This window comes from Chryseobacterium mucoviscidosis, assembly GCF_002177115.1.
Lineage (GTDB): Bacteria > Bacteroidota > Bacteroidia > Flavobacteriales > Weeksellaceae > Chryseobacterium > Chryseobacterium mucoviscidosis.
In genome coordinates this window covers 1-197,939 of record NZ_MVAG01000147.1, presented here as the reverse complement: position 1 = coordinate 197,939, position 197,939 = coordinate 1, and the positions used below count along the sequence as shown (strand labels likewise).

Genomic DNA, 197,939 nt, shown 5'->3' with positions numbered 1-197,939 from the left:
GTGATTCATATTTTTGAAAACGGAGATACCCGAAAACAACTTCTGGCAAGAAGCCGGTATTTACTTTACAAAAGCAGGGAAAAATGGACAGAAAATCAAAGTAAACGGGTAAAGATCCTGTTTAGAGAATATCCCGATTTAGAAAAAATCTACCATTTATCGGATAGTTTAAGAAAAATGTACAATCAAAATATAACAAAATCCGTTGCCATGTTGAAGTTGGCTCATTGGTTTAAGGATGTTGAAGAGTCGGGTTTTAAATCATTTTCTACACTAAAGAATACCATTATAAATCATTACAACGATATTCTCAATTATTTTGAAGCAAGAAGCACCAATGCTGCTGCGGAATCTTTTAATGCGAAAATTAAAAACTTCAGACTACAACTTCGAGGGGTAAAAGACAGAACTTTCTTTCTATTCAGATTAACTAAACTTTTTGCATAGCCCCCAAGTTTTGCGATTGATCCATTTAAATAAGAATTGCTGTAAACTCCCATGAATAGAGAAGAAGTATTATAAAACAAAAAAATCTCCCTTAAAAAAGAGAGATTTCTGTGGGTCCTGAGGGATTCGAACCCCCGACCCTCTGGGTGTAAACCAGATGCTCTGAACCAACTGAGCTAAGAACCCTCTTTATCGTTGTTTCCTCGATTAGAGTGGTGCAAATATACGACTTATTTAGAAATCTCCAAATTTTTTTCTAAAAATTCTCCCACTACAAAGTTACTTCCCCCGATAAAAATCATTTCTTCATTTGTATATTCCTCTTTTGCAGAAAGATACGCTTCCTGTACCGAATCAAAAATTTTGTAAAAAATTTTCGCATCAACCAGTAAATTTTCATAATCTTCAGGGTGTCTTCCGCGATGGATGGCTGGTTTTGCAAAATAAAACTGAGAGTTATCAGGTAAAATTTTCATGACTTCATCTATTTTTTTGTCATTCACGAAGCCTAAAATAATATGTTTATGCTTATTGATAGAATTTAATTGTGAAAAAACATATTCCAGACCTGCCTGATTGTGTCCAGTGTCGCAAATCGTCAATGGATTTTCTGAAAACTGAAACCATCGACCGATAAATCCTGTGTTTTGGTGAACATGAAGAAGCCCTTTTTCAATATTTTCATCTGAAATGTTGTAATTTAATTTTCTTAATTCATCAACTAAACATAAAACGAGTTTAATGTTTTTCTCTTGATAATTTCCCTTTAGATCAGATTTTAAATCTGTTCTTAGCAGGGTAGCATCAACAAAAGCTGCATTTTCTTTTTCCGCTTTATTTTTAATGATATTTTTTACGGCTTCGTTTTCATCTCCGGAAATAACAGGAACTCCCATTTTTACGATTCCTGCTTTTTCTCCTGCAATTTCTTCAATAGTGTTTCCCAGAATATTCTGATGATCTAGCTGTACATTCGTAATGGCTGAAACCAATGGCTTAATGATGTTAGTAGAATCTAATCTTCCTCCAAGACCAACTTCAATAATCGCAATATCTACATTTTGCTGATAAAAATATTCAAAGGCCATAATGGTAGTAAATTCAAAAAAAGAAGGCTGAATATCTTCAGGAAGATTTTTCAGTTTCTGAATAAAATGATACACAAATTCTTTATCACAATTATTACCATTTACCTTAATTCGTTCTGTAAAGTCGATCAGGTGGGGCGAATTGTACAGCCCGATTTTATATCCCGATTCCTGTAGAACAGAAGCCAGCATATTGCTGGAAGAGCCTTTTCCATTGGTTCCGCCTATATGAACGCATTTTATCTTTTCCTGAGGATTTCCGAAAAAATCGCAAAGTTTTATAATATTGCCTAATCCAGGCTTATACGCTTTCTGCCCGTCTATCTGATAATTAGGAGCCTGAACGAAAAGCCATTCTACCGCTTCCTGATATTGTTCATTTGTCATAATGCAAAATTCTCAAAAGTTTTTTAAAAAGAAATATTAAAACTGTAACTTTTTTATATTTACTTCGTCTAATAGGGAAAAATATATAGAGTATGAAAAAGGTTTTGACTATTATTTTGGGATTATCTTGTCTGGCAGTCAATGCCCAGAAAAAATGGTCTTTGAGAGAATGTGTGGATTATGCAACCAAACATAATCTTCAGGTGATCCAAAATGAATATTCGAAACAGTCTCAGGATTTGAATCTGAAAATTGCCAAGAAAAACTATCTTCCGTCTGTTTCCGGTTCTGTGGGAAATACGGTGAGTTTCGGGCAGACTTCTTTCGGGACGGGAAGTTTAAGAAACGACAGATTCAGTAACAGTGCAAATCTGGGAGCAGATATTTTGGTATACAATAACGGCAGACTTGAAAAAACCATCAGAAAAACAGAATTCGATGTAGAAGCAAGTCAGTATGATATTGAAACCATTAAAAATGATATTTCTCTTCAGATTGCACAGCAGTATTTAACAACGTTACTGAATAAAGAAATTGTAAAAATTTCTCAGGCGGCTGTTGAAAATGCTCAGAAACAATATGACAGATCAAAAATTACTACAGAAATAGGCACAACAGCACAAACGGTTTTAGCGGAAGCAGAGGCAGGACTGGCAAGAGAAAAACAAAACCTGAAGACCGCTGAAATTAATGTGGGAAGAAGTTTATTTGCTTTAGCACAGCTTTTACAGCTTCAGGAATATAAAGATTTTGATGTGGAAGATGTAAATGTTCCGGATCAGCTTGCTCCGCAGTTAAAATCTGGTGATGAGGTTTTAACAACAGCTTACGAGACTCAGCCGCAGATAAAAGCAGCAGAGAGCAGGATAAAAGCAGCACAGGCACAGACCGAAGTTTCCAAAACTGCTTTCTGGCCTACTGTTACGGCAAGTGCAGGAATCGGATCTTTCTACAATAACCTTTTAAATACAGATAATGTAGGTTCCGCTCTTTTCTATGTAAAAGAACAGGGATTCTTTTCTCAATATAAAGACAATTTCGGACAACAGGCGGCTCTTTCTGTCAATATCCCTATTTTCAATAAAGGAATTACAAAACTTCAGGTAGAACAGTCTAAACTGAATGAAAGTCTGGCTAAAGTAACTTTGGAACAGCAGAAACAGGCGGTAAGACAGAATGTTCAGAAAGCGCAGTTTGATGTGGATGCCAATTACGAAATCTATCTCTCATCGCTTCAGGCAGAGAAAAGCACCAAACTTGCATTGGAGTTTGCAGATAAAAGTTATGCAGCAGGAAGATCTACCATTTATGATGTAAATATTGCAAGAAATAATTATGCTAATGCACAGGGTTCTGTAGCTCAGGCAAAATATAATTATGTTTTCAGTCTTAAATTGTTGAATTTCTATGCCGGAATTCCATTAAGTTTGTAAAATGTCTATTCAGTCATTAGAAAAATATTTACCGCAAAATACGCTTCAATATTTAAAAATCTGGTTTGCAGACTATTATATTCATATAAAAGTCACACGCAACAGGAATTCCAAACTGGGAGATTATCGTAAACTTCAGGATCATTCTCATGAGATTACGATCAATTCCACTTTGGCTCCGCAATTATTTTTCTTTGTGTTAACCCATGAGTTGGCGCATCTTATTGCCTTTGAGAAGTACGGCAGAAGAATTTCTCCTCACGGAAACGAATGGAAACATACTTTCAGGCAGATGCTTTTGCAGAGTCTTGAGGTATATGAAGAAGATTTAAGACCGGTCATTGTTAAATTTTCGAAATCTCCGAAAGCCAATTTCATGGCGAGTCCGGATCTGGTAAAATATTTTCATTCTGAAAAGCAGGACGATACGCTTGTTTTTATTGAAACGCTTCAGAAAGGAGACTTCTTTATCTACCGAAACGAAAAGTACCTTTTAGAAGGTCTAATTAAAAAAAACTATCTTTGTAAAAACTTGGCTACAGGAAGAAAGTATTCTTTCAAACCATTGGCAAGGGTAGAAAAATACACATAAGAATGTCAAAATCAAACAGATATTGCGTCATTATGGCAGGTGGAATCGGAAGCAGATTCTGGCCTATGAGTACGCAGAAATTTCCGAAACAGTTTCAGGATATTTTAGGAGTGGGACGCACCATGATTCAGCAGACCTATGACAGGATCAGCAGAATTATTCCTAACGAAAATATATTTGTGATTACGAATAAAGAGTATGTAGAGCTTTCGCATCAGCAGTTGCCGGAAGTTCCGCAGGAAAATATTGTAGGCGAACCTTTGCTTAAAAATACGGCTCCGTGCAATCTTTATATGGCGAATAAAATCGCGGAAACAGATCCGGATGCAACCATGATTGTACTTCCTGCAGATCATTTAATTTTAAAAGAAGAAACTTTTCTGGAAAAGGTAGAACTGGCTTTTGAAATTGCTGCAAAGAACGAATATCTGGTAACGTTGGGAATTACACCAACAAGACCAGATACAGGATATGGATACATTCAGTTTGTTGATAAGCATGATTCTGATTATTATAAAGTAAAAACTTTTACGGAAAAACCGATTCTTGAGATTGCCAAAAGCTTTCTGGAAAGCGGTGATTTCCTTTGGAATGCAGGCATTTTTATCTGGAACGTAAAAAGCATCCATCATGCCTTTGAAATGTATCTTCCGGAAATGACGCAGCATTTTATGGCTTGCGAATACAATGCAGACAGTGAAAAAAGCTGTATTGAACTGATTTATCCTAAAGTCCAGAAAATTTCTATTGATAACGGGATTTTAGAAAAAGCACAGAATGTTTATGTAATTCCGGCAGATTTGGGCTGGAGCGATCTGGGAACCTGGACTTCCGTTTATGAAAATGCAGACAAGGATGAGAATCTGAATGCCGTAAAATCTAAACAGCCGATTCTTACCTACAACGCAAAAGGAAATGTAATCCGTATGAAAAATAACAATAAAGCAGTGGTTATCGACGGATTGGAAAATTACATCATTGTAGATACCGATAAAGCTCTTCTAATCTGTCCGAGAGATCACGATCAGCTCATAAAAGACTATGTTTTAGACCTTAAAAACCTGAAGAAAGGAGATAAATTCATGTAAAATAATTTTCTTTTTTCCTCGTTCTGTAACTATGATAACATTGATAAGAAAATTCTGGGTATTCGGGTTTTTGTTTTTGGGAACATTTTCTTACGCGCAGGAAAAGAAGCATTTTTCGAATGTTTCCAGTATTTTACAAAACATCATTCCGAATGTTAAAGCCTCTTCCTGGCTGCTGATTCACAGCAGTTATGGGAAAGACCGTATTTTGAAACAATCAGGAGCGGCGATAGATTATGTTTCACAAACCTCAGGATTCAATATCGGAATTGCGGAAGAAAATGAATTTTATTTCATCGTCTATGTATCCGGAGGAAAGACAGAATATGTTACCACTCTTGAAGGGCTTAAAAACTTTGTGGGAAAACCCGGTGACATTCAGGATGCTGCCATTTCTGCAGCAACAGACGGTTATATTATCGATGAAGAATTCAGAGATATTGCGGCGAATTATTACGAAGATAAATCCAATTATTATCTGAATTTAGGAAAGCTGACTTCTACAGAATGTCCTTATCAGAAAAAACATTTTACTTTAACCATCAGTAAATCAACAGGAATAATTACGGAAGCGAAAGATAACGGTTCGTACATTGAGCTTTATAATAAAAAATGCACCAATAACCCAAGATTGCTGAAGATCGAGAAAAAAGAAGAACCGAAAGATGAGCCTAAAAAGAAACCCGCAAGATCCACAAAACGGAAATAATTTTTACGAAACAGAACGTCTGATTCTTCGTCTGATGTCTCTGGAAGATACAGGATTTATTCTGGATCTTTACAACCGTCCGAAATTCATTCAGTTTATCGGAGATCGTAATTTGAAGACACTTTCTGACGCAGAAGATTATATCAGAAACCGTTTTCTTCCTCAGATAGAAAGATTGGGCTATGGAAATTATTTAATGCTTACCAAGGATGGGAATCATAAAATCGGAGGAGTTGGAATTTTCGAAAGGGAAGGATTGGATGTTGTGGATATCGGCTTTTCGCTTTTAGATGAGTTTGAAGGAAAAGGGTACGCTTATGAAGCAGCTTTAAAGATAAAATCTGTCGGAATGGATGATTTCGGGTTGAAAAAGATTTCTGCCATTACAACAAAAGACAACTTTTCATCTCAGAAATTAATTGAAAAGCTGGGGTTAAAATTCCAAAAATTCGTCACCATTCCCAACGATCCGGAGGAACTGATGTACTACGAAACAGAATAGTATCGTTTTTACTTTACTTTAATTTAACCGCAAAAGCCACAAAAAACATTCAACAGTTTTTGAAGATCTCTGATTTTTATTCTTTTGAGCCTTTTGCGGTTAAATTAGAAATATTATTTAAAAGCTATTTCAAAATCTGTGCAGCGTGATCTTTCGTCTTTACCTTATCGATAACCTCTGTACAGATTCCGTTTTCATCAAAAACAAAAGTAGTTCTCACAATTCCCATAAATTCTTTTCCCATAAATTTTTTCAGTTGCCAAACTCCAAATTTTTCAATAACATCACGCGTTTCATCGGCAATAATATCAAACGGAAATTCAAATTTTTCACTGAATTTTTTCTGACTTTTTACAGGATCTGCACTTACTCCCAACAATTCAAATCCCTGTTTCTTAAGTTCGGCATAATTGTCTCTCAGATTGCATGCTTCAGCAGTACAACCCGGAGTATTTGCTTTCGGATAGAAAAAAACAACAAGCTTTTTACCGATCAGATTTTCAGAATGTACCGTTTCGCCATCCTGATTGGTTCCTTCAAATTGAGGTAATTTGTCTCCGACTTTCAACATAATGATTTATTTTTGTTCAAATTTAATGCTTCCATGACAAAAAAGCAAAGAGCTGAACTCGTACAGACCGAATTAGAAAAACTATATCCTGAAGTTCCTATTCCGCTGGATCACACCGATCCTTACACTTTAATGGTTGCTGTTGCGCTATCTGCACAGACGACCGATAAAAAGGTTAATCAGGTAACGCCTGAGCTTTTCGCGGTGGCAGGAACCCCGCAAAGAATGGCAAAGCTGGAGGAATATCAGATTAAAGAATTAATTAAAGAAATCGGACTTGCCAATACCAAAGCCAAAAATCTTAAAAGAATGGCAGAACTGCTTCTGGAAAGACATAATGGAGTAGTGCCGCAAACCTACGAAGAACTCGAAGCGCTTCCCGGAGTTGGACATAAAACCGCTTCTGTGGTGATGAGTCAGGGCTTTGGATTTCCTGCTTTTCCTGTAGATACCCACATTCACAGATTAATGACACAATGGAAGCTCACTTCCGGAAAAAACGTAGTAGAAACCGAAAAAGACGCTAAAAAACTCTGGAAAGAAGAAGTCTGGAATAAACTCCATCTTCAGATTATTTTCTACGGAAGAGAATATTCTCCTGCGCGCGGAAACGGAGCCAAAGATTTCATCACCAAAATGCTGTTCGAAAAATAAACAATCTTTTCCGAAGCCTGAATTCCCCTCCTTTGGAGGGGTGGCGAAAATTCGGAAGAATTTTTGACGGGGTGGTTAAATAGATGAAGAAGCAAATCAATCCAACAATCTTCGGTGATAATTGATCTGTCCCAAATGATAACTCAGATGCCCGAAAAGATGGATCAGGAAATATTCCGTCGTCATTCCATAACCCAAAGGTTCAAGCGGATATGGTTTCTGGAGGTCTTCATCAGACAGCCTTTCAAGCATAATCGTCACCGTTTCGATAGTCTTTTCAATCTGTTGAACTAATTCCATTCTCGGAATATCTTTTAATGAAAATTCAAGCTCCCTGTTTCTTACATAGCCGGAATTTCCCAAAACGGCTCCCACAAAATGACTGAGATTTCCCACAATATGCAACGTTAAATTTCCTGCCGAATTTGAAATGTTTGCCTCTGTTTTCCAGAGATTTGTTTCATTCTGATAAGATTCAATTTCCTGTTTCAGCTTATTTAAATCCCTTAGGAATAGCGATTTTAGACTTTCTGTCATTATTTTTCTTATTTAATTTTTGTTTTAAAATATCCTCTGAAATTTTTAGTAACCAGAGAATCCAGCTTCGTCTCGTAGTCGATAAACCCATAAATGCTGTCATTTTTTTGAAACGGGTACTTGTTAAGAACCAATTTCTGATACACCGGATAAGAATTGATAAATTTAATTTCGCCTTTTAATGTTTTTGGGTTAATATCTTGAATTAAAAACTGATCATTAAAAACCTTTATCAAAACTCCGTTTCCAAAATATCCGTTGTAATTGTTAAGCCAGATATTGATGGTGTCTCCTTTGTATTCAGTTTTGCATTTATAATCGCTGAACTGAAAAAATCTGTATTGCTTTCTTCGAGGATAGAAAATGCTTTCATAATAACCATCTTCTTGTACAATATGAGCGGTTCTTGTTAGACTTTCAACTTTTTCACTGTTAAATAATTTAAGCTCAGGATATTTTGATAGAATTTTGAATGTATCATTTTTACTTAAATTTTCATCAACAGTAATATTTTCAGGTTTTAAAATTTTCCTGTTTTCTTTTTTACAGCTTAAAAAACACAATCCCAAAATGGAAAAGCTTAAAAAAAGAAGTGTTTTTATCATAATCTGTTTTAAAACATAAAGCTAAACAAAAAAGCCACAAAAATTAATTTGTGACTTCAGTTTTTTAATGAGGAATTTCTTCTGTTAGGATTTCGTTTCCTGCTTTGTCGTAGTAAATGCAGGTAAATTGATCCAGATCTACAATCCATTTTTCAACTCCCGTTTCAGCGCAGTCTTCACAAAATTTCATATAATCCGTCTCTCCTCTCTGATGACTTTTTAACTGCTGAATAAACTTTTCTTTATCCACAGTATGTTCAATCGTAAGATCAGCGTATTTTGGCTGGGATTTTGTGGCGTAATCATTTTCTCCAAAATATTCGGTATGGCTGTCTTTTACCCATGTTTCAAAAGATTTCACGCCTAATTCCTTAATTTCTTTGATGTAATTCGGAAAATCTGCTCCGGATTTTACTTTGCTGTGTGCATTTTCAATTTGTTCTACTGTAAACATTTTTTTTCGTTGTATTTTTTTAATTATTCAGCTTTAATTGCAAAAGCGCAAACTATAATTTTGTTTAAATTAATTTTAAATTTTGAATATCCGTTAAACAGTCTATTACTATTCATTGGTATGAAAATCAATTATTTATAACAGGCACTTCGACAAGCTCAGTGTGACACCTCTAATACCAAACGCTTGATTTTTAGCGATGTCAAGCTGAGCCTGTCGAAGCTTTAGGTTAATAAACGGACAATCAATTTTAAATTTAACCGCAAAAGATACACAAAAGACTTTATCAGATTTATTTAAAGTATTTTAAAAGTCTGCAAGAGAAAATCTTTGATTTTTTACCTTATGTGATCTTTCTTTCCATTTAAGGATTAAACTTAGACAACTCACGTGTTAAAATCTTTTACATCCTTTGCGGTAAGAAAGTTTTTTGCGTTTTAGTGATTCCGGCAAAATTTATTTCTGTTTTTTTGCCCAAAGTTCCATTTTTCTGTTCAGAACATCCAAAGGAAGGCAGCCCTGGCTCAAAACTTCATCATGGAATTTGGCTAAATTAAATTTACTTCCCAGTTCTTTCTGATATTTTTCTCTCAGCTCACGAATTCTCAATGAACCGATTTTATAGCCTAAAGCCTGTCCCGGCATCGCCATATATCGTTCCACTTCGGCGGTTGCTCCGGCTTCATCGTAAGAAATATTGCTCAGGAAATATTTTATTGCCTCTTCTCGTTTCATTTTTCCGGTGTGGAGACCCGTGTCTACTACCAGTCTTACTGCTCTTAGCATTTGGTCGCTCAGGTAGCCCATCTTCTGATAAGGATCTGTATATAAGCCGAATTCCGGTCCTAATGTTTCGCAATAGTGTGCCCATCCTTCACCGTAAGCTCCAAACCAGCCGAATCTCATGAATTTCGGGAGTTTGGTGTTTTCCTGCTGTAAAGAAACCTGATAATGATGTCCTGGAATAGCCTCGTGTAAGAACAAAGATTCCATACCTGAAGTTACGTTGAATTTTGACGGATCCGGAAGCGGAACGTAAAATATTCCTGGTCTTTTTCCGTCCGGTGTTCCCTGAATATATTCTGCACTTGCGCTTGCTTCCCTGAATTTTTCAGTTTGTCTGATTTCAAATCCTGTTTTCGGTGTTACGGAAAACATGGTTTTCAGCTTCGGTGTAATTTTCGTTAAAATTCCGTTGAATGCCGCTAAAACTTCCTTTGAAGTCTTGTATGGCATTGCTTTCGGATCTGTCTTTACATAATTAATAAATTCTTCCAATGTGCCGGTAAATCCAACCTGCTGTTTAACCTTTTCCATTTCCGCACGAAGCATTGCCACCTGCTGAAGTCCGATTTTATTAATTTCTTCAGGCGTTTTATCGGTTGTCGTCCAGCTTTTTGCATAATACCTGTAAATTTCCTTTCCGTTTGGCAGGCTGTTGTAACCGTCTGTTTCCCTTGCTTTTGGTAGATATTCTTTTTCCAAAAAGTTGCCCATTTTAGTATAAGCAGGAATAATTTTCTGTACGATGGCGTCCTGATAAAGCTTTGAAAATTTTTCTTTCTGCTCGTTTGTGAAATTTTTCGGAAATTTTCTGATGGGTCCGTAGAAAATATTCTTATCAAAATCAGTCGTTATAATTTCTTCGGCTCTCATTTGAGGAATCATCTTTACCACCAGTTTTTTAGGCAAGACCATTTTATTATTAATTCCTTCGCGGAAATTATCGGTGGCGGCATTCATCCATTCCAGAAATTTTTCCATTCTTTTCAGCCAGTCAGAATAATCTTTTTCTGTTTTAAAAGGCTGGCTTCCTTCTCCGCTTCCATACAATGGAAAGTTAAGCGGCAAACCTCCGAATTGCGTAAAAGGAATATATTCCGGATGATAATTGTAGTTTTCTATCTTATCTTTTAACGTAAAATTCAGTACATCGTAAACTACTTTATCTTCGTCTGAAAGATTCTTATAATCCACGTTTTCCAGTTGTTTTTCTACAGAACGGTAGAAAGCGACTTCTCCGGAGATAAAATCTTTATCGATGTTAATCGGAAGCTGATCGTTATAACGTAAATCTCCCTGTGAAGTTGCATCCAGAGGATATAATTTCAGATACTGTTCATAATAATTGGAAGCAATAGAATCCAGATTGGATGGTGTTACTTTCGTTAAAGGGGAATCGGATTTTTTGCATGATCCTAAACTGATCATTATGCCTAATCCTATAATACTTTTTGATATGATGTTTTTCATTCCGGAATCTTTAGAGAACAAAAATAAATATTATATCAATGTAAACTTCCGATCAACTACAATTAAGATGATAAAGAGGATATTATTTGTTATTTTATTCTCTTTAATGAAAATATTTACATTAAATCCAATTATTTCTATGAAATGATATTGATAATTGTAAATTTTTAATTTAAAAACGTCTGTGTTGGGTTAAAAATATATTTAATTGTTTTATTAATTAAAAAAAAAGCGTTTATTTAAATTATGTGTAAAAAAAAATAATTATTTATGCTATATGTTTTGTGTTGTTAGTTTTTTTTCTATATTAGCGATTAATTAAATAATAAGTAAAAGTATTGTGAATTATTTTAATTATTATTTAATTTAATATGAAAATCTAATTTAATTGATATGACTAAAAAACTACTTAACCTGGCAGTTGCTTTTTCAAGCATCTCTGCTTTTTATGCTCAAGTGGGTATAAATTCAACTTCGCCCAATACAACTTTTGAAATTGTTTCCAAAACCAATGGAACAAAACCCGAAGGTATTTTAATTCCAAGATTAACAGGAGATCAGATTAAAAGCATGGAGCTTCTTCTGGGAAGTTCTCAAAATTCTATGATGATTTATGCGACTACTGCAGCCACTAGTCTTACCGGAAGTACAATAGATCTTACCGCTCCTGGATTTTATTATTATAATTCCGGATTAGCAAAATGGGTTGCTATTAATAATTTTGGAACGGCAGCGAAAACACCAATTTCAGGACTTATCGACGGAACGGCAAACAATTCGATCGACAGTAAAAACTTTGCGCAAAGTTGGGATTGGACTACTGCAAGTACGCAAACGCCACTCACTTTAAGAGCCAATGCTTTAACTACAGGAACTTTGCTGGATATTACTTCTACAAGTACAGCCTTAAATTCTACAAATGGATTGGTGAGAATCATCAATAATGCAGCACCTTCTAATGCGACAGGTATTTTTGCGAGGTTTCAGCCAAGTAATGTTGCAGCAAGTGGAATGTCTCTTCTTAATAATGGAAATTCAGGATTCGGAACAACAACTCCTTCTGCAAAAATTCACATTTTAGAATCAGGGACAACCAATCAACCCGGTGCAATCATAAGTCAGTCGAGTAGTGCAGCAGATACAGGAGGTTTAGCAAGTACGGGATCCAAAGGAATGTTTATTGATATGGGTTCTGCAACTCAAGATAGGGCATTGGCGATTAGCCAAAATGGGACAGCCGCGAATTCAAGAGGATTGAATATTTTAATGGCTTCTGGGAATTCGTCATTAGGAGCTTTTATTAATCATAGTGGAACAGGGGAAGGTTTGAGAGTACAGAATACAAATACAGCAACCACAAGTAATGGGATTTTCGTTATTCACAGTGGAAACTCTACAGGAAATGGAGTAAGAGTACAAATGGATGGTACAACTTCTACGGGAGGAGGAGTAAGTGTACTTTCGGCAGGTACATCTTCCGGTATATATACTGCTACTACGACAACATCTACGGACGCAACTGCAGATGTTTCCACGAGAAGAGCGGGAGTTTGGGGCAATAGAACGATAGGAAGTACTGCTGCAAGCAATTCCGGAAGTGGATATTCAGGGCCGAGTTCTGCCGCTACCACTTTAGCACATACCACGCTTTACGGATCAATGGGAAATGCAGAACCTACAGCGGCTAATGATGCTTATATTTTTGGTGTTTTAGGCGAGGTTCTTTCGGTAGGAGGCGTAGCGGCTGTTGACAGATCGGGTGGTGTTTTGGGAAATTCGCAGGTTGCAGGAATCTTCGGAGTCTTGGGATATCGAACTTCGGGATCGGCTAATGCAGGTGTGTATGGAAATGCCGCGATGTCTACAGGAACAGGCAGATCTGCGTTGGGTTCTGAGGCAGCGGGCTTTGGAGTTATGGGAGTTGGAGATCTTATGGGAGCCGCTTTTAGAGGAAATGTTTACGGAATTAATGCGAGCGGAAGCCGTTACGGAATGTATGTGGACGGTGCAACCTATACCAATAATGTAATTGCTAATGTAAGTACTGTAGACGGAAGCGCAGAAAGAATTACAACGTACGTTCCTACGTCTACCACGGCAGATATTTATACACGAGGAACGGCAACTCTTGATGCAAGCGGAAGGATAAATGTTTCTTTTGACAGGAAATTCTCTGATCTTGTTGCGGAAAATTCTGTAGTGGTAACCATTACCCCAATCGGGAAAAGATCTCAGATCTATCTTGAGCAGGAGCCTACAAAAACAGGATTCAGTGCCAAAACTGATGATAACAATGCTGTAAAATTCTCATACATTGCTGTAGGAACGAGAAAAGATCTTGAAAATGTTGCTGTTCCAAAAGAAATTCTTTCAAAGGATTATGACGAAAATATGACTGCCGTACTTCATAATGAAACAGATACTTCTTCCAAAGGAAAACCTGTTCATTGGAATGGTTCTGAACTGAAATTTCAAAAATCTGCAAATGCGCCAAGCAATGCACGATTGAATACGACTCAGCTTAAAGCCGAAAAAATTGAATAACTTATTTTAATAATTAAATTTTTGTATAAGTGTCGTTATCATATAGCGGCACTTTTTCATAAGTTTAAAATTTTAGAGTCTTATTATATTAATTTAAAACAGATTTTTTAAAAATACTTTTCAAAAAATTTTTCACGTTCAATCTATTTTTTATCTTTGTTGAAAACGTTTAACAATCATATTATTACCGCTCTTTTTTTTAAGAAATAATGAAAGGGATTTTAAAAATTTACCATCCGGACGAAACGCTAAAGTACAATATCAGAAATACTTATTGCAAAGCGGTTTACAGCAATCAACAACATTTTCTGGAAGTTGAAATTATTACGGATGACAGTCTGGATCATGTAGAGGATGATTCATTACAGTACAACTTTCCGCAACTCTCTCTTGAAGTATTCGATTTCCCTATTGATTCCGCGGAAATAGAAGGAAAAACCATCACCATTAATGACTCTGATGAAGATACATATACCGAAGTAGATCTTTTTGATGACGAGGAAGCTTTTATTTATGATAACGAGCTTCAGTTTGAGAAAAATGAAGAAGGAGAACTTCAGGTAATCTGGAAAGGAACGATTGATGATTTCTATACAGGATCAGACACGCCGATTCCTTTCAGGCTGAAATGTGAATTCAAGCAGGAAGAAATAGAGGTAGACGAAGATTAAGTGTAATCTTTCTCCACATTTTTATATCAGATTTCTTTTCAAATTGTTTTTTGGAAAGAAATTTGCTGTTTATGAAAATAACAAACTTTAAGTTGTTTTTAAGCAATTTTTAAGAGTTCAATTCATAATATTCCATTACTTTTGTCGTTACAACTTTTATAAAAATACACTTTAATGCTGTTAACGGAACTTACTCAGATTTTATTTGCCCAGGTTGCTGCACCTTCAGTAGCGGCAGACGATTTAGAATTCTCATTTTGGAAAATCATGTTCCACGGAGGAGCTTTCGCTAAAATAGTGATGGTAACCGTGTTGTTGCTCGGTGTATTTTCCGTATATCTTTTCTTTGAGCGCTTTTTCTTTATTAAAAGATTAACCTCAAAAACAGATGCCAATTTTATGGATAATATCGAAGATTTTATCAGAGATGGTAAAATAGAGTCTGCGGCAGATTACTGTAAAAGACAAAATTCTCCGGAAGGCAGAATTTTAGAAAAAGGAATTTCCAGATTGGGGCGCCCTGTTTCGGATATCGTAAGTGCGATGGAATCTCAGGCTCAGGTTGAGGTTGCCAACATGGAAAAAAATCTGAATCTTTTGGCTGTGGTTCCAAGTATTGCTCCTATGTTGGGACTTTTGGGAACGGTAATCGGGATGATCATCGCATTCTTCAATTTGTCTCATGCAACGGGTTCTTTCTCCCCGAAAACTTTGTCTGAAGGCATTTATACTGCATTGGGACAAACAGCAGTAGGTCTTGCTGTAGCAATTCCGGCAAACTTTTTTTACAATTTATTACTTACAAGAATTGATAAGTTTGTATTGAAGGCACAAAATATGTCCGGAGAATTTTTAGACCTTATCAATAAACCGTTATAATTTTTTCTTATGAAACCGAAAGGTTCCATCTGACAAACATAAAATCAGAATCAACAGATGAAAATTCAGAGAAGAAATAAAGCAAATCCGGAGTTCAGTTTGGCAGCGATGACAGATGTTATCTTGCTGATGCTGATCTTCTTTATGGTAACTTCTTCGGCAGCCAACCAAAGTGCGATCGATGTAAAATTACCAAAAGCAGATACCGCAGCAGACAATATTCCGAATCCTTTGGTGGTGAGCGTAAAACCGGATGGGTCTTATTTTGTAGACGATAATTCTGTGAACAGAGGAGAATTGGAACAGACCATTGTCAATAAATTAACAGGTCAGGCGAATAAATCTTTCACCATAAGAGCAGACGAAAATACCCTTCATAAAGACGTGGTTTTTGTAATGGAAATTGCCGAAAAAAATAAATTCAATATTGCCATTGCAACCGTTAAAGATAAATAACTCTTCGAAGTAAGGAGAATTTTAAAATGAGAAGCCATATAATCAGTAAAGATGAGCAAAACAGAGACAGGATAAAAAGCGCAGTGCTTTCTATTCTCATTTGGTCTGCCATTCTTTTATTTGTTTTTCTGTATAAACTGAAACCGGAACTCGATGAACAGCCAGAAGTTATTACAACCATGCTGGTTAATTTTGGAGACAACAGAAACGGAAATGGGGTAGAAGAACCGGCAGATCAGCCGGGAAGCCTTGCTGCTGCGACAGAAGAAGTCTCTTCTGAACCTGCAGAAACCGCTGTGCCTGAAACCAAGACCGTTATCCAGCCGGATCCACAACCTGAAACCAAAAAAACAGAGGCAAAAGACAAAATTATAACGGGAAACAATGCCAAAATTTCGGTTTCAAACAAAGAAGAATCCAAAGCGGAAAGTAAAAAGACTTCCACGAGTACCTCTGCAACGAAAAATACAAAAAAATCCGGCGCTGCAACCGCCAATTCAAAAACAGGAAATGGAGACGGCAAAGGAAACGCTGCTATTGGAAATCTAATCAGAGGACGTGGGACAAAAGCAGGAAGCCAGGGTGACGGAAACGGAATCGGAAATGCAGGAGATCCTTTAGGCGGAGACGGAAATGGTGACAGCAAAGTCGGAATCGACAGAAAACTGGTAGGATTTATCCCCGGAACGATGGGAAGAGGAGGATCACAACCCGCGAATAACTGTACAGCAAGCGGAACGATTACCATTGCTTACACTGTAGATAAAGCAGGAAACGTTGTTTCGGCGAGAAGATCGGGCGGAACTTCGGATCCATGTATCAGTTCGAATGCGATATCGTGGGTTAAGAAATACGTAAAAGCAGAAAAAGCGAGTGTTTCTTCTACAGGATCATACAAAATTACGTTCTAAAAATACAAAAGCACTTTACTCAAGTGCTTTTTTTATTTCTGAAATTCTGTTGATAACAGGAAGTGCAAAAATTCCGCTGGTTTGGAGATACAGTTCATAGAATGTTTTTGCTTTATCTAAAAAATCTTTGTTATCAGATTGTTTTCCGTTAAAATAGAAAAGATTTCCTAACATTTCATAGTAATCTTTATGGTCTCTTTCCTGTCTTTCATTAACAATTTCTATGATTTCCTCTTTCGGTTTTGATGAAAGCGTTGTAAAATCAAACTTAAAAATGTCTTTCATTAAAGATTCAAAATCAAGCTCTTTCTGCATTAAACTTTCTTCAGGTTTATCCAAAATCAGCTTTTCTAATGCCTGAGTTAACTGGCGTATTAATCGTAGGGTGAATTCTTTATCTGTGATCATTTTCTTCTTTATTTAAAAATTTATCAATTTCCGGGGTTGAGTCTGTTTTAGATATAAAATCAATTGTTCCTTTTTTGCTTCGATAAATCTTAGTAGCCAATTTTATACCGATACCAGTGGCTAAAAGAAGAAGTACAATCGCAATAACAAGGGTGAAATTATTAGGATTGGAAAAGTATATTATTGCCGAAATAGCTACTCCAATTAAAAACGGAGACAAAAATATTTGTAATCCACCAACTAACTCAGCAGATTTTTCAAAAATATTTCGAGTATCATTTTTCATACTTATGCGAAAAACAGATAAGCTAATATAATAGAAGTAATAATCCCCACCAAATCAGCTAGAAGCATAGCAATTACTGTGTATCTTGTATTCTTTACGGCTACGGCTCCAAAATAAACAGCAATGACATAAAACGTTGTGTCTGAGCTTCCCTGAAGAACTGCTGCCAATTTTCCCTGGAAACTGTCTGCGCCGAAAGTTGTCATGGTATCAACCATCATTCCTCTTGCTCCAGAACCCGACAAAGGTTTGATTAAAGCGGTCGGAAGTCCGTCTACAAATCTCGAATCTAAATTTGCAGAATAAGCAACCCATTTCATGCCATCGATAATTACGTCAAATACTCCGGAAGTTCTCAATAGCGAAATAGCGATCAGCATTCCGACCAAATAAGGAATAATCTTTACACAGGTTGTAAAACCTTCTTTTGCTCCTTCAATAAAAGCATCAAAAACATTGATTTTTTTATAAACAGCGCCAAGAACAATGGCTAAAAATATGAAAAGAATTAAACCGTTGCTTAATACTTTGCTGAAATCATCCAGATCATCCTTGCTTAATTGAGTGAGGTACAAAACCAACAACGCGATTATGGCAGAAATTCCACCGACGTAGGCAAGAACTACAGGTTTTAAAAGGTTGATTTTCTGATATAAGGAAACTACGATCATTGCAGCTAAAGTTGCTGCAAATGTAGCGATCATACACGGAAGAAAAATATCCGTCGGTGTTTTTGAACCCATCGAGGCGCGGATCGCAATGATGGAAACCGGAATTAGAGTCATTCCTCCTGCATGAAGACAGAGAAACATGATCTGAGAGTTACTTGCCGTGTCTTTATTCGGATTTAAAGTCTGCAAACTTTCCATTGCTTTTAGACCAAAAGGTGTTGCTGCATTATCCAGACCGAGAAGATTGGCACTGAAATTCATCAGCATATGCCCGAAAGCGGGGTGGTTTTTAGGAATATCGGGAAATAATTTTGAGAAAAAAGGCTGAATTAACCGGCTTAAAAGATTGATTCCGCCTGCTTTTTCCGCAATACTCATGAAGCCCATGAATAGAGTCATAATTCCGATAAGTCCGAGACAGATTTTCACTGCCGTTTCAGAAGTTCCGATTACCCCATCCGATTCCTGAACACGGTACACTTTTACATCCTGCTTTAAAGAATCTGTTTTATAATGAATCCTGCTGTCGGCAAAATCAGTCTTTTTCATGAGGCTGTCGCGCACAACAGGAGAGAGTGCATTCATTTTCTGAGTGGCAATCTGTACGGTATCACCGCCTTTCCCTACAACCATATCATTGAAAATAGTTTTGTAGTTGCCTGATGAAACGTATTTTATACCTGCAATGGCAATGGCAATGATAATGAATGCCGACCAAATTCTGCTGAGAACCATTTGAGTAAATTAAAAATTTTAGAAAAGATAATAAATTATAAGTAAAACTTGAAAAAACTTTTATTTCTTTGAACCATTAAGATTCAATAAGAAATTAAGAATATTAAGGAAAGCCTAAAAATCAGAAAGATTTATCTTAATTAAACTTAAAACCTTAATTCTCCTTAATGGTTTAAATTTATTTTTCATCCAGATACACCAAAAACCCCTCAAAATCATCATCCAGATTTTTCAAAACTTTAGCATCTTTCATTTTCTTTTCTAAGCCTTCAATGAAAAAACTTTTCTCGAAAAACTGGCGGTGAACTCCCGGAAGCAGTTCTTTAAAGTAATTCATCCCGAATTTATTGTTGTGAAGATCCATTTTGGTTTCCAGAGGCTTGTTCGGGAATAGTTCTTCGTGCATATCGGTGATTCTTTTACAGAATTTCAGAGCTTTCTGAGGCGAGGAGACTTTAGAGCAGTACATCGCAATAAAACAGCACCACAATGCGTGCCTGAATGCATTTCCCACACCATTGGTAGAGGCGGTTTTAGGGAATTTTTTCTGAGCAATCGTATATGCCTGAACGGTGGCATGAAAACTGAGCAATGAGAAAACAGGATGAGGAAGAACAAGCGTTAAAAGACGGATAATCTTTTTAAAACTCATACTTCGGATGGTACTGAAAAATATCTTGAAAGTTCTCATGAATAAAAAATCTCTCCCTAATTAGAGAGAGATTGTGTTATTTTGTTACAATTATTATGCTTTTACAGCTAATAAATTTACTGTTTTGGAAACAGTATCTCGGATTTCTGTTCTTTTAACGATAAAATCTACAAAACCTTTTTCCTGAAGGAATTCTGAAGTCTGGAAACCTTCCGGTAAATCTCTTCCGATGGTTTCACGGATAACTCTTGGTCCTGCGAAACCGATTAAAGCTCCCGGTTCAGCCATGATGATATCTGCTGTCATTGCGAAAGAGGCTGTAATTCCGCCAAAAGTAGGATCACAAAGATAAGCGATGTATAAAAGTCCTGCTTCTGAAAGCTGAGCCAGTTTAGCCTGTACTTTAGCCAACTGCATCAAAGAATACGTTGCTTCCTGCATTCTTGCACCACCGGATTGGCAGATAATCATATAAGGAAGTTTTTTCTCGATACAGTAATCAATCGCTCTTCTGATTTTTTCTCCCATTACGGAACCTAAAGAACCGCCGATGAAAGCAAAATCCATACAGGAAACCACCATTTCAGTACCTTTTACGGTTCCTACCGCGTTTCTGATAGAATCGGTAAGTTTAGTTTTAGCTTTTACTTCTTTCAGACGGTCTGTGTAAGATTTCGTATCTTTAAAGTTCAGAATGTCAATACTTTCAACATTGGCATCCAGTTCCGTGAATTTACCTTCATCGAAAAGGATATCAAAAAATTCTGCACTTCCTATTCTTACATGGAAACCGTCTTCCGGAGAAACATAATTATTTCTCTTCAATTCGTCATGCTCCACCACTTTTCCTGATGGAGTCTGATGCCAAAGACCTTTGGGAACGTCTTTTTTCTCATCAGTAGATGTCGTAATATTTTGTGCTTTTCTTTTAAACCACTCGAATGCCATGTATAAAATTTTAGATTTTGAATTTTAGATTACAGATTAAAAATAATTTAAAATCTATAATCTAAAATTTATAATTTATTTTAGCGTATTTACGTTATTTAAATCTTCAAATGCCTGAACCAGTCTCTTAGAGAAAGTTTCCTCACCCTTTCTTACCCAAACTCTTGGGTCATAGAATTTTTTGTTCGGTTTTTCTTCTCCTTCAGGGTTTCCGATCTGAGTTCTTAAATAATCGATATTGTTTACCATATAATCTCTGATTCCTTCTGTGTAAGCGAACTGAAGGTCAGTATCAATATTCATTTTAATTACCCCGTAATCAATCGCTTCTCTGATCTCTTCCAAAGTAGATCCGGAACCTCCGTGGAATACGAAATTAATCGGCTTTTCAGCAGTTCCGAATTTCTCCTGAACGTATTTCTGGGAATTATCAAGGATTTTTGGCGTAAGAACCACGTTTCCTGGCTTATAAACTCCATGTACGTTTCCAAAAGCAGCAGCAATCGTAAAGTTGTCGGAAACAGCTTTTAACTTTTCATAAGTGTAAGCGATATCTTCCGGTTGCGTATATAATTTAGAATTGTCTACATCCGAATTATCTACACCGTCTTCTTCACCTCCTGTAACTCCGATTTCTACTTCTAAAGTCATCTGAAGTTTAGCCATTCTTTCAAAATACTGAGCTGAAATTTCTAAGTTTTCTTCCAGAGATTCTTCAGAAAGATCCAGCATATGAGAAGAATACAGAGATTTTCCTGTCTGCTTGTAGAATTCTTCGTTAGCATCCATCAATCCGTCGATCCAAGGCAATAATTTTTTTGCAGCATGGTCTGTGTGAAGGATTACCGTTGCTCCGTAAGCTTCTGCAAGGGTATGGATATGTTTTGCTCCGGCTACAGCTCCTAAAATAGCTGCTTTCTGTCCGTCGTTGCTTAACCCTTTTCCTGCGTTGTAAGCAGCTCCTCCGTTAGAGAACTGAATGATAACAGGTGAGTTTAGTTTTGCTGCAGTTTCCAAAACCGCGTTTACGTTGCTGGAACCAATTACGTTTACTGCTGGTAATGCAAATTTGTTTTCTTTAGCATGCTGAAAAATATCAGTAACTAATTGACCTGTGGCAACTCCTGCCGGGAAAATTCTGCTCATGTTTTGCTTTTTAATATAAATTATTAGGGTGTTTTTAAATTCCTGTAAAGGTAATAATTTTTAAAATATTCTTAATTTCTTTTATCTCTTCCCCAAAGTAGCTTCTGGCGGATGGTTTCGTAGAAACTTAAGTTATTCGGCTGAACGAGTAATATCTGAAAATCTGCTTTTTTAATCACGATTTCCTGATCCGTTTCAATATGAATCAACCGCGAGTCCAGAGAAAGAGAATATTGTGAAACGCGGCTTTCGACTCCGAATTTAATTTCCACGCTGTCATTCACAACCAAAGGTCTTACATTAAGATTATGCGGTGCAATAGGCGTGATAACGAAGTTCTCATTGTTTGGGGAAATAATCGGTCCTCCGCAACTCAACGAATACGCCGTAGAACCTGTAGGAGTGGAAACAATAACACCATCTCCCCAGAAAACATTCAGAAACTCATTATTAATATAAGAATCTACTGTAATCATGGAAGTGGTTTCCTTTCTGGATACCGTAACGTCATTTAGAGCATACGGGAAAAAATCCTCCAGAACAGGTGAAACAACCTGAATTACAGAACGGCGGCTTGTTTTAACATCGCCTTTCAGAATAGAATCCAACTCTTTAAAGGCTTCTTCTTTGGTAAAACTTGCCAGAAATCCTAATCTTCCGGTATTTACCCCAACGATAGGGATTTCAAGATCTTCAATAAAGGTGAGAGAATTCACAATCGTTCCGTCCCCGCCAAAAGTGAAGAAAAGATCCACTTCTTTCTCCAGAAGGTCTTTTTTATTATTAAATGTCTCAAAAATCTTTGAAAACTGAAGCGCTTCAGCCATCTCATCGTACAAAACAGATTTTACACCTCTGCTTTCCAGCTCGGAAATAAATTTGCTTAAATATAAAAAAGTATCAAGATCTTTTTTCTGAGAATAAATGGCTGCCTTCATTAGTTTTTATATTTCTATGAATTTCTGGAAAAACCCGAATCTGTCCTGCAATAAGTCTGATTTTTCATCAGAATAGTACTTCTGTACAATGCGGTAATCATATCGGTCGAATGTTTCATCAATAGAACTCAGATTTTCATTGCTGATCTTTATCGTCACCTGAATCACTTCATCCGACATGAAACTGATAAACGCGCCGTAAAATTTGGAATTATTGCTTTCCACAATATTGGCGATCTCCGTCATCGAATATTTTCTTGCCGGCGTTTCAACCGTAAGAATGGCTCCCGATTCGGAAAACAGCGGATATTTTGAAAAATCCTGGAAAATATCCTCACAGCTGATGTATCCCAAATATTTCTCGGATTTATTAATGACAGGAATCACGTTGGAATTGAAGGTATAGAATATTCTGATGCTGTCCATTATATTGTTATCCTCCAGAATGGCAAAACGCTCGATCTGATGTTCGAGATTTTTCAGCGTCCCTTCCTCTTCATACAGGAAATCCTGTGCAATCGCACCGTAAAAATGATGGGATTTTTTGATGAAAATATGAGAATATCCAAATGCTTCTAACATTTCCCTGGCTGATTCTATCGAGTCAGAAAGGCTGAAACACGGGAAGTCTTTTGAGATATAATCCTTGATAAACATTGTGCTAATTTATAAAAAATTAAACGAAACTTTTCTTCAAAATGATACTTTTTTTCAGGAAAATAAAAAAAAATAATTTTAAAATTTGTTGGTGTAAAAAAAAAGAGTACCTTTGTCGCCTTTCATTTTTACTTTTTATTAGATTTATTTCAAACTGCACTGTCTCTTAGACATATGCAGTTTTTTTATTTTAAAGCCTTTGCAAATTCCCACATTACAATTCCTCCGCAAACGCTTACATTTAAAGAATGTTTGGTTCCCAACTGAGGAATTTCAAGGAAAGAATCAATATTCGGCAGCGCTTCATCGCTTATTCCTTCCACTTCATTTCCCAAAATCACCGCGTATTTTTTTGTTTTATCGATGGTGAAATCTGTGATCATTTGGCTGTTGGTCGTCTGCTCGATTCCCACGACTTCAAATCCCTGAGATTTTAAATCATTAATGGCTGTATTAATGTCATTTTCATGACTCCAGTCTACGCTTTCCGTAGCTCCCAAAGCGGCTTTGTGGATTTCGCGGTGTGGCGGCTGCGGCGTGATTCCGCAAAGGATAATCTTCTGAATTAAAAATGCATCTGCCGTCCTGAACGTTGCACCCACATTGTGCATGCTTCTGATGTTGTCTAAAACTACTACCAAAGGAATTTTCTCAACCGATTTAAAGGTTTCCACATCAATTCTGTTGAGTTCTTCCAGTTTTAATTTCTGTACCAATTTTATTTTTTTGTCAAAATTAGGTATAAATATTTACGATTTTCAGATAAAAACGGATTTTGTTATTTTTTAGTACCCATGATCTGATGAACGTTTTTCTCAATATTCTGGGCAATGGTTTCCATCGGAATATCGTTTTCGTCATTATTAAAAGGATCTTCAATTTCTTCGGCAATCAGCTCAAGACTCATCAGAACATAATAAATGAATACCGTAAGCGGAATAATATAGTTTCCGATATTGATAACGTAAGCAATCGGCAGTGCAAAAACATACAGAATGATAAACTTTTTAATGAACGATGAATAAGAATACGGAATCGGCGTATTTTTAATTCTCTCGCAACCGCCGCAAACATCCAGAAAACCGGAAAGCTGAGTGTCGAGATACAGCATTTCAATATCTGAGATTTTTCCTTCTTTCTTTAACTGATTTAATTTGTGGCTCATCAGAATGATAATTTCACTCGGGCCATGATTTTTCAGCTCTTTCTCGATTTCCGAATAATCTTCATCCAAAGCCAGTCGTGTAGATTCTTTAGATAAATGTTTTGCCAGAAAATGCGGAAAAAACTTTAAGTATCTTGCAATTTGCTCAGCATTCTGTCTGTCGTCCCCCAAAATAGTATTCACTTTTATGGCAAAATTCCGGGTGTCATTCACCAGTTTTCCCCACAGTTTTCTGCCTTCCCACCATCGGTCATAAGCTGTGTTTGTTCTGAAAACCAACAACAAAGAAAGCACAAAGCCCAATAAAGAATGAATTAAACCCACATTGCTGATTCCCGATTTCGAATTAAGCCGGAAATGTTCAATTTCAAGGTATTCTACGCCCCATGAATATAATCCGACGAGGATCATGCTTGGAAATAATATTTTTAAAGTGTCGCTTTTATGTAAGCTGAAAAGGATTTTCAGGAAATGTTTGGTGTTGTAGACTCTCATAGATTTCGTTCGTCTTACAAAGATAAAATTTTAGTTTTATCCCGACTTTACTAAAAAATTTAAAACATATGAATTGTGATTTTAAAGATGTGATTTAGAGAATATAATTAATTTTTAACGCGACGTTCGCAAAGATTTATTTTAATTTTTTATGTATATTTTTTGATCGCCAAGGCACTGTGTTCAGCAAATGATAGCAAAAGTAACTAGTTGAAAAAAAAGGCGTTGAAAAAGGGATAAGAGATATCTTTTAATTGTAAAAACATTGAGTTTAGCAAGTTATAGCAATCATCCTTAGCTGAGTGAAACGCCTTAGCGAACGGAAGAATATTTTCAGCATTTAAAAAGAATCTTTGCGAACGTCGCGTTAAAAACGAATTCTGCCAATTCTATATCCAATAAAATTTAATTTTGTAAAAAATCCTTGTGACATTATATTATCTTTAAAATTTCACCAAATTTCAAAAAAACACTATTTTTATTTCGCATTAAAAATACCACACAAAATGATTCTCGAAAGTGTAGATGTTGTTAACGATATCAGTAAAGAAGATTTCCAGAAAAATTATTTCAAAAAGCATAAGCCGCTTCTGATTAAAAATTTTGCGAGCCGATGGGATGCCTTCGACAAATGGAATTTTGATTTTATCCGTGAAAAAGCAGGTGAACAGGAAGTCCCTTTGTACGATAATAAGCCTGCCGACGCGAATAAAAGCAGCGACGCTCCGGTTACTAGAATGAAAATGAAGGATTATATTGATACGATAAAAAGTAAACCTTCCGATCTCAGGATTTTCTTTTATATCATCACCGACCGGCTTCCGGAACTGCTGAAAAACTTTACGTATCCGGATTTGGGAATGAAATTTTTCAAACGTCTTCCGACCTTATTTTTCGGAGGGAGTGAAGCTCATGTTCTGATGCACTATGATGTAGATTTGGGAGATTTTCTGCACATTCATTTTGAAGGGAAGAAAAGAATTCTGTTATTCGATCAGAAACAATCTGCATTTTTGTACAAAGTTCCGTTGTCGGTTCATACCATTTATGATGTAGACTATGAAAATCCTGACTATGAAAAATTTCCCGCCCTGAAACACGCCAAAGGTTTTGAAATTTTCATGGAACATGGTGATGCGCTTTTTATTCCCGGCGCGTTCTGGCATTTTAATCGCTATCTGGAACCCGGATTTTCAATGTCGCTTCGTGCATTACCCAATAAACCGAATGTTTTTGCCAATATGCTGTATCATGTTTTTATCATGCGATATACCGATAAAATTATGCGAAAGATTTTCAAAGCAAAGTGGGTGAATTACAAGCAAAAGTGGGCATATAAGAAAAGTTCGGAAGCTTTGGCTAAACATTCTTAATGATAAAAGAAATTTCTTTTTTTAAGTTGTAAGTTTCAGACTTTCCTTCTACTATTTTATTTCATACTTTTACCGACCTAATTCTTAAGAACGATTGTAATGGCAAAGGCAGCGAAGAAAGAAACCCCGTTAATGACGCAGTACAATACCATCAAGGCGAAATATCCTGATGCACTTTTGCTATTCAGAGTAGGGGATTTTTATGAAACTTTCGGGCAGGATGCCGTAAGAACATCACAGATCTTAGGAATCGTTTTAACGAAAAGAGCGAATGGAGAAGGTCATATCGAACTGGCTGGATTTCCGCACCATTCGGTAGATTCTTATTTGCCAAAACTCGTAAGAGCTGGAATGAGAGTTGCTATCTGCGACCAGTTGGAAGACCCAAAAATGGTAAAAGGAATCGTAAAAAGGGGAGTGACGGAACTGGTAACACCGGGAGTTACGTTCAATGATCAGGTTCTAAATTCCAAAAAGAATAATTTCCTGCTTTCCCTACATAAAGAAAAGGAGAAATTCGGAATTGCTTTGGTGGATATTTCTACAGGAGAATTTCTGGTGAGTGAAGGAAATCTGGAAAAACTGCTTCATATCGTCAATACATTTGATCCGAGTGAGATTATTTACCAGCGAAGTGTTCAGATTCCTGAACAGCTTAAAAATAAAAATGCCTTTAAACTTGAAGATTGGGCATATCAGTATAATTTTGCCTACGAAAAACTAACGAATCACTTTAAAACCAATTCGTTAAAAGGTTTTGGAGTGGAAAATCAGCCATTGGCAATTACCGCAGCAGGAGCGATTTTCGCTTATTTAGTGGAAGATACCCATCATAATTTATTGTCTCACATCACCAAAATTCAGATTATTCCGCAGGAAGACTTTCTGATGATGGATAATTTTACGCTGAGAAATCTTGAGATTGTTTATCCAAGCAATCCGCAGGGGAAATCATTACTAGATATTATCGATAAAACTTCGACTCCGATGGGAGGAAGACTGCTGAGAAGAAGGATCATTCTACCATTAAAATCTGTAGATGAAATCAACAGAAGATTGTCTTTAATTGATTTTTTAAATGAAAATGACCATCTTAAATATGAAATTTCCCAATTATTAAAATCAATTTCTGATCTGGATCGACTGATGGGAAAACTGGCGGCGGAAAAAATTTCACCGAAAGAACTGGGATATCTTCGCCAGAGTTTAATTAATATACATAAAATCAAAGCGTTGCTTCATCCTCATGCCGATATTCTGGCTTGGCTGGATCCGTTGTATGATCAGGATGAACTGATAAAATGCCTTCAAAATCATCTGAATGATGAGCTTCCAGTGAATTTATCGAAAGGAAACGTCATTAAAGAAGGAATTTCCGAAGAACTGGATCGCTTAAGAGGACTGCAATCCAAAGGTCGCGGTTTTCTGGACGAAATGTGCCAAAGAGAAATCGAAAGAACAGGAATTTCGAGTCTGAAAATCGATTTTAATAACGTTTTCGGCTATTATATTGAAGTCAGAAATACCCATAAAGATAAAGTTCCAGGCGATTGGCTGAGAAAACAGACGCTGGTAAATGCGGAACGCTACATCACAGAAGAACTGAAAGAGTATGAAAATCAGATTCTTGGAGCCGAAGAAAAAATCGGCGTTTTAGAAAACGAACTGTACAGAAATGTATGTTCCGAAACGATGATTCACATTGATCAGATTCAGGAAAACTCTAAAATTATTGCACAGTTGGATGTTGCGGTTGGTTTGTCCGAATTGGCTGTTTCTGAGAGTTATACCAAACCTGTTTTAAATGACAGTTTTGCCATCGATTTAAAAGAAGCAAGGCATCCGATCATAGAAAATGCGCTTCCTTTAGGCGAAAAATACATTCCGAATGATATTTTCTTAGATAAAGATTCTCAGCAGATTATCATGGTAACCGGACCAAACATGGCGGGTAAATCGGCAATTCTTAGACAGACGGCAATTGTTTGTCTTTTGGCGCAAATAGGAAGTTTTGTTCCGGCAAAACATGCGAAAATCGGGATTTTAGATAAAATTTTTACAAGAGTTGGCGCAACGGATAATATTTCTGCAGGAGAATCAACTTTCATGGTAGAAATGAACGAGGCAGCGAATATTCTGAATAATATTTCCGAGAGAAGTTTAATTTTACTGGACGAAATCGGGCGCGGAACTTCTACCTATGACGGAGTTTCCATTGCATGGGCGATTGCGGAATATCTTCACCAACATCCGACTCAGGCAAAAACACTGTTTGCAACGCATTATCACGAACTGAATGAAATGACCGTAAGTTTCGAGCGCGTGAAAAATTTCCACGTTTCCATTCAGGAGAATAAAGGAAATATCATCTTTTTAAGAAAGCTGGTTCCGGGAGGAAGCGAACACAGTTTCGGTATTCATGTGGCAAAACTGGCGGGAATGCCTTCCAAAGTCGTGAACAGAGCCAATGAAATTCTGAAAACGCTGGAAGCAAGCCGTTCCCAAAGCGGAGGTTCTTCTGAAAAGATCAAGCGCGTTACGGAAGAAAATATCCAACTTTCTTTCTTTCAGTTAGACGATCCGGTTCTGGAAAGTATCAAAGAAGAATTAACAAAAATCGACATCAATACATTAACTCCCATTGAAGCTTTGATGAAGCTGAATGCAATTAAGAAAATGATTGGAGGATAGTTTTCTGTTCTTCGCAAATTATTTGAGATTTATGCTTACAGGAATCTGAATCTTACTTCTTACGAGATAACCATTCTGTTGTGCCGGAATCCATTTTCCGTGAACATGTTTTACGGCTTTTTCCAGAGCAGTATTAAAGTTGGTGTTTGATCCTAAAGCTTGAATTTCTATAAGGCTTCCATCCTTTTCAACGGTAAAATTGAGCATTGCAGTAAGCGTTTTTTCACGTTTTTTTACTTTGACGGATTCGAGTGTAATAAGATTTTCAACTTTTTTAATAAATGCTTCTGTACCCTTTGGAAAATATGCTTCATGATCCGGAGGATAATAACATATTGTCGTAATTGGGATTTTTTCAATTTCTTTTGGTTGGGATGGAGCAGGAATATGGCTGCTTTGTGCGAAAAGCAGGGCACCGAAATTAATCATCAGAAACAAAATCAGCCATCGTTTTAATCCGAAATTTTGTATGAAAATTTTCATCTTGAAACTTAATCAAATTTCTTCAAAGTAAGCGGAAAAGTATAAAGAAATCTTACCGGTTCTCCTTTGATTGTTGCAGGTTTCCATTTTACAAAAAGCCTTCTTACAGCAATTTCTGCGGCTTTGGAGTGTTTCGGATCGTCTCCTAATGCAGTTACATATCTTACATAGCCTGTTTTTTCGACAATAAAATAAACCCGGGTATTTATTTTTTTAGATTTTACATCAATAACATCCATTTTCTCTGAAAATTCCCTTTTGAACGTTTCCATTCCGCCGGGAAATTCTGCCGGAGTATCTGCCTTGGTGTAGACATCATCAAGTTTCATTTTCGTCCTTAGAACAGCGTAATCCGGAAGTTCTTTTACGGAATTATACTGCTTGGTCTGCGCAGATAATGAGAAACTTAACCATAAGCCTAAAAAAATAATCAGCTTTTTCATATAATTGTGTTATAAAAAATAATATTTTTAAAGCATCAAAAATAAAGCCGAATGAAAATTGATTTTTTAATAAGGATCAGTGAAAATCATTGGGTTGATGTGGTGTGATGATCCATTTTATAAGTAAAATCAATAAAGCAAGAAGAGCCATCACGATAAACCCTGAAAAAAATCTTAGAAAATGAGTTTTGTTATCGTTATCAATCTGCTTTATTTTTAATTTTGTAAGGGTTATAAAACCTACATAATACATAAAAAGGACTACAAGTGGAAGAAAAAGGATTGGCATTTCGGGTTACATTTAATTATACATATTTTCTGGCTACCGTTTTTATATTTCTGACTGAAGTTTTAATCGCCACCAAACTCAAAGATATTTTCTTTGTGAGAGCGTATCTCGGAGATGTGATTGTTGTGATGCTGATCTATACTTTCATCAAAACATTTTTCAGAATTGAAGATAATAAAAAATTGATTCTCAGTATCCTGATTTTTTCTTTTCTAATAGAAGTTGCCCAATATTTCAATATTGCTGAAAAATTAGGCTTCCGGAAAGGAAGCCTGATGTATATCGTGATCGGAAATTCGTTTTCGTGGATTGATATTCTGTGCTACTTCGTTGGATGTTTATTGCTTTTTGTTTTTGTTAAATTTCAGAAAATGAATGGTTTAAATTAATGGGTTCTTCTTTGGGTTCAGGATAACATTTCGCTAATACCAACTATTATTGCAGCAGAATAATTGACACGTGTCATCATGAACTTGTCGAAAAATCTCTTAATTATTTAAACTACCTTCCGAAACTGTCGTATTTATCTTCAGCGTATTTGATGAAGCGGTTCAGTAAAGCTACATTTTCCTTTTCAAGAGGAGAAAGCTCGCTGTCTACATTATTGGAAACCGGAATGTACCAGTCGGTCTGCTCAAAGAAATTTCGGTAGGTCTGTTTCCTAAAAGCATAGCCGTGTCTCGCGAAAACTGCATTTTTTATGATTTCCATATCCAGTTTTCTGAGGTTTTTAAGATCTTTTTCCGTTAATTTCTGCTTGGATGCATTGATTTTAAAAACGACATCTGATGCAATTCTGTTCTTAGATTCTGTGTAGGTTTCAGTCTTTCCGGTTTCTTCGTCGGTATATTTTTCTACGAAATCTTTCGGATTTTCCCAATCGATGAGGTCATTGTTTTCATTCAGCATGAAATTCGGGTTGTATACAAACTCTTTTTTCACAAGCTTTAAAATCTTGTTCGGAGCTTTTACCGCCGATTTATTAAAGGCATTCCAGCTTCCGGTAAGACTGTCGTTGTTCAATTTTACCTCGAATCTTCCGTCGGTCTTATCATTTCCGGGTTCATCCAGAATAAAGGACTTTGAAGTTTCGTTAAAAACTCCTCTGAATGGTCTTTGATTTCCATCAACAATACTTTGTCCGTATACACTGTCTTTGGTAATCCTGTTGATTTTCAGGGCAATTTTTTTATAAACTTCTCCTTCATACGCTTCTCCGATCTCCGGCTGAATCATTTCTTTTCCCGCGAAATCGCCCATATAAATTCCGTAATATTCTTTGTAAACTTCGGGAACAACTACAGAATCCTTCTTTGCCGTAAGACTGTCTTTTGAATGATCTGTTGTTTTTACATCCTTTTTACAGGCGGTTAAACCTATTGTGAATAAGGAGATTAACGATAATTTTAAAATTTTCATATGTATTTTTTTGCAATTAAATATTCAATTAATAAGATATTCGGAATCCAGCCCAACCATGCTATGATCTGATAAACATCCATTGGATTCGGATGGAATAAATATACAATAATTACCTTCCACATTCTTAATGTTACCGCGGAAATTGTCAGCGCAAAACTACGCCACATCCATTGTTTATGTTCTTTAAATTTTTTCTGTCGGGCTAACTGATAGGCTTTAAAAGTGGAAAACCACCACAAACAGCCTAGAATTACAAAGGAAACCTTCGATAAAATTCCGCCGTTGGCAAAAATTCCCATGTAAATTCCAGACGGAGCCGCGAAAAGCAAAATCAGAAAAATGTAGATTTTTCCGGTGTTTTTGTGGAAATTTTTTATGCCGAAATCTTTTCTGAGAATCGCTAAAAATCCACTCAGCAAAACAAAAATGCTTGTGTATACGTGAGTGTAAAAAAAATAAAGATATTCCGGTCTGTTGGTAACTTCCGTCTGTTTGATCATTAAAAAACTCACATCAGAGCGCAACGGAATATATTCTAGCGTAATTTTCAGCATCAGCCAAAAGAAATATCCAAACCCGATCATCAAAAGGATTTTAAAGGTGTTCGAAATATTTTTTTTGACGGAAAGCATTTTTTGTTTTTAAACACTAATATCACAAATTTCTCACAATTGATCACAATAATTTGTGTAATTAGTGAAAAAAGATTCGTGCAATTCGTTTTTATCTAAACACCAATGTCACCAATTTCTCACAAATGTCCACAAATAATTTGTGTTTTTCGTGAAAGTATCCGCTTAATTTGTGTTCAAAGTTAAATGCTAATGTCACAAATTTTCCATAAATGGTCACAAATAATTTGTGTTATTAGTGAAAAAGATTCGTGCAATTCGTGTTTTAATCTAAACACTAATGTCACCAATTTCTCACAAATGACCACAAATAATTCGTGTAATTTGTGTTTAAATTATTATTTCAGATTCAAATCCTGCGCAATCAGCCACGCTTCACTCCAACACGCCTGAAAATTAAATCCGCCGGTTACCGCATCAATATTCAGCACTTCTCCGGCAACGTAAAAGTTAGGCAAAATTTTCGAAGACATGTTTTTAAAGTTAATTTCCTTTAAATCAAAGCCTCCCGCCGTTACAAATTCATCTTTGAAAGTCGATTTTCCAGTGACATTAAATTTCTTTTTGCATAGATTTTCAAGAATGGTCTGCATTTCTTTTCCTGAAATCTGGGCAACCTGTTTATTCAGATCCACTTTTGAAACCTCCAGAATTCTCTGCCAGAATCGATTGGTGATATCAAAAATCTTTGATTGTCCGATGGTTTTCTTTGGATTCGATTGTTTGAAGTTTAGAAATAATTCTTCCGCATCATCAATATCTTTTGAGATAAAATTTATCTCAATTTCAAAATTGTATTTTACTTTCGCCAGATTGATCGCTTCCCAAGCTGAAATTTTCAGAATTGCAGGTCCCGAAAGTCCCCAATGCGTAATCAGTAAAGGTCCGCTTTCTTCGGTTTTCAGTTTCGGAATGGAAGTTTCTGCCATTTCAAAGCTTGTTCCGGCTAAATCTTTCAGCAAATCATCTTTAATGTTAAAAGTAAAAAGCGACGGAACCAGATCAATAATTTTATGACCCAAATTTTCGATCATTTTCAAAGATTTTGGCGAGCTTCCGGTTGTATAAATGATAAAATCAGCTTCAAAATCACCTAAACTGGTCTTAACAATATATTTTTCGCCTGATTTTTCAATTTCTTTTACAGAACATTTGGTTTTCACTTCAACATTTTTCTGCTGAATTTCATGTAGAAAAGTATTGATTATCGTCTGCGAAGAATTGCTTTCCGGAAAAACACGGTTATCATTTTCTATTTTTAACGTAACATTTCTCTGCTCAAACCAATCCATCGTGTCTCCCGGCTGAAATTTGGTGAAAACACTCAACAATTCCTTGTTTCCGCGGGGATAAAACTGTACCAGTTCTCTGGGATCAAAACAGGCATGAGTCACATTGCAGCGTCCTCCTCCCGAAATTTTTACTTTCTGAAGAACATCTGAATTCTGCTCGAGAATGGTAATTTTATATTTTGTTTCGTCCAGATTCGATGCTGCGAAAAATCCTGCCGCGCCACCTCCGATAATGATAATTTGTTTCATAATACTTTTAATCTTATGCTCGAGATTACTTTTGCAAAACTACAATTTTTATAAACCATCTTATTTGAGTAATTTTGAAGAATATAATTTTTCATTTTTACAGTGAAATTATTGACTACAAAAAATGATTTTTGTGATAAAAAATCACACAATTTATATTTTAAAACAAAAAGTAAATGAAATTCTACCATACATTCGAAGTTCGCTGGAGCGATCTTGATGCCAACAAACATCTGGCAAATTCATCTTACGTACAGTATTGTGCGCAAACCAGAATGGCTTTTATGAAGCAGGAAAAAATGGGCGTTACCCAAATGAGCCGATGGGGAATCGGTCCGGTAATCATGCACGAAAGATTTTCTTTCTTCAAAGAAATATTTGCAGACCAGACGGTGATTGTAAGTCTTGAAATTGACGGCTGTGCAGAAGACTGTTCTATTTACCGTTTTGTACATAAATTTTACACAACCGACGGAGAACATTGTGCCACTGCAGAAGCAACCGGAGTCTGGATCGATATGATGCTGAGAAAAATGACCACGCCGCCTGATGATGTGGTGGAAGCCATGAACAAATATAAATCTCCGGAAACGGTAATTTTAACAAGAGAAGATTTCAAAAAACTTCCTTTCCGTCCGGAAAATGTTGATCCGGCAGTATTTACTAAATAAATGATAATTGATAAATGATGCCTGATTTTAGACATCATTTATCAGTTATTAATCATCAATGATATTTTAATTTATGTTTGAAGATAAAGATCCAGAATTAACGCCAATTTCCAAACTGGGAGAATTTGGTTTAATTAAACATTTAACGGAGCATTTTCCTCTATCCAACGAATCTTCGGAGCTTGGAGTGGGAGATGATGCGGCATTAATTAATCCCGGAAATAAGAAAGTGGTTCTTACAACAGATGTTTTGGCGGAGGGTGTTCATTTCAATCTGGGATATGTGCCTTTGAAACACTTAGGCTATAAAGCGGTTGTTGTAAATCTCAGTGATATTGCAGCAATGAATGCAACGCCCACTCAGATTTTGGTTTCTCTTGCCGTTTCCAACCGTTTTCCGGTGGAAGCTCTGGAAGAAATCTATTCCGGAATTCAGACCGCTTGCGCGAGATACAAAGTGGACTTAATTGGCGGAGATACAACGAGTTCTAATGCCGGTTTGGTAATGAGTATTACCGCAATCGGGATGGAGAATGATGAGCATATTGTGAAAAGAAGTACGGCAAAACCAAACGATCTTTTGGTAGTAACCGGAGATTTAGGCGGCGCTTATATGGGACTTCAGATTCTGGAAAGAGAACACGCTGTTTTCTTAGCCGATCCGAATATGCAGCCGGAAATGGAAGGCTACGATTATATTCTGGAAAGACAGTTGAAGCCCGAAGCAAGAACCGATGTAAAAGGGATTTTAGAACAACTGGATATCAAGCCAACTTCTATGATTGATGTTTCTGACGGTCTGGCTTCTGAAATTCTTCACCTTTCAGATCAGTCGAAAGTAGGATTCAGATTGTATGAAGAAAAAATTCCGATGGATAATTTGACGATTACAACAGCGGATGAATTCAATTTAAATCCTGTGATGGCTGCTTTAAGCGGAGGAGAGGATTATGAATTATTATTCACGATTTCGCCAAATGATTTTGATAAAATTAAAAACCACCCGGATTTTACCATCATTGGTCATGCCGTTGAAAAAGAAGACGGAAATTTTATGGTGGCGAGAGGTTCTAATCAACTGGTTGCTTTAACAGCGCAGGGTTGGGACGCTTTTCTGGGAAATCAGCAAGGATAGATAATTTTACTGTTTAGATATTAAAAAACCACTGCAATAGCGGTGGTTTTCTTAGTAATTAATCTTTCTTAATGTCTGCTTTTACATTCTGGTAGGATTTGTCTACCGCATCTGCACCTTTTTTAGCCGTTTTTTTTGTCCATTTTGCTGCATTTTTAACGCCTTTTTTGGTAGCATCATAACCTTTTTCTGCGGTTTTGCCGGTCCATTCGGCGCCGTCTTTAACAGCGGTTCCTACTTTTTTGGCATCTTTTTTTACCTCTTGCTTTACAGAATTTGTTTTTTGTGCAGATACTCCGATTCCCAATAAAAGAATCAATGCTGCTGAAAATAATCTCTTTTTCATTTATAAGAATGTTTTTTTCGTTTTTTCAACAAAAATCAGACCAATAATGTATAAAAAATTCAGAATGATTTAGTAATGAGGAATCATAGAAGTATTAAATGCAAAAAATTTGTAGTGTGAAGAGGACTTAAATATTGTGAAGCCACTGCTATTGTTTTAAACGGCTATCATCATGCGGGAGGATTAATAAAAATTTTTGTTCATAAAAAGAACAATATAATTCTAAAAAATGCAGGCAGTATTCCCTGGAATATTTTTGAAAATACTTATGTTGAAAGAAATTTTAGTTGGTAAATGAAGGTAGAGAGAATTTTTCAAGATTTGGAGCATGTAAGGAAAGATTTGCTAAAGATGTTATAAAAAATCCGGCTTAACAAAGCCGGATTAGTTATATAAATAAGATTTTTAAGCCTTCGCAATATTCAGAATCACTTCCATCGCTTTCTCCATACTTTCCAGTGCAACATATTCATACGGTCCGTGGAAATTGATTCCTCCTGCAAAAATATTCGGACAAGGAAGTCCCATGTAAGATAACTGCGCTCCATCTGTTCCTCCGCGGATTGCTTTAATCTTTGGTTCGATTCCTGCTTCCTTCATCGCTGCTGCGGCAAGATCTACGATGTGCATTTTTCCTTCAAACTGCTGCTTCATGTTTCTGTACTGCTCTTTAATTTCGATTTCGGCAGTTCCTTCACCGTGTTTCTTATTAAACTCAGCTACTTTTTCTTCCATGAATTTCTTTCTTGCCTCAAATTTAACAGCATCGTGATCACGAATGATGTATTGCAATTTAGCTTCAGAAATATCTGCATTTAAGTCCATTAAATGATAAAAACCGTCAAAACCTTTAGTCGTTGCAGGGGTTTCATTGGCAGGAAGCATTTGTGCAAATTCAGAAGCCAGTAAAGCGGCGTTAATCATTTTTCCGTACGCATAACCCGGATGAACGCTCAATCCATGGATTTTTACCACTGCTCCAGCCGCGTTGAAGTTTTCATATTCCAGTTCGCCAACTTCTCCGCCGTCCATCGTGTAGGCAAATTCAGCCCCGAATTTTGCCACATCAAACTTATGTGCTCCTCTTCCGATTTCTTCATCAGGCGTAAATCCAACCGCGATTCTTCCGTGCTTGATTTCCGGATGAGCCATTAAATATTCCGCAGCCGTTACAATTTCTGCACAACCTGCTTTATCATCGGCTCCAAGAAGGGTATTTCCGTCTGTGGTAATTAAGGTCTGACCGATATATTTTTTTAAACTTTCAAATTTTGATGGCGATAAAGTAAATCCTGTTGCCTGATTCAAAACCAGATCTCCTCCGTCATAATTTTCCCAAACCTGCGGTTTTACATTCTCTCCGCTGAAATCCGGTGAAGTATCGTAATGCGAAATAAATCCGATGGTCGGTTTGTCATTATTCTCAAGATTAGAAGGAACGTATCCCATGATATAACCATTTTCATCGATCGATACATTTTCAAGACCTATCGTTTTCAGTTCTTCCGTGATGTAGTTGGCGATATTCCACTGTCTTTCTGTAGAAGGAGTGGTTTCGCTTTCTGCGTCGCTGGTTGAATAGATTTTTACGTAATTAAGAAAACGGTTCAGTAGCTTTTCTTTCCACAAAGGGCTGAATTCTATTGCGCTCATTATATTGGTATAAATTTCCTGTAAAGTTAGCAAATTTGATGCTCAGAATAATTTATTTGTGACCGAATAGAAGCTGTTGAGATTATTAATATGATATAAAATGCTGAAAATCAAAGTAATGATTGCTTTGTTTTAATCTTAGATAAACTTGTTTAGTTTTATTATATTTGAGAAAACCTAAACGTTAAAAATGTTTCTTACAGAATGTCCGCGTGATGCAATGCAGGGGTGGGGAGAATTCATCCCGACTGATAAAAAAATAGATTACATCAATTCTCTTATGGATGTGGGTTTTGATGTTCTGGACTGTCTGAGTTTTGTTTCTCCGAAAGCAATTCCGCAAATGGCAGATTCTGATGAGGTGGCGGAAAACATCGATAAATCCCGATCCAATACCAAAGTTTCTGCGATTGTTGCCAATTACAGAGGAGCTGAAAAAGCATTAAAACATCAGTCGGTAGACATTATCGGCTTTCCGTTTTCCATTTCCGAAACTTTTCAGCATAGAAATACGAATAAAAATCAGGAAGAAGCTTTTCAGGAGATTATTAAAATGCTGGAACTGGTAAAAAATGAAAACAGACAGTTAAACATTTATTTTTCAATGGCTTTTGGAAATCCTTACGGCGAAATGTGGAAGTGGGAAGAGGTAGATTTCTGGGCTCAGCGATTTTCTGAAATTGGCGTTAAAGAGATCTTACTTTCTGATACAACGGGAGTGGCAACGCCGGAAACCATTTCTCTTTTGTTCGGAAAAATTCCTTCAAAATATCCTGAAATTAATTTTGGAGCACATTTCCATAACCGTTATGAAGATTCTTATGCTAAACTGAAAGCCGCTTACGATCAGGGATGTACGAGATTCGACAGTGCCATTAAAGGAATCGGAGGCTGTCCGATGGCGAAAGATGATCTGGTGGGAAATATGCCGACCGAACAGGTGATCAACTTTATGAGCGTAGAAAAAGCAGACCATAAACTCAATCTGCTGAACTTCGAAAGTTCTTATAACAAAGCGAAAGATATTTTTCATTTTTGAGACAAGTTTTCTTTTATTATTAATTAGTATGACTTCAAAAATTACATATATTGGAGATTTGAGATGTTCAGCAGAGCATTTACAATCCGGAACTCTTATTGAAAGCGATGCGCCGACAGATAATCACGGAAAAGGTGAAAAATTTTCTCCCACAGATTTGTGTGCAACTTCTCTGGCAGAATGTGCACTTACAACCATTGCGATTTTAGGCAAAGAAAAAAAGATTAACATTGATGGTGCTTATTGTAATCTTCAAAAGATTATGAAAGGCGAACCAAGAAGAATCGGCGAAATTGTTTGCAATTTTGTGTTTCCGAATTCTTATTCCGACAAAGAAAAAGCTTTTATAGAAGAAACAGCGCATAATTGTCCGGTTGCGAAAAGCCTTCATCCGGATTTGGTACAGACAATGATTTTCATTTATCAATAAAATAATAGACCGTAGAAATTTTCTGCGGTTTTATTTTTGTTGAAAACTTCTACAATATTAATTTAAACCAAGCAAAAAATGTTACCAATCATCTCACCTTCAGAACTAAAAAATCTTCCAACAGAAAATCTTATCATTCTTGATGCAAGAGCAGGAAAAGATGTTTATCAAAATTATCTGAATAAACATATTAAAGGAGCGAGATTTATTGATCTGGATAAAGATCTTGCTGAAATCGGTGAGAACGCTGCTTTTGGAGGAAGACACCCACTTCCGGAAATTAAAAAATTTGCAGAAACACTTTCCCATCTTGGAATTTCAGAAAATAACCATATTGTTATTTACGATGATAAAAACGGATCAAACGCTGCTGCAAGAACTTGGTGGATGCTGAAAGCTTTCGGTTTTGAAAACGTTCAGGTTCTGGATGGCGGATTTCAGAATGCTGAAAAAGAAGGGGTTGAATTTTCTTTCGGCGAAGAATCTTTCGAAAAGGCTGAATTGATTCATAAAGAAAGCTGGCTTCTTCCTGTCTCAGATCTGGAAACTGTTGAAAATGAATTAACAAAACAATCATCGACGGTTATAGATGTAAGAGATTCATACCGTTACAGAGGCGAATCTGAGCCGATTGATCTCGTTGCAGGACATATTCCCGGAGCAATTAATATTCCTTTTTCTGAAAATCTTGATGAAAACGGAAACTTCCTTTCACCAGAAATTTTAAGAGAAAAATATTTAAAATTGCTTGAAGGAAAGCCCGAAAATCTCATCATTCACTGTGGTTCCGGAGTAACGGCCTGTCATACCATTCTCGCTTTGGATTACGCAGGCTTTAAAATCCCGAATCTGTATGTAGGATCATGGAGCGAATGGAGCAGGAGAGAAGGGAAAGAAATTGCCACAGAAATATAAAAGCTTCCACAGACCGAAATCTGTGAAAGCTGAAGTGAAGGGTTGGTTAATAAAAAGGTGAATTTTTCTCTATTTCGTAACAGCTAAAGCTTCAAAATAATTTTTAAAGGAATTGATTTCCAGTGCGAAAACGCCGTCGTTTCCAATCATGTTAATCGGTCTCCAGAAGCTTCCGTCGAAAAAGCTGATAAGTCCCTGATAAGAATTCAAACCATTCGGTTCGGTAACTCCCCACGGATTTCTCAGTATAATATAGTTCTTTCCATTGAAAGTAGACCATCCTAAAACCGTATAAGCATGATTTCCAACGATATTAGATCCGGTATAATCTTTTCCTGATCCATACGTCCATGCAACCATCGGATTAATGGTCTTGCAGCTCATTGAGTTTTCTCTTACAACGCCAAAAAGATCAAGCGCAGTTCTCGGTGAAGTGTAATAATAATACGGTGTTTTGTTCGTAAGTTGTGCAACAGCTTTTGCAGGATCTCCGAAAGCCGTTTTAGAAATATCCGGTTTATCGTCATTTACATTCGTGATCCATTTGGCAAATGCTTTTTCATAAACAGCCGGCCAGATTTCTCCCGCATCGTTGCTTCTGCAATATACAGGATTGTTGTTGGAAGAGTTAATAATGGTATTATCAGTAACTTCCACAAGTCTTGTTGCCGCATCTTTTCCTCCGCCTTTCGTGAAAAACTGAATGGCATTGGTACGGTCTGTTTCTCCCGTTCCGGTGGCTCTCACTTTATGCTGAATAGTATAAGGATCTGCCCATGCAATAGCAGAAATGGCAGCAATAAAATAACAGTTGGCTACTGCCCCCTGAATCGGGTCATTATACTCCGTTACGTCATTGAAGAAATTTCCTCTGTCGCTCCATGAAGTTCCTGCAGGAGTCCATCCGTTTGCATTTCCCATCCCGAAAATGATATTTTTAATAGAAGGGGAGAGTACTTTATTGCTGATGGTGTTATTCAGCTTTGGGATATTCAGTACCACTTTTACATCGCCTTTGTCTAATCTGGCATTTTTTACAGCGATGCTGTTCAAGTCTTTTATTCCGGTACCTGAAAGATCATTGAGTGTTTTAATATTCGAAAGATTTACAGTTTCCAGCTTATCTGCAGCTCTTATTTTAATATCATCAGATTTCATAACTTTTACAGTGTTGTCGCTGTTAAGTTGCAGTCCGGCATACAAAGGAGAATTAAATTTAATGTCAAACAGTTCTGCGTAATTGGTTTCCAGTGTTTCTTCAAGAATCTGGTACGATTTTGCGTCTTTCCAGTCGAATGTTCTTCCGGTGATAGCTTCAGTTAGTGCATAAGGATTAATAACTCCTACAAACAGTTCTTTAGGTGCTTGGTCCATGATAATTGGTTTTTAAAGGTTAAGGTTAGAATTAATTTGGTTGATGAAATCGGGATTGTACAGATATAAAAACCGATTGAACAGAGAAATTCCGAAATCATCATCAGGATAGATCTCGGTTTTTTTTGAATTCACCTCCATCATTCTCTGGCTTCCTCCCACCATTGAAGGATCTTTTACAGAATCTTTTATTTTGCTGATTAAAGAAAGAAGCTGAAGAAAAATTTCTGTGTTGAATTTTCTTTGCTCAGATACAATCATTTTTTCATCCGTTTCGTAACCTCTGAAGATTTTCAGTTCGGCATTTCCGTCCTGTTCGGAAAATATAATCTGATATCGGTAAGCATACTGTGGCGGAACACTTCCGTTATTGAATGATACGATGATGGTATTGGCTTTCATACTGTTGATTTCTGAAACCAAAATTATATCAGATTCATATTCTGTGTGTTAGGGATTTCACGAAATGTATATGGGGAAAAAACGGAAAATAAAAAAAGCTGCTTCAAAATGAAACAGCTCATTATTTTTATGGAAAAAATGATTTGAAGAAATTAAATTTTAAAGCATTCCAAGCTCAAATTTGGCTTCCTCACTCATCATATCTTTGTTCCAGCTTGGTTCAAAGGTAAGCTCTAAGTCTACGCTTTTTACATTTTCCACTTCTGCAACCTTATCTTTTACCTCCTGCGGAAGCGTTTCTGCAACCGGACAGTTAGGCGTTGTTAATGTCATGATAATTTTTACGTCCGCTTCATCGGAGATCTGAACATCATAAACCAACCCAAGTTCGTAGATATCTACCGGAATTTCAGGGTCATACACGGTTTTTAAAACACCGATGATTTCCTCACCGATGTCAGCAATCTGATCGTCTGTAAATTTCATTTTTTAATCTAAATTGATGTACCTTTTCAACAAATCTTCCTGACGCATGCGCCGGAAAACATTCGCCAAAGTTAAGACATCTTTTTCACAATAGTCAACTATTCTTTGCAAGTCTTTCTCTATGTAGTAGATTGATGAAACCATTGAGCCGTCGATATCGTCTTTTGGAGTGGGAATTCCGAAAACATGAGCCAGCAATTCCAGCGATACAAAACTTTTGTAATCCCCGAATTTCCAGAGTTCCATCGTATCGATATGCGGAATTTCCCAAGGCTTTTTTCCGAACATCTGAAACGGAGTAGGAGGCATCATTCCATTAATTAAATATCTTCGGGCAATCCACGGAAAATCGAATTCTTTTCCGTTATGTGCGCATAAAATGACGTCGCGAAGTCTCGGGCTGTTAAAAATTTCACCAAATTCCAGAAGTAATTTTTTTTCATCGTCACCCGCAAAACTTTTGATCTTCAGGGTATCGTTTTTTTCGATCATTCCGATCGTGATGCAGATGATCTTCCCGAATTCTGCCATAATTCCGGCTCTTTCCACATAAAATTCTTCAGGAGAAACCTCATCTTTTCTCTGGAATTTCGTTTTTTTATCCCAAAGCATCTGTTCGGCTTCAGAGAGTTCTTCCCACAATCCAAATCCCGGAACCGTCTCAATATCAAGAAATAAAACTCTTTCTAAAGGAATATGCTGTATCATTTTTTATTCTTCGTAATTTGTTTGAAACTAAACCTCACAGGCTTCAAAAACCTGTGAGGTTTTTCTATATTCACAGATGTTTTAAAACTTATCCTACCTGCATTCCGTTCTTTGTGGGTAATGAAGGGGTTAAAAGGGTAACATCTTTTTTATTTTCACCATAAACACCCAAAACCAGACATTCGCTGAAAAAATTGGCGATCTGTTTTTTAGGAAAATTAACGACAGCCAAAATCTGCTGACCAATTAATTCTTCTTTCTGGTATAATGAAGTTATCTGAGCGGAAGATTTTTTAATGCCTAAATCTCCAAAATCTATTTCGAGCTGATAAGAGGGATTTCTTGCCTTTTCAAAATCGTTCACAGCAATAATGGTTCCGCAGCGAATGTCTATTTTTTCAAAATCCTCCCATGAGATTTCAGGTTTCATCATCATGATAACGAGTTGATTAATTGTTCTACTTCAAGTTTCTGTTCAGCATATTTTTTCTGCAGTTCAGAACCTTCGCCCATTCTTTTGTAGTATTCGAGTGCTTTATGAGCAAAATCTTTCTTATAAAAATCGGATACTTCAGGAATCTGAGGAAAAACCTTATGAAAAAGCATTTCGTAATACGCCTGAAATTCCCTTTCGCTTTTTTCTTCAATAACGTGTCCCGGAGCTTTCTGCCTTACATGCAGCATTTCGTGAGCAATTAAATTCAAAACCAGATTCAGATCAAAATCGAATAAATTTTTAGGGATCATTACTTTTTGCGGGCTTCCTAAAACGCCTTCTGCCGTTAGAACGAGAGAATTCGGGAAAACCTCATCACGAAGACCAAATCCTTCAAAGTTTTCATGTTCGAGATTGAAAGAGCGGATGATGTATTCTGCCGCATCAATGATCTGGTCGTGTTCCCTGTAAGCTTCTAAATGTAAAGCAACCTGTTCGAAATTCATCTTTTATATATGTTTTAACAAATGTATTAAAATCAAAAGATTATCCCGGTTTTTTACAAAGGAAAATATCAAATAAAGACGAAAACATTAATGTGGGTTCGATGCAAAACAATACAAAAACATCAATAGGAATGGCTTTAGCCAATTTTGATTCGGAATCTTTACATTGAACTCATGTAAAATTAAAGGATATTCAAAAAAATCCCTCAATAAATCTGTTGAGGGAAAAATATGATCATTGATGATTTTATTTTTTAATCCACCATTGGCTGTCTTTTCTGTCGGAACGCTTTACGCCATTATTTAAAGTATAGGCAAAACCAACGCCCAACGTCTGTTTAAGCTGTGTTTTCTGAACCTGATTGTGGTCGTACATTACATCCACTGTTATATTGGACGAAATGAATTTATTAACCTTTAAATTTAAGATCATTCCATACGCAAGAACCAATCTTTCCGGATGATCCAGATAATTGGAGAAAACGGATGCTGTATTGGTAATATTTACGTTCTCCATCAAATTGAATTTATAATAAGCCGTTCCCAGAAAACCATATTGTAAAATCGAGGAATCTCCGTCTGCTTTTAAACCGTAATTTCCTGCAAGCTGAAGATCTTTATCCAGCACAAAAGCCCATCTCGCGTTGCTCGGACGAAGGGTAACATTTACGTTATCATTCGGTCTGTACGTAATCCCCATCCCGACATTCAGATAACCGGGAGCCATAAAATTAGATATTTTTTTTGCTTCCGGATTATTTCCGTCTTCATATCCCGCAGAAAACTGAGAAATCAGACCCGCTCCTACGGAAAGATACCAGCTTTTTGAAAACCTCCTTCCGTAATTAGTGGAAACATTAATAACATCCTGCGTTTTTCTTACACCAACTCCTTTCGTATCATTTTGTCCGTAATTTAAGAGGATGATGTTTTCCCAAAGATCTTTATCTTTTTCATACGTGATGTTATAATCCAGCGCAGCAAGCCATCCCACATTGTTGGCTCCTCCACCTACCCAGTTAGAAAATGCTGCCTGATTAATCATCAGCGACTGTTTTCCTAAAACCGACCAGTGTTTAACGGTATCTACTTTAATGGCTGCGGTGTCTGTAATAACAACTTGTGCATTGGCAACAATTCCCAGAGAAAGAGAGAGTGTGAATAAAAACTTCTTCATGAGTTCAGGATTTCATTATACAAAATTCCTTACAAAAATATTAAATATAAATTTTACAGAAGGAAATTCAGTTTTAAGAATGGTTTTCAGCCTTTACTTTTTGAATTTCGATGACAAAACAGAGAACTTTTGTTTAAAAAGCAGTGAAAATCATTACTTTTTGGCTGAAATAAAAAATTAAATAGATTTTTCATCGACAATTTTTCCGAAATTTATCCTTGGCTTTTCATTTGACGTAAAATCTTTATGTTAAAAAACAATATAATTTCCAAAAAAGCGCTGCTTTATCCTTTACTTATGCTTGCAGCAATGTGGCTGGGTTTCTTTTTACAGATGCAGGGCTTTTTTCAGAGCTGTTTCGGGGCGATCATTCCGTTGTTGCCGGAAGGCTTATTGGGAATTATAACGTCACCTCTTCTACACGGAAACATGGAGCATATCGTAGGAAATTCTATCCCGATCGCGGTGCTTATGTTTTTGCTGTACCAGTTTTATCCTTTGGTTGCCAATAAAGTGTTTATCACGGGCTGGCTTGCTACAGGATTTTTGGTTTGGCTTCTTCCGCCTATTGATATCATGACGGGAGATTATCTTTATACCTGTACCATCGGAGCGAGTGGAGTAGTTTATGTTCTTGCATTTTTCCTTTTTTTCAGCGGAGTTTTTAAGTGGAATATGAAACTGCTCACAATTTCTCTGTTGGTTGTTCTGTATTATGGAAGTCTGATCTGGGGAATGCTTCCCGAAGAACTGTTTTCCAACCTTCAGGAACCCAGTAAAATTTCATGGCAGGCGCATCTTGCAGGTGGAATTGTAGGCGTAATTCTGGCTCTCTTATTTAAGAAAGTAGGCGATAAAAAGAAGAAGTTCATCTGGGAATTTCCAAATTATTACAGCGAAAAAGATGATAAACTCTGGCAGCAATATAAAGAAAATCATCCCGAAGATTTTATGGAGCTGCCTTACAAAAAGAAAGACGATATCTGGGAAAGACTGGATGAACTGAGAGGGAAATAATTTTAAAAAATTTCTACATTTGTGAAAACAACACAAATGTATTCTGAAGAACATCTTTATTCCATTGCTCTGCGCGAGTGTAATTTAATCGGAGATATCAATTTTTATAAACTTGTCCGTACTTTCGGAAGTGCAAAGAACGCTTGGGAAAACACCAAAAAGGAATACAAAAAACTGGACGGATTCGGATCTAAAATGATTTCAGACATCGGAAATCCTGCTCATCTGAAGTTTGCTGAAAACGAACTGAAATTTTGTGAAGCAAACCAAATTAAAATTAATCTCAGACATCTCCATGATCTTCCTAAACTTCTGCACGAGTGCGACGACGCACCTGCTGTTCTTTACCAAAAAGGACATTTTGACGATGCTAAACCAAAAATAAGCATGGTAGGAACTAGAAATATGACTTCCTACGGAAAACAGTTTATTGAAGAGTTTTTTCAGGAAACGTCTTCCGGTAATTTTATTTCGGTGAGCGGTCTGGCTTTGGGAGTAGATAAAGAAGTTCATGAGCAGTCTCTTCATCATCAGGTTTCTACGGTTGCCGTTTTAGCACATGGTTTTCACACATTGTATCCTTCAAAAAACAAAAAATTATCAGAAAAAATTCTTGAAGAAGGAGGAGCTTTATTTACAGAATTCAATTCATCCAAAAAGCCGGACCGCGAAAATTTTATTCAGAGAAACAGAATTGTAGCCGGAATTTCCCCTGCGACAGTTGTGGTGGAAACAGCTTTTGGAGGCGGTTCAATCAGCACGGCAACGTTTGCCAATCAGTACAACCGCGAAGTATTTGCGCTTCCCGGAAAAATTACGGACAAGCAGAGTCAGGGCTGTAATCATCTGATTTTTCAGAACAAAGCTTCAGCAATTTCCACGATAAAAGATCTTGTTGAAAATTTAGGATTTAATAATCCGGAGAGCAGAATGGAAGAATTGTTTCCACGCAGTGAAGTTTTTATTCAATTATCTGAAAATCAGAGTAAAATATTTAAAATTATTGTCGATAATCCACAGATTTCTTTGGACGATCTTGCTGATAAAACAGACCTTTCTTCACACAAAATTTTGCCTGTAATTTTAGAATTGGAGCTTTTAGGAAGAGTAAAATCATTTTCAGGGAGACAATTTTTAGCAATATAACAATTAACGATTTCTTAATATTGCATTATTTTAAACATAACATTTAATTTTTAATAAAATTAATGATTGAATTACTGATTTAATAATATTAAGTCATTATATTATTAAATTTTCAACAATTGTTATTTAGGGTGTTGTGAATCTTGAAAAAAAAATTAAATTTGTTGGCAATAATATTCAACCCTAATATATGGAACAATATAATATTGACCAGAAAATCCAAGAATTTATAGCTAAAATTGAGGCAAAAAACCCTAATGAGCCAGAATTTTTACAAGCAGTAAAAGAAGTTGCGGTAACTGTAATTCCGTTTATCTTAACGAAAAAGGAATATACGGGAATGAAGCTTCTAGAAAGAATGGCGGAAGCTGAAAGAATTATCATCTTCAGAGTTCCATGGGTTGACGATAAAGGAGAGATCCAGGTAAACAGAGGGTTCAGAATCCAGATGAACTCTGCAATCGGACCTTACAAAGGAGGAATCCGTTTCCATCCTACCGTAAACCTTTCTGTTCTTAAATTCTTAGCTTTCGAGCAGGTGTTTAAAAACTCTTTAACAACGCTTCCTATGGGTGGTGGAAAAGGAGGTTCAGACTTTGATCCGCAAGGAAAATCCGATATGGAAGTAATGCGTTTCTGCCAGGCTTTCATGACGGAAATGTGCAAACACATTGGTCCTGAAACAGACGTTCCTGCGGGAGACATCGGAGTAGGAGCAAGAGAGATCGGATATTTATTCGGACAATACAAAAAAATCAGAAACGAGTTTACGGGAGTTCTTACAGGAAAAGGTCTTGCGTACGGAGGTTCATTAATCCGTCCTGAAGCTACAGGATACGGTGTTGTTTACTTCGCGGAGCAGATGCTTAAAACGATCGGACAGACTTTCAAAGATAAAACGGTAACGGTTTCAGGTTTTGGAAACGTAGCTTGGGGAGTTATTAAAAAAGTAAACGAACTGGGAGGAAAAGTAGTAACGATTTCCGGACCGGACGGTTACGTGTATGATAAAGATGGAATCGACGGAGATAAGATCGATTATTTATTGGAATTGAGATCTTCCGGAAACAACAGAGCTGAAGATTATGTGAAGAAATATCCTTCTGCGGAATTTTTCGCTGGAAAACGTCCTTGGGAAGTGAAGTGTGATGTTGCGATCCCTTCTGCAACCCAAAACGAATTAGATCTGGAAGATGCTAAATTGTTGGTGGAAAACGGATGTGTTTGTGTAACAGAAGCGGCAAACATGCCTTCTACACTTGATGCGATCAACTATTTCTTAGACAATAAAGTATTGTTCTCTCCGGGGAAAGCTTCAAACGCGGGTGGTGTTGCGACTTCAGGTCTTGAAATGACGCAAAACTCAATCCGTCTGAATTGGACTTCTGAAGAAGTTGATGCAAGGCTGAAAGAGATCATGATCGGAATTCACAAAGCGTGCAGAGACTACGGAAAAGAAGAAGACGGCTATGTAAACTACGTAAAAGGTGCCAATATCGCCGGATTCGTGAAAGTTGCAGAAGCAATGTTAGCTCAGGGAGTAGTATAAAATACAAAGGTTGGGAAAATTCCCGACCTTTTTTCATATAACCTGTTCCCGGGATTATAAATGGGAAAAAAGTAAAAAGTGAAAGGAGAAAGCGTTGATTATTCAGCGCTTTTTTTTGTTTTTAACGCTACGTTCGCAAGGTCCTGTTTTCAAATGATACTGAATATTTTCGATCGTGAAAGCATTTCATTAAGTTAATGATAATCATTTTAATTCAAATGAAATTAACATCTTCATGTCATTTCGACATAGGAAAAATCTATAACGTCTCAACCAAAGACAGATTCTTCACTTCGCTACGCTTCGTTCTGAATGATAATAAGAACTGCCAAAAAAGTGAAAAATCATTACATTTAATTCATGAAAAATACATTTAAAAATATTGATGAATATATTGCTCTGTTTCCGGAGATTCGGGATAAATTAGAAAATCTCAGAAAGCTGATTCTTTCACAAAGTTCTGAAATTGAAGAGTATATTGGCTATCAGATGCCCGCTTTCAGATATAAAAATAAGCCGTTGGTCTATTTTGCAGGGTATAAAAAACATATTGGCTTTTATCCCGGAGCAGAAGGAATAAAAAGATTCGAAAAGGAATTTAAAAAAAGCAATTATAAATTTTCAAAAGGAGCGGTACAGTTTCCTGTAAAAGAGGATCTTCCTGAAAATTTAATAAAGAAAATTGTTCAGTTCAGACTTGAAGAAATAAATCACAAAAAATCCTGAAAATATGATTCAGGATTCTCTTTATTTGCATATCGATTATTCATTCAAAATTTGATATTATGTTAAATACAACTTTCGTACAAAATTCATGATCTCTACTTCTTTTAACTTGATTTATAATTATTTAAGATAAATTATACCGTTTGCCATTTACAAAAAATCCTGAAACATTACATTTCAGGATCTTCTTTCTATTTCTTAAAAATTTAAATACTTACTTCGACTTTTTCTTCTTGGATTTCTTTTCTTCTTTTATAGCTTCTGTGGATTTGGTGGTGTCTGTTACAGGTTCTGTATTGGCATTTACAGTGGTTTCTGGGGATGCTGTTGTGGCGGATGTTGTTGCTTCAACAGTGGCAGTGGCGCCTGTATTTTGGTTTTGGCTTGACGTTCCGGAAGTTGTCTCCCAGTTGGTGGTTGCCTGTGAATTCTGTTGGGTCTGAGTGGTCGATGGATTATTAGAATTTGTGGACGGATTTTGTTGTGATGTTACCGTCTGAGCCGATACTGCGATTACTCCGACTAATGTAAACGCTGCTGTTAAAACTAACTTTTTCATAATATTAATATTTAAATGGTTGTTTAACTTAAACGCCGCTGTTTTATCTAATATTATGTGTGAAGTCTTTATTTAACGGACTTTATAATTATTTAAGACGGATTTTGAATTGTATATTATTTTCCTAAATTTTTCATAATTCGCTCTACAAATTCGTATGCAGCGGGACAGATCACGGTGTTTTTGATCATTAAATTATTGATCTGGTAGATCTTCTTTCTGTCGGTATGGGGATATTCTCTGCACGCTTTCGGACGCACTTCATAGATAGAGCAGGTATTGTCTTCATTTAAAAAAAAGCACGGCAAATTTTGCAGAACTTTATCATTATCTTCATCTACACGCAGGAATTTTGCTTCAAAATCGGCAGGTTTCATGCGGAGATGCTTAGAAATTCTTTCAATATCTTTTTCGGTATAAAGCGGTCCTGTTGTTTTACAGCAATTGGCGCATTGCAGACAGTCTATTTTTTCAAAAACCTCTTCATGCGTTTCCTGAACCACATAATCCAGATTTTTTGGTGGTTTCTTTTTCAGTCCGTCGAGAAATTTTTTATGTTCCTTTTGTTTTTGTAATGCCTGTTTTTTATAAAATTCTAAATCCATTTATTCTTCTTCCACCAATACGGGAAGTTTTGCTTTTTGATACTCACTTATTTTATCCAGATTCAGCACCGTGGAAAGATTATCTTTATCAGGATAATACATCGGGATGAATTTTGCTCCGTACACGATTTCTTTGGTTATATAAGAAGTTCTCTGAACCACCGTATTGGAAAAAACCTCATCAAAAGCACGGATATGCACAATAATTTCAATTCCTGTATTTTTAAAATCCTCTTCTGAAAATCCATAAAAAGGGGATTCTTCATCAATTTCATGAACAATTGTCCAGTTCAGAGCCAATGTATTGATTTTGCTGAACTGCGTTTTCAACTGATAAAAATTACTTCTCGGTGTACCGTTTTCTACCACTTCAATAGCCGTGGTAATAACAACTTCGGCGTCTGTTAGCGCATTATTTTTATAAGGTGCCAGTCTGAACATCAAAGCTGAAGTTTCTTTAAATGGTGCGATAACGGCAATTTCAGAAAATTTCAGATATGCTCTCGGTCTTGAGAACCTCCCGTAGAAAAGTCCCGTTGCAATGGCAAAGGTAAGCAATCCCAGAAAAGCTTCAAAGGTAGCGACAAGACTGGCTGTAAAACCTACAGGAGCAATTCTTCCGTATCTTACTGTTGTAAAAGTTTGGGAACTGAAGAAAAAAACATCAATAAATTCATTCACAGGATTGCTTTTATCAATTCCTGTTAAATGTTCTACTCCGATAAGATAATAGATTAAAGCAAAAAATAAATTAACCAGAATATAAGCAATAACAAGATAGGAAATGAACTGAAAACTGGACAGTTCCAACATCGTGTGGTACCAACTGTATCTGTTGAAAATATTCACCCCTTTTCTGTTGACGTTCGGAAGACCATCTTTGTTGATAAACCTTCCCGAAACATTGCTGCCAAAACCACTGTTTTCGGTGTTTTTCTGCTGAATTTTTTTTCTGAATCCCCGTGCCATTTTTATATCATTTTGTTTTTACTTTTTCTGTTGATTCTAAACCTGAAAAATAAACTGATTTATCAATTCGAATCAAAATCAACATACAAAGATAAAATATTGTTGTGATGAATTTTGTAAAAGGATGGATGAAAATTTTTAGCTAAAATATGAAAATTTCAAATGAATTTTAACACCAAAAAGCAACTCACAGAATACATTAATTTTCTTCTAAAAAAGCTAAAAAATTAGACAATTTTCTCTTCAAAATTTCCGAAAAATCCTTCAAAAATTTTTCTCACTGATTTTCAATTAACTATGGATTTTTATCGAAAAAGATTAATATAGCCTAAAGCGGCTTATAATGAGTAGTTTACAAGAGTGGGAAACTCTATCGGTAACGATTTAGTAATGGTGCTTACTGCACTCGCTTTCATTTGATTACCTTGTAAATCATTGATGCAAATATAATAAATAAAGGGTAAAGTACATTAGTGCTTTACCCTTTATTTCGTCCTTCCTTTCTACTCGCAATATCAATAAAAATCTCCCCATTGGGGGAAAACTGTGATATTGGTTTCAATATTATTCCCAAATTTTGGCATATCAACAATAGATGCAACTCCGAAACAAATAGTGAGAACTTCTAAACGACTATGCTATGAAAATCGTGTTGAATAAAATATTAGCGCAAATTCATCATCAGGAAGAGAAATTTTCTTCTCAAATGATGCCAACGGCGGAAGAGGCTTATCAAATGACCCTGTTCCTAAAGGAAATGTTGTTCAATATAAAAGCCCAAGTCATACAGGATGGATTTACAAATGAGCAGCAAGAAATTGACTTTTTCAAGAACATTAAACCACAAATCTTAGGGAAGCTCATTTACTATAATAAAGTCTTCCGCATCGAAACTACCTGCCCTGTAAGCAATGGTAAAATACATCAAAGCTATTATGAGAACCAATTAAAAACCCTCAAATCAGAATATAAAGAAAGGATTTGCAATGAGGATTTTTACAGATATTACCGTGCAGTCAGGACAGACCGTGACAATACTTATTTCAGGCTCGGACAAATCAATTACCACGATGGATTAAAGAGTGGTGTATTTGAAATTGACCTTAGCTTCTCAACCTATTATGATAACAAGATAGCTTACATTATAGCGAATGAATTGCTTTACACTTATATGCTTACCAAAATAAATCCCGAAGAAAATCCCGATATGATTTTACAAAATTTGGAAGCAAACAAGGATATTTCGTGGACAAATTCACAAAATGCACTTATCGAACTGATATATGCCCTGTATGCTTCAAATTCCATTGCATACGGAAAAATAGGCATCCGAAAATTAGCATTGATTTTTCAAGTGCTATTCCGAACTCCCTTAAACGATATACATCACTCTTTCCACCGAATGAAAACAAGGGCAGGCTCCCGAACGGCATTTTTAGACCAGCTCAAAATATCCCTCGAAGAATATATGGATAAAGACCTTTAGCTGTTTCAGTACAGTAATTTCAAAGCAGTACACAAAATATACTGTTTTTTTTTGCCCATATCTGCCAATTGGCAAATGTCGGCAAATCCCTGTTACAAAATACTCAAAATGCCCTGAACCCCTTATTAAACAAGGGGTTTCCCTAATTATAAAAATTTTCAAAAAACCGCCAAACCAATTGGCAAGGATTGGCAGACAAACACTGCCACCTTTAACAATTTTGCATAGTGAACATTTAAAAGCTGTGCAATGAAAATTATAACTATCGAAGAAGAAGCGTGGCAACAGCTAAACAGCCGTATTAATGCCATTGCCGACTACCTGAAAAGATTGGACGACACCAGCTATGATGACCTGTGGCTCAATAACCACGAGGTATGCCAATATCTACACATCAGCGAAAAGACCTTATGGCGTATGCGAACCAAAGGCGAGATTGCTTATTCAAAAATCTACGGTCAGTATTTCTACACCATAGGAGCAATTAAGGATATGCTCAATACCAATGCCATACAGAGCAGTGATGAATTTGTGCAAGAGCTTATGGCAAAAGGCAAAAGCTATATCGAAAAAGGCAGAAAGCTAAAGATAGATAAAAAATAGGTATGAACCCTTAAAAGTATATCCCTATGAATATTGACAGAATGGAATTTTTGGCGTGGATGGAACGCTTAATAGGTCGCTTGGATATGCTGGGCGACAATATAGATGAACTGCAAAAGAAACGCAACAGCATAGACGGCGAGGAATTGCTGGATAATCAGGATTTGCTTCAAATGCTTAAAATCAGCAACCGCTCCCTGCAACGGTATCGCTCCATCGGTAAGCTGCCCTATTATACCATAAGCGGAAAATTGTATTACAAGCTATCCGATGTACATCAGTTCATTAGAGAGAGTTTTAATCCACCCTCAAAATGAACGCCAATGAAAGACAAAGACTGCCTTTGAGTGCCACATTGGGCGATACAGCCAACGCTTCATTTACATTCGGCGGTAAACTTTAAATTTTTCAGATTATGAGCGAAGAAACAACAAATAAGCAGGAAATGCCCGAACAATTATCGGACATATTATTGGTGCTGGATAAAGAAAAAATGAAAATCCAAGCCGTAAAGAGTATTGACGAGAACGGGAAAATGGAAACCGTTGACCCCACTAAGAAAAACCAAAACCAGTTTATGCGTGTGGACAAAAGCGGTGATTTCTTTTCCAACTTCTTCTCTAATTTTTTCAGCCAGTTAAAGAACCCTACCAATTTTTCATTCTTCAAAGTGCCTGCACCTATTGCGGTTGAAAAAGCACAGGAAATGCAAAAGCAGGTTGATAAGCCCACTCCCGAAGGTGAAAAAGTGATGAAAGAACACGAAGTAAAAACAGAACCGCAACAGGATAAAAAACAAGAAAATCAAAATAATATGGCAACAACACAAACAACACCGGAAGCCAGCGAGTACCGCTACAAACCGGAGCAGATTGATTGGGACACAATGAAAAACCTCGGATTAAGCAAGGAGTATCTTGAAAAAAGAAACCTGCTTGACCCTTTGTTACGAGGTTATAAAACCAATGAACTTTTGCCGATAGGCGTTAATTTCGGCGGTACTATTCTCCGCACAGATGCCCGATTGTCTTTACAGCAAGCCGAAGATGGAAATGTTATCGTAGCAATACACGGCATCAAAAAAGAACCAAACCTCCATTTTGAGTTTTTCGGACACAAGTTTACCGATGAGGACAAAAAGAACCTGCTCGAAACAGGTAATATGGGGCGTGTGGTTAACCTGACCAATTCCAAAACGGGCGAACTGATGCCGTCCATTATCAGCATAGACAGGCTAACCAATGATGTGATAGCCTTACGGACGGATTTCATAAAAATTCCCGATGAAATTAAAGGCGTAAAACTGAACGATGAGCAAAAGCAAACTTTAATGGAGGGCAAACCGCTAAAGTTAGACGGTATGATTTCTGCCAAAGGAACGGAGTTTTCGGCAACGGTACAGTTCAATGCTGACAAGCGTTATGTGGAGTTCCTGTTTGACCGCAATAATTCCAATAGGCAAACCCAAAGCAACGGTCAAACCCAAAACAATCAACAAGCCAATCAGCAAAGCCAGCCGCAGGAAGCTCCAAAAACATTCAGGGGCAAAGAACTGACCGATGAGCAGCATAAGGATTTCAAAGCCGGGCAAACCGTTTACATTGACGGATTGAAAGATAAGAAAGGGCAACCGTATCAGGGGTATATCACTTTCAACAAGGAAACCGGAAAAACTGATTTTGCCTTTCCAAGCCAAGTTAAGGCACAGGCAAAACCTGTCGAAGCCCATAAAACACAAACTGTGGTCAATTCAGAGGGCAAAACCAACGAAGCGACCAAAAACATCAAAGAGCCTTTGAAGTCGGGGCAACAAAGACCGAAAAACAAACAACAGCAGGAACAACAGGAAAAGCCGAAAGCTCCTGCAAAATCCAAAGGCGTAAAAAGGTAATCAAGTAGTATGAAAACAATCATTGCAGAAAAACCAAGCGTAGCAAGGGAAATAGCCGGACTTGTGGGAGCATCCGATAAAAAGGACGGCTACCTGACAGGTAACGGCTATTTTGTTACGTGGGCATTCGGTCATTTAATAGGATTGGGAATGCCCGAAGATTACGGGGTTTCGGGATTTGATAAAGCATCATTGCCAATACTCCCAAACCCGTTTTTGCTGACCGTCCGAAAGGTCAAAAAAGACAAAGGTTATACAGCGGATACGGGTGCATTAAAGCAACTGAAAGTCATCGAACAGCTTTTTAACCGTAGTAACAGCATCATTGTAGCCACCGATGCAGGACGTGAGGGCGAACTCATTTTCAGGTACATTTATGAATACCTGAAATGCAACAAGCCCTTTGAGCGCCTTTGGATAAGCTCGCTTACCGAAAAAGCCATCAAACAAGGCTTTGATAACCTTAAAGACGGAAAAGAATTTGACGGATTGTATCAGGCGGCACAAGGCAGAAGCCGTGCCGATTGGCTTGTGGGCATCAATGCTACACAGGCGTTGAGCATTGCCGCAGGCAACGGTATTTATTCGCTCGGAAGAGTGCAGACACCTACACTGGCTTTGATATGCAAACGCTATTTGGAAAACAAAAATTTCTCGGTAAAGAAATATTGGCAGATACAGTTATTACACCACAAAGAACTGATAGATTTTAAAAGCCTTTCCAAAACCAAATGGGAAGACCAAAAACTTGCCGATGATACGCTGAAAGCCATTCAGCGAAGCGAAACGGCAACAGTTACATCAGTAGAAACCAAAAGCGCTACAGAACAACCTCCTTTATTGTTCGACCTTACCGGATTGCAGAAGGAAGCCAATAAAAAGCTGAACCTTTCTGCCGAAGAAACCCTCAACATTGCCCAAAGTCTTTACGAAAAGAAGTTTATCACTTATCCCCGTACCGGAAGCAAATACATTCCCGAAGATATGTGGGCAGAAATTCCCAATCTCGTGAGGGCTTTGCAGGACAGGGAAACCTGCAAGCAAGCCGTATCAAAGATGAAATGGGGACGTTTCAATAAACGTATCGTGAACGATTTGCGTGTTACCGACCACCACGGATTATTGATTACAGACAAAATCCCATCAGCACTGAACGCAAAGGAAAATGCCGTTTATGATATGATTGCCTTTCGGTTGCTCGAAGCCCTTTCCGGGGCCTGTATCAAAGAGATAACCGATGTCGGTTTACAGGTATTGCATTACGATTTTACTGCAAAAGGCTGTAAAATCATAGAAGCTGGCTGGCGTTCCGTTAAGGGAAGTTTCACGGACGATGATACCGAACCTATACAGGATTTGCCCGAACTGAAAAAAGGGGATGAACTCAAAATAAAAGAAGCCTCCGTTCTCGAAAAGAAAACCAAACCGCCTGTGCTTTATACCGAAGCAGGGCTTTTGTCGGCTATGGAAACTGCTGGAAAGGAAATCGAAAATGAAGACGAACGCAAGGCTTTACAAAATATCGGTATCGGTACTCCGGCTACAAGAGCCGCAATAATCGAAACCCTGTTTACCCGTAACTATATCCAACGAGAAAAGAAATCCTTAATCCCTACCGAAAAGGGATTGCAAGTGTATGAATTGGTTAAAGAACGGAAAATTGCGGACGTGGCAATGACTGCCGAATGGGAACTCGTATTGCAGAAAATCGAAAACAACGAAACTGATGCAGGGGCATTTCAAAAGGAAATGGAAAATTATGCTTCATCTATTACCAATGAATTGTTGCAAACTTCCATTGCCCAAAACAACCTGCCTAAATTGGTTTGCCCGAAATGCAAAAGCCAGCAACTCATTATCCGTGATAAAATCGTGAAGTGTCCCGATGAGGTTTGTAGTTGGGTACAGTTCCGCAATGTGTGTGGCGTACAAATCGGCATAGCCGATATTGAAAGCCTTATCAATAAAAAGAAAACTTCACTCATCAAAGGAATGAAAAGCAAGGCAGGTAAGAAATTCGATGCGTATATCGTATTGAAAGAGGATTGTACAACCTCTTTTGAGTTTGATAAAAATAAAAGCTACAAAAAGTAATGGAAAATAAACCCATCATTATCAGCAAGGAAATCAGGAACCTGATTTATACCATACGTGACAAGCAAGTGATGTTGGATAGCGACCTCGCTGCTTTATATCAGGTAGAAACAAAGAACCTTAACAAAGCCGTAAAAAGAAATATAGACAGGTTTCCTGCTTCTTTCTGCTTTCAACTGACCGAAGAGGAAGTTGAAAACTTGAGGTTCCAAATTGGAACCTCAAGTTTAAGCTATGGCGGAAGACGTTATCTGCCCTATGTTTTTACCGAACAAGGGGTCGCAATGGCTTCTGCTATACTCCGTTCAGATATAGCGGTTAAAGTCAGTGTTGAAATTATGGAAGCCTTTGTAGAAATGCGGCGTATGTTTATCAGTAATGCCTCTTTGTTTCATCGTTTAGATAATATTGAACTGAAACAATTGGAAGCTGACCAAAAATTTGAAGAGATTTTTAAAGCTATGGAAAGCGACAAACTCCACAGCGAAAAAGGTGTCTTTTACAACGGGCAGGTTTTTGATGCCTACGCTTTTGTTTCCGATATTATCCGAAGTGCCAAAAGCTCCATTATCCTTTTGGATAACTATGTGGATGATACTGTATTGACCTTATTGGGAAAACGGAACACGAATGTAAGCGCAACAATCTATACTAAAAGCAGCAGCAATCAGCTACGGCTGGATGTGCAACGGTACAACAGCCAATATCCTCCCATTGAGATAGAGATTTTTTCCGATGCTCACGACCGCTTTTTAATTATTGACAATACGGAACTCTACCATATCGGAGCATCACTCAAAGACCTGGGCAAGAAATGGTTTGCCTTTTCGAGAATGGATATTGAGGTTGGCAGGATGCTCCAAATCTTACACAACCAATAAACAAACCCTCTGATAATTCAGAGGGTTTTCTTTTTAGCGTTTTGATGCTTCAAAATGCTCTTGTACGTTCTTAAATTAACTTTAGTAATATTTTTTCTTTAGCCATAAACTTGCCCTTACCAATAATATGAGTACCGGAACTTCCACCAGTGGGCCGATAACGCCCACAAATGCCTGTGGCGAATGAATACCGAAAACCGCTATTGCTGCGGCTATTGCCAATTCAAAATTGTTTCCTGTGGCTGTAAATGCGATGGATGCGTTTTTGTCGTAAGGAACTTTAAGGGATTTATTGATAAAGAAGCTCACAAAAAACATCAGTACAAAATAGATGATTAAGGGTATAGCCACTTTTACCACATCAATTGGCAACTCCAATATTTTATCGCCTTTCAAACTGAACATTAATACTATCGTAAACAGTAAAGCATACAATGTAATGGGCGATATCTGGGGTACAAATTTCCTGTTATACCATTCTATACCTTTTGATTTTACAAGGAAGTAACGGCTTAGAAAACCTGCTAAGAATGGAATACCTAAGTATATAAATACGCTTTCGGTTACGTCTTGAATGGATACGCTTACATTGAAATTGGCTAATCCTAATTTGCTTGGTAATACGTTGATGAACAGCCAAACTAAGAAACTGTAAAAAAGTACCTGAAAAATACTATTTAACGCAACTAACATAGCTGTATATTCTCTATTTGCTTTAGCTAAGTCACTCCAAACGATTACCATTGCGATACATCTTGCCAAACCTATCAGTATCAAGCCTGTCATATAATCGGGTTCATTCCTTAAAAACAAAACGGCTAATCCGAACATCAATACTGTACCGATAACCCAATTGAGCAATAAGGATATACCGATTACTTTTTTATCCCTAAATGCCATAGGCAATAATGAATAATCAACCTTTGCCAATGGCGGGTACATCATCAATATTAAACCTATTGCCAACGGAATATTTGTAGTGCCTACGGATAGGGTATTTGTAATTTTTGAAATATCGGGAAAGATATATCCCAATCCTATGCCTACTGCCATTGCAAGGAATATCCATAAGGTAAGGTATCTGTCTAAGAATTTTAATTTTGGTTGCATCGGCTACATTTTAATCATTGAAAAAACATAGAACATTTCCGTTGCCATCTGTAAACTTCTATCAGCATATACCTTTGATTGCTCCTGTGTATTGTCTGAAATTTTAGGGTCTTCAAATGTGACAGGTATTCTCTTTTCTGCGCCTTCAATAAAAGGACATCCGCCGTCTGCCTGCGAACAGGTCATAATAGCTGCAAACGCTGATACTGGATTGAAAGGGCTATCATATTTTTTTGAGAACCCAATGATTGGCAAATCAATATCGCTGTATTTTATGGCATATACAGGATTTTTATGGTCTGCAATTTTGAAAATATTAAATCCCTGATTTGCCAGTGTTTCTGCCACTTTCGGAAATAGTGCTGTTTCTTCTGTTCCTCCCGAATAACAATATACATTTGGAATAATATAGTGTGTTGCTGCTACCTGCGCCCAAACCTGCGCTAAATGGCTTCTGCGTGAATTATGGGTACAAATGAAATTGAGGTTTATACCCTGTCCGTTATTTGCTTTTTGCTGTACAAAATCTATCAGAGGTTGTAATATGGTTTTGCGCTCCTCGCTTACAGTTTGAATATCAATTATTTCCTTTATAGTTTCAGCTAAATTCTTATACATTACGATTGGTTTATAGGGTTTAACAACAGCCCGAATTAGGTGTACAGCAAGCATTATTCAATTCTGATAATTTTACTTTTTGTTTTTCCGCAGGAATACCGCAAGCATCCTGAGCAAGACAAGTCGTTGTTTTACTTTTCAGTACGAATGTTTTTCCGTTGAAATCCAAATCATATTTTCCGATAGTATCACTTTGGTATTCTACTTCAATTTCAGCTTCCTCAATCCCTAATTTTTCTTCAGATAGTTTGATGATGTTTAATAATTTGGTTGGCTTTAATCTGTGTTCAAAATCGTTAGCATTCCATAATTGGAAATTGACAACTTTTTCATTTCTGATTGTTCCGCCACAATCAATAAAATTCTTATTGATTTGCCCCACTTCGGTAACGTGGAAATGTTCGGGAACAAACGTTCCATTCTCTAATTGAAATTCAACGTTCTCCAATGTTGGTAAGATTTCTTTGATTTTTGATAGTTTCATATTAACTGAATTTTAAGTAGTATATTAAATGTTATATTGCAATATAACGATGTTGAATATTAAAAAAATGCTATGAACAGCACTTGGTTACTTTTACCTCCTGGTTGAAAAACACATTAAATTCCTCTTGAATTTGGTTCCATACTTTTTCGTCAATACAATAGCAAACAGATTTTCCCTCAATCGTCCCCTGAACGATACCTATATTTTTTAATTCCTTTAAATGTTGCGAAATGGTTGCCTGTGCCAACCCTAATTCCTCAACCAAATCGTTACAGATGCAGGCATTTTGATTGATGATATATTGAAGTATAGCAATCCTTGCAGGATGTGCTAAAACCTTAAATCGAGAAGCCAACTTATTCTGTTGGTCTGTAAATATTTCTGATTTGGTAAGTCCCATAGTTTATATTTTTACATCGCAATATTACGATAATAAATTTAAACACAAAAATAGTTTGTGAAAATTTATATCCCAACACCAATTCTTTATAAATCTTCATTTCAATGTTCAGCTATAAATAGTAAAACACTGCCTTTCAAAGCCAAACCCTGCCACATTTTTAAAGGCTCTTATCTACTGCTATAATTTTAGGCTTCAGGCAAAAATTCTAAACAAAATTATAGTATGGATACACAGCAAAAAGACCTATCGTATTTCAGGTTACGATTACAAGAATTATTAAACACCAGCTTCCCCGAAAAAGCAAATGACCAAAAATTTATTGAGCAACGTTCTTCGTGGGCTGCCAATGCCTACGAGGGGGCTTTTAGTTCGGGAAACGCTATTGAGCAATGCAACGAAATAGCCAATTACATACTTTTTGAGGGCTTGCATTTCTCCAAATTCGATACCGTGTTTCAGGTGGTATGCAATGAGTTTGATACCATAATGGCAGATGAGGAACTGCGACCGTTCGCCCTTAAAATGTTCTCTGTTTGCGAACCTGTTTTCTCCACCTATGAATTAACCGATGACTTCGCATACGGTTATGAGTTTGACCTGCTCTATACCGAAATAACCGGAACCATCGCAATATGGATAGAGGAAAATGGGCTTCAGTAAAAAGCAACATCTCCAACAGAACATTGATGCCCTGCGAATTGCTTTTAAACTGGAAAAGGAGATACGACAAGCCACCGTAGGCGAAAGACTGCTAATGATGCAATACAGCGGATTTGGCGGTCTTAAATTCGTGTTGAACCCCATAGCGAACGAAATAGACATCAATAATTGGAGAAAAACAGAACACGACCTTTTCCCGATTACGCAGGAACTCCACCAACTACTCAAAGAAAATTCCGAAGACGAAAAGCAATACCGCAGGTATGTGGACAGTATGAAAAGCTCCGTACTGACCGCTTTTTATACACCGCCACAGGTCATAGATGCGATTTCCGCAACTTTGCGTGAAAGCGGTCTGAACATTGATAAATTCCTCGACCCCTCCGCAGGTATAGGGTCATTCATACAATCCTTTTCGGAAAGTGGGGAAAGTGTTACCGCTTATGAAAAAGACTTGCTGACAGGCAAGATTTTAAAACAGCTTTATCCCGAAAGCAATATCCGTGTAAGTGGCTTTGAGGAAATTCCCGAAAAGGAACAAAACAGCTTTGATGTAATCGCCAGTAACATTCCATTCGGCGATACTTCCGTTTTCGACCTTTCCTATTCCCGAAGCAAGGACAGTGCAAAAGTACAGGCAGCCCGAAGCATACACAATTACTTTTTCCTGAGAGGTGCTGATATGCTCCGTGAGGGCGGTTTATTGGCTTACATTACTTCGCAGGGCATTCTCAACAGCCCAAAGAACGAACCGATACGCAGGGCGTTGATGCAGGATAATAATTTGGTTTCGGTTGTCCGCTTACCCAACAACTTGTTTACGGAATATGCAGGTACGGAAGTCGGCAGTGATTTGATTATCCTGCAAAAGAATACGGCAAAACAAAACTTGACCGAAGCGGAAGAACTGTTTTGCCAAAGCAGGCAAACAGAATACAATACTCCGGGCAATTCGCTCTTTCAGGACAGCACAAGAATTGTGCATACTGACCGCAAATTAGATACCGACCCTTACGGACAACCTGCACTCATCTATACTCATAAAGACGGCGTTAACGGAATTGCCAAAGACCTCAAACAAATGCTTACGGATGATTTTGGAAAGCACCTGAATTTGAGTTTATATAAAGGCGAACGAAACGATGAGCCTTTAATACAAATTCCGATTGAACCAACGGTTACACCTCCGGTTATCGAACCTGTAACCATTCAACCGGAAATACAATCTTTATCTGTTCCTATAATCAATCGGGAAAGTCCGCAGGAATTAAAGCAACTAAGCATTTTCGACTTGTTTGAAAATGTGGACGAGCCTGTAATGGTTGCTGCTCCACCCAAAAGAACGACACAAGTTAAAAGGCAAAGCACCAACAAAAGAAGAGGTGCAATAGGTCGCCAACCTGACCTGTTCAGCAGTGTGATGCAGCAACCTTATACGCCCCCTGTTACTAATAGAGCTACCAATGGAAATACATCTACTAATGGTAAAAAACAGGAAGCTATCGGCGACCTGTTTTCACAAATAAACGGGAATGGCCAAGATGATAAGCCAGCCGTTCCCAATACCATTCCCGAACCTGCTCCTTATAGTGGCGAACTGCAATCGTACCACCGTAACGATTGTCTTGTTATGGATAATGGTTGGGTCGGTCATCTGCAAGATGTAGATACATCAGACGGTACAGCAGTTTTCCACCCTTTGCAGTTACCGACCTTACAGAAAGCAAGAGCCGAAGCGTACATTGCTGTACGTGATGTTTACCAAGACCTTTACAATAAAGAGGCAAAGTTTCAGACCGAATACAAGGAAGAAAGGGAGAACCTTAACCGCCTTTACGATGCCTTTGTCAAAAGGTACGGAAACCTTAACAGTGCCGATAATATCAAGCTCATCAAAACGGATAGCTCCGGTAAGGAAATCCCTTATTTGGAACGTGTCGTTGGTGGCGTGGTACACAAAGCAGATGTATTCAGCCGTCCTGTAAGTTTCTCCACCTTAACAATAACAACGGACAATCCCGAAGAAGCGTTAGCGGCTTCGCTAAACAAATACGGAAGCGTGGATTTGGGCTATATGTCCGAAATCAGCGGTATGACGGACGATGCTTTGAAAGAAGCCTTACACGGTCGTATTTACTACAATCCTCTGCAAAAGGAATACGAAATATCCGAACGCTGGATTGCAGGTAACGTAGTGGAGAAAGCCCAAAAAGTCAAAGCGTATCTCGAAAGCAATCCCGATGATACCGAAGCCAAAGCAAGCCTTACCGTTTTGGAAGAAGCACGACCAAGACGTATCGAATTTGAGGAACTCGATTTTAATTTAGGCGAACGCTGGATACCCACAGGTATTTATGCCCGTTTTGCTTCACATCTTTTTGATACGGACGTACTCGTTCATTACTCTGAAAGCTCCGATGACTTTTCAGTAAAGTGCGACCGTAAGAATTTGCATATATGGGAAAAATACGCTGTCAAAGCTGAAAGCCGGACGTTTGACGGGATTGCCCTGCTCAAACACGCCCTTGTCAATACCACGCCAGACATTACCAAAAAAATTACGGTTGGCGACCAAGAGGTCAAAGTACGGGATATGGAAGCCATACAAATGGCGAATACCAAGATTGATGAAATCCGTACTGCTTTTACCGAATGGTTACACGCCCAAAACGATGAGTTTAAAAACAGGCTGACCGACCAATACAACGATACCTTTAACTGCTTCGTCCGACCGAACTATGACGGAAGCCATCAGGACTTTCCGGGCTTAGACCGTAAGGCGTTAGGTATTGAAGACCTGTATTCAAGCCAAAAGGACACGGTTTGGATGATAAAGCTGAATGGCGGGGCGATATGCGACCACGAAGTAGGTGCAGGAAAAACGTTGGTTATGTGTACGGCAGCACAGGAAATGAAGCGTTTGGGACTGGCACACAAACCGATGATTATCGGGCTGAAAAGCAATGTTCACGAAATTGCCGAAGCCTACCGCACCGCTTATCCACACGCCAAAATCCTCTTTCCGGGCAAAGAAGATTTTACGCCCCAAAAACGATTGCGGATTTTCGGGGATATTAAAAACAACGATTGGGATTGCGTGATATTGACACACGACCAATTCGGAATGATACCGCAATCGCCCGAAATACAAAAGGAAATCCTCGAAATCGAATTGGACAGCGTGGAGCGAAACCTCGATGCACTGCAATCGCAAGGCAAGGAAGTTACCAGGGGGATGCTTGCCGGAGTAATCAAGCGGAAAGAAAATCTTGAAGTAAAGCTGAAAACCCTGCAACACGATATTGAAAACCGCAAGGATGATGTGGTGGACTTTAAGATGATGGGCATCGACCACTTGTTCGTGGATGAAAGTCATCAATTCAAAAACCTGATGTTCAATACACGGCATACAAGGGTTGCCGGATTGGGAAACGTGGACGGAAGCCAAAAGGCATTGAACCTGCTCTTTGCTATCCGTACCATTCAGGAACGCATCAATGCGGATATGGGAGCAACTTTCCTTTCGGGTACAACTATCAGCAACTCATTAACGGAATTGTACCTACTGTTCAAATACCTGCGACCAAGAGCAATGGAAAAACAGGGTATCCATTCTTTTGATGCGTGGGCGGCTATCTATGCAAGGAAAACGACCGATTATGAATTTTCTGTTGCTAACAACATTGTAGCAAAAGAACGTTTCCGATACTTTATCAAAGTGCCGGAGCTGGCACAATTCTACTCGGAAATCACGGATTACCGAACGGCAAAAGATATAGGCATTGACCGCCCCAATAAGAACGAGGTATTGTATAATATACCGCCTACTCCAGACCAGGAAGATTTTATCAAAAAGCTAATGGAGTTTGCCAAAACAGGAAATGCTACCTTATTAGGAAGAGAACCTTTATCACAAAGCGAAGAAAAAGCAAAGATGCTTATCGCAACTGACTACGCCCGTAAAATGTCTTTGGATATGCGGATGGTAAGCGGCGCGTATGATGACCACCCCGATAATAAGGCTTCGCATTGTGCGGCAAACATTGCCAAGTATTACAACCAATACAACGCACAGAAAGGAACGCAGTTCATTTTCTCCGATTTGGGAACATACAAGCCGGGCGAATGGAATGTGTACTCTGAAATCAAACGCAAGCTCGTGGAAGACCACGGCATACCTGCACACGAAGTCCGGTTTATACAGGAAGGGAAAAATGATAAGCAACGAAAGGAGCTTATCAAAGGAATGAACGAGGGTAAAATACGTGTGCTGTTCGGTTCTACAAGTATGTTGGGTACAGGTGTGAATGCACAAAAAAGAGCCGTTGCCGTTCATCATTTAGATACACCGTGGCGACCAAGCGACCTTGCCCAAAGGGACGGTCGGGCAGTCCGAAAAGGCAATCAGATTGCCAAGTTCTTTGCCGACAACAAAGTAGATGTAATTATCTATGCCGTAGAAAAATCACTGGATAGCTACAAGTTTAACCTGCTGTACAATAAACAGCTATTTATAGACCAATTAAAAAACAACAATCTCGGTAAACGGACTATTGACGAGGGCAGTATGGACGAAAAATCGGGAATGAACTTTTCGGAATATGTGGCTATCCTTTCGGGAAATACCGACCTTTTGGATAAAGCCAAATTAGAAAAACAGATTGCCGGACTGGAAAGCGAAAAACAGGCGTTCAACCGTTCCAAGTTCAGTGCCAAATACAAGCTGCAAGACTTTACGGAATTGCTGGATAGTACACAATCCCGATTAAATAGAATGAGCCTCGATTGGGAAAACTTACAGCAACGCATACAAAAACGTTCGGACGGTACAATTGCAAATCCTGTTCTGCTGGACGGTTTACCGCCCAATGCGGATATTAAACAAATCGGTGCAAAGCTCAACCAGCTTGCGGACAAAGCCCGCACCGGAGGTCAGTATGAAGAAATCGGTACGTTGTACGGATTTACATTATTGGTCAAAACCGAAATGTCCGAAAAAGAGGGCGTGGATATTCGGGTAAACCGCTTTTTGGTGCAGGGTAAAGGCAATATCAAATATAGCTACAACAATGGTATCATCGCTAAAGATGAAAAGCTGGCTGCTGTGAACTTCCTTAATGCACTGGAGAAGTTGCCCGGCTATATCGAGCAGGAGCAAAAGAAAATTGCGGAAATACAAAAAGATTTACCTGTTCTTCAGGAAGTGGTTAATGGTACGTGGTCTAAGGAAAACCGCTTGAGTGAACTCAAAACGGAATTAGCTGCTGTTGAGCGAAAGATACAGTTATCCATTACGCCGGAAACTAAAGAGGAACCCGAAAAAGAACCCGAAAAAATGGAACATATCCCCATTGTTGCTGATAGTATGGTAAGTTGTAAAAGTGTTCATATCTCACGAGGGGTATTATAATATTACTTCTCGTCCTGCTCTTCCATTTTCTTTATTAGAGCCTCACAAAGACTGTTAAGGAACTTCGTTCGGTTTATCTTACGAGATTTGAGTTCCATAAATGTATGATAAAAATCGCCCAAATCAATATTGAAAGCACTTTCAAATGTTTTGGCAATTAGTTTTATGTCTGTATTTCCATTGTTAAACACACCGTGGGAATACAGTGCATAAATCAGTTCAGTCAATGCTGTTTTGCTTGCTGTCCAGCTCAAAGGAGATTTACTATGTACTTTTTTATAATGTCTGTTATTTAGTTGGTCTTCAAGATAAAGTTGTATTAAATCGTTTGCCAGTATCTTAGCTGCTTTGTAATCGGCAATGGTAGAAAAGGAATGGTCTGTTTCAAAATAAATGGTGTCTAAATTTAACTTAATATCGTACTTTCCCCGAACAAATAGTTGGTCATCAATAAAGGTATTATTAGTGCGGTAATATTTATAAAATTCAAGGTTGTTGTCAAAATACCTTTTGAGTTTTTTCAATTCATCATTAAGGTATTTCTTAATAGGTTTCGCACCGCAAGGCTTTTTTGCTTCGATTTTATAAATGGCATTGTAGTAAATCAGTTTTGAAACAATGGCAGGTTTCTGATGTTTGAAAAAATGGATTTCTTCATTAATATTCTTAAATCCTCTATTTAGAACATATTCCTTTAATTCAGACAGGCATTTAAGGATGACATCTATAACGGCCTCTATCCGTTGTATAGAACAATCCGCTTCAATCTCTAATTCATCGATTGCTATTTCCAATTTATGTAATGTGTCATTATAGAATTTCTCCATTCTGTTACTTTTAAATCCTGATGTTTGAGGTATTCATAGAAAAACTAAATCAGCCTTATTTCCAAGCCAATACTACCGTTCCGAGAATGATAAGGCTCGCTCCGGCAAAAGTTTTTAATGTTAGCGGTTCTCCCAAAAATATAACTGCCATAATAATTGTAAGGGCTACACTTAGTTTATCAACGGGTGCAACCTGCGATACGTTTCCCAATTGCAGGGCTTTGAAATAAAACAGCCACGATAAGCCTGTGGCTATTCCTGAAATGATAAGGAAAATAATATTTTGCTTTGACAGGGTGCTAATTCCTTTTGCTTCGCCTCTTGCCATAACAATAAACCAAACCATTATCAATATAACAACCGTCCGTATTCCGGTTGCAAGATTGGAATTTACATTTGCTACGCCCAGTTTGGCAAATATTGCAGTAAGCGCAGCGAACAAAGCGGATAAAAGAGCATAAACGAACCACATAATAATTGATTTTAAAAATTTTTTACAAATCCAATTCCGAAACCTTTATTCTGATAAAAAGGCACAATCATAGTTGTAGCGTTCTTTGGTTTACCTGATAACAATCCATTGATTTTAGGGTAGAGCCAATATGCCAGTTCCGTTGATAAAATGCCAAAACCTGCACCTGCTACCACATCATTTACCCAATGCTTGTCATTCAATGTTCTGTACACTCCGGTAAAAACGGCAAATGAATAACCGGAAATACTTAGCCAAAAATTGGTGTCTTTATACTCCCTGAACATAAATTGCGCAGAAGAAAAGGCTGTTGCAGTATGCCCGGATGGAAAGGATAAATTATTTGAGCTGTCTGGTCTTTCTTCCTTTACAATATGTTTTAAGGGAACCACAAAGGCAGCAGAAATCAATTGCGAGGTAGCATAAATAATGGTTCTGTCCCTGAAATTATGCTTCCCTTTTATCCCTGCCGCATTTAAACCATATACCATTACTGCCGGAGCATATTGGGTATAGTCATCCAACGATATATGGTCGGGTTGATGTTCGTTTATTTCTTCTCTGGTAGAAGAATTGAGTTGTTTCAAACCGTCACTTTCCAAGCTCACTATTCCGAAACCGATAAACACCGTTGGAGTAATCAGATGTTTGTAGCCTAATTTATAGGCTTTGTCGTTATTAATCGTAATTGCACTATCCTGTAAAGCAACTCTTGTATTGAGGATAGTATCTTGTGCCGATACAAAACAGATATTGACCAGCACAAGAAATAAAGTAATTACGAGTATTAAGGTAGTTGATGCATTTTTTTTTATCGAGAGCATTTCATTTAGTGAGTGTTGTTTCTAATCTTTCAATATTTACTTCTTTAAACTTTTGAAGAACATTTTTTCCATACTCTGTATAATAGCTGTGGCTCTTTAGTAAAGTATAGTTTATTTCAGCCCACTCCATATCGGTATAAGTTTTGCCAAAATAAATTGCGAACTCTTTTCTTAACCGTTGCTCATATTTGGGATAATCCGGCTTTGTGAAATGGTACATATCCGCATCTGCCAAAACTCCTTCTTCGGGCGATTTCGGATATTGCGGAACGCGTGTTGCCTCAATGCAAGCCAAAACCTGTTCTATATCTTCTGTTGGATAATTGTTCCTATTCAAAAAATCTGCTGCAATAGTTTTACTGCTGTCCTCGTGGTTGGTATAGGTGGTTGTATAACCACAATCGTGAAACCACGCTGCCAGTGTAACTACCTCTAATTGCTTTGGGGTAAAATGACATTCCCCTGCAATTTCAATCGCCGCTTTTACAACTTCCTGCGTGTGCATTACAGTGTGAAAGCCCATATCATTGGGAAGTTTGCCTGATAAAATCTCCAGCACATAATCCCGTACTATATCAATAAAATCTCCATTGGTCATTATTTATTATTTAAAATTTATAGCTATATCCTAATCTGATAACCTGTGTTTCATAATAATCATCGCTTGTGTAATTGAAGCCAATTCCGTCTATCTTCCTTTTAATAACCATCGTATTCAATAAGTCGGTAGCATTAAAGAAAATCTCGCCTTTACCTTTCTGAACTGATTTCTTCAATCCGCCATCTACTGAAAACCTTGATAGGATTTTTCCTTGCGGTATAATATCAGGTGCTAAATAAACGGCTGTCAGTTGGGCATCCCATCCCTTAGCAAAACGAAAAGTATTGTTCAGTTTCAGGTTGCCCGATATTGCTGATTGCTGGTCAGCCGAAAAGGTGTTGGGTTCAGGGTACAGGTTCTCTGCCGTGAAAGCATTTATCTGGTTCCGGTAAAGATTACCGTTGATGTTAAAGGAATAAACATCAGAAACCTTTTGGTCGAAAATAGCCTCCAAACCAGTATTATAGCTCTTACCTGCATTTTGGAATATGGCATATATCAGTGTACTGCCTGGAACAGTGCTTGAAATTCTCGTGATGGTTCCATCAGCAAAACGATGGTACAATGCGGAATAAAAATAACCGCTGTTCCACGTGTTCTTATAACCTAACTCTATGGAATTGGTAAACTGCGGGCGTAATGCAGGGTTTCCGACTTTGATAATTTCCGCATCATCGTATTTCGGGAAAATACGGATGTCCACTTCATTAGGTCTGTCCACTCTGCGGTTATAGAATACCGAAAGTTTATTGTTGTCGTTCAGCTTATAAGCCAACCTCATATTCGGGAACGGCTGCGTATAGTGGTAGCCATCGCTTTTGTAAGTGCTATGGTTGGGATTAACATCGTACTGTATCTTCACGTGCTCCATACGCAAACCCAATTCAGCTTCCCATTTTTCATTTTCAAAAACATAATTCCCGTAAATCGCTGGTATCAGTTCTTTATAGTTTGCCCAACCTCCGGCATCCATATCCAAAACTGAATTGGCTCCGGGTCTGAACTCCATATTGGTAGGAATGCTTCTGTTACGGAGTTTTATACCTGTTTCAATACGTCCATACTTCAAAGGCTTGATGTAGTCTATATTGAAGTCATATACCTGTTCGTCCGATAGCAGTTTAAAGGCATCTGTTCCTGTGGATGATGGCAGGTAATTGTCGTAAAAATATTGCTCGTCTTCTCTGTGAAAGGTATAGTTGAAACCGATGTTCAGCAAATGACCTGCTTCTTTAAATTTGTGCTGGTAAGCTGCCGTAGCCATTGCCGTGGTCTTTAGTTCATCCTCCAAGAACTGCCAAAGGCGTAACCGCCCGGAAATATCCCCGTTAAAAAATGGCTGGTCGCCACGGTCAATAATCTTCTCACTGCCGTACATTCCCGAAACGGTTAGGGTGTTTTGCTCGTCAATGTTCCAATCTACGCCTGCTTTGGTAGTAAGGAAATTGGTATTCCTGTTCCGCTTCAGTTGGGAATTGATAACAGTTCCATCATCATAGTGCCTTGTTACAAACTCATTTTTATTCAGCGTTTCAGTATATAGGTTATCTGCCTGCAAAAAGATGTTTACCTTATCCTTTCTGTAATTCAGCGATAGCGAGGGATTAATCTTTGGTGTGAATGTATATTGCGGTCTGATAGTGGGTAGGTTTTCTTTCCGTACCCAAAGTGAACCCAATCCCGAAGTCAAACCTACCTTACCATTAAATCCGTTCTGCTTGTTTTTCTTCATTATGATGTTAATGATGCCTGCATTACCGTTGGCATCATACTTTGAAGATGGGTTGTTGATAATCTCTATTTTATCAATGGCAGATGAAGGAATATTGTCAAGCCCAGTTTGGCTGCCAAAACCAGTTAAAGCGGTTTGCTTGCCGTCTATCAGAACCGTAACCTTATCATTACCCCTTAATTGTACTTTACCATCCTGCATCGTAACGCCGGGCAAGTTTTGCATACTTTGTAAAACCGAACCTCCGCTTTGACTGATATTATCGGCAACGGAGTAGGTTTTCTTGTCCAGCTTGCTGCTCACATCGCTTGCCTTTGCGGAAATGGTAACGCCTTCCAAAACCGTTGATGCTTCTTCCAATTCGATGATGGGAATATCCAAAAATGCTGAAAGGCTACCGACAAATAACGGCTGTTCCTTGTTCTTAAATCCCATAAAGGAAACTTCTAAACGATAGTTACCGGGCTTAATATTGGCAATGGAAAACCTGCCTTCATCATTGGTTACCGTTCCGGCTACAAACACACTGTCTTTTTCATTTTTTACGACAACATTTACATAAGGAATAGCTGATTTATCCGCCTTATTTTTTACTATACCGGAAATGGTAACAGACGACACCTGTGCATTGGCTACCGAAGCAGCTATTATGGAAATGAGTACAAAAAACAACCTTATCTTATTCATTATCTTAATCTTTGACCTCTTTTAAAAATTTACCTGCATTGTCAAAAATCAGGTCTTTGCCTTTTACTTCTGCTTCGTAGGTTACAACCCCTTTACTGTCTGTAATTTTTGCCGCTTCTTTGATTTTTTGCCCTGCGTAGTGTTTAGCAACATAGGCTTTGGCATTAGCCGGAAGCTCATCAATTTTGATTTCCACTTCGGTTTCAAGAATTTTGCCCGAAGCATCAATCAATACAGAATAATCGGTTTCTCCTACTTCAAAACCTGCCTCGTAGTTGCCTTTCTCTTTTTCCCATTTCAAACCCTTTGCGTTGGGGTGACTTTTTTGCAGAGCTGATTTTACTGCTGCCGGAACTTCTTTGTCCGAAACTTTTTGTGCATTGGCGAATGACACACTTGCCACTGCTGCCAATAGAAATACTAATTTTTTCATTTTTTTCATTTTTTTCATTTTTTTTAATTGTTGAACACAAAATTCTAATAAGATTTAGAAGAAATTTAGAATGTTATAATTCAAACTTTGTTAATTGTTTTTCTTTGTAGCAATAAAATTCATATACAGGTTCTTTTCTGAATTGAAAGACCTTTTCGATATATATTGTATCATAGTTTGGTTTTAACGCTGTGTATTTTTTATTAAGATGTGGTGGCAGTTCTTTGGCACTTATGGGTCTTTCAATTTCTAAACCGCCATCTATTGTATATTCTAACACGAGGTCTGTGTTTCGCCAGCTTACGATGGCTACATCTTTCCCTTGATTATGAATTGTAGCAAAGGCTATTTTATCCTGTTTAACAATTTTATCGGTTGTTCCCATAAGAAGGGTTATACCAGAAATAACCATTGCTCCGTACCCAATTTTTCTAAACAGGTTTTCGCTTAGATAGGGAAGAATATACTTAACCGTTAAAGAAGAAACAATGGTAGCGGCTGCAATAGCCAACCCCAGCCATAAAGCCATTTGTGAATACAGACCAAGAGAAATGTAAATGACCAGTTTAATGAAATGCAGAAACACCTCATTGGCAGCACGTGTAGCTACTATTTGTTCTTTTGTAAGTCCAAATTTTAGATAAAACCTATTAAACAAAAGCCCAATGGCTCCGGTAATGCCCGATACAAAACCTGCAAGAAACCCAATAATGGCAAGGATATATTTGGGATATGGCTTTTCGGATTGTGCCTCTTCCTTTTTTGACTTGAATAGCTGTGGTACATTTCCGATGAGAAATAAGGCAACGATTAGCTGTAAATAATTTGGGTTGATGTATTTTATCAAATAAGCACCCACTAACACAGCCGGAATGGAAAACGGTACAAACCAGAAAAAAATCTTATAGTTAATGTGCTTCTTAAAGACTACAATCCTGGATGCAGAACTTGTAAATGTTCCTATTGTTAATGAAAATGGGACTACTGATGTCGGTAAAAGTAAATTTAAAATGGGGATAAGAATAAGACTAGCTCCACCGCCACAAATAGCACTCATCCAAAAGGCGAGTATTGTTCCGAGAAACAATAGGGTTATTTTTATTATCATCGTTTTTTCAACTTTTGAAGTGGGCTTTTCTGCTTTTTACTTCAGGGTATAGTTCTGTTCTTAAATACAGTATAGTACCAATCAATAAAATAACTAACGGTAAAAAACTTCTATACTTAAAAAGCCAGTTTCCTTGTTTCTCTAATTCTTCCTGTAATGCCATTGTATATAAATTTTAGTAATACAAAGGACTGGCAGAATTTAGAAGAAATTTAGAACTGGGTCTAAGTTTTACTATTTTGGAAATAGATGTTACCTGCAATCAACAAGAAGATTATTCCAACCATAAAGCCGCCCAATACATCGGTAAACCAATGTGCGCCGAGATACACTCTTGATACAGCTCCCAAAAAAATCATTGCAAGGCATATTAGAATACCACTGATTTTCAAAGGCGGATATTTTTTAATGGTTCGTATCAAAATGAATATTAACGCACCGAAGAACACCGTATAAAACAATACGTGACCGCTCGGAAAACTTTGATAATGGGTTTCTTCAAGAATAGAAACAAAGTCCTTTGTTGGTCGGGGTCTGTTTATCAATGTTTTCAGTACCCACGCAATACCGCCGGATATTAAAGTAGATAGCAGTAGTAAAGCATCTTTTTTACGCTTTAGCAACAAGAAGTATAAAGCACTACAAGCGACCAGCACCGCCGAAACCCTAATCCTGCCAAACCAGCTCACAGCTTTCATAAAGCTGTCAAGAAAACCATTTTGCTTTTCCTGTATTTCTTCTGATATATGTACGTCAATGTAGTGTGGCTTTGTGAACATCACATAGGCAGCCAAAACACTAAACCCTAAAAGGAATATGGAGAAGACTGTCCAAAAAATCTTTTTCTTATACTTGTTTAGAAACGGTAATAATTTCTGCTCTGAAAAAAGTATGAACCGATTGGTTATACTTTTAGTAGTGTACTGTGGCATTATTTCTTAACTTTCATTTTTCCGTTTTTAAACCTTTCGCTTGCAGTTTGGTAATACGAAATGGTTTCAGATACCAATTTTTTGTTTTGATTTCGCACTTCGGTAAGGAACTGGTCTTTTGATGATACGGTAAATTGTTTTACTCTTTTACGGTCGTCAATCTGTGTAAACAGCTTGTCCTGCAATAAGCCCAATGTCCTGTAATTGCCTATAAATGCCCGTTCTTCTCCGGCTTTCATCTGGTTAATGTCCTTACCATATAACGCAGTAGTATAGTTCCAGTTCAGATACCCGAACAGTGTAGGCATTACATCTATCTGCGAAGCCAGCCTGTCTATTTTTTGAGGTTCGTGTGGAAGATTATAGATTATTGCCGGAATATGATGCTTATCAATATTAATTTCCCATTTACCTGCGCTGCTGGCACAATGGTCGGCAACGATAACGAATACGGTGTTCTTAAACCACGGTTTCTGTTGCGCTTCGGCAATGAATTTTCCCAACGCATAATCCGTATATTTTACAGCTGCATTCCTGTTGCCCTGTGGCAAATCTATCTTGCCTTCGGGGAAAGTGTAAGGCTTGTGGTTAGATGTTGTCATCACAAACTGGAAAAAAGGTGTATTGGCATTGTTGCTTTTATCAGCATATTTGATTGCTTGTTTATATAAATCTTCATCACAAATTCCCCAGGCATTTTCAAAACTCACTTCGTTATCTGAAATATTGTACCGATGTGTATCAATTTTATCAGACAATGGATTTCCCCTGTCCCTGTCCACAATATCAAAGCCCTGACCACCAAAAAAGTTATTCATATTATCGAAATAACCGTCGCCGCCATAAATGAAATATGGATGATAGTTCTTTTGTTGCAGTATCGTAGCAATGGAAAAGATATGCTCATTGCCCGGTCTTCTTACAATACTGTTGCCTGGCGTTGGCGGAACGCAAAGCGTGAGTGCTTCCATCCCTCTTACTGTTCTTGTGCCGGTTGCATACAGGTTGGTAAAGAAAATGCTTTGGTTGGCAAGGCTGTCATAATTAGGTGTAAGGTTGTCTTTGTTGCCAAACGCTTTCAGAAAATCCCCGCTAAAGCTCTCGATAGCTATCAGGATGATATTGGGATGGATTTCATTTTCTCCTTTTGTTATCCTGTTGATATTGTCCCATTGTTCGGAAGTGTACTGCTGATTTTCCTGTAAAAGCGTTTTCTTCAATATGGTGTATGCTTCTTTGTCATCTAACTTGGGATAGAAAATATCGTAATCCAGTTCATTAGACCTAAACGCAGCAAAGAATGAAAACACACCGTTCTTGCCCAATTCGTTTACCACCAAATTATTGCTAAAATCAGCTTGCTTGTTTTTCATTACACCCAATAACAGAAAGCCAATCAATAATACTGGAACGGCATACACAGCTCTGATGCGGATAGAACGTTTGTCTGAAAACGTATTTCTTAAAATGCCTTTCTTATGCAGCAGGAAAAACGTACCGACTACCAAAGCCAGTAAAACGGCAATGATAAGCGGTAAGGGATATGACTGGTTGATATTGGACACCACTTCGTATGTGTATATCAGGTAATCAACCGCAATAAAATTGAACCTTACCCCAAACTCGTCCCAAAACGGAAACTCTGCCATCAGACTGAAAAAGATAATGATAAGGACAATGGAAAGATAGAAATAGGTAAAAACCTTATCTGCCAATGAGCCAATCCATCTTTTGGGAAACAGCAAAAGATAAACGGCATATAGCAACAAGAACGATAGCCCTGCACTTATATCAAAAACAAATCCTGTAAGGAATGCCCTTAAAAGAGGAACAAAATTGAAGTCAACATCTTTTGCAGTCCACACAAGGAAAATAATCCTTGTCAGAAATGAGAGATTGACATACAAAAACACTATTGAAAACAATAGCGAAAAGCGGTGGTTAATATACTTTTTCATATACATAGGGGAAATAAATAACAAGGATAATAGTGAATGCTGTCAGGACTGCAAAAGTTACTGCACCCGCAGAAATATCTTTTATAAAGCCAATTTTCTTATGATAATCGGGGTGGATAAAATCACAAAGTTTTTCAACGGCTGTATTCAGACCTTCGATAGATAAAACCAGCCCGATAGATAAAATCTGGAACATCCATTCTGTTTTTGTGATATGGAAGAAAAAGCCGATAATAATCGAAAGGACTGCTAAAGAGAATTGTGTGATAACGGAATGTTCGGTTTTAAGTAATAAATAGGCTCCTGCAAAAGCATACTGGAAGCTCTTTGCTCTGCCTATTAAAAAACCGTCTTTGGGGTTCTTCATTTAACCACTCATTTAAAATTAATGGAGCAAAGTTGAAAATGAATTTAGAAGAAATTTTGAATTGGTTATAGGAAATGAGTGTTTAAGAAAACGGATAAAATTTAGGAGCAGGTTTACTATTGTTGCTGATAGCGTTGCTAAGAAAAAGCCGCTTTCGGGGCTTTGCTTTCTTTTAATGTAAAAGAGGTTTAAAAGGTAACTGAAAAAATATGCTCTCCATTTTCAAAGCTATATGTCACTGGCCAGCCGTGAAGCTTGCATACTTCCTGAACGATGGATAAGCCCAACCCGCTACCGCTATTGTCAGCAGACATCCTCGAAAATCTTTTGAACAACAAATCGGGATTGAGTGCCTGTCCTCCCGAATTTCTAACTTCAAAACCTGATTTTGATAATGCTACTCTTATTGCACCTCCCGGCGAAGTATGCCGGATTGCATTAATGATAAGGTTATTGATTAATACTTCGGTCAATCCGCTATTGCCTTTCAGTTCAACGTCTGGCTGAATATCAGAACCGATACTTATATTTTTCTCTTTAAAATGCTCTTGCAAAGCATCCATACTTTGAACGACCAAAGTATCGAAGTTGATAAGTTCCGAATTATTAAACTGGCTATTTTCAATCTTGGCAAGCAATAGCAGGTTTTTATTGATGCGAGAACTCCTTATCAGGGCTTTGTTCATTTCTTCTGCAATGTGGTATTGCCTTTCGGTAAGGTCATTGCTTTGCAGTAGAATGTCCAGCTTGTTTTTCAGAACCGCTAACGGCGTCTGCAATTCGTGGGAAGCATTTTCCGTAAATTCCTTTTGATTTTTATACGTGGTAATACTATGTTGGAGCAGCTTAACAAGCGTGGCGTTCAATTCAGCAAACTCAATGGTATCGGTTTCCTGAAACTCAATCTGTTTTTGGCTGTTTAATTGGAATGACTTTAATTTCTGTAAAGTATCCTGAAACGGTTGCCATATTTTTTTAGAAAGCCTCCTGTTCAAAATCCAAAAACCAACTATCAAAATCAAGAAAAACAGCAATGTAACCATAGCAATATAAGCAACGGTTTCCTCGGTTTCTTCCACGTTGGTTTCAATCGTCAGTAGATAGTTTTGATTGTTGATTTTAATATTGGTTTTCAGACCACGAAAACGGTCTATCACTTCATCTTTTGAATAAGGATTTTGCCGTCTTATGGTATATCGGCTATCTTCCTCTAAAGGCTTTCCAGTGTATTCTATCTTGCTTACTGGCTGTATCTCGTTCCAGAACTTGATGTTTTCTTCCAGTTTTTCATCGCTGATATTTTGGTCGTTAAATTCGTTCTCGATACGTTGGGCAATAAGGTCATTGTTTTCGTCCAGTTCTTTCAGCCAAATCCAATCTACCAAAAGAAAATACGACGGGATGCTCAATGCAAATACGATAAATGCAAAGATGGTAAGCTGTTTAAGCGACTTCTGTAATAAATTTTTCATCCTTCCCATTTGTAGCCAGTACCGTAAACGGTTTTTATATATTGTTCACATCCTGCATCACTTAGCTTCTTCTTCAGGTTCTTAACGTGTGCATAGACAAAATCGTGGTTGTCGAGCATATCGGCAAAATCTCCTGAAAGATGTTCTGCCAAAGTGCTTTTGGAAAGTACACGGTTCTTATTCCCAATAAAGTAAATCAGCAAATCAAATTCTTTTTTTGTAAGTGCAATAGGTTCACTATTCACTGCAACAGTTTTTGCCAAAAGGTCTATTTCCAATTCGTCCTGCTTAACAATGTTGGAATTATTAAATTGCTTTCTTCGGATAAGGGAATAGATACGAGCTGTCAGTTCCGATAAATGAAAAGGCTTGGTAAGGTAATCATCGGCTCCTATCTGCAATCCTTTTATCTTATCATCTACGGAGTTCTTTGCCGAAATGATAATAACGCCGTCCTGCTTATTTTCTTTTTTCAGTTCCTCTAAGATTTTCAGCCCGTTACCATCCGGCAATGTTATATCCAATAAGATACAGTCATAGTTGAACACATCTATTTTGTTCATTGCTTCCGTAAAGGTGGCAGCAACTTCACACAGATAGTTTTCTTCGGAAAGATATTCCACGATGCTTTTTGCAAGCTCTTTCTCGTCTTCTATTATTAGGATTTTCATTCTTTCGGTACTTTCATTTTACAAATTTACAAATTGAATTTTGAAGAAATTTAGAATGTCCACAGTAGTTACGTTTTATAATTACTCCTGTTGCACCAAATGTTGCAAATCCGGGTCATTCTTGATACGCTCCAATTCCATTTCGATAATCTGTACAATGTCTTGTTTTATCTGACGGTAGTTGCTTTCAATTTGCTGTTTCATTTTATCCTCGCCCTGCTCATCTACAAATGATAAAATTTGCGGTATCTTTTGATAGGCTTTGGTTTCGGAAGCGACCTTTTCATTATCCACCACGATTTCAGCGTGGAAGATTTTTTGCTCAATGCGCTCATCGAAGTTGTCTGATACAGAACCCACGAACATACCTTGTGTAAGCGTTGAAATTTTGGAAGCCGGAATAAGGCTGTCTAACTGTGTGGAGATAGAGGTAGATTTATCGTTGCGGTTAATCGTCATACTTTGGCGTTTCTGCAATACTTTACCGAAGCGTTCCGAAAGGCTTTTTGCCGTTTCGCCAACTACCTGCCCACTGAAAATATTACCTACCGTATTCTGTATAACCTTGCTTTCTTTGTCGCCGTAATCCCTTGTTAATTGCGAAAAATCCTGAAAGCCCAAACAAACGGCTACCTTATTACTTCTCGCAGTTGCGATAAGATTATCCAGCCCTCTGAAGTAAATTGTAGGCAGCTCATCTATTATAACCGAACTCTTTAATTGCCCTTTTTTGTTGATGAGCTTTACAATTCTCGAATTGTATAAACCCAATGCTGCGGAGTAGATATTTTGGCGGTCGGGATTGTTACCTACGCACAAAATTTTAGGTTCTTTGGGATTGTTGATGTCGAGCGTAAAATCATCCCCGGTCATTACCCAATACAATTGCGGGCTAATCATTCTTGACAAAGGAATTTTTGCCGATGCAATCTGTCCCTGTAATTGGTCTTGCGCTCCTGATTGCCAAGCATCCATAAATGGAGATAGATAATTTTCCAAATCGGGATATGAGGTTAAAATAGTAAACACGTCTGCGTATTTCTTATTCAGTAATTCAATGGCGTGTGGGAATGTACAATACTTACCGTCCTCATAGATTTTCAGATACCAAATAATGGCAGCTAATAGGATAATTGGGCTTTCCACGAAAAAATCCCCTTGCTTCTGTATCCAGCTTCGATTGAGGTTAAGCATTATAGTATAAGCCGCTTCATAAGCATCCGAAATGTCCGTCATAAAGTCGGGGTTCAAAGGATTACAACGGTGGCTCTTGCGTGGGTCGTCAAAATTTATCACATAAAATTTCGGCTGAACTTTGTATTTATCCCGATGCTTCAATAAATGGTTGTATGCAATGGTAGATAGGTCGTCAAACTTGAAATCGTAGATGTACATTGAGAAGCCTTTCTCAATCTGCTGCTTGATGTAATTGTTTACGATTGCATAAGATTTTCCTGAACCCGGAGTACCCAACACAATCGAGGCTCGAAAAGGATTGACTATGTTAATCCAGCCATTGTTCCACTTTCCTTTGTAATAAAACTTCGTGGGGAGATTGACAGAATATTCGTTTTCCATTAAACGAGTTTCCTGCTGAAAACTTTCGTTCTCGTTGTTGAATACATCGTCCATCAGGTTGTTGCGCAGCAAACGGCTCATCCAAACTCCGGCTACCATTAAAGCGATATAGCCTGAACCTGTGGTAAGAACATACAGTATTGTAGCGGTGTTTAACGACAGCTTTAGTAAAGGAAAATTCAGGAAAAACAGAATAACGCCAATCGCTAAAGCCACATAGATTTTAGACCAGGTTATCTTTTCGTCTTTAACTCCCTTAGTACCCAAACAGCTCAAAGCCAGCAATACCAAAGCGAATAATTTGGTATATAGGGTGTGTGAGAACAGTCCGGCTGTACGCTGAAAGTTGCCTAATATTTTGTTGATGAGTTCTAACGTCCAGCCACGTTCTATAAAGAAACCGTAGCAGAACCAATAAAGGTGCATCAGTACCAAAAGGATACTCACAGCCCTCATAAAAGCCATTATTTTGGCTAAACCTCTTAAATCGTCTTCTCCCTGCATTATTTTGATTTTTAATGTTCGGGAGGGAATTTATGGGCTATGAAGACTGGCTATAAAAATGTGGCAGGCATTGGCGGTACGTGGCAGTATTTGGCTGATTGTTATCGCTGACCTCTTTGGCGTTTTCTTTTCTTCTTCATTTTATTGGCAAAATCCTGCTCCTCGTAATCTTCGCCCTGTGCTTCGGGAAGCAAGCCGCCCAATGCTTCAATCAAACCGTCTTCGTGTTTTTCCGTATTCAGGAAGTCGAACAAATGATGTGGTTCTTCCGCAGGAAGATCTGCATCATTTGATGTAGATATTTTCGGTTGTAATTCTACTGGCTCTTTAATCTCCGGTTTGATATTATTGTTCCAATAATCATTAAAGGCATTGGCAGAAAGTTCCTTGCTCAAACGTGAACCGTTCCAAACCGCTTTAGAATTGTGGTCTATAAATGTCATTCCATAAATACGCCCTGTATCATTCCTCCGCACCACTACGTTAATTCCCTGCTCCGCTAACTGTTTCTTAAAGCCCAATTCATCAGTTGTTGATTTCAAGGCAATGGTAACGGCTGATTGTAAGGTCTGCTTGGTTGGACTATCTTTTAAATCCGTTTTGCATTTCGCAAAATGCAGCTCCAAAGCCGGAAGCCCTGCATCTTTACCAAACAGCGAAGCCTTGAACGGATGCCCGGCTCTTTCGCCTTTCTCGTTTAAAGGAATGTATAATAAACCCTGCCGTAGCTGCCCCTGTAATTCGCCCTCTACTTTTTCGGTGGTAATATTGAACAGGGAAAGCAAGGCATTGTATTCTCCCAAAGTCTGAAACTTGTAATAATTTGGTAAGTGCCGAACCACCGAAGCGATTTGACTTTTTACATCTCCAGCTTTATAATTTACCGGACGGAAAACCTTGTCGTTCTGCCGATGCTCCTTATCAGTTGCGGGTATCAATCCGTGTTTTCTTTCCAACTCACGGCACACATTCATAGACCGCATTTTCTCGAACTTGTCCGAAATCTTTTTGCCCTCTTCGTCCACGCAAACCGATACGATATGAATATGGCTACGGTCAATATCGGTATGTTTGAAGACTACAAAAGGCTGTTCGCCGTAACCCATTTCCCGCATATACTGTTCTGCCATTTCCCGATATTTTTCATCGCTTACCTTATCATTCGGGTCGGGATTGAGCGAAATATGCAACGTATGTTTTTCTGTATTGCGGTTAGCTATCAGGTAAGGCGCAAAAGACTGGGCTAATTGTGCTACGGAATAATGCCCGTTAGCGGTTTCAATCATCTTATTGGCAAACAAAATTTGTCCGTTTTCATTCTCCACTTTGAGTTGGTTGTATGCCAATGCTCCGTATAAATTTCCACTTCTACCGATTTTTGCTATCATCTCTAAGGCTGTTTTTTCAGGTATTTTGTTTCAAATTCCTCGGTTAGCTGGATGATTTTTTGGCATAGCATCGCCATTTCAGCCGTCTGTTTTTCCAATTTATAGAGGAACGCTGCCGCCTTTTTCTCGGAAAAATGTTTGTACAGCAGCTTTACAACCTGATTATAATTCACGCCTACGGAACGGAACTGGCTATGAAACGAGGTCAACCGCATATAAAAATCAACCGTTCCTTTGTCAATCTTAACCGATTTCATTTCCTTACTGAACAGCAGGGAAATGATAAACTTGGCTTTATTGGGCATTCCCGATGCTTCAAAAAGCGATAAGAGTTTAGCGTTTTCTTCGTCCGTAAGACGGAAAACGTGGCGGTGGATGCTTGGGTCGGTTTTTGGTGTCCGTCCGCCCTTATTCTGTTTGCTGTTACTGTTCTCGTTCATCACAAATCCATTTTTAATCCACACAAAACCTCGACTTCGGAGAGCGTTTTCTGCCCCCTGCAAAGGGCAAGTTGTTTTGAGGCACTAACTCGGTTTCGAGTGCCTCAAAACACAACTTGCCGTGTTCCGGTGAACACAATAATCCGCCCTACGGGACGGATTGAAAGTAACAGGGAAAAACGGCTCGATGCCGTTGCTGTTACCTCCGTTTTGTCAAAAACCTTTTGCATAAATCCGTTAATAAAAATCACAATACAAAGTAAAGCCCTCTTTACGAAAGGATTGTACTGTGCAACAGTGCCAAACACTGCCTTTGAACGCCAAACACTGCCACACATCAATCAACAGGTCAATCATTCGCTTTATTTGCCTTATAGTTTTAGGGCAGGTAGCAAAAAATGTATTTAAACAAGGAAGAAAGTCAGGTTTGCATACAGGTAGTTTGGAATAAAAGCATAAGGTTTTAAAAGTATAAAAGTGTAAAAGCATAAAAGCGGTAAAGCATTTTGCCTTTTGTAAGCCTTACCACTTGCCAAAGAATATACCTGACAAGGCTGTAAGGAAAGAAAAAAACAGTACAGGAAAATACCAAAAAAGTAATGCAGGAATTTGGTAATGAGGGAATATTCAAATACACGAATATTCAAACCTCCAAAACAAGTAAAGAGTGTAACAATAAATTTTTAAATAATGGAAACAAAGCAAAAAACTTTAAAAATCAGCTTCTCCACCCAAAAAGGTGGCGTAGGAAAATCAACAATGACCACCTTGCTGGCAAGTGTGCTACACTACCGGTTAGGTTTTAATGTACTGGTATTGGATTGCGACTTTCCGCAACACAGCCTGACCAATATGCGTGAACGGGATAAGAAGACCTTAATGCAAAATGAGTATCATAAAAGGGCGGCAATGAAGCAGTTTCAAACCATTAACAAAAAGGCGTATCCGATTATCAAAAGCAAAGCTGAATATGCTTTGGAAAAAGCATCCGAATATGAAACCCAATCGGCTATTGCTCCCGATGTCATTTTCTTTGACCTGCCGGGAACCGCTAATACCAAAGGTGTATTGACCACCTTAAAAATGATGGACTTTATCTTTTCGCCCATAACCGCCGACCGCTTAGTGGTGGAAAGTACATTGGGCTTTACCAAAGCCTTTCTTGAACTCCCGAAAACCATTGAGGGTAATAATGAGCAAGAGTTGTGGCTGTTCTGGAACCAAGTGGACGGCAGAGAAAAAACTGGCTTGTATGAGGCTTATCAAAGTGTCATCCGTCAACTCAACCTGCCCATAATGGAAACAAGGATAATGGATAGTAAGCGTTTCCGAAAGGAAACAGACGATACCGAAACTTATGTGTTCAGGTCAAGTTTACTGCCAGCAGAAACACAATTGTTAAAAGCAACGAAAATGGATTTGTTTGTAGAGGAATTTTTAAAAATCACTCATCTATAAAAGCGATAAACTATGAGTACAGATAACAGAAACAACAATTTCAAAAAGCCTGATGTTGATGAGGATTATTTGATGAATATCATCAGTGGCGATGAGCCTGTTGTTCCGCCTCAAAATAATCAGCAGGTGGATGAAATAAAAGAAATCAAGGCGAAGCCCAAAGAAAAAACCCGAAGCAGCTCATCAAAAAAAGCAGACTACGAGGAAACATTTTTGGTCAATCGGTTTCCGTCCGGTCGTAGCGGCAAGGTCGTTTACATACGTCCGGAATACCACGAAAGGTTGCTTCGCATCGTGCAATTGACAAGAGAGGAAAAAACAACGCTCTATTCCTACATTGACAATATCCTTGAACACCACTTCAGGGAATTTGGCGATGATATTACAGATTATTTCAACGAACGTTTTAAACCTATTATATAATGAAGAAAGCCAATAAAAAAAGGAAAAAGGTTGTAACCGGGAATAACTCGACAACAACCTATGGACAGGAATTTCTGCAAGCAACTAAAATGCAGAAAAGAGGAGATAAAAGCATTTATATACGAAAGGAATACCACGAACGGCTATCCCGTATTGCCCAGGTTATCGGGAATGATAAAATACCTTTGTATGCCTACCTCGACAATATTTTGGAACATCATTTTGAATTGTTTGAAAAAGCAATTACAGATGATTACAAAGAAAAGTTTAAACCCCTATTTTAAAATATCTGATTATGAAAAATGCAAAACAAAAATCGAAAAAAGCCTCTCTTACGGCTGAATACAAAACGACGTTTCTTATGCCAACAAATTTTTTGGCTCGGAATGGAAAAACAGTGTATATAAACAAAGAGTTTCATCACAAACTTACCCAACTTGTATTTGTGGTCGGTGGCGGTAAGCTGACACTATCAGATTACTTACACAATCTGCTACAACATCATTTTGATGATTTCGGGGCTGAAATGCGAGAAGTATATAACAATTCTGACAGGCTAAATTTTTAGGCTATGGAAACAGTAATTGTAATATGCCTGCTCATCGTTATTGCTCTGCTTTTGCAGGACAAGATTATCATTAAAAAGCGGTCGGAGCAAAAGCCAAAACAGAAAAAAGTCAATCCGAGCCTGCCCGATATTATGGGGCAGCCTAAACCTGTAACACGACTTTCGCCGCCAAACACTGCCAATGAAAGCCAAATTCAGGAACCGGAGATAAACCCTACTAATTTAGACATAGAATACGACGAAAATGAAGACGTAGGTATTCAAATTCCGCAGGAAGAGCTGGACGAAGTTTTTAGTAATATGCCTGATTTTGAAGAGGAAGAAGAAGAATGGAACAGGTACGGAACATCCGGTGGCGATGACGGTTTTGCCCAAGCGGTTACCTTCGAAGAACTAAGCTCCGTGGGGGTGTTGCTCCAAAAAGAAAAATTGGAAACAGCCCAAAAGGAAACAGCGGTAGCCATAGTTCAAAAATTACAGGGAACCGAATTATTCAGCCTGCTGGAAAATTCCATTGAGGGTGCTTCCCGAAAAATTGCCGAGCTTTTGGACAGCAAACTCTCATCTGAAACGGAAGCCGGTTCTTCCACTTTGCGGAGAAATGATTTAAGTGATTTTGACATTGGGGAGTTTGTGTGAGCAAGCTCCCTTTTGTTAATTGCATTATGATAAGCTATGTTCCAATCTTTCTTTCCATTTTTTCCAGTCTGGCATTAGGCTTTCCTGAAGATCATAGAAGTGCTTGTTATGGTTATGATGTATCAAGTGACAAAGTTCATGTAAAATAACGTACTCAATACTTCCTTTAGGAGCTTTGATCAATTCAGGGTTTAATATAACTTTGCCATCCGGGGTGCAACTTCCCCAGCGTTTTTCCATTTGTCTGATCTGAAAATCTGGTTTTGAAATTTTAAATTTGCTGAATAAAGGAAACGTTTTATCCAGCATTTCCTTGAAATGTACTATGGCTCTTTCTCTATACCACTTATCTAATAGTTCTCTGGCATCTCCTTTTTTACCACAATAGATTATTAAATGACCCCGATAGAGTTTTACATCATTTATACTTTTTGTTTCGATTCGAAGTTTATATTGTCTTCCTAGATAAAGATGAGTTTCTCCATTAACATATAAACGTTGAGGTGTTAATGGCTGATACGATAAAAACTCACGTTGTTGTTTGATTATCCATGGGGCTTTTTTCTTTAAGTAATTTTGTATCTCTATTTTCATTGTATCAAACGGTGCAGCGACTTTTACAGTACAATCAGGGTAAACTTTAATACCAAGAGATTTTCGCTCCTGATAGATAAGACTATATTTAATAACCGTAGAACCAAATGCTATTGATTGAAGTGTTTCAGTCATCATACAAATTTAATCTTCGCTACATTTAGGACATCCTCAACAACCTTATCAATATCGTCAAATGAAAACTCGATATCGTATTTACTTTTTAAATCAAAAATATAATCATCAATATCGATACGTATCTTGCCCTCAATATCAGGTTTACCTTGCCAGTCAACTACCAATTGATCATTTTGTATAACAATAGAACGGATAACATCTTCAATTCCTAAAGATAATTCTGTTGCCACATTCTGTTTTCCACTTAGCGTATCCTTAAAAGTATCTGTTGCTATATTGTAGATAGCGATGCCAATATCATTACCTCTGAGAGAGTCAGGAATGTTGTCTTTCTGCCCATGAAGAAAAGAAGCCTCATACTCGTTTGCCTTTCTTAAAAATTCTGCTTCATCAATTCGCTGCTGATGATATTCTTCAATTGCTTCCCGAATGAGCTTAGAAAGCTTTTTATAGAAAACAGGATCTTCACTCATTTTAATATTTATAGCCCTTATCGTTCTGCTGGCAATATGGTCAGCCTTTGCTGCCTTGCTAGTAAGTTTTTCAACTTCTGCTTCCCGTTGTTCCTTGTCAAAAATATCAACCAATTCTGTAATGCGAAGCACTTCTCCTTCAGTAGTAATATGCTTGTCAATGAGTTTCTGTACCTGCGGTTCGTATTCTTTATAGTCAATATCGTCAGAAAACCTTCTTTTTACAGATATTCTTAAGGCTAGGAAGAATTTTAGATCTGATTTATACTTGTCAATTTGCTTTTCTGGTGTAGAATTAGAGAAGTCAATACTTGATAATGCTAATTTTAGCAAACGGGCAAAGACAGAAACTTTCTCATAAAATTGATGCCGTATTGCCTCATCACTCAATAATTCCTCATAAGCTGGTTCATCATATTTGTTTTTAATCGTTTTAAAAATGTCCCAGACTTCTGAATGAGCTTGAGGTAATTTTTTAATTTCTTCTCCTATATTGGTCCAGCTTCCAACTAAATCTCCCTCATCGAACATGTTATCTCCCGAATATGTCTGTATTGCATTATCGAGATTTTCAAGATTGCCAAAGTAATCGATGATATATCCATAATCCTTTCCAGGATAAACACGATTTACTCGGGCAATAGCTTGTAACAACGTGTGCTCTTTCAATTGTCGGGTTAAGTAGAGGACGATATTTCTAGGGGCATCAAATCCAGTTAATAGTTTATCCACTACTATAATAAGTTCCGGGATGTCTTGCCTTTTAAATGCACCGATTACTGATTTTTCATACTTATCCTGTGTCCCGTACTTATCCATACGGGCATTCCAGAATTTTTTCACCTTGTCATCAGATACATCAAAAGCATCTTCTTCGCCTTCCCGGGTGTCGGGAGCTGACATAATTACTTCTGAAGTTACTTTTCCTATTTCATCTAAATACTCTTTGTACTTAATAGCTGTCGCTTTATTAGGAGTAACCAATTGCCCTTTGAAACCCGTACCCTGAAAATTATCGACAAAATGTTCAGTAATATCCCAAGCTCTTGCATATATGATCTGGTCAGCTTTGTTAAGAATATTTTTAGAACTATATTTTCTTTTCAAAGCTGCTTTTCCATACGGAGTTAGTGGCTCGGACACTTTGTCGAAATAGTTGTCAAGCGGCTTTTCGTTAACCTCAATCAAATTATGCCGTCCTTCATATAGCAATGGAATGACTGCACCGTCTTCAACAGCATCTGTAATGGAATATACATCAATAATGCCACCAAATTTATTTGCAGTGCTTTTCTCTTTCCTCATCAAAGGTGTACCTGTAAATGCGATAAAACAGGCATTCGGAAACACTTTTTGCATTTTCACATTGAAGGAGCCGTACTGGGAGCGATGACCTTCGTCTATTAAAATATAGATTTCGGGAGACTCGAATCCATCTTTAGCTTGATTTATCGCAGCTTCAAATTTGTGAATGAGTGTGGTTATAACAGCATCATCCGGGCTTCGTACAAGCTCCACCAGATGTTTTCCGGTCTGTGCATTTTCTACCGGGACATGACATTTCCTAAACGTTTCCGTAATTTGGTCATCAAGATCAATTCGGTCGGTTACTAAAAGTATCTTTGGATTTTTTATTTGAGGATGCGAAGCAATTAACTGGGCAAGCATCACCATCGTTAAAGATTTTCCACTTCCTTGTGTGTGCCAGATTACACCGCCTTCGTGTCTGCCTTTGACATCTGTTTTTAGGATTTTTGACAAGGTATTTTTAATAGCAAAATACTGTTGATAACGGGCTACTTTCTTTATCCCATCATCATATAATATGAAATTATAAATGATTTCCAATAACCTTTGAGGATGGCAGAAGCTAAAGAGTAATTTATCCTGAATAGTTACAACCTGCTCAGCTTGCTCTAAATTTTCAAAATAATGCCATACATTTTTAAATCGCTCTTTAAACAGCAAAGTACGATCACCCTTAGGAAGAGGACTATGTTTTATTTTCCCAATTTCATTTTCCCACAAACGTTCTTCCTCTTTAGTCCGAAAAATCTCTTTCCAAACACCCCAAAACTCTTTACTGGTTGCGGTAGTGCCATACTTTGCCTCATTACATGCAAGAGCAATGGTAAGATTTGAATATAAGTATAAACTACGAATACCATTCTCCTGCTGGTTTCTCAAATGCTGTTCAATGGCCTTTTCTACAGGATCTTTAATTTTAGGGGATTTGCATTCTATTATCACCATTGGAATACCATTGATAAACAAAACAATGTCCGGGCGATAATGGTCTGTACGATCTGAGCGCAGTACGCTGTATTCTTCTGAAATATGATACACATTATTCTCCAGATTATTCCAGTCGATGTACTTAAAAGAGAAACTCTTCTTATCTCCTAAAACAGTCTGGTCAAAACTCTTACCTAAAGTAATGAGTTCATAATAGGCTTTATTAGCTGCCAGGAAACCGTCTTGGACAGGCAAATCACGTATAGCGAGTATCGCGTTGTTGATGTTGGATTCAGAAAAAGCGAATTCCTTTTGCTTGTATTCAATCTTGTTTATTTTTCCTAATTGCACTTTCAAAATACCTTCCAGCAAAACATTTGAACTTCTACCTCCACGAGCTACCAAAGCTTCATCAGGAGACAGGTATTTCCAGCCCATATTCATCAGCAGTTTCAATGCTGGAATCTGGGAGATATGATCTTCTTTAAATGAAGGTGTGTCCATAATTATTTCTTAATTAGCATTTTCAACTACCCAGGAGATAAATCCGTTACGTAATTTCTCCATTTCCTTTCTATTTAAGTTCTTCTTAGTAAAGTCACTTACTTTTGTAATATTTCCTGAAATGTTATTCTTTTTTGTTGCATGTAGATTAAAAACATCACCTGCTTTAGCTTCTATTTCAAATTGGTATAAATATTTTTTCCCTATTCCAACTAATTCTGATGCAGCATCTGTCGTCCAATAACCTGGAAAGTGAAGTTTCTCTAACTTTCTTCTCATTTCAAGCGCTGAAGAATACCGTTGTCCGGGATCTATATTTAATGATTTATTAATTATAGTTTTTAATCTTGAAGGTACAAATGGTTGATAATTTCCGATATTAGGAATTTTGCCTTTAGCTTTTTCACTTTCATAAGCTGTTGGGCCTAACGCATGAAATTCATTTTTTAAATGAGTTATACCATTCAACAAGCGATAAGCCGTACAACCAACCTGATATATATCAGAATGAATACTAATCATCGGGGTTCCTCCGGCAGTCTCTGGTGCACGGTGAACTTTATATGAGTTTTTAGGTGTAATAGGAGTTATACTTGGAGAAAAACCTGCAATACCATAATCCGCTAATATAGCATTGTGCTGGTCATCGACTAAAATATTACCGGGCTTAATGTCATTATGATAAAAACCACTGTTGTGTAAGTATTCTAATCCGAATAAAATATCTTGTAACACTTTTAATGCCTGTGGTAAAGGCAAAAAATTATGAGCATTCAATTGATTCGTAATCGCTCCATTTTTATAATACTCTTGTGAAATAAGTGTATATATCGTGCCTCCAACAGTAGCTACATCAGCATAATGAATGGGCAAAAGGTTTTTGTGATTAAACTTATTACCAATTCTTGCCTCATCTAATAATTTAGCGATAGGTTCAAATGATGGTTCCAGAATTTTTAAGGCAACTTCCTTATTGATAGAATTATCATTAGCATGCCAAACTTCACCAAAGTTACCGCCCAACTTTTTGATAAGAGTAAATTTGTAAATATTATCTCCAACGTTAAAACTCATTATAGTAAATTTTTTATTGCGGCTGCAATGGCATCTGCCATTTGTACATCCCAGTTGGTTTTGGATTTAGTAACCTTTGATTCAATAAAGGAAACGACCTCTTTACTTTTTGTACCTAATGAATTATAGGCATGTGAAGAAAAAGAGGTGTTATTTTCAATTGCTATCATAGTTGCCAAACAATCCAGAAACATCACAGGCTTCACACTACTGTATCTTGTAGGTACGTTCTCATTTTGCTTAATAGCCATATGGTCGAAGGGACCATATTTGTCAAAAATTCTTTTATATTCACTTTTCACCCATTGATACGTTTCAGCCTCTGTTTTAAGCGATTTAGGCATATCAATTTTGTTTTCATTATCATGATTACTAAAAGTAAATGTAGTCTTATCCCCATCTATTATACAGAACCTAATTTTAGAAGGAGCATTTCTAATCCCAAGTATTTTCATAATTTTATTCTCTTTTTTCCGGTTAACAACTGCTGCATCAAACCCTTCTTTTGAAGTTTGATAGCTTCTATTTTCTGTTTTTGAAGTTCGATTTCTTTATCAGCTGCATTTAGTAGTCGGACTATTTTCTTTTGCTCTTCGATCGGAGGAACTGGAATCTTAAGCTTTAAAAACTCAGACTGCCCCAAAGTCTTGTTTCGCCCTGCACCACCAGGAGAAGCCAGTTCCAACAAATTCTTCCCTTTTGCAGACTTGAAGAAGTACAACAGGTAATCCAAATCTAAAACGCCTTCTTTAGGTTTATACATGGGGAAGCGATGAGAAGCAATCATTCCGACTTCTGCTTCTGTAGTTTTAGCGACAGCTTGCTCCCATGCAAAAACAATGTTGACTACGAAGCAATCGGGCTCTATCCAAAACACAGATTTATTACCCAAACTCTTTCCTGTTACAGGTTCCTTATGAAATATCCCCTTAGCGTGAGACCTTATGCCGATTTCTTGGTAAATAGCTTCATTTTCAGGGGTAAATCCTCTCTTAATTTTATCTACGAGTGAATTTATCGGAAAATATTTAACACCTGAACTACTCCCTAGGTGATAGATAAATAGCTGTCCTATATGTTTTCTATGTTCGCTTAAACTCTCTAGTAGCTTTAAATTTAATTGAAGTGCTTGATCCCATTTAATTAGTACTTCACTGATTTCCTTTTGCTCTCTTAATGGCGGTAATAATGCAACAACATTCTCTATCGAGTTTTTTGAAATCGTATATCTTGTCGACCCTGTTGCTAATTTTGTCAATCGTCGTAAAACATCAGGAGAATTAAATACATATCCTCTAAACTTATGGTCTATTAAACTCTGGTCAAAAAGTCGATATCTTACTAAATGGTAGCTATAAAGAGTATTTGGTAAATCCTCTAAGACAGTTGCAGAATGTCCAATATCTTCAGGAGTTTCAGATGAAGGTGTAAATAATATATCTCCTTTTATGATATCAAAACTTAACTTTTCTCTGTGCGAAGCTGACGTAATTGAGAGTTTAGTATTTGAATCAATAAAATGGTTTTTATAAACATCCATATAATTTATTAATGAAACCGTATCTTCACCATCCTCAATAACTTTATCAACACTACTTGTTTTAATAATCCCGTGATCTCCTAAGCGAATTTGGCTCCATCCTTTAGGTATAGTTATCTCTGTCATTTCTAATCAATATTTACAAAAAATTCAGCACTACGGGCTACGCAGACACCATTCTTAACAATAAAACACTCAACCCAATGCAATCCACTGTAGGAAGAGTATTCCTTTTGGTTTAAGCCGCCCTTACCGGCTGTTTGTGAGTGGAAAATTCCTCCCCGCAAACTACCCGCTCTAGCTGCTTCATCACCAGTATTTACAACCTGCCAGTACACATCAAAAGGCTTCGGAACATTTGTTGAAGCAACAAAATAGATGTTGCAGTTTTTCGGAATCTGTGAGCGATTTGTGATAGTAACATGCTTACCATAATGGTTTTTATAATGCCCATGTACCTCAACGTTAAATTGCAATTGTTGCAACCAGCTCGGGCGTTGGCGATGACTTACACTTAACAATGCAGGTGAGTAATTTACAGGCTGGTAGCTTTCATTTATTAAATTACTATAACCAACTTTTCTAATTGCTTCGTTTACCGCTCTTGTACCTAGTAGTTCTTTCAGATACCTATACGCTGTTGTTAAATCCATGGTACGGATTTGAGCAAAATCTGCTTTCGCTTTTTCATACCAATTGAAAAATGACTTTTCTCTTTCTGGATCTTCGAGCCATCTGTCTGCAAAATTCTCTTTAGGATTTACTGGATTCGAAATCCACCATATTTCCTTTCCGTGCTCAGCACTATATTTCTTGTAGATATATTGTGTATTGAGAAAATTTTCTAAAACGTTGGTTAGAGCTTGAATTAAGTCAGTCTCTTTGTTATAAGCATAAGCAGCCAATGTCGTGATTATGCAAGATATGGGTCTGGTTTCGTTTGAACCAAACATTATATCTCTATGTCGTTTCAAAATCTGAACTACTCTAACAAGAGTCTCTTTATCTGTTTGGTATTCAGGGAGAGGCTCTACTGCTTCATTTAGAACGACTGATTTATAAAATGATGTGTTAGCTCTTTCTTTAAACCATGCGGCATACCCAAAGGGATTGCTTTTCATCCAATTGGATGAATTTGTTTCAGTCTTGTAATTCTTCCATCGTTTATCGGTAATTCGTATAGCCAGCTCCTCGATTTGGTCAGGTCGCAGACTATTAAATGATTTTTCCATGAGATTAACCACACCAACATTTACGACTGCAGGCAATATATCCATATGGAATTTTGCCACTTCATGGTAAACAAGCGTCCAGCATCTATTCCCTTCTTCATCAAGCATTCTTTCATAATCAGCATTAGTTATTAGCTGATCTTTTACCGCATACTTCAAATCGTATTGTGTCCACCAAGAGTTCTTTCCCTTTAGACGACAAACCACATCTACGTCAAGTTCATCATCCTCAATTAAAGGACGTATCATTGTGCCCAAAAGAAATGATCCTTGCGGTTTTATATCAGGCATATATCTGCTTAATGCAGATCCTTCTTGTGATAAATGGTTGGAAACAGCTGTGTACCTGTTGACAACTTCTTTATACTGTGCTTCTGTTATATCTAAGGCTATGCCTACGTTTTCGAGAAGGTAACTTATGCTGGGTGTAGTAGTATTAAACATAGGCATTACTCTATTTTCAATGTTTTAAAAAATCCTCCTTTTGCTCTGTTTTGTTCATAAATGGTGAAAGCTAAATCAGCTTTGGGCATCCAAACCCTACCGAATTCAACGGCTGCTGCAACCGGCATCGCTGGAAAAATATGAAGCTCTGCATCTTCACCATGTTTACTCTTTATATTGTCGAATATTTGCCTGAAGCATCTTCTCAATTCTTGTGACTGAGTTCTACTTCTCAGAAAATCATTATGAGGAGAAGGAATCGTTATCATCCATATTGCGGCATCGTCGCCTAGCACAGACGTTATTCTGTCATCTGAAACAGATGCGCTCAACGCTATTTTAAGAGCTACTTTTTTGGACTTAATAGCTGGTTCAGTCACAAGATAATTAATCTGCTCTGTCTCTTCCAGCCAATTCCAAGTCGCTGGTTCTCTATGTAATTGATAAATATTCGCAGGATAGATATCATTAAGCAATGTTCCTAACATTATCAATAACGGTTGCGGAGCAAGTGCAAATACAGAATAATGTTGAACACTATCATTCGCTTTGGTAAATGCAACATGTTCTCTAAACAGGTTTTTGAGATTTTCTGCTTCTACAATCCAGTAAGTGTCATCGGCATCATTAAAAGAGCTGTTTTTCAAGCTCAATTCAATCGCATTAGATTTTACGGGGTAGTAATCTGGCAACAGAGCTAAAACAGCCCCTTTAAAATGGAGAGGAGATGTATGTTCACCTATTCTTGCTCCATATAATATAATGTGGCTTTTTTTGTCTGGCTGTATAGCTGTCAAAAGTTCAATCCTGTCTTCATGATCTTTCTTCATTTTTTGCAACCTAGAAGCCGGATACTCGCTTTCTAATTCTTTATCATCGAATGTTCTGTGGCAAACATCGCAAACCAACATTAAGTTACTGAAGTCCTTTTCTAGTTTGGGAGATAAATCCGCATCATAACGTGGCCCATTCTCTGAAAAAGCATATATATGAGCTATGTATGATGCATTCATTCTGCCCATCGTTAATTCATTTCTCCACAGTGGCTTGTTGCAATTATCAAACTGACATCTTCCGGCGGCAGATGTCCATAACTGAATCTTAACTTTTTCCGGTATTGGTGGCCTTCCACTATTTCCTGTTTCCTTTTTTGCCATATTAATAACCCAACTCTTTTAAATATTTTTCCATATCACTCTCCACATCAGCAATCTGATTCTTTAACAGGTTGATTTCGTCTTGCACAGCCTTAATATCAACTTCCTCTTCTTCTTCAAACGTATCCACATAACGAGGAATGTTCAGATTAAAGTCATTCTCTTTGATTTCGTTAAAGGTCGCTCTGTAAGCGTATTTATCTTCAATTACAACTCCTTCATCTTTCAGAGGGGCTTCAGCCTTAAATGCTTTATACGTTGTTACAATGTGCGCAATATCTTCTTCACGCAGTCTATTCTGGTTTTTTCCAGTCTCGAAACCTTTACTTGCATCAATAAATAGCACATCTGTATTAGCACCTTTGGCTTTATCAAATATTAGCATGGTCGCAGGAATACTGGTTCCGTAAAATAGGTTAGCAGGAAGACCTATTACAGCTTCCAATAAATTTTCTTCGATTAATTGCTGACGAATCTTAGCTTCACTGCTTCCTCTAAACAATACTCCATGGGGCATAATGACACCTACACGGCCTGTATCTGCGTAAGTAGTTTCGATCATGTGGCTGATAAAAGCATAATCTCCTTTACTCTTTGGTGGTATCCCGCGATGAAAGCGGCTATATTGGTCAGCAACCGCATTCTCAGCTCCCCATTTATCTAAAGAAAAGGGTGGGTTGGCAGCAACAATGTCAAATTTCATTAGCTCATCTCCTTCCAAAAGACGTGGATTGTTAAGTGTATCACCCCATTCAATAGTAGCATTATCTATTTCGTGAAGAAACATATTCATTCTGGCTAATGCCCAGGTACTACCGTTTACTTCTTGTCCATAAAGAGAAAAATTAGATGAACCAACTTCTTTAGCCAACTTGATTAACAAAGAACCTGAACCGCAGGCAGGATCGTTAATTCTGTTTCCTGGTTGTGGCTGTAAAAGTTTCGCAAGTAATACAGAGACTTCGCTAGGGGTATAGAATTCACCTGACTTCTTGATCTCGTCACCAGCAAATCTTGCGATAAGATATTCATAAGCGTCTCCAATTACATCATTCCCTTCTAAGTGAGAAGGCTGCAAATCCATTTCAGAAAAATCGACCAATAAATTTTTCAACCTCCTATTTCTGTCCTTGGTCTGTCCAAGGTTAGGCTCTGAATTAAACGTTATGTTTCTAAAAACACCTGCAAGCTTTAAACGATTAGCATCTTCAATCTGATCCAAAACCCGGTCAATCAAATCTCCTAACTGGGCATCGTTACGATTTTCAAACAGGTAATCGAACGTAGCATTCTCTGGGAGTTTAAAACGTTCGTTAGCCAATGCTCTTTCTACACGTATTTTATCACCTTTGTACTTTACTGAATAAAAAGCTTCTTTATCTTTCCAAACGTCCGACACGTATTTCACAAAAAGCATTGTTAAGACATAGTCTTTATACTGTCCACTGCTTAATACTCCTCTGAAGGAATCACAGGCTTTCCATACTATATTATTAATCTCTTTCTGACTGAGTTTTTTTTCCATTTTATTTTAAAATATCGTTTATAACTGCTTGAAATAATTTGTTTTTTTGTTCTATCAATTTGCCTGCAAGCTCAATTTCCTCATAATGCAATTCGTTTAATTTTGCAATTTTTCTCTGAATTTCTATAGGCGGTAACGGCACTTCTACCGCCTCCAATTCAGTCTTTCGTATCGAGGGGATTGAACTTCCTGCTCCAAGAGATGAAAAAAAAGATTGGTATTTATATGAATTAAAGATTGTTGTTAAATAGTCAGCATCAACCAATTCAGACTCTGGTTTTATAACAAAGAATACGGAGGAAGCAATCATATTACCCATATCCGCTTTATATTTCCAAGCAAAATTCCGCATTCCCTTTCCTACAAACACAATATCTCCATCTTCTAAAAGATGATTTTTTGACTTTTCTGTAATGTCGATCCACTCTTCTATGTTACCACTAAGCAACCCAAAATCATTGAAGTGCTTAACCTGTAAATAACGGGTGTTTCCTTCATCTTTTGGCTTTTCGTAATAACCAAACTGTATCGTGGATATATTTTTTAACTGCATTTTCAATTGTACACTCTTTCAAATTTACACAAATGTATGCGTAATAATTTCAATAAACAAATAAATTTTATTGTAGAGTTTTTCAAAATTTAAAAATTATCATAGGTTATCCACTAGGATTTAGACAAAATAAAGCCACTCACAGCCAAACACTTCCTTTGACTGCCACTTTGTTATACTGCCTCTGTTTCTGAAACACCTTTGTTCCGAAGCTCGCAAAGTGCGGGATAACGATAACAAATTAATGTGTTTCAATTATGAAAAAACAAAGAAAAAAAGTTCTGCTGGCAGCCGTGGCTATGTTATCAGCAGTTGGCGTGTTTGCACAAGGAAACGGTTCGGCAGGTATCAACGAGGCTACTCAAATGGTAACCTCTTACTTCGACCCTGCAACCCAATTAATCTACGCCATCGGTGCCGTTGTCGGGCTAATCGGAGGGGTTAAAGTTTACAACAAATTCAGTTCCGGTGACCCTGACACATCGAAAACGGCAGCTTCGTGGTTCGGTGCTTGTATCTTCTTAATCGTAGCGGCTACCATCCTGCGTTCATTCTTCCTTTAATCCTTTGCCTTATGAACAATTACAATATCAACAAAGGCATCGGAAGAACGGTGGAATTTAAAGGCTTGAAAGCACAGTACCTGTTCATCTTCGCAGGCGGTCTGCTTGGTATGCTCATTTTCGTGATGATACTGTATATGGCTGGCGTAAATTCTTACGTCTGCCTTTTCCTCGGTGTCGGAGGTGCTTCATTGATTGTATGGCAGACCTTTTCACTGAATAGCAAATATGGTGAACACGGATTAATGAAAATAGCAGCCAACAAAAGGCATCCCCGGTATATCATCTGCCGCAAGCCTGTACACCGCTATTTAAAATTCACTTCTAAACCGAAAGCCGTATGAGAAATGTATCAAAAGCCACCACACTGGAAAGCAAGTTTCCACTTCTGGCAGTAGAAAATAACTGTATCCTTTCCAAAGATGCAGATATCACTGCCTGTTTTGAAGTGCGTTTGCCCGAACTTTTTACGGTAGCCTCTGCGGAATATGAAGCCATACATTCTGCCTGGCACAAGGCGATTAAAACCTTACCGGACTTTACGGTCATTCACAAACAGGATTGGTATATCAAAGAAAACTATGCACCTGATTTGGCATCGGATAATCAAAGTTTTTTGGCAAAATCCTACCAACGCCATTTTAACGAGCGACCATTCCTAAACCATTATTGCTATTTGTTCCTTACCAAGACCACCAAAGAGCGTATGCGTATGCAAAGCAATTTCAGTTCGCTTTGCAAAGGCACTTTGATACCAAAGGAAATCAGGGATAAAGAAGCTATACACCGCTTTATGGAAGCGGTGGCACAGTTTGAGCGTATCGTGAATGATAGCGGGTTCATTACTCTGCAACGTTTGAGCGAAGATGACATCATCGGTACGGATGAAAAGCAAGGATTGCTGGAACAATACCTTACGCTTTCGAGGGAAGCCGGAACTCCTATGCAGGATATCGGTTTAGGGTCTGAAGAAGTACGTATCGGAAACAAAAGATTGTCTTTGCACACTTTGTCCGATACGGACGATTTGCCGGGAACGGTATCAGCGGATACCCGTTTTGAAAAGCTATCTACTGACCGAAGTGACTGTCGTTTATCGTTTGCTGCACCTGTGGGATTGTTATTGAGTTGTAATCACATTTACAATCAATACCTGTTTTTGGACAACAGCGAAGCCAATCTGCAAAAGTTTGAGAAGTCTGCAAGGAATATGCACTCGTTGGCTCGCTACAGCCGTGCCAACCAGATCAACAAAGAATGGATAGAAAGGTATCTGAACGAAGCCCATTCTTTTGGACTGTCTTCCATTCGGGCACACTTCAACATCATAGCCTGGTCGGAAGATCCTGCGGAACTAAAACAGTTAAAGAACGATTGCGGTAGTGCCTTGGCATTGATGGAATGTAAACCACGGCATAACACAATGGACGTAGCCACATTGTACTGGGCAGGAATGCCTGGCAATGCAGGCGACTTTCCAGCGGAGGAAAGTTTTTATACGTTCATTGAACCTGCCTTATGCTTCTTTACTGAAGAAACCAACTACCACAATTCACCTTCGCCATTCGGGATTAAAATGGCAGACCGTCTGACGGGAAAGCCTATCCATTTGGATATATCCGATTTGCCGATGAAACGTGGTATCATCACAAATCGAAACAAATTCATATTGGGTCCGTCAGGAAGCGGGAAATCTTTTTTTACCAACCACATGGTTCGACAGTACTATGAGCAGGGTGCTCACGTCCTGCTCGTAGATACAGGTAACTCGTATCAGGGTTTATGCGAACTCATCAAAGGAAAAACGAAAGGTGAAGACGGTGTTTACTTCACTTACACAGAAGACAATCCGATTGCCTTTAATCCTTTCTATACCGATGATGGCGTTTTCGACATCGAGAAACGTGAAAGTGTCAAGACTTTGATACTGACACTTTGGAAACGTGATGATGAGCCGCCAACACGTTCGGAAGAGGTTGCCCTTTCCAATGCCGTGAGCGGATACATCGAACGTATCAAAACGGAAGGGATTTTTCCATCGTTCAACGGCTTCTATGAATATGTCCAAGGAGATTACCGCAAGGTACTCGAAGAAAAACAGGTAAGGGAAAAAGACTTTGATATTGCCAATTTCCTGAACGTACTCGAACCCTATTACAAAGGTGGTGAATATGATTACCTGCTAAACTCCGACAAACAATTAGACCTGCTTTCCAAAAGGTTTATTGTGTTTGAAATTGATGCCATCAAGGATCACAAAATTCTTTTTCCCATCGTCACGATTATCATTATGGAGGTTTTTATCAACAAGATGCGAAGGCTGAAAGGTATCCGAAAGCTTATCCTGATTGAAGAAGCCTGGAAGGCGATAGCGAAAGAGGGAATGGCGGAATACATAAAGTATTTATTTAAAACGGTAAGGAAGTTTTTCGGAGAAGCTATTGTCGTAACGCAAGAGGTGGATGACATCATTCAATCACCCATTGTCAAGGAAAGTATTATCAATAATTCCGACTGTAAGATCCTGCTTGACCAGAGAAAGTATATGAACAAGTTTGATGATATACAAGCGATGTTGGGATTAACAGATAAGGAAAAAGGACAGGTACTTTCTATCAACATGAACAATGACCCAAGCCGACTTTATAAGGAGGTTTGGATAGGTTTAGGTGGCACACACTCGGCAGTCTATGCCACCGAAGTGAGTTTGGAGGAATACCTCGCATACACCACAGAGGAAACCGAAAAAATGGAAGTAATGCAGCTCGCATCCGAACTGGACGGAAACGTCGAACTCGCCATCAAGCATATAGCTATGCAAAGGCGTGATAAAGTCAATCAATAATTATTAATCATTTAAAAAATTAGAAACAATGAAAAAAGTAATGTTATTGGTGTGTACGGCAATTATGCTTGCCGTTGCACCTTCCGCAAAAGCACAGTTTGTAGTAACCGATCCTGCAAATCTTGCATCCGGTATTCTCAACTCTGCCAATGAGATTGTACAAACATCCTCCACAGTAAGTAATGTGGTAAAGAATTTTAAGGAGGTTGAAAAAGTCTATAAGCAAGGCAAAGAGTATTACGACAAGCTGAAAGCCATCAACAACTTGGTAAAAGATGCCCGTAAGGTACAGCAAACGGTTTTGCTAGTAGGTGATGTATCCGAAATGTATGTACAGAATTTCGGCAAGATGATGAACGATCCCAATTTCACAGCTCAGGAGTTGACGGCAATTGGCAATGGCTATTCTGCATTACTGGGCGAAAGTACCGAACTATTGAAAGAACTAAAGCAGATTGTTACCTCATCAAGCCTATCGCTAAACGATAAAGAGCGTATGGACATCATCGACCGTGTGTACAAAGAAGTAAAGGAGTACCATAGTTTAGTACGCTATTACACCAACAAGAACATTTCCGTAAGCTATTTGAGAGCGAAAAAGAAAAATGATGCCAAAAGAGTGCTTGATCTCTACGGAACTTCCAACCAAAAATACTGGTAAGCTATGGAATGGAATAATCTTCACGAAGTCCTGCGGTCGCTCTACGATGATATGATGCCGCTTGCAGGCGATATGGCAGCTGTGGCAAAAGGACTGGCGGGATTGGGTGCATTATTCTATGTGGCGTTAAAGGTTTGGCAGGCTCTGAGCCGTGCCGAACCTATAGATATGTTTCCGTTGTTACGACCGTTTGCTTTAGGACTATGTATTATGTTTTTTCCAACGATTGTTTTGGGAACCATCAATTCGGTACTAAGCCCTGTAGTCACGGGAACACACGCCATACTCGAAGACCAGGTACTTGACCTGAACCAATTACAACAGCAGAAAGACCAGTTGGAATATGAAGCAATGGTCAGAAATCCGGAAACAGCCTTTATGGTATCGGACGAAGAGTTTGATAAAAAACTGGATGAATTGGGCTGGTCGCCTTCCGACATTGGAACAATGGCGGGAATGTATATGGACAGGACGGCGTATCAGGTAGAAAAAGCCCTTAAAGATTGGTTTCGCAATCTGTTGGAAATACTCTTTCAGGCAGCCGCATTAGTCATAGATACCATCCGAACGTTTTTCCTGATTGTCCTTTCCATACTTGGACCAATCGCCTTTGCGATTTCTGTATGGGATGGCTTTCAATCCACACTTACGCAATGGCTCACAAGGTACGTCAGTGTATATCTCTGGCTACCGGTTTCAGATCTGTTCAGTTCCATGCTTGCAAGGATACAATCACTCATATTGGAGCGGGATATTGAGATGCTCGCCGATCCGAGTTATATCCCTGATACTAGTAATACCGTGTACATCATATTTATGATCATCGGCATTATCGGATACTTTACGATACCTACCGTAACAGGTTGGATTATCCAGGCCGGAGGTGCAGGAAACTTTACACGAAATGTAAATCAGACAGCAATGAAAGCCGGAAATGTAGCAAGTGCCGGAGCCGGTTCTGCCGCAGGTAATATCGGTGGTCAGCTAATGAAATAATGTAAAATAATTAATCATCTAAAAATGGAATTTAAAACACTAAGAAATATTGAAAACAGCTTCAGACAGATCAGGCTTTATGCCATTGTATTTGCCGTTCTCTGCATTAGTGTGGTAGGATATGCCGTATGGCAGTCCTACCGTTTTGCAGAAGAACAACGCCAAAAGGTTTATGTGCTGGATAACGGAAAATCGCTAATGCTTGCCTTATCGCAGGATGCAAGTATTAACCGCCCTGTTGAAGCGAGGGAACATGTAAGACGTTTTCACGAACTGTTCTTCACATTGGCTCCCGATAAGAATGCCATTGAAAGCAATATGAAACGAGCGTTTAACCTTGCCGACAAAAGTGCCTTTGATTATTACAAAGACCTTTCGGAAAAAGGATACTACAACCGTATCATTTCAGGAAACGTACAGCAGCGTATCGAGGTGGATAGTGTTGTCTGCAACTTCGATACTTATCCGTATGCCGTGCGAACCTATGCCAAACAATTCATCATCCGTTCGAGCAATGTAACCAGACGAAACCTGATCACGTCCTGCTATCTCGTGAACTCTGTCCGTTCCGATAATAACCCACAAGGTTTTAATATCGAAAAGTTTGCCGTAACGGAAAACAGGGACATTGAAGTAATTGAACGCTAAAAGCCGAAAAGTTATGAAACAGTTACTTGACTTAGACACACTCGCACAAACCCTCATGAATAAAGGGTATGACGGTTATTTTCAAACTGAGACGGCCTATGCCGACAAAATCAAAGATAGTATCAGCAGATTTTTGGAGGCTTGTAATAATGGAACAGACAAACCGATGTTGCCAAACATTCTGATGCTGAAAACCTACCTGGAATGGAATGGCGATGATAAGCCAAAGGTTGAATGCAATATGTGGGTAAGGTATGAAGCCGGTCTTTTCGATGTGCAGAAAATGAATATTGACAGAATAGACCAGTATGGGCAATTATTGAAGCAATCGAAATTAACAGATCTCTCTACAAATTCGGTTCCGACAAGAAAAGAGGCGATTGCACAGGTTTCCGAAAAACCCAGAGAACAGTTGTCTAACCAAAACAGAAGGTTCCGAATGCGATAACCGATAATCATTACAATATGAAAAAATTAAGAGCAAAGATGGACAGGTACTTTGACCGATTGGATGATCGCTGGCGGGAACTGCCTGTACGCAAACAGCACAAATATACCCTTTACTTTTTCTTGGGTTATCTGATGCTTACCGCAGGCGTGATTGCCAAAGTTTGGTACGACACGGGAAAGTCTGAAAAAGATATGAAAATCAGGCATATCGAAAACCCTGTACTCAGAAAAGGAGAAAGCCCTGCAAGCTTGCAGGACACATTATCAACCATTTTTAAAAATAAGATTTATGAAAGAAAATGAAAATAAAAAGACGGTGGTTCGGGTAACCGAGGGTAATCCGAAAGAAACCGCTAATGTGCTGCAAGACAGAACACAGAGCAAAGCCGATAAACTAAAAAAGCCACTCATATTCGGCTTGATGGGAATTGTTTTCATAGGCTGTATGTATCTCATATTTAAACCATCGAAAGATAAGAACGAAATCGAAAGCCTTGGGCTGAACGATGCCGTACCGCAGGCTACCGAAGCAGGATTACAGTCGGACAAGCAAAAGGCATACGAACAGGAAATGCTGGAACAAAAGGATAAGGAAAAACGAAATGCCCTGACAACGCTTTCGGATTACTGGAATACGGACAGTTCCCAGAGTATGGAAGAAGAGATACCTGAAGAAGAGGAAAGCTATCGTTATGGTTCTGAAAGAAATTCCGGCAGATATGGAAATTCTACCTTAAACAGTTACCGCAATGCACAAAGTACATTGGGTTCGTTTTATCAGGACGATAATTCGGAAACAATAGAACTCCGCAGGCAATTGGACGAACTGAAAGAGCAATTGGCTGAAAAAGATGTACCCAAAGCTGCAACTATAGATGACCAGCTTGCACTGATGGAAAAATCCTATCAGATGGCAGCAAAGTATCTTCCCCAAGGTAGTACGAGTACTTCAGAAGCTCTACCTGTCAATAACAGCAATGCTTCAGGAACTGCTACTACTAATCAAAAAGAGCATTTTGTAGCATTTACGTCTATGAGGAAAAACACTGTTTCTGCCTTATACCGCCAACCTAGCGATAGTGCATTTTTAGCCGATTGGAGCCATACCAAAAATCGTGGCTTTTATACCGCAGGTTCCATTGAGCAGGTGGTACAACCGAAAAACAGTATAAAAGCAAGCGTACACGAAACACAAACAATAGTTGGCGAAACAGGTGTACGTCTTCGTTTAGTGGAGCCAGCCCAAACACCACAACGAACCATTCCCAAAGGAACGATTGTAACAGCTAATGCCAAATTTCAGGGAGGGCGATTACAGCTAAAGATTACTTCGATAGAACTGGAGGGCAACATCATCCCTGTGGATATTACCATTTACGATTTGGACGGACAGCAAGGATTGTATGTTCCGTATTCGCCCGAAATGAATGCCCTTACAGAAATGGCAGGCAATATGAGCCAACAATCAGGGACAAGCTTGATGCTTACTCAAAATGCCGGACAGCAAGTTGCCGCAGACCTTAGCCGTGGCGTAGTACAGGGTATTTCGGGCTATTTCGCCAAAAAAGTAAGAACGCCAAAGGTAACACTGAAAGCTGGACATCAGGTCTTCTTGGTATCTAAAAAATAATGTTGAATTCAAATAATAAAACAATGAAAAATCATTTTAAAACTTTTTGGGCAATTGCCCTCATACTTGGCTTTGCCGTACAATCTTATGCACAGGACAGCATTAGAACACCGCTTGCCCTGGGCAAGATAGAACCGTACCGTATGGAAGTGACCTACGATAAAACTTCGCACCTGATTTTCCCGACTGCCATTCGTTACGTGGATTTGGGAAGTGAATACCTAATTGCAGGAAAAGCGGAAGATGCCGAAAATGTATTGCGTGTAAAAGCATCGGTAAGGGATTTTGAAACCGAAACCAACTTTTCCGTTATCACAAATGATGGACGCTTTTACAGCTTCAATGTGTATTACAGTTCCTACCCGGAGGCGTTGAGCTATGACCTGCTCACAATGCAAAAGGCGGTGGACAAAGCCAACGGTAACGATGTGCTTTTTGAAGAATTGGGTAATAATTCCCCCTCATTGGCTGGCTTACTTTTGGAAACCATCTACAAAAAGGACAAACGCATAGTAAAGCATATCGGAGCTAAAAGCTTCGGTATCCAGTTTATCCTCAAAGGGATTTACATACATAACGGCAAATACTATTTCCATACGGAATTGAGAAACCGTACCAATGTACCGTTTGAGATTGATTTTATCAATTTCAAAGTGGTGGATAAGAAAGTAGCGAAACGCACCGTAGTACAGGAGCGTTCGATGATACCGTTAAGGACTTATAAACCATTGGATGATAGTATAAACGGAAAATCTACGGAACAAAATGTTTTTCTGTTAGACCAATTTACTATTGCTGACGATAAGGTACTGTTGATTGAGATTTTCGAGAAGAACGGTGGTCGTCATCAAACACTTCAGGTGGAAAATTCAGATTTAATCAAGGCTCGTTTGATTAACGATATGCACCTGAAATTTTAGTAACACTTTAAAGAATTTAATATGAAAAAGTATATCTATACCGTGATGCTCGTTTTGGTGGGCATCTCAGTGACACAGGCACAACGAATGCTGCCTAAACAAAAAGGATTAGAAATAAGTGCAGGTGTATTGTCCGATGATAAAATCGGGAATGATTATTACATCAGCCTTGGTATGACTGTAAACGGTAAGAACGGCAATTACCAGCTGTGGGCATTGGAATACACGCATCAATACCACGACTATAAAGACCTCCGCATTCCACAGGAAACCTATTCCGCAGAGGGTGGTTACAGTTTCTTCCTGTTGGGTGATGCCCGTAAGAATATCACACTGAACTTTGGAATAACAGGCGTAGTCGGTTACGAAAGCATCAACCGGGGTGAAACGATGTTGTATGACGGAGCGAAGATACTGAGCGAAGACAATTTTGTTTACGGAGCAGGCGGACGGCTCACATTTGAAATGTACCTGTCCGACCGTTTTGTGTTAGTCCTGCAAGGGCGTACAAAGGTTTTGTGGGGTACAGACTTGGAACAATTCCGACCGTCCGCAGGCGTGGGATTAAGGTTTAATTTTTAAAATGTAAAATGATGATAGCAATATTCAATAAATTCAGAATAGGATTACTGCCGATATATGTAATGCTGGCAATCCTCACAGCTTCGGCTTCTTTGGTATCTTGTAGCAAAGATGATGAACTCGAAATACAAAACGATTTTCCTTTCGAGGTAAACGTGATGCCTGTACCCAAAGATGTTGCCAATGGGCAGACAGTAGAAATCAGAATAACAATACAACGAAACGGCAATTACAGCAATACACAGTATTTTCTCCGTTACTTCCAGTTTGATGGCACAGGAACATTGCAGTATTATGATGAACCGCCTTACTTACCTAATAACCTGTATCAATTGCCTACGGAACAGTTCCGGTTGTATTACACATCCACATCTGCTGCTTCACAGTCCTTTGAGGTTTGGATCTCGGACAGCTTCGGGAATGAAAAGCAAGTGAGCTTTCAGTTCAATAGTAGTGATTAAGAACAACAACTTTGATAAAATCAAAACCGACTTTACACGTCGGTTTTTGCTTTTGGTTTTCGACCAAGGATGTTTTTGTTTAAATTTACTTGATATAATTTTGACTATATGGATGCAGTTACTTCTCAATTGGTAATGGGGATTATTCCGCTTGTTATCGGTATAGGTCTTATCTACTGGATAAGCCGCAGGAAATTTTACAGACGTAATGCCATGGGTGCAGAGGGCTTTTCGAGTTTTGAAGCATCTGTATTTATCCGTTTTATAGAGCGTGTTGGTAAGTGGATAGCCTATGCTTTAATTATTCTTGGCGTTGTTATTCTTTGGTCTTATACACAGATGAAGAAAGAAAGGGAGAAAAAGCAACAGGAACTTAATATTGAACAGCCTGCCCAACGTTGATCGAAGTTTTTCTGCTGATTTTATTTCAATCGGATAGCTCAAAAGGTTATCCGATTTACGTTTATGGCAAATGTAAAACGCCAAACACTGCCTTTCAACGCCAACGGGTGCAACATTCCTCAACCCTCTAACAAGCCTTTCTAAATTCGACTTCCACCGCAAAATTGAGCAGACTATGGAAGTTATCGCAATACAAAAATCCGCACTGGACGGAATGAAAAATGAGCTGAAAGCACTTTTGGAACTGACCGAAAACGCTACTCGGAAATATACCCCGATTTTCAAAGAAGAGAAATGGCTCGATAACCAGGAAGTGTGTTTGATGATGAACATTACCAAACGCACGTTGCAGACCTATAAAGACAAAGGTATGTTGCCTTACTCCAAATTAAACCGTAAGAATTATTTCAAACTCTCGGATGTACAGACTTTGCTCGAAGTAGGACAGCCGTATAATGCCAATAAAAATGGATTTACTGACAAATGAAGCCGAAGAAATCATCAAACAACGGGAGATGATAATACAGTTGAGAAAAAGCATCGAAGAAATATTGAAAAACTACCGTCCTGTAATGAACGGAGAAATTTACCTATCGGGCGAAGATGTGTGCAAGTTACTCCATATTAGCAAACGCACTTTACAGCAATACCGTGATGATAATATCTTGCCGTATATACAGATTGGGGGTAAAATAATTTATAAGGAAACGGATATACTGACCGTATTGGAGCAAAACTATTGTAGCCAAAAAATCAAATAATCTATGGTCAAATTTAGTTTAGGGCATATTTCTATATCGAAATGAGTTTTGTATCTTTGTAAAAGATAGAAAATACTTAAAGTGTTTTTGCTTTAGGTTCCGCATTAGAAACTGGTAATTTTTAAAACCCCGGAACAGATAAGTAAGAACGCTCACGTCATAGGCGTGGGCGTCCGCTTATTTGGGGGATGGCGTACCAGTGCCTTAATGCCGGTAAGTGTGATTGCCTACGCTTTCTTTTTTGTGTAGGGTTCATGAAAAAGAAAAAAAATGGCATTATGGATACAATAAACAAACCCAAACAATCCCTTGCATTTATCAATGATAAAAGCCCGATTTTAGATAGGATTTGCAATGACCTCTCTGGTTCAGGATTTGCAATCATATTTCGAGCAGAAACAATTGAAGATGCCATTACTCAATTAGCTGCTTTAAAATCACTTCCCGAAGTCTGTATTATAGACCTCGATTTTTACGATAAGAATGTATTGGCAGGGCTTCAGGAGTTACGGACAAAATATCCTGGCGTTCGATTTATTGCTCATAGTGATATAGACAATGAGAAAGTAGGTAAAGCTCTTTTAGACATTGGCTTTTTGAGCTATTTATTAGTTGGCAGTGATATTATTGATTTTAAGAAAGCTATCTTCAAGGTTTAAAGACTATAATTTTCCTCATCATCTCCATACCAACTTGAAGTATCCACATCGTAATCGTCAACTTTAAATTTAGTGGAGGGGAAATCCTCATCGATTTGATAGCGTATCTTAGTTTCAAAAGGAAATGTTTCTGGCAAGTCTAATCCGTCACCTTCACGTCTTTCCTTATTAGATCCATATTCAAGAATCACATGTAGATCTCCAAAAACGTCTACTACAATTTCATATTCATTAATTTCTGAAATATGATATTCTGACACCTCGCTATACTCCAATGAATGATGAGGTGCAAGCCGATCAACATTCTCAAAAAAATTAGTTACAACGGATGATATCATATGCTCTTCGATATGCCTATCGAGAAATTGTTTAAGATCTTCACGATAGTTCTCAATTGTTTCTACTAAACTAATGAAAGAGTTAAGCACATCTTGGCTCATACGCTCGACATCAGAATCGCTAATATTGAACACCTCAGGATTAATATGAGTGTACTTGCTTAAAGTATTAATTGTTTCCTTTACATCCTTTATCATGTCTTTAAGTTCTTCAACATCAAATCCCCAACTATCTAAAAAAGCGTCTTCTATTCCACCTTGAACCGCATATTTGATTCGTTGATTTCTTGTTGGTTTTCCATCTGGTGTTTCAGGTTTGAACCAATTGCAGTTTTTGATCCTATCTTCTGGCGCAAGGTTATAAAGAAAATGCCTTGAAAGTTCCCTTATTGAGTAAGCGAAGTTGTTGTATCGTAATTTATTACTTTTATCATTTAGACTAGCAAGTGATGCCTCAAAAAGATCAAGTTCAAACTGATTTGTTAGTAATTGATTTATTTTTTCCGTTTTTTCCATTTTTAACTATTTAATTTCGGATAGTGTAAATTGCAATCTATTCCAAAACTCGGTGATAAGTGCAGGTAAAATCTCATTGAGTTTTGTATCATCACTAAAAAAACGTTTCCTGTTCTTGAATGTCTTTATTATTCCATTATTAAAATCAGGAAGCAATATAAACTTCTCTATAAGCATATTATTTTTAATGTTCTGATACACCTTTGGAACGCTATCAATGGAAGCATTATGGACAATTTCATTCCGTAGATACATAATGATGCGTATCTCGTCGCTCATCTCATAGATAGAGCCTTTCAATTCTCTGAAAGTTGTTTTCTTTGAATCCCCGTACACTGTATCCTTTGATTTTAGTTTGGGATAAGTCAAGAAATCAACATGGAGGTTTTCGATTTCGTAAATGATCTTAGTAGTAAAATCCATCTGGCTGTACAAGTTGATGAATAAGTGATTTACTAGTGACGTAATATTTGTGACAATGTAGCCCGAAGCATATTGAATACCATCATCGACCACAGTCAAGTCATTATGCACAAGAAAACTATTATTATTTAGCATTTTGTAGAATTCCCCTATAATATACTTAGTCTCAAGTACAGAATTCTGCAATGTGCTAATCAGGTTCTCTACATCAAAATAATACAAGAGCCTAAAAAGTTTTTCCTTGTCCTCAATACCATGAACGAGTGTCTCAAAGTCCTCTTTAGATAACCTAATTTCTGCATCGATACCTGCAAGGGACGCAAATGGAAATATAGGAGTAGTGAAATAGCCGTGATAGGTTCTTATATCGCCAAATATCTTTTTAGCGAGTTGATCCCTAAGTTGAATGCATATTTTTTCAATTTCATAAGTCTGATCACCAGCACTGAAAACAAGCTCATAGTTTATAAGCTCGGTGATATAAAAGCTATCTTCTAATGGTGTTTCTGTAGGTATTCCGTTGGTATTGTAAAATTTCATCTATAATAGTTCCAATATATCTATTACATATATTTTTTAATGTGTTCAAAGTAATCAGTACGTAAAAGTACATCTTCTATTTCTTGTCGAGTAAGTTTCATATCTTCTTTGTTCAAAATAGCCTCAGCAAGTACAGATATCGAATTCCATATTTCAGGGATGGAAAATGTCATCATAACATTTTGCATATTGTCCTGAATAAAATCCGATGGATGATTTTTAAAAATTGAAGAAAGCAGTTTGTCAATGTTTTGCACTCTTATCAAATCAGGACCTGATAATTCAACCTCCATATCTCCATCAACAATACCATTATTTAAATGGATACTTTCGGAAATAGATCCTGCCAATAGTATAAGGGAAACTTTATAAGCCACCTGAGGTGAACTCAATTTAGTCGATTGAGGAAGATTGTTGAACATTTCAGGATACTCAATACAATTTGTAATTGCGGAGATTAATAGTAAATCATTTCCATAATTCATTATAGTTTTCCCATCACCCGAAACCAAAACTTCAACTTCCTGACAGGAATATTCTGCAAAATAAGTCATTGCTATATGTCCGCTTTCGTGAAAAGCCGTTTTTCTGTATTGTTCTAACATTTATTATCTAGTTTAAATTAGCTATAAACAAATTTAAAAAAATAAAATATGCTCAATTGAACTTACCGTAGACAATATGTAATATAATAAAAGTGCTAGTGTATAATGCCTAATTGATACAAAATGCGACGTTCTTTTGCTTCTTTTCTTTGGTCGCTGTGTGAAAAGAAAAGAAGTCATTACCAAAACAACGAAAGGGATAATGAATATCCCACGAGAATAATGTCGCAACCTGTTTGGTAAAATGTAGAGAAAAGGAACTGTGTTAGGGTGCGTTTTAGCAAAGTGGTTGCACCTTTTTAAATGCGAAAAGGCGGTTCCGACCAACGGAAGGATGCGTCTTTTCGCCGCCCGACTTTTTGGGTCAGGCGACTTTTAGGGGTTGGGTGAGGAAGTTTTTCAGATTGAGAAAAAAACCTCTGTTTTCGGTCATTCCAAAGCGAAACATATTCCACAACAGCGAACAACCCATTTGAGCCAATGTTGCATTGATATACAAATCCTGTTTTTCCAATGCTTCTGCCAAACTACAACTTGGCGTATCGTCTGTTTGCTCGGACTGTTTCAGCAGTTCGCCAAATTCATCTGTAACCATTGGCAGGCTTGCCACCGCTTCATACTTTTCGGAGTCGGGTTGGTTGATACTTCCAATAGTGGATAGTATCACTTGCCCTGTATGTTGGCTGTTCCCAAAATCCAACCAATATTTGGGTTCTTCACGGTTGGCTCTACGTTGTTTGCTCATTGCTGTGAGCATTTCTGCTATATCAAACCTTGTTTGTACATTGTCCACACAGGAAATGTAAATAGTAGATTTTGTATTTTCGGGCAGACCTCCAAAAGTATTGCGTTCAAACTTTTGTGTTTCTGCTTTCCAATTCGTTCCCATAAAACGGTTAACACGGTTTATCAAGGCTACTGATTTGTACAGTCCTGTTTCACTTGGTGCAAATCGCTGTCTGCCCAAATTGGCTTCCGTGATAATATCATCATCCCACAAACGTACTTGCAGTCCTGCGTGTCCCAGTTCGGTTAGACTGTGGCTCATTTCCATTAATGCGGTCAGCACCTTTGAGCCTGTGCCACCTGCTCCGATAAGGTTCACTTCAATCGGGTTTGTCGGACTTATCAGATAGTTGTCCGTAAAATGCACTTTGGTTTTCTCTGTATTCATCACAATAGATTTTTAAGGGTTTTGCCGTTCGCTTTTAAAACTTCTTTTGGAAAACGTTTATCTATGTCGATAAGGTCTTTCCACAACTTTACGCAATCGCCATTTACAGGATTGTGTTTGCCCATTAGATGGCTGAAATAACTATTGAAAAAATAGTGTCCCCAAGCGTGTACAAATTCTTCCACCGATGCGGATTTTTTAATATCAATGCTAACCGTTCCCATACAGACTTTACCATCCTCGTAAATATTGAAAAACGGAGCATAATGCAGTTTAGTTTTATCATTCGGTCTTCTGTCACTCGCAAGGGCATAAACGGAAAGACTATTTTTACTTGCTTTCCAAAGCATTGGTGGTACAAAGGCATTACCGTTGGATATTTTCAGACCGTCCACAAAAAACAACTTTCTTTGTTGTGCTTTGGTGTACCAGATTACCGTACCTTTTTCCGCACTCGGATTAAGGTGCAAAATGTTTGTCGGCAAAATTCCGTTTGGCTTTAGAAAAGCTTTATCCTTGTCTTTTTCGGAGCGAAGTGATTTTGCCAATATATTTGCTTCTCTTACGGTTAAAGGGTGGGCATTGATTGGATTTCCGTTTTTATCCATATCAAAATGCTCTACATACACATCGGTTGTCCGTCCTTTGGTTTCGTAGAATACCAAAGCCGATTTGGGGTGGTACAATGTCCCGAAGTCCTGTGTTATATCGTTTATTGTTTCCATATTCTTAAATTTAGCATTGGTGTAAAACATCGCTTAGGTCGTGTAATAATTGAAATAACCTGTTTTCAAAACAAAGATTGTTGGCGGTTATATCCCTGCCATCAAACTGTTTTAATATAATCGGTTCTTCCATTTGTCCGTATTCCTGTATATCGGTGTTTACGGATTCTATCAAGGTTTCATTGAGCCAACCTTTGTGGTCTGCGTAAAATGAAATGTACTTTTCCATTCCGATAATGTTCTCCATATCTTCTTCAGATGCTTCTCCATTGGGTTTGGCATTTCTGAATACGTTTTCATTCGGATATTTTTGATACAGGGAAAAAGCTTCTTTTGCTACTATCAAGCATTCTCTGTCAAAATCATTCCTTACTTTGAACTTTTCAATACGTTTTTCAAATACGGTCAGATTGATGCGGTTATAAATTCGTTGCTCAATAAAATCCCCTATAAATTCAGCTTCTTTAATCTCCGAAAGATAAACTTCGGTTTCTTCTGTATAATCATCCTGTTCTACCCAATCGTTCATCATTTCGTACATCCAATAGAGGTAACTTGCTTCCTGTCTGTAATACGGAATGTCGGCTATATGGTACAGATAAGCACAAACGGACAATAATAAATGTGCATTTGATTTTCTCTTTTTATCGTGAAAAAGTCGGTACAATGGGCAAACAGGAATGTAAAACAGTGTTGAACCTGTATTGTAGCGTTCTTCACTTACAAAATAGGTTTTCTTGCTGTCCTGTACCAATCGAATTTCTTCCCAATCTAAAACTTTACTCTTTAACTTTTCCTCTACATCAGCCATAGCCAATGCCATATTATAGGGATAGGCAAATTGTTTGGTCTGTGCAGGTTCAATATTGTAATGCTTTGCCAATTTGGAAAGGGACTGAAAAAAATCCCTTTCCGTTCTATTTGATTTCCTGCAAGCCTGTACGGTTTTTGTTTCTTTCAGTTTAGGCAGAAAGGAACATTTTAGAAAGCCATTGGTAACATCGCTATTGGAACTGACCTGCGTTTGTCTTTCCGTACTTCGTTTGCATCCTTTGGCTTTTGCATCCAATTTGCGAACTCGTTTAACTGTCGGTGCAACTGTCGTTGTCGTTGCTGTTCGGGTATTGTGATAGTTCCCGATAGGATATGTCTGTGCATAGTTCATCGCTTTTAAATTTTGGTTTAACCTTTCGTTCCCATTACGCTTTCAAATCTGTACTCTACTGCATCATCCTTTATCTGTGGTGCAGATGCTTTTGCGGTTGTGAGTATCGGGTACATATTGGCATAAAAATTCATTACAGCTTCCACGCTCCAACCTGGTTCGGGGTCGGTCAATCTGATGTCCTGTCCTTTATCTTTGAGTATAAACACTCGTTCCAATTGTGTTGCTAATAACATACTATTCGTTTTTATTGTTAATACTCTGTTTCTTCTTCGTCCGCTTCGTCTATGGGATAATCGGCAGTAGCTTCTTCCGCTTGTGGCGGTTCGGGTACTGTTTCTTCCATTGCTCCGAAAAGGCTCGGTGTGGCAAACTTGTTTGATAATTCCGTTTTGCGTTTGCGTATCTCGTCCGCTTTTTCGGGAAACTCGGTTATATCGGGTACTTTCATCCACGCTTCACGGTGCTTGCCCTCTTTTTCGAGTTCGTCAGCCTTTGCCATTCCGTCTTTAAATTTTTTGTCTTTGGCTTCTTTTTCCTTTTTGGCTTTCTCGGTCTTTTCTTTTTCCATTGCCGATTGCTTTTTGACTTCTTCCATTTGTTTCAGGAATTTTTCCATATCCACCATTACACCCGAAACGGTTTTAACAGGTGCTTTTATCTGCTCAAAAAATCCCTCGTCAAATTCCTGTGGTGTGGCGTTAAACGTCAATGGGGGAATGAGGTTTTTGGCACTATCTCCGCATTGTTCGTTATTGAGCAGAACTGATACAATTAAATTGTTTTCCGCTCCTTTGGAAATGTTGAGTTGCAATACTCCTGTAAAGTCCAAAGCTTGTATCTGATTAAAAAAATTGGTATTCATCGTTCTGAAATTTTAATTGTTAACTATTCGTTTTTTGATTGCTGTGAGTTTCTCGTGTAAGTCCGTCCAATAGGCTTTTTGTCTTTTATCGAAGTCTGAAAAACTTTTGTCCTCGTGTTTATATTGCTTGTAATCTGATGATATTTGGATAGCTTCATCAAGGTCAGTTACCTCGATTAGGCAACCGTTCAAATCTGTTATTTTCATCATACTGTCAGTTTTCGAGATAATAGTGTTTCCAATATTTCGCTGTCGCTTTCATATTCTTCATCTTCAAAATGATAGCGGTCTGTTTCTTCGTCATATTGGTATTGTTCCAAATCTTCATCGGTTAATGCGGTATCGTCCAAAATACCTTCCGAATAGGTAGCTTTTCCGTAGATGCCGTTTCCCATTTCTTCATATTCTTGCGTAAAGTCTACTCCGTAATGTTCTGCTATCGCTTGTACTACCTCAATATTGGGCGACCATTTTGTTTCGTATTGGAATACGCCTGTAACATCATCGTCTTGATAGATTTCAAAGAAATAGCCACCGTTACTGTCCTCTACGAAGTCGGGTAATTGTCCGCAATTTTCTTCCTGTTGTTTTTCAGCCATTGATTTGAATAGCTGTTGTATCTGTTCGATTGCTTCGGGATTGCCCTCGAAAACAACCGTATTACTGCACCAATTAGCCATAATTATTTATTGTTTAAGGTTATCAATTTGATTTTTCAGCGGTGTAAACGACATTTACATAGTAACCGAATGACTGCTCCCAAAGGCGTATTAAACCGTCTGTGTCTATGTAGAAATACTCCGTTCGATTACAGTAGATAATATGTACTGTTTCTTCCTTATGCTTCTTTTCAAGGCTCTTGGCTTTCGCCAATTCTTTTGCTTCTTCTATCGTTTTTGCTTTCATATCCTGCTGTCTTGTATCGTTAAAAATTTCTACTATATCCACAATGGCACATTCGGGACAACCCTCTGCGGTTGTTATCTGCTGTATAGCTCCCTGTTTACCGCTTAGTGATACTACTCTGAGCGTTGTTGTGCCTGTGTCGTGCTTTAGCGTTGCTTTATAGTAGGCTACCACCATTTAAGGCGGTAGCCTGTGGTTTTATCTAATTAACGTTTAGGATTTCCGCACCGTCCAAAGCAAATGAGGTACACAATTCAAATGCTTTCTGTGATTTGAGTTGTGCCGTACCACCGAGTACAATGCTCTGTAGCTTGGCTTCATCGTTCTTGTAATTTCTTACGTTCTGATAGTAGCCTGTCACGGCATTGTACGCTCCGAACAAAGTACCTTTGGTGGTGTCCATTTGCTGTGTGTCGCTTATCATAGCATAGCTGAAAGCATCGTCAACCACATTTTTAAACACGGTTGAAACTTCGTCTTCCGCACCTTTTTTGATTAGGTCTAAAGTTTCCTTGTTCGGGCAAAGTGCCAATTGGATTAGCTTTCTTACTTCTCGGTCTGATACTTTAACCTTTGTCCACTCGTTGAAAATGCCCTCTAATTGGTTGCTCAACGTGTTAGCTAATCCCATAATCTTGTGAGCATTCTCGATACGCTGTTTCGCTCCCGAAGTGTGTTTGATACGGACTACATTGGTCATACTGCGTAGTGAAGCATTCAGCGTGTTTTGGCATACAATCCTGATAGGGGTAAATGCGGCTGTGATACTTCCGCTACCATCGTGCGAAGTGGTTAGGAAAATATATTTCTCCGTTACATCATCGCCATTGCCTACACGGATATAGTCGGGCAGTTTGGCTGTGATAAAAATGCGTTCTCCGTTGCCCAATGCTCCTGCGGTTTCGTATAAAATACCCTCGCCACCACCTACGATAGCATCAAAGAAATTAAAGGCTTCACGGTTTTGTACGATGTGGTAATCTTTACCAACTACACCCAATACTGCATTGTTATCAGTGCGTATGTTGGCGAAATAGTTGGGTACTTCCAATTCGCTACTGCCTATCTCGATGCCGTTGGCTGTTTCGATAATGCCCGAACCTTTGGTAAACAGAGGGGATTTAACCACATCGTAATCTAAACCTGCGTGTTGGATAGCTTCCTCGCTTGTTGGGTATTGCTCCACGATTTGCCCCAAACCGTGCCACGCTTTTTGCTGTACGCTAAAAAATGAATAACGTCCTGTTCTCTCGTTGAAATTGATATTATGTGCCATTTTGATAAAATTTTGATGTTAAAAAATGATTGAATGTTCTTGATTAAAATGGGAGGTCGTCCTCTGTTCCCTGTGCTGTAAATCCGTTGTTTTCAGATTGTGCAGTAGCCTGTACGGTCTCGGTTCTTTTGATACCTCCGTGAAACTTGATGTTTGAGGTATGGAAATTCAAACCTGCTTTCGGCTCTCCGTCTTTGCCTGTCCACGCTCGTGTACTTACCCTGCCTGTGAGTTCTACCAAAGTACCTTTGGTCAGTAGTGTGGCTACTTTTGCCGAAATCCAATAGGCACAATCGAAGTAGGTTGTTTGCTCCACTCGTTCACCTTGTTTGTTTCGGTAGCTTTCGTTGGTAGCTACTGAAAAGTTTACTACTTGTTTGTCCTGTGACGTTGTGCGTACTTCCGCATCCTTTGTCAGTCTTCCGATGATGTTCATAATCGTTCCTGTTTTAAAAATTTTACATTTTGTTACGTTCACTTTTCTCGTTTCCTGCTTCCTGTTGTTGTTTGCTCCGCTCCGCATAATTTTTTCCAAAAGAAAAACCGGAAAAAAGAAAGCAGACTATCAAGGCGGTCAAGAGGAAAAGCCAAAAGGAAACGGAATAATTGGAGGGTACCTTTAGGGAGGAAACCGTTTATGCCGTAGTCTTTTGGCTGGGATTGAGCGTGGGGTGGCCGCCGTACTTTGGCTGCCTTTTTACCGGTTGATTATGGAAATATTTTGTTGTAATTATTTTGAAATAAATTCCAGGCTATTAAAGCCTATAAGAGAGATTTGAAAAATGAAAGGGAAAGGGGAATGGATAAGGAGTTTGTTTTTCAATTTTCTATTTAGAAAATAGCCATAAAAGTTCTTTTACAGCGAAGGAATTGGAAGGGAGGTAAATGTACTTTGGCTGTAAAATATGGGCATAAAAAAAGCAGAACCAATAAGTTCTGCTCTGTTGTGAAATATTAAAAGCTAATTTAGATGACCGCTAAAAATGCGTCCTCCATAGCCTGAAATTTTGGGGCAACCAAATCCATATCCTTGCTTATTTTCTGACTGGTGATTTTGGCATAGATCTGTGTGGTGGAGATGTTTTTATGTCCCATCATTTTGCTAAGGCTTTCTAGTGGTACACCCTCCGTCAAAAACATTGTTCCGAAAGTATGTCTTGCGGTGTGAAAAGTTACTTTCTGTTCTGTAATTATTTCTGCTGTTTCAATCAGTTTACTGACGTGATTGTTACAGGTTGCATTTGTAGGAACCGGGAAGATAAATTCATTCCTTGTCGTACCTTGATATTTCTCAATGATGCGTTTTGGGATTTCCATCAACCTAACATTGGACGCAATATCCGATTTCTTTCTCCTGCTGATGATCCATTGATGGCCGTCAAAGAAAGATTGGATATTATTTCGGGTTAATTTCTTGATGTCTGCATAAGCAAGTCCGGTGAAACAACTAAAGATAAAGAGATTTTTTACAAGCTCATATCTTGGGTGTGACGGTACACATTTCATCAGTTTCTCAACATCTTCTTTCAAAATATAACCTCTGTCGGTTTCCTGCATATTTATCTCATAATCCTGAAAAGGATTATCACGTATCAAGCCTTTTTTGATAGCCAATTCGACAAGACTTAAAACAGGCATTGTGTAAACCCATACTGTATTATGCGAAGATTGTAAATCGTATCTAAGATAAAAATCGAACTCACGGATAAACTCCGGAGTCAACTCCCGGAATGCCATATCATCACGATGATAGCGTTCTTTAATAAAATTGGTAAGATGATTGTAAACCGTGATATACTTGTTATAGGTGCTTTGTGAACGTTCTTCTTTTTCAACCAATCTTTTGAAATCTTCGTTTTGATCGTTGAATACTTTTAATATTGCATCATCCATTACACCGACACCAAGAAAAGAAAGTTTTACTTTCTGTGCGGTGGCAAAGCCTTCGTGTTTCTGCATGTCTTCGTATATCTTGTCGATACGTCCACGTATGTTATCCAGTTTCTGGTTAATGTTCAATGCAACGGCACTTTTTCCCTCAACTCTTCCATACTTTAAATCCCAATTATTGGGGTTTATTTCTAACTTTGTACCCAGAGTCTTAGCTGTTCCGTCAATGGTAATACGTGCCATAATCGGTGCATTACCGTTCTTTTTCAGTTCGTTCTTTTTCAAATAGAAAAGCAGTTTGAACGTCGATTTTTTTGTCTGCTCCATAACTCAAATGTTTAATGTTTAAAATTAAATTATACTGAGTTACAAGGAAATGGAAAAAGTAGAGCAAAATACTGAAATATAGCCAGTTAGGCTATATCATTACTTTTGTCAATCGGTAACGAATTAGTAACCCAATCTTGTCATTTTAAGCCCAAAACCTATCAGACACCGAGTTCCAAACTACGACTACTATTTTATAAAACATTGTATAGCAAAGGTTTTAATCGTTTTGCTTACTTTTGCTTTTTATTAATCTTTTTTTGCGAAAATAATTAGAAATCAATTTAATACGACGAGTTTTGTCGCCACGCCGGACGATATTTGTAGAAAGAAAAAGGATGAAAATGAATATCAAAAATTAAGGTGGATATCCAAGCCGGACACCACCTTAAAAAATAAGGCTAAAACGGAAGTAATCTAATAAAAAGAACTTCCAACTTTAATCTTAAAACCAAAACAAAAATAATAAAAAAATGTCAACAAATGAGAAAACAACTCTGTCTCAAAACTTTTGGGACTGGATGCAGTCGTATTGGCACACACACAGAGATTTTCCGCCTGCTCATCCTGACTGGAGGAAGAAGGCAGATCTAGTTAATGGTAAAGTTCCGGCGGGGCAGCTACCCAGTTATGTAGATGATGTGTTAGAGTTCAGCAAATACGCAGAATTGCCACAGTTTGGAGAAAAAGGAAAAATATATATTACCACTGAGGATAATAAACAGTTTCGATGGAGTGGTTCTGTATATTTAGAAATCAATGCAACTTCAAATCTTAATCCAGCGGATTACGTAACATTAGATACAGCTCAGAATGTAACTGGCAAAAAAAGGTTTGATACCATTTATAACTCTTATACACCAGACGGTTTATTTGACCCGAATGCAAAACCTCTTTCTACAAATACACCTGGTGGAAAGAACTTATTGTTCGGATATAAGGATTATGGTAGTGGACAATATTATCCACGAATAGGATTTACATCAGATACAAATTGGAGTTTAGGAGCTATTGGTAATAATTTTACCATTGGTACTAATAATGATGGATCGGCGCAGCTTAGATTGACTCCGTCTGGAGTTTTAAAAATAAATGATGGCGAAGTTTTTACAACAAATAATTTAGATTTAAATAATTATATTTCAACTTCTCATGCAGCAAATCAGATTACTGAAAATGAAATTATTGATTGGAGAAGCTATTTGAGATATATCGACAATAGAAGTATAAAAGCGGTAAATATTTTACCCACTAAACTCCAGTTTGGATTTACTTCATGGAATAATAATAATACTTATCCTTGGGCCGATTATATTCATTTTGGGGGATACAGAGATGCGACTGGAGGAAGTCAGAACTTATTGGTTTTTAAGAAAAATGGTTTTGGACTAAGACAGTATCAAAATACTTTTCAAAATCAATCTGAGTATCAGTCTTACACAGATTATTGGAATACAGATAACTTAAATCCTGTTACGCTAAATACTGCTCAGACGATTGATAGTCATAAAACATTTACTGCAGGATTAAAAAGTACAACGTATGAATGGTTCGGGTTAGCAATGACGGCTCCAGGTAAGGTTTCTAAAGAATCTACATTTTATAATTTAGGTTCAGATTTCGGATACGGAATTTCCACGAATGTAATAGGTGGGCTTGATATTATGGCAAACCAAGCCGGTCAACCTATTAGATTTTGGGCGGGAAATGATAATGATAATCCTTTTAATGTAGTTAATTTTTATAAAGAAATAGTCAAATACTTTACGAATATATCAATTAATGAAGGGAAAGAAATTAGATTAAAAGGAGAGCATGATATTGCACATTATGTAAAACACTTTGCTGATGACACAGATGGGTTCGGTGTTTCGACAGGATTTGCTGTTAAACCTTATCATGATACCTCCCAAAACTTACTTTTAGTAGATGATTCTGGTACATATGTGAAAGGAAATAGAGTTTGGGATAAAGGGAACTTCAATCCGGAATACAAAGCAGAAAGAGAAAATAATGCAGTAGGAATAGGATTTTATGGAGGAGAGCTGACAATGCCTTTTATTAGACATAATTATGGAATTTCATATCTTTTCAGTGCAAAGCCCATGGAATTCTTTGGTAGTGGAAAAAGTGCAAATGATATTGAACGTTCCGGATTTTACGCTGTAGGAAATGGAACTCTTGAAACCGGAAATTATTCAGGACCGGAAGATGGGAAAAGAGCTTTTTTACATTTTGAAACAGAAAATATATATTCTGCTTCGCAAATTCAGACCGAAAGATTTACGGGAAATATTCTAAGCAGAACCAAGGCGGATGGATTGTGGAGTGATTGGATAAGACATTGGGGATCTAATGATTTTACAGCGGATAATATCACAAAATGGAATAATTCTATTGATAATTCGTCTGCCTCGGAAGAGGTGATTTTAGAGGATGACGTTCTTAAGATTCAGCCGGATGAATTTTCTCTAGAAGGAAACGGCAGCTATGATGTAAATAGTAAAAAGAAATTGGTTCATGTACTTTTTAAAGACGGAACAGATTTGAATATCAGAGAGCTTGTCAAAAGGCAAACAATAGTCGTTTTCAACTTATGCAGATTTTCTGTTAATCTGAATGTTGAAGGTTTGAAATCTTATACATTATCTCCTGAAATGCAGATAACTTTATACATCAATGATGCAATGGAAGTATTACTTTATAATGAAACAGGCTTCAAAAAAATGTAATAATTAAGAGATAATATTTTTATTGCGTCAAGTTCTGTCGCTGTTGCGCAATATCTTTGTTTCAATAATAAAAAGAACACAAGCAAACATTCAATTTTTTTTAAATCCTTTTAATTCGACATTTTCAAAATGTTGGATAAGGTATAATATGTCTAAAAATAAGATGATCAATGATAAGAAAGATTAAGCAAGAAGGTGGATAGCGAAGTCGGGAACCACCTTAAAAAATAGGGCTGAATATACGAAATGACCTAATAAAAAGGATTGTTTCAACTTTAATTTTAAAACCAAAAAAAAGAAAATGTCTACAACCGATTTAAATACAAACAACAGTTCACAGACTCTGTTCAGATTTGCCGCTTCAAGAAATCCGGAACTTTCGGATCCTAAAAATATCAATAGAAGATTTATATTCAGGGATCACAACTCGCGTACCAACAGCCTTATTGACAGCAAAGTTAATTCAACAATGTCTTTACAAAAGCTTCTTGAAAACCCGGGTAATATTTCCGGATTTACAATACTAACTGAAGAAGATCTGAAACTTGGTTATGCTGCCTTTTATGAATTAGCTGTCTGGGTAGCGAGAAATAAGGCTACAGCAAACAAATCTGAATTTGATGAGAAGATTAAAAAATATAATGATTATTTGGCAACTAATATGCCTGCTGTAATTACGGACTATTCTGTTATCTGGGATAATTTAATTTATCAGGTAGTAACTCAGAAAGATTTTTATGCTAAAGAAACGATTATGCAGTTCTTGCACCTTAATCATATCCTTTCTGTATATGAATTTTCTGAAGAAATCTATCAGGATGTAATAAAGGCCAAAGTTGTATTGCCGAAAGAACTCTTCAAGGCGCCGAATTCTACCGTACCGTCACCAAATCCGCAATCTACATCCAAAACAGTGATGTACGATCAAAAGAGTATGAAAATGGCAGAAGCAACAATGCTGCTTGAGCAGAATCAGAACCTGTCTGCAACGTTGAAGAAACTACAGGATAATTATAAAAAAGAATATGATGACGCTTATAAAATTGCCTTTTCTAATTATCAGGCTGAAGTAAAGCCCCTTCAGAAGCAACTTCAGAAAGAAACGGCGGCTGCAGATAACAGAAAACAGATTCTTGAGAACAGAATCAATTATCTTACCCAACTGAGTGTTGCAGATCCGGAGAAATTCTATGCCAACAGCGAATTGGATATGGAGCTTCACAGAATCAAAGATGAAATTATGAACATCTCCTACAGTGAGATCGAGCTTCCGGAATTCACCTTCAGTTTTGCTCCGGAGATTGATGCTTCTGCTTTGGAAAGATCTCTTGGAAAGGAAGAGAAAGAGGCGCTTTGCAGAGTGTTTGGAACAGCAAGTATTTCTGCTGCGTTATCCGCAATTTCTACTTATGATGAGATTAATACAGCGATTACTCAGAATAACCAGTCTTTACAGCAGACAGTTCTCAACAATACCGTGCTTAATCAGCAGACCTATGCGAATGTGGGAGGAGTGGTTGTTCCTGTGGGTAGTACTTCATCCAGTAATTCGGTGATTCCGATGTTTGCAAGAACATGGCTTCCCTTTATGAGCAGCGAACACAATATGATGATAAGAACCGACATTAATAATCCTGTAAGTATAGTAAGCGGAAGTTACACATTAAAAGGACATGACCAGCAAATCATTGCGACAGCATCAACCGCTGATGTGTATAGTGCGCCGAATGTTAGTGTCTTATTTAACGGGCTAAACAAAATTCCCAACAGTATCATATCGAAGTATGAAATTGTAAAACTGGAAGGTGAGGTTACGCTGAATGATGGTCTTGATTATACGATGGAAGCTACTCTTACTGTGACGGCTAACAGCTCTTACAGGTTTGAAGGACCCGGAACATTTACAGCAAAAGACAGAGGGAATACGGGAACAGGAACGGGAGCAGGAACAGGAACAGGAACAGGAACAGGAACGAGCTCCGGAACAACAGCAGCTAATCCTAAGGGAACTTTTATTCCTTCAGGATTTGGAATGAAGAATATCGGGATTACCGATTATAAAAAAGTAGAACAATCCACTTATTGCTATGTAGAAGGAGATGTGGCACACATCGAAAACATCATGGCGAGAGAATATAAAGAAAGAGCGACAAGAAAGCTCAGAAGAAGCGAAAATCAAACAACAAAATCGACTGAATCTGAAAAAGAAAAACTGTCCGATACCACTTCTACCGACAGGCACGAAATGCAGAGCGAGATTTCTAAAATCCTTCAGGAATCTAAAGATTTTGCAGCGCAGGCTGGATTTAATGCTAGTTGGGGGATGGGAGATAATAAGTATGGTTTAAATGTTGGAGCCAATTACGCTACCCACAATTCCAAAGAGGAAAGCAACAGACAGGCGGTTACGGAAGCCAAAGATATAACGGCAAGAGCTTTGGACAGAATTGTTACCAAAGTAAAAGAAGAGCGTATTGATAAGATTATCGAAGAGTTTGAAGAAAATAATAAACATGGTTTTGATAATACCAAAGGAAGCAGCCATGTAGTAGGCGTGTATCGTTGGGTAGATAAAGTAGTTAAGAACCAGATCTACAACTATGGTAAGAGAATGATGTTTGAATTCATGGTTCCTGAGCCTGCAAAACTTCATAAACTAGGGATGACAATTTCTAAAAATCAGGAAAACCAATTGGTAAAACCGGTTGATCCGAGAGAGTCTAATGTACAAAAATTAGAAAATTTTTCTTCATTGGAGGATGAAACAAAACTGAAATTTTGGTTAAGTAAATATAGTGTAGAAATAGATGAAAGACCTGTTGAATCATTTAGTATTGGTAAATCTTTAAATGGGCAAACTTCTAAAGATATTTCAGAAATTGAATTTTATACAATGAAAGATGAGATTCAGATACCCGATGGATATATTGCAACATATGGATTAGCAAGTTTTTCAGCAGCGTCTGATGGAGATGGCTCAAATGTGAATTTGCTTTTAGGGGATCTGCATTATCATCAATGGGGGTTGTGGGGACAAGCAAATGTATTTGATAGAAAAAAATTCCCGAAACCCTATTCAAAATCTGTGCCTATATCATCTACAGGATTTAATGAATTTGCAGGGACTTCAAATTTTATTATTGATGTTGAATTAACTCAAGAAGCAAAAAATGCTTGGCTGCAAAAAACCTTCAACAAAATTATTGAAGCCTATGAATTGGAAATGGATAAGTATAACCAGGCTTTAGCTGAAATAAAAGCGATGGGCGTTGAGATCAAAGGCTCAAATCCTGGGTTCTACAGAAAAATTGAGAATACTATTTTAAGAAGAAACTGTATTTCTTATATGCTGGAGCAGAATCCTAACGTAGATCTTACCTTCGGCAGAGGGAAATATTACAACAACGGCTATTCTTCCGGAGATGAAACCTTCCTGAATACAGATATTAAAGTAGATGAGAAACTGGATCAGTATGCCGCATTTGCAAAATTCATGGAGCAGGCATTTGAGTGGGAAATCATGAGCTACTATTTCTATCCTTACTACTGGGGCGAAAGAAAATCCTGGGCAGATCTGTATCAGTTTGATGATAATGATCCTGTTTTCAGAGCATTTATGCAGTCTGGTATGGCGAGAGTTATTGTGACGGTACGTCCGGGCTTCGAAGAAGCGGTAAGACACTTCCTTGCGACAGGACAGATATGGAACGGAGGAGAAGTTCCGGTAATTGATGATCCGTTGTTCTTGTCCATCGTTGATGAAATGAGATCTCCGAAAGCAACCAAAGAAGGAGAGCCTTGGAGAGAAAGAATTCCTACATCACTTACCATTCTTCAGGCAGATTCTATCGGTTTGAGAGTAGAAAAAGCATTGCCATGCAATTGTGAGCCGGGAGTGAAGTTTGATGATAATCTGGGCGAAATGTGTGCTACAAATTTTGAAATGAACCAAAATCAAATCGGGCAATCCGAAGATAAATGGATGGAAATTAGTTTTAATAAAATGGATTTAGTTGATTATAAAACAATTGAAGATTTATACAATAAAACAGAATTTCCAAGAAAATATACTTGTTTAGGAAATGAAATTATTATTGATAAAGATGCTAATTGGAAGCTAACAGATTCTTCTGTAAAATTCTATCAGGCTTTAGCGAACGAAATTTCAGCAATAGAAGGTGTAGAAGCCTATCCTACAGGAGAAAATGGAATTACTTTTAAAATAAACATTGGTAAAGTTAAGAAGTTTAATTTCATTAAACCTCATGACTCAAAAGAATTAGATCAGCTTGATTTTACTACGGATGGTATCTCCTATCTAAAAATTTCATCACCAGAATATACTATTAAATCTATTCCTAATAGAATTTTGGACGCAAAAGGAGTTGAAATTACCGAGCAAGAGCTTTCAGAAAATATTCCATTAACAAGGTTTTTGGTGTAATCTAAAATTTAGAATCTAAAATTTTTAGAAATGAGCCAGGTAAAACCCGAGGCTATTTGGCAGCACGAACAAGTGCTGCCTTATATCCTCACGCGTCTGAAAGACAAGATTAGTGAGATTACTGCCGTAGAAAAGATTCTACTTTTCGGGAGCAGAGGAAGGCTTCCTTTGAAACGCTGGAACGAACTGGAAGGAAAAGACTGGGATGTTTTGGTACAGGCGAAATGCAAACTGAAAAATGCCCATGTTTTGGTTGAAGAGGGTTATCATCTGGATCTTTTGGTCTTGGATGAAAGCCAAACCGAAAAATTTATCCAAAACATGAAAACCAAAGAACTTTTTCCTTTGAATGAATTGGAGTGTTTAATGATTAAAAACGAAGAAAATGGGAACATTTGATGATGAATTCGGGGATCTATCCCGGTATAAAATACTTTCTTTTGAAGAAGTAACCCAGGGGTTTGAAGGAAATAAAAATCCTTTGCAAGGACTGGCAAATATTTCAAAAAATAATATTGACTATAAAGAAGACCAATATATTAATCTTAATAAACTCTTGGATGATATTAAGATTAGTAATAATGTAGGAAACGGCTCTCCAATGCAGTATACTTTTAATGGATATTTTCAGGACACTGCACAAACATACATTATGAACGGAGAAACTCACATTGATGTTTCTGCAAAAATAGGATTGAAAAATGGAATTATAACAACCTCTCAGAAGTTTTCAAGAGATCGTCCCTATATGGAAGTGTATTTTGATGAAGAACACAGACTGACTTATTCTTTAACATTTCTATATACAGATACCCGTCAAACAGCGATTGAACTAAAAACTCACGCTTTTGCATACTATAAAAACCTTCTTCTATATATTGGCTATGGAAATGTAGAAACAGAAAGGGATGCCTCTTCATTTTTCATCAGAGAATTTACAGATTTTCTGAAACAGTCTGAAAGTGCAGAAGATCTATATAAAGTATATGGAGATCTCCCTGAAAGTTTTATTAAACATATTTTCCTTTCTACAGAAACTGTGGCAAACCATTTAAAAATTCTTGCAAAGGAAGATGATACAGGATGGTTCAGTTGGACAAAAGATACCAGTTCTCTTTTCATAAAGGTTGTGGCCATGTTCAGGAATTTTAAAGAAACCGGAGATTTTTTCTGGAAAAATCCGAAGTTTATAACGGAAATTTATGATAATCTGGATGGTACTACCGAAATATTTGGGATGCGGTTTTTGAACAGACGTATTTTTGCCTCAATGCTTAATCATTATGCAAAAAGTACTTCCAATGCGAAAGCAATAATAACTAAAAATGCGCTTTTCAGAGGGAAAGAATATTTTGTAGAAACCAATATCACCGAACTGAATGATACACTGAACACCATTAAAGGTATATTAAGTTTTGATTGGGACTTCGATTACAAAAACAGTATTTTTCTTCAACAGAAAAGAACAGTTACCAAGGTTATTGAACAGCAGGAAACTGATGAGTTCGGAAAAGGCGGGGTAATGACGGAAGAAACCAAAACCGAGGCCGAAGCCATAGATCCGGGGTATCTTTACCACCCGATGCATCTCGTACATTATATGGACAGGGATATTGAAGGAGGAAAAGCGCAAATGGTAACTGCCCTTTTTATAAAAGCCATCGCAGATGAGAAGGAATGGGAAGAAGTAATGCGTGATATTCGTATAGGGGCAGATATTATAGCTATTATTGCCGGGATTTTAACGATGGGACTTACGGGTGAAGTTTCTGCAATAGCAATAGCAGATATGACATTAGCAAGTATTGATCTGTCTTTGATGAATGAGGATGTTAAAAAATGGCTCTCACAATCTCCGGAGGGGAAATGGTTTGTTGATAATTGGGATATTATCTATGGTCTGGTAGGTGCCGGAATGCTGAGTGTAGTGTTGATAGACGGCATCCTTACACACGGACCCGCTCTTTTGGAAAAGCTGAAGAACCTGAAAAATGTGAAGGGAAATTTCCGTATTTTTACGGAACAGTTAGAAAAATTAATAACTGAACTGGATGCTTATCAAGCCAGACAAGCCGCCAAAGTGGCAGCTAACGAAATAGAGGAAGTTGTGATACAAGGCGAGAAGTATAGTCTTTGGAAAAAAGTTCTTAATTTAGCCTCATCTCCTGAAAAGTACGTAGAAAAAGTAGTACAAGATTTAGCTGCAAAAGGGCTTTCAGTAAAGAAAGTTGCAGAAGAAGGTTTATATGAGGTAATTTATAATGGAAAGCCACTTTTTTCAGGTAAAGATTTTGAAGTGGGAAGGTTTTTAAAGCAAGCTCATTTTAAAAATATTAAAAGTGCTGAAGAATTTGCAAATAAAATAGCTCTCAATATTTTCCGCGAAAAGATAACGCATTCTGCAAACTTAAAATATAAAGGAATTGTTTATGAAGTTACAAAAAATGGAGGAGTTCTAAAATGGAAATTCGCAGATGAATTATCTAAATTTCCAAATAGAGCAGATCTTTCAGAATATGGAATTATAGAATACAATTTTAGAATTCCTGATAAACTTTTAAAGGAACCTTATAAAGGATTTGGTCAAAAATTTTTAGACGATAGCTTTGAAATCTATGGAAAAGAAATAAAAGGAGCAAAGGCGGACTGGAATGAGTATGAAAGTTATCCAGGAGGATCCTCTTTAGGATATAAACAATTTTGGAAGGCATTTAATGAACTAGAAAATGAAAATGAAGCATTAAAAACCACGACCTTTTATAAAACAATGAGTAAAAGAGGTATTTCTGTTATAAATGATGATAGCGTATATCTTAATAAATGGGAAAATAGTGTAGAAGTAATAATTTATAGTAAAAATTTTAATAAGTAAGATATGAGTAATATAACAATTTATAAAAATGGAGAGTTAGCAATTACAACTGGATTTTCCAAAGATTATGAGAAAACAAAGAGAGATATAGGTGTGTATTCACCTATTGGTTTAATGCTCAAGATTTTAGAGAGTAAGCCTGAATTGCAAAATAAAATTTTCCAGCAACAAGATTTTGTTTTAAGTAAGGAAGAAAAGGATATCATTTCAAAAAAAATGGAAGAATATATAGATAGAGATATTCACAACTTTAAAGAAGCAGATGAAACGGAGGTTTATAAAAGTATAGTCTATAAAAGCAAAACTTACAAAGCGCCTTTCAAGAGAAGTTATCTATCTTTAGAAAAAAAACTTATGCCAGCAATATCCTTATATAATTTATTTAATGATCCTAATGATTCAGATGTAGTAGAGTTCAAGTTCGATTAAATCTTCAGATATCGCGGATTTGTAATCTGTTACGGATTAATTAGCCACAACCTTAACCGTTGTGGTTTTTCTTTTCAGGAGCAGAGGAATGCTTCCTTTGGAACGCTAGAGTGAATTGGAAGGAAAAGACTGGGATGTTTTGGTACAGACGAAATGCAAACTGAAAAATTCCCATGTTTTGGTTGAAGAGAATTATTATCTTGATCTTTTGGTATTAGATGAAAGCCAAACCGAGAAATTTATCCAAAATATGAAAAATATATTAACCCTAAAAATAAGAAATCAGTTTTAGCCATAAAATCATTTAAAGATGACGCAATCAATGTTTCACATCCAGTATTTAAAGAACTTCAAAAACGAGGAGTTATTATAATAACAGAATTAAATCAAATTAAAAATTTAAAATAATGGCAAATACAATTCATTTAATCAGTCAAGAATATTTAAACTCTAATGAATTAAGTGTTACTATTGAAAAAGTAGCTCAAAAACTTGGTTATAATATTGGTAAATCTTACAGTCAAGAATATGATATTATTGAGATCAATCTCTTTAAAGAAGATTTTGGAGATAATTTAAGAGTTTCAATTAGCTGTAAATCAGACTATAATGATACTTTCAATAATTTGTATAATATAGATGGGTACGGAATAATGGTTAGTATTGATTATGACTATCAAGATATACTACTTATTCCCTTTTTACAACAGATATTAATAGAAATTCCAGAATTATTAGTTTATAATGAAGAAACGCCAAAAGGTATTGGGAATTTTGTTTTCAATATATCTCACTTAGAGAATTTTTCAGGAACAGATAGCTACGCTCTTTTGGGAAATCCACCACAAGATTTAAGTAATCTAGCTTAAAGTATCAACCCTTTCATTTTTAATGAGAGGGTTTTTAAAAATATATTGATTCTTTAGACGAAAACTTTATAAATGTTCAGAAAAAACCTGTAGTATTATTTGTCAAACAGTTTACTAAGGGTGGTAGTTTAGACCAAAGTGTTTTAAAAACGCTTCAACAGAATAGAGAAATTGAAGTAATAGTTATAACCGATTTTAAACAAATTAAAAAATTATATTGATATGCCAGATTTTAGAATAATAAGTGAAAGCTTTAAGGAATTGAGCCAATTAGAAGAAATACTTAGAGAAATTGCTCAAAAAACAAATAATTTAATAGGTAAAGATATAGATGAATATGGTACATCTTTCAATATTATAAATCCTTCAACAGGATTTGATATTTCTTTTTCTATTTATACTAAAGAAGAATTTATAGATACATTTAAATTTCATGACAACCTATATGGGAATATTGTTCAAATAAATTGGTCAAGTAAGATGTCGCACGAGGATATAGATAATTTTATGATGCCTCTTATTAAAGAATTAAGAGAATATTTACCGGATGTTTTAGTTGAAAGTAGTGACGATTTTATCACTCTAGATGAGTTTATAAAAAGAGAAGAAGAGGAATGAAAATGATTGAATCACGCACTTTTTGCGTGGTTCTTTAGTTTAAAAAAATAATAAACCTGCAAATTTCAGTAGCATTGACTATCTACTTTCGGTTTGAATTGACCACCAATTATAAATAAATTGATTTCTGAAAAGTCATTGTATTACTGACGAACTAATGCTCAATTCAAGCCGAAATTACAGCCCTCAAAAATAAAACATAAGTAGCTAATATTGCTTTGCTATTTTCTAAAAACAAATGAGAAAAAAACAGTTTTTATTTATTTTATTGATCTTGTCAGCAGGCTTTACTGCTTATTTCGGATATATTTACTCAAGTGATATCATAGATTACGGACTATTTTGTGGCGATGGATTTACAGAATGTTATGAGGTGGTAAAACGATGGATTAAAATCCATACAATAATCCTAGCCATTATTTATATTATTTTTTTCTTAATGCAAAGAAAAAATCAGCATGTAGAACAAGAGATTGACTTTTGGACACTTTTGCTAATTTTTGGTATAAATATAATTCATTGGAATGATATTAACTCTTCTTGGGGGATTTTAGCATTACCTTTAAATCGTTTTTTACTTCTTTATTTTCTATTTTTTAGGAGTAGTCTAAAAAAATATCTTTATTTAAGCATTCTTTTTTATTTTTTGATTTATTTAAACTTAGTATATAATATTTCTGAACTGTTTTACTACAACCAGAAATATAACAGCTATGAGAATTACTTATATATTTTTAATACCTTGTTATTGCTTGTATTTTTAGTTCTTAGAATTAGAGATTTATTGAATCTAAAAAATAAATAAGAATAAAATAGGTTGTCTCAGAAAAGAGGCAATCTTTTTGTTTTTCGTAAATTAAAATCGTAAAAACAGGAAAATAATTATGTTAACAGAACAAGAAATCAACCGGATTGCTCAAGATCATATTGATAAATCAAGTGAAAAATCTGGGATTAAGCTTTCTCTTTTCAAAGAAGCTACTATTAAAAAAGTTATGGAATGATTTTTTTCTATGTAAGCAAAGAATTTTATGAGACAAGAGATGAAAAGTATAATACATTAGTTGGAAATGTTCCTTTTTTAGTCAAAAATGTTGATGCAGAAATTATAGAATTTGGCTCCGGCAATACGATCGAATATTATATCCAGGAATACGAAGCGGGAAGATATTGTTAGACTTAAATTTATTAAAATGAGGAACTCTTACAGAATATTTAATAAAAACGGATGGATAGAAATAAGTTTTTTAACATATCAATTTCAAGAAAATAAATCTGTAGAATTGTTTTTTGATACTTCAAATCAGGTCGGGTTATGTATCAATGAAAAAAGAATATCTGGAAAATATATTGAAAGAATTGAAGATTTGGTGAGTTTTTTATCTGATAGCAAATTAATTTAACTTACAGAAAATCGTATACTGTCTCATAAAAAACAAAATCAAAACCCTGAAATGTATCAACCCCAAACCAAAACATTCCCACACAATTTTATGCTAACTTTGGTGTATGAAAAAATTAGAATCAAGAGAGGATATTGAACAACTGGTGAATTCGTTTTATGCCAAAGTCGTTAAAGATGAGGTGATTGGCTTTTTCTTTAATGATATTGCTAAAGTAAACTGGGACAGTCATTTGCCGAAGATGTATTCATTTTGGGAATCCATTCTTTTCGGACAGATGTCGTACAAAGGAAATCCGATGGGCGTTCATTTTCCGGTCAATGAAATTCAGGCGATGGAACAGCATCATTTCCATCGTTGGCTGAATCTCTGGAAAACAACGGTTGAAGAAAATTTTGTGGGCGAAAATGCAGATCTGGCAATTTACAAATCCGAAAACATTGCCAAATTAATGGCTTTCAAAATGGATTTGGCGAGAAGACTTTAATGGTTTAATGTTCTACGTTTTGGGTTTAAAGTTTTTAGATTTAAGGCACAATTACTGTGAAAATGTAGGCTGCAAGGTTTACCAATAAAACCGTTCCGTAGAGGATATTTGTTTTTCCGCGGCTTAAAGAAAGCATCACGATAAAAACAGAAAGCGACAGCAGAATAATATCTTTCTTATCCAGACCTAAAACCAGCGGAATATCGTATAAAATACATACGACAGAAACCGCAGGAATTGTCAGTCCTATACTTGCCAAAGCTGATCCTAAAGCTAAATTTAAACTGGATTGGATCTGATTGCTTCGAGCCGCCCGGATCGCCGCAACACCTTCCGGAAGCAGAACAACCGCCGCGATAATGACTCCGACCAGAGATTTTGGAGCGCCTAAACTCTGCACCATATTTTCAATTGTGGCAGAAAGACCTTTTGCCATCATCACAACAATCGCCAGACAAATCACCAGAAAAGTAAAACTGATTGCCGTTTTTGAAACCGAAGGAATATAATTTTCTTCCGACTGCTCTTCCGGAACGATGAAATAATTTCTGTGACGGATCGTCTGAACCATCAGAAATACACCATAAATCACCAAACAGGCAATTGAAACAAAAATCAACTGTGCTTCATTATAAAAAGGTCCGTTTACGCTGGACGTGAAATTCGGAAGAACCAAAGTCAAAATCAGGATGGAAACAATACTAACCAGATAAGTTGTGGCGGAAGTTCTTGCGAAAAACTGTTCGTAATATTTCACACCGCCCACCAAAATACAGATTCCTAAAATTCCATTAAGAATAAGCATCACCGCAGCGAAAACCGTATCTCTTGCAAGCGTGATTGCCTGATCTCCTCCCGCAACCATCAGCGAAATAATCAGCGCCACTTCAATGATTGTAATACACAGCGCAAGGATAATAGTTCCGAAAGGTTCGCCTACTTTATGTGCGACCACTTCCGCGTGATGCACTGCGGATAAAACACTGCCTGTTAATAAAATTCCGGCAATTACATCAGACAAAACACCCGTTCCCATGAGTCCGGAAAAATAATAACCGACTGCAAGAATGGGAAAAATATATGTATAATGTAAAAATTCTTTCAATTTCATAACTGTTCCTAAAATACAAAAAATCGATGACTTTTGAAATATCAAAAGAAAATATTAATGGTATTTTAATGGTTCCAGAAATAAAAATCCTGAAAATCCGTCAACATATGAAGCAGTAATCCGATGGCTGCAATTCTGATATTTCCTTTAAAAAAAAGCATCAAAAAATACACCGCAATCGCATAATAAGTATGCAAAAAATGAAAACCGATGCTTCCGCGGTCTGGATCAAATATAGGATTGGCAAAAAGATGATCCACATCTACAAGCATGGTTGCCAGCAAAATAAGATACACTTTTTTCCAGTTCTTCCTGTAAAAGGTTAAAGCAATAAACACGGGAAAAACAAAATGCAGGAAATAATGAGTAACGGTTTTTAGTAAGGTAATATGCGAAGCATCCATTGATTTTTATTTTTTTACCACCTTAAAATCAAAGGAAGGTTATCTTTTTTAAACTGTACTTTCAGACAATAATCCTGATCTCTGTTTCCATAAAAAATATAATCAACATCGGAAATCATTTTCTTTTCTTTAGGTGATAATGTTTTTAAAAAAGACAGCAATAACGGATTATTTTTTACAAAAATATAATTTTCATTCAGATTGAAAGACTGCTGAATTGGTTTTCTTGTAGATTTTATCTCAAAACCTTTGCTTTGCTGAGTGATGAGGTTAGGCTGAAATGGAATTGCCGTGAACTGCTTCTGTGCATTGGTCCATTTTTTATTCTGAAAATATAGCACTGTTTTTTCAGGGTTTAAGCTTTGGAAATCAATGATATAATTCGGTTGAATGATCTTCTGGAACGTTTTCTTTTCAATTTCATTAAAATTGTCATCGTAGCTGTAAGTAATGATCGTGTCATTTACCTCTTCCAGATGTACTGAAGCTTTCATCTGATTAATGGATGAAGAATCTGCAAAAGTTTCATCAAAAATAGAGCTAAAACTTTTAATATTTTTAGCATTCATTTCTGTCTCTAAAAAAGAATCGGTCTTCAATAGTTTTGAAATAGCAGGAGAGGGATCGTAAGAATCAGACTGATTTCTGATTTCAATTTCATCATGTCTTAATTCGACAGAAAGATTATGGCTGCCCTTTTTTGTGTTCAGAATAATGCTTCCTAATCCATTGGTAACGAGCGTGTCTGCGTCAAAAATATTTGCCTGAGAACTGTGAAATAACTGATTGTTAATTCGTTCAAAATCATCACTGGAACTTCCAACAATAAGGTTTCCTCCAAAAATTTTAATATAAACCTGATCTTTCCTGAACATCTGATTTCCCAGATCCGTAAACTTCTGCTGTTTCAGAAACGATAAAAATGTCTTCCTGTCTTCCAGTTCAAAAACACTGTACCAGTTCGAAACTTTTGTGTTTTTCAGATGGAAAACCTGCAAAAAATCGGGAATTTTCACTCCCGATTTTCTAAAAGATATTGTATTTTTCTCTTTGCTTCCAAACCATAAAGAAGGATGCACTGCAAGACTGTAAACATATTCTCTTGTCAGCTTTTTTGTATCAATCAGAATGATCGCATCTGCTTCCTGCGGAGAAAAAATCTTCGTATTTTGTTTATGGTAAAAAACGAAATACATCATCCCCGCAAAAAGTAAAATAACGAAGGCAAAAAGTTTCTTTTTCATTATAAAATAGCCGGCTTTTTATCGGATTCTTTCATTTTATATACTTCATCAAAAACATCGAAGAAATACATTAAACTGTTTTCCGAAGCATTTTTAATATTGTAATTAACTTCTGTTTCTATTTTTTCTCCTTTGGCTTCTGTTTTAAAATACACTTCGCCCATATTTTTCTTCAGAAGATCCAGCGTTTTTCTTTCTGACGGAGTTTTAAACTCTTTCTCAAGTCCAACCATTAGTTTCTGGATGTCAAACCTTCCCGACAAAGGATATTTCGCCGAATCTTTTGCCCATTTTTCAGAGATTTCCGACTGGTTTTTAGATGAAATATTCTCTGTTGAGGTCGTTATGTAGACAATTCCGTCTTTTACCGTAAAGAATAACTTGTCGAAATATCCGTCATTTTTTCCTTCACTGAACGCATAGAAATCTCCGTTTTTAGAGAATTTTTTAGCCGTCACTTTATTTGTGGTCATCATATCGAAAATACGGTTCCAGTACCCTTCATTTTCCGTAGCAAAAGCAAACGTGAAATTCGGAACAGCGATTTCCTTGGTTTTCTTCACTTCCTTTTCATTATAATCATCATCGTATTCATAATCGGTGTATTCTACGGTTTTGGATTTCAGTTCGTTAAGGACGAAAATTCCGTTTCCGGGTGCGATCTTGGTAATGGCCTTTTCATCCAGTACAATCTTCATGGTTTCCATTACAAGTTCCATTTCTTTCTGATAGTCGCCTTCTCCGGAATCTTTCAACAGGCTGTACATCACATCAAAATATTTATTTCCGTCTACATTAATAGCGTAATATCCGATGCTTCTATCGTTGATGAGAGCCGTCAGTTTTTTATTCTTTTTCCCTTTGTAAACAGAATTGAGGCTCTTCTGAACCGCTTCATTTTTATGCTGATAACTGTTCACCATTCTTACTTTATCGTTATCAAAATACAGATTATAAGAAGAATTGGAATTGTATGCTTTCCCCATAAGATTTCCGAAAGGGTAGTGGCTCATAATTTTACCGTATGCTCCGTTGTTTACAATTCTTCCGTAATCCGTATACACAAAAACATCAGAAGTACCGTCCCGGAAAGATAAGATGTCTTTCGAAACATCAAGTTCCAGCGTAGAATTAAAATAATCATCAAAATCCTTTTCCGCCAGTTTTTTGGTGATTTTGAATTTTTCGATCTTCAGAGAATCCATCTGTTTCTGGTAAATGCTGTCTTCTTCCGTCTCCTCATCCATTTCTTCCTCCATATGCGGAAGCGTGTATTCGCTTTCCTTTTCAGAATAATTTTTGTCGCTGGAATCCTTTTCTTCTTCCGGATATTTGTGATGCTTTTCCAGATATTTAATGTCTTTTTCTTTCTTGGCAATTTCAGCCTGATATTCTTTAATGTCTTCCTTTAGATACTGAATATCATCTTTCAGATATTTAATCTCTTCTTTGTAATCGAATGCTTTTTCTGCATATGTGCTGTCAACCGCAACGGCTGCGCTGTCCATAACAGCCGCTGCTGCACTGTCAATTGTTACAGCAGCACTGTCTGCTGTCATTTCATCATTCCATTCAGCAGAGGGTTTGTCATAACCGATGAGCTTCAAAACCGCCTGCTTATCATTCCATGCAACGAACATTTCATCATTTAGATTAACGTACGAGTAATTTTTTCGTTTCGAAATTTCCAGTCCTTTTTTTTTGGATGAATTAATGAATTCCTGAAACTTTTCTTTGTTATCCAGCAGAAAATGAGCGGTATACGTTTTTACGGAATCGTTGAAATTGGCGTAATGATATTGCGTCGCATCGTATTTTATCCCCGTTTTGGAATAATCGTTCCACGAAGCCTGTTTTTCTTTGTCTTCTTTGGCTACTTCAAGCAGGAAAGGATTCAGTTTCTGCCAGTTGATTTTCTGGTTAAGCTGCTTTCCGTTGATTTCCATGTAAAAAAGAACGTCTTTCGGAAGCTTCATTTTCTGTTGCGAAAAGACGAAGCTAAAAGCAAAAAGTAAAAGTAAAATTTGTGTTTTTTGTAAAATAGATTTCATGGTTGTCGATAGAAATTATTGAAAGAGAATGGTATTTTGTAATTGTTTTTTCTGAAGGATAAAATCCAGAACATAGGCTTCCAGTTTTACTGCTTTTTTGTTCGGAGAAAGCAGGTAAGCATTATTGGTCTGAGTTTTTATGGTATTTTCAAACTGCATTACGGAAGTGTATTTCGCATCGTTAAAGACTTCCTTATCTGCTTTGCTCATCTTGTCGTAATCATTTTTAAAACTGTTCACTTTATTTCTGGTGAATGTTTTTTTCTCCGGGCTCTGACTGTAAAGCTGTACCGGAACCATTTTTCCTACGATGTTTTTTGCTTTCAGTTGTTGGAGTCCGGCATTGATGTTTTCGATTTTTTTGAAATTACAGCTTAGTTTAATGATGTAGTTATCAAAATCCATGGAAGTCTTCACATTCGAAATTCCGGGAGTTACTTTGAAAATTCTTGCTGCTTCATTAATTTTAGCTTCAATTTCAGGTCTTTTCGGAACTTTTTTACCGTTAATTGTTTCCATTTTCGAGATGGAAGCCAATCGTGTCTTGCTTTTACTGGCGTTCAGAATAAGCGAATATTCTCCGCTGCCGTCTGCTTTTACGTTGATTTTGTCTAAAATATCAAAACAGCTTGTAAGAAGCAACAGTGGCAATAGTAAGAGCAACTGTTTCATAATGTTTTTCATATTTGAGTTTTTAAATAATTTTCAAATTTAAGTAAAATTTTAGGCAGATCAGATATTTAAATTCTGCCTTTCAGATAATCCTGCCTCAGAGCCTCATCCAGTTTTTCAATAGCGTACCGAAGGCTTGTTCTTGGCATTTCTTTATAATGTTTATTCAGGAAATTAATTAACTCCATTTCGTTTTTTTCTCCCATTTCGCGGAGCAGCCAGCCGTTGGCTTTGTGCATCAGATCATGGGTGTGTTTCAGATTTTTAGTAACGAATTCTTTGGTAAGGTCAAATGATCCCTTTTTTACATAATGCATCGTTCCCACAACAGCAATTCTTTTATGCCACATTTCTTCAGAATCCGAAAGCGTTCTCAGTAATTCATCTTTCTGATTTTCAAAAGCATAGCGCCCCAGAATTTTATAACAGCTTGAATCTACCAGATCCCAGTTGTTAATGTGCTGTAAATGATTCAGATAAAACTCAACAATGTCATCTTTTACCGCTTTATCTTTTGTTTTTTCAAATTTAGAAATTAACATGAATAAAGCTGTCAATCTGTGTTCATGATATTGGGAAGACAGTAATTTGCTGAGTTCCTCCATCGAAATTCTGGCATAGAATTCTTTTGCAACAGAACGCTGATCCGGAACTTTTACTCCTAAAAACAAATCGCTTTCTCCATATTCTCCTTTTCCGGTTTTGAAAAATTTAGCAGAAGAATCTGCTTTTTCCGGAATTGAAAGCTCATTTAAAGCTTCTTTTATTTCTTTTAAAATGTCATTCATTTGATAATTAGCAATTTAGTCAACATTATGTAAAGCAACACCTTCCTGTTCCTCTTCTTCTTTTGCTATCTTCTTTGGATTGGCAACTTTGGCAATCGTAAGTCCTTGAACAATAATTGAAAACACAACCACACAATAAGTAATACTTAAAACAATCGTGCTGTTTTCATTTTTCGGAATAGAAAGAGCCAGAGCAATTGAAACTCCGCCGCGGATTCCTCCCCAAACCAAAACTTTTACTGTTTGCGGACTGAATCTTGTTCTGAAAGACATGAACTTAGTAGGTCCCCAAATTGAAATAAATCTTGCCAGTAAAACCACCGCAATTGCCAATAATCCCGGAATCATATAATGGCTTAAGTCTTTGATCATCAATAATTCAAAGCCAATAAAAAGGAATAGAACTGCATTCAGGATTTCGTCGATAAGTTCCCAGAATTTGATCAGATAATCCTGTGTCACAGATTTCATTTTGAATCTTACATTAAAATTACCCATAAACAATCCGGCGGCAACCATGGTTAAAGGTCCCGAAATATGCATCTGTCTCGCAATAAGATAACCTCCCATTACTACAGAAAGCGTTACTAGTACGGAAATAATATAATCGTCCACTTCACGCATCAGTCGGGAAGTAATCCATCCCAGAACAACCCCGAGTAAAAGTCCGCCACCTGCTTCTTTCAGCAATAATAAACCTATGCTTTCCATATTCAGCGTTACTTCGTTTCCGATCGCAAGCTGAAGAACAACCGTGAAAACCACAACCGCCATCCCGTCATTAAAAAGTGATTCTCCCGCAACTTTGGTTTCCAGAGATTTTGAAACATTTGCCTGTTTTAAGATACTGAGAACGGCAACCGGATCAGTAGGAGAGATTAGTGCGCCAAAAAGCAGACAGTAGATAAAAGGCAGCGAAATGCCGACAAGCGGCAACAGATAATACATGCCGAAACCCACCACAAAAGTAGAAATCACGACTCCTGCCGTTGAAAAAATAACGACAGGAACAAACTGCTCTTTGAGATCGTCGATATTAATGTGAATTCCTCCCGCAAACAGAAGAAAATTTAGCATGGCTCCCATCAGAACTTCTGTAAAGTCGATCCCCGTCATTAAATTGTGAAGATGCCCGAAAGTTCTCGGCAAAACCGTTTCTCCGAAGGAAACTAAAAATATGGAAACCACAATGGCGATCACCATAATTCCGATGGTACTCGGAAGCTTCAGAAATCTGTAATTAAGGTATGAAAATATGGATGCTAAAACAATTAAGGCTGAAAATGAATAGTATAATTCCACTAATTTGGTGTTTAAAATTTTTTGTGATTAATAATCGATATATAATACTTTGATGTAGATTTTATTACCGTCTTTTTCCCAGATATCAAGAATTCCGTCTTTTGCGGATTTTGATCCTCTTGTATATTCTTTTCCAAGATTCAGGATGTTCAGCAGAATGTATTCGTCGCCTACTGAATTCACGAGATAGGGTGTTTTTTCTGTTTTTCCGTCTCCGGAAGACTTCATTCCGTCGGTTAACGCGCGAAACTGACTGAGATGATACAGAAAATTCTCACCGTCTTTAATGCTGTCATAGGCTTTCAGAAGAATCAGCAGAATATCCAGATTGGTAGGATCTTTATCATACAAAGCTTTTCCCTGTTTAATGCAGTCCTGAAAATTATTATTCTTGTAAGCATCGGCTAAACTTTTAAACGCTTCATCCGTTGTAAAAAGGAGATCATCTCTGAAGTTTCTTCCATAATAGAGATGCTGCGTTTCAAGCGTGTCTAAAGATTTCGGATAGGCTTTGTATTTAAAAATCAGCTTGTTGTAGTTGTATTGAGACTTTTCGCTTTTAAGGTCTTTCTCTATCGCTTTGAAATCTATTTTTGATTTCTGAGCAAAACCACTAAGCGAAATCAGAAGAAACAGGAGAAAAAAGTAATGTTTCATCGGTTCTTTTCTATTTTGTATTTGTTGTATAAAACGAGCATGAAAAATCCTAAAACCAGCCGGAACAAAGCGGGCATAAAATAGGTTCCGGAAACATATAGGTCATTGGTTATTTTTTCGTAAAGAAAATAAATCAATAAACAAAAAGGAGAAAGCAAACCTTTACCGTAGAGATAAATTTTAAAGAAAAGATGATTAAATTTAAGATCTGTAAAGAATGATAACAGTGCCAACAGGCAAACTGCGACTGTTATCATTCCTAAAATCTTTACTATCAGAGTATCTGTTTCTTTGCTGATTCCTCCGATGCTTCCCAAAAAATTAATTCCTACCACGATCAGAAAAAAGTAATAGAATGTATTGTTGGAAAACAGCCTGTTCATGAATTATTGCTCTTCATGATCTTTTTCTGCACTTTCTTCCTCATCATTATCGAAATATTCGAAAAGGAAATCGTTGTATGGGAATCTGGAAATATGGATCTTCATCACTTCGTCATAGATCAGCTTTTTCATTTCCGGGAAATTTTCTTTCGTAATGGCAGAGATGAAAACCGTTGGATATTTGGATTTTGCCATCCATGTTTTTTTCCATTCTTCCAGAGAAATATTTTTCTTTGTGGAAGGCGTTAAATCGTCCTCGTCTTTTTTCTCATAGCTGAAATCATCAATCTTATTGAAAACCATAATCATCGGTTTCTGATGGGCATTGATCTCCATTAAAATCTGATTCACAGAATCAATATGATCTTCGAAACTTTCATGAGAAATATCCACTACGTGAATCAGCAGATCCGCTTCACGAACCTCATCCAAGGTAGATTTAAACGATTCAACCAATTGGGTAGGTAATTTTCGGATAAATCCAACCGTATCCGTTAAAAGGAATGGTAAATTTCCGATCACTACTTTTCTTACTGTCGTATCCAATGTCGCAAACAGTTTATTTTCAGCGAAAACTTCAGATTTAGACAAAGCGTTCATCAAAGTAGATTTCCCGACGTTGGTGTATCCTACCAAAGCGGCACGAACTACTTTTCCGCGGTTATTTCTCTGGGTTGCCATCTGTTTGTCGATGGTTTTCAGCTTATCTTTTAACAATGAAATTCTATCGCGGATAATACGTCTGTCGGTTTCAATTTCTGTTTCTCCGGGACCTCTCATTCCAATTCCCCCTTTCTGGCGTTCAAGGTGGGTCCACATTCTCGTTAATCGGGGTAAAAGATATTGATATTGAGCTAACTCCACCTGAGTTCTTGCATAGGAGGTTGTTGCTCTCTGTGCAAAAATATCAAGGATAAGGTTGGTTCGGTCTAAGATTTTGACTTCCATTTCTCTTTCCAGGTTTTTAAGCTGTGAAGGAGATAATTCGTCGTCAAAAATGACGGTTCCTATGTTGTTTTCTTTTACGTATTCTTTAATTTCCTGAGCTTTACCGCTTCCGATAAATGTTTTGGAATCGGGCTGTGTGAGTTTCTGTGTAAAACGCTTATCTACCGTTGCGCCGGCTGTAAAGGCTAAAAACTCCAGCTCATCCATATATTCCTGAAGTTTATCCTCATCCTGATACTGTGTAACCACCCCAACCAAAACTGCCTTTTCGTAATTATGTTCTTTCTTTTCTAGCATTAAATTCTGTCTGTATTTGTGAGATTTACAAGATACTATTTTTCAGGAAAAAATCCAAAACGAATTTTTTGGGGAGGATAGTGTACGCTTCGACTCCGCTCAGCTCATGGTGAATGTTTGGTTTACAATAATTTGTTTAAATAAAGTCACACTAAAGTACGCTGAGCGGAGCCGAAGCGTACGGTTACTTTAAAAATATCTGCATTAAAATTTTACCGGAGATAAAATCTTTGCGCCTTAAATAGATAGAGCGTGTTAAAAAATATTGCGTCCTTAAACAACTTTAGGAATAATTATTTACGATGATGTGCGCTTCGGCTCCGCTCAGCGCACGATGACACATTTCATTTATAATAATCTGTTTACAATGAAGTCGCACTGAAGTACGCTGAGCGGAGCCGAAGCGTATAATGAAGCAAAAATACTTTCATAAGACTCTCCCGAAATCCTTCGACTGTTGTTCGGTAATCCTTCGGAAAAAATCCCATTTTTCCGAAGCCGATCCGAAGAAGACCCGAACATGATCCGAAGAAATGGGTTTTCAAACCGGTCAAAACCGGTCAAAAGCAGTCAAAACCGGTCAGAATTTTTTATGGTGGTGGAAAATGGACATTTTTGTGGTAATTTTAAGTCAGCTAAGCGAAAAAAGCGGGTAAAGCAAAATGATAAAAATTTTTTAGCAAGATAAAATGAAGACGAAGAAATTAAGTAAGAACAAAGAAATCAATCCCAGTCAGACGCAATAAACTTCATCCTATTTCCCTGATCATCATTTAAAGTCAGAAAATGTCCTTCCACTTTGTAATGCTTCATCTTTTTGATGTTCTGAGAAAAATCGTTTTCCAGTTTCATATTTGGACACGCCATTTCTGTTGAGACAACTTGCGAAATTTTTAATTGATTCTCTTTTTTAAATTCAGTTGTGAAAAACATTTTATTGCATCCCATGAAGGCAGAAGTTTTTATTTTCCCGTTGTCGGGAGGAGAGGTAAGATCAATTTTTGCATTGTTTTTAGTCAACTCTTCTTTGGAGTAATCTACAAAAGAAACCAGCATCCATTCTCTCTGGATCTGTGGATTTTTTACAGTTACGGAAGAGCAGTTTAAGATAAAACTCAGGCATAAAAATGTTAAAATTGCAATGAATCTCTTTTTCATAAGTCACCGGAATCCATTTTCGTACCATCTCAGACATCAGACAGTAAAAAAATTAGTAAATTAGCGACACAAAAATTATTTTATAAAATGAAAAGAATATTACTACTATTCACTTTCCTTTTAAGTTTTGCCCAGATGAGGGCGGACGAGGGAATGTGGCTGTTAATGCTCGTGAAAAGACTGAATGGGGTAGATATGCAAAAAGAAGGATTGCATCTTACACCGGAAGAAATTTATTCTGTGAACAATTCAAGCTTAAAAGATGCGATTGTAAGCTTTGGAGGATTCTGTACAGGAGAAATTGTTTCCAATCAGGGTCTTATTTTTACCAATCACCACTGTGGATATGGTGCTGTAGCTGCCGCTTCTACACCGGAGAAAGATTATCTGAAGAACGGATTCTGGGCAATGAAGCAGAAAGACGAGTTCAATGCAAAAGATCTTTACGTAAGATTTTTGGTAAGAATGGATGATGCTACCCAAAGAATCAACGCTAAATTAAACAATAATATGTCCGCTGCAGAGAGAAAAGCTGTTATCGACGCTGAAACAAAAGCGATCCAGTCTGAAAACTCTGAGAACGGAAAATACACGGTAGTCGTAAGAGATTTCTTCAACGGAAATGAATTTTACTATTTCGTTTATCAGGACTACAAAGATATCAGATTGGTAGGAGCTCCGCCTTCCGCATTAGGAAAATTTGGAGGTGATACCGATAACTGGGAGTGGCCAAGACACACCGCAGACTTTACTGTTTTCAGAGTGTATGCTGATGCGGCGGGAAATCCAGCAGAATTTTCTCCAAGCAACGTTCCTTTAAAACCAAAACATTTCTTGCCGGTTTCTCTGAAAGGAGTAAAGCCGGGAGATTTCTCTATGATCTTAGGATACCCGGGAAGAACAAACCGTTACCTGACTTCTTACGGAATTCAGCAGATGGTAAACAAAGATTATCCGGCTTGGGTTGAAGCTTCTAAATTAGCGATGGATGTAATGAAGAAGTACATGGATAAAGACAAAGGGACTCAGTTGAATTACGCTTCTCAGTACGCCTCAGTTGCGAACTACTGGAAAAACAGACAGGGTACTATTGATGCTGTTATTAAAAACGGAACCATTACAGATAAGCAAAAAATTGAAGAAAGATTTAAAACCTGGGCAGTACAACCTGAAAATGTGGTTGAGTACGAAACGGTTTTAGAAGATATCGGACTTTATTACAAGCAGACTTCAGACAGAAATGTGGAGAGAATGTACATGACGCAGCTTTCCAGAAATTCTAAATATTTCACACTTGCATTACAGGTAGGAAGCGTTCTTCAGGCATATGCAAAACAGGATATGGCAGGAAGACTGGCAATGAAGCCGAAAGTAGAGGCAGCATTGAAATCAGCCTACGAAAACATCAATATCAAGCTTGAAGGAGAAATGATGAATTCTATGGTAAATCTTTACCAGACAAGAGTAAACAAAGATGTAGCTTCTGAAATCATTATGGGACTGGATGCTAAAAATCTTTCGAATGTAGCGTATTCTTCCATCTTTGCCAACAAAACTTCTGCAACGAACTTTATGCTGAATCCTGATCCGTTGAAACTGGATGCAGATCCGCTTTGGAAAATTGCAAACGGAATTATGGCAGACCAAAAAGCTTCTGCAGAAAGATTCGTAAAAATTGATGATAATTTTGCTAAAAACAACAGATTATTCTTAGCAGGATTAATGAAGGCAATGCCTGAGAAAAAATTCTATCCGGATGCAAACTCTACCATGAGATTAACGTACGGAACGGTAGACAAATTGCCAATCCGATCAGACAGAAACTACTTCGGAATTACCGATAACTATTATACTGATATGACTGGTCTTGTAGGAAAATACAAGAAAGGAGATGAGGAGTTTGATCTTCCACAGAGAGTGATCGATCTTTACAACCTGAAAGACTTCGGACAGTATGCAGATACAAAAGGATATATGCCGGTAAACTTCCTTTCCAACAATGATATTACAGGAGGAAACTCCGGTTCTCCGGTGATCGATGCAGACGGAAACTTAATTGGTATTGCATTCGACGGAAACAGTGAAGCATTAAGCGGAGATATCGTTTTCGAACAGGAATGGCAGAAAACCATTAACGTAGACGTTCGTTTCGTTCTTTGGACGATCGACAAATACGCAGGTGCAAGAAGACTTATCGACGAATTACAATTGGTAAGAGACGAAAATACTCCTGCAGACACGAAAACAAAAATGCCAAAAGCAACTCCTGCAAAAGGAAAGAAAAAATAATCTTTTAACAGATACTGAAGCCGCGAAAGTTTACTTTCGCGGTTTTTTTATGCTTAAATTTTACTATTTTAACCCGATCAAAAAATATTATTAAATGATGAAAGATAAAATCTTAACAGGGTTACTGATGTTTTTAGCATTATGGAGCTGTCAGAAAAAAGAGAAGGAAAATTTAAAATCTTTACAGGACAAGGATTCTTTACAAACGATTATCAAACAAGACAGTTTACCTAAAGAAAAACAATCAGAAAAAGAATTGCCTAAAGTATTTACAGATGATTTCCTGAAAATTGAGAATGTTCAGGTGAATGGAAATGATATTGTTTTACCTCAGGAACAATTCCAAAAACTCCATCCAAAACATGATTCTGTTAAAACGGAACCGTGGGAATGCGGAAGTCCTTTTGAATGGCTGGATAAATCCTGGATGGAAAAAACATACGGAAAAGATCTTGTAAACTTTGATGGTAAAATAACGACTTTCTATACCAACAATGCTGAATTTATTTCAAACAATCATAAGGTTATTTTCAGCAGTGCGAAATCCGGAAATAACCGTTTCGAGATCAAGTCGCATCATATTATCCTTACTCATGAAACCACTGTTGAAGATTTCCAAAAGTTATTTCCCAAACTGAAAATAGAAGATACCGATCAGAAGAACATCAAGAGCTTCAGAATTCCGTTGGGAAAAGAAATAGAGGATTCATTTATATTTTATTTTAAAGACGGAAAACTGGATGATTTCAATCTATGGTGGTTATTGTGCTAAATTTTAAGTTATGAAAACAGATTCTGTACAATTTAAAGCAGTTATTAAGCAAAACGGAGAAATGGATGCCGCTTTTGTTGAATTTCCTTTTTTCACACAGGAGGTATTCGGCAAGAAAGGTCAGATAAAAATCAAAGCTGTTTTTGATGATAAAGTTGAATATCGGGGAAGCCTTGCCAAAATGAAATCGGAGTGTCATATTTTAGGCTTAACTCAGGAAATCAGGAAACAGCTCGGAAAATCTTTCGGAGATGAGGTTTCCGTTTCTTTAACGGAAGACAAAGAAGAAAGGATAGTGGAGATTGCGGAAGATATTGTATTGCTTTTTAATGAAAATCCTGATGCGAAAGTATTATTCGACAAAATGAGCTATACCCACAGAAAGGAGTATATCCGCTGGATTGAAGAAGCAAAAAAGCCAGAAACACGAGAAAACAGAAAGCTGAAAATGATTCAGATGATTTTAGATGGAAAAAAAGGAATTTAAAACGTTCCGTTATCCATTTAAAAGGTCTTATCATAAATGAAAAAGTCCGCTCATTATTTTGGCGGACTTTTTTATTCAGCTAAATTTTTTACAATTAAATCATAAAATGAATCGTCAGAAACTGTTTAACCCCACCATTAATTATGGCAATAGAATCTTCATTATGATGAACGGTTACTCCCAGATCATTCATTATTTCCTTAAAATAGCCACTTTCCGTATTGGAAGAAATAATATTTTTCTGCCATGAAAATTCTGCCGTCTGATCCTTACTGTTTTTAATGATTAAGATTCCGAAATCATTTTTGAGAATGGCAGTGTCTATTTCTTCTACCGAACTTTCATGAGGCGCAAAATCTTTTGAAAGAAGAACGATGGATTTGAAATGATTTTCTTTGGAGTTTGTTTCAGGAATTTCTACAGCAGTTTTCATTACTATTTTGAGTTTTATTTTGATCTTTTTGCAAACATGAATGTTTATAACGACAAAACTTGTCGTATTAAAAAATATTTCAATAAAAGTTTCGGGGCAGCGAAGCTGCCCCGAAACCACAAAAAATTATAATTAAAATGAAGAAATATTGTATGATCAGGCATTCCAGAATTCACGATCTAAACTTCTGTATTGGATGGCTTCCGAAACATGATGGGACAGAATATTCTCAGATTCCTCAAGGTCGGCAATGGTGCGGGATACTTTTAAAATCCTGTCGTAAGCTCGCGCGGAAAGATTAAGCTTTTCCATAGCCATTTTGATGAGGTTGAAAGATGCGGCATCCAGTTCGCAGAACTTTTCAATTTCTTTCGGTCCTATTTGAGCATTGTAGCTGATTTTTAAATCTTTATAACGTTCTCTCTGTGTTTCGCGGGCAATAAGAACCCGCTTTCGGATGTCTTCACTTTTTTCACCTTTTCTGCGTTCCGCCAACTGTTCAAATTCCACTTTCTGAACCTCAATATGAATATCAATTCTGTCCAGAAGCGGTCCGGAAAGCTTATTCATGTATCGCTGCATTTCGTAGGTTGAGGAAGTATTGTTCGGGTCGTCGGGAAAAAATCCGCTTGGACTCGGATTCATCGAAGCAACGAGCATAAAACTGGCAGGATAATTTACCGTAAATCTGGCTCGTGAAATGGTGACTTCGCGGTCTTCCAAAGGCTGTCTCATCACTTCAAGAACGGTTCTTTTAAATTCCGGCATTTCATCCAGAAACAAAACCCCGTTGTGAGCCAGTGAAATTTCACCCGGTTGCGGATAACCGCCGCCGCCAACTAATGCCACATCCGATATCGTATGATGTGGAGATCGAAAAGGACGAACCGTCATGAGTGACGTTTCCGTACCCATCTTTCCGGCTACGGAATGAATCTTGGTTGTTTCCAGCGCTTCCTTTAAAGTTAAAGGCGGTAAAATACTCGGAACTCTCTTGGCAAGCATTGTTTTTCCGCTTCCGGGTGGTCCGATCAGGATGATGTTGTGTCCTCCCGCTGCGGCAACTTCCATCGCCCTTTTTGCAGCCTCCTGTCCTTTCACTTCAGAAAAATCAAAAGGGAAATCGTTAATCTTTTCCTGAAATTCTTTCCGCGTATCCACTTCGATTTTTGGGAGTGGTTTTCCTTCATTAAAAAAGTCAATAACTTCTTTGATATTTTCGGCGGCAAAAACATCAAGACTGTTAACAATTGCTGCTTCCCGTGTATTTTGTTTTGGTAAAATAATTCCTTTAAAACCTTCTTCACGAGCCTGAATCGCAATGGGAAGAACCCCTTTTATGGGCTGTAAAGTTCCGTCCAGAGAAAGTTCCCCCATAATCACATACTCCTGAATATTTTCGGCAACAATCTGATCTGAAGCGGCAAGAATTCCGATGGCAATACTCAGGTCATAAGCGGCGCCTTCCTTTCTGAGGTCTGCAGGAGCCATATTGATTGTAATTTTCTTTCCGGGAATCTTAAAGCCGACGTTTTTCAGAGCAGCAGAAATTCTATAACTACTTTCTTTGATAGCGTTATCCGGAAGCCCGACAAGATGATAACCAACTCCGCCTGTATCTACATTTACTTCTATCGTAATGGTTTGTGCAGCCACACCGTGAATGGCACTTCCATAGACTTTAATCAGCATTTTTTATGTGTTTGCCGTAAATGTAGAAAAATTTTTAAATAATGATTTTCTTAAAAGAATTTACCTGAATATTTAAAAGTAAAAATATATTTCCCTTAATATTCAGTTTTTGATCAGACTTTTCTTTCAATAGATCAATCAGCCGAAAAAAATATTTTTTGTAATTAAAATTTTTAAGAATGAAAAAAAATCAAGGCTGATTTCCAGCAGTTAAATTAATGATTTACAGTTTAGGTTTTCTAATAAAGTTTTAATAATCAATATAAATAACTACAAAAACAATCAGATGAGAGGTAGCTTATATGCTCTAAATAACACAAGTAGAGTTTACTTTAAAGTTAAAAAATTCTTTCTCAAACTTTACAAAAAATATTCTGTAAATCTTTCTTACTGATTATCAGAAAACTGTAAAAAAATAGCAAAAATATCTGAAAACGAATTTAATACGACGAGTTTTGTCGCTTCCCCGATGGATATTTGCATTATAGAAACAACGCAGAAAATGAAAAGAGACTTTAAAACTCAAGGTGGACATAATTTAGCCTGAATACCACCTAAAAAAATAAGGCTAAAACCTGAAGTAACTCTACTAAAAAGAGGCTTCAAATCTTAACCTTTATAAAAACCAAAACAAATTTACACAAATGGATACAAACAGTAGAACAATAAACACCGGAAATGTAAAAAATAATAATTCTCAAACATTATTTCGATTTGTAAGCATGAGAAATCCTCAGCTTACAGAAACCAAAAAAGAAAATTTAGGATTTATCCACAGACCGGTTTTAAGTAATGACTTTGATCTGGCAGTTAAAAACAGATCCGGAATTTCAAAAATTCAGGCTCTGGAAAATCAGTGCAAATCTTTTTCCTCTCCATTAACGGAAAAGGATCTTGAAAACAGCCAATATGCAAGCCTGCTTAAGATAGGGCGAAAAATAACAAAAAAAGAAATCTTATCTGCTGAAGAACTGGCAAAAACAAAAGACGCATATTCTTCCGGACAAATGGAAGTTGAAAAACTTTGGAACAATTTGATTTATCAGGTGATTACCCAAAAAGATTTCTATGCTAAAGAGGCTCTTGTCCATGTTTTAAAAGCTCTTCATGTAGGGTATGTACAAACCCTTTCGGTAACGGAGGAACTTGCTAAAATCAATGGCAAGGACTTAGTGGCAAAAGCATTGGATGCGAAGGTAGTAATGCCTAAAGAACTTTTTGTTGAAGATGAAGTTGTCGGAATTGCTTCTTCAGCAAGCAAAATTGCATCTCAGGAAATAGCAAGTCTTTCTGCAAAAACGGTAGAGAGAATTAAAGGAAACTCTAAAAATGATTTGGCAGCAACCAAGGCATTGCTGAAAAAAGAACAGCTTGAAAAATTAAATGCTGAGCTTGAAAAGATTCAGAAGTCGTATAATAATAACCGATCCGACGCTCAACAGGAAGCTTACAAAGAATATCTTTCTAAGTATCTGTCTCAAATGGAAGAGTATAATAAACTTTTAAATGAAATTGAGCATCTGGCTGAAGAAAAAGGTTCAGAAGAAGAGTTGGAGCGTTTGTATGAAAGGCTTAAAAAAACGGAAGTTCCTCCGTTTGAATTTTCTTATCCGGGCGAAATCAACATTCCGGATCTTAAAGCCAAATTATCAGCGGAGTCTTTTGAGCTTTTTATGAATTTATTCGCTTCCCAGCCGCTTAACGAAGAATTTTACTCAAAAGTTTCATCAGCTGCAAAAGTGGAAGCCGTTTCGGATGCTGAGCTAAGAATAGGTGCTCAGTCTGTTCAGATTGATGAAAACTATCAGACATTCAACAGTGTCTTTTCTGAACTGCAGACGCATATTTCTCAACAGGCTCAGTCTGTTCTGGAAAATACAGAACTTCCACAGACACAGTATGCTAATATTGGAGGCGCATTAATTCCTGTTGTGAATACATCGCCAAGAACACATCTGGCATACAGCTTATTAGCAAACTGGAGACGTTCTGCTTTTGTTCTTAACAGCGGGTTTATTAATTTTTCTTTTGAAGTTGAAGATAACTCATGGAGCGTGGCAAATGCGAAAATTACCATGGAATCCAATACCGGGATTCATGAAGAAACACTGGGAAACACGGATGTTCTTAATGGAGTGGTGAGCTTCCCTGCTTTAATGGTAAATACATATTCTTCCATATCAAGAATTAGAATTGATATCTTCTTCAATAACGGCAGAGAAGCTTATCTGGAATTATTTAAAATTCCGACAAATGAGCTTCAGGTTGGAATGCTGACATTAAAACCGGGTAGGGTTCGCGGAGAAGAAGAGCCTGTGGAAGAAATTTCCAATACGAGAAAGCTCTTTGGTTTAAAAAGACTGGGTATTGCTGAATATATGAAGGTCGTACAAAGTACACATGCTTATGTTCCGGGGGATGTTACGCATATTGAAAACATCATGGCAAGAGAGTTTAAACAAAAGTCAACACGAAGACTAAGAAAAAGTGAGATCCAAACCACAGCTTCTAAATCTACCGAACGGGAAACCCTTACCGATACAACAAGCACCACAAGAAATGACCTTCAGTCTGAAGTTGCCAATGTGATACAACAGGGTTTTGACACACAGGCACATGCCAGTTGGAGAAGTAAGGAAACTCCTTATGGAACATTTGAAGTAGGCGGAAGTCTGGCTACCCATAACGCCAAAGAAAACAGCGTCCGTCAGGCTGTTACACAGTCGCAGGAAATCACCAATAAGGCAACCGATCGTTTGCTGACCAAGATTTCCGAAGAGAGAATTGAAAAAATTATCGAAGAATATGAGGAAAACAATTCTCATGGCTTTGATAACAGAAATGGAGATAAGCACGTTGTGGGCGTTTACAGATGGGTAGATATGAAATATAAAAACCAGATCTACAATTACGGAAAACGAACAATGTTTGAATTTATGATCCCTGAACCCGCAAGACTGCACAGATTGGCTCTGGCGGTAGCGAAGGCAGATGTACTTACCGCTCCTGTAGATCCCAGAAAAGCTCCTGCTCCTTACACAATGGCAGAACCAAAAACTGCCACAAGAGATTTGTTGCAATATTGGGCAAATATATATAGCGTTAAGCTTACGGATCTCCCTACCTCAAATGTAATAGTATCCAGCAATGTAGAAGTAGATTTGGATAACAGTGCTACGCCAAGGCTTTTAGGACTTAACATTCCGGTAAATTACAAAGCATATGAAGCTGAAATTACTTATGCTTTCTACAACAGATTCAAGAAAAACAGTTCGTGGCTGACATTTGATAATTTAAAAGGCGGCGCGGTGAATATTGAAAACCCTCACCGTCAACAATGGTTACGTGGAAGTTATACAAGCTACGGACTTAATGTCGTTGGAAATTATAATATGCAATATGCAGGAGGGAATGGAACAACTCAGGTGGGATTAGTGGTAAAAGCTAAATGTACCCTTTCAGATGCTTATATGCTTCAGTGGGCTACGGAAAACTTCAATGCTATTATTGATGCGTATGAAGAAGCTTATAAAAAATTTCAGGAAGAGCAAAAACGTCTGGATGAAGAACAGAAGAAAAAAGAAGCGGAAGCAAAAGACAAAATGGGTAACTTCTACCGATACATGGAATCTGATGTTCTGAAGCATAACTGTATCGCGTATTTGTTACAGGATTATTTATCTCCGAATACTGTCGGACAGAACTTTACCGATGGTGACAAGATGGAAAACTTTCAGGTATTCTTAAATGAAAATCTAGACAAGTATACAGCACTTGCCAAGTTTATGGAACAGGCGTTCGAATGGAGTATTATGAGTTACAGTTTCTATCCTTATTACTGGGCAAACAGACAGCATTGGCAGGAAATGTATGTGAGTGAAAGCGTAGATCCGCTTTTCAGAAGTTTCTTACAATCCGGTATGGCGAGAGTTATCGTAACGGTAAGACCCGGATTTGAAGATGCCATCCAGTTCTTCCTGAGTACAGGAAAAATCTGGAATGGAGAAGAAGTTCCGGTAATTGGAGACCCGATGTATATGAGTATTGTAGACGAAATGAGAGAACCTGTAGGGCTGAAACAAGGTAAGCCTTGGATTACAAAGCTCCCAACCACGCTTACGATACTTCAGGAAGGTTCTACGGGTCTGAAAACAGCAACAGCGTTGCCGTTTAGTCAGGAAAATCCGGCAGAATTTGAAAATCCTGAAGAAGTGGTAATATCATCCGAGTTTGCCATTACTGATGCTCAACTAAGCTCAGGAGCACACCGATTTGTAGAAAACATCGACATCAAAGATGGTAATCTGCAATTGACCACAGATAGCGATCCCAGAAAAGTGATTGCACAGATCTCTATGCAGAGCATTAAAAACAATCTTCCGTAATGGTTTGTTAATTAAAACAATTATTAACCTGCTTTAGGCTCATGGCGGCTGGAGAAAAGCCAGCCGCCATGAGCCAAAAGTATAAAACAAAAAATGATGACTTACGAAGAATATTTAAACGAAATAGAAGATTTTGATGACATTACAAAACAAGAGCTTCTGGCAGATTTCCAAAACCATGTCCCAATAGATAATCCTTCAATGATGCAGCAAATGGGGTATGGCGGATTTCAGGATTTTCTGAAAGTGAAAAATGAAGCTCAGACTATGCAGCTCGGAGAAACCGTGAGAGGAATGAGTAATGTGAGTCCATTGTTACAGGTAAGACCTGCAAATAACAGTAAAACAGCGTCATTCATTAAGAAATCTTATTTCATAGATGCACAAGTAGAAAAAAAAGGAAACCTTACCGTCATAAATGATTTAAAAAAAACAGTTAAGGATAGTTATTTATATACTTCTCTGGATGTTTTTTTTGATAAGAATCTTAATGGCGTACGTGATCCCGATGAAAAACTGATGTTTACCGTTTATTTTTTCTTCTCGGATGACGGAAATAAAGTTTTCGAGGCATATAAAACGGCAAGATTAGAAGAAAGTGATATTTATTTTTTTATAGAAGGTGATGAAGATTTTTTCTCCTCTAAAAAACTGTATGCAAAAGTATCACCATTTGTAAGAAAACAGTTTTACAATAAAGATGGGGAAATTGACGAAAGATTCTTCAATCCTTCAATAATGAATTCTTTATCAAAGAACACAGCACTTGATACAAATATCATAAAAGAACTTCTGGAAAAAGGATATATTGAAAAGGATAATGTGAACTTAGAGAGTATTCTAACAACAATTAAACAGGGGCTTCTATATTTTTTTTCCACATCCAAAGGAACGGGATGGATTTGTAACAAAATAGGGAATGGTTTAGATTATCTTAAAATTTCAGATGATTTTTGGGATACCCAAAGCGAAGATTATTTTTTTGACAAAGATAATCTTCTTAAAAAAGTTACCATTGCTGACGACTTAATTAATGATATTGATAAGCTTTTCGCAGATAAAAAAGGGTTAGATCTTCATGACATTACTCCAAATATTCTTGAAGAATATATTAAAAAATACTCAAATTCAATAAAGAAATTTATCCAATATTACAATAATTTCATTACACAGGAGATAGAAGCTGTTTATAAATTGATAGACAATGAGACGGGTGACTTTCTTGCCGGAAAAATGCAGATGTGGATTGCTTATCGTTGTGGACTATGGAATGGTATTGTCGATTTTATATCATCTCTTTTTAAATTTGTAGGAGGAATTTTAGAATCACCTTTCAATAACGTTCAGGATTTTCAGGGCGCAATGGAAACTCTGGATAACATTTACGGCTTCTTATTTGGAGGACATTTTTGGGCAAATATTGGAAATGCAGCCACTGAAATGTACAATAAAATGCTGGATTTTTGCAAGGCTCACAATAAAGAAGATTTTGACTGGGTAAGGGTTTCTTATATTGCAGGAAGTGGAATTGCCTTTATTCTTAGTTTTTTTGTACCTTTTACTCAGGTTTTAAAAGCTGCAAAATTAGGTAAAATTGCCGAAATTATTGAGGCTGTAAATAAAGAGGTTAGTGCCACTCTTTCAGCAGCAGCAAAATATGGAAAAGATCAAGCTTATAAAGCATTAAGTACTTTACTCGAATTATTTTCAAAAGGGGGAAAAGCTTTTAAGACCTTTCTGCAACAGATTTTGAATGAATTGGAAAAGTGGCTTCTAAGTGCTCGATACAAAATTTCTAAGGCTAAAGAATTTTTAGGACTCGGCTTTAGCAAGGAGACAGCGGAAACTTTAGGAAATCTTGGATTAAAGCCTAAACTCGGCTTTCGACAGACTGGATTTGGAATGAGTGTCCCTTATGGGAACTTTATAACAAGATTGGAATATAAAGGGGTTACAGTATTTGAAGGTAGTAAAAAAGAAGTAGAAGCTCTGGCTAAAAAACTAAAAAATATGGGCAGTGAAGCTGCTGAGAAGTATTTAGATGAGTTATTAATCTTTAAAACAGCTAAAAGCATAGCTAAAAATGATTTGTTAGATTGTTCAGAAATAGCTGAAAAAATATTAGAAGAATTTAAAACTGGAGAAATTATAGAGTTAACACCCAAAGAAGGTAGATGGATGAAAGGGTATGAAAATGGAGTTATTGATGATTGGGTTTATCACCAAATTTATACAAATGGTGATATGGTTTTTGACCCTTGGTTCTCTGAAAGTTCAGTTTCATTATCAAAATATTTAGAGGAAATGAATAAGATAAATCCAAAAGGATTAAATATAAAAAAAATAATCCCATAAAAACATTTAATATGATTACAAATACATCACTATTTGAAACTTTAGAAAAGATAAAACCAATAGAATCAGCTTTTGCATCAACACATAATATGGATGATAAATACAGTAGAATTTTTAGATTAATTTTTAGGTTTAAAGATACTTTAAAGGAAGATACTGTATATAAAAGACTCCAAAATATAATAACCAAATTTGTTGGTAATACTGAATGGGTAATGAAGAACTCAGACAAAAGTAATAATTATATTATTGTTCCTAAATATTTTTATGAAGAAAGAATTTTGAAAGATCTTGATATAAAAAACCTCAATAATTTTGATAAAATAATTAATGATAAGGCAATTGCTGATTTACCTTTTTTGATTGAAAAAATTAAAAATGAGTTCAATATTGTCTAACATTAAGTACGTAAATCACTTGAAAATAAGTTTTTAATGCTTTGATAGAACATTTAAAATTCCATTTGAAGGAATTAGAGGATTGTAGTCTGGAGCCAGTGATAATGTTACCGCTTTTAATAATAAATACAAAGAGGAATGAAATGAGCTGATAAGGCTGCATTTGAAACATGGACAGGAAAAGGGCATTATAATAAAGATTTCTATTCAAAACAATCAAAAAACAATTAATAATAGGAGTTTAGATGAAATGTTAAAAGATTTCTCATCAGACGAAAAAGAATATATTTTCATTACTAATATTTTCAAAAAGGTAAATAACCAAAATGATATTATTAATGAATTAAAATTGATTAAGTCTAAAACCACGCCAACATCATTATTATTGATACTAAAAAAACCTTAGGCAAAATTTCAATATCAGAAGCTCAGCCCATTTTAGATAAAATATTACACGAATAAATAGATTTAAGCAGTCTTCGGACTGCTTTTTTCTTTTTCAAATACAAGTCAAGAATCTTTGATACTTCTTAAAGAAAATTTGGGATGAGCTGGAGAAATGGTTTTTAAGTGCTAGATACAAGTTGTCAAAGGCAAAGAATTTTTGGGATTAGGCTTTAGCAAAGAAACTGCAGAGACTTTAGGAAATCTTGGATTAAAACCTAAACTTGATGGTTTCCGCCAAACAACATTAAATGCAGGTATTTATGGAAACTTTATAACAAGGTTGGAATATAAAGGTTTTACGGTTTTTAGAGGGAGTAAAAAAGAAGTGGAAGCTCTTGCTAAAAAACTAAAGAATATGGGTAAAGATGATGCTGTTAAATACTTAGATGATTTGCTGGAAAGAATTTTTATCATAGGCAGAAGATTTGAACAACATATAGAAGATGGGCATATCCGGATAAAAAAATAAAAAGCCGATAATCTGGTCGAAGAATATGAGTATCTTGCAAGCAAGGGAGGAAAAGCAGCGGAAAGTGGATTTAACTACAGTCCAACAGTGGGAGGTTTTCATATTCTAAATAAGCTGAATAACAAACTGGTAAGAATTGCAGAAAACCTTGGTACAAAAGTACTTCCAACAGGAGAAACGGTACATTTAGCGAAAATAGAATATTGGATAAAAGAAATGGGAAAATGGGATTTGAAAAAAGACACTCATACCTTTTTTCCTAGCAAATGGGATATTAATAAAATAAAGAAAGTAGTACAAGAAGCGAGTGAGAATATTACTTTTAAACAAGGAAATAAGTATAGAGGCATCACTAAGCAAGGAATTGAGATAGAATTTTATATTAGCCCTGAAACTAGAGAGATAACCACAGCATATATTTACTTTAAATAAAAAATATGAACAAGATAAACTTTAAAACAAACAGTTTGTTAGATGGAAAAGAAATTGCAGATCCAATAGCAACAGATGATAAATACTTATTATTATCCTTATTCGTTGGACAATTTCGATTTCCAGATAATATTCAGGAAATCATAGATTTATTAGAATCTGTGAGAAGCGGTAATAAAACATGGTTAAAAGCAAATGATGATCTTATGTTTATGCAGATAGGCTATATGTGTGGAGATTTTAAATGTGATAAAGACACGGCTTATTTTATTGCAGATAGCTCTACTTCTTATCAAAACTTAGAAATGCCTTTACAAGAGGTCATCGACCTGATGAAAGATTGGAAAATATTTATGAGCTAAATAGTAAGGCAGTCAGTAATGGCTGCTTTTTACTTTTGGATTGAAGACACAGAAAAATGGAAGCCAAAGACAGATATTCATACTTTGAACTTCCTACAAAAAAGTGGACAAATTTCCTTAGCCCTATGCTGCGATTTTAAATTTGTTAATAATAAGTTGATTAAATTCTAATATCGTTTTATTTTTCAGATACTTATGTCTTCTGTGAGTATTATAGAATCCTTCTATGTATTAAAATATTGAGAGTTCAGCCTGTTTTCTGGTTTCATATCTATTCTGATAAATAAGTTCCATTTTCAGCGTTTTGAAGAAACTTTCAGCCACTGCATTATCCCAGCAATTCCCTTTCCTGCTCATACTTCTAATAATTTGTCTGTTTTTTCCGACCATCGATACAAACTCCTTACAGGCATATTGAACCCCTCTGTCAGAATGGAAAATGAGTGAATCCGTTTTCATTAATGGACGATTGGAAAGAGCCATTTTAAAAGCCGCCATGCTTGTGTCTTTAGCATACATGGTGGAACTCAGAGACCATCCAATTACTTTTCTATCAAATAAATCTATTACAGTAGTAAGATACAGCCAGCCTTGTTGGGTTCTTATGTAAGTGATATCCGATACCCATGCAGAATTGGGTTTCTGCACCAAAAAATTCCTGTTCAAATGATTTTCCACAACAGGATATTTATGAGATGAATCGGTAGTCACCTTAAATTTCCTTTTCAATATACTTCTTAATGAATGCTTCTGCATCAGTCTTGCTACTCGCTGTTGAGACGCTTTTATTCCCAATGATTCCAGTTCTTTAGCTATTCTGGGACTGCCATACCGACCTTTATAAAGAACATATATTTTTTTGATTTCATCACTCAGCATTTGATTATACAATGCTCTTTTTGATGGAATCCCAACAAGCCATTTATAATATGAACTTCTGCTCACTCTTAGTACTTTACACATCTTTTCAACAGGAAATATATTCGTATGAGATTCTATAAAACGATATTTTACCTGCCGTTCCTGGAAAAGATGCTTACCGCCTTTTTTAAGATTTCATGTTCTAATTTTATATCAGCAAGCTCTTTGTTCAGACGGATAATTTCCAGCTCTTCCTTACTCTTTTCCTTTATAGTAGAGCCTGCTGTTAATTTTCCTGATTTAAACTCCTTGCTCCAACGTTTGATGTTGTCTGGATTCACTCCAAGTTCTCGCCCTAAAGAAGTCATACTACAACCTCTCTCTTCTAATAATTCCAAAGCTTTAAGTTTAAATTCTAAACTGTAATTCTTCCTTCTGTTTTTCATTTCTTAAAGATAGAGCATCGGGGCTTAGCTATTATGTCCACTCAAAGATAGTAACTCCAATTTCTTTCCAAGCAAATGGGACATCAATAAAATAAAAAAAGTAGTACAAGAAGCGAGTGAGAACATTACCTTTTCAGACGGAAGAAAGTTTCAAGGAATAGGTAAAGAAGGTATTGAAATTGAATTTTATATTGACCGAAATACAAGAGAAATTAAAACTGCATAAATAATATTTAAACATTAAAAAAATGGATAAAGTAAAATTTATTGATAAAGGATATAATAATGAGGATATTAAAGCTGTAAAATCAACAGATTCAAAATATTTATTATTAAGTTATTTTATCGGACAATTTCGATTTCCGGATAATATTCAGGAAATTATAGATTTGCTAGAATCTGTAAGAAACGACAGCAAAACTTGGTTAGAAGCAAATGATGATCTTATGTTTATGCAGATAGGCTACATGTGTGGAGATTTTAAATGTGATAAAGAGACAGCTTATTTTATAGCAGATGAAAAAGATTATCAAGATTTGCAAATGCCTCTGCAAGAAGTCATAGACTTAATGAAAGAGTGGAAAGTATTTATGAGCTAAAATAGTAACGCAGTCAGCAATGTCTGCTTTTTTCTTTTCTAAAAAAGGATTAAATGTTCTTTTAAAAGACGGGATAAAGAATATTACCCACCATTCCTCTACTTTTGAGAAACTGAATGTACTTTTTGTAGAGAATGCAGAGAAAGAGGTAGCGGTACTGTATAAGGGGAAGAAATTTTTTCATGGAAGTTTAGAAGAAACCAGTAGTTACATAAAAAGAATTTTCAGAAAGGTAAAAAATGATAAGCATTTAGAAGAATATCTAGACAATATAATTCGTCTTGAAGAAATTGGAAAAAACCTTAATGCAGTTCGACTAACAGAGTTAGAATTAGAAGAATGGATTCAAATTATCCGTAGACTAGGAGCCGAAGTAAAATTTATACTGAAAGTAAAAAAATGGTAAAATATTTTAAATCAAGAAATGTAGGCGCTTGTTTTGATGGGTGAGATATCCCTCCTACAATTTGGATTCGAAAAGATGTCACTGATTTAGAAATGTTTCATGAATGTATGCATTTTGAAGACTATCTAAGAAGGGGAAGACACAAATATCTTACAGGAGAACAAATTATTGATATACCCAAAAATAGACCTTTACTAGAGCATGAAAAACTCCTTTTAACCAGACGCATCCCAGAAAAAGATAGGTTAATAAGTACCTATATCAAAGAAAAATATGTATATGATAAAATTGTCGAGGAACAAAATAGATGGTTGGATTTATATGGACATGGTAGGTTTAGCCCACAAGATATGAGATTGATTAAAGCAAACATTGATGATGCCATTAATGCATGTAAAGAAGCAGGAATTGATATAAATAAAATAACAATAAAATAGTAACAGAAATGATAAATAAAAAAAAACAAGCATTTGAAAAAGTTAAAGAACTTATGAAAGAGGATTCTACAATATCAGTAATTAACTCGTTTTATAAGGAAAATGATACTTTAAGAGATGATTCGATAAAGAATGTTATTGTTGTAAGTTTGCTAGATGATATTTATGGAAAATCATTTTATGTATATATGGATGCCGAAACTTTGGAACTATTGTATGTGCAAGGACCACACCGCTGTATAGAAATTGATGAGTTTTTTAGCAATTAAAATTTAAAGCTGTCTAAATAGGCAGCTTTTATAATTCTTTCAGGCAAACACTTCTGGAAGAACGGGCAAGTTTTTAGATTACCTTTACAGGAAAGCTGGAGGTAATACCGCAAAGCTGGAAGAAGAGATGAGCCGCCTTGCTGGGATGGCAGAGAATCTTACTCCAAGTTTTAAAATGACAGTAGAAGAATTTAGAGAGGGCTGGAAAGCCCTTCAAAAAGCTATAGATGATGGCATAATTACTGCTGAAAATGCAATAGATTACATATATGACGTTTTGCCATACGTTTATAGATAACAGAGCAAACTCAGAAAGTTATTCTGGAAAATTTTTAAATATGAAAAAAATAAAAAGCTGCTTCAAAAATGAAACAGCCTTCTTATTAATCAATTATATATTGTTAAAACTCTATATCAACCTGAAGCTTCTCGGCAAGAAGCTTTGAAATTTTTTCTTTTAATGGCTCAATGTCAATATTTTGCATCGCATCATTGGCAAAAGCGTATAACAATAACGCCTGAGCTTCCTTTTTAGAAATCCCTCTTGCTCTCAGATAAAATAACGCATCTTCATTCAATTGTCCTACTGTACAACCGTGAGAACATTTTACATCATCTGCAAAAATTTCAAGCTGAGGTTTGGTATCAATCGTTGCTCCTTCGCTGAGTAAAACATTGTTGTTTTGCTGATAAGCATTCGTTTTCTGGGCAATTTTATCAACGAAAACCTTCCCGTTGAAAACCCCGTGAGATTTTCCGTCGAAAATACCTTTATAATTCTGGTAACTTTCGCAATTCGGTTGATTGTGGTGAACCGCCGTGTGATGATCTACCAACTGATCTTTCCCGATAATGGTAATTCCGTTCATAAATGAATTGATATTCGATCCGTTTTGAATGAAATCCAGGTTGTTTCTTACCAGCTTACCTCCGAAAGAGAATGTATTTACAGTCGTTAAGCTGTCTTTTTCCTGTTTTGCAAAAGTATTGTCGATTAAATAAGAGGTATCGTTATCGTTCTGTAATTTATGCCAGTCCGCTTTTGCATTTGGATAAGTAAAAATTTCCGTCACAGAATTAGTCAGAACATAAGTACTGTCAAAATTGTGATGACTTTCAATGATTTCCACTTTGGCACCTTCATCTACGATTAATAAATTTCTTGTATTGTAGAATGTGTTTTCTTCCTGATTCTGAGAAATATAAAAAACGTGAATCGGTTTTTCAATCACTACATTTTTCGGAACTTTCAAAAAGAAACCGTATTTGCAGTATGCCTGATTTAAATTCGTGAAAGCAGATTGATCTTCAGCAATTGTGTTGAAATATTTCTCGAAAACATCTCTGTGTTTCTCATCATTCAGCGCATAATTGAATGAAAGAAACTCAACATTTTCAATGGAAACTTTAGATAATTCTTTATGAAGTTTACCGTTCACGAAAGTAATCCAGTCGAAATTCTCTTCACCTAAATGAAGCTGATCCAACTGCTCTTTGGTGATGTTATGACTTTCTTTCGGGAAAAAGTTGTAGTTTTTCTCGGTAATTTCCTTTAGGTTGGTATATTTATATTCTTCGTCCTTTTTTGTAGGAAAACCAGCTTTTTCGAACCTCTGAAGAGCTGCTTTACGATCTTCATCCAGAAATCTGTGACGAAGGCTCTCCAAAAATTCATTATGGTTTTGTATGATCTGTTCTTTTAATGCCATTACTGGTATATCTGTGGTTTGCACCATTTTTTCTTTTTTTGTTTGGCTGAAATTGTTAAACTAAGAGATCAGATAAAATCTCTGAATTTTTTAATCTTTTAATTAATTTAAAAGCCAGTCGTACCCTTTTTCTTCAAGCTCTAACGCAAGAGATTTATCACCGGTTTTGATGATTTTTCCGTTGGCTAAAACGTGAACAAAATCAGGCTGAATATAGTTCAGCAATCTCTGATAGTGGGTAATCAGAAGAACTGCATTTCCTTCGTTTTTGAAAGCATTTACACCATCTGCAACAATTCTTAACGCATCAATATCCAATCCGGAATCGGTTTCATCCAAAATAGCCAGTTTCGGATCCAGCATCATCATCTGGAAAATTTCATTTCTTTTCTTCTCACCTCCGGAAAAACCTTCGTTTAAAGATCTTGAAAGGAAATCTTTTTTAATACCTAATTTTTCAGATTTCTCACGAATCATTGCCAACATCTCTTTTGCCGGCATTTCTCCCAACCCGTTAGCTTTTCTGTTTTCGTTCATCGCTGCTTTGATGAAGTTGGTTACAGAAACGCCCGGAATTTCTACAGGATACTGGAAAGAAAGGAAAATTCCTTTGTGGGCTCTTTCTTCAGGAGCATCTTCGATGATGTTTTCACCTCCGAAAATAATTTCTCCATCAGTCACTTCATAATCTTCTTTTCCTGCGATAACAGAAGAAAGCGTAGATTTTCCGGCTCCGTTCGGTCCCATAATAGCGTGAACTTCACCCGGCTTTATTTCAAGATTAATTCCTTTTAAAATTTCTTTGTCGCCGTCTTCAATTTTGGCGTGCAAGTTTTTTATCTCTAACATACGTTTAAATTTATCGCAAGGCTAGACTAAGATTTTTAATCTCCCTTTGCTTTTATAAGAAAAACAAAGGCGCTAACGCTTATCAATGAAATACTATTTCTTTAATTACATTTATATCTGAAATTAATCAAGACCATTTGCAATTCTCATAACTCCGTTTTTAAAAAGTTGAGAATTGAAATTGATAAGCATTCCTAACTTATAATTTCCAAGTCTTACATAATTTTTTAGTTGTGCAGCGTGAAAATTGGTTAAATTTTCAACAGATTTTATCTCTAAAACCACTTTGTTTTCAATTAGTAAATCCATCCTGAAAGCATTTTCTAAAAATAGTTCTTCGTATTGAATATTGAGAGATTTTTGCTTTTCCACATTAATCCCGGCTTTTTTCAATTCATAAAATAAACATTCTTCATAAATGCTTTCATACAAGCCTATTCCTAATTTTCTGTGAATTTTTAATCCACTTTCAAAAACAATTTTTGAAATTTCATTTTCTGTCATTTGTATAATTTTCGCAAAGATACACAAGTTAATTGTAGAAATTCAATTTAAAAACTTTGTATTACTTTCCTAAGCGTTAGTGCCTTTGTTTATCTTGAGAATAAATAGTAAGCGGCTAAGAAAGCTTAGTTTAGCTTTGCGATAAAATAATTATCCCACAGAACCTTCCAGAGAAATCTCCAGTAATTTCTGAGCTTCAATGGCAAATTCCATTGGCAGTTTATTTAAAACCTCTTTGCTGAAACCATTTACAATCAGAGCAATAGCTCTTTCTGTATCAATTCCTCTCTGGTTACAGTAAAAAATCTGGTCTTCCCCGATTTTTGAAGTCGTTGCTTCGTGCTCCAGTTGTGCAGTCGGATCTTTAATTTCAATATACGGGAAAGTATGAGCTCCACATTCATTCCCCATCAATAAAGAATCGCACTGAGAGAAATTTCTAGCTCCTTTTGCAGAAGGCATTACTTTTACCAGACCTCTGTAGGAATTATTTGATTTTCCTGCGGAAATACCTTTGGAAATGATGGTAGATTTGGTATTCTTACCGATGTGGATCATTTTGGTTCCTGTATCTGCATATTGGTGATTATTCGTTACGGCGATAGAGTAGAACTCACCTATGGAATTATCTCCTTTCAGAATACAAGACGGATATTTCCATGTTACCGCAGAACCGGTTTCAACCTGAGTCCATGAGATTTTTGCATTTCTTTCGCAAAGTCCTCTTTTCGTTACGAAATTGAAAACCCCTCCTTTTCCTTCTTCATTTCCCGGATACCAGTTTTGTACAGTGGAATATTTAATTTCGGCATCATCCATTGCGATCAGCTCAACAACCGCTGCGTGAAGCTGATTTTCATCTCTTGACGGTGCGGTACAACCTTCCAGATAAGAAACATAACTTCCTTCATCTGCAATCACAAGTGTTCTTTCAAACTGACCTGTTCCTGCCTGATTGATTCTGAAATACGTAGACAATTCCATCGGACATCTTACGCCTTTCGGAATGTAGCAGAAACTTCCGTCAGAAAATACTGCGGAATTAAGAGCTGCATAGAAATTATCTCCTCTCGGAACTACTTTTCCAAGATATTTTCTTACCAGATCTGGGTGATTTTTAATCGCTTCGGAAATGGAGCAGAAAATAATTCCTTTTTCCATTAAAGTATCCTGAAACGTTGTTTTTACAGAAACGGAATCCATTACAATATCTACGGCAACACCTGAAAGTCTTTTCTGTTCTTCGATGTTGATTCCTAATTTTTCGAATGTCTTCAGTAATTCAGGATCTACTTCGTCCAGACTTTCCAGCTCAGGTTTTACTTTTGGCGCGGCATAATATTTAATCGCCTGAAAATCAGGTTTTTCATATTTAATATTTGCCCAGTCCGGCTCTGTCATTTTCTGCCAGATTCTGAACGATTCCAGACGCCATTCCGTCATCCATTCCGGCTCTTCTTTTTTAGCAGAAATTGCACGGACAATGTCTTCATTTAAACCCGTTGGGAAATCTTCGTAATCGATTTTTGTTTCCCAGCCGAATTCGTATTTTTTATTTTCCAGATCGACTCTTAGATCGTCTTCAGTATATTTATTCATTATTTTTTTTTAAGATTTTAGAAGACAGATTTCAGATCTGATTTTTTATCCAAATCTGAAATCTGCATCCAATGTCTTTTTTTACAAAGAAAAACTCTCACCGCATCCGCAAGTTCTGGATGCATTCGGATTGTTAAAAACAAATCCTTTTCCGTTTAAACCTCCCGAATACTCAAGAATGGTTCCTGCTAAATAGAGGATTGATTTTTTATCTACAATAATTTTGATATCATTGTCTTCAAAAATCTGGTCGGTATCTGTTTTTTCGTTGTCAAACTTAAGAACATATTCTAAACCAGAGCATCCTCCGCTTTTCACCCCAACTCTTATATAGTCTTCAAAAGGCTTAAAACCGTCCTCTGTCATCAGCTGAATGGCTTTTGCTTTTGCTTGATCTGATACTTTTATCATTGTATTTATTTAGAATGATTTAATGATGCAAAAATACGAACTAATTTCCGCAATCTCAAATCGAAGATATCTATTTTGATGATTCTGTTCTTAATAGATGTATTTCAGTGATAAAATTACTGTTAAAAATATTTAAATTTTCTTAATAGACGTCGTAAAGCCTGTTTTTGATTTAACTTTGATCGGGATTTTAAATCTATAAATAAAACAAAGATTTCACTGTTTTTTTGTGTAGTCTTTAAAATTACAGTTTACAATAAAAATATACTATAAATGAAAAAATTAGGCATTCTTGCTTTGGCTTTATTCATGCAGACGGCTTTTGCACAGACCAACAGATTTGTATATCAGGTTACGATGAAACCCGATGCGTCCAATAAAACAGATACGAAAACAGAAAATGCGTATCTGGACATTTCTCCGGAAAAATCTGTTTTTTATTCCGAAAACAGAATTAAAAGAGATTCTGTAATTCAGGCTGCCATGCAAAGTGGAGGAGCGAGAGGTTTCAACAGGGATCAGATGGAAGCTTTACGATCCAACATCAATTATTCTGTTGAAAAAGATAAGAAAAGCCAGAAAATGACGTTCAAAGACAGAATCGGAAGAGATATGTATACTTATGAAGAAGACCGACCGATCAACTGGAAAATTTCTTCGGAAACCACAAAGATCGGAGATTATAAAGTTCAGAAAGCAGAAACAGATTTTGGAGGAAGAAAATGGACGGCATGGTTTACCACAGATCTGCCTTATCAGGACGGACCTTACAAATTCGGCGGACTTCCGGGACTCATTGTAAAAGTAGAAGACGATAAAGGAGAATATTCTTTCGACTTAATGAAAAATTATAAAATCGCAGATTTCCCAACAATGAGCCAGTTCGGAAATACCATTAAAGTAAAAAGAGGCGATTATGTAAAACAGCAGAAAAAATTCATGGAAGATCCGATGTCATTTATGACACAAGGTGGCGGAATGGGGGCGCCGATGAGAATTGACGGCGGTGGAGGAAACCGTGGCGGCGGTGGATTCGGAGGAGGAAATTCCGGAGATTTCAGAAAACGGATGGAAGAAAGAGTAAAAGAGGAAGCAAAAAGAAACAGCAACCTGATAGAATTACAATAAAAATTAACCCTGAAGATTGTTCTTCAGGGTTTTTTATTTGGCTGATTTAAATAATTATTTCAAAAGCTGGTTGAAAGTATCTCCCTGTCGGATGTCTCCGGTGTTATATCCTTTCATAAACCATTCTTTACGCTGCGCAGAGGATCCGTGCGTAAAACTTTCCTGATTAACGTATCCCTGTGATCTTCTTTGGATATTATCATCACCTACCGCTTCAGCCGCTTCAATAGCCGACTGAATATCTCCGGGTTCAAGAATGTGCTTTTCAGCATCTGTTCTTCTTGCCCAGACTCCTGCATAAAAATCTGCCTGAAGTTCTGTGGCAACAGAAACTCTGTTCATTTCTGCTTCAGAATATTTTCCGCTTCTTCTTAGCTGATCTACTTTTTGTGTTGTTCCTAAAAGCGTCTGAACATGATGTCCCACTTCATGCGCCAAAACATACGCTACCGTAAATTCCGTTACTTTAGCTCCGAATCTTTGCTGAAGTTCATTAAAAAAGCTCATGTCCATGTAAACAGACTGATCTGCAGGACAGTAAAAAGGTCCCATTGCAGACTGCGCCACGCCACAGCCAGATTGTGTGGTTTCCGAAAAAAGGATAATTTTCGGTGGAGTATACTGCATTCCGTTTTCCTGAAAAACCTGATCCCATGTCGTGATGTTCCATTTTCCCATCATGTCTACCATTTCTCCGATTTTTTTGTCTTCCGCAGTCAGTTCTCGCTGTTCCGTTCTCGGAGATCCGGAACCCGCTCCCGAAGAAAGAATCGAGGAAGGATCACCTCCCAAAAAGAATATAATTGCAGCAATAATAAGCGTTCCCAGTCCGCCTCCTACAACGGCTCCGCCGCCAAGTCCGCGTCTGTCTTCCACATTACCACCTCTGTCGTCCGTCCATCTCATAGTTTGTATTTTTTATTTGTTGGTAAATTTAAAAATTTAAACCATACAATTTTTGTGCGGATTATGATATTTTCAAAATATTTATCGATTCATCTGATTTTTTTTCAGCCAGAAAGAAGTCGACTGATACGCTGAAATCGTTGCATCCACCATCTGTTTATTCTGTTCCTTTTCTTTTAAAGGATTTTCATCAAAATAAATATTAAATTCCGGAGCGAGATTGTTTTTCTGCTGAACCAAAGCGTATTGCTTAATTTTTCTTAAAGGAGAAATAACCGTTAAATAATTGTCTTTTACAAATCCTAAATCCTGATACGTTGCTACATAAGCTTTCGGCTGAAATTCTTTGCTGAAAACATCCTGCCCTAAAAATTTCGACGGATAACTGAAATTCAGCAAACCTAGAACAGTCGGCATCACATCGATCTGAGACATGGTTTGGGTAAATTTCTGCGGCAGGATAAATCCTTCCGAGAAAACCATCGCAGGAATTCGGTATTTATCCATCGGAAGTTCTGTATCTCCTGCACTGGAAGCGCAATGATCTGCAATGACCACAAAGACCGTATTTTTATACCAATCCTGTTTTTTAGCCATTTCGAAGAATTTTTTCAAAGCATAATCTGTGTATTTTACACCGCCTTCACGGGATTTTGCATTTCCGGGGATATCAATTTTTCCTTCAGGATAGGTAAAAGGTCTGTGGTTGGAAACCGTCATCCAATGATTGAAGAACGGCTTTCCGGATTTTGCTTCGGCATTCATTGTTTGGATGGCTTTTTTTGCCATGTCTTCATCGGCAACGCCCCAAACGTTTGCAAACGTGATTTCTTCCGGCTTGAAATTATTTCTGTCGACAATGTCATACCCGTTTTCAGCGTAGAAATCCTGCATATTATCGAAATAGCTGTATCCACCGTACAAAAATTTCACCTCATATCCTTTTGATTTGAAAACACTTCCTGTGGTAAATTTATTTTTGTTGTTCTCTCTTTTAATAATGCTTTCTCCAGCTGTAGGCGGAATACAGAGCGTTAATGCTTCCAGACCACGAACGGTTCTGTTTCCGGTAGCGTAAAGATTGGTAAACATTAATGATTTATCGGCTAAACTGTCTAAAAAAGGAGTGATTTTCTGCGTATTTCCATAATGTGCTAAAAAGTCTGCCGATAAACTTTCAATGGAAATTAAAACCACATTTTTTTTGAGTTCCGGTTCTGCAGAAACAATATTTCTTTTAAGGACAGGTGGAGCAAACTGGCTTAAAAAGTTTTTTTCTGCCTGACTCTGATTAATTTCTGGATAAAACTGGAAATAATCCAGCTCGTTGTGGGTAAATGCCCAATAGAATTTAGGAAGACCGTTTGCCTGAATTTCTTCTTCAAAAACGCTGTTTCCTTTCATTTTTGTAGTGAAATTCAATCCAAATAAGCTTACTCCAATCAAAAGAATAAATGATCCCAGTAAAATAAATTTCTGCTTCAGATTCGGAAGATCCAAAAGTTCTTTTTTGGTTTTCTTAAAAATGAAGAATGTAATGGAAAGTGTTACGATAAAAATTGCTGAGAAAAGAGGAACAACAGGATAACTTTCCATGATGTTTCCAATCACTTCATTTGTGTAGATAAGATAATCCACCGCGATGAAATTGTACCTCAATCCGAATTCATTGTAGAAGAAATATTCACTTACTGCATTGAATACGATGAGTAAAACATACAGAAAAAGCGTTATGAAATAGAGTACATTCCGTATTTTTGAACGTTGTTTCGGAAGGAAAAGCATTAATGCGAAGCATATAATTTTTAACCCGATAAAGGCCAGAGCAATTTCTGCAACTGAGCCGCCGTATTGTTTGAAGATATTGTTAGGAATCAGAAGGATGTACAGAAAAAAAAGGACTAAAATTCCCAAAATGATCTGTCCGTAAGGTTTCTGATATTTTGAATTGGATAAAAATAAAAAATAGAGGGCTAAAAAGGTGCTGGCTAAAATAAAAACCAAAGCATCATTGAGAACACCCACCAAAATTATTTTTAAAATTTCAAACACTCCAAAACTGGCTGTGGTAATGGGATGAAAGAAAAATACAATCCTTATGATTAAAGAAATGATAAGGTAAAAGATTCCTAAATAAAGGAATGGTTTTGTTTTCTGAACAAACATTGTTATGATTTGAATATGAATTCTTACAAAAATAAGTATTGAATATTATCTGAACGTATTTTTTTTTAAAATACCACAATAATTAGAAAGTTTATAAATATTTAAAATTATTTTAACAATATAATATTCAGGAGGTAACTGTTCGGGGACAAAAAAAGAACTATTCTTCAATAGTTCTTTCAAATATTTTTTATTTTGAAAATTACGAATTTCCAAATCCGATATTTCCTTTTCTGCCGGAAAGATTCTTTTTAAAATCAATCATTTGCAGAGCCGTAACAGCCGCTTCAACTCCTTTGTTCCCAAGATCGCCGCCGCTTCTCGCAATCGACTGTTCTTTAGTGTCGTCCGTTAAAACACAGAAAATAGTTGGGGTATCTGTCATGATGTTGCAGTCTTTAATTCCCTGTGCAACTGCCGAACAGACATAGTCAAAATGCGGTGTTTCTCCACGGATCACACATCCGATTGCAATTACTGCATCAAAAGTTCGTTCTTTACAAAGCTGCATACTTGCGTAGCTTAACTCAAACGCTCCCGGAACCGGAAAAAGAGAAATTTTTTCAGATTTTACTCCCTCTTTTTGAAGGATTTCCAGAGCTGCATCACGAAGATTGTAGGTTACAAAATCATTCCACTCAGAAAAAACAATGCCGATAGAAAAATCATCGGCATTGGTTATGTTAAGTGGCTTGTAATCAGAAAGATTAACTGTTGCCATTGTTTAGTAATATTTAGTCATTTCAATATAAGAATCAGATATTCCGTTGTCGTAGTCCTGATATTTTTCGTCGATTGTTGCAAAATACTTTTTAGCTTCTGCATTTTTCTTTAATCCTAAAGCTACAATACCTGCTTTTCTTGTAAAATAATACGTTGTGTAAGGATCGTCTGAAGCTGAAGCGGCTTTGTCTAATAACTGAAGGGCTTCATCATTTTTGTTAAGACCGGATTTTGCATCTGCCATTGCTCCGTATTTCATTGCCATCAACGTTTTGTTGTCGGATGAAAAACTGTCTAAAAGATCATAAGCTTCCTGAAATTTTCCTTCTTTGAATTTTATCAATCCAGCGTTGTAAGCAGAAAGCTTGCCTACGTTGGTTGCAGAATATTCGTTATAAGTTCCTAAGAAACCCGGATTTGCAGCAGATTTTCCGCCTAAAGCTTCTTTATCTTTACCGTCAGCAAGATTTTTCTGAGCAGCCAGGAAACTTTTTACAGCTTCTGCATTTTTAGGAGCTACAACAAATTGTTTGTAACCGAAGAAGCCCAGAACTCCCAAAATAAGTAGTCCGAAAACAATTCCCAAAGGTTTTGAATATTTTTCAAGGAACCTTTCTGTGTTTAAAGCCTCTCTGTCAAGATCTTTAAAAAACTCAACAGTTTCTTTACCTTCCTGCTCGTTTGTAATTTTTGCCATAGATTATTAAAAATTGAAATGCAAATTTAATTGTTTCTGAATGATTTACAAAATACTTTGTGTGTATTGTTGATTTTATTTGAATTAATCAAGTAGAATTGTTAATTATGAATCGTGAATTTACTAAAAAGATGCTTCGACAAGCTCAGCATGACATCTCTAATACTATATGTATTGATGTAACGTTAAATTATTAGCGTTGTCATGCTGAGCTTGTCGAAGCATCTATATTTAATTCAGTTTAATATTCTAAAATATGATATACTTCCGCATTAAATTTCTTCAGTTTTTCTTCGCCTTTTAAGTCTTTTAATCCAATTAGGAAACTGAATTGGGAAACGGTTGCGCCTTGTTTTTCAACCAATTTAGCGGCAGCTTCTGTTGTTCCTCCCGTTGCTAAAAGATCATCATGAATCAGGACTCTTTGTCCGGATTTTAACTGTCCTTCTCGGGTTTCGATAACAGCACTTCCGTATTCCAGATCATATTTTTCTGAAATGACTGGTGGCGGAAGTTTTCCTGCTTTTCGGATTAAAATAAAAGGAACTTCTAATGCAACAGCGATGGCAATCCCGAAAAGATAACCTCTGCTTTCAATTCCGCAAACCGCATCAACTTTTCCTTTGCTGAATTGTACCAGATCTGCAATGACCTCTTCATACAGTTTCGGGTTCAGGAAAATAGGAGAGATGTCCTTAAACTGAATTCCCGGAATCGGAAAATCAGGTATATTTTCAATTATTTCTTTCAGTTTCGTAGTGAGCTGCTGCGATGCCATTTTTATGGATTGATTTTGTAGCTGGAAATTTTCCAGTCTCCGTTTACATTTTTAAGTCCGAAAGTTGCTTTCAGTGAAGTTGTTTTTCCACTTTTATCCGTTACATCATACGTTGCACTCACACTTGCAGAAGTTGAATTGGAAGCATTGGTGGTGATGTTTTTTACGCTTACGTTTTTCACAGAACCAAATCCTGAAGTCGGATTTGAGAACGACTCATAACTTCCCCAGTTCGGATTGCTTGCAGAGTTGTACGCAGCTTTTAGGTTTTGAGCGCTTACGTTATTTAAAAATCCTGAAACAGTACTTTTCGGATCTGAAGCTGGCTGTTTTGGTGCTGCAGGAGTTGTAGGTGTGGCTGCATTCGGATCTGTTGTAGAAGGAACTGTTGCATTCGGATTATTAGGATCGATTACAGCGGGATCCTGAATAACTGCTGTTGAATCTACTTTCGGAGCAGCCGGAACTTTCAGTAAAAGAGGATTAACATCTAGTCCTATTTTTGTCATTTTGAAAGTTTTCGCAGTGGTTTTTACAGAAACCGTGATGTCGATTTTATTATCAACAACCTGAGCTGCAGGAATTGAAGAGAATTTTAAATTAAATCCTTTGAAGTTATTATCCTGCATTAAGTTTTTCGCGGTAGAAAGTTTTACGCCATTGCTGAAAACTTCCAGCGTTGCTTCCAGACCTGCTCCTGTAAAAGATACCGGATTTCCGGCATTGTCTACCAATCTCGGAACAATCTGAATTGCTGTTGGAGCTCCGGTTCCGTCATCTCCCGTTGGTCTTGTAGAAATGCTTAACGAGTTTGCTTTTACGTCATTCGGATCGCTTTCTTTAGCTGTTTCGTTTCCAAAGATATTCATTTCTCCTAATGCTCCTAACGAAGGAGGTGCTGTACTTGCCCATTCGATTCCGTTTTTCTGGGCTACCTGATCTGCCATTGCCATGATTTCGGGAACTTTTTTTCCATCAATCATTTGTCCTAAGGCTTTCAGTTCAGCAAAATCACCATCTGCGTCTACTCCGAAAGTTTTCAGGATGTAGAGTGCCTCGTTAAATTTAATCTGTTTAATGGTAGGTAAACTTGCCGTCATATCATTGATACTCGACTGCAAAGTTTTAGTATTGGTAGCATCTACATGATCTTGCTTGCATGCTGTGAAAAGCAACATGCTGAAAATTAGTAGAAAAGACAACTTTTTCATTTTTTTTCGGTTTACCACAAAAATAATAAAACCTTTATTAATAGAGTGTTTTATTTTTTATTTTGTTGTTCTTTCAACTGATCTTTGAAAAATGAGCTGAAAACGGTCTGCATATTCGGAAAAGATGAATCTTCCCAGTATTTTGTTGTATAGCTGCTTTTATTGGTATTCAGATTTACACTTTCGATATCATTATCGTCTCTGAATTCTATTTCTGCGGGATAAAAATTGCTGTAGTAAATCAACTGATTGTAGTCTGGTTCACTTTTGTGTTTTAATTTGATAAATCGAATGTCGTTAAATTCCAGAAGCTCTCTTAAGGTCTTATTGCTTTCTTTCTCGTAAGAAGCATTTGAGATAACTTTTACATCGTAAAAACGGTATCCTAAAAAATTTACTTCTTTTTCCTGTAAAGCACTGTGAGCAATTTCGATCTGATCTTTTCGGTCTCCTTTCAGCTCTTTAATGACGGCGTTCTTTTTTTTGTATTCCTGAATATTTCCGACATCTTTCATTTCAGGAACATTCATCATTTTACCATAATCGAAGGAAGCTGTCAGTTTTTTATCAACATTTTTATCTTCAATCCTGAATGCTCTGTATTGTTCTACATTGGCACTTTTCAGTTTTTTTGTTTTATTATCAAAAATGTAAGTAATGATTCCGTCTGTGTAGCAGTTTAGTTTATTGTTTACAGTAACGTAAGTGTTAAAATTTCCTTTTACAAAAATATATTTTGCGGGTTTGTTATTTTTTATGACAACACGTTCGATATCTTTTACCCTGTCATCCACTTTAATAGTTTCCTTGTCGAAATCCGCATAGGACAAAGTAGCAACAGACATATTATCGTAGATGAGCTGAAACTTTTCCTGATCCGGTTTTATGGACTGCCTGTCGATTTTTCCGTCGATATCCGAATAAGCTAAAATGCTCCCGTCTTTCCCAAACACAGAAACCTTAGGAAGGGGCTTATTGGTTTTTTCTGAAACGAAAGTGATACTTTGTGCATTGATGAAGTTTACGAGGATTGTTAAAAATAATAACAGGAGATTTTTTTTCATGATTGATACAATTAATGTTTTTTTAAGTTTAAATCATTCTTTGATTATATGGCAACGAAAACTTAAAAAGGTTGCATTGTTTTTTTATTTCTGCACAAAAAAGCAAAAAAAGACTGATCATTACAATCAGTCTTTTTTGTTTTTATCTTGTTACAAATTCCTTAGAAAGGATATTCATAAATTTCAGATTCGTGAAGGTAAGGGTTACCTGTAGGGATCAGTTTAAGTTTAGATAATGCTGAAAGCACTGTGAACATAAATAATCCAACTACGAATAAGATTGCTCCTAAGATTAAGATAAATACTTCAGGAGTTTTCCAATATGGTCCTACTGTTCCCGGCATTACCATGTTGAAGTAATCTAAGATGTGACCACAAATTACGACTACTGCCATTGTTGTAACCACTTTGTAGTTTCTCTTGATGCTGCTGCTTACTAATACTAATAACGGTAATAAGAAGTTTACAATAAGCATTGGCAAGAAAGTAGGAGAGTAGTGCTGGAATCGTCCGAAGAAATAATTAACCTCTTCCGGAATGTTTGCGTACCAGTATAACATGAACTGTGCAAACCATGTATATGTCCAAAGCATACTTGTTGCAAATAGGAATACTCCTAAATCGTGTAAGTGGTTATCATTGAACTGTGGAAGGAATCCGTTTTTCTTTAAATAAACACTTAAAAGAATAATTACCGCAATACCACTTGAAAGGCAGCTTACCATTGAATACCAGATATACATGGTAGAATACCAGTGAGGATCAATAGACATCAACCAGTCCCAAGCCCAAGCTGCAGAAGCAAAACCGAAGAATGCGATATATCCTACTGCCCATCTGTAAAGCATTTGATATTCTACTCTTGATTTTGTTTCGTCTACTTTTTTAGACTGAGCTTTCAGTTTCCAAGCGAAGAAAGAAGCACCTAATACATAGATGAAAGTTCTTACTGCATAGAAAGGGATATTTAAGAAAATTCTTTTTTCAAATAAGATCACATCGAAATGAGCAGAATTTGGGTCTGTTAATTCCGGATCCATCCAATGGAAAAGGTGACCTTGGTGTGTGATGTTTAAAATCATTAGAATGATTAGAATAGCACCACCGTAAGGAATATAAGAAGCAATAGCTTCCATTACTCTTGTAATGATAATTGGCCAACCTGCGTGTGCAGCGTGCTGAATAGAATAGAAGAATAATACGCAGCAGCTTACTCCAAAGAAAAATACAGCTACAAAATGTATTGCCGCTAAAGGCTGGTTGTGAACCTGAAGAGTAGCATGCTCAAGGTGAGCTGCGTGATCCTGAGGTCCTACCATTTCACTAGAATGTGTAGGAGCCGTATGACCAGAAGCATGAACCGCCTCCATCATATGTTCTATTTTTTCAGTAGTAATTCCTTTATTCATAAAGAAACCAACAGCAAAAAGAACTAAACCTACAACAAGAAGGATTATAGAAGTTGATTTTAATTTTGGTGAAAAACTATACATTTCTTTTCTTATTTTTTAGTTTCGGTAGTCATCGTTTCAGATTTCGCAGGGGCAGCCGCTGTAGTAGCTGTTGCTGTAGCCGCCGCAGGTGCTGCAGCTCCTTTTTTGAAAGCATCCATTACATACATGGCAACTCTCCATCTGTCTCCAGCGCTAAGTTGTCCTGCATAAGATCCCATTGCGTTTCTACCGTTGGTTATTACATAATGAACAGATCCTACAGTAATATCTCTGTCTGCATAGTTTGGTACACCAGAGAATGCTCCGGACTGAACGATTGGCCCTTGTCCGTCTCCTCCTACACCGTGACAAGCTGAACAGGTTTTCTCGAAAAGGCTTTTTCCTCTTTCAAGATCTTTTGCAGCGTTTGCTGGGTTTAAAGGAGATCCTGTTACTGTTTTTGAAGCATCATAACCAGCATTGTATTCATCCGGTGTTTTTGGAAGTAATCCTTCTTCGAAAACACCATCTTTATTTTGAGCTACGGATCCTTCTACAGGAGAAAGACCTGTTGCAAAATTATTTTTAACAAAAGCAGGAATTTCATTTTCATGATCTGAATAAGCATCCTGAGCTTTCATCAATGGATCGTATGCTACCGGAAAATACATATCCGGGAAATAGACCAGCGGAGTGTTCTCTTTTGGTCCGCAAGAGTTAAGTAAAACTGTTGTTAAACCTAAAACTGCTGTAATTTTTAATACATTCTTTTTCATTTTAAGCATCTTTAACAGTTATTTCTTCAACTCCAGTTTCAATAAGCAACTGCTTTACAGATTCTACATCTTCAGTTACAAATTCCATTAAGAATTTATCATCCGTTGTTCTTGGATCCGGGTTTTGTGCAGGAGCTCCGGGATACATTTTGTTTCTTACCAAGAAAGTTAATGACATCATGTGTGCTGCGCAGAATACCATAAGTTCGAACATAGGTACTACGAAAGCCGGCATATTGTGAGCCCAGTCGAAAGCTGGTTTACCCCCAATGTTCTGAGGCCAGTCGTGGTTCATTACATACCATGTAAGAGTAGCACCGATCGTAACTCCATAACAAGCGTAGATAAAAGCGGCATCAGAAATTCTTGTTTTCTTTAACCCTAAAGCTTTATCTAGTCCGTGAACCGGAAACGGAGTATACACTTCGTTTATTTTGATTCCTTTATCGTTGAATGCTTTAACGCCGTTCATTAAATCGTCGTCGTCCGCATAAAGTCCGTATACAATTTTAGTGGTGCTCATCTCCTTCTTTTGCTTTATAAGTTTCACCTGAGATTTTCAAAATCGATTTTAATTCAGCCTGTGCAATTACAGGGAATGTTCTTGCGTATAATAAGAATAATACAGAGAAGAATCCGATTGTTCCTAAATATACTCCCACATCAATGATTGTTGGCTTAAACATCGTCCAGGAACCAGGCAAGTAATCTCTTGAAAGGTTGATAACGATAATGTCGAAACGCTCAAACCACATACCGATGTTGATAATTAATGCAACGATGAATGTCCAGATAATGTTCGTTCTTAGTCTCTTGAACCAGAAAGAAGCAGGAACAACAAGGTTACAGATAATTAGTGACCAGAAAGCCCACCAGTAAGGTCCAACAGCAGCACCAGGAGAAAGATATGTGAAATCTTCAAATCTTGATCCGGAATACCATCCGATGAAATATTCGGTGGCGTAAGCTACAGTTACCATACCACCTGTTAAGATGATTACGATGTTCATAATTTCGATATGATACATAGTGATGTAATCTTCAAGGTGACATACTTTTCTTGCAACTAACAATAACGTCTGTACCATTGCGAATCCTGAGAAGATCGCACCGGCAACGAAGTAAGGAGGGTAAATTGTGGAGTGCCATCCTTTAATAACCGAAGTTGCGAAGTCAAAAGATACGGTAGTGTGTACAGAGAATACAAGCGGAGTTGCTAAACCTGCAAGAACCAAAGATAGTTCTTCGAATCTTTGCCAGTGTTTTGCTTTACCACCCCAACCGAATGCAAGGAAAGTATAAATTTTCTTAGTCCAAGGTGTCTTCGCTCTGTCTCTGATCATTGCAAAGTCAGGGATCAATCCCATGAACCAGAATACTGTTGATACCGAGAAATACGTAGAGATCGCAAATACGTCCCAAAGTAGAGGAGAGTTGAAGTTCCCCCAAAGAGAACCGAATTGGTTTGGTAAAGGGAATACCCAATATCCTACCCAAACTCTACCCATGTGGATAACCGGGAAGATTGCCGCCTGTACAACCGCAAAGATCGTCATCGCCTCTGCAGATCTGTTTACAGACATTCTCCATCTCTGTCTAAATAATAATAATACCGCTGAGATTAGGGTTCCGGCGTGACCGATACCAACCCACCATACGAAGTTAGTAATATCCCATCCCCAGTTAATAGTTCTGTTTAGTCCCCATGCTCCAATACCTGTTCCGATAGTGTAAGCGATACATCCGAATCCATAGATGAATAGAACTAAGGCTGCATATAATGAAATCCACCATAATTTACCTGCTCTTTCTTCGATAGGTCGTGCAATATCTTCCGTGATATCGTGATAAGTTTTGTGACCAATAATTAGAGGTTCCCTTATCGGAGCTTCGTAATGTCCTGACATTTTTTACCTATTTATTATTTAAACTTTATTTTTCTACTCTGTTTCTTACTTTAGTGTGATAGAACACATTTGGTTTTGTTCCGATCTCCTCTAGTAAATAATATCTTCTGTTTGAAGCATACTGCTTTCTCACTTCAGATTCTTTGTCATTCATATCTCCGAACTTGATTGAACCTGTAGAACAAGCTTTAGAACAAGCTGTCTGGAACTCTCCGTCCTTCACGATTCTATTCTCTTTTTTAGCTTCAAGAATAGTAGTCTGAGTCATTTGGATACACATAGAACATTTCTCCATAACCCCTCTCGTTCTTACCACAACATCAGGGTTCAGAACCATTCTTCCAAGATCGTTATTCATGTTGAAATCGAACTTGTCATTCAGGTTATAAGTAAACCAGTTGAAACGTCTTACTTTATAAGGACAGTTGTTTGCACAATATCTTGTACCGATACATCTGTTATAAGCCATGTGGTTTTGTCCCTGCTTACCGTGTGAAGTTGCCGCTACCGGACATACTGTTTCACAAGGTGCGTGGTTACAGTGCTGACACATTACCGGCTGGAAGATTACATCCGGATTGTCAGCCGGGTGATTCAATGCACCACCTTCTTTGTTGAAAGCTGTTCCGTATAATTCAGGAACTGCCATTCCTTCTTTTAATCCTTCATAAACTTCTACCTTCTGTCTTGATGAATAGTAACGGTCAATTCTTAACCAGTACATATCTCTCGACATTCTCATTTCTTCTTTTCCTACAACAGGAACGTTGTTTTCTGCCTGACAAGCAATGATACATGCTCCACAACCAGTACAAGAGTTCAGGTCAATCGATAAGTTGAAGTGAGGACCATCGGTGTCATCAAAAGCATCCCAAAGGTCAATTTTTCTTGCTGGAAGAGCTCCGCTAATGGTGTGATACTCCAAAGGTTTGTTCCATCCGTCGTGTTCATCATCAAAAGCTACGTTTAAGAAATCAGCCAAAGGTACTTCTTTAGCAATTTCGTAACGTCCCATTAATGTATTCTGAAGCTGGATACCTGCGAATTCGTGATCTTCTCCTGTTTTTTCGATTTTAACATTAGAAACAACTAAGTTAGAACCATCGAATAAAGGATAAGCATTTACACCGGTATCTGCTGTCGCTCCTGAGTTTTTCTTACCGTATCCAAGCGCAAGACCTACTGATCCGTCTGCCTGTCCCGGTTGTACGAATACAGGAACATCTTTTATTGTTACTCCGTTTACAGTAAGGTTTACAAGAGAACCGTCTAACTGCATTCTCGCGTTAAGATCGTTATCAATACCCAATCTTTCTGCGTCTTTCGGAGACATTGTTAAGTAGTTATCCCAAGACATTCTTGTGATTGGATCCGGTAATTCCTGCAACCAAGGGTTGTTTGCCTGAGTTCCGTCTCCCATTGCTGTCTTCGTATACAATACCAATTCTAAATCTGAAGATTTGAAACCACCTAATTCAGCAACAGCCTGTGCACCGTTTCCTCCTGCGTACGATAATGTTGTCGCATTTGAGGAAGCATTGATACCGTTATATAAAGCTTTGTTGAAAGAAGTTGCTCCTAAGATAGAAGTAGCATTTGCTTTTAAATAATCATAATAATTATTAGCAGCATTGTTTTTACCGTTTTTCCAAACCAATAAAGATTCTTCAATCTGTCTTGATTTGTAGATTTTCTGGATCGTAGGCTGCATTAATGAATATACTCCTGTCTGTGGTTCGATATCTCCCCAAGATTCCAGCCAGTTGGCTACAGGAATTACAGCTTTCGCTGCTTTGTACATTTCATTTTTCTTATCTGCAACAGCGATTACATAAGGAACTTTAGATAACGATTTTTTGAAATCTTCTCCTTTGTGGTAAGAGTAAATAGGATCTACATTGTTAGCGATCAATACACCAACCTGTCCACCGTTTACCCATCCAAGGAATTCCTCGAATCTTGCTTTGTCAAAATCTTTTAAGAAGTTTGCTTTCCCTGTGAAAGCTACTGATCCTAATTTTTGGTTAATTAAGTGAGCTAAAACCTGAGCTCCTTTAGAACCATCAGCGAAAACAACTGCTTTGCTTCCTTTTGCCAATAATTCTTTTGCAATTTCAGATGCAGCTTTGTCAGAAGTACCACCACCAACGATTGCGTTGTAAACTTCAACTAACGTTTTGTTTACCTGGCTTGGTTTCAGTCTGATTCTTGAATCTGCGTTTGCTCCTGTTAAAGACATATTGGATTCAACCTGAACGTGTCTCAACATATTTTTTCCCGGAGTTCTTGCCACTGCATAAGAAGACTCTAAGCCTCCCGCGTTGTAGTCTCCTAAGAAGTCAGCCTGGAATGCAACCACCAATTCAGTTCCTTTAAGATCATAAACAGGCAATGCTCTTGTTCCGAAAACTTCCTGAGCTGCGTCTAATGCTGCAGCATAAGGATAAGCATCATAGGTTACTAATTCTGCTGTAGGATATTTAGCTTTAAATTCAGTAAATAATTTTTTGAAAGTAGGGGATGCAAAAGAATGAGATAGTAAAACAATTCTTTTACCTGCTGCTTTAGCCTCATCCAGTCCTTTGATAACGAAGCTGTCTACTTTGTCGAAAGTTTCGTCTTTCCCTTCAAACTTAGGCTGCTTTACTTTATCATTATCATAAAGAGAAAGTACACTTGCCTGAGCTCTTGCATTCGTTTTACCTAAGTCTCCTGCTGCCGGGTTTGGTTCAATTTTGATAGGTCTTCCTTCTCTCGTTTTTACCAATACGCTTGCGAAATCGAAACCGTCGAAATACGTTGAAGCGTAATAGTTAGGAATCCCCGGAATGATTTCATGCGGCTTTACCACATAAGGAATCGTTTTGATTACCGGAGCTTCACAGGCAGCTAATGTTACCGCTGCAGTAGAGAAACCTAATAGTTTTAAGAAATCTCTTCTTGAAGTAGCAGAACCGTTCTTTTCCGCATCATCAAGGAAATCTTCTACCGGAATTTCTTCCTGGAACTCTTTCTGAGCCAGCTTATTGTTTAAAGCCGGATCTTTAAGTTCGTGAATACTTCTGAATTGTATTTTGTTTGAAGCCATTTGATACTTCTAATTTTTAGTTATTAATAATGACATTTACCACACTCAAGACCTCCAATAGCATCTACCGTAATCTTACCACCATCTTTAGGGTACTGTTTTTTCAACTTGTCGTGTAGATTTTTGAAGTATTCTTTATTATAACCGTTGTTCATGTCAACTTCTGTAGTTCTGTGACACTCGATACACCATCCCATTGTAAAGTCGTTAGCCATCTGAACAACATTCATTGTATCGATTTTTCCGTGACAAGCTTTACATACAACATCAATTTTGTTGTTAGGGTTCTTTTTGTTGAAAGAATTGATGATCGCCTGCTCACCTGCTACTACGTGCTGTGCGTGGTTAAAGTATACGAAGTCTGGCATGTTGTGGATTCTTGTCCATTCAACCGGCTGAGTTTTTCCTGTGTACTGTTGTTTTTCAGGATCCCAACCTGTAGCGGCATAGATTTTCTTGATCTCTCCATCATAGAAAGCCTTATCTTTTCCTGGCTCCATGTAGTGATCTGCGTTGTATTCAGAAATTGTTCTGTGGCAGTTCATACAAACGTTCATAGAAGGGATTTCAGATACTTTACCGTATTTGGCACTGGAGTGACACAACTGACAGTCGATTTTCTGTTCTCCAGCGTGAATTTTGTGGGAGAAATAAATAGGCTGTTCCGGCTTATATCCTTTGTAAACACCGATCCACATGATCCAGTTCCAGATTCCGTAAGTTGCCAGAAGCGCAAGGATTGCGATTAATCCTTTTCCTACATAGTGATATTTTGCATAGATTTCGCTGAAAGATTTTACCCTTGTTTCGTTAAGACCGGCTAAGTCCTCAGACTGCCCCAGTTTTACCAACTGTCTTAATTTTACCAAGATCCAAACCAATAGCGCCGCGATTGCTAAAAGTGAAATGATTACTACGCTTGTTGTAGTGTTGTTTGCCGGAGCAGCCTGATCAGTTGTTGCTGCTGTTGCTTTTGCATCATCCTTTTTAGGCTCTTCAGCCGGAGGATTTGAGGTGTATGCCAAGATATCGTTGATATCTTTTTCTGAAAGTTTCCCTTCAAAAACCTGCATTGCCGCTTTTCCGTTGGCTTCGTATACTTCATTAGCATACTTGTCTCCGGAAGCTCTAAGTTTTTCATTGTTGGTTATCCATTTTTGAAACCAGTCAATGTCTAGATTTTGATCTTTTTTCAGTCTTTCAACTACTCCTCCAAGAGCAGGACCTACAAGTTTCTTGTCTAGTGCGTGACATGCAGTACAATTCGCTTTGAAAAGCTTCTCACCATTCTTAGGATCGCCGTCCTGCCCGTAAATTGAAGCACTGGTCGATAGCAATAAGCCTATTGCGATCAACGTCTGTCTATAATGCTTTCTCCAACTAATCATTTAAATTATCTTATGTTAGTAAATATTGAACATTCAATCAATCCCGCAAAAATAATATTTTTAACAGGAATTTAACGGTATATGGAAAGGGGAAAATGTCATTTCCGTTTAATTTGTAATTATTCTAAATAACTGAATTTGGTATAATTTTTTAATTTGTATAAATTTGCGCAAACAAGTTTAAATGAAAAATTTAATCAAAATAATTTCGATGCTTTCTGTGTTTGCATTTTATGGTGTTGATGCACAACAAGTTGTAAGGAAAGATACTTTGGCGGGAACAGAACTTACCATGACGATGGATTCTAAGGTGAATGCGGCTCTGGAAAGCATAGAGGATAAGTGTTCCAAAACAACTTTGGCAACTTCTTCAAGGGAAGATGACGAAGATTACAGCCCTTCAAAACCAACTAAAATTTATGTTCCGAACAGGGAACTTACCAACGCTGAGATATGCAGAAAAAATCCAAGAATTTTAGGGTATAAAATTCAGATTACAACGGTAAAAAGTAATGAAGAAGCCAATGAGGTAAAGGCTTATTTCAGAAAAAGATTTCCTAACCTGAAAGTGGAAACGGATGCTTCTTTAAGACCGAATTATAAAATTTTAGCGGGGAGTTATTTCACAAAACAAAGCGCGGCTTCTGATCTTTCTAAAGTGAGAGAATATTTTAAATCGGCACTTGCAGTACAGTACAGAATTTTCTGTGCAGAAGCAAAATAATTTACATTTAGCAATAGAAAAATAGAAAAGCTGGGAAAAATTATTTCTCAGCTTTTTTTTATTGATTTTGAATTTTAATTTTTCAAAATAAAAAGTAAAATTTTAATAAAATTTATTTAAAAACCAAAAGAATTCAGTCATCCTTAAATAATTATTTGTGATGAGATAAGCGAATAAAATGAGGAAGATCATCGTTAAAAAAGATAGAATTTTTGGTGATTGCCTGTAGTAATGAAATAGCCACCCTAATAACAGTGGATACACAAAAACAAAATGACCTCCGTAGATGTATGACGTGTGAAGTCCGAATCTCATAACACAGTGAATGATAACATCAAACAGGAATGAAATCATTAAAACCTGAACGAGTTTATTTCTGAGATTTTTAAAATAACTCCAACAAATCAGGATCAATAAAACGGCAATAAAAATATAAGGAATCCATGATGAATAAACGGTCATTATGATCCCTTTGTAGTGGTAACCGCTCATGTTATGTTTATCGCGGATCAGGAAATTTGAAAAAAGTATATTTCCCCCGAAAAAGTACGAAAGGATCATATCCCAAGTCGGAGTAGAATTTACATTGGAGAACTTTTCGTACTGTTCATTGGTTTTGCTGAATATATTCTGATATTTAAAATCGATTCGGTTTAAGTATAATAAAACAAAACAGACGCAGGTAAAAAGTACTCTGAAAACCGCATCTCCAAATTTTTTCCAATTTCTGAAAACTCCCTTTTCAAAAGCGACGGGAATGAAGACTTTAACAATGTTCGTTACCGTTAAGCCTCCGATGGTAACTCCTGAAAAAGCCAAAGCTAAAGCCGGAATTTTCTCCTCTTTCTTTAATTTTATAGCTGAATAATGATGAAAGAGGGTCAGGAAAAATAAAGTGTAGGTAAAGTTTTCAGGAGTGAAAGAAAGGAGAATATTTGTTGAAAATGCTCCGAAAAACAGAATTAGTAAAAGGTTTAAAACTAAAGGAAGACGGATAATGTTTTTAAGATATTTAAAAACCTGAAGAATGCTTAAACTTACGGCAAGATTACTCAGCCAGGCTAAAGCGAAACGGAAATTTCCATCCATTTTTCCGTTGGAGAAAAGTAAAGCCAATTCGCGGATCCAGTTAAAAAAATAGTAGGAAAGCGGATGTCTTTCAAAACTTCCGCCAGTCATTACAATAGATTTGTTATCGAAGCTGAAATACGCATCCCAAGGAATTCTTCCGTCAAAAATAATTTTATGATGAATCGCAATGTATGATCCCATATATCCGTAAGCGACGAGAAAGAAAAGAAAAACAATAAGTTCAACTCCCGTTGACGGAAAAAGCAATTTGAAAAAATGGATAAATTTTGTTTTGAATTTTGACACCTGCAAAAACTTTCTGCAAAAGTAAAATAAAAAACCCACCAAATCTGATGAGTTTTTGTTTTGATTTTATGATTTTAAAACTACGAACTGCACGAAAGCATGGAACATCCCGATACATCATCATAATCTGAAGGTCTTTTTGCTGAAAATTCCGGATAAATGGTGTGATAAGGATTTTCTAAAGCGTGGGTTAATTTTTTCAGCATTTCTGTTTTTCCTTCATTAATTTCCTCAATGCACTGGTAGAGAAGATAATTTCTTAAAATAAATTTAGGATTGGCTTTATGCATTATTTCCAAAGATTTTTCCCTTGAAATAATATTTTTTTCTAGTCTTGACTGATAAGCTTTCATAAAATCTTCCAGTTTCGAAAGTTTCTCATCATTTAAAAATGTGTAAGAAACGTTTTCAAATTGCTGTCTGAGATCTTTCTGGTCATCATATTTTTCGAGTTCATTGAAAAATAAGGTATAATCTAGTTGAAGATCCTGCATCAGACTTTGCCATGTGGTAAAGAATTTTTCATCGCTTGTTAGTAACTGATCAAAACCGAATTTTCTGCACAGCATTCTGTCGTGCGATTCCCAGAAATAGCTTCCGTAATCATTTAAAACATCTTCCAGAAACTTTTCATCTTTAATTAAAGGATGAAGTGCATTTGCCAATTGCCATAGGTTCCATTGAGAAATCTGTCCCTGTTTTCCGAAGGCATATCTTCTTCCGGGAAGATCGGTGGTATTTGGTGTGAAATTTAAATTGTATTCATCCATCATCGAATAAGGTCCATAGTCGATCGTTAAACCTAAAATCGACATATTATCCGTGTTCATCACCCCATGAACAAATCCTACACGATACCATTCTACCATAAGATCTGCTGTTCTGCGGCAAACATTTTCGAAGAAATCTTTGTACTTCTGAATCCCCTCCGAAGAAATTTCTTTGAAATAATGATGAATGGTATAATCTGCAAGTTCCTGCAATGTTTTGTATTCCTGTTGGGCAGACATCAATTCAAAATGACCGAATCTAAGAAAGCTTTCTGCGATTCTGATGACTACCGCTCCTTTTTCCAGTTCAGGATTTCCGCTGTACATGATATCTCTTACAACGTCTTCTCCGGTAAATACTAAACTCAATGCTCTGGTTGTAGGAACTCCTAAATGAAACATCGCTTCGCTCATCAGATATTCACGAACAGACGACCTTAATACGGCTCTTCCATCTGCGTGTCTGGAATAAGGCGTTGCTCCGGCTCCTTTCCACTGTATTTCGTTTTTCTTTCCTGAATTGTTTTCAATTTCTCCGGCAAGAATGGCTCTTCCGTCGCCTAATTGTCCAGCCCAGTTCCCAAACTGATGTCCCGCATAAGCAGTGGAGTAGGTTTTGATATTTTCGGGAAGATGTGTTGCTGCCAAAAAATTAAGATCTTTTTCTTCAAGCACTCCAAGTCCGATTTCTTCTGAAAGTTTTTCGTTAAAAGCAATTAACTTTGGATGATCAAAACCAACCGGCTGAACAGTGGAAAATAAAACCTTCGGAGTATTTCTCTGTAGGGTATTGCCGGAAAAATCTCCGGGAAACTTTTTTATAAAGGGTTGTTGTATGTTTTCAAGATTCATAATTCAAAGGTATTAATTAAAAAGAAAAGACCTTCCAAATGATTGAAAGGTCTTGTATATTTCTAAAAAAGAATTTATTTATTATTGAAGTCTATGTCTTCGCCTGTATTTAGGTTTTCGTTTACATTTTCTTCTTTTTTACCGGATGTTTTTGGTCCGCTTGGATCTGCCGGTTTCGGATTTTTGATCTCATCAAGCGTCTGTAATCCGCCATCATCTCCATAACCTGCTCCTAATCCTTTAAGGTTTGAACAGCCGTCTTTCCACTCCGAAGGTTTCACGAATTTATCATCCGGAGAGATTTTTAAGCTTTTATCTGCCCAGACTTTCTTCATGTAGATCGCCCAGATCGGTAATGCCATTTTAGCTCCCTGTCCTTCTCCTGTTCCGTAGAAGTGGGTGGCTCGGTCTTCCCATCCAACCCAGGCTCCAGTTGCCAGTTTCGGAACAATTCCCATAAACCAACCGTCTGAGTTGTTCTGGGTTGTTCCTGTTTTACCTGCAATTTCGATATCTTTTGAAATTCCTTTTCTTCCCAGTTCCCCTGAAGCGGTTCCGTATTGCGCTACACCTTTCATCAGTTCAATCATGGTATAAGCGTACAGCGGATTCATCACTTCTTTAGGTTCTACATTTACTTCCTTAATTACGCGGCTGTTAGCATCTTCAATTCTCCAGATCATCTCCGGTTTGTTGTAGTTTCCGTAGTTAGCAAAAGTACTGTAAGCTCCTACCATTTCGTAGATGGTAATATCCGAAGCTCCTAAAGCCATTGGTAAGCTTGTGGAGATTTCTTCTGTTACTCCCAAATCTCTCGCGGTTTGTATTACGCTTTGTGTTCCCGTCATTTCGGCAAGACGAAGCGCAACAGGGTTTTGTGAGTGCGCCAATGCATCTTTTAAAGTAAGCATTCCGCCTCTTCCCGGAACGTGATAAGTTCCTTTGTTAAAGCTTGCATTAGATATCGTAGAACAAGGGGTTAAACCTAGTTTCATAATCGCAGTTGCATACACGAAAGGCTTAAATGTTGAACCTACCTGTCTTTTACCCTGCTTAATGTGGTCATATTGGAAATGCTGCCAATCGATTCCTCCAACCCAGGCTTTAATTTCTCCTGTTCCCGGAATTACAGACATCAATCCTGCCTGAGCAACTTTCTTGTGCCATCTGATAGAATCCCAAGGAGACATTTCTACTTCTTCTTCTCCAGCCCATGTAAATCTTGAGGTTTTAACAGGTTTTTTAAATTCCATTAAAATAGAATCTTCCGGCATTCCGTCTGCTTTAAGAAGTTTGTAGCGTCCTGTTCTTCTCATTGCCTGAAGCATCAGATCATTCACCTGCTTATCATTCAGGTAATAGAATGGCCAGTTTTTTCTTCCTCTCTGCTCAGCGTCAAATCTTTTCTGAAGATCCGTTAAATGCTCTCTGATTGCATCTTCTGCATATTTTTGCATTCTGGAATCAAGAGTTACATATATTTTTAAACCGTCTTTGTAAAGATTTAATTTTTTACCGGTTTCTTTTTCGTAATCGTCAAGATATTTGTCTATTTCCTTTTTCAGATAAAACTTATAATATGCGGAATAGCCTTCTGTAATATTACTTATAGGATGAAAATCAACTGTAATTGGCGTTGCTGTAGCTTTATCAAAGGTTGCCTGATCGATATATCCTGTTTTCAGCATTTGATCCAAAACAACATCTCTTCTTGTTTTTGCTCTTTCAGGATTTCTGTATGGATTATTTTTTCTTGGATTTTCAAGCATGGCAACAAATGTAGCTGCCTCCGGTAAAGTAAGCTCAGAAGTTTTTTTATTAAAATAAATCTTCGAAGCCATTTCAATTCCGTTAGCATTAAATAAGAAATCAAACTTATTGAAATACAGTGTTATGATTTCTTCTTTCGTATATCTTTTTTCAAGACTTACGGCAACAACCCATTCTTTTAATTTCTGGAATGCTCTTTCAATTCTGTTTTGAGAAGCATTTCCGGTGAAAAGTAATTTTGCAAGCTGTTGGGTTATTGTGGATCCACCGCCTCTTTTACCTCCATAAGCTACCGCTCTTACAACTGATTGTAAATCAATTCCTGAGTGTTCTTTAAAACGTTCGTCCTCTTTTGCCTGTAAAGCATAGATTAAGTAAGGCGGGAGATCTTTATAAATGATAGGCTGTGTTTTCTCTTTTTCAAATTTACCCAAAAGAACTCCGTCTGAAGAGTAGATTTGTGAGGCAACATATATATCCGGATTTTCAAGCTCTTTTACATCCGGCATTTCTCCTACGAAACCTTGCGATACGGCAAAGAATAGCCCTGAAATTCCTAAAACCAAAGCAAAGAATCCGATCCAGATAAATTTAACCCACCTTTTCCAGGTAGTGTCTTTCTTTTTAGGAGGAAGAGGGAAGGTTTTCCCTTTGTTCCCAGTATTTTGTTTGTTCACTTCCATTGATGATTACGGTTTAGCCGTTTCTATTTTTACTCCAATGTCTTCAATTCCCGGAAGGTTGTCGTTTCTCATCGCCTGAGTAAGACCGATTTCATATTTTCCTTTTGCGGGAAATTTATAATTCAGTTTATATTGAAACAAAGTTTCCTTTGTATCCCCAAAACCTGTTCCGAGCCATTCTCCGTTTGGTTTTGCCAATACATAATTCAACGTATCGGTTTGTTTTTTCTTGCTTTGAAGGTCGGTGAAATTCACAATAAACCTTACATTGCTGTAAGGATAATTGTTATTATTTCTTACAACAAATATAATATTTTTCGGATTTTGAGGATCTGAAATTTCAAGATTAAATTTTTGTTCATTTTTCTTATTCCATTTGTTATCAACAGAATTCATAAAAACTTCTCCTTCGGAGGAAGAATTACAGCTAAAGAAAAGAATAAGAGTAAATAATCCTAAAATTTTACGCATTGTTATCTTTTTTTGGAGGAAACTTCTTTTTAAATTTCTTTTTATTCGGGTTGGTTTTTTTCTCGGTTTCAGCACCAGAAGAAGCATCTACTTTTTCCAACTGAGGTTGAGGCTGTTGAGGCTTTTGCGGTCTCGGTTGGTTGTTATTAGAATTGGCTTTTGGCTTTTGCTGCTGTTTTTCCTGTCTTTGAGGTTTTTCAACAGATTTTTCATTTCTTTCAGGACGTTCCTGTCTCTCAGGTCGGTTGTTGTTTTTCTTCTGACCCTGCTGATTCTGGCTGTTCTGATTGTTGTTATTCGGTCTGTTTTGGTTTTTATTTCTGTTTCCTTTGTTTTTCTTTTCGAAACGGTCTACGTTATTTTCCTGAATCAGGTCGATGCTTGCAAAAGGCGTTTCCGGCTGTTTCAGCTCTTCCAGTGGAAGTGTTTTTTCTCCGCGTTTATTCTTGGAGATCAGCTTTTTAACCAGATCAATATCAAAATCGTACCACGCAATTGAATTTTCTACATAAGCAAACCACATTTTCTTTTTGAAAACGTCGATTTTAATGCAGAAAGCTCTTCCTTTCTCGGTATCCAGAGTGGTGGAAGAAGACGGAAAATTGCTTAAAGCATCCAGATAACTGTCTAATTCATAATTAAGGCAGCATTTAAGTTTACCACACTGTCCGGCAAGTTTCTGAGGGTTAATGCTCAATTGCTGATATCTTGCCACGTTGGTATTTACAGATCTGAAATCCGTTAACCAAGTCGAACAGCAAAGTTCTCTTCCACAAGATCCGATTCCGCCTACTTTTGCGGCTTCCTGTCTGAAACCGATCTGTTTCATATCGATTTTTGTACGGAAAGCTCCGGCGTATTCTTTAATCAACTGTCTGAAATCTACACGGTTATCTGCCGTATAATAAAAAGTGACTTTAGAGGCGTCTCCCTGATATTCCACATCGGTGATCTTCATTTCAAGACCTAATCTGTGTGCTATTTTTCGGGCGTCTATTTTTACGCTGTCCTCTTTTTTTCTTGCTTCCTGCCAGACTTCCAGATCTTTCTGATTCGCCTGTCTGTATATTTTTAGTGCCGATTCTTCAGAACATTTTTTCTTTTTCATCTGAATCTTTACCAATTCTCCGGTGAGACTTACCACACCTACATCGTGTCCGGGACTCGATTCTACTGTTACTACACTACCTATATGTAAAGGGATATTGTTTAAGTTTTTATAAAACGATTTTCTGTCATTTTTAAATCTAACTTCTACAAAATCACATCGGTTCGGTGCGGGATTGTTGATGTTAGAAAGCCAGTCAAAAACACTTAATTTATAACTATTACCACAGGTATTTACATTTTCACAGCCATTCGCGGTCTTCTTGGGTCCGCAAGAATGTGCAGAATCGCCGGATGTTTTACATCCACAACTCATATATAATATATTTAATTTGCAAATTTATGATTTTTATCTTTATGAGGTCTAAAATAATCAAATTATCGGGAATAGCTTTGTTTAAAACTAAACAAAATCGCATCCGGATGATATAATTTTGATTAAATGTTTAACTATGATGTATTTACAAAAGAGTTTACTTAAAGTGCTATTTTAAACATAGTTTTCTTTTGTGTTGATGTTTAAAATTTTATGATTTATTAACAGATGTATCTAAAATAATTTTATATTTGGATTATATAATAATAGTCTATGAAAAAAATATTGATATCAACAGCTTTATTGGCAGGTGTATTATCTTACGCAGGAGGCTTCAGGGTTTCTCTGCAAGGGGTGAAACAATTGGCAATGGCGCATACCAGTGCACATGCTGAAGATGCGAGTGTTACGTTCTTTAACCCTGCGGGAATGTCTTTCATTCCTTCAAAACTTAGTGTTGCTGCGGGCGGATTCGGGATAAGTTCTAAAGTAACCTATCAGAATCTTACTACTTTGGAATCTTATTCTACGGATAATCCTATGGGAACTCCTATTTATGCTGCGGTAGCTTACAAAGTGTTAGATAATCTTTCTTTAGGTTTTAATTTTTCAACGCCTTACGGAAGTACGGTAGAATGGCCGGATAACTGGGCCGGAAAAGAAATTGTAGAGAATATAGAACTGAAGGCATTTTATTTTCAGCCGATGGTTTCTGTGAAATTATCACCTTGGGTTTCTTTCGGAGCGAGCTATATCTATGCTAAAGGAAGTGTAGACTGGACGAAAGCGGTTACTCAGTTAGGAGGAAATTTAAATCTAAAAGATGATAAGGCTTCAGGACACGGTTTTGGTTTAGGGTTCTATTTCAGACCTGAAGAAAAACTGGATGTAAGTATTGCATACAGATCTCCGGTTTATATGAATGCAGACAAAGGAAAAGCTACATTTAATATTTCTCAGGCATTATATTCTTCAGTAAGATTAGATGCTAACGGACAGGATAATTTTAAGGCTGTTCTTCCTTTGGTGGATGAATATACAATTGGGGTTACCTATAAAATAACACCGAAATGGCAGGTTTCCGGAGATTTCAATTACTACGGATGGGAGAAGTATAATAAACTTACATTAGATTTTGAAAACGCATTGGCAGGAAATCAGGCTGATGATCCTACAAAAAATGTAACACCTAAAAACTTCCACAATTCTAAAGCTTTCAGAATAGGAACGCAATATATGATTACAGATAAAGTTGCAGGAAGATTAGGATATTATCATGATGAATCACCTTATGACGAGGCACACTTCAGTCCGGAAACACCATCTTTTGATGCTAATGTAATTACCGGAGGGATTGGATTTAAACTCAATAAATTAGGAGTAGACCTTTCAGGAGCTTACAACTTCCAGAAGTCAAGAAATATAAACAATGCATTTTATAACCTTTATGGGCAGGCTAAAGCACAAGCATTTTACTTTGGGTTAGGTTTGTCTTATAACGCATTTTAATTTTAATCAAGAATTATGAAAAAAATATTAATTTCTACATTCGCTATTTCAGCGTTGTTGTTAAATGTAAGTTGTGATACAGACTTCGATACTGATGTAAAGGATGTGGTAGTAACTTCCGGAGAAGCCAATTTTTCCAAATACGTATCTTTAGGAAACTCTCTTACTTCGGGATATAGAGACGGAGCTCTTTATTTGGATGGACAAAACGAATCTTATCCTTCAATGATTGCAATGCAGATGAAGCTTGCAGGAGGAGGAGATTTTAAACAGCCTTTAATGCCAAATAATGTTGGTGGATTTAATAACCTTCCGGGATTTTCGGGTAAACTGGTTCTTAGTGTAGTAAATGGCTCACTTACTCCGGTTGCATCTGCTCCTGCGGCGGCGTTAGACAACATTTCTTCAGGTGCACCTTATCAGAATTTGGGGATTCCGGGAGCAAAATCTTTCCATTTGGGTATTGCGAGCTATGGATCTCTTAATCCGTTTTATGCAAGATTTTCTACAGGGGTAAGTCCTGTAGCTGCAGCAGTAGCTCAAAATCCTACTTTCTTCTCTCTATGGATCGGAAATAACGATATTTTAAGCTATGCAACCAGTGGAGGAACAAATTCTACAACAACAGGAGGCGTTACAACATATACTCCTGCTGTAGTTCAGACAGGAAATCTTAATCCTGCAACTTATGGATCTAATGATATTTCTGATCCAAATGTAGTTGCATCCAGTATCAATTCTTATGTAATTGCTCTTACGGCCAACGGTGCGAAAGGAGTTGTCGCAAATATTCCAAGCGTAACCGCTATTCCTTTCTTTACAACGGTTCCTTACAATCCGTTAACTCCGGCTGCTTTAGGTGCTAATCTTAATACACTTAACACAAGTTTGTACGGTCCGCTTAAACAGGCGCTTACAGCCTTTGGTGCAGGAGACAGGATCAATCTTTTATCTTCTACTGCCTCAAATCCTGTTTTGATCAGAGATGTTTCTTTAACAAATTTATCAGCACAGCTTACTGCGGCACTTACGCCGTCTTTAGGAGCGGCTACAGCTGCTGCTTTCGGACAGATTTACGGACAGGCGAGACAGGCAACCGCAGAAGATTATATCCTTCTTACGACCAGAGCGGTAATCGGATCTACTAATCCGAATGCTCCGGCTTCCATTAATGTATACGGTATTTCTTATCCATTAGAAAACCAGCATGTGCTTTCAAAAACTGAAGCAGCAAATGTCACAACAGCTATGACTGCCTATAATACTTCAATTAAGTCTATTGCAGATGCTAAAGGACTTGCATTTGTAGATGCAAATGCTAAAATGGTAGAACTTAATTCTCAATCCGGAATTTTGTATGATGGGATAAGATACACTGCAAAATTCGTAACCGGGGGAGCTTTCTCTCTTGATGGGGTTCACCTTACAGGAAGAGGCTATGCAATTATTGCCAATGAATTTATTAAAGCTATCAATGCTAAATATAAATCTACCTTACCACAGGTAAATCCAAATAATTATTCCGGAGTAAAATTCCCATAATAACTGGATAAATAAAAACTTAGAAACCACAAGAGTAATTCTTGTGGTTTTTTTTTTAAATTTGCAAAATCTTTAAAAAGTAAAAATGGCCGATCAGTTAAGTTATCTATTTTCTACAAGGACGAGTAAGGACTTGGCAGAGAAAATTGCCCAAAATTATGGGAAAGAATTAGGAAAAATCAACTTTCAGACATTCAGCGACGGAGAATTCGAACCTGTTTTAGACGAATCCGTAAGAGGGGGAAGAGTTTTCCTGATTGGATCTACGTTTCCGCCGGCAGACAATTTATTAGAGCTTCTTCTGATGATTGATGCTGCCAAAAGAGCTTCTGCTAAGAGTATTACCGTAGTGCTTCCATATTTCGGACTTGCAAGGCAGGACAGAAAAGACCAGCCCAGAGCGCCAATCGGTGCTAAGTTGGTGGCAAACCTTTTAACGGCAGCAGGAGCTACAAGAATCATGACAATGGATCTCCACGCAGATCAGATTCAGGGATTCTTTGAAATTCCGGTAGATCATCTGTATGCTTCTACTATTTTCGTAGATTACATCAGAGATCTCAATCTGGAAAATCTTACGATTGCCTCTCCGGATATGGGAGGTGCAAAAAGAGCGAAAAACTATGCAGGTCACTTGGGTGCAGATGTAGTAATTGCTTATAAGGAAAGAAAAAAAGCCAACGTTGTAGAAGAGATGTTCCTTATCGGAGATGTAGATGGAAAGAATGTTATCCTTATTGATGACATGATTGATACTGCCGGAACACTTTGTAAGGCGGCAGACATCTTAATGGAAAAAGGAGCGAAATCTGTAAGAGCAATGGCAACGCACGGAGTGCTTTCAGGAAAAGCTTATGAGAATATTGAGAACTCAAAATTATTGGAAGTTATTGTAACTGACTCAATTCCTGTTAAAAATAATTTGTCATCTAAAATAAAAGTGCTATCTTGCGCCCCATTATTTGCGGACGTTATGAAGATGGTTCACGAGCATCAGTCAATTAGCAGTAAGTTTGTTATTTAACTGATATTTAGAGGTTTGCAAATTTAATTTGAAACAATTTTTTAAATTTTTTATAAATGAAATCTATTACAATTCAAGGTACAAAAAGAGAAAGCGTGGGCAAAAAGTCTACAAAAGCTTTACGTGATGCTGAATTAGTTCCTTGTGTTGTTTACGGAGGTGAAGCTCCTTTGAATTTCTCTGCTACTGAGAAATCTTTCAAAGGGTTAGTATACACTCCTGAAGCACACACGGTATCTATTGAGGTTGATGGTCAAACAATTCCGGCTGTTCTTCAGGATATTCAGTTTCACCCGATTACAGACAAAATTCTTCACGCAGATTTCTATCAGTTATCTGATGATAAGCCAGTTATCATGGAAGTTCCTGTAAGAATCACTGGTCGTTCTAAAGGTGTTGTAGCTGGTGGTGTTCTTCGTCAGTCTTTCAGAAAACTGAAAGTAAAAGCAATCCCTGCAAACTTACCGGATGAGATCGTTGTAGACGTTACTCCGTTAAGAATTGGTAACAAACTTTATGTTGGAGGTATCAAAACTGAAGGATACTCTTTCATGCACCCGGACAACGCAGTTGTAGTAGCTGTTAAGATGTCTAGAAATGCAATGAAAGGAGGTGCAGCAGCAATGGATGATGAAGATGAAGAAGAAGTTGCAACTGAAGAAGGAGCAGCTCCTGAAGCTACAGAAGCAGCAGCAGAATAAGAATTTCTGATTTAAAAATATAAAACCTGTCAAATTTTGGCAGGTTTTTTTTATGACTAAAAGATAAATATGATGAGTTCAAATCTTGGTTAATCTTTTATTAGTGAAACGTCTTTGTAAAACTAAAAGCATCAATTAAAAAAATTGAATATCCGTTTTCTAACCTAAAGCTGTGATATTAGCAATAATCAGCCTTTCAAATAACTTTTCTCCAAAATATC

The 197,939-nt window shown here is 37.2% G+C and carries 196 protein-coding genes, 1 tRNA gene and 1 pseudogene; 85 read left to right on the top strand and 113 right to left on the bottom strand.

Annotation, left to right across the window (positions count from 1 at the left end; genetic code table 11):
- Positions 1-447: transposase (locus tag B0E34_RS18845; RefSeq protein WP_165763024.1), on the top strand; the 447-nt coding region annotated here is incomplete at its 5' end.
- Positions 448-558: 111 nt separating this feature from the next.
- On the opposite strand, the gene B0E34_RS18840 is transcribed toward B0E34_RS18845, so the two are convergent.
- A tRNA-Val gene (locus B0E34_RS18840) sits at positions 559-633 on the bottom strand.
- Positions 634-677: 44 nt separating this feature from the next.
- Entirely contained in the window at positions 678-1,922 is a 1,245-nt protein-coding gene (locus tag B0E34_RS18835; protein ID WP_087711990.1) for a bifunctional folylpolyglutamate synthase/dihydrofolate synthase, read from the bottom strand.
- Between the two features lie 92 nt (positions 1,923-2,014).
- Between B0E34_RS18835 and B0E34_RS18830 the strand changes: the two genes are divergently transcribed.
- From B0E34_RS18830 to B0E34_RS18810, 5 genes are read left to right on the top strand one after another with little or no spacing between them, the layout of a single operon-like run.
- Entirely contained in the window at positions 2,015-3,355 is a 1,341-nt protein-coding gene (locus B0E34_RS18830; RefSeq protein ID WP_087711988.1) for a TolC family protein, read from the top strand.
- A 1-nt stretch (position 3,356) separates the two neighbouring features.
- Positions 3,357-3,947: a SprT-like domain-containing protein gene (locus B0E34_RS18825; protein WP_087711986.1), complete on the top strand. Its 591-nt coding sequence runs from the start codon at positions 3,357-3,359 to the stop codon at positions 3,945-3,947.
- 2 nt (positions 3,948-3,949) lie between these two features.
- Positions 3,950-5,035: a mannose-1-phosphate guanylyltransferase gene (locus tag B0E34_RS18820; RefSeq protein ID WP_228423107.1), complete on the top strand. Its 1,086-nt coding sequence runs from the start codon at positions 3,950-3,952 to the stop codon at positions 5,033-5,035.
- 31 nt (positions 5,036-5,066) lie between these two features.
- Positions 5,067-5,744: a hypothetical protein gene (locus B0E34_RS18815; RefSeq protein ID WP_087711982.1), complete on the top strand. Its 678-nt coding sequence runs from the start codon at positions 5,067-5,069 to the stop codon at positions 5,742-5,744.
- Complete coding sequence (locus tag B0E34_RS18810) at positions 5,701-6,246, top strand: GNAT family N-acetyltransferase (RefSeq protein WP_087711980.1); 546 nt, start codon at positions 5,701-5,703, stop codon at positions 6,244-6,246. The genes B0E34_RS18815 and B0E34_RS18810 overlap by 44 nt, the downstream gene beginning before the upstream one ends.
- Positions 6,247-6,370: 124 nt before the next feature.
- Here the strand turns inward: B0E34_RS18810 and bcp are convergent, their stop codons facing one another.
- On the bottom strand, positions 6,371-6,817 hold the full coding sequence (gene bcp / locus B0E34_RS18805) for a thioredoxin-dependent thiol peroxidase (protein ID WP_087711978.1): 447 nt from the start codon (positions 6,815-6,817) through the stop codon (positions 6,371-6,373).
- A gap of 33 nt (positions 6,818-6,850) precedes the next feature.
- Here bcp and B0E34_RS18800 point away from each other — a divergent pair, with 33 nt between their 5' ends.
- Positions 6,851-7,471, top strand: coding sequence for an endonuclease III domain-containing protein (locus B0E34_RS18800; protein ID WP_076394093.1), 621 nt, complete (start codon positions 6,851-6,853; stop codon positions 7,469-7,471).
- Between the two features lie 96 nt (positions 7,472-7,567).
- Here B0E34_RS18800 and B0E34_RS18795 read toward each other — a convergent pair whose 3' ends face one another.
- The 4 genes from B0E34_RS18795 to B0E34_RS18780 all read right to left on the bottom strand — a co-directional run bounded on the left by B0E34_RS18795 (position 7,568) and on the right by B0E34_RS18780 (position 11,320).
- On the bottom strand, positions 7,568-8,008 hold the full coding sequence (locus tag B0E34_RS18795; RefSeq protein ID WP_228423106.1) for a DinB family protein: 441 nt from the start codon (positions 8,006-8,008) through the stop codon (positions 7,568-7,570).
- A gap of 8 nt (positions 8,009-8,016) precedes the next feature.
- Positions 8,017-8,613, bottom strand: a complete 597-nt coding sequence (locus B0E34_RS18790) for a hypothetical protein (RefSeq protein ID WP_087711974.1) — start codon at positions 8,611-8,613, stop codon at positions 8,017-8,019.
- A 64-nt stretch (positions 8,614-8,677) separates the two neighbouring features.
- Positions 8,678-9,067 carry a DUF1398 domain-containing protein gene (locus B0E34_RS18785; protein WP_087711972.1) on the bottom strand — a complete coding sequence of 130 codons (390 nt, stop codon included), beginning with the start codon at positions 9,065-9,067 and terminating at the stop codon, positions 8,678-8,680.
- Positions 9,068-9,523: 456 nt separating this feature from the next.
- Entirely contained in the window at positions 9,524-11,320 is a 1,797-nt protein-coding gene (locus tag B0E34_RS18780; RefSeq protein ID WP_087712005.1) for a DUF885 domain-containing protein, read from the bottom strand.
- Between the two features lie 393 nt (positions 11,321-11,713).
- Here B0E34_RS18780 and B0E34_RS18775 point away from each other — a divergent pair, with 393 nt between their 5' ends.
- The 5 genes from B0E34_RS18775 to B0E34_RS18755 all read left to right on the top strand — a co-directional run bounded on the left by B0E34_RS18775 (position 11,714) and on the right by B0E34_RS18755 (position 16,781).
- On the top strand, positions 11,714-13,864 hold the full coding sequence (locus B0E34_RS18775; protein ID WP_087711970.1) for a hypothetical protein: 2,151 nt from the start codon (positions 11,714-11,716) through the stop codon (positions 13,862-13,864).
- Positions 13,865-14,073: 209 nt separating this feature from the next.
- Positions 14,074-14,535, top strand: coding sequence for a hypothetical protein (locus tag B0E34_RS18770; protein WP_076394087.1), 462 nt, complete (start codon positions 14,074-14,076; stop codon positions 14,533-14,535).
- Positions 14,536-14,709: 174 nt separating this feature from the next.
- Complete coding sequence (locus B0E34_RS18765) at positions 14,710-15,414, top strand: MotA/TolQ/ExbB proton channel family protein (RefSeq protein ID WP_087711968.1); 705 nt, start codon at positions 14,710-14,712, stop codon at positions 15,412-15,414.
- A gap of 57 nt (positions 15,415-15,471) precedes the next feature.
- Positions 15,472-15,870: an ExbD/TolR family protein gene (locus B0E34_RS18760; RefSeq protein WP_087711966.1), complete on the top strand. Its 399-nt coding sequence runs from the start codon at positions 15,472-15,474 to the stop codon at positions 15,868-15,870.
- A gap of 26 nt (positions 15,871-15,896) precedes the next feature.
- On the top strand, positions 15,897-16,781 hold the full coding sequence (locus tag B0E34_RS18755) for a ferric siderophore ABC transporter substrate-binding protein (protein ID WP_087711964.1): 885 nt from the start codon (positions 15,897-15,899) through the stop codon (positions 16,779-16,781).
- Positions 16,782-16,796: 15 nt separating this feature from the next.
- On the opposite strand, the gene B0E34_RS18750 is transcribed toward B0E34_RS18755, so the two are convergent.
- From B0E34_RS18750 to B0E34_RS18705, 10 genes are all read right to left on the bottom strand, one after another.
- Positions 16,797-17,189 carry a hypothetical protein gene (locus B0E34_RS18750; protein WP_076394079.1) on the bottom strand — a complete coding sequence of 131 codons (393 nt, stop codon included), beginning with the start codon at positions 17,187-17,189 and terminating at the stop codon, positions 16,797-16,799.
- On the bottom strand, positions 17,176-17,475 hold the full coding sequence (locus B0E34_RS18745; RefSeq protein WP_087711963.1) for a hypothetical protein: 300 nt from the start codon (positions 17,473-17,475) through the stop codon (positions 17,176-17,178). The genes B0E34_RS18750 and B0E34_RS18745 overlap by 14 nt, the downstream gene beginning before the upstream one ends.
- Positions 17,476-17,477: 2 nt before the next feature.
- Complete coding sequence (locus B0E34_RS18740) at positions 17,478-18,881, bottom strand: spore maturation protein (RefSeq protein ID WP_087711961.1); 1,404 nt, start codon at positions 18,879-18,881, stop codon at positions 17,478-17,480.
- A gap of 178 nt (positions 18,882-19,059) precedes the next feature.
- Positions 19,060-19,572: a DUF6973 domain-containing protein gene (locus B0E34_RS18735; RefSeq protein ID WP_087711959.1), complete on the bottom strand. Its 513-nt coding sequence runs from the start codon at positions 19,570-19,572 to the stop codon at positions 19,060-19,062.
- Positions 19,573-19,626: 54 nt separating this feature from the next.
- Positions 19,627-20,481: an acetyl-CoA carboxylase, carboxyltransferase subunit beta gene (accD, locus tag B0E34_RS18730; protein ID WP_087711957.1), complete on the bottom strand. Its 855-nt coding sequence runs from the start codon at positions 20,479-20,481 to the stop codon at positions 19,627-19,629.
- Between the two features lie 75 nt (positions 20,482-20,556).
- A complete protein-coding gene (gene fbaA / locus B0E34_RS18725) occupies positions 20,557-21,627 on the bottom strand; it encodes a class II fructose-bisphosphate aldolase (RefSeq protein WP_087711955.1) in 1,071 nt (356 codons plus the stop codon).
- A gap of 71 nt (positions 21,628-21,698) precedes the next feature.
- Positions 21,699-22,565, bottom strand: coding sequence for an NAD kinase (locus tag B0E34_RS18720; RefSeq protein WP_087711954.1), 867 nt, complete (start codon positions 22,563-22,565; stop codon positions 21,699-21,701).
- 6 nt (positions 22,566-22,571) lie between these two features.
- Positions 22,572-23,147: a CBS domain-containing protein gene (locus B0E34_RS18715; RefSeq protein ID WP_228408181.1), complete on the bottom strand. Its 576-nt coding sequence runs from the start codon at positions 23,145-23,147 to the stop codon at positions 22,572-22,574.
- A gap of 260 nt (positions 23,148-23,407) precedes the next feature.
- Positions 23,408-23,938 (bottom strand): RNA methyltransferase, encoded by a 531-nt coding sequence (locus tag B0E34_RS18710; RefSeq protein ID WP_087711952.1) that lies wholly within the window; start codon positions 23,936-23,938, stop codon positions 23,408-23,410.
- 62 nt (positions 23,939-24,000) lie between these two features.
- Positions 24,001-24,882, bottom strand: a complete 882-nt coding sequence (locus B0E34_RS18705; RefSeq protein WP_087711950.1) for a bestrophin family protein — start codon at positions 24,880-24,882, stop codon at positions 24,001-24,003.
- A gap of 506 nt (positions 24,883-25,388) precedes the next feature.
- Here B0E34_RS18705 and B0E34_RS18700 point away from each other — a divergent pair.
- Complete coding sequence (locus tag B0E34_RS18700; RefSeq protein ID WP_087711948.1) at positions 25,389-26,255, top strand: cupin-like domain-containing protein; 867 nt, start codon at positions 25,389-25,391, stop codon at positions 26,253-26,255.
- Between the two features lie 99 nt (positions 26,256-26,354).
- Entirely contained in the window at positions 26,355-28,946 is a 2,592-nt protein-coding gene (gene mutS, locus B0E34_RS18695) for a DNA mismatch repair protein MutS (RefSeq protein ID WP_087711946.1), read from the top strand.
- A gap of 18 nt (positions 28,947-28,964) precedes the next feature.
- On the opposite strand, the gene B0E34_RS18690 is transcribed toward mutS, so the two are convergent.
- On the bottom strand, positions 28,965-29,429 hold the full coding sequence (locus B0E34_RS18690; protein WP_087711944.1) for an energy transducer TonB family protein: 465 nt from the start codon (positions 29,427-29,429) through the stop codon (positions 28,965-28,967).
- A gap of 8 nt (positions 29,430-29,437) precedes the next feature.
- Positions 29,438-29,872, bottom strand: a complete 435-nt coding sequence (locus tag B0E34_RS18685; protein ID WP_087711942.1) for an energy transducer TonB — start codon at positions 29,870-29,872, stop codon at positions 29,438-29,440.
- Between the two features lie 267 nt (positions 29,873-30,139).
- Between B0E34_RS18685 and B0E34_RS18680 the strand changes: the two genes are divergently transcribed.
- Positions 30,140-30,550 (top strand): ribosomal maturation YjgA family protein, encoded by a 411-nt coding sequence (locus B0E34_RS18680; RefSeq protein WP_228423105.1) that lies wholly within the window; start codon positions 30,140-30,142, stop codon positions 30,548-30,550.
- Between the two features lie 112 nt (positions 30,551-30,662).
- Here B0E34_RS18680 and B0E34_RS18675 read toward each other — a convergent pair whose 3' ends face one another.
- The 3 genes from B0E34_RS18675 to B0E34_RS18665 form a co-directional block, all read right to left on the bottom strand.
- A complete protein-coding gene (locus tag B0E34_RS18675) occupies positions 30,663-31,580 on the bottom strand; it encodes a YARHG domain-containing protein (RefSeq protein WP_087711940.1) in 918 nt (305 codons plus the stop codon).
- Positions 31,577-32,215, bottom strand: coding sequence for a DUF2306 domain-containing protein (locus B0E34_RS18670; protein WP_087711938.1), 639 nt, complete (start codon positions 32,213-32,215; stop codon positions 31,577-31,579). The genes B0E34_RS18675 and B0E34_RS18670 overlap by 4 nt, the downstream gene beginning before the upstream one ends.
- Positions 32,216-32,553: 338 nt before the next feature.
- A complete protein-coding gene (locus B0E34_RS18665; RefSeq protein WP_087711936.1) occupies positions 32,554-33,756 on the bottom strand; it encodes a BaiN/RdsA family NAD(P)/FAD-dependent oxidoreductase in 1,203 nt (400 codons plus the stop codon).
- Positions 33,757-33,932: 176 nt separating this feature from the next.
- On the opposite strand from B0E34_RS18665, the gene B0E34_RS18660 reads away from it, so the two are divergent.
- Positions 33,933-34,427: an acyl-CoA thioesterase gene (locus B0E34_RS18660; protein WP_087711934.1), complete on the top strand. Its 495-nt coding sequence runs from the start codon at positions 33,933-33,935 to the stop codon at positions 34,425-34,427.
- A 73-nt stretch (positions 34,428-34,500) separates the two neighbouring features.
- On the top strand, positions 34,501-35,562 hold the full coding sequence (gene thiL, locus B0E34_RS18655) for a thiamine-phosphate kinase (protein ID WP_087711932.1): 1,062 nt from the start codon (positions 34,501-34,503) through the stop codon (positions 35,560-35,562).
- Between the two features lie 58 nt (positions 35,563-35,620).
- On the opposite strand, the gene B0E34_RS18650 is transcribed toward thiL, so the two are convergent.
- Both B0E34_RS18650 and pepT read right to left on the bottom strand, forming a co-directional pair.
- Positions 35,621-35,908: a hypothetical protein gene (locus B0E34_RS18650; RefSeq protein WP_087711930.1), complete on the bottom strand. Its 288-nt coding sequence runs from the start codon at positions 35,906-35,908 to the stop codon at positions 35,621-35,623.
- Between the two features lie 405 nt (positions 35,909-36,313).
- Positions 36,314-37,561: a peptidase T gene (gene pepT, locus B0E34_RS18645; RefSeq protein ID WP_087711928.1), complete on the bottom strand. Its 1,248-nt coding sequence runs from the start codon at positions 37,559-37,561 to the stop codon at positions 36,314-36,316.
- Positions 37,562-37,751: 190 nt separating this feature from the next.
- Here pepT and B0E34_RS18640 point away from each other — a divergent pair, with 190 nt between their 5' ends.
- The 3 genes from B0E34_RS18640 (at position 37,752) to B0E34_RS18630 (ending at position 39,945) form a co-directional block, all read left to right on the top strand.
- A complete protein-coding gene (locus B0E34_RS18640; protein ID WP_087711927.1) occupies positions 37,752-38,600 on the top strand; it encodes a hydroxymethylglutaryl-CoA lyase in 849 nt (282 codons plus the stop codon).
- 28 nt (positions 38,601-38,628) lie between these two features.
- Complete coding sequence (locus B0E34_RS18635) at positions 38,629-39,030, top strand: OsmC family protein (protein WP_076394022.1); 402 nt, start codon at positions 38,629-38,631, stop codon at positions 39,028-39,030.
- A gap of 78 nt (positions 39,031-39,108) precedes the next feature.
- Positions 39,109-39,945, top strand: coding sequence for a sulfurtransferase (locus B0E34_RS18630; protein ID WP_087711925.1), 837 nt, complete (start codon positions 39,109-39,111; stop codon positions 39,943-39,945).
- A gap of 69 nt (positions 39,946-40,014) precedes the next feature.
- Here B0E34_RS18630 and B0E34_RS18625 read toward each other — a convergent pair whose 3' ends face one another.
- The 7 genes from B0E34_RS18625 to B0E34_RS18595 form a co-directional block, all read right to left on the bottom strand.
- Positions 40,015-41,319, bottom strand: coding sequence for a C2 family cysteine protease (locus tag B0E34_RS18625; RefSeq protein ID WP_087711923.1), 1,305 nt, complete (start codon positions 41,317-41,319; stop codon positions 40,015-40,017).
- A 12-nt stretch (positions 41,320-41,331) separates the two neighbouring features.
- Positions 41,332-41,721, bottom strand: coding sequence for a hypothetical protein (locus B0E34_RS18620; protein ID WP_087711921.1), 390 nt, complete (start codon positions 41,719-41,721; stop codon positions 41,332-41,334).
- Positions 41,722-41,880: 159 nt separating this feature from the next.
- Positions 41,881-42,207: an SUF system Fe-S cluster assembly protein gene (locus tag B0E34_RS18615; RefSeq protein ID WP_087711919.1), complete on the bottom strand. Its 327-nt coding sequence runs from the start codon at positions 42,205-42,207 to the stop codon at positions 41,881-41,883.
- A 3-nt stretch (positions 42,208-42,210) separates the two neighbouring features.
- Positions 42,211-42,915, bottom strand: coding sequence for a 3'-5' exonuclease (locus B0E34_RS18610; protein WP_087711917.1), 705 nt, complete (start codon positions 42,913-42,915; stop codon positions 42,211-42,213).
- An 88-nt stretch (positions 42,916-43,003) separates the two neighbouring features.
- Entirely contained in the window at positions 43,004-43,351 is a 348-nt protein-coding gene (locus B0E34_RS18605) for a tRNA-binding protein (protein WP_087711915.1), read from the bottom strand.
- Positions 43,348-43,857, bottom strand: a complete 510-nt coding sequence (locus B0E34_RS18600) for a hypothetical protein (protein ID WP_087711913.1) — start codon at positions 43,855-43,857, stop codon at positions 43,348-43,350. The genes B0E34_RS18605 and B0E34_RS18600 overlap by 4 nt, the downstream gene beginning before the upstream one ends.
- Before the next feature lie 247 nt (positions 43,858-44,104).
- On the bottom strand, positions 44,105-45,034 hold the full coding sequence (locus B0E34_RS18595; protein ID WP_087711911.1) for a DUF3078 domain-containing protein: 930 nt from the start codon (positions 45,032-45,034) through the stop codon (positions 44,105-44,107).
- Positions 45,035-45,280: 246 nt separating this feature from the next.
- Between B0E34_RS18595 and B0E34_RS18585 the strand changes: the two genes are divergently transcribed.
- The 4 genes from B0E34_RS18585 to B0E34_RS18570 all read left to right on the top strand — a co-directional run bounded on the left by B0E34_RS18585 (position 45,281) and on the right by B0E34_RS18570 (position 49,472).
- Positions 45,281-46,051 (top strand): rhomboid family intramembrane serine protease, encoded by a 771-nt coding sequence (locus B0E34_RS18585; protein ID WP_087711908.1) that lies wholly within the window; start codon positions 45,281-45,283, stop codon positions 46,049-46,051.
- A gap of 36 nt (positions 46,052-46,087) precedes the next feature.
- Positions 46,088-47,197: a DNA-processing protein DprA gene (dprA, locus tag B0E34_RS18580; protein ID WP_087711906.1), complete on the top strand. Its 1,110-nt coding sequence runs from the start codon at positions 46,088-46,090 to the stop codon at positions 47,195-47,197.
- A gap of 190 nt (positions 47,198-47,387) precedes the next feature.
- The gene (gdhA, locus tag B0E34_RS18575) at positions 47,388-48,746 is read left to right on the top strand and encodes an NADP-specific glutamate dehydrogenase (protein ID WP_087711904.1); all 1,359 of its coding nucleotides are present in this window, start codon (positions 47,388-47,390) and stop codon (positions 48,744-48,746) included.
- 360 nt (positions 48,747-49,106) lie between these two features.
- Positions 49,107-49,472 carry an iron chaperone gene (locus B0E34_RS18570; protein WP_087711902.1) on the top strand — a complete coding sequence of 122 codons (366 nt, stop codon included), beginning with the start codon at positions 49,107-49,109 and terminating at the stop codon, positions 49,470-49,472.
- A gap of 214 nt (positions 49,473-49,686) precedes the next feature.
- Here B0E34_RS18570 and B0E34_RS18565 read toward each other — a convergent pair whose 3' ends face one another.
- From B0E34_RS18565 to B0E34_RS18555, 3 genes are all read right to left on the bottom strand, one after another.
- Positions 49,687-50,031 (bottom strand): hypothetical protein, encoded by a 345-nt coding sequence (locus B0E34_RS18565; RefSeq protein ID WP_087711900.1) that lies wholly within the window; start codon positions 50,029-50,031, stop codon positions 49,687-49,689.
- Between the two features lie 116 nt (positions 50,032-50,147).
- Positions 50,148-50,636, bottom strand: a complete 489-nt coding sequence (locus B0E34_RS18560) for a YkgJ family cysteine cluster protein (RefSeq protein ID WP_087711898.1) — start codon at positions 50,634-50,636, stop codon at positions 50,148-50,150.
- Positions 50,637-51,605 carry an ion channel gene (locus B0E34_RS18555; protein WP_087711896.1) on the bottom strand — a complete coding sequence of 323 codons (969 nt, stop codon included), beginning with the start codon at positions 51,603-51,605 and terminating at the stop codon, positions 50,637-50,639.
- Positions 51,606-52,245: 640 nt separating this feature from the next.
- On the opposite strand from B0E34_RS18555, the gene B0E34_RS18550 reads away from it, so the two are divergent.
- From B0E34_RS18550 to B0E34_RS18525, 6 genes are all read left to right on the top strand, one after another.
- Positions 52,246-53,091 (top strand): RteC domain-containing protein, encoded by an 846-nt coding sequence (locus B0E34_RS18550; protein WP_087711894.1) that lies wholly within the window; start codon positions 52,246-52,248, stop codon positions 53,089-53,091.
- 249 nt (positions 53,092-53,340) lie between these two features.
- Positions 53,341-53,694 carry a helix-turn-helix domain-containing protein gene (locus B0E34_RS18545; RefSeq protein ID WP_087711892.1) on the top strand — a complete coding sequence of 118 codons (354 nt, stop codon included), beginning with the start codon at positions 53,341-53,343 and terminating at the stop codon, positions 53,692-53,694.
- 26 nt (positions 53,695-53,720) lie between these two features.
- Positions 53,721-54,011: a helix-turn-helix domain-containing protein gene (locus B0E34_RS18540; protein WP_087711890.1), complete on the top strand. Its 291-nt coding sequence runs from the start codon at positions 53,721-53,723 to the stop codon at positions 54,009-54,011.
- A 98-nt stretch (positions 54,012-54,109) separates the two neighbouring features.
- Entirely contained in the window at positions 54,110-55,585 is a 1,476-nt protein-coding gene (locus B0E34_RS18535) for a DUF3945 domain-containing protein (protein WP_087711888.1), read from the top strand.
- Positions 55,586-55,594: 9 nt separating this feature from the next.
- Positions 55,595-57,679 (top strand): type IA DNA topoisomerase, encoded by a 2,085-nt coding sequence (locus B0E34_RS18530; protein WP_087711886.1) that lies wholly within the window; start codon positions 55,595-55,597, stop codon positions 57,677-57,679.
- The gene (locus tag B0E34_RS18525; protein ID WP_087711884.1) at positions 57,679-58,560 is read left to right on the top strand and encodes an ORF6N domain-containing protein; all 882 of its coding nucleotides are present in this window, start codon (positions 57,679-57,681) and stop codon (positions 58,558-58,560) included. The genes B0E34_RS18530 and B0E34_RS18525 overlap by 1 nt, the downstream gene beginning before the upstream one ends.
- A gap of 81 nt (positions 58,561-58,641) precedes the next feature.
- Here the strand turns inward: B0E34_RS18525 and arsB are convergent, their stop codons facing one another.
- The 4 genes from arsB to B0E34_RS18505 all read right to left on the bottom strand — a co-directional run bounded on the left by arsB (position 58,642) and on the right by B0E34_RS18505 (position 61,175).
- A complete protein-coding gene (arsB, locus tag B0E34_RS18520) occupies positions 58,642-59,670 on the bottom strand; it encodes an ACR3 family arsenite efflux transporter (protein WP_087711882.1) in 1,029 nt (342 codons plus the stop codon).
- A 3-nt stretch (positions 59,671-59,673) separates the two neighbouring features.
- Complete coding sequence (locus B0E34_RS18515) at positions 59,674-60,288, bottom strand: arsenate-mycothiol transferase ArsC (protein WP_087711880.1); 615 nt, start codon at positions 60,286-60,288, stop codon at positions 59,674-59,676.
- 19 nt (positions 60,289-60,307) lie between these two features.
- Complete coding sequence (locus B0E34_RS18510; RefSeq protein WP_087711878.1) at positions 60,308-60,772, bottom strand: DUF6428 family protein; 465 nt, start codon at positions 60,770-60,772, stop codon at positions 60,308-60,310.
- 70 nt (positions 60,773-60,842) lie between these two features.
- Positions 60,843-61,175 carry an ArsR/SmtB family transcription factor gene (locus tag B0E34_RS18505; RefSeq protein WP_087711876.1) on the bottom strand — a complete coding sequence of 111 codons (333 nt, stop codon included), beginning with the start codon at positions 61,173-61,175 and terminating at the stop codon, positions 60,843-60,845.
- 225 nt (positions 61,176-61,400) lie between these two features.
- On the opposite strand from B0E34_RS18505, the gene B0E34_RS18500 reads away from it, so the two are divergent.
- Both B0E34_RS18500 and B0E34_RS18495 read left to right on the top strand, forming a co-directional pair.
- Positions 61,401-61,838 (top strand): DUF1896 domain-containing protein, encoded by a 438-nt coding sequence (locus B0E34_RS18500; RefSeq protein WP_087711874.1) that lies wholly within the window; start codon positions 61,401-61,403, stop codon positions 61,836-61,838.
- Positions 61,825-67,248, top strand: a complete 5,424-nt coding sequence (locus tag B0E34_RS18495) for a helicase-like domain-containing protein (RefSeq protein ID WP_087711872.1) — start codon at positions 61,825-61,827, stop codon at positions 67,246-67,248. Before B0E34_RS18500 ends, B0E34_RS18495 begins: the two co-directional genes overlap by 14 nt.
- 2 nt (positions 67,249-67,250) lie before the next feature.
- Here B0E34_RS18495 and B0E34_RS18490 read toward each other — a convergent pair whose 3' ends face one another.
- From B0E34_RS18490 to mobA, 16 genes are all read right to left on the bottom strand, one after another.
- Positions 67,251-68,075, bottom strand: a complete 825-nt coding sequence (locus tag B0E34_RS18490; RefSeq protein ID WP_087711870.1) for an RteC domain-containing protein — start codon at positions 68,073-68,075, stop codon at positions 67,251-67,253.
- 55 nt (positions 68,076-68,130) lie between these two features.
- A complete protein-coding gene (locus B0E34_RS18485) occupies positions 68,131-68,547 on the bottom strand; it encodes an EamA family transporter (RefSeq protein ID WP_087711868.1) in 417 nt (138 codons plus the stop codon).
- Between the two features lie 11 nt (positions 68,548-68,558).
- On the bottom strand, positions 68,559-69,371 hold the full coding sequence (locus tag B0E34_RS18480; protein ID WP_087711866.1) for a phosphatase PAP2 family protein: 813 nt from the start codon (positions 69,369-69,371) through the stop codon (positions 68,559-68,561).
- Between the two features lies 1 nt (position 69,372).
- Positions 69,373-69,969: an HD domain-containing protein gene (locus B0E34_RS18475; protein WP_087711864.1), complete on the bottom strand. Its 597-nt coding sequence runs from the start codon at positions 69,967-69,969 to the stop codon at positions 69,373-69,375.
- A 10-nt stretch (positions 69,970-69,979) separates the two neighbouring features.
- Positions 69,980-72,391 carry a TonB-dependent receptor gene (locus B0E34_RS18470; protein ID WP_087711862.1) on the bottom strand — a complete coding sequence of 804 codons (2,412 nt, stop codon included), beginning with the start codon at positions 72,389-72,391 and terminating at the stop codon, positions 69,980-69,982.
- Positions 72,392-72,395: 4 nt separating this feature from the next.
- The gene (locus B0E34_RS18465) at positions 72,396-72,824 is read right to left on the bottom strand and encodes a PepSY-like domain-containing protein (RefSeq protein ID WP_165763023.1); all 429 of its coding nucleotides are present in this window, start codon (positions 72,822-72,824) and stop codon (positions 72,396-72,398) included.
- Between the two features lie 73 nt (positions 72,825-72,897).
- Positions 72,898-73,911, bottom strand: coding sequence for a sulfite exporter TauE/SafE family protein (locus B0E34_RS18460; RefSeq protein ID WP_228423104.1), 1,014 nt, complete (start codon positions 73,909-73,911; stop codon positions 72,898-72,900).
- A gap of 28 nt (positions 73,912-73,939) precedes the next feature.
- Positions 73,940-74,095 (bottom strand): hypothetical protein, encoded by a 156-nt coding sequence (locus tag B0E34_RS21445; protein WP_161987584.1) that lies wholly within the window; start codon positions 74,093-74,095, stop codon positions 73,940-73,942.
- Positions 74,096-74,156: 61 nt separating this feature from the next.
- Positions 74,157-74,864, bottom strand: a complete 708-nt coding sequence (locus B0E34_RS18455; protein WP_087711857.1) for a phosphatase PAP2 family protein — start codon at positions 74,862-74,864, stop codon at positions 74,157-74,159.
- Positions 74,864-76,777, bottom strand: a complete 1,914-nt coding sequence (locus tag B0E34_RS18450) for an LTA synthase family protein (RefSeq protein WP_228423108.1) — start codon at positions 76,775-76,777, stop codon at positions 74,864-74,866. Before B0E34_RS18450 ends, B0E34_RS18455 begins: the two co-directional genes overlap by 1 nt.
- Before the next feature lie 28 nt (positions 76,778-76,805).
- Positions 76,806-77,189, bottom strand: a complete 384-nt coding sequence (locus B0E34_RS18445; RefSeq protein WP_087711855.1) for a diacylglycerol kinase family protein — start codon at positions 77,187-77,189, stop codon at positions 76,806-76,808.
- 188 nt (positions 77,190-77,377) lie between these two features.
- Positions 77,378-78,661, bottom strand: coding sequence for a sensor histidine kinase (gene porY / locus B0E34_RS18440; RefSeq protein WP_087711853.1), 1,284 nt, complete (start codon positions 78,659-78,661; stop codon positions 77,378-77,380).
- Positions 78,658-79,332, bottom strand: coding sequence for a response regulator transcription factor (locus B0E34_RS18435; RefSeq protein WP_087711851.1), 675 nt, complete (start codon positions 79,330-79,332; stop codon positions 78,658-78,660). Before B0E34_RS18435 ends, porY begins: the two co-directional genes overlap by 4 nt.
- Before the next feature lie 81 nt (positions 79,333-79,413).
- Positions 79,414-81,414 carry a conjugal transfer protein MobC gene (mobC, locus tag B0E34_RS18430; RefSeq protein WP_087711849.1) on the bottom strand — a complete coding sequence of 667 codons (2,001 nt, stop codon included), beginning with the start codon at positions 81,412-81,414 and terminating at the stop codon, positions 79,414-79,416.
- 101 nt (positions 81,415-81,515) lie between these two features.
- Positions 81,516-82,802, bottom strand: a complete 1,287-nt coding sequence (gene mobB / locus B0E34_RS18425; protein WP_087711848.1) for a conjugal transfer protein MobB — start codon at positions 82,800-82,802, stop codon at positions 81,516-81,518.
- A 2-nt stretch (positions 82,803-82,804) separates the two neighbouring features.
- Positions 82,805-83,242 carry a conjugal transfer protein MobA gene (gene mobA / locus B0E34_RS18420; RefSeq protein ID WP_087712000.1) on the bottom strand — a complete coding sequence of 146 codons (438 nt, stop codon included), beginning with the start codon at positions 83,240-83,242 and terminating at the stop codon, positions 82,805-82,807.
- Between the two features lie 690 nt (positions 83,243-83,932).
- Here mobA and B0E34_RS18415 point away from each other — a divergent pair.
- The 5 genes from B0E34_RS18415 to B0E34_RS18395 are packed head-to-tail and all read left to right on the top strand — an operon-like array spanning position 83,933 to position 86,330.
- Complete coding sequence (locus tag B0E34_RS18415) at positions 83,933-84,700, top strand: ParA family protein (protein ID WP_068944904.1); 768 nt, start codon at positions 83,933-83,935, stop codon at positions 84,698-84,700.
- Positions 84,701-84,712: 12 nt separating this feature from the next.
- The gene (locus B0E34_RS18410) at positions 84,713-85,123 is read left to right on the top strand and encodes a DUF3408 domain-containing protein (RefSeq protein WP_068944903.1); all 411 of its coding nucleotides are present in this window, start codon (positions 84,713-84,715) and stop codon (positions 85,121-85,123) included.
- Positions 85,123-85,407, top strand: a complete 285-nt coding sequence (locus tag B0E34_RS18405; RefSeq protein ID WP_068944902.1) for a DUF3408 domain-containing protein — start codon at positions 85,123-85,125, stop codon at positions 85,405-85,407. The genes B0E34_RS18410 and B0E34_RS18405 overlap by 1 nt, the downstream gene beginning before the upstream one ends.
- A gap of 11 nt (positions 85,408-85,418) precedes the next feature.
- Positions 85,419-85,691 (top strand): DUF3408 domain-containing protein, encoded by a 273-nt coding sequence (locus tag B0E34_RS18400; protein ID WP_082811294.1) that lies wholly within the window; start codon positions 85,419-85,421, stop codon positions 85,689-85,691.
- A 3-nt stretch (positions 85,692-85,694) separates the two neighbouring features.
- Complete coding sequence (locus tag B0E34_RS18395; RefSeq protein WP_068944900.1) at positions 85,695-86,330, top strand: conjugal transfer protein TraD; 636 nt, start codon at positions 85,695-85,697, stop codon at positions 86,328-86,330.
- 24 nt (positions 86,331-86,354) lie between these two features.
- Here the strand turns inward: B0E34_RS18395 and B0E34_RS18390 are convergent, their stop codons facing one another.
- From B0E34_RS18390 to B0E34_RS18350, 9 genes are read right to left on the bottom strand one after another with little or no spacing between them, the layout of a single operon-like run.
- Positions 86,355-87,059, bottom strand: coding sequence for a M48 family metallopeptidase (locus B0E34_RS18390; RefSeq protein ID WP_068944899.1), 705 nt, complete (start codon positions 87,057-87,059; stop codon positions 86,355-86,357).
- Positions 87,059-90,274 (bottom strand): type I restriction endonuclease subunit R, encoded by a 3,216-nt coding sequence (locus B0E34_RS18385; RefSeq protein ID WP_087711846.1) that lies wholly within the window; start codon positions 90,272-90,274, stop codon positions 87,059-87,061. Before B0E34_RS18385 ends, B0E34_RS18390 begins: the two co-directional genes overlap by 1 nt.
- Positions 90,275-90,283: 9 nt before the next feature.
- A complete protein-coding gene (locus B0E34_RS18380; protein WP_087711845.1) occupies positions 90,284-91,348 on the bottom strand; it encodes a serine/threonine-protein kinase in 1,065 nt (354 codons plus the stop codon).
- Entirely contained in the window at positions 91,348-91,803 is a 456-nt protein-coding gene (locus B0E34_RS18375) for a hypothetical protein (protein ID WP_087711843.1), read from the bottom strand. The genes B0E34_RS18380 and B0E34_RS18375 overlap by 1 nt, the downstream gene beginning before the upstream one ends.
- Complete coding sequence (locus B0E34_RS18370; protein WP_087711841.1) at positions 91,800-93,014, bottom strand: restriction endonuclease subunit S; 1,215 nt, start codon at positions 93,012-93,014, stop codon at positions 91,800-91,802. The genes B0E34_RS18375 and B0E34_RS18370 overlap by 4 nt, the downstream gene beginning before the upstream one ends.
- A gap of 2 nt (positions 93,015-93,016) precedes the next feature.
- Positions 93,017-94,564, bottom strand: coding sequence for a nucleotide-binding domain-containing protein (locus B0E34_RS18365; RefSeq protein ID WP_123956703.1), 1,548 nt, complete (start codon positions 94,562-94,564; stop codon positions 93,017-93,019).
- 5 nt (positions 94,565-94,569) lie between these two features.
- On the bottom strand, positions 94,570-95,721 hold the full coding sequence (locus B0E34_RS18360; protein WP_078769862.1) for an SAVED domain-containing protein: 1,152 nt from the start codon (positions 95,719-95,721) through the stop codon (positions 94,570-94,572).
- A gap of 1 nt (position 95,722) precedes the next feature.
- Positions 95,723-97,246 carry a type I restriction-modification system subunit M gene (locus B0E34_RS18355; protein WP_068944890.1) on the bottom strand — a complete coding sequence of 508 codons (1,524 nt, stop codon included), beginning with the start codon at positions 97,244-97,246 and terminating at the stop codon, positions 95,723-95,725.
- Position 97,247: 1 nt separating this feature from the next.
- Positions 97,248-97,799, bottom strand: coding sequence for a restriction endonuclease subunit S (locus B0E34_RS18350; RefSeq protein ID WP_068944889.1), 552 nt, complete (start codon positions 97,797-97,799; stop codon positions 97,248-97,250).
- Positions 97,800-98,056: 257 nt separating this feature from the next.
- On the opposite strand from B0E34_RS18350, the gene B0E34_RS18345 reads away from it, so the two are divergent.
- The 16 genes from B0E34_RS18345 to B0E34_RS18270 all read left to right on the top strand — a co-directional run bounded on the left by B0E34_RS18345 (position 98,057) and on the right by B0E34_RS18270 (position 109,377).
- Positions 98,057-98,362 carry a DUF4134 domain-containing protein gene (locus B0E34_RS18345; RefSeq protein ID WP_068944888.1) on the top strand — a complete coding sequence of 102 codons (306 nt, stop codon included), beginning with the start codon at positions 98,057-98,059 and terminating at the stop codon, positions 98,360-98,362.
- 11 nt (positions 98,363-98,373) lie between these two features.
- Positions 98,374-98,706, top strand: coding sequence for a DUF4133 domain-containing protein (locus B0E34_RS18340; RefSeq protein ID WP_068944887.1), 333 nt, complete (start codon positions 98,374-98,376; stop codon positions 98,704-98,706).
- A complete protein-coding gene (locus B0E34_RS18335; protein ID WP_068944886.1) occupies positions 98,703-101,207 on the top strand; it encodes a TraG family conjugative transposon ATPase in 2,505 nt (834 codons plus the stop codon). The genes B0E34_RS18340 and B0E34_RS18335 overlap by 4 nt, the downstream gene beginning before the upstream one ends.
- Positions 101,208-101,235: 28 nt before the next feature.
- Positions 101,236-101,868, top strand: a complete 633-nt coding sequence (locus B0E34_RS18330) for a DUF4141 domain-containing protein (protein WP_087711837.1) — start codon at positions 101,236-101,238, stop codon at positions 101,866-101,868.
- Between the two features lie 3 nt (positions 101,869-101,871).
- Positions 101,872-102,864, top strand: coding sequence for a conjugative transposon protein TraJ (gene traJ / locus B0E34_RS18325; protein ID WP_068944884.1), 993 nt, complete (start codon positions 101,872-101,874; stop codon positions 102,862-102,864).
- Positions 102,865-102,888: 24 nt separating this feature from the next.
- A complete protein-coding gene (traK, locus tag B0E34_RS18320) occupies positions 102,889-103,512 on the top strand; it encodes a conjugative transposon protein TraK (RefSeq protein WP_026357722.1) in 624 nt (207 codons plus the stop codon).
- 13 nt (positions 103,513-103,525) lie between these two features.
- Positions 103,526-103,960 (top strand): hypothetical protein, encoded by a 435-nt coding sequence (locus B0E34_RS18315; RefSeq protein ID WP_068945226.1) that lies wholly within the window; start codon positions 103,526-103,528, stop codon positions 103,958-103,960.
- Positions 103,961-103,977: 17 nt separating this feature from the next.
- On the top strand, positions 103,978-104,265 hold the full coding sequence (locus B0E34_RS18310; protein ID WP_068944883.1) for a nitrogen regulatory IIA protein: 288 nt from the start codon (positions 103,978-103,980) through the stop codon (positions 104,263-104,265).
- Positions 104,252-105,592, top strand: a complete 1,341-nt coding sequence (traM, locus tag B0E34_RS18305) for a conjugative transposon protein TraM (protein WP_068944882.1) — start codon at positions 104,252-104,254, stop codon at positions 105,590-105,592. The genes B0E34_RS18310 and traM overlap by 14 nt, the downstream gene beginning before the upstream one ends.
- A gap of 23 nt (positions 105,593-105,615) precedes the next feature.
- Positions 105,616-106,512 carry a conjugative transposon protein TraN gene (gene traN / locus B0E34_RS18300; RefSeq protein ID WP_068945225.1) on the top strand — a complete coding sequence of 299 codons (897 nt, stop codon included), beginning with the start codon at positions 105,616-105,618 and terminating at the stop codon, positions 106,510-106,512.
- Positions 106,513-106,533: 21 nt separating this feature from the next.
- Positions 106,534-107,094, top strand: a complete 561-nt coding sequence (locus B0E34_RS18295) for a conjugal transfer protein TraO (RefSeq protein WP_068944881.1) — start codon at positions 106,534-106,536, stop codon at positions 107,092-107,094.
- An 11-nt stretch (positions 107,095-107,105) separates the two neighbouring features.
- On the top strand, positions 107,106-107,555 hold the full coding sequence (locus tag B0E34_RS18290) for a DUF3872 domain-containing protein (protein WP_068944880.1): 450 nt from the start codon (positions 107,106-107,108) through the stop codon (positions 107,553-107,555).
- Between the two features lie 108 nt (positions 107,556-107,663).
- The gene (locus B0E34_RS18285) at positions 107,664-107,957 is read left to right on the top strand and encodes a molybdenum ABC transporter permease (RefSeq protein ID WP_068944879.1); all 294 of its coding nucleotides are present in this window, start codon (positions 107,664-107,666) and stop codon (positions 107,955-107,957) included.
- A 175-nt stretch (positions 107,958-108,132) separates the two neighbouring features.
- The gene (locus B0E34_RS18280; protein ID WP_068944878.1) at positions 108,133-108,444 is read left to right on the top strand and encodes a helix-turn-helix domain-containing protein; all 312 of its coding nucleotides are present in this window, start codon (positions 108,133-108,135) and stop codon (positions 108,442-108,444) included.
- Positions 108,425-108,718, top strand: coding sequence for a helix-turn-helix domain-containing protein (locus B0E34_RS18275; RefSeq protein WP_068944877.1), 294 nt, complete (start codon positions 108,425-108,427; stop codon positions 108,716-108,718). The genes B0E34_RS18280 and B0E34_RS18275 overlap by 20 nt, the downstream gene beginning before the upstream one ends.
- A gap of 278 nt (positions 108,719-108,996) precedes the next feature.
- A complete protein-coding gene (locus B0E34_RS18270) occupies positions 108,997-109,377 on the top strand; it encodes a response regulator (RefSeq protein WP_068945224.1) in 381 nt (126 codons plus the stop codon).
- Here B0E34_RS18270 and B0E34_RS18265 read toward each other — a convergent pair.
- The 13 genes from B0E34_RS18265 to B0E34_RS18195 all read right to left on the bottom strand — a co-directional run bounded on the left by B0E34_RS18265 (position 109,374) and on the right by B0E34_RS18195 (position 120,127).
- Positions 109,374-110,231 carry a pPIWI-associating nuclease domain-containing protein gene (locus tag B0E34_RS18265; RefSeq protein WP_068944876.1) on the bottom strand — a complete coding sequence of 286 codons (858 nt, stop codon included), beginning with the start codon at positions 110,229-110,231 and terminating at the stop codon, positions 109,374-109,376. The genes B0E34_RS18270 and B0E34_RS18265 overlap by 4 nt on opposite strands.
- 6 nt (positions 110,232-110,237) lie before the next feature.
- Positions 110,238-111,194: a hypothetical protein gene (locus B0E34_RS18260; RefSeq protein WP_068944875.1), complete on the bottom strand. Its 957-nt coding sequence runs from the start codon at positions 111,192-111,194 to the stop codon at positions 110,238-110,240.
- A gap of 23 nt (positions 111,195-111,217) precedes the next feature.
- On the bottom strand, positions 111,218-111,799 hold the full coding sequence (locus B0E34_RS18255; protein WP_087711835.1) for a hypothetical protein: 582 nt from the start codon (positions 111,797-111,799) through the stop codon (positions 111,218-111,220).
- A gap of 364 nt (positions 111,800-112,163) precedes the next feature.
- The gene (locus tag B0E34_RS18250; RefSeq protein ID WP_068944873.1) at positions 112,164-112,973 is read right to left on the bottom strand and encodes a PRTRC system ThiF family protein; all 810 of its coding nucleotides are present in this window, start codon (positions 112,971-112,973) and stop codon (positions 112,164-112,166) included.
- Positions 112,973-113,698, bottom strand: coding sequence for a PRTRC system protein B (locus tag B0E34_RS18245; RefSeq protein WP_068945223.1), 726 nt, complete (start codon positions 113,696-113,698; stop codon positions 112,973-112,975). The genes B0E34_RS18250 and B0E34_RS18245 overlap by 1 nt, the downstream gene beginning before the upstream one ends.
- A gap of 10 nt (positions 113,699-113,708) precedes the next feature.
- The gene (locus B0E34_RS18240; RefSeq protein ID WP_068944872.1) at positions 113,709-114,863 is read right to left on the bottom strand and encodes a hypothetical protein; all 1,155 of its coding nucleotides are present in this window, start codon (positions 114,861-114,863) and stop codon (positions 113,709-113,711) included.
- Positions 114,864-114,880: 17 nt separating this feature from the next.
- Positions 114,881-115,099 carry a PRTRC system protein C gene (locus B0E34_RS18235; RefSeq protein ID WP_068944871.1) on the bottom strand — a complete coding sequence of 73 codons (219 nt, stop codon included), beginning with the start codon at positions 115,097-115,099 and terminating at the stop codon, positions 114,881-114,883.
- A 17-nt stretch (positions 115,100-115,116) separates the two neighbouring features.
- Positions 115,117-115,728, bottom strand: a complete 612-nt coding sequence (locus B0E34_RS18230; protein ID WP_068944870.1) for a PRTRC system protein E — start codon at positions 115,726-115,728, stop codon at positions 115,117-115,119.
- Between the two features lie 206 nt (positions 115,729-115,934).
- A complete protein-coding gene (locus B0E34_RS18220) occupies positions 115,935-116,408 on the bottom strand; it encodes a DUF1281 family ferredoxin-like fold protein (protein WP_087711833.1) in 474 nt (157 codons plus the stop codon).
- Positions 116,409-116,430: 22 nt separating this feature from the next.
- Positions 116,431-116,676 carry a DNA-binding protein gene (locus B0E34_RS18215; RefSeq protein WP_228423103.1) on the bottom strand — a complete coding sequence of 82 codons (246 nt, stop codon included), beginning with the start codon at positions 116,674-116,676 and terminating at the stop codon, positions 116,431-116,433.
- 160 nt (positions 116,677-116,836) lie between these two features.
- Positions 116,837-117,910: a DUF932 domain-containing protein gene (locus tag B0E34_RS18210; protein ID WP_068944868.1), complete on the bottom strand. Its 1,074-nt coding sequence runs from the start codon at positions 117,908-117,910 to the stop codon at positions 116,837-116,839.
- 43 nt (positions 117,911-117,953) lie between these two features.
- Positions 117,954-118,346, bottom strand: coding sequence for a single-stranded DNA-binding protein (locus tag B0E34_RS18205; protein WP_068944867.1), 393 nt, complete (start codon positions 118,344-118,346; stop codon positions 117,954-117,956).
- A gap of 530 nt (positions 118,347-118,876) precedes the next feature.
- The gene (locus B0E34_RS18195; protein ID WP_068944865.1) at positions 118,877-120,127 is read right to left on the bottom strand and encodes a site-specific integrase; all 1,251 of its coding nucleotides are present in this window, start codon (positions 120,125-120,127) and stop codon (positions 118,877-118,879) included.
- A gap of 473 nt (positions 120,128-120,600) precedes the next feature.
- Here B0E34_RS18195 and B0E34_RS18190 point away from each other — a divergent pair, with 473 nt between their 5' ends.
- From B0E34_RS18190 to B0E34_RS18145, 12 genes are all read left to right on the top strand, one after another.
- Positions 120,601-122,859: a hypothetical protein gene (locus B0E34_RS18190; protein WP_087711831.1), complete on the top strand. Its 2,259-nt coding sequence runs from the start codon at positions 120,601-120,603 to the stop codon at positions 122,857-122,859.
- 301 nt (positions 122,860-123,160) lie between these two features.
- A complete protein-coding gene (locus B0E34_RS18185; RefSeq protein ID WP_087711829.1) occupies positions 123,161-127,303 on the top strand; it encodes a hypothetical protein in 4,143 nt (1,380 codons plus the stop codon).
- Between the two features lie 30 nt (positions 127,304-127,333).
- Complete coding sequence (locus tag B0E34_RS18180) at positions 127,334-127,702, top strand: hypothetical protein (protein ID WP_087711827.1); 369 nt, start codon at positions 127,334-127,336, stop codon at positions 127,700-127,702.
- Positions 127,689-130,175 carry a hypothetical protein gene (locus B0E34_RS18175; RefSeq protein ID WP_087711825.1) on the top strand — a complete coding sequence of 829 codons (2,487 nt, stop codon included), beginning with the start codon at positions 127,689-127,691 and terminating at the stop codon, positions 130,173-130,175. The genes B0E34_RS18180 and B0E34_RS18175 overlap by 14 nt, the downstream gene beginning before the upstream one ends.
- 3 nt (positions 130,176-130,178) lie before the next feature.
- Positions 130,179-130,604, top strand: a complete 426-nt coding sequence (locus tag B0E34_RS18170; RefSeq protein WP_087711824.1) for a hypothetical protein — start codon at positions 130,179-130,181, stop codon at positions 130,602-130,604.
- A gap of 115 nt (positions 130,605-130,719) precedes the next feature.
- Positions 130,720-130,896, top strand: coding sequence for a hypothetical protein (locus B0E34_RS21440; RefSeq protein WP_165763022.1), 177 nt, complete (start codon positions 130,720-130,722; stop codon positions 130,894-130,896).
- Positions 130,897-131,011: 115 nt separating this feature from the next.
- Positions 131,012-131,473, top strand: a complete 462-nt coding sequence (locus tag B0E34_RS18165) for a hypothetical protein (protein WP_087711822.1) — start codon at positions 131,012-131,014, stop codon at positions 131,471-131,473.
- A gap of 222 nt (positions 131,474-131,695) precedes the next feature.
- Positions 131,696-132,091, top strand: coding sequence for a hypothetical protein (locus B0E34_RS18160; RefSeq protein ID WP_087711820.1), 396 nt, complete (start codon positions 131,696-131,698; stop codon positions 132,089-132,091).
- Positions 132,092-132,329: 238 nt separating this feature from the next.
- The gene (locus B0E34_RS18155; protein WP_087711818.1) at positions 132,330-132,896 is read left to right on the top strand and encodes a hypothetical protein; all 567 of its coding nucleotides are present in this window, start codon (positions 132,330-132,332) and stop codon (positions 132,894-132,896) included.
- A 195-nt stretch (positions 132,897-133,091) separates the two neighbouring features.
- Positions 133,092-133,268, top strand: a complete 177-nt coding sequence (locus tag B0E34_RS21435) for a hypothetical protein (protein ID WP_165763021.1) — start codon at positions 133,092-133,094, stop codon at positions 133,266-133,268.
- A 16-nt stretch (positions 133,269-133,284) separates the two neighbouring features.
- Positions 133,285-133,494, top strand: coding sequence for a hypothetical protein (locus tag B0E34_RS18150; protein WP_087711817.1), 210 nt, complete (start codon positions 133,285-133,287; stop codon positions 133,492-133,494).
- Positions 133,495-133,600: 106 nt separating this feature from the next.
- Positions 133,601-133,981, top strand: a complete 381-nt coding sequence (locus tag B0E34_RS18145; protein WP_087711815.1) for a group III truncated hemoglobin — start codon at positions 133,601-133,603, stop codon at positions 133,979-133,981.
- A gap of 40 nt (positions 133,982-134,021) precedes the next feature.
- On the opposite strand, the gene B0E34_RS18140 is transcribed toward B0E34_RS18145, so the two are convergent.
- The 11 genes from B0E34_RS18140 to B0E34_RS18090 form a co-directional block, all read right to left on the bottom strand.
- Positions 134,022-135,092 (bottom strand): calcium:cation antiporter, encoded by a 1,071-nt coding sequence (locus B0E34_RS18140; RefSeq protein ID WP_087711813.1) that lies wholly within the window; start codon positions 135,090-135,092, stop codon positions 134,022-134,024.
- Between the two features lie 65 nt (positions 135,093-135,157).
- Entirely contained in the window at positions 135,158-135,496 is a 339-nt protein-coding gene (locus B0E34_RS18135; protein ID WP_087711811.1) for a DUF6122 family protein, read from the bottom strand.
- A gap of 14 nt (positions 135,497-135,510) precedes the next feature.
- A complete protein-coding gene (locus B0E34_RS18130) occupies positions 135,511-136,740 on the bottom strand; it encodes a hypothetical protein (protein WP_087711809.1) in 1,230 nt (409 codons plus the stop codon).
- Positions 136,740-138,716 (bottom strand): hypothetical protein, encoded by a 1,977-nt coding sequence (locus B0E34_RS18125; RefSeq protein WP_228423102.1) that lies wholly within the window; start codon positions 138,714-138,716, stop codon positions 136,740-136,742. The genes B0E34_RS18130 and B0E34_RS18125 overlap by 1 nt, the downstream gene beginning before the upstream one ends.
- A gap of 90 nt (positions 138,717-138,806) precedes the next feature.
- Complete coding sequence (locus tag B0E34_RS18120) at positions 138,807-139,475, bottom strand: hypothetical protein (protein ID WP_087711806.1); 669 nt, start codon at positions 139,473-139,475, stop codon at positions 138,807-138,809.
- 56 nt (positions 139,476-139,531) lie between these two features.
- On the bottom strand, positions 139,532-140,251 hold the full coding sequence (locus B0E34_RS18115; protein ID WP_087711804.1) for a DNA alkylation repair protein: 720 nt from the start codon (positions 140,249-140,251) through the stop codon (positions 139,532-139,534).
- A 15-nt stretch (positions 140,252-140,266) separates the two neighbouring features.
- Positions 140,267-141,553 carry a cation:proton antiporter gene (locus tag B0E34_RS18110; RefSeq protein ID WP_087711802.1) on the bottom strand — a complete coding sequence of 429 codons (1,287 nt, stop codon included), beginning with the start codon at positions 141,551-141,553 and terminating at the stop codon, positions 140,267-140,269.
- Between the two features lie 27 nt (positions 141,554-141,580).
- Complete coding sequence (locus tag B0E34_RS18105) at positions 141,581-142,210, bottom strand: DUF4919 domain-containing protein (protein ID WP_087711800.1); 630 nt, start codon at positions 142,208-142,210, stop codon at positions 141,581-141,583.
- Complete coding sequence (locus B0E34_RS18100) at positions 142,207-142,593, bottom strand: hypothetical protein (protein WP_087711798.1); 387 nt, start codon at positions 142,591-142,593, stop codon at positions 142,207-142,209. Before B0E34_RS18100 ends, B0E34_RS18105 begins: the two co-directional genes overlap by 4 nt.
- A 3-nt stretch (positions 142,594-142,596) precedes the next feature.
- Positions 142,597-143,838: a GTPase HflX gene (gene hflX / locus B0E34_RS18095; protein ID WP_087711796.1), complete on the bottom strand. Its 1,242-nt coding sequence runs from the start codon at positions 143,836-143,838 to the stop codon at positions 142,597-142,599.
- A 723-nt stretch (positions 143,839-144,561) separates the two neighbouring features.
- The gene (locus B0E34_RS18090; protein WP_087711794.1) at positions 144,562-144,996 is read right to left on the bottom strand and encodes an META domain-containing protein; all 435 of its coding nucleotides are present in this window, start codon (positions 144,994-144,996) and stop codon (positions 144,562-144,564) included.
- 87 nt (positions 144,997-145,083) lie between these two features.
- Here B0E34_RS18090 and B0E34_RS18085 point away from each other — a divergent pair, with 87 nt between their 5' ends.
- The 3 genes from B0E34_RS18085 (at position 145,084) to B0E34_RS18075 (ending at position 148,544) form a co-directional block, all read left to right on the top strand.
- Complete coding sequence (locus B0E34_RS18085) at positions 145,084-147,285, top strand: S46 family peptidase (protein ID WP_087711792.1); 2,202 nt, start codon at positions 145,084-145,086, stop codon at positions 147,283-147,285.
- A gap of 94 nt (positions 147,286-147,379) precedes the next feature.
- On the top strand, positions 147,380-148,057 hold the full coding sequence (locus B0E34_RS18080; protein ID WP_087711790.1) for a hypothetical protein: 678 nt from the start codon (positions 147,380-147,382) through the stop codon (positions 148,055-148,057).
- A 10-nt stretch (positions 148,058-148,067) separates the two neighbouring features.
- A complete protein-coding gene (locus tag B0E34_RS18075) occupies positions 148,068-148,544 on the top strand; it encodes a YdeI/OmpD-associated family protein (RefSeq protein ID WP_087711789.1) in 477 nt (158 codons plus the stop codon).
- Between the two features lie 94 nt (positions 148,545-148,638).
- Here the strand turns inward: B0E34_RS18075 and B0E34_RS18070 are convergent, their stop codons facing one another.
- Together B0E34_RS18070 and B0E34_RS18065 are read right to left on the bottom strand one after the other, a co-directional pair.
- Positions 148,639-148,977 (bottom strand): hypothetical protein, encoded by a 339-nt coding sequence (locus tag B0E34_RS18070; RefSeq protein WP_087711787.1) that lies wholly within the window; start codon positions 148,975-148,977, stop codon positions 148,639-148,641.
- Positions 148,978-149,133: 156 nt separating this feature from the next.
- Positions 149,134-150,669, bottom strand: a complete 1,536-nt coding sequence (locus B0E34_RS18065) for a YifB family Mg chelatase-like AAA ATPase (protein WP_087711785.1) — start codon at positions 150,667-150,669, stop codon at positions 149,134-149,136.
- Between the two features lie 644 nt (positions 150,670-151,313).
- Here B0E34_RS18065 and B0E34_RS18060 point away from each other — a divergent pair.
- From B0E34_RS18060 to B0E34_RS18030, 6 genes are all read left to right on the top strand, one after another.
- Positions 151,314-155,054 carry a hypothetical protein gene (locus tag B0E34_RS18060; protein WP_087711783.1) on the top strand — a complete coding sequence of 1,247 codons (3,741 nt, stop codon included), beginning with the start codon at positions 151,314-151,316 and terminating at the stop codon, positions 155,052-155,054.
- 96 nt (positions 155,055-155,150) lie between these two features.
- Positions 155,151-157,409 (top strand): hypothetical protein, encoded by a 2,259-nt coding sequence (locus B0E34_RS18055; RefSeq protein ID WP_123956701.1) that lies wholly within the window; start codon positions 155,151-155,153, stop codon positions 157,407-157,409.
- Between the two features lie 11 nt (positions 157,410-157,420).
- Complete coding sequence (locus tag B0E34_RS18050; RefSeq protein ID WP_087711779.1) at positions 157,421-157,807, top strand: hypothetical protein; 387 nt, start codon at positions 157,421-157,423, stop codon at positions 157,805-157,807.
- Positions 157,808-158,411: 604 nt separating this feature from the next.
- Positions 158,412-158,723 (top strand): hypothetical protein, encoded by a 312-nt coding sequence (locus tag B0E34_RS18040; RefSeq protein ID WP_087711775.1) that lies wholly within the window; start codon positions 158,412-158,414, stop codon positions 158,721-158,723.
- A gap of 87 nt (positions 158,724-158,810) precedes the next feature.
- Positions 158,811-159,155 carry an EndoU domain-containing protein gene (locus B0E34_RS18035; RefSeq protein WP_165763020.1) on the top strand — a complete coding sequence of 115 codons (345 nt, stop codon included), beginning with the start codon at positions 158,811-158,813 and terminating at the stop codon, positions 159,153-159,155.
- A 5-nt stretch (positions 159,156-159,160) separates the two neighbouring features.
- Positions 159,161-159,517 carry a hypothetical protein gene (locus B0E34_RS18030; protein WP_087711771.1) on the top strand — a complete coding sequence of 119 codons (357 nt, stop codon included), beginning with the start codon at positions 159,161-159,163 and terminating at the stop codon, positions 159,515-159,517.
- A 123-nt stretch (positions 159,518-159,640) separates the two neighbouring features.
- Here B0E34_RS18030 and B0E34_RS21170 read toward each other — a convergent pair.
- Positions 159,641-160,824, bottom strand: a pseudogene (locus B0E34_RS21170) (IS3 family transposase).
- Between the two features lie 248 nt (positions 160,825-161,072).
- Between B0E34_RS21170 and B0E34_RS18010 the strand changes: the two are divergent.
- The 5 genes from B0E34_RS18010 to B0E34_RS21730 all read left to right on the top strand — a co-directional run bounded on the left by B0E34_RS18010 (position 161,073) and on the right by B0E34_RS21730 (position 162,833).
- Positions 161,073-161,423, top strand: coding sequence for a hypothetical protein (locus B0E34_RS18010; RefSeq protein ID WP_087711767.1), 351 nt, complete (start codon positions 161,073-161,075; stop codon positions 161,421-161,423).
- A gap of 19 nt (positions 161,424-161,442) precedes the next feature.
- Complete coding sequence (locus tag B0E34_RS18005) at positions 161,443-161,829, top strand: hypothetical protein (protein WP_087711765.1); 387 nt, start codon at positions 161,443-161,445, stop codon at positions 161,827-161,829.
- A 107-nt stretch (positions 161,830-161,936) separates the two neighbouring features.
- The gene (locus tag B0E34_RS18000; protein WP_123956699.1) at positions 161,937-162,266 is read left to right on the top strand and encodes a hypothetical protein; all 330 of its coding nucleotides are present in this window, start codon (positions 161,937-161,939) and stop codon (positions 162,264-162,266) included.
- Between the two features lie 8 nt (positions 162,267-162,274).
- Positions 162,275-162,535, top strand: coding sequence for a hypothetical protein (locus B0E34_RS17995; protein ID WP_087711761.1), 261 nt, complete (start codon positions 162,275-162,277; stop codon positions 162,533-162,535).
- A 175-nt stretch (positions 162,536-162,710) separates the two neighbouring features.
- Complete coding sequence (locus tag B0E34_RS21730; RefSeq protein WP_262484753.1) at positions 162,711-162,833, top strand: hypothetical protein; 123 nt, start codon at positions 162,711-162,713, stop codon at positions 162,831-162,833.
- Between the two features lie 103 nt (positions 162,834-162,936).
- Here the strand turns inward: B0E34_RS21730 and sufD are convergent, their stop codons facing one another.
- From sufD to B0E34_RS17970, 5 genes are all read right to left on the bottom strand, one after another.
- Complete coding sequence (gene sufD, locus B0E34_RS17990) at positions 162,937-164,244, bottom strand: Fe-S cluster assembly protein SufD (RefSeq protein WP_087711996.1); 1,308 nt, start codon at positions 164,242-164,244, stop codon at positions 162,937-162,939.
- Between the two features lie 102 nt (positions 164,245-164,346).
- Entirely contained in the window at positions 164,347-165,093 is a 747-nt protein-coding gene (gene sufC, locus B0E34_RS17985) for a Fe-S cluster assembly ATPase SufC (RefSeq protein WP_087711759.1), read from the bottom strand.
- A 123-nt stretch (positions 165,094-165,216) separates the two neighbouring features.
- Positions 165,217-165,597, bottom strand: a complete 381-nt coding sequence (locus tag B0E34_RS17980) for a GxxExxY protein (protein WP_087711757.1) — start codon at positions 165,595-165,597, stop codon at positions 165,217-165,219.
- A gap of 150 nt (positions 165,598-165,747) precedes the next feature.
- Positions 165,748-167,196, bottom strand: a complete 1,449-nt coding sequence (sufB, locus tag B0E34_RS17975) for a Fe-S cluster assembly protein SufB (protein WP_087711755.1) — start codon at positions 167,194-167,196, stop codon at positions 165,748-165,750.
- Between the two features lie 81 nt (positions 167,197-167,277).
- On the bottom strand, positions 167,278-167,607 hold the full coding sequence (locus tag B0E34_RS17970) for a HesB/IscA family protein (protein WP_076393920.1): 330 nt from the start codon (positions 167,605-167,607) through the stop codon (positions 167,278-167,280).
- 273 nt (positions 167,608-167,880) lie between these two features.
- Here B0E34_RS17970 and B0E34_RS17965 point away from each other — a divergent pair, with 273 nt between their 5' ends.
- On the top strand, positions 167,881-168,735 hold the full coding sequence (locus tag B0E34_RS17965) for a GLPGLI family protein (protein ID WP_087711753.1): 855 nt from the start codon (positions 167,881-167,883) through the stop codon (positions 168,733-168,735).
- A gap of 54 nt (positions 168,736-168,789) precedes the next feature.
- Here the strand turns inward: B0E34_RS17965 and ypfJ are convergent, their stop codons facing one another.
- From ypfJ to B0E34_RS17900, 13 genes are all read right to left on the bottom strand, one after another.
- Positions 168,790-169,641: a KPN_02809 family neutral zinc metallopeptidase gene (gene ypfJ, locus B0E34_RS17960; RefSeq protein WP_076393916.1), complete on the bottom strand. Its 852-nt coding sequence runs from the start codon at positions 169,639-169,641 to the stop codon at positions 168,790-168,792.
- 81 nt (positions 169,642-169,722) lie between these two features.
- Complete coding sequence (locus B0E34_RS17955) at positions 169,723-171,807, bottom strand: LTA synthase family protein (RefSeq protein WP_087711751.1); 2,085 nt, start codon at positions 171,805-171,807, stop codon at positions 169,723-169,725.
- A 202-nt stretch (positions 171,808-172,009) separates the two neighbouring features.
- Entirely contained in the window at positions 172,010-172,528 is a 519-nt protein-coding gene (gene ribH / locus B0E34_RS17950) for a 6,7-dimethyl-8-ribityllumazine synthase (protein WP_087711749.1), read from the bottom strand.
- Positions 172,529-172,531: 3 nt separating this feature from the next.
- A complete protein-coding gene (locus tag B0E34_RS17945; RefSeq protein ID WP_087711747.1) occupies positions 172,532-173,227 on the bottom strand; it encodes a YfgM family protein in 696 nt (231 codons plus the stop codon).
- A 241-nt stretch (positions 173,228-173,468) separates the two neighbouring features.
- A complete protein-coding gene (locus B0E34_RS17940) occupies positions 173,469-174,005 on the bottom strand; it encodes an adenine phosphoribosyltransferase (protein ID WP_087711746.1) in 537 nt (178 codons plus the stop codon).
- Positions 174,006-174,007: 2 nt separating this feature from the next.
- The gene (locus B0E34_RS17935) at positions 174,008-175,216 is read right to left on the bottom strand and encodes a hypothetical protein (RefSeq protein ID WP_087711744.1); all 1,209 of its coding nucleotides are present in this window, start codon (positions 175,214-175,216) and stop codon (positions 174,008-174,010) included.
- Positions 175,217-175,266: 50 nt separating this feature from the next.
- Positions 175,267-176,280, bottom strand: a complete 1,014-nt coding sequence (locus B0E34_RS17930) for a hypothetical protein (protein ID WP_087711742.1) — start codon at positions 176,278-176,280, stop codon at positions 175,267-175,269.
- A gap of 161 nt (positions 176,281-176,441) precedes the next feature.
- Entirely contained in the window at positions 176,442-177,773 is a 1,332-nt protein-coding gene (locus B0E34_RS17925; protein WP_076393902.1) for a quinol:cytochrome C oxidoreductase, read from the bottom strand.
- An 8-nt stretch (positions 177,774-177,781) separates the two neighbouring features.
- The gene (locus B0E34_RS17920) at positions 177,782-178,498 is read right to left on the bottom strand and encodes a c-type cytochrome (RefSeq protein ID WP_076393900.1); all 717 of its coding nucleotides are present in this window, start codon (positions 178,496-178,498) and stop codon (positions 177,782-177,784) included.
- A complete protein-coding gene (locus tag B0E34_RS17915) occupies positions 178,491-179,012 on the bottom strand; it encodes a DUF3341 domain-containing protein (protein ID WP_076393898.1) in 522 nt (173 codons plus the stop codon). Before B0E34_RS17915 ends, B0E34_RS17920 begins: the two co-directional genes overlap by 8 nt.
- Entirely contained in the window at positions 178,999-180,396 is a 1,398-nt protein-coding gene (gene nrfD, locus B0E34_RS17910) for an NrfD/PsrC family molybdoenzyme membrane anchor subunit (protein WP_027381049.1), read from the bottom strand. Before nrfD ends, B0E34_RS17915 begins: the two co-directional genes overlap by 14 nt.
- Positions 180,397-180,421: 25 nt before the next feature.
- On the bottom strand, positions 180,422-183,484 hold the full coding sequence (locus B0E34_RS17905; protein ID WP_087711740.1) for a TAT-variant-translocated molybdopterin oxidoreductase: 3,063 nt from the start codon (positions 183,482-183,484) through the stop codon (positions 180,422-180,424).
- A 23-nt stretch (positions 183,485-183,507) separates the two neighbouring features.
- Positions 183,508-184,872 carry a c-type cytochrome gene (locus B0E34_RS17900; RefSeq protein ID WP_076393894.1) on the bottom strand — a complete coding sequence of 455 codons (1,365 nt, stop codon included), beginning with the start codon at positions 184,870-184,872 and terminating at the stop codon, positions 183,508-183,510.
- Positions 184,873-185,056: 184 nt separating this feature from the next.
- Between B0E34_RS17900 and B0E34_RS17895 the strand changes: the two genes are divergently transcribed.
- Positions 185,057-185,596, top strand: coding sequence for a sporulation protein (locus tag B0E34_RS17895; RefSeq protein ID WP_087711738.1), 540 nt, complete (start codon positions 185,057-185,059; stop codon positions 185,594-185,596).
- Positions 185,597-185,698: 102 nt separating this feature from the next.
- Here B0E34_RS17895 and B0E34_RS17890 read toward each other — a convergent pair whose 3' ends face one another.
- The 5 genes from B0E34_RS17890 to B0E34_RS17870 form a co-directional block, all read right to left on the bottom strand.
- Positions 185,699-186,973, bottom strand: coding sequence for a DUF6080 domain-containing protein (locus B0E34_RS17890; RefSeq protein WP_087711994.1), 1,275 nt, complete (start codon positions 186,971-186,973; stop codon positions 185,699-185,701).
- Between the two features lie 80 nt (positions 186,974-187,053).
- Positions 187,054-188,595, bottom strand: a complete 1,542-nt coding sequence (locus B0E34_RS17885) for a protein adenylyltransferase SelO (protein ID WP_087711736.1) — start codon at positions 188,593-188,595, stop codon at positions 187,054-187,056.
- Positions 188,596-188,669: 74 nt separating this feature from the next.
- Positions 188,670-191,048: a penicillin-binding protein 1A gene (locus tag B0E34_RS17880; protein WP_087711734.1), complete on the bottom strand. Its 2,379-nt coding sequence runs from the start codon at positions 191,046-191,048 to the stop codon at positions 188,670-188,672.
- A gap of 6 nt (positions 191,049-191,054) precedes the next feature.
- Entirely contained in the window at positions 191,055-191,519 is a 465-nt protein-coding gene (locus B0E34_RS17875) for a gliding motility lipoprotein GldH (protein WP_087711732.1), read from the bottom strand.
- Positions 191,512-192,942 carry a PSP1 domain-containing protein gene (locus tag B0E34_RS17870; RefSeq protein ID WP_087711730.1) on the bottom strand — a complete coding sequence of 477 codons (1,431 nt, stop codon included), beginning with the start codon at positions 192,940-192,942 and terminating at the stop codon, positions 191,512-191,514. Before B0E34_RS17870 ends, B0E34_RS17875 begins: the two co-directional genes overlap by 8 nt.
- 273 nt (positions 192,943-193,215) lie before the next feature.
- Here B0E34_RS17870 and B0E34_RS17865 point away from each other — a divergent pair, with 273 nt between their 5' ends.
- The 4 genes from B0E34_RS17865 to B0E34_RS17850 all read left to right on the top strand — a co-directional run bounded on the left by B0E34_RS17865 (position 193,216) and on the right by B0E34_RS17850 (position 197,718).
- Positions 193,216-194,451 carry an OmpP1/FadL family transporter gene (locus B0E34_RS17865; protein ID WP_087711728.1) on the top strand — a complete coding sequence of 412 codons (1,236 nt, stop codon included), beginning with the start codon at positions 193,216-193,218 and terminating at the stop codon, positions 194,449-194,451.
- 15 nt (positions 194,452-194,466) lie between these two features.
- Positions 194,467-195,993, top strand: a complete 1,527-nt coding sequence (locus B0E34_RS17860) for an SGNH/GDSL hydrolase family protein (protein WP_087711726.1) — start codon at positions 194,467-194,469, stop codon at positions 195,991-195,993.
- Between the two features lie 85 nt (positions 195,994-196,078).
- Positions 196,079-197,017, top strand: a complete 939-nt coding sequence (locus tag B0E34_RS17855; RefSeq protein WP_087711724.1) for a ribose-phosphate pyrophosphokinase — start codon at positions 196,079-196,081, stop codon at positions 197,015-197,017.
- 56 nt (positions 197,018-197,073) lie between these two features.
- On the top strand, positions 197,074-197,718 hold the full coding sequence (locus B0E34_RS17850; RefSeq protein WP_087711722.1) for a 50S ribosomal protein L25/general stress protein Ctc: 645 nt from the start codon (positions 197,074-197,076) through the stop codon (positions 197,716-197,718).
- Positions 197,719-197,939 lie beyond the last annotated feature (221 nt).

Bases quoted from the DNA above. Each gene is read 5' to 3' on its own strand.
- B0E34_RS18565 (WP_087711900.1), bottom strand. From the start codon at position 50,031: ATGAAAAAGTTAGTTTTAACAGCAGCGTTTACATTAGTCGGAGTAATC.
- B0E34_RS17995 (WP_087711761.1), top strand. From the start codon at position 162,275: ATGATAAATAAAAAAAAACAAGCATTTGAAAAAGTTAAAGAACTTATG.
- B0E34_RS18490 (WP_087711870.1), bottom strand. From the start codon at position 68,075: ATGGAGAAATTCTATAATGACACATTACATAAATTGGAAATAGCAATC.
- B0E34_RS18445 (WP_087711855.1), bottom strand. From the start codon at position 77,189: ATGAAGAACCCCAAAGACGGTTTTTTAATAGGCAGAGCAAAGAGCTTC.
- B0E34_RS18065 (WP_087711785.1), bottom strand. From the start codon at position 150,669: ATGCTGATTAAAGTCTATGGAAGTGCCATTCACGGTGTGGCTGCACAA.
- B0E34_RS18265 (WP_068944876.1), bottom strand. From the start codon at position 110,231: ATGGAAAAAACGGAAAAAATAAATCAATTACTAACAAATCAGTTTGAA.
- B0E34_RS18310 (WP_068944883.1), top strand. From the start codon at position 103,978: ATGAAAAAATTAAGAGCAAAGATGGACAGGTACTTTGACCGATTGGAT.
- B0E34_RS18610 (WP_087711917.1), bottom strand. From the start codon at position 42,915: ATGATACAGCATATTCCTTTAGAAAGAGTTTTATTTCTTGATATTGAG.
- B0E34_RS17945 (WP_087711747.1), bottom strand. From the start codon at position 173,227: ATGGCAAAAATTACAAACGAGCAGGAAGGTAAAGAAACTGTTGAGTTT.
- traN (WP_068945225.1), top strand. From the start codon at position 105,616: ATGAAAAATCATTTTAAAACTTTTTGGGCAATTGCCCTCATACTTGGC.
- bcp (WP_087711978.1), bottom strand. From the start codon at position 6,817: ATGTTGAAAGTCGGAGACAAATTACCTCAATTTGAAGGAACCAATCAG.
- B0E34_RS17965 (WP_087711753.1), top strand. From the start codon at position 167,881: ATGAAAAAATTAGGCATTCTTGCTTTGGCTTTATTCATGCAGACGGCT.
- B0E34_RS18170 (WP_087711824.1), top strand. From the start codon at position 130,179: ATGAGTAATATAACAATTTATAAAAATGGAGAGTTAGCAATTACAACT.
- hflX (WP_087711796.1), bottom strand. From the start codon at position 143,838: ATGCTAGAAAAGAAAGAACATAATTACGAAAAGGCAGTTTTGGTTGGG.
- B0E34_RS17930 (WP_087711742.1), bottom strand. From the start codon at position 176,280: ATGAAAAAAAATCTCCTGTTATTATTTTTAACAATCCTCGTAAACTTC.
- B0E34_RS21435 (WP_165763021.1), top strand. From the start codon at position 133,092: ATGATTTTTTTCTATGTAAGCAAAGAATTTTATGAGACAAGAGATGAA.
- dprA (WP_087711906.1), top strand. From the start codon at position 46,088: ATGTATTCTGAAGAACATCTTTATTCCATTGCTCTGCGCGAGTGTAAT.
- B0E34_RS17855 (WP_087711724.1), top strand. From the start codon at position 196,079: ATGGCCGATCAGTTAAGTTATCTATTTTCTACAAGGACGAGTAAGGAC.
- B0E34_RS18060 (WP_087711783.1), top strand. From the start codon at position 151,314: ATGGATACAAACAGTAGAACAATAAACACCGGAAATGTAAAAAATAAT.
- B0E34_RS18115 (WP_087711804.1), bottom strand. From the start codon at position 140,251: ATGAATGACATTTTAAAAGAAATAAAAGAAGCTTTAAATGAGCTTTCA.
- B0E34_RS18360 (WP_078769862.1), bottom strand. From the start codon at position 95,721: ATGGCAAAAAAGGAAACAGGAAATAGTGGAAGGCCACCAATACCGGAA.
- B0E34_RS18835 (WP_087711990.1), bottom strand. From the start codon at position 1,922: ATGACAAATGAACAATATCAGGAAGCGGTAGAATGGCTTTTCGTTCAG.
- B0E34_RS18085 (WP_087711792.1), top strand. From the start codon at position 145,084: ATGAAAAGAATATTACTACTATTCACTTTCCTTTTAAGTTTTGCCCAG.
- B0E34_RS18205 (WP_068944867.1), bottom strand. From the start codon at position 118,346: ATGAACATCATCGGAAGACTGACAAAGGATGCGGAAGTACGCACAACG.
- sufB (WP_087711755.1), bottom strand. From the start codon at position 167,196: ATGAATAAATATACTGAAGACGATCTAAGAGTCGATCTGGAAAATAAA.
- B0E34_RS18540 (WP_087711890.1), top strand. From the start codon at position 53,721: ATGAATATTGACAGAATGGAATTTTTGGCGTGGATGGAACGCTTAATA.
- B0E34_RS18255 (WP_087711835.1), bottom strand. From the start codon at position 111,799: ATGTTAGAACAATACAGAAAAACGGCTTTTCACGAAAGCGGACATATA.
- B0E34_RS18340 (WP_068944887.1), top strand. From the start codon at position 98,374: ATGAACAATTACAATATCAACAAAGGCATCGGAAGAACGGTGGAATTT.
- B0E34_RS17915 (WP_076393898.1), bottom strand. From the start codon at position 179,012: ATGAGCACCACTAAAATTGTATACGGACTTTATGCGGACGACGACGAT.
- B0E34_RS18175 (WP_087711825.1), top strand. From the start codon at position 127,689: ATGGGAACATTTGATGATGAATTCGGGGATCTATCCCGGTATAAAATA.
- B0E34_RS18595 (WP_087711911.1), bottom strand. From the start codon at position 45,034: ATGAAGAAGTTTTTATTCACACTCTCTCTTTCTCTGGGAATTGTTGCC.
- B0E34_RS18120 (WP_087711806.1), bottom strand. From the start codon at position 139,475: ATGAAAAACATTATGAAACAGTTGCTCTTACTATTGCCACTGTTGCTT.
- B0E34_RS18635 (WP_076394022.1), top strand. From the start codon at position 38,629: ATGACTTCAAAAATTACATATATTGGAGATTTGAGATGTTCAGCAGAG.
- B0E34_RS18505 (WP_087711876.1), bottom strand. From the start codon at position 61,175: ATGGGACTTACCAAATCAGAAATATTTACAGACCAACAGAATAAGTTG.
- B0E34_RS18555 (WP_087711896.1), bottom strand. From the start codon at position 51,605: ATGGCACGGGGATTCAGAAAAAAAATTCAGCAGAAAAACACCGAAAAC.
- B0E34_RS17970 (WP_076393920.1), bottom strand. From the start codon at position 167,607: ATGATAAAAGTATCAGATCAAGCAAAAGCAAAAGCCATTCAGCTGATG.
- B0E34_RS18405 (WP_068944902.1), top strand. From the start codon at position 85,123: ATGAAGAAAGCCAATAAAAAAAGGAAAAAGGTTGTAACCGGGAATAAC.
- B0E34_RS18290 (WP_068944880.1), top strand. From the start codon at position 107,106: ATGATAGCAATATTCAATAAATTCAGAATAGGATTACTGCCGATATAT.
- thiL (WP_087711932.1), top strand. From the start codon at position 34,501: ATGTTTGAAGATAAAGATCCAGAATTAACGCCAATTTCCAAACTGGGA.
- B0E34_RS17885 (WP_087711736.1), bottom strand. From the start codon at position 188,595: ATGAATCTTGAAAACATACAACAACCCTTTATAAAAAAGTTTCCCGGA.
- B0E34_RS18470 (WP_087711862.1), bottom strand. From the start codon at position 72,391: ATGAATAAGATAAGGTTGTTTTTTGTACTCATTTCCATAATAGCTGCT.
- B0E34_RS18050 (WP_087711779.1), top strand. From the start codon at position 157,421: ATGATTACAAATACATCACTATTTGAAACTTTAGAAAAGATAAAACCA.
- B0E34_RS18785 (WP_087711972.1), bottom strand. From the start codon at position 9,067: ATGTTTACAGTAGAACAAATTGAAAATGCACACAGCAAAGTAAAATCC.
- B0E34_RS18465 (WP_165763023.1), bottom strand. From the start codon at position 72,824: ATGAAAAAATTAGTATTTCTATTGGCAGCAGTGGCAAGTGTGTCATTC.
- nrfD (WP_027381049.1), bottom strand. From the start codon at position 180,396: ATGTCAGGACATTACGAAGCTCCGATAAGGGAACCTCTAATTATTGGT.
- B0E34_RS18780 (WP_087712005.1), bottom strand. From the start codon at position 11,320: ATGAAAAACATCATATCAAAAAGTATTATAGGATTAGGCATAATGATC.
- B0E34_RS18090 (WP_087711794.1), bottom strand. From the start codon at position 144,996: ATGAAAAAGAGATTCATTGCAATTTTAACATTTTTATGCCTGAGTTTT.
- B0E34_RS18270 (WP_068945224.1), top strand. From the start codon at position 108,997: ATGGATACAATAAACAAACCCAAACAATCCCTTGCATTTATCAATGAT.
- B0E34_RS18745 (WP_087711963.1), bottom strand. From the start codon at position 17,475: ATGAAAAATGATACTCGAAATATTTTTGAAAAATCTGCTGAGTTAGTT.
- B0E34_RS18220 (WP_087711833.1), bottom strand. From the start codon at position 116,408: ATGGCTAATTGGTGCAGTAATACGGTTGTTTTCGAGGGCAATCCCGAA.
- B0E34_RS17900 (WP_076393894.1), bottom strand. From the start codon at position 184,872: ATGATTAGTTGGAGAAAGCATTATAGACAGACGTTGATCGCAATAGGC.
- accD (WP_087711957.1), bottom strand. From the start codon at position 20,481: ATGGCATTCGAGTGGTTTAAAAGAAAAGCACAAAATATTACGACATCT.
- B0E34_RS18715 (WP_228408181.1), bottom strand. From the start codon at position 23,147: ATGTTAGAAGCATTTGGATATTCTCATATTTTCATCAAAAAATCCCAT.
- B0E34_RS17940 (WP_087711746.1), bottom strand. From the start codon at position 174,005: ATGGCATCGCAGCAGCTCACTACGAAACTGAAAGAAATAATTGAAAAT.
- B0E34_RS18030 (WP_087711771.1), top strand. From the start codon at position 159,161: ATGAACAAGATAAACTTTAAAACAAACAGTTTGTTAGATGGAAAAGAA.
- B0E34_RS18455 (WP_087711857.1), bottom strand. From the start codon at position 74,864: ATGCCACAGTACACTACTAAAAGTATAACCAATCGGTTCATACTTTTT.
- B0E34_RS18160 (WP_087711820.1), top strand. From the start codon at position 131,696: ATGCCAGATTTTAGAATAATAAGTGAAAGCTTTAAGGAATTGAGCCAA.
- B0E34_RS18775 (WP_087711970.1), top strand. From the start codon at position 11,714: ATGACTAAAAAACTACTTAACCTGGCAGTTGCTTTTTCAAGCATCTCT.
- B0E34_RS18410 (WP_068944903.1), top strand. From the start codon at position 84,713: ATGAGTACAGATAACAGAAACAACAATTTCAAAAAGCCTGATGTTGAT.
- B0E34_RS18815 (WP_087711982.1), top strand. From the start codon at position 5,067: ATGATAACATTGATAAGAAAATTCTGGGTATTCGGGTTTTTGTTTTTG.
- B0E34_RS18625 (WP_087711923.1), bottom strand. From the start codon at position 41,319: ATGGACCAAGCACCTAAAGAACTGTTTGTAGGAGTTATTAATCCTTAT.
- B0E34_RS18700 (WP_087711948.1), top strand. From the start codon at position 25,389: ATGATTCTCGAAAGTGTAGATGTTGTTAACGATATCAGTAAAGAAGAT.
- B0E34_RS18245 (WP_068945223.1), bottom strand. From the start codon at position 113,698: ATGGAAACAATAAACGATATAACACAGGACTTCGGGACATTGTACCAC.
- B0E34_RS18390 (WP_068944899.1), bottom strand. From the start codon at position 87,059: ATGACTGAAACACTTCAATCAATAGCATTTGGTTCTACGGTTATTAAA.
- B0E34_RS18545 (WP_087711892.1), top strand. From the start codon at position 53,341: ATGAAAATTATAACTATCGAAGAAGAAGCGTGGCAACAGCTAAACAGC.
- B0E34_RS18685 (WP_087711942.1), bottom strand. From the start codon at position 29,872: ATGAAAAAGCTGATTATTTTTTTAGGCTTATGGTTAAGTTTCTCATTA.
- B0E34_RS21445 (WP_161987584.1), bottom strand. From the start codon at position 74,095: ATGGCATTACAGGAAGAATTAGAGAAACAAGGAAACTGGCTTTTTAAG.
- B0E34_RS17895 (WP_087711738.1), top strand. From the start codon at position 185,057: ATGAAAAATTTAATCAAAATAATTTCGATGCTTTCTGTGTTTGCATTT.
- B0E34_RS18510 (WP_087711878.1), bottom strand. From the start codon at position 60,772: ATGAAACTATCAAAAATCAAAGAAATCTTACCAACATTGGAGAACGTT.
- B0E34_RS18240 (WP_068944872.1), bottom strand. From the start codon at position 114,863: ATGAACTATGCACAGACATATCCTATCGGGAACTATCACAATACCCGA.
- B0E34_RS18365 (WP_123956703.1), bottom strand. From the start codon at position 94,564: ATGTTTAATACTACTACACCCAGCATAAGTTACCTTCTCGAAAACGTA.
- B0E34_RS18585 (WP_087711908.1), top strand. From the start codon at position 45,281: ATGTTAAAAAACAATATAATTTCCAAAAAAGCGCTGCTTTATCCTTTA.
- B0E34_RS18315 (WP_068945226.1), top strand. From the start codon at position 103,526: ATGAAACAGTTACTTGACTTAGACACACTCGCACAAACCCTCATGAAT.
- B0E34_RS18150 (WP_087711817.1), top strand. From the start codon at position 133,285: ATGAGGAACTCTTACAGAATATTTAATAAAAACGGATGGATAGAAATA.
- B0E34_RS18005 (WP_087711765.1), top strand. From the start codon at position 161,443: ATGTCTGCTTTTTTCTTTTCTAAAAAAGGATTAAATGTTCTTTTAAAA.
- B0E34_RS18130 (WP_087711809.1), bottom strand. From the start codon at position 136,740: ATGAAAAAGAAACTTTTTGCCTTCGTTATTTTACTTTTTGCGGGGATG.
- mobB (WP_087711848.1), bottom strand. From the start codon at position 82,802: ATGATAGCAAAAATCGGTAGAAGTGGAAATTTATACGGAGCATTGGCA.
- B0E34_RS18000 (WP_123956699.1), top strand. From the start codon at position 161,937: ATGCATTTTGAAGACTATCTAAGAAGGGGAAGACACAAATATCTTACA.
- B0E34_RS17850 (WP_087711722.1), top strand. From the start codon at position 197,074: ATGAAATCTATTACAATTCAAGGTACAAAAAGAGAAAGCGTGGGCAAA.
- B0E34_RS18230 (WP_068944870.1), bottom strand. From the start codon at position 115,728: ATGAATACCAATTTTTTTAATCAGATACAAGCTTTGGACTTTACAGGA.
- B0E34_RS18370 (WP_087711841.1), bottom strand. From the start codon at position 93,014: ATGACAGAGATAACTATACCTAAAGGATGGAGCCAAATTCGCTTAGGA.
- B0E34_RS18770 (WP_076394087.1), top strand. From the start codon at position 14,074: ATGAAAGGGATTTTAAAAATTTACCATCCGGACGAAACGCTAAAGTAC.
- B0E34_RS18830 (WP_087711988.1), top strand. From the start codon at position 2,015: ATGAAAAAGGTTTTGACTATTATTTTGGGATTATCTTGTCTGGCAGTC.
- B0E34_RS18210 (WP_068944868.1), bottom strand. From the start codon at position 117,910: ATGGCACATAATATCAATTTCAACGAGAGAACAGGACGTTATTCATTT.
- B0E34_RS18385 (WP_087711846.1), bottom strand. From the start codon at position 90,274: ATGGACACACCTTCATTTAAAGAAGATCATATCTCCCAGATTCCAGCA.
- traK (WP_026357722.1), top strand. From the start codon at position 102,889: ATGGAATTTAAAACACTAAGAAATATTGAAAACAGCTTCAGACAGATC.
- B0E34_RS18235 (WP_068944871.1), bottom strand. From the start codon at position 115,099: ATGTTATTAGCAACACAATTGGAACGAGTGTTTATACTCAAAGATAAA.
- B0E34_RS17865 (WP_087711728.1), top strand. From the start codon at position 193,216: ATGAAAAAAATATTGATATCAACAGCTTTATTGGCAGGTGTATTATCT.
- B0E34_RS18380 (WP_087711845.1), bottom strand. From the start codon at position 91,348: ATGAGTTTTAACGTTGGAGATAATATTTACAAATTTACTCTTATCAAA.
- B0E34_RS18740 (WP_087711961.1), bottom strand. From the start codon at position 18,881: ATGGTTCTCAGCAGAATTTGGTCGGCATTCATTATCATTGCCATTGCC.
- B0E34_RS18075 (WP_087711789.1), top strand. From the start codon at position 148,068: ATGAAAACAGATTCTGTACAATTTAAAGCAGTTATTAAGCAAAACGGA.
- B0E34_RS18375 (WP_087711843.1), bottom strand. From the start codon at position 91,803: ATGAAAATACTTGGGATTAGAAATGCTCCTTCTAAAATTAGGTTCTGT.
- B0E34_RS18475 (WP_087711864.1), bottom strand. From the start codon at position 69,969: ATGACCAATGGAGATTTTATTGATATAGTACGGGATTATGTGCTGGAG.
- B0E34_RS18135 (WP_087711811.1), bottom strand. From the start codon at position 135,496: ATGGATGCTTCGCATATTACCTTACTAAAAACCGTTACTCATTATTTC.
- B0E34_RS18605 (WP_087711915.1), bottom strand. From the start codon at position 43,351: ATGATGATGAAACCTGAAATCTCATGGGAGGATTTTGAAAAAATAGAC.
- B0E34_RS18335 (WP_068944886.1), top strand. From the start codon at position 98,703: ATGAGAAATGTATCAAAAGCCACCACACTGGAAAGCAAGTTTCCACTT.
- B0E34_RS21730 (WP_262484753.1), top strand. From the start codon at position 162,711: ATGACAGTAGAAGAATTTAGAGAGGGCTGGAAAGCCCTTCAAAAAGCT.
- B0E34_RS18195 (WP_068944865.1), bottom strand. From the start codon at position 120,127: ATGGAGCAGACAAAAAAATCGACGTTCAAACTGCTTTTCTATTTGAAA.
- B0E34_RS17980 (WP_087711757.1), bottom strand. From the start codon at position 165,597: ATGACAGAAAATGAAATTTCAAAAATTGTTTTTGAAAGTGGATTAAAA.
- fbaA (WP_087711955.1), bottom strand. From the start codon at position 21,627: ATGAGCAGAATTTTCCCGGCAGGAGTTGCCACAGGTCAATTAGTTACT.
- B0E34_RS18070 (WP_087711787.1), bottom strand. From the start codon at position 148,977: ATGAAAACTGCTGTAGAAATTCCTGAAACAAACTCCAAAGAAAATCAT.
- B0E34_RS18660 (WP_087711934.1), top strand. From the start codon at position 33,933: ATGAAATTCTACCATACATTCGAAGTTCGCTGGAGCGATCTTGATGCC.
- B0E34_RS17870 (WP_087711730.1), bottom strand. From the start codon at position 192,942: ATGAGTTGTGGATGTAAAACATCCGGCGATTCTGCACATTCTTGCGGA.
- mobC (WP_087711849.1), bottom strand. From the start codon at position 81,414: ATGCAGGGAGAAGACGATTTAAGAGGTTTAGCCAAAATAATGGCTTTT.
- B0E34_RS18180 (WP_087711827.1), top strand. From the start codon at position 127,334: ATGAGCCAGGTAAAACCCGAGGCTATTTGGCAGCACGAACAAGTGCTG.
- B0E34_RS18810 (WP_087711980.1), top strand. From the start codon at position 5,701: ATGAGCCTAAAAAGAAACCCGCAAGATCCACAAAACGGAAATAATTTT.
- B0E34_RS18535 (WP_087711888.1), top strand. From the start codon at position 54,110: ATGAGCGAAGAAACAACAAATAAGCAGGAAATGCCCGAACAATTATCG.
- B0E34_RS18570 (WP_087711902.1), top strand. From the start codon at position 49,107: ATGAAAAATACATTTAAAAATATTGATGAATATATTGCTCTGTTTCCG.
- B0E34_RS18100 (WP_087711798.1), bottom strand. From the start codon at position 142,593: ATGAACAGGCTGTTTTCCAACAATACATTCTATTACTTTTTTCTGATC.
- B0E34_RS18600 (WP_087711913.1), bottom strand. From the start codon at position 43,857: ATGAATTTCGAACAGGTTGCTTTACATTTAGAAGCTTACAGGGAACAC.
- B0E34_RS18750 (WP_076394079.1), bottom strand. From the start codon at position 17,189: ATGATCACAGATAAAGAATTCACCCTACGATTAATACGCCAGTTAACT.
- B0E34_RS18105 (WP_087711800.1), bottom strand. From the start codon at position 142,210: ATGAAACATTACTTTTTTCTCCTGTTTCTTCTGATTTCGCTTAGTGGT.
- mutS (WP_087711946.1), top strand. From the start codon at position 26,355: ATGGCAAAGGCAGCGAAGAAAGAAACCCCGTTAATGACGCAGTACAAT.
- B0E34_RS18720 (WP_087711954.1), bottom strand. From the start codon at position 22,565: ATGAAGGCAGCCATTTATTCTCAGAAAAAAGATCTTGATACTTTTTTA.
- B0E34_RS18530 (WP_087711886.1), top strand. From the start codon at position 55,595: ATGAAAACAATCATTGCAGAAAAACCAAGCGTAGCAAGGGAAATAGCC.
- B0E34_RS18345 (WP_068944888.1), top strand. From the start codon at position 98,057: ATGAAAAAACAAAGAAAAAAAGTTCTGCTGGCAGCCGTGGCTATGTTA.
- B0E34_RS18485 (WP_087711868.1), bottom strand. From the start codon at position 68,547: ATGTGGTTCGTTTATGCTCTTTTATCCGCTTTGTTCGCTGCGCTTACT.
- B0E34_RS17920 (WP_076393900.1), bottom strand. From the start codon at position 178,498: ATGCTTAAAATGAAAAAGAATGTATTAAAAATTACAGCAGTTTTAGGT.
- B0E34_RS18190 (WP_087711831.1), top strand. From the start codon at position 120,601: ATGTCAACAAATGAGAAAACAACTCTGTCTCAAAACTTTTGGGACTGG.
- ypfJ (WP_076393916.1), bottom strand. From the start codon at position 169,641: ATGAGATGGACGGACGACAGAGGTGGTAATGTGGAAGACAGACGCGGA.
- B0E34_RS18650 (WP_087711930.1), bottom strand. From the start codon at position 35,908: ATGAAAAAGAGATTATTTTCAGCAGCATTGATTCTTTTATTGGGAATC.
- arsB (WP_087711882.1), bottom strand. From the start codon at position 59,670: ATGCAACCAAAATTAAAATTCTTAGACAGATACCTTACCTTATGGATA.
- B0E34_RS18825 (WP_087711986.1), top strand. From the start codon at position 3,357: ATGTCTATTCAGTCATTAGAAAAATATTTACCGCAAAATACGCTTCAA.
- B0E34_RS18415 (WP_068944904.1), top strand. From the start codon at position 83,933: ATGGAAACAAAGCAAAAAACTTTAAAAATCAGCTTCTCCACCCAAAAA.
- B0E34_RS17925 (WP_076393902.1), bottom strand. From the start codon at position 177,773: ATGTATAGTTTTTCACCAAAATTAAAATCAACTTCTATAATCCTTCTT.
- B0E34_RS18525 (WP_087711884.1), top strand. From the start codon at position 57,679: ATGGAAAATAAACCCATCATTATCAGCAAGGAAATCAGGAACCTGATT.
- B0E34_RS18735 (WP_087711959.1), bottom strand. From the start codon at position 19,572: ATGAGAACTTTCAAGATATTTTTCAGTACCATCCGAAGTATGAGTTTT.
- B0E34_RS18435 (WP_087711851.1), bottom strand. From the start codon at position 79,332: ATGAAAATCCTAATAATAGAAGACGAGAAAGAGCTTGCAAAAAGCATC.
- B0E34_RS18295 (WP_068944881.1), top strand. From the start codon at position 106,534: ATGAAAAAGTATATCTATACCGTGATGCTCGTTTTGGTGGGCATCTCA.
- B0E34_RS18500 (WP_087711874.1), top strand. From the start codon at position 61,401: ATGGATACACAGCAAAAAGACCTATCGTATTTCAGGTTACGATTACAA.
- B0E34_RS18615 (WP_087711919.1), bottom strand. From the start codon at position 42,207: ATGAAATTTACAGACGATCAGATTGCTGACATCGGTGAGGAAATCATC.
- B0E34_RS18800 (WP_076394093.1), top strand. From the start codon at position 6,851: ATGACAAAAAAGCAAAGAGCTGAACTCGTACAGACCGAATTAGAAAAA.
- B0E34_RS18550 (WP_087711894.1), top strand. From the start codon at position 52,246: ATGAAAATCGTGTTGAATAAAATATTAGCGCAAATTCATCATCAGGAA.
- B0E34_RS18395 (WP_068944900.1), top strand. From the start codon at position 85,695: ATGGAAACAGTAATTGTAATATGCCTGCTCATCGTTATTGCTCTGCTT.
- B0E34_RS18640 (WP_087711927.1), top strand. From the start codon at position 37,752: ATGTTTCTTACAGAATGTCCGCGTGATGCAATGCAGGGGTGGGGAGAA.
- B0E34_RS18125 (WP_228423102.1), bottom strand. From the start codon at position 138,716: ATGAAGCTTCCGAAAGACGTTCTTTTTTACATGGAAATCAACGGAAAG.
- B0E34_RS18765 (WP_087711968.1), top strand. From the start codon at position 14,710: ATGCTGTTAACGGAACTTACTCAGATTTTATTTGCCCAGGTTGCTGCA.
- B0E34_RS18755 (WP_087711964.1), top strand. From the start codon at position 15,897: ATGAGAAGCCATATAATCAGTAAAGATGAGCAAAACAGAGACAGGATA.
- B0E34_RS18820 (WP_228423107.1), top strand. From the start codon at position 3,950: ATGTCAAAATCAAACAGATATTGCGTCATTATGGCAGGTGGAATCGGA.
- B0E34_RS17905 (WP_087711740.1), bottom strand. From the start codon at position 183,484: ATGGCTTCAAACAAAATACAATTCAGAAGTATTCACGAACTTAAAGAT.
- B0E34_RS18350 (WP_068944889.1), bottom strand. From the start codon at position 97,799: ATGCAGTTAAAAAATATATCCACGATACAGTTTGGTTATTACGAAAAG.
- B0E34_RS18330 (WP_087711837.1), top strand. From the start codon at position 101,236: ATGAAAAAAGTAATGTTATTGGTGTGTACGGCAATTATGCTTGCCGTT.
- B0E34_RS18155 (WP_087711818.1), top strand. From the start codon at position 132,330: ATGAGAAAAAAACAGTTTTTATTTATTTTATTGATCTTGTCAGCAGGC.
- B0E34_RS18285 (WP_068944879.1), top strand. From the start codon at position 107,664: ATGGATGCAGTTACTTCTCAATTGGTAATGGGGATTATTCCGCTTGTT.
- B0E34_RS18280 (WP_068944878.1), top strand. From the start codon at position 108,133: ATGGAAGTTATCGCAATACAAAAATCCGCACTGGACGGAATGAAAAAT.
- B0E34_RS18690 (WP_087711944.1), bottom strand. From the start codon at position 29,429: ATGAAAATTTTCATACAAAATTTCGGATTAAAACGATGGCTGATTTTG.
- B0E34_RS18760 (WP_087711966.1), top strand. From the start codon at position 15,472: ATGAAAATTCAGAGAAGAAATAAAGCAAATCCGGAGTTCAGTTTGGCA.
- B0E34_RS18665 (WP_087711936.1), bottom strand. From the start codon at position 33,756: ATGAAACAAATTATCATTATCGGAGGTGGCGCGGCAGGATTTTTCGCA.
- B0E34_RS18790 (WP_087711974.1), bottom strand. From the start codon at position 8,613: ATGATAAAAACACTTCTTTTTTTAAGCTTTTCCATTTTGGGATTGTGT.
- traJ (WP_068944884.1), top strand. From the start codon at position 101,872: ATGGAATGGAATAATCTTCACGAAGTCCTGCGGTCGCTCTACGATGAT.
- B0E34_RS17955 (WP_087711751.1), bottom strand. From the start codon at position 171,807: ATGTTTGTTCAGAAAACAAAACCATTCCTTTATTTAGGAATCTTTTAC.
- B0E34_RS18620 (WP_087711921.1), bottom strand. From the start codon at position 41,721: ATGAAAGCCAATACCATCATCGTATCATTCAATAACGGAAGTGTTCCG.
- B0E34_RS18250 (WP_068944873.1), bottom strand. From the start codon at position 112,973: ATGAATACAGAGAAAACCAAAGTGCATTTTACGGACAACTATCTGATA.
- B0E34_RS18495 (WP_087711872.1), top strand. From the start codon at position 61,825: ATGGGCTTCAGTAAAAAGCAACATCTCCAACAGAACATTGATGCCCTG.
- B0E34_RS18055 (WP_123956701.1), top strand. From the start codon at position 155,151: ATGACTTACGAAGAATATTTAAACGAAATAGAAGATTTTGATGACATT.
- B0E34_RS18260 (WP_068944875.1), bottom strand. From the start codon at position 111,194: ATGAAATTTTACAATACCAACGGAATACCTACAGAAACACCATTAGAA.
- B0E34_RS18795 (WP_228423106.1), bottom strand. From the start codon at position 8,008: ATGACAGAAAGTCTAAAATCGCTATTCCTAAGGGATTTAAATAAGCTG.
- B0E34_RS18630 (WP_087711925.1), top strand. From the start codon at position 39,109: ATGTTACCAATCATCTCACCTTCAGAACTAAAAAATCTTCCAACAGAA.
- B0E34_RS18140 (WP_087711813.1), bottom strand. From the start codon at position 135,092: ATGAAATTGAAAGAATTTTTACATTATACATATATTTTTCCCATTCTT.
- B0E34_RS18275 (WP_068944877.1), top strand. From the start codon at position 108,425: ATGGATTTACTGACAAATGAAGCCGAAGAAATCATCAAACAACGGGAG.
- porY (WP_087711853.1), bottom strand. From the start codon at position 78,661: ATGAAAAATTTATTACAGAAGTCGCTTAAACAGCTTACCATCTTTGCA.
- B0E34_RS18165 (WP_087711822.1), top strand. From the start codon at position 131,012: ATGGCAAATACAATTCATTTAATCAGTCAAGAATATTTAAACTCTAAT.
- B0E34_RS18010 (WP_087711767.1), top strand. From the start codon at position 161,073: ATGGATAAAGTAAAATTTATTGATAAAGGATATAATAATGAGGATATT.
- B0E34_RS18705 (WP_087711950.1), bottom strand. From the start codon at position 24,882: ATGAGAGTCTACAACACCAAACATTTCCTGAAAATCCTTTTCAGCTTA.
- sufD (WP_087711996.1), bottom strand. From the start codon at position 164,244: ATGGCATTAAAAGAACAGATCATACAAAACCATAATGAATTTTTGGAG.
- B0E34_RS17935 (WP_087711744.1), bottom strand. From the start codon at position 175,216: ATGAAAAAGTTGTCTTTTCTACTAATTTTCAGCATGTTGCTTTTCACA.
- B0E34_RS18355 (WP_068944890.1), bottom strand. From the start codon at position 97,246: ATGGAAAAAAAACTCAGTCAGAAAGAGATTAATAATATAGTATGGAAA.
- pepT (WP_087711928.1), bottom strand. From the start codon at position 37,561: ATGAGCGCAATAGAATTCAGCCCTTTGTGGAAAGAAAAGCTACTGAAC.
- traM (WP_068944882.1), top strand. From the start codon at position 104,252: ATGAAAGAAAATGAAAATAAAAAGACGGTGGTTCGGGTAACCGAGGGT.
- B0E34_RS18560 (WP_087711898.1), bottom strand. From the start codon at position 50,636: ATGGATTTAGAATTTTATAAAAAACAGGCATTACAAAAACAAAAGGAA.
- B0E34_RS17860 (WP_087711726.1), top strand. From the start codon at position 194,467: ATGAAAAAAATATTAATTTCTACATTCGCTATTTCAGCGTTGTTGTTA.
- B0E34_RS18675 (WP_087711940.1), bottom strand. From the start codon at position 31,580: ATGAAAATTTTAAAATTATCGTTAATCTCCTTATTCACAATAGGTTTA.
- B0E34_RS18145 (WP_087711815.1), top strand. From the start codon at position 133,601: ATGAAAAAATTAGAATCAAGAGAGGATATTGAACAACTGGTGAATTCG.
- mobA (WP_087712000.1), bottom strand. From the start codon at position 83,242: ATGAACGAGAACAGTAACAGCAAACAGAATAAGGGCGGACGGACACCA.
- B0E34_RS17875 (WP_087711732.1), bottom strand. From the start codon at position 191,519: ATGCGTAAAATTTTAGGATTATTTACTCTTATTCTTTTCTTTAGCTGT.
- B0E34_RS18185 (WP_087711829.1), top strand. From the start codon at position 123,161: ATGTCTACAACCGATTTAAATACAAACAACAGTTCACAGACTCTGTTC.
- B0E34_RS18080 (WP_087711790.1), top strand. From the start codon at position 147,380: ATGATGAAAGATAAAATCTTAACAGGGTTACTGATGTTTTTAGCATTA.
- gdhA (WP_087711904.1), top strand. From the start codon at position 47,388: ATGGAACAATATAATATTGACCAGAAAATCCAAGAATTTATAGCTAAA.
- B0E34_RS18480 (WP_087711866.1), bottom strand. From the start codon at position 69,371: ATGCTCTCGATAAAAAAAAATGCATCAACTACCTTAATACTCGTAATT.
- sufC (WP_087711759.1), bottom strand. From the start codon at position 165,093: ATGTTAGAGATAAAAAACTTGCACGCCAAAATTGAAGACGGCGACAAA.
- B0E34_RS17880 (WP_087711734.1), bottom strand. From the start codon at position 191,048: ATGGAAGTGAACAAACAAAATACTGGGAACAAAGGGAAAACCTTCCCT.
- B0E34_RS18670 (WP_087711938.1), bottom strand. From the start codon at position 32,215: ATGCTTTCCGTCAAAAAAAATATTTCGAACACCTTTAAAATCCTTTTG.
- ribH (WP_087711749.1), bottom strand. From the start codon at position 172,528: ATGGCAACAGTTAATCTTTCTGATTACAAGCCACTTAACATAACCAAT.
- B0E34_RS18515 (WP_087711880.1), bottom strand. From the start codon at position 60,288: ATGTATAAGAATTTAGCTGAAACTATAAAGGAAATAATTGATATTCAA.
- B0E34_RS18400 (WP_082811294.1), top strand. From the start codon at position 85,419: ATGAAAAATGCAAAACAAAAATCGAAAAAAGCCTCTCTTACGGCTGAA.